The following is a 230,686-nucleotide window of genomic DNA, read 5'->3' as shown; positions in this document are numbered from 1 at the left end:
TGAAGGGGCTGGGGCGGATACCGGGTCACCCCGTCGAGGGGGCGGCGGCGGTGGCCGCCTGCCTCGGGCTGGTGGCGCTGCGGCTGCGGCCGGGCCCGCGGCCGACCCGGTCGGCCTGGCTGGTCGCCGAGTTGGCGCTCGCCGGGGTCGCGGTCGGACTGCTCGGGGTGTCGATCGGGCTGCTCTGCCTGCCCGCCGCCTCGCTGCTGCTCGGCCGTCGCTGGTGGCTGCTGGCCGCGCTGTTCACCGCCGCCCCGGCCATCGAGGCGGTCCGCTCGGGCAGCGTGCGCGACACCGTGGACATGACCCTCACCGTCGCGCTCGGCGGCGTGATGCTGTTCGCCGTCACCACCCTCGCGCTGCTGGCCAACCGGGTGCACGGCGCCCGGCTCACACTGGCCGCCAACGCGGTGACCGACGAGCGGCTGCGGATCGCGGCCGGCCTGCAGGGCGAGCTGGCCGCCGGGCTGACCGAGGTCGAGCGGCTGGCCCGCGGCGCGGACCCGTCCGTGCTGGGCGCGTTGACCGAGGTGGCCCGCCGCACGCTGACCCGCACCCGGGCCACCGCCGCCGAGCTGCGCAGCCTCTCGCTCGCGCCCGAGGCGGCCAGCGCCGAGGCACTGCTGGCCTCGGCCGGGATCGCCGCCGAGCTGCGGATCGGGCACCGCGAACCGCTCGGCCCGGCCGGCACGGTGCTGGCGACGGTGCTGCGCGAGGCGGTCACCTCGGTGGTCCGGGTCGGGGACGCCCGGCGGTGCGAGATCACCACCGCCGAGCGGGCCGACCAGGTGGAACTGCGGGTGGTCAGCGACGGCGTGCCGACCGCCGCGCTCGGCGCCGACCTGCTGGACGGGCTCGCTGCCCGGGTCCGCGCGGTCGGCGGGCGGCTGACGGCGGGGCTGGAGCCGGACGGGCGGTTCGCCGTCGAGGCGGCGGTCGCGGCCACCCCGGCCGTCGAGACCGTGGCCGACCCGCCCGAACTGCGCACCGCGCTCGGCCTCTACGTGTTCCTGCTGGGCGCCTTCTGCGCGAAGGCGCTGCTCTACCTGCCGCCCGGGCTGCTCGGCCTCGGCCTGCCGGCCGTGCTGGTGCTGTGCGCCCTCCAGGTCCGGTTCTCGATCCAGGACGCCACCCGCTACGGCCGGCTCGCGTTGCTGGTCTCGGCGGTCCTGGCGCTGACGCCGCTGCCCTGGTTCGGGCGCAACTGGATCGGCGCGGTCGGCATCCTGGCCGGCTCGGCGCTGATCGCGCTGCCGCTGCGGGCCGGTTGGACCGTCGCGGTCGGCGTATCGCTGGCGGCCGGGGTGGTCACCGGCGGCGGCCCGGGCGCGGTGCTGCTCACCGCCGTCAACGCGTTGATCACCTGCGTGGTGGTCTACGGGGTGCTGCGGCTGATCCGGCTGGTCCGCGAACTCCAGCGGGCGGCGGCCGGGATGGCCCGGGCCGCGGTGCTGGCCGAGCGCCTGCGGGCCGCCCGCGACCTGCACGACCTGCTCGGCCACGGGCTGGCCGCGATCCTGCTGAAGGCCGAGCTCGCCACCCGGCTGGCCGGCGCCGACCCCGGGCGCTGCGGCGCCGAACTGCGCGACATCGCGGCCCTGGCCGAGCGCGGGGCGGCCGAGCTGGGGGCGCTGGCCGGGGACGGCCCCAAGCTCAGCTTCGACACCGAACTCGCCTGGGCCACCGTGGTGTTGGAGGCCGGCGAGATCACCGTGGAGGTCGAGGACGAGCCGCTGCCGGCGGCGGCCCAGGCGGTGCTGGGCGTGGTGCTGCGGGAGGCGGTCACCAACATCCTGCGGCACAGCGCGGCCCGTCACACCCGGATCGCCACCTCGGTGCGCGGGGCGAGCGCGCGGCTGGAGGTGGAGAACGACGGGGTGCCGCAGGGTGTGCGCCCGCCCGGCTCCGGGATCGGCGGGCTCTCGCTGCGGCTCGCCCAGCTCGGCGGCACCCTGACCGCCGGGCCGGAGGACGGCTGGTACCTGCTGCGCGCCGACCTGCCGCTGGACCGTTGCCGGACCCCGGAGCCTGCCTCCGAGTTGTTCTGACGGCTCGTCAGATCCAGCCGGCGTCCCGGGCGATCCGCACCGCGTCGGTGCGGTTGCGCGCGGCCAGCTTGCCGACCACCGCCGTCAGCACGTTGCGCACCGTCCCGGTGGAGAGGTGCAACCGGGTCGCGATCTCCGGCGGCTCGGCGCCCTCCGCCAGCACCCGCAGCACGTCGTTCTCCCGGGGGGTCAGCGGATTCTCCGCCAAGTCCCAGGCGGCGACCGCCAGTTCCCGGTCGAGGACGCGCCCGCCGGCGGCCACCCGGCGGATCGCCGCGAGCAACTCCTCGGCCGGCGCGGTCTTCAGCAGGAACCCGTCCACCTTGGCGTCCAGTGCTCGCCGGAGCAGTCCGGGCCGGCCGTTCGAGGTGAGCATCAGGGTCCGGCAACCGGGCAGCCGCACCTTCAGCTCGGCCGCGGCCTGCAACCCGTCCATCTCCCCCGGCATCTCGATGTCGAGCACCGCCACGTCCGGCCGGTAGACGAGCGCGCGCGGCACCACCTCGTCGGCGGTGCCGGTCTCGGCCACCACCTCAAGGTCGGGCTCCAGGGCCAGCAGCGCGGCGAGCGCGCTGCGCATCACGTGCTGGTCCTCCGCCAGCAGGAGTCTGATCACGTCACGACCCTACCCATGACGAGCTCACGGGTCGCGGGTGAGGCCGTCTCTGCCGGTCAACCGCGCTGCTCGGCAAGCTGGTTGCCATGAGCGAAGCGAAGAGCAGCGGGGCCGAAGCGAAGAGCAGCGGGGTCGGAGCGAGCAACAACAGGGTCGAAGCGAAGCGGACCAGCAGCAGGGCCGATGCGATCAGTCTGGAAGCCGTCAGCAAGGTCTACGGCAAGGGCCGGGGTGCGGTGGCCGCGCTGCGCGAGGTGACGGTGCGGCTGCCCAAGGGCGGCTTCACCGCCGTGATGGGGCCGTCCGGCTCGGGCAAGAGCACCTTCCTGCACTGCGCGGCCGGCCTGGACACGCCGACCGCCGGCACCGTCCGGCTCGGCGGGACGGAGCTGTCCGGGCTGAGCGAGCGCAAGCTGACCGAACTGCGCCGCGAGCGCGCCGGGTTCGTCTTCCAGGCGTTCAACCTGGTCCCGGCGCTGACGGTGGAGCAGAACATCACCCTGCCGCTGCGCCTGGCCGGCCGACGCGCCGACCTGGGGCGCCTCGCCGAGCTGATCCACCGGGTGGGCCTGGGCGAGCGGATCGAGCACCGGCCGGGCCAGCTCTCCGGCGGCCAGCAGCAGCGGGTGGCGATCGCCCGGGCGCTGATCTCCGATCCCGAGGTGCTCTTCGCCGACGAACCCACCGGCGCGCTGGACACCCTGACGGCCCGCGAGGTGCTCACCCTGCTCCGGCAGACGGTGGACGAGCTGGGCCAGACCATCGTGATGGTCACCCACGACCCGGTCGCCGCCGCCTACGCCGACGAGGTGCTCTTCCTCGCCGACGGCCGGATCGCCGACACCATGTACGCCCCGACCGCCGCCGCCGTGGCCGACCGGATGATCCACCTGGGAGCGTGGAACCGATGATGCTGGGACTCGCACTCGCCACCGTGCGGCACCGCAAGGGCGGCTTCGCCGGCGCCTTCGTCGCACTGTTCTGCGCCGCCGCGCTGATCTGCGGCTGCGGCACCCTGCTGACCACCGGGATCCTCGGCCAGGTCCGGCCGGAGCGGTACGCCGCCGCGCCGGCGCTGGTCACCGGAGACCAGAGCGTCCACGAGGTGGAGAAGCAGGGCAAGGGCAAGACCAAGGTGAAGGACAAGCCGATCGCCGACCGCGCCTGGGTGCCGGCCGCGCTCGCCGACCGGATCGCCGCGCTGCCCTCGGTGCGGTCGGTGACCACCGAGGTGACCTTCCCGGTGCTGCTGCCCGGCGGCCGCACCAGCGAATCCTGGGGCCACGGCTGGGAGTCCGCGCCGCTCGCCGGACTGACCCCGGCCGCCGGGCGGGCGCCGGCCGCGCCGGACGAGGTGGTGCTGGACGCGGGCACCGCCGCCCGGTCCCACCTGGCGGTGGGAGCGACGGTGCCGGCCAGGACCGCCGGCGGCACGCTGGCGCTGCACGTCGTCGGCGTCACCGCCCAGGGCTTCACTGCGCAGAGCGCGGTGTACTTCGGCACCGTGCAGGCCCGCCAACTGGCCGGCCACGACGGGCTGGTCAGCGCCATCGGGGTCTTCCCGGCGCAGTCCTCGGCACAGTCCGCAGCGCAGTCCGCAGCCCAGCTCCCGGCACAGGTCCGCGACCTGCTGCGGAGCACGCCCACCGTGCCGGGCGCCGTGGTGCGCACCGGTGCCGACCGGGGTCCGGCCGAGTTCCCCGACGCCGCCGACGCCGCGGTGCGGCTGATCAGCACGGGCGCCGTGCTGGCGGGCACCTCCGTGCTGGTCGCCCTGCTGGTGGTGGTCGGCACCTTCGCGCTCTCGATCCAGCAGCGCCAGCGGGAGATCGCGGTGCTGCGGGCGGTGGCCGCGACCGGCCGCCAGATCCGCAAGATGATCGGCGGCGAGGCGCTGCTGGTGGGGGCCCTCGCAGGCTCGCTCGGCGCCTGCGCCGGGCTGCCGCTGGGGAGTTGGCTGCACGACCGGTTCGTCGCGCTGGACGTGATCCCGGCGAACCTGCCGGTGGTGCTCTCCCCCTTCCCGGTGCTGATCGCCGCCGCGGCCACCCTGCTGGCCGGCTGGGGCGCGGCCCGGATCTCGGCCCGGCGGGCCGCCGCGATCCGGCCGGTGCAGGCGCTCGGCGAGGCCGAGGTGCGGCCGCCGCGGCTCTCCTGGGGCCGGGTGCTGTTCGGCGTGCTGGTGCTCGCCGGGGCCGTGACGTTGACCCTGGTGCTCAACGTGCTGCACTCGGACGCGGCGTCCTCCCCGGTCTGCTTCACCGCGATCCTGCTCTGGTGCAGCGCGCTCTCGCTGCTCGGGCCGCCGGCCGTCCGCGGCGCCGTCGCGGTGCTCGGCCTGCCGCTGCGGCTCTCCCCGGTGGGCGGGTTCCTGGCCACCCAGAACCTGCGGGCCGGGGCGCACCGGCTGGCCTCGGTGATCACCCCGCTGACCCTGCTGACCGCGATGGCCTGCGGGATCCTGTTCAGCGGCAGCACGGTGAGCCACGCCGCGCAGTTGCAGCTGGACCGGGGCGACCTCGCCGACTACGTGGTCGGCCCGCGGGTGCCCGCGGACGCCGCCGCCCGGCTGGCGGCCGTGCCCGGGGTGCGGACGGTGACCCGGGTGCTGCACACCCAGGTGCGGGACGGGCTGACCGAGCGCAGCGTGCAGGCGGTGACGCCGCAGCGGCTGTCCGACACGCTCGACCTCGCGGTGACCGCCGGGGACCTGGGGGCGCTGACGGGGAGTGCCGGGACTGACGTGGCGCCCACTGATGGGGCGCCCGCTGGTGGGGCATCCGCTGGTGGGGCATCCGCTGACGGGGTGTCCGCTGATGGGGTGTCCGCTGACGGGACCTCCGCTGACGCGTCGAGGGTCGACGGCACACTGGCGGCCGCCACCGGGCTGGGCTACCACCTCGGCCAGCGGGTCCGGCTGACCCTGCCGGACGGCACCCCCGCTGAGCTGACCGTGGTCGCGCTGTACGCCCGGGGCCTCGGCTTCGGCGACCTGACGCTCCCCCACGACCTGGTCGCCGCCCACGTGGACGTGCCGCTGGACGACGAGGTGCTGGTCCGCGGCGACGGGCTCACCCGCCGGGCGCTGGCCTCCGCGCTGGCGGCCGACCCCGGGCTCGGCGTGCTGGACGGGGCCACCGCGCGCGCCACCCAGAGCAGCACCAGCACGGAGATCGGGTACGTGATGCTCGGGCTGATCGTCGCCTTCGTCGCGATCGCCGTGCTCAACACGCTGGCGATGAGCATCACCGACCGGCGGCCCGAGTTCGCCGCGCTCCGGCTGGTCGGGGCCACCCGGCGGCAGGTGCGGCGGATGCTCGGCTGGGAGACCGCGGCCGCCGTGCTGATCGCCACCCTGCTCGGGCTCGGCATCGCCCTCGCGGTGCTGACCGGCTACGCGGACGGGATCACCCGGGGCACCGCCGGGATCGCGGTGCCGCCGGTCCAGTTGGGCCTGGTGCTGGCCGGTGCGGCCGCGCTCGCCACCGTGGGCACCTGGCTCCCGGCGCGGGCGGCGGTGCGGGGGCCGCGCGGGCGGGGGTGAGGCCCGGCAAGTTGGTGACGGTACGGGGCGGGGCGGGACAGGACGGGGCGGGGCGGCCAGTGGGCCGCGCCGTCCCGTCAGCCCGCGTACGGCGTGGCCACTCGCGCCGACCGCAGCACCCGGCCCCACCAGTCCAGTTGGCCCAGCATGCCCTTGACCGCCCCCTCGGAGACGGCGGTGTCCGCCGGAACGCCCTCCGCCGTCAGGCCGGACCAGTGCGCGTGCAGACTGACCGAGTCGCGCATCGTGACGGCGTGCAGCTCGGCGAAGACCAGGCGGAGCTGCTCCACCGCCCGCAGGCCGCCGCCCAGACCGCCGTAGGAGACGAAGCCGACCGGCTTGGCCTGCCACTCCGCGCGGAACCAGTCGACCAGGTTCTTCAGCGCGGCCGGGAAGCTGTGGTTGTACTCGGGCGTGACCACCACGAACGCGTCGGCGTCGGCGAGCCGCGGCGTGAGCTCGGCCAGCACGGCGGCGGTGGCGGCGCTCGGCTCTGCACCCCAGCCCGGCATCACCAGCGGCAGCTCGACCTCGGCGAGGTCGATGACGTCGTACTCCATGCCCGCCTGGCTCGCGGCGGTCTCCAGGAACCACTCGGTCACCCGGGGGCCGAGCCGGCCCTCGCGGACGCTGGCGACGATGACGGCGACGCGCAGCGGCCGGTCCTGCTCGGCGGATCCGGTGGTGGCGGCGGCATTGGTGGTGGCGTTGGCGGGCATGGCGTGGTTTCCCCTCCGAGTGGCGATTCGGCCGTTTCGGCGGCCGCTCCTCCGGTAAAGTACAACGAGCGTTGTAAAAATTGCAACGGTCGTTGTACTTCGCCTGAGTGCTCCGCCGGCCACCCCGCCGCCGCACTCATCGGATCGGGAGGCGCACGTGGGCAGCACCAACGAGGCCTGGCTGGAGCGATCGCGGCGCGAAGTGCCGTCCAGGACGCTGGAGAAGCGGATCGCGATGGCGAGCGCCGCCTGCACGGTCTTCGGCCGCGAGGGCTACGCGCGCGCCTCGGTGGACGCGCTCGCGGCAGCCGCCGGCGTCTCCACCCGGACGCTCTACAACCACTTCCCCGGCGGCAAGGCCGAGCTCTTCCGCACCGTCGTCAGCTGGACCTCCAGCGACGTGCGGGACGCCCAACTGGCCCGGATGAGCACCCTGCTGGACCCTGAGCGGCCGCCCCGCCCCGAACACCTGGAGCGCGACCTGGTCGCCCTGGCCCGCGCCTTCACCGGCCTGATGACCGACTTCCCGGACCACTTCGCGCTCGTCCGCCACATCCACGCCGAGGCCGACCACGTGCCCGGCGAGGTGCTCCAGGCCTGGAAGGACGCCGGCCCCGGCCCGGTCGGCCAGGCGCTCGCCGCGGCGATGACCGGGCTCGCCGAGGCCGGCCTGCTCGACCTGCACGGCGACCCCGCCCTGACCGCCACCCACTTCATGTCGCTGACCACTCATCAGGTCACCCTGCTCTCGCACTACGGCGTGCTGCCGCTGCCCGCCGGCGAGACCGACCGGCTGCTCACCGGCGGAGTCGCCGCCTTCCTGCGCGCCTACCGGCGCTGACCCGCCGTCAAGCCTGTCCTGACCAGGTGATATCCAGATCCGGACGGACCCGGACGAGAGAGCACCTGGAGCACCTCGTGGCAGCAACCGAACTACGGATCTTCGCGGACTACTTCCAGTTCGCCGTGATGGACGAGGAGACCGACGACGACCTGGAGGGCGCCTGGACCAGCGAGACGGTGGCCGACGCGATCGCCGTCTCGGAGCAGGTCATCGGCATCGGCACCCAGGTCAATATGCACGTGGCCGTGACGGTCGAGGTGCTCGACGAGCGACCGGCCGACGACCACCCGGACCTGGCCCTCGACGCCTACGACCACGTGGTGGAGGCGAGCCTGGAGGTGCCGACCGGCCGGCTGGCCGTGCTGGGCACCACCGACTACCTGCCGGACGCCGTGAAGTTCGACGTCCCCGAGGGCTTCGTGCGGGTCCGCGCCGCGCGCGCCAACCTGGCGAACGTCGTCCAGCCCGGCGAGGACGGGTTCGGCGCGCCCGGCACTGAGGAGCGGATCCGGCTGCTGGTCTGGCCCACCGGGGAACGTGCGGAGCCGGCCGTGCTCAAGCGCTGGCCGCACGGCCGCCGCTGACCGTCCGCCGCAGGAGCCGACGCACCGCGCTCGGGGTGTGGCCGAGGTGGCGGTGCAGCGTCCGGGTGAAGTGGGCCTGGTCGGCGTAGCCGAGCTCGGCCGCGAGCGCGGCCAGGCTCGGCTCGCCGCCCTCCAACCGGTCCAACGCCGTCGCGATCCGCACCCGGTGCCGGTACCCCGTCACGGAGACCCCGAGTTCGCGCGGGAAGGCGCGGCTCAGCCGGTACGGCGAGACCCCCAGCAGTTCGGCCAGCGAGAGCAGCGTGCCGGCCGCCGGGTGATCGGCCACGATCGCCTCGCGGGCCGCCGCGACCAGCCGCCGGTCCCGCAGCGCCGAGCCGCCGCCCGCCGGCACCGGGCCGGCCACGGTGCGGGTGACGGCCGTGGTGAGCAGGCCCACCAACTCCTCGGCCAGCGCGAAGTCGACGTCGCCCGAACGGCCCGCCAGCAGCAGCCGACGGTGCGCCAGGTCCAGGCGCGGGTCCACCGGGAGCGTCCGTGCGGCGGGCACCGGCGTGTCGCCGGCCAGCGACCGCCACAGCTCCGGCGTCACGGTGACCGCCGTGCACAGGTCGCCGCCGGCCGGGTGCGCGAAGCTCTCCTCCTCGCCCGGACCCGCCAGGTAGCCGAGGGTCCGGTCCAGGTCGGCGGCCACCCCCGCCGCACTGCGCCGGAACCCGCCCCGGCGCACCAGGACCACCCGGTGGTCGTCCCGCGCCTCCGGCGCGGACCAGCGGGCGTGGTGCGCGCGGCAGGTCACCGCGCTGATCTCGAAGGCGGGTCGGCTGGCGACGGGCACGCTGCTGAGCACGGGTGGAGGGTAGGCGGCGGGTCCGACAGGCGGGGCCGGGCGGGTGGGCGGGGGCGTGGGTGGGGGCGTGGGTGGGGGCGTGGGTGGGGGCGTGGGTGGATCCGGCGGCGCAAGGATGTTCAAGACCGGGGGTGGTGGGCCGGTGGAGGCTTGGGGCTGTTCCCGAGCCGCACGTGCCTTAGCTCGTGCCGTAGTTCGTGCTGCGGCTCGTTCCACAGTCCCCTCTGATGTCCAGGAGTCACCGCAGATGACCGCCATCGGTTCCGTCTCTTCCATCGTCCTCGACTGCGCCGACCCGGTCGCGCTCGCCGCCTTCTACCAGCGCGTCACGGGCTGGGAACTCACCGCCAGCGAGCCGGAGTTCGCCGCCCTCGGCGGCGGCTCCGGAGCCGGGCTCGGCTTCGTCCGGGTGGCCGGCTACCGGGCCCCCGCGTGGCCGGCGGACGGCCCGCACGTCCACCTCGACTTCACCGTGGCCGACCAGGCCGCCGCCGTGGAGGAGCTGCTCGCCCTCGGCGCCTCCCGGGCCGAACTCCAGCCGGGCGAGGGCCAGTGGACCGTGCTCACCGACCCCGCGGGCCACCCGTTCTGCGTCAGCGCGGGCTGACGCACCGTCACCCCATGCTGCGGGCACCGTCCAGGGCCTCGCGGATGATGTCGGCGTGGCCCGCGTGCTGGGCCGTCTCGGCGACGATGTGCAGCAGCACCCGCCGGGCCGACCAGGACGCGCCGACCTCGAACCAGGGCGCCTTCGGCAGCGGGTGGGCGGCGTCCAGGTCGGGCAGGGTGGCGACCAGCTCGTCGGTCCGGCGGGCCACCTCCGCGTAGTCGGCCAGCACCTCGTCCAGCGTCTCCCCGGGCAGCAGCTTGAACTCGTCGCCCCGGCGGGCGAAGTCCGCCTCGGTGAAGGTGCTGAAGTCGGGCATCGCCGCCGGCCCGGTGACGATGAACTCCGCCCAGAGCCGCTCCACCGAGCTGACGTGCTTGATCAGCCCGCCGAGGCAGAGCGCGCTGACCGTGGTGCGGCGGCCGGCCTGCTCGTCGTCGAGGTCACGGGTGGTGAAGCGCAGGAAGTGGCGCTGCTTGCCGAGCGCCGTCAGCAGGTCCGCGCGCTCGCCGGTCAGGGGGGTGTTCTGGGCCGGGGTGGTGGTCTCGGTCATGGTCTCCGCCTTCTTTCGCGTTCTTTCGCGTTCCCGCTCGTGCGAGCCGCTTCGAGCTGCATCGAGTTCCTTCGAGCCGCTTCGAGCTCTTTCGGACGAGTCCAACGCTACGGGCCATTGCGGTCAGTTCCTGACCGCAATGCCGAGGAGAATGGTGGACATGGCGAACACCAGCACCCGGACCCTGCGCCTGCTCTCCCTGCTGCAGACCCACCGCTTCTGGCCCGGCGAAGAACTGGCCGGGCGACTCGACGTGTCGGCCCGCACCCTGCGCCGGGACATCGACCGGCTGCGCGAGCTCGGCTACCCCGTGGAGGCGCAGCGCGGCGTGGACGGCGGCTACCAGCTGGCCGCCGGCGCCGCGCTGCCGCCGCTGGTGATCGACGACGAGGAGGCGGTCGCGCTCGCCGTCGGCCTGCAGGCTGCCGCCGCCGGCGGCGTGGAGGGCATCGCCGAGGCCTCGGTGCGGGTGCTGGCCAAGGTGGTCCAGGTGATGCCCGCCCGGCTGCGCCGACGGGTGGACGCACTGCGGGCGATGACCGTGCCCGCGGCCTGGGACGCGCCCGGCGCCGAACCGGGGATCGACCCCGACGGGCTCACCGCCGTCGCACTCGCCTGCCGGGACAGCGAGCACCTGCGGTTCCGCTACCGCGCCGCCGACGGCCGGCAGAGCGCGCGGCTGGTCGAGCCGCACCGACTGGTCTGCCTCGGACGGCGCTGGTACCTGGTCGCCTACGACCTCGACCGGCAGGCCTGGCGCACCTTCCGGCTCGACCGGCTGAGCGCGCCGCTGCCCGGCGGCACCCGGTTCCGACCGCGCGAACTGCCCGCCGCCGACTACGCCGAGTTCGTCCGGGACGGCGCGAACACCGCGCCCCGCCCCTACCAGGTCGAGGCCCTGGTCGAGGCCCCCGCCGCCACCGTGCGGTCCGCGGTCGGACGCTGGGGCACGGTCGAGGAGGTGACCGCCGAACGCTGCCGGCTGCGGATGACCGCCGACTCGCTGGACTGGCCCGCCATGGCCCTCGGCGCGCTCGGCGCCGAGTTCCGGGTGATCGAGCCGCCCGCACTGCGCGACCACCTCGCCGAGTGGGCCGAGCGGTTCGCCCGCTCGGCGGCCGGTTGACGTCGGGTGGGGTGGGGTGGGGTGGGCTGGAATGGCGGGATGGGGTGGGCCGTTGGGGGCGGTGTGACTGGTGATCTGCATCCGCTGCTGGCCGGGCGGTTCAGCCCGTACAAGTTCGATCCCGCCCGAGCGGTCGACGAGCACGAGGTGGAACTGCTGCTGGAGGCTGCCCGGTGGGCCCCCTCCGCCGGGAACTCCCAGCCGTGGGGGTTCCTGACCGCGCGGCCCGGGGAACCCGGACACGCGCGAGTGGCTCCGTACCTGGCGCCCAGTTCGGCCCGCTGGGCACTGGACGCCGGCCTGCTGGTGGTCACGCTGACCCGGCGTGAGGTGGACGGTTCCGACCTGCAGTACTCGGAGTTCGCCGACTTCGACCTGGGCCAGGCGGTCGCCCACCTGACCCTGCAGGCGCAGGCCCTGGGGCTGGCCTCGCACCAGTTCCGCGCGTTCGACCTGGACGGGCTGACGGCCGAGCTGCGCCCCGACCCCGGCTGGGCGGTGGTCTCGATGATCGCGGTCGGCCGGGCAGCCGACGAGCCGTCACCCGGCCGGGCCCGGCGCAGCACGGCCGAGCTGCGGTCGGATCCTTGGGGCGGGTCGCGCTGAGGCGCCCGGCGTGGGTCAGCGCCGCTCGTCGGTCCCGGCGACCTTGCCGGTGGCCAGCGCGACCCGGTTCCAGGTGTTGATGGCGCAGATCAGGGCGATCAGCCGGGCCAGCGTGGGCTCGTCGAACTCGGCGGCGGCCCGGGCGTAGACCTCGTCCGGAACGCTGCCGGAGATCCGGGTGATCGCCTCGGTCAGCGCGAGGGCGGCCTGCTCGGCGGGGGTGAAGAAGTGGGCGGCCTCGTGCCAGACCGCGACCATGTGCATGCGCTCGTCGGACTCGCCGGCCTTGCGGGCGTCCGAGGTGTGCATGTGCAGGCAGTAGGCGCAGCCGTTGAGCTGGGAGGCGCGGATCAGGACCAGCTCGACGAGCACCGGGTCCAGGCCCTCGCGGGCGGCGGCGTCGAAGGCGAGCAGGGCCTTGAACGCCTTCGGGGCCTGCTGGGCGAAGAGGACCCGGGGTTCGGGGGCGGTGGCGGAAGTGGTGGGGGCGGGGGCGGTGGTGGCGGTGGTGTTCGTCATGACCACCACGCTAGGGGGCAGATCGACCTCGCATAGGGTGCAATTCCATGGGCGAATCTTGGGTCAATTCTGGTGAGGTTGTCGAGCCCCGTGGAGAGGTCGAGCCCGGTGGGGAGGTCGGCGCCGACCTGTACCTGGAGCTGGCGCCAACTGGCAGCCGGCGGGACGCGCTAACCGGCGCGCTGCGCGAGGCCGTGCGCGACGGGCGGCTGGCCGCGGGCAGCCGGCTGCCGCCGTACCGGTCGCTCGCGGCGGACTTGGGGCTGGCCCGCAACACGGTCGCCCAGGCCTACGCCGAGCTGGTGGCCGAGGGGTGGCTGACCGCGCGTCAGGGCTCGGGCACCCGGGTCGCGCCACGGGTGCAGCCACCGGCCGACGTCCGGGCGCCCGCTCCTGCCACCGTTCACGCCCCCGCTCGTCCGCCCCGTCCGCAGGTTCCGCGTCGCGCACCTGTGCACACCCTGCTGCAGGGCCAGCCGGACGCCTCGTCCTTCCCCCGCACCGCCTGGGCGGCGGCGACCCGGCGGGCGCTGCAGGCCGCGCCGGCCGAGGCGTTCGGCCCGGGCGACCCGCGCGGGCGCTACGAGCTGCGGCGGGCGCTGGCCGAGTACCTGGCGCGGGCCCGCGGCGTGCGCACCGATCCGGACCGGATCGTCGTCTGCGCCGGTTTCGCGACCGGCCTGCGGATGCTCTACGCCGGCCCCGGCGGCGGGGTGCTGCGCGGCCCCCTCGCCGTGGAGGAGTACGGGCTGCCGTTCCACCGCAAGCTGCTGGCCGACGCCGGGGTGCCGACCCGCCCACTGACGGTCGACCAGCACGGCGCACTCAGCTCGGAGTTGGCCCGGCTCACCGATGTCCGCGCGGTGCTGCTGACGCCGGCCCACCAGTTCCCGACCGGCGGACCGCTGCACCCCGAGCGCCGGCTCGCCGCCGTGGACTGGGCCCGCTCCCGGGGCACCGTGGTACTGGAGGACGACTACGACGGCGATTTCCGCTACGACCGCCAACCCGTCGGCGCGCTCCAGGGCTTGGAGCCCGAGCGGGTGGTGCACCTCGGCTCGGTGAGCAAGAGCCTCTCACCCGGTCTGCGGATCGGGTGGCTGGTGCTGCCCGCACACCTGGTGGAGCCGGTGCTGGCGGTCAAGGGCGAGCGCGAGGGGCACACCAGCGTGATCGACCAGCTGACCCTGGCCGAGTTCCTCGACTCCGGCTCCTACGACCGCCACCTGCGCCGGATGCGGCAGCGCTACCGGGAGCGGCGCGACCAGCTGGTGGCCGCGCTGGCCGAACAGGCGCCCCACATCACGGTGTCCGGGATCGCCGCCGGCCTGCACGCCGTGTTGCGACTGCCGCCCGGCACCGAGCGGGCCACCCTGCGGGCCGCCGCCTGGCACGGGGTGGCGCTCGACGGGCTCGCCCCCTTCCGCCACCCGGACGCCGTCGGGCCGACCCCCGACGGCCTGGTGGTCGGCTACGCCGCGCCGGCGGACCACGCCTGGCGCGGTGCGCTGGCGGCGCTGTGCGCGGTGCTGCCGGGGCCCTGAGGCTCGGGGGCTCGGGGGCTCGGGGGTACAGGGGACAGGGGCACAGGCCTGACTCTTGGTCAGCCGAAGAGCGTGGTGTCCCCGCGGGCGGCGAGCAGCTTGCGCAGCAGGCCGTCGAGTTGCTCCCGCTCCTCGGCGGACAGCGCGCCGATCAGGTCCTCCTCGTTCGCGATGTGGTCCTGCAGGATGCCGTCCACCAGGGACCGTCCCGCCGGGGTCAGCCGGATCAGTACGGCGCGCCGATCGGTCGGGCTGGGACGGCGCTCGACGAGTCCCTTGGCGGAGAGCCGGTCCACCCGGTTGGTGATCGCCCCCGAGGTGACCATCGCGCTCTTCAGCAGCGCACCGGCACTCAGCTCGCACGGCCCGCCGGACCGACGCAGCGTGGCGAGCACGTCGAACTCGGAGAAGTCGAGGTTGTGCAGCGCGAAGAACTCGCGCAGCGAGACGGCGATGTGGTTCTGGAACCGGTTGATCCGGCCGACCAGGGCCATCGGGGTCGGGTCCAGCTCGGGCCGCTCACGCCGCCACTGATCGACGATGTCGTCCACTGCGTCGCGGTGGTGGGGAGACTGGCCCCCGGGCCCGGGATGGGTCGGATGGGCCTGATGGGTCGACTGGTTCTGCTGGTGCTTCGACTCTTGCTCCGGCTGGTGCTCCGGCTGGCCTTGGTGGACCGACTTCGCCATGTCGCGGCTCCTCACGCTCGGCGATCTATCGAGGCGATCGAACAGCCTTCATTATCTCACCATTGAGATACTTGACGTTAAGGGGTCTGCGGCGTAGAAAGTATCTCAACGTTCAGATAGTCAACGCTGAGAGGTGGCAGGACCATGGGTGGGGGACGCGCGGACACCGGTCGGACCGGACGGATCGGGGTGGCCGCCGCCGCGGCGCTGGCCCCGGCTTCCTGGGGCACCACCTACCTGGTGACCACCCAGTTGCTGCCCGAGGGCCGGCCGATGCTGGCCGCCGTGATGCGGGCACTTCCGGCGGGACTGCTGCTCCTGCTGCTCGGCCGCCGGCTGCCCAAGGGCCGCTGGTGGGGCCGGGCGATCGTGCTGGGGATGCTCAACATCGGACTGTTCTTCCCGCTGATCTTCATCGGCGCCTACCGGCTCCCCGGCGGCGTCGCGGCGACCATCGGCGCGCTGCAGCCGCTGCTGGTGACCGGGTTCTCGGTCGGCGTGCTCAAGGTACGGCCCAGCCTGCGCGCGGTACTGGCCGGACTGGTCGGCGCCGGCGGCGTGGCGCTGCTGGTGCTCAAGTCGGGCGCCCGACTCGACCCGACCGGGCTCGTGGCGATGGTGATCGCGATCGTGCTGATGGCCATGGGCACCGTGCTGACCCGTCGCTGGGGCCGCCCGGAGGGCGCCACCATGCTCGACCTGACGGCCTGGCAGCTGGTGGTCGGCGGGATCTTCCTGGTGCCGGTGGCGACGATCTCCGAGGGCATGCCGCCCGCACCCACCACGGACAACGTGATCGGGTTCGCCTACCTCGGCCTGGTCGGCACCGCGCTCGCCTACGCACTCTGGTTCCGCGGCATCGAACGGCTCGGCGCCGGCCCTGCCTCCTTCCTGGGCCTGGTCAACCCGCTGGTGGCGACCGCGGGCGGGATCATCGTGCTGCACCAGACGCTGACCACCTGGCAGGTGCTCGGGCTCGTGCTGGCGCTCGGCGCGATGCTGGCCGGCCAGGGAACGGGCCGGAAGTCGGCTGCGGCGAAGGCGGCGACGGCCCAGGCGGCGGCAGTGTCATCGGCAGCGCAGACCGCGCCCGAGGCGCCGGGAGTACCGACGGCGCCGGAGGGGGCCGTCGAGAGCCAAGCCGCAGAGCGGGCACCCCTGGTGCGCGCAGCCCACGGCGCCCGGCGGGAGGGCATTAACGCCTAGCCATTGGCACCGCCGAACCCCGGCACCACCAGACCGGACTCGTACGCGATGACCACCGCGTGAGTCCGGTTCTGCGCGCCCAGCTTGATCAGCACGTTGCCCACGTGGGTCTTCACCGTCTGCTGGCCCACCACCAGCCGCTCCGCGATCTCCGCGTTGGACAGACCGGTGGCCATCAGCCGCAGCACCTCCTCCTCACGAGCGGTGAGCGCGGCCGTCGGCAACGCCTCGACCGAGCGCAGCGGCCGTGCGGCCACCATCCGCCGCAGCGCCTGCGGGAAGAGGATCGCCTCGCCCTCCGCCACCACCCGCACCGCCTCCGCGATCTGACGGACCGGCAGCCGCTTGAGCACGAAGCCACTGGCCCCGGCGCTCAGCGCGGCCGTGACGTAGTCGTCGTTCTCGAAGGTGGTGATCACCACGACCTTCGGCGGCTGCCCCGACTCGGCCAGCAACAGCCTGGTCGCCTCGATCCCGTTGCGCCGGGGCATCCGCACGTCCATCAGCACCACGTCCGGCCGCAGTTCGCGGACCCGGTCGATCACCTCCACCCCGTCGGCAGCCTCGCCGACCACGGTGAGGCCGGGTTGGGCGGCGAGCAGGGTCCGCAGACCGCTTCGGGTCACCTCGTCGTCGTCGGCGATCAGCAGGCTGACGGGGGCGGACGGACCGGGCGCCGACGGCGGATCCGGCGTGTGCGACGCGTGTGGCATGCCCGGCACGTGCGACGCGGTTAGCGTGCCCGACGCGTCCGGCGTGCCCGGCCTCTCCGTCGTGCCCGGCCTCTCCGGCGTTGTGCTCATGCCGACACCCGGTTCGGCAGTCGCACTGCCAGTCGCCAGCCCCGCGCCCCGTCCGGGCCGGCTTCGAACTCGCCGTGCAGCAGCCGGACCCGCTCGGCCAGCCCGGCCAAGCCACGGCCGGAGGAGGTGAAGCCGCCGGAGGACGGGGCGCGACCGGCGACCGGCGGGGCCGCCGCAGCGTTCTCATTGGCCACGCTCAGCTCCAGCCCGTCAGGCGCCGCCAGCACGCGGACCCGGATCAGCCCGCCATTGCCGTGCCGCAGCGCGTTGGTCAGGCCCTCCTGGAGGATCCGGTAGGCGGCGCGGGAGAGGGTGCCCGGCACCTGGGCCAACTCCCGCTCCCCGGACAGCTCCGGCTCGACCACCGCACCCGCGTGCCGCAAGCGGTCCAGCAGTTCGGGCAGGTCCGCCAGGCTCCTGGTGGGCGCCGTCGCCGCGTTCTCCTCGCGCAGCACCCCGAGCACGTAGTCCAAGTCCTCCAGCGCGGCGCGGGTGGTCTCCTCGATGCTGCGCATCGCGGCCCGGGCGGAGACCGGGTCCTCGGCCAGCACCTCGCCGGCCACCGCCGCCTGGATGGTCGCGGCGGTCAGCGTGTGACCGATCGAGTCGTGCAACTCCTGGGCCAGCCGGTTGCGGCCGGCCAGCACCATCTCCCGCTCGGCCGCCAGCGCCAACCGCTCGGCCGCGGACGGGCCCAGCAACCGAGGCGCCAGGGCCCGAAGCGCCGCGGTCACCGCCGCACAGAGCCCAGCGGTCAGCAGGAGCAGCAGCATCGCCGGCAGCACCGTCCACAGCCCCTGCCAGCCGCCGCTCACCTGGATCGTCCGGTCGAACCAGTCGAGCTTCACGCCACCGACGAGGAAGCAGGCGGGCAGGACGATCGCCGCCAGCACCAGCAGGCTCCCGAGGGAGACCAACACCCAGCCGAGTGCGACGTGCAGGAGCACCCAGAGCGGCGTTCGCCAGCGGTCGGCGCCCCGCAAGCGGACCGACGGCAACGGCGCACCGTCCACCTGGAACGCCGACTCGGACGTCTGCCCCGGGTTCGCGCCCACCGGATCGGGCAGGTCGAGACGGAGCAGTCGGCGCGACACCCCCACCAGCACCCGCCGACTGGTGCGAGCCAGGCCGCCCACCCCGAGCAGCGCCGCCCAGATCAGCAGCGCCACCGCTGCCTGCACCGGCTCCGCGGCGGATCGAACGACCGCCAGTGCCGCAACCATCGCGACAATCGCGGCCGGGATACTCGCCATCGCGCCCAGAACGGCGAACAGCGCACCCGCATACGTAGTGCCGCTCACCAGCGGCCGGATTCCCCTCACCATGTCCGCCAGTATTGCCGAGCAGGTCAGCGACCACCTCCCCCAAAGGATGGAGAAGAACATCCATCCTTTTTGCGATGCTGGCGTAGTACCGCGAATTACACCATCGGACCCCGACAGTTGAGTGAGAGATATCCAACCAGGAGTCAGCTGATGGTAAATTCGATGACGGCAATTCCGAGGTCCGCCGCGCTTCGACGCCAAGGCGTCGCGGCCTTTCTGGCGCTCACCTTCACCAGTGCCTGGGGTTGGATGCTGGTGGCCCGGCTCGGACTACGGCTCTCCCTGGTGAACCCACTCGTGCAGTTGCCGTTCGCGCTGGTGCCGGCGCTGGCCGCCGTGGTCGTCCGGCTCTGGGTCACCGGGGAGGGGTTCCGCGACGCGGGCCTGAGCCTGCGGCTACGCACCGCCTGGCCGTACTACCTGGCTGCATGGGTCGGCCCGTTGCTGCTCACGGCCGGCGGCGTGGGGTTAGCGGCGCTCCTCGGGCACCGGCCCGACATCGGCCAACTCGCCTCGATCACACCCTGGATGCCACCCTGGGCAGTGCCGCTGCTGCTTGCTGCGGCGGCACTGGTGCTGGCGCCGCTGTACTGGGGCGAGGAGTTCGGTTGGACCGGCTACCTGCGCCAACGGCTACTGCCGGGAAGGCCACTGCTATCGACGCTGGCAACCGGGCTGATCTGGGCCACCTGGCACTACCCGCTGGCCCTGCTCGGCTACCTGCACTTCGCCAACCTGTTCGCCGGGTTGGGTACTTGGACGCTCTCCTTCCTCTGCCAGGAGTACCTGCTCTCCTGGCTGCGGATCCGCAGCGGCAGCATCTGGCCGGCGTCACTCGCGCACGCCGGGAACAACCTGGTGCTCTCCGTGCTGCTCGGCGTCCTACTGGGCAGCGACTATGACGAGGTCGCGCTGACCCTGCTCCCGGTCCCGGCACTGGCCCTGGCAGCGTGCTGTGCGGCGCTCGGACTACGCGGGCGGCGAACAGCACGATCCGCGCGGACGCGGGACGCCGAGCCGGTCACCCCAGAGCTGGCGGCCCGCAGCGGCAGCAACTCGGCAGCGCGCGGCTGAGCTGCTGAGTACAGGTCAGGATTCAACGCCGCATCACTGATTCAGGTAGGCGAGCACGGCCAGCACCCTCCGGTTGTCGTCGTCGGAGGGCTGGAGGCCGAGCCGGAGGAAGATGGACGCCGTGTGCTTGGCGACCGCGCGCTCGGTGATCACCAAACGCTGGGCGATGGCAGCGTTGGTCCGCCCCTCCGCCATCAGCCCGAGCACCTCGCGTTCCCTCGGACTGAGCGCGGTCACCGCGCTGTTGCCCTCGTTGTGGGTGAGCAGCCGGGAGATCACCTCGGGATCCATCGCGGTGCCGCCGGCGGCCACTCGCCGCAGCGCCTCGACGAATTGCACGCTGTCCATCACCCGGTCCTTGAGCAGGTAGCCGATGCTGCCGGTGGAGCCGGCGAGCAACTCCCGGGCGTAGAGCTGCTCGACGTACTGGGAGAGCACGAGGACCGGCAACCCGGGAACCAGGCGGCGGGCCTCCAGCGCGGCGCGCAGACCCTCGTCGGTGAAGGTGGGCGGAAGGCGGACGTCCACCAGGACGACGTCAGGTGGGTCCGCCGTGACGGCGGCGAGCAACTCGGCTCCGCTCTCCACCGCGGCGGTGACCTCAAGCCCGTGTGCCTGGAGCAGTCGGGTGAGCCCGTCCCGGAGCAGGAACAGGTCCTCGGCGATGACTACCCGCATGGGATCTCCAGGGTGGCGATGGTGGGGCCTCCGGTCGGACTGCTGATGGCGAGAACGCCGTCGAAGGCCGCGAGCCGCCGTTCGACGCCGCGCAGACCGGTGCCCCGATCCGGATCCGCCCCGCCACGGCCGTTGTCGGTGACCACGATCCGCAGCATGCCGTCAGTATGGCCGAGCTCGATCCACACGTCCGTTGCGGCCGCGTGCTTGGTGCTGTTGGCCAGCAACTCGCTGACGGCGAAGAAGGCGGCCGACTCCACCGGCGCCGGCGGACGCTCCGTCAGTTCGCCGCTGAAGGAGATCCGCAGCGGCAGGTCCAGAGCGAGCGCGTACACCGCATCGGCCAGGCCTCGGTCGGCGAGGACCGGGGGATGGATGCCGCGGACCAGACTGCGCAGCTCGGACAGGGCCCTGACCGAGGAGTCCTTGGCCTCGGTCAGCAGCGCCCTGGCGGCTTCCGGACTGCTTTCGAAGAGCTGCTCGGCGGCGGTGAGCGTCATACCCAGCGCGACCAGCCGGGCCTGGGCCCCGTCATGCAGGTCCCGCTCGATCCTGCGCATCTCGGCGGCACCGCTGTCGATCGTGTCGGCGCGGCTCCGTGCCAGATGGGTGACCCGGACGGAGAGTTCGGCTCCCTTGGTCGGCCCGAGGACCTTCCCCGCGAAGCGGGCGTAGCGCCGCAGGAGCGGCCAGCCGAACCGGGACCAGAGCGCCGCCGCTCCGAGCACCACGAGCAGGATCGGCCAGACCCGCAGACCGAACACCCGGCTTCGCAGGTGGTTCACCGCGAACGCCAGGGCCAGCAGCGCGCCCCAGCCGACGCAGGCGTTCAGCGCCGCCCAGAGCACGTCCCGCCAGGTCGCCGGATCGTTCAGCAACCACTCGGCCCACCGGAGGATCCGCCGCCAACGACCGGCCGCCGAGCCATCGACCGCCACCGACCGATCACCCGATGCAGACCCACCGTGCGCCGGCGTCCGGTACGGCGTCGCTATCGGCACGCCCAGCACGTCGCCCGCGACCCGTCTGGTGCACTCGGCCACCCAGCGGGCGACGATCAGCGAGTTGAGCAGCATCGGCAGGGCGAGCCAGATGATGCCGTGGTTGGTACCCGGCGGGCGGCTGTCGTAACTCAGCACCGCGGCCACCCCGGTGGCTGCCGGTGCCACTGCCAGGAAGCCGGAGGCCCAGGTGTGCCGCCCAGCCAACCAACGCACCCCCACCGCAATGGCCGGCAACAGCGTGAGCAGTGTCAGCAGCCAGAGCCGGTACGAGTCCTGGCCGGGATCGCCGGTCCGGAGGGCGTTGTCCAGCACCAACGCGGCCGGCGCCCCCAAGCCCACCGCGCCGACCAAGGCGAGACCGCCGAGGGCGAGACCGCTGACCGCGGCACGTCCGCTCTCACGCGACCAAGCGCCGGGCGTTGCCGGCGACTTCGCCGTCACCGACTTCGCCGTCGTCCTGATGACCACCGTTCACTCCTCTGCTCCACTCGGGGCCGGTCTCAGCCGTGCCGGGTCCGTTTCCTCGCGATCCCACGGCCACGCTCCGCTTCCGCATCGCTTCCACGGCGCTTCCGCCGCACCTCGGCCCCGCCTCCGACTCGGCGCGGTGCTCATCCACGCCCGAAGCCCTTCGACGCCATGACCGTTCGGGATCGCCAACAGTGTGGCCTGCGCTGGATCGGCTCCGCACGGGGTTCACGCCCCCAAAGCGAGGTGTACTCAGATACACCCCCAAGACACCGTCCAGGGCCATATCAGCGCACCCGGCCGACTACCTAGCGTTGCCTTCGAACCCAATCGAATCCAATCGGACCCGCCGGATCCTGCCGAGTCCCGCCGCCAGGCGTCGGCACCACCGGAACCACCTTGGAGGCCACGATGTCCAGCGCGATCATCCAACTCGATCAAGTGAGCAAGAGCTACGGCCAAGGTCGGCCGGCGCTCTCCGCGTTGACCCTCCACGTCGCCGAGGGCGAGGCACTGGCCGTGCTCGGCCGCTCGGGCAGCGGGAAGTCCACCCTGCTCAACCTGATCGCCGGGCTGGACCGGCCGAGCCAGGGCACCGTCTCGATCGCCGGCCAGCGGATCGACCAGTTGGGCGAGGCCGCCCTCGCCCAGTACCGGCGCGAGCGGGTCGGCATGGTCTTCCAGTTCTTCAACCTGCTGGACGACTTGACGGTCCGTGACAACGTCGTGCTTCCCGCCCAGCTCGCCGGACTGCCCCGGGCTCGAGCCGCCTCCCGCTGCACCGAGTTGCTGGAGCAACTGGGCATCGCCGAGTTCGCCGGCTCCCTCCCCAACCGCCTCTCCGGCGGCCAGCGCCAGCGTGTGGCGGTGGCACGGGCGCTGATGAACCGTCCGCCGCTGCTGTTGGCGGACGAGCCCACCGGCGCGCTGGACAGTTCCTCCGCAGCCGATGTGCGAGACCTGCTGGCCGAACTCAACGCCGCTGGCCAGACCCTCGTACTCGTCACCCACGACCAGGGGTTGGCCGCCTCCTGCGCCACCCGGACGATCGAGCTGGTGGACGGCCGCATCGCGCGCGACGTCGAGGCGGTGGCCCGGTGAGCGCGCTGGGCAAGGTCGTCCGCGCAGGTGTCGGCAGACGCCGGTTGCAGAGCCTGCTGATCCTGCTGACCACCATGATGGCGGTCACCGCCGCGCTCCTGGCAGCCGGCCTGCTGGCCGCCAGCCACGGGCCCTTCGACCAGGCCTTCAACACCCAGCGCGGCGCCCACCTCACCGCGCAGTACGACGGCCTCAAGGTGACAAGTACTCAACTCGCCTCCACCACAAGCCTCCCCGGAGTCTCGGGCGCCGCCGGGCCCTATCCCGCGGTGCAGGTCCGGCCGAGATTCGGGCCCAACAGCTCCGGCATGCCGGTCGGCTACCTCGCACAGCCCGTCCTGCTGGTCGGCCGCGCCGATCCCGACGGGCCGGTGGACGACTTGGTCGTCACCGCCGGCCACTGGTCCACCGGCCCGGGCCAGGTGGTCCTGGACGACCAGAACTCGCTCGCCAACGTGGGAGACCGGCTGAACTTCCCCGACCTTCCCGGTTCCCCGGTACTGACCGTGGTCGGGCTGGCCAGGTCCGTCGGCTTGAGCGCCGATGGCTGGGTCTCCCCCGCCGAGCTCCACACGCTCCTCGCACCGGGTGCGGTCCCGGACCAGCAGATGCTGTACCGCTTCACCCAGGCGGCCACCGATCAGCAGCTCAACACCGACCGGAGCCTGCTGGTCTCGGCGGTGCCGGCCGGCTCGCTCACCAGCGCGGCCTCCTACCTCAAGGTCAAGCTCGCGGCAGAACGGACCGCCGCCACCTACGTGCCCTTCCTCCTCAGCTTCGGAGTCCTCGGCCTCGGCATGTCGGTCCTGGTCATCGGCGTTGTGGTGAGCGGCGCAGTCGGTTCGGCCACCAGACGGATCGGGATCCTCAAGGCCGTCGGCTTCACCCCCGAACAGGTGGTCCGGGCCTACATCGGTCTGGCGCTGATCCCGGCAGCGGCCGGCACGGTGCTCGGCCTGCTCCTCGGGAACCTCGCGGCGATCCCAGTGCTCGGATCGGCCGACGCGGCCCGCGTGGCCGGCAGCACCACCATCGACCCGTGGGTCGACCTGGCGGTGGCCGCGCTGGCCCTGACCGCCGTCGCCCTCGCCGCGCTCGTCCCGGCCCTGCGGGCCGGCTGGCTCCGAACCGTGACAGCCCTCGGCAACGGCCGGACGCCGACCACTGGACGCGGCCTTCCGGCCCGCCGTCTGATCGCGCGTCTGCCCCTCCCCAGAGCCGTGGCGCTGGGCCTGGCAAGGCCCTTCAGCCACCCGGGGCGCTCGGCCACGATGGCCGCCGCCGTGATCCTCGGCACCATCGGAGCCACCTTCGGCTCCGGGCTGGCCATCTCGCTCAACGCCGTCCAGAACGGCCAGCACCGCCGGTCGCCCGGAGCGGTGACGGTGAACCCGGTACCGCCGCCGGGCCTCCAGGCCCCCGGCACGACGCACGACCCGAGCATCGCCAACCTACCGGCGGTCGAGGCGCTGATCGCGAAGCAGCCCGGCACCGGACGGTACTTCAGCTACGGGCAGACCACCGCCTCGGTGGCGGGGTTGGCCGGCCCCACCACCGTGCTGGCCTACCGCGGCGACTACTCCTGGGGCGCCTACCAGATGGTCTCCGGCCGGTGGTTCCGCGGTCCGGGCGAGGCGGTGGTCCCCTCCGGCTTCCTGACCGCCACCGGCACTCGTGTCGGTGACAGCGTCACCCTGGCCAACGCCGGCCACACAGCGCGGGTGAGGATCGTCGGGGAGGCCTTCAGCGTCAGCCAGTCCGGCATGCTCATCCTGACCGATCAAGGCTCCCTCACCACCCTCGGCACCGAGTTGGTCCCCGAGAGCATCGAGTACGACATCGACCTGGCCCCCGGTACCGACCAACAGGCTTACCTCCAAGGACTGACCACGTCCCTCGCCCCCTACGGCCTCGCTCCGCTCCCCGGGAACAGCGGCCCCGGCAGCATGGTCATCTCCATGGACGCGCTCGCCTTGATGCTCACGCTGATGCTGATCACGGTGGCCGGGCTCGGCGTCCTCAACACCGTGCTGCTGGACCTGCGCGAGCGGATCCACGACCTCGGGGTGTTCAAGGCGCTGGGCATGTCCCCGCGACAACTGCTCGCCCTGGTGCTCAGCTCGGTCACCGGGATCGGGCTGCTAGCGGGCCTGGTCGGAGTGCCCATCGGCATCGCCCTCCACGACTACGTGCTGCCAGCCATGGGCCGGGCCGCCGGCACCCGTCTCCCCGCCGCCGACATCGACGTCTACCACCCGCTCGTGCTCGTCCCCCTGTTGCTCGGTGGCCTGGTGATCGCCCTGGTCGGCGCCTGCTTCCCGGCCGGCTGGGTCGCCCGCAGCCGCACCGCGACCGCCCTGCGCACCGAGTGACCAGGTAGGAGGCACCAAGCAGCAGGCGCAGCAGGACATCCACCGTCCACCCCGGAACACCGAAGGAGCCGCCCACCAACCGAGAACGGATCGGCTCAGCTCGCGAAGTAGCTGATGCAGCACGCACCCATCGCTATCGCCGCGCAGGCACCCAGTCGTGCGGCGGTCAGCTTCTCGCCCAGGAACCGCCAGCCGATCAGCGTGGCGAACACCACGCTGGTCTCCCGAAGCGCCGAGACCGGCCCGAGCGGACTGAGCCGGAAGGCCCACATCATCATCGCGTAGGTGGCCAGTTGCCCCACCCCCGCGAGCCCGGCCACCCGGATCTCCGCCCGCCTCCCCCGCAACACCAGGCGCCCCCGCGCCACCAGGTAGACCACTGGCACCAGCATCCCGTACACAGTGAAGATCCAGGCGGTGTAAGTGAAGGAACCGCCCGCCAGCCGAACGCCCACACCATCGATCACGGTGTACGTCGCGATGATCGCGCCCGTGACAGCGGCGAGGCCGAACGCCTTCGGCCCCCCGTTCTGCCGGCCGAACACCATCGCCATGATCCCGAACGAGACCAGTCCGATCCCCAACACCGTCGGCCAGCCAGGGCGTTCTCCCGCGAACACCGCGGCGCCGACACTGACCAACAGCGGTACGCAGCCGCGGATCACCGGGTACACCGACCCGAGATCCGCCACCCGGTAGCAGAGCAGCAGGAAGAGCGTGTAGAGCACCTGGACCGCCGCCGAGACCGTCAAGTACGGCCAGGCCGCCGCATGCGGCAGCGGCAAGGCCAACAGGAAAGGCAGGCTGACCGCCGTGGAGACGAAGCTCATCACCGTCACCAGCCAGAGCCGGTCGGCCTGCGTCCGCAACATCGCGTTCCAGGTCGCGTGCAGCATCGCGGCGCAGAGCACCAGTCCGGCCACCCCTAGAGACATCCTCAGCCCACCAAGTCCGGTAACCACGGCGCCGAGCGCCACTGTTCAGGCCCGTCGCCGAGCCCCCGTCCCGCCGGACACTACGCGACCCCATGAGCAAAAAGCCAGAAGTTGGCTATACAACTTGCCTCTGTTCATCGAGCGTAACCACCAGCTCGCCCGCCATTGGCACCTGGTTCTCCCGCCACAGACCCCCTCCCCCTTGGACCACCCATGGACCACTCCCGCCCCGTCACCCCCGCGCCGCCGGCGTCAACGACGGCCGGGCGTTCAGCCGCTCCACCTCCGCCCCGGTCGCCCGGCGGTAGTCCGCGGTCACCGCCCCCACCGCCGCATCGGAGTTGAGCATCACCCGAGCGGCCCGCACCACCGCCGCCGTGGCCGGGATCCGCTCCTGCTCGTAGGCGGCCAGCGCCGCACCGACCGACCCACCGCTCGCCAGGTGGTACGCCAGCACCCGGGCATCGACGATCGCCTGCGAGGCACCGTTGGCGCCCACCGGGTACATCGGATGCGCCGCGTCCCCGAGCAAGGTGACCCGCTCCCCGCCCCAGGAGGCGAGCGGTTCCCGGTCCACCATGGGGAAGCGCAGGATCGGCGAGCTCGCCCGCACCAGCGCGGGCACGTCGAGCCAGTGCCCCTCCCAGCCCACCAGGTGGTCGAGCAGCTCCGCCGGATCGACCGGCCGGTTCCAGTCCGCCTCGCCGAGCAACGGCCCGGGCTCCGCCACCGGGACCTGGCAAACCCAGTTGACCAGCGACCTCCCCCTGTCCGCAGCCCGCCCCGAGATCGGGTACGCGAGGAAGGCGACCCGCCCCGGCCCCTGGGAGATCACCATCGACCGACCCGTCAGATACGGATCCGCCTCCACCGCCCCGCGGTACATCAGCGTCCCCGACCAGAGCATCGGTCCCTGCGCAGGATGCAACTGCGCCCGCACCGCGGAGTGCAGCCCGTCGGCCCCCACCAGCACGTCCGCCCGGCAGGCCACCTCAGCGGACCCACCATCCACCCCATCACCAACCACCCCACCACCAGCCACCGCTCCGCCGACCACCGCTCCGCCGACCACCGACCCACGCGAAGCCAGACGCACCGTCACCCCGTCGGCACCGCTGTCGAACCCGACCACCCGAGTGCCCGTCACCACCGCTCCCGCGCCCAGCCGCTCGCGCACCGCGTCGAGCAGCAGCTGTTGCAACTCGCCCCGGTGCACCGAGTACTGCGGCCACCGGTACCCGGCCGCCACCCCGCGCGGCTCGCTGAACAGCTCCGCACCGCGCTCGTCGGTGTACACGTGCTCGGCGGTCGCGATGCCGCCGGCGGCGAGCGCGTCGCCCAGTCCGAGCTCGACCAACTCCCGTACTGCGTGGGGCTGCAGGTTGACCCCGAGGCCCAGCGGCCGGATCTCGCGCACGCTCTCCACCACGGTCACCTCGATCCCGGCCTCGGCCAGGCTCAGTGCCGCACACAGTCCGCCGATGCCCGCACCCGCGATCAGTACTTTCATCTCCGGTTCCCGCCTCCCGACTTGCCCGACCCGGTAGCTCGCACCGGGCACCTCGTACCTGGCAGCTCGCACCCGGTAACCCGTACCTGGCAGCTCGTACCTCGCACCTCCACCCTGCGACCGGCCCCGGCCATACGTCCAAGAGCAGTCCGGTCTCACTGTCAGAAGCTCTCCGTATGGCTGAGCTCAGCACCGCACCGCGCCCCGCCCGAATATCCGCTGCGTACACCATCCACACCTGGCACAATCCGGACGCATGACTGACTCCACGAGCAGCGCCGCTCGCAGCTTCGAAGACCTGATCAGCGAAGCCGAGAGCGTGCCGGTGGACGGCTGGGACTTCTCCTGGCTCGACGGGCGCGCCACCGAGCAGCGCCCGTCCTGGGGTTACCAGCGCCTGCTCGGCGAGCGGATGGCCGGCGCGCGTGCCGCGCTCGACCTGCAGACCGGTGGCGGCGAGGTGCTGGCCGGTCTGCCGAAGCTGGCTCCGCTGACCGTGGCCACCGAGAGCTGGCCGCCGAACGTCGCGAAGGCCACCGCCCTGCTGCACCCGCTCGGCGCCGCCCTCGTGGTGGACCAGGACGAGCCCCCGCTCCCGTTCGGCGACGACGCCTTCGACCTGGTGAGCAGCCGACACCCGGTGACCACCTGGTGGGCGGAGATCGCCCGGGTGCTCCGGCCGGGCGGTGCCTACTTCTCCCAACAGGTCGGCCCGTCCAGCGTGTTCGAGCTGGTCGAGTACTTCCTCGGCCCGCTCCCCGAGGAGGTCCGGCAGGCCCGCGACCCGGAGCGGGCGCGCGCGGAGGCCGAGGCGGTCGGCCTGGAGGTGGTGGATCTGCGGTTCGAGCGGCTGCGCACCGAGTTCTTCGACGTCGGCGCGGTGGTCTACTTCCTGCGCAAGGTCATCTGGATGGTCCCCAGCTTCACGGTGGACCAGTACCGCGACCGCCTGCGCGAGTTGGACGCCCGGATCCGGCGCGACGGACCGTTCGTCGCCACCACCACCCGGTTCCTGATCGAGGCCCGCAAGTGATCAAGACCAGCAAGTGACCAGGGCCCTCAAGTTACCTGAGGGCCCTCGGGCAACTAGGGCCCTCAGGTTATCTGCGCCCGCAAGCGATCGGGCGACACGGACGTTCGATTCGCCTGACGCTGAATCACGCGACAACCGCGCCCCGCGCCTGCTGAACTGGCGTCATGACCGACATCAACGAGTCCGCGCCCGCCTCCCCGCCCGCCACCCAGCACGAGAAGGCGCTCGCCTTCCACGCCCTGCACCGTGCCGACCGCCCGCTCGCCCTGGCCAACGTCTGGGACGTGGCCGGCGCCCGGATCGTCGCCGAGGCCGGCGCTCCGGCGATCGCCACCACCAGCGCGGGCGTCGCGTGGGCGCTCGGCACCCCGGACGGCGGCAAGCTCGGCCGCGCCCTGGCCGTCGAGTTGATCGCCCGGGTCACGGCCGCCGTGGCGCTGCCGGTGACCGCCGACATCGAGGACGGGTTCGCCGACAGCCCGGCGGGCGTCGGCGAGACGGTCGCGGCGGTGCTGGCGGCCGGCGCCGTCGGGATCAACCTGGAGGACTCCGACCGCTCCGGTCGCGCTCCGCTGCTGCCGGTGGACGAGCAGGCCGCGCGGCTGGCCGCGGCCCGGGCGGCGGCCGACGCGGCGGGCATCCCGCTCTACATCAACGCCCGGATCGACTCGTACCTGCGCGGGGTCGGCGCCGACGCCGAGGCCCGGCGCCAGGAGACCCTGGACCGCGCGGCGGCGTACGTCGCGGCCGGCGCCAGCGGCGTCTTCGTCCCGGGTCTGACCGACCCGGCCGAGCTGAGCGCGATCGCGGCCGGCCTGACCGTCCCGCTGAACGTGCTGGTCGGCGCGGGTGCACCGACCGTCGAGGAGCTCGGCAAGGCCGGCGTGGCCCGGGTCAGCCTGGGCTCGGCGGTGGCCGAGAGCGCGTACGCGGTGGTCCGCCGCGCCGCCCGCGAGCTCTACCGTCAGGGCAGCTACGACGAGGTCGCCGAGGCGATCCCGTACCCGGAACTGAACGCCCTGCTGAACGGCTGAACGGCTGACCGGCCACCCGGCCCGCCACCCACCGCCCTTCCTCCTCCCCGCCGACCCGGCCGCACTCCCGCGGCCGGGCCGGCACCCCGGGGCTCACGCCTGCTCGGGAGCCTCCGCCCCGGCCTCAGCCCCGGCTCCCGTCCCAGCGACAGCCCCTGCCCCAGCCCCGGCGTCCGCCCCAACCACCGAGCGCCGCCGGGCCTGCACCACCTGCGCCGCGACCAGCACCACCACGGCCGCCGCCAGCGAGAGGACCATCTGCACCCGGCCGTCGTGGGTGGTGAACATGTAGCCGATCACGAACACGATCAGGCCGATGGCCACCCAGCTCAGGTACGGGTAGAGCCACATCCGCACGGTGAGCCGCTCCGGCGCCTCGCGCTCGATGATCTTGCGCATCCGCAGCTGCGAGCAGCAGATCACCAGCCAGACGAAGAGCGCCACCGCGCCCGAGGAGTTCAGCAGGAACTGGAAGACGGTGCCGGGCGAGGTGTAGTTGAAGAACACCGCGACGAAGCCGAAGACCACCGAGGCGAGGATCGCCGTGCGCGGCACGCCCCGGCCGGTCACCCGGGCGAAGGAGGCCGGCGCGTCGCCCCGCCGGCCGAGCGAGAAGGCCATCCGGGAGGCGGTGTACAGGCCGGAGTTGAGGCAGGAGAGCACGGCGGTCAGCACGATCACGTTCATCACCTGGCCGGCACCGGGGATGCCCACGTGCTCCAGCACGGCGACGTACGGGCTGCCCTTCACCGAGGCGGAGTCCCAGGGCAGCAGGGTCACCACGATCAGGATCGAGCCCAGGTAGAAGATGCCGATCCGCCAGATCACGCTGTTCGTGGCCTTGCTGACGGCCCGTTCGGGGTCGGCCGACTCGCCGGCCGCCAGGGTGACGATCTCACTGCCCATGAAGGCGAACACCACGGTCAGCATGCCGGTGAAGACCGCGCCGACGCCGTGCGGGAGGAAACCGTGGTGGCCGACCAGGTTGCTGGTGCCGACCGCGTGGGTCCCGGGCAGCACGCCGAACACGGCGAGCGCGCCGATCACGATGAACGCGGCGATCGCGACCACCTTGATCCCGGCGAACCAGAACTCGAACTCGCCGTAGGAGGCGACCGAGAACAGGTTGGTCGCGGTCAGCACCGCCATCACCAGCAGCGCGAACGCCCACTGCGGCACGCCGGGCAGCCAGCCGTTGAGGATCTTGGCCCCGGCGGTCGCCTCGACGGCCAGCACCACCACCCAGAAGAACCAGTACAGCCACCCGATGGTGAATCCGGCCCAGCGGCCGAGCGCCCGGTCCGCGTAGGCGGAGAACGAACCGCTCTGCGGATCGGCGGCCGCCATTTCGCCGAGCATCCGCATCACCAGCACCACCAGCACGCCGGCCAGCGCGTAGGAGAGCAGGATGCCGGGACCGGTGGCCGCGATTCCGGCACCGGAGCCGACGAACAGGCCGGCGCCGATCACGCCGCCGATCGCGATCATGGACAGATGACGGTTCTTCAGGCCGGCCTGTAGGTGGTCGCCGGTTCCGTGACCAGCCACGTTCGCGCTCGTTGGGCGCTTGGGGGCGTCCGTGCTCATGGGTGACTGCCTTTCCTGCGCGGTGGGGGGTGTTCCCGCGCACGGCAGGAAAGTAACTCGGAACGTAAATCCCAGTAACCCCCATCAGACAATCCGCCGGATTTATTGAGGATGATCTGAGGGTACGCGCCGGTAGATATCGAGATCGTGACAATTTCCGATCGGCCGACCGCATTTCAGGGGCTGGCCGCCAGCCGTCGGCTGTGCTCCTCCCAGGCGGCCCGGAGCCGGTCCACGGCGGCCTCCAGCGTGCCGGGCGACTGGGCGCAGCCGAGCCGGAGCGCGTCCAGGTGGCGGCCGTCCGCGCAGGCGAGCGCGCCGGGGGTGGTGCGCACGCCGAACCGGGTCTCGGCCAGGTGCGCGAAGGTCCCGGTCTCCGCCACCGGCAACCGCACCCAGAGCGCCGGCCCCTCCGGCGCGCAGCCACTCGGCGCCCCCACCGCCCCCACCGGCCCGTCCGGGAGCGGCTCGGGCCGCCAGGCCGGCAGCTGCTCGGCGAGCAGGCGGCGCACCAGCTCCCGACGCTCGGTCAGCGCCCGTTCCAGGGACCGGTACCAGGCCGGGTCGGCCGCCCTGAGCAACGCGCAGGCCAGCAGCTGAGCGGGCACCGACGGCGCCAGGTCGGCCGCCCGGCGCAGCCGCAGCAGCTGGTCGTGCAGCGGTCGAGGGGCCCGCAACCAGCCGATCCGCAGGCCCGCCCAGAAGGTCGCGGAGAGCGAGCCGACGGCGACCACGGCCGGGTCCAGCGCGGCCAACGGCGGCTCGACGGCACGCACCACCTGGGAGAGGTCCTCGACCAGCACCGCCGAGCAGCGCCGGGCGGCGGCCACCAGCTCGCCCCGGGCCGGGCCGGCCAAGCGGTGCAGGGCGGCGTCGAACTGCACCACGGCCCCGGGCGAGCGCCGCGCGGCGCGCTCCACGGCCGCCGGGTCCAGTCGCTGCCCGGGGCCGAGCGGCACGCCGACCAGCCGGGCCTGCCGGTCCGCCGCCAGCTCGGCCAGCCCGGGCCGGGTCGGACAGCCGGTGACCACGGCCCGCCCCGGTCCGAGCAACGCACCGGCCAGCAGCGCCAGCGCCTGCTGGCTGCCCGAGGTGACGATCAGCTGGTCGGGCGTGGTGGGCAGCAGCTGGCGCTCCGTCAGGTAGTGCGCCAGCGCGGCCCGCAGCTCTGGCAGACCGGCGGGGTGGACGCCGTGACCGTAGTCCTCCAGCGACGGCAGCGGGCCGATCTGCGGCAGGTGTCCGGTCGCGGCGGGCACCGGAAGCGAAAGGTCGATCAACTCGACTTCCGACGCCGAACCATCAACGCCCGCCTCCCCGCCGTCCCCACCATCCCCACCGTCCCCAGCGCCCCCAGCGCCCCCACCACCCGCGCCACCCGCGCCACCCGCGCCCACATCCGGCCCGAACGGATACCCGAACGTCGGCCCGTCCGACGTCCAGGCCGGCCTCGGCCTGACGTACGTCCCCGCACCCTGACGCCGCTCCACCACACCCGCCGCCGCCAGCTCCTCGTACGCGCGCACCACCGTGCCCCGGCTGAGCGCCAGCGCGTCGGCCAGCACCCGCTCCGGCGGCAGCCGGTCGCCCGGTGCCAGCTCCCGCTGCCGGAGCGCCACCCCCAGCGCCCCGGCCAGCGCCTCGGCCAACCGCCGGTAACGCGGTCCGGACCGGCGCTGCCAGCCGTCCAACGCGATCCGCACCCACCAGCCGAGATCCTGGTCCATTCGGTCAGATTGGCACTGTCCCGCCGTGCCGGACAACCGCCACCCTGGAACTCATCGCGCCGACCGGACCCCTCAAGTCCCCCTCATCCCCAGCGCCCCTCACGAAAGGTGCCGCCGATGCCACCCAGCCCCACCCTCGCCCGCCGCTTCTGGCAGTCCTTCGAACCCGTCCACTGCGTCACCTACTTCACCCCGGAGCCCGCCGAGGTCACCCGCGCCCTCGGCCTGGCGAAGTGGTGGACGGGCTACTTCGCCGGCCGGGTCGCACCGCTCGGCCCGGTCGGCGGACCGGCGGCGGCCGCCCTCTTCTTCGCCTTCTCCCCGGCGAAGACCGGCCATGCCCTGCCCGAGGCCTGGCGGCAGGTCAGCCCGGAACAGGTGCTCCGGGCCCGCCTCCCCGCGACCCGCGAGGCCCTCGACCGCACCCTGCCCGCCGACCGCGCCGGCCTGCCCCGCCTCGTCGAACTGCTCGAACTCGCCGTCACCGGCTGCGGCTTCGAGGGCCGCCCGCTGGCCGCCGCCTGGTCCGCCGTGCCGCCCCCGGACGACCTGCTCACCCGCCTCTGGCTCGCCACCACCGTGCTGCGCGAGCACCGCGGCGACGGACACGTGATCGCGGTGGCGCACGCCGACCTCACCGGCCTGGAGGCCGGCCTCACCCACGTGGCCACCGGCGACGTCACCGCCGAGGTGATCCAGGGCACCCGCGGCTGGACGGACGAGGAGTGGGAGCAGGCCCGCCGCCGACTGGTCGCCCGCGGCCTGCTCGACCGCGGCGGCCGGCTCACCAAGGCCGGCGGCACGCTGCGCCGCGACCTGGAGACCACCACCGACCGGCTCGCCGCCGACCCGGTGATGCTGCTCGGCGAGTCCGGCGTGGCCGAGGTGATCGAGCTCGCCACCCCGCTCAGCCGCCACCTGGTCGACACCGGGGTCTTCCCACTGCCCAACCCGGTCGGCGTCCCCCGCCCCTGAACCCTGAAGTGCCACCGTGCCCGCCCTCGTCCTGACCAGCACCGACGGCCCGGTCACCACCCTCACGCTGAACCGGCCGGAGAAGCTCAACGCCCTCAGCTACGCCCTGATCGACGCCCTCGACGCCGCCCTGGACCGGGCCGAGGCCGACGACACCGTCCGCGCCGTCATCGGCGACCTCGCCACCAGCATCGCCGGCGGGCCGGCCCGCGCCCTGCGCGAGGTGGTGCGGCGCGGTCACGGGATCACCAGGCGGATCGAGAACTTCCCGAAGCCGCTGATCGCCGCCGTCAACGGCCTCGCCTACGACGGCGGCTGCGAGCTCGCCGAGGCCGCCCCGCTCGCCCTGGCCGCGAACACGGCCCGGTTCGCCAAGCCGGAGATCGGCCTCGGCTTCCCACTCCCGTTCGGCGGCTCCCAGCGCCTCCCCCGCCACCTGGGCCGCAAGCGGGCCCTGGAGCCGATCCTCACCGGAGACCCGATCGACGCCCACCGCGCCGCCGCCCTCGGCCTCAACCTCCCCATCGACGAAGCCCTCGCCACCGAGGCCACCCTCTTCGCCGCCACCATCCCCGCGACCGGCGTCCACCAGGGCGTCGCCAACTTCCTGAGTCGCCATCAGTGATCCCGGCGCGAGGCCCCTGCCCGAAGCACCGTCAGTCGGCAGTGCTCCACGAGCCCCCGCCCTCGGGCCCGTCCTCGGGCGCCTGCGGGGCCGCCAACGGCCACTCCACCTCAACCTCCTCCGCCGGACCCGACGGCCCCGCCTGCCACACCCGGCCCGTCGGTGCCGAGGGCCCGGTCGCCACCGGGGCAGGCGGCGGCTCCTCCTCCGGCCCGCCGTCCCAGCCCCGGATCCTGGCCGCCGCGTCCGTCTTGCCGACGTGCTCGGCCAGGTCGGCGAGCCGGTGGGCCGCCACCCGCCGGGCGTCCGAGTCGGGCTGGAGACCGAGTTCTTCGAGGAATTCGTCCAACGAGTCCCGCAGCGGGTCACCGGTCGGATCCGCCGCCGCCGGTTCGCCGGCCGGGGCCGGACGATTGACGGCGGCCTCGTAGAACCCCTCGATCAGGCCCTGCCGGACGGCCTCCCGGAGCTCATCGACCAGGTCAGGATCGTCCGCCCCCTCCGAGACGTCCCGAACGAGGTGGCGGAACGCCTCGGGCACCGGCGAGTTGTTCGCGGCGGCCGCCAACTCGGCGAGCGGCCCGATCAGTTCGACGACCTTCTCGACATCCAGGTGGTCACCCCGCTCCGCCTGCCGGGAGAGCCACCACACCACGGCACTGCCGGGGGACTTGAGCACGTCGTCGCCCAGGTAGGAGCGGCGGTTCTTTTCATGACGCCGTTCGGCGTCCCAGCTCTCGACCGCTCGGCGGATCTTGGCCAGGTGCTCCAAGTGCTCCTGGTCGACGCTGGCCAGCGTCAGGGAGATGTTCCCGGCGCCGGCCTCGACCCGTGCCGAACCGTCCAACGCCTGTGATCCCAGGGCTCCTTCGAGCCGGCGCTGGACCAGGTCGCACCGCCGGGGCTGCTCCCCCTCGGTGATCGACTTCGCCCGCGCGATCATCCAGTCCACCGCCAGGGCCCGGGGATTGACGTGCGGCGCGGCCCCGACGTTCCGCACCGGGCGCCACCAGACCGTCATCGAGACCAGGAAGTCGTACTCGGGGTTCAGGCTGGGCAGCGGCACCCGCTCCAACTTCACCTCGCGGAAGGGCTGCTCCGGCGGCGGCGAGTAGCTCTCCTGGGACGGCGGCGCGGCGGCGAACTCCTCACCCGGCGAGCCGCCACCGTAGAGCCCACCGTCGAACGGGTCAGCCAGCGGAGCGGCACCGGCCATGCGCGCCAGCAGCACCGGCACCGCGGCCGCCAACGCCGCACCGAACCCGGTCCAGAGCCAGATGTTGCCGCCGACCAGACGCCCGACCAGCACCGGCAACAAACCGATCAGCACCATCAGCAGCGCCAACAGCGCCTTGTGGTTGCGGAAGTTCACGTCTCCTCCTGAGGATTGTGGTGACCCGGGCCGAGCGGCCGCAGGCCCTGTGCGACGTCGATCAACTGCCGCAACCGAACGGCCCCCCGCGAGTCCCCGTCCGGCGGACGCCAGTCGACGGCCACCAGGTAGAGCCGGTCGAGCAGGCTGCGGTCCCCCTCGGCGGCGGCGACCAGCGTGGGCAGCAGTGAGTCCGAGCGGTCGGCGGCTGCCAGCCAGCTGTGCGCCCGGGGCGCCCACGACGCGACTGCCGGCGACTCCGACATGACGACCCGCCAGCCCTGGCGCAGGCTCTCCCAGGGGATCGATCCAGCCGTCAACAACACCTCGGGATCGACGAGTTCGAGGAAGAGCCCGAGGTCTGCCGACCGCCGCACCTCACCGCTCGTCAACCGCCCGAGCAGCAGCCAGTAGAGCCGGCGGTCGCCGTGCACCAACTTGAACAGTTCGGTTCGCGCGACGTCCCCGTCGGCGCGGCGCGCCAGGTGGTGCAGGCGCACGACGGCTTGGTCGGGATGGGAGTCGGCCAGCACGTCGACACAGAGAGTGGTGAGCACTCGGGCGAGCGCGGGGGTGGACTTCGGATCAGCCGCTGCCTCCCGCATCCTCAGCCGGAACAGGCCCCCGTGCTTCTCGTGGGCCAGCCCCTGTTGGATGACCCGCGCGGCCTCCGGCAGCAGCGCGACTCCCGACCAGCCGATCGCGTTGTCCCACACGGCCCCCGGGTTGCCGGCGGTCAGGGCCGCCGTCGCGTACCGGTCCACCACCTGCAGGCGATCCGCGTCGGACAGCAGGCCGCCGGTCACGCACCTCGCGGCCCACGTGCCGAAATGCTCGCGCAGATCGCGATAGTTGGCCCAGAAGTAGGCCCGGACCGCGTGGTCGAACGAGGGGATCTCGAACCGGACCCGCTCGTCCTCCACCTTGGCGCCGACGCTGTGCAGCACCTGCACGAGACCGAGCCTGGCCAGACCGATGCCTTCCCCCACCGGATGCCCTAATTCCGTGCAGAGCCAGTCGATCGCCTCCGACACCGCATCCGCCGGCGCCCCGTGCAGCAGGGCCACAGTGAGCAGCACCGCCCGCTGGTCGCCGTCGTACTCCGCGACCTTGCGCGCCACCGCCTCACGGTGGTCGTGCATGGTTTCGGTGGCTCTGCGCCACCACTCCTGGAACTCGTCCAGCGGCCGGTTCTTCCACTGCCGGACGAACTCGGCGGCCAGCAGCGCCAGTCGGTTCATGCTGTCCTGGTCGAACGGGTGGTCGAGCTCGCGAAGCTCCGGTGCGTACTCGAATTCACGACCCCTCAGATGCCTGATGAACACCCGGCGCCCGGGCGGCCGGCCGAGCTCGACTCGGATCCGATCCAGCTCGGCGGGCACCAGGTGGTTCACGCCGTCCGGAAGCACAACCACCAACCAGGCGAGTTTCTCGGCCACCTGGTGCTGGTAGTCCCGCACTCCGGGCAGCGCCGCCAGGAACTCCTGCTCCCCGCAAGTGGAGAGGTCGAGCAGGAAGCGGTCCTCCTCGCTGACTTCGAGCCCGTCGGTCCGCCGGTTGGCGCGGTCCGCGTCACTGGCGGTCAGCTCCTCCAGCCGACCGTGCCTGGTGGGCAGCCGCCGGAGCAGCATGAGTCCGGCGGTGTGGCGGCCGCTGCCCGGTGCGCCGCTGACCAGCACGGTGGAACCGGGCTGCTCCAGCAGCTCGAAGGCGTCGTTGAAGTGTGGCGGAGGTACGAAGTTCCAAGCGAGTCGCCTGAGTTGATCACCGTTCAGCTTGAGCGGATTGACGTGCTCCTTGCGCAGTGCCTCGCTGATGTCCAGGGAGAGGATGTTCTGGTCCCCCGACCCCGCATTCACCGGCCCCGCGGCCTGCTCGATCCAGGTCACCGCCGCGGGTCCCGGCCGTTGTACTGATCGCCGCTCCCGGTGTTCACCGGGCCGGAGGCGTTCTCCACGTACGTGCCCGTGCCGCCGTGCACGTTGAAGTTGCGGTCCCGGCTCTGGTTGATGTCGCGCCCCGCGTTGCCCGCCCGATTGACCGGCTGCTCCACCCCGTTCGCCGTCGCCGGCCCGGAGTCCTTCCGGTCGGCGTCGACTGCCGCCAGCTCCGGTACCGCTTCGGCGAGTTCGTCGCCGATCCGGGCCAGATCTGCCTCGGCGTTCCGGTTGGCGTAGCGCAGGTACTGGCAGTCGGCCAGGTCCAGCAAGTCCTCGGGCAGACCGGCCCGGCTGAGCCGGGTCTGCGGGCCGACCAGGATCGGGATCACCAGGGCGGCCGTGTCGAAGGCCTCCAGGAGCTCCCGCCGGATCCAGTCGTTGGGGTCGGCGAGCGCGGGGCGGCCGTCGGCTGTCTGTGCGGCGGACCAGCCGGGGCCGATGACCGCCAGCAGCACCTTGCTGCGCCGAACGGCGGTGATCAGTTCCTGCGGGAACGGCTGGCCGGGGCGGATCGACTTGCTGGCCCGGAAGATCCGCTCGCTGCCGAAGCGGCGGGAGAGCTCCCGCTCGATCGTGGTGGCGACCTCGTCGCCGTCGCCGGTGCGGTAGTTGACGAAGATTTCGGGCATGGCTGATCACCTCTCGGTACGGATGGATTGGCGAAGGCGGTGGTTCAGTGGGCGAGCGCCGCCACCAGGGCGGGCTGCAACTCCCGGACGGCGCGGCTGGACGGGAACCGGGAGAGCTCCCGGGCCAGCCGCCGGATGTCGAGGGCGACGGTGGCCGAGGGCACGGCGCTCTGCGGTGCGAGCAGTTCCGCCGCCAGCGCGCAGGCGTGCTCGACCTCGCCGGCGGCGGCGTGGGCGAGGGCCCGGCGGATGCCGAACCGGGTGCGGGTGCGCAGCGCCTCGGGGGCGATCCGGGCGCACTCCCGGTCGAGCACCTCGGCCGCCTCGTGCGGGCGTCCCAGGTCGTGCAGGCACCAGCCGGCCACCACGGCGGCCGGGTCGGGCAGGTTGGTCGTGCCGAGCGTCGGGCTGCCGTCACGTTCGTCGGCCCGGGCGAGCAGTGTGCGGGCCAGGTCCAACGAGCGCAGGCAGGCGTCCCGGTCGCCGGCCAGCGCGTGTCCCTGTGCCTCGCGCTGGGCCGCCAGCCCCCGGATCCGGGTGGGCAGCGCCCGGTGCTGTGCCAGCTGTGCCAGGCCGACGGTCTGGCCGGAGTCACCGGCGTAGCAGCTGATCAGGCCGCGGCGGACCAGGGCGTACCCGGCCAGGTCCCGGTCGCCGCCGGCCTCGGCCAGGTCCACTGCCCGGCCGGTCAGGCGCAGCGCTGTCGCGTCGTCGCCCGCCTCCTGGGCCATCCAGCCCGCGAATTCGGCGTACCGGGAGGCGAGCACCAGCAGCGGCCTCCGCTCCCGGTCGCCGACCGCGGCGGCCCGCACGGCCAGCGTGTCGGTGTGCGCCGTGAGCATCGGCAGCAGCTCACCCGGGGCGAGCACCTGGCCGAGCCGGCGCATCTGGTCGAACTGGATCCGGAAGGCGCCGAGCACGGTGGACGCCCCGGTGGTCTCGACGGCGGTCCCGACGGTGGGTACGGCGGCAGGCACGCCGGCCGGGGTCCCCAGGCCGAGCGCCAGCAGCGAGCCGGCACCGACCGCGAGTGCCTGGCGCCGGTCGAGGTCCGCCGCACCCCCGCGACGGCGGACCGGTTCCGCCGGCGCGAGCGCGATCAGCCGCCCGTCCGCCCGCAGCAGGGCGTCGCAGCGGCGGACCAGTTCCACGGGTGGCGTCTTCTGGCCACGTTCGATCTTGCTGAGGTGGCCCTTGCTGTAGCTCAGCCGCTCGCCCAGCTGGGTCAGCGACAGGCCCGCTGCCAGTCGCAGGCGTCGCAGTTCCGCTCCGAGGTTTTCAGACATGCCCATGACACCCCCTTCTCCATGAGTCTCGGACGCTCCCCCTCGTCCCTGGCTTGAAGTCTGGCACGCGACCCGGAACCGGAAACCGGATCGGACGGGTTTCCCGTTTCCTCTTTCCGCCCCTCCCCACGGCCGGTCGAGTTGCCCGGAGCTGACGGGTGGTCATCATGGGGGCATGGCCGTCTCCCTTCACCTCGCGCAGCAGGCTGATGCCGATGAGCTGCTGAGTCGTAGTCCGTTGGCGCTGCTCACGGGGATGCTGCTGGATCAGCAGGTGCCGATGGAGCAGGCGTTCAGCGGGCCGTGGACGATCGCGCGGCGGATGGGGGCGACGGATCTGGATGTGCGGCGGATCGCGGAGTTCGATCCGGAGGAGTTCGCGGCGCTGGTGGCCGAGAAGCCGGCGGTGCACCGGTATCCGGGGTCGATGGCCAAGCGGGTGCAGCAGTTGTGCCAGTTCCTGGTGGCGGAGTACGACGGGGATGCCGAGGCGGTGTGGCGGGGCGCGGCGAGCGGGGCGGAGCTGTTGCGCCGGCTGAACGCGCTGCCGGGGTACGGGGCGCAGAAGTCGCAGATCTTCCTGGCGCTGCTCGGCAAGCAGTTGGGGGTGCGGCCGACCGGGTGGCGGGAGGCGGCGGGCGCCTACGGGGAGGAGGGCTGCCACCGGTCGGTCGCCGACATCACGGACCCCGCCACGCTGGGCGAGGTCCGTGCGTACAAGCAGCAGGCCAAGGCGGCCGCGAAGGCCGCCAAGACTGCCAAGACCGCCAAGGCCGCGGAAGCGGAGTAGCTCAGGTCCAGGCCGCCGCGTCCGGGAGCTGCCAGCGCTGGTCCGACGAACCGTCACAGGCGGCCAGCCGCAGGCCGTCGGCGCCCGCTGCGAGGCACCGTCCGGTCGGCGGGCTGACCAGCGCGCCGTCCCGGCGGGGCCACCACTGCTGCTCGCCGGTGCCGTCGCAGCCGCGCATCCGCAGCTCACCGGCCGTCCCGGTGCCGGTCAGGCAGCCGCCGACCGAGCGCACGGTCCCGTCGCCGGCCAGCTGCCAGTGTTGGTCCGCGCCGCTGCCGCAGTCCGCGAGCCGCACGGCGGGGGCCGCGGTCAGGCAGTGGCCGCCCGGTTCGGTGACGGTGCCGGCGACCGGGTGGTCGGGGCCGACGTCGTAGGACGGCGGGGCGTCGGCGGCGTCGCGGCCCCAGGACGGGTCGGCAGTGTCGGCCAGCCGGAAGCGGAGTCGACCGCCGTGGTTCACCAGCGAGCGGTCCACCCACGGGCGGTTGCTCGGCACGCCGTTGACGGTCAGGCCGTGCACGTAGCGCGCGTCGGCCGAGGCCTGCGGGGCGACCAGGTCGATCCGCACGCCGTTGCCCCGGGTGATGGTGGTGTGCGGGAAGAGCGGGCTGGCCAGGACCAGGTCGGCCCGGCCGGGGACCAGCGGGTAGAGGCCGAGCGAGCCCCAGACCGCCCAGGAGCTCATCTCGCCGAGGTCGTCGTTGCCCACCTCGCCCTGCGGCGTGTCGGAGAAGACCGTGGTGACGGCGCGTCGGACCACGTCGGCGGTGCGGTCGGGGCGGCCCGCGTAGTCGTAGGCCCAGGGGGTGTTGAGGCTGGGCTCGTTACCGAGGTAGGCGTGCGGGGCGGTGGGGCCGGCGTTGAGCTTCTGGAAGAAGAAGTCGAGCCGGTCGACGACCTGTGCGTTGCCGCCCATCGCGTCGAAGAGGCCGCGCTGGTTGTACGGGACCATCCAGGTGTACTGGGCGCCGTCGCCCTCGGCGTACTGGTCGCCGGAGGACGGGTCGAACTTGGGCCAGCTGCCGTCGGCGCGCCGCGGCTGCACGTAGCCGTTGGCCGGGTTGAAGAGGTTGCGCCAGTTCGCCGAGGCCCGCAGCAGCGCGTCGTGGTCGGTCCGGTCGCCGAGCCGGTCGGCCAGCTGCGAGAGCGCGAAGTCGGCGCTGCCGTACTCCAGCGTGCCGGAGGCCGGCCCCCATTCGCCGTTGGTGCCGACCGGCAGGTAGCCCTTGCTGTCGTAGGCGGGGTGGCCGGGCCGCTCCAGGTCGTTGTGGCGGCCGGTGAGCGACTGGCGCAGCAGCGCCTCGGCGTCGAAGCGGGTGCCGCCGAAGGCGTGGATCTCCGAGGCGATGGTCGGCAGCGGGTCGCCGATCATCACACCGGTGCCGCCGTTGGCCAGCGTCCAGCGGTCGAAGTAGCCGCCCTGGGCACCCTGGTTGACCACCGACTGGGCGATGTCCGACGCCTCGTCGGGTGCCACCAGGGCGAGCAGCTGGATCTGCGAGCGGTAGACGTCCCAGCCGGAGAAGTCGGCGTACTGGACTCTGCCGTCCTCGGTACGGTGCACCTTCCCGTCCATCCCCGGGTACCGGCCGTCCACGTCGCTGAGCACGCTGGGGTGCAGCAGCGAGTGGTAGAGCGCGCTGTAGAAGGTCCGACGCTGCTGCTCGGTGCCGCCGCCCACCGCGATCCGGCCGAGCATCCCGTTCCAGGCCGCCCGGCCCGCCTCGCGGATCCGGTCGAAGGCCGCGCCGCCCTGCTCGGCGTCCAGGTTGGCGGCCGCACCGGCCGCGCTGGTGAAGGAGAGGCCGACCCGCACGGTGACCGTCGAGCCGGGCGCGAAGGAGACCATCGCCCGGGCCCCGGAGCCCTCGTCGGGCGCGTCGGGGTGCACCGGCCGGTCCGGCCGGGCCGGGCCGTGCTGCAGTCGGGACTGCGCCTCCGCGGTCCGGGCGGGCTGCGGGGCGATCCCGTCGCTCCCGCCGGTCGCGGAGCGCCGGGTGGTGTCGAGGCCGCCGTCCCGGACCACGCCGGAGCGCGTGAACGGGTGGTCGAACCGGGCGGTGAAGTAGACCCGGTAGCGGTTGCCGGAGCCGCAGAACCCGCCGCCGTCGCTGTACCCGGAGATCGTGTCGGTGCCGATCTCGACGTGCCCGCCGGCCTTGTTGAAGGCCCGCCCGGCGTCCACCGTGAGCGAGGCGGCCTGGCCGGCCGGGTAGCTGATCCGGGCCGCGCCGGAGCGCTGGGTGGTGGTCAGCTCGGTGCGCAGCCCGTTGTCGAAGGTGACGCCGTAGGCGTCCGGCTCGGCGCTCTCGTGCGCGTGCGAGAAGGCCTCGTGGCCGACCGGGGTGTCGCCGAGGAACGGCAGGAACGGGATGTTGCCGTAGTCCCCGCAGCCCGCCCCGGAGAGGTGGGTCAGGCTGAAGCCGCGGATCCGCTGGTCGTCGTAGTAGTAGCCGCCGTGCTGGTAGGTGACGGTGTCCGGGCTCCACTGCACCATGCCGAGCGGCGAGGTCGCGCCGGGGAAGGTGTTGCCCCCGCCGCCGCCGTTGCCGAAGTCGGTGTCGCCGGGTTTGGTCCCGACGAACGGGTTGACGTACTGCGCCGGGTCGCTGACGACCGTTCGGTCCGGGTCATGGGGGTCCCTCCAGCCGGAGGCTGGGGGAGGATCGGCCGCGGCGGTGGCCGGGAGGCCGGCTCCGGCGGCCAGCAGGACCGCGGCCACCGCGAGCGGGGCCCTGGCCGTGGTGATGATCTGACGGACTCTCATATGTTCATCGTCAGGTCGCCGCGCCCGGCTCCCCGGGCACGACAGGCCCTGGTCGCCCGGTCGGCCCAGCCCTTCCAGGTCTAGACCATCCCCGGGGTGCCGACTAGCGTGGGCCGATCAGCCCCAAGCCCCCGGAGCGCACCGTGCAGTCGTCCGTCCTCGCCTTCGCCACCGACCTCATCGACGAGGGTGCGGACACCTTCTTCGGCCGGCTCACCGACCGGGCCGGGGTCGGCGGCGTCACCCTGGCCTCGGTCTACCACGCGGCGCGCGACGTCTTCCCGCACCACCCCACCCGGGTCGTGCGCTACCTGGAGCCGGGCGCGGCCTACTTCCGCCCCGACCCGGCGCGCTGGGCCGGCCGCCGGCTCGCCCCGGTCGCCGCCGCGGCGATCGGCGACCGCGACCCGTTCGCCGAGGCCGCCGCCGAGACCACCCGGCGCGGGCTGAAGCTGCACGCCTGGACCGTGTTCTGCCACAACGACCGGCTCGGCTTCCAGCACCCCGACTGCGCCCCGGCCAACGCCTTCGGCGACCGCCTGCTGACCGAGCTCTGCCCGGCCAACCCCGAGGTCCGCGAGTACGCCCGCGGCCTGGTCGACGAGCTGGCCCGGTACGGCGTGGACGCGATCCGCGCCGAATCGCTGCACTTCCACGGCCTGCGGCACGGCTACCACCACGAGCGCTACTTCGAGCGGCTCGGCGCCGCCGCCGAGGCCCTGCTGGGGATCTGCTTCTGCCCGCACTGCCTGGCCGCCGCCGGGTCCGCCGGGGTGGACGCCGAGCGGGCCCGCCGCGCCGCCGCCGCGGATGTCCGCCGCCGACTCGCCGACGAGGCCGCCGCCGCGGCGCCGGCCGAGCTCGACGCCCTCGGCGACGGTGCGCTGGCCGCCTATGTGGACGCCTCCGCCCGGCCCGTCACCTCGCTGGCCGCCGAACTGTCCGACCGGGCCCGCGAGCACGGCATGCGGCTGAGCTTCCTGGACGGCGACGGCCCGGGCCGCGGTTGGCTGGCCGGCATCGACCTGCCCGCGCTGGCCCGGGCCGGGGTCGCGGTCGAGACCCTCGGCTACGCCCGCGAGCCCGCGGCGGTCCGCGAGAAGGTGGCGGCCTTCGCGCTGCACGGTGTCGCGGCCGCCGACCTCGCGGTGATCCTGCGCCCGATGGCCGAGGACTGCGACGGGCCGGCCAACCTGGCCGCCAAGATCGCCGTGCTGCGCGAGCTGGGCGTCCCCGAGGTCGAGTTCTACAACTACGGACTGATGCGGCTGTCCTCGCTGGACCGGATCGGCGCGGCACTGCGGGGCTGACCCGGTGTCGGATCGGCGCGCCGAGAGGTCCGGACCACGTCCGGGACCGCGCGTTTGCTGCGCCACCCGTGCCGGTACGGGTAGGCTTTCCGTGTGATCTTCAAGCGCATCGGCAACGGGCGGCCGTACCCGGATCACGGCCGGACGAGCACTCGACAGTGGGCGGACGTCGCCCCGCGCCCGGTGCGGCTCGACCAGTTGGTGACCACCAAGGGCCAGTTGGACCTTGAGACCCTGCTGGCCGAGGACTCGACCTTCTACGGGGACCTCTTCGCCCACGTGGTCAAGTGGCACGGCGACCTCTACCTGGAGGACGGGCTGCACCGCGCCGTCCGGGCCGCACTGCAGCAGCGTCAGGTGCTGCACGCGCGCGTCCTGGAACTGGACTGACGGGAGCTCAGCACTCCCTCCCCGACCCGCCGCACCCCGGCGGGCCCCTGGCACGGCCGTCACCCACCCGCTCCGGTGAGGCGGCCGAATGATCGTCAGTACACCCTTTCGAGTGCTCGGGTGCCCCAAATGATGATCATTTATTACCTTCATCCCTGGATCCGGACTAGGCTGCTGACCACGGTCGCCCCGCGCTGCGGACCCATCGCCGTCCCCCCGCGATCGACCGCACCCGACGCGCCCGTCACCCACCGGCCAGGCTGCCCTTCGACCAGGGGAGACAGACTGTGAGCATGTTGACTCCCCAGGGACTGAAGGGGAAGCAGATGCGGATCACCGGCACCAGCTACCCGCGGCTCGGCCCCCCGCCACGCCGCGGGCGCCGGGTGTTCGCGGTGATCGGCTCGGTCCTCGCCCTCGCCCTGATCGCGCTCGGCGGGGTGCAGCTGGTGAACATCTTCACCGGCAAGGCCAAGCACGGCAGCGCCCAGGCCTGCGCCAGCGCGCACCCGGCCGCCGGCACGAGCGGCAAGCCACTGGCCGCCCCGGCACCCGGCGCCTCCGGCTCGCCCTCGGCCGGTGCCTCCGCCTCGGCCGGCGCCTCTTCTTCGGCCGGCTCGGCCGCCGCCTCGCCGTCCGCGCTGGGCAGCCCGCTCCCCGCGGTCACCGCCGTGCCCTCGCCGCAGGCCGTCACCGTCAACGTGCTGAACTCCACCGACAAGTCCGGCCTGGCCGCCCGCACCGCCGACGAACTGAAGCAGCGCGGCTTCACCGTGGGCAAGGTCGGCAACGCCCCGTCGGCGCTGCAGAAGAAGGTGCCCGGCTCGGCCGAGGTGGTCGGCGGCCAGTCCGGCGCCGCGGCCGCCGCGCTGCTCGGCGCCCAGGTGGCCGGCTCCGCCACGATGGACGACGGCCGCACCGACGGCAGCGTGGACTTCGTGATCGGCGACGGCTTCAACGCGCTGCTCGACACGAACGCGGCCGCCGCCGCCCTGGCCCAGGCCACCAAGCCGGCCCCGAGCCCCAGCGCCGCCCCCGGCAGCTGCTGATCCGCCCTGATCGAACGTCAGGCCGCCGCCCACCTGATCGGTGGGCGGCGGCCTGTGCACTGCTCGGGCGGGGATCAGCCCGCGGTGCCGTACAGCCGGTCGCCCGCGTCGCCCAGGCCCGGCACGATGTAGCCGTGCTCGTTCAGCCGCTGGTCCAGCGCGGCGGTCACCACGGTGACCGGCAGCCCGGCCAGCTCCTTCTCCATCACCGCCACGCCCTCCGGCGCGGCAAGCAGCACGACGGCGGTCACGTCGGTTGCGCCGCGCTCGATCAGCAGCTTGATCGCGGCGACCAGGGTGCCGCCGGTGGCCAGCATCGGGTCCAGCACGTAGACCTGGCGGCCGGACAGGTCGTCAGGCATCCGGGTCGCGTAGGTGGAGGCCTCCAGGGTCTCCTCGTTGCGCACCATGCCGAGGAAGCCGACCTCGGCGGTGGGCAGCAGCCGGGTCATGCCGTCCAGCATGCCCAGGCCGGCCCGCAGGATCGGCACCACCAGCGGGCGCGGGTAGCTGAGCCGGGTGCCGGTGGTCACCGCGACCGGGGTGGTGATCTCGACCTCGTCGGTCCGCACGTCCCGGGTGGCCTCGTACGCCAGCAGCGTGACCAGCTCGTCGGTGAGGCGACGGAAGGTCGGGGAGTCGGTGCGCTCATCGCGCAGCGTGGAGAGCTTGTGGGCCACCAGGGGGTGGTCGACGACGTGGATCCGCATACAGGGACCTTAACCGCGGTCCACGTGCTGGGACGACCACCGCGTGGTCGGCCGTCCGGTGGAGATGCTGTGGTATCGAATCAGGACTTCTGGGAAAGTCGGAGAGTATGAAGAGGATGCCGGAGGGGAAGCCCGAGCAACCCGCCGAGCCGACCGCGACCGCCAGGCCGGCCGACCCGCCGGAGACCGAGGCCCAGCGCCGCCGACGCCGCGCCGTCTTCCTGCGCGAGCTCGCCGAGGCCCGCGAACTGCGCGCCCGGGTACAGCCGCGACGCACCAAGGAACGCCGGATGCGCGAAGCACTCCGCATGCGGACCTTCCGGATCTGACGCGTTCCGCGGACCGGAACCGGCGAATCCGAGCCACCGGTGGCGCACCCGCGGGCCGAATCCGACACGACCTGCGAAGACGCGCTGCCGAACACTCCCCGCAAGGCCTGGCTATCTGTCACGATTCCGATGGGACGGTCCGAACAGCGGACCGCCTCTGGTGCGGGGGCGGCCAGACCGCGTTCGCCCGCGACCGCCAACGGCCGAGACCATTTGGGAGTGTCCCTGGTGGCGTACTTCGCTGCAGTGCTTGCTCGCACCGAGGACGGGTGGGATGTGAGCGAGACCGAACTGGACAACGTCGAGACCCTTGCCGACCTTGCCGACCTGGCGCGCGAGGCGGCACAGGACGACGACACGGTACTTGTCTTCATCGAGCAGGAGGACTCTTGGTTCGCCGTCGTCCGGGTGGACGGCGAGGAGGACCCGCGGATCTTCGTCTCGGACGCCGCCGCGGCGGCCCGCAGCTCCTACGGCGACGTGGTGCTCACCGAGGAGCTCGTCGGACGCGCCGGCGACAGCGAGTTCGACGACCTGGACAGCCTGGTGACCGAGCTGGAGGACAGCGAGGAGGCCGAACTCTCCGCCGACGAGGACGACGAGGACGAGGCACCGCCCAGTGGCCCCGGCGGAGTCCCGGTCGGCCCGCTCGGCGACAGCGAACTGCTCGCCGAGTTCGGCGTGGCCGCCAGCGCGCTCCTGGAACTCAGCGGCGAGGACGCCGAACCGGGCGACGCGCTCTCCGAACTCGCCGAGGCCCTGGGCTGCGGCGAGGTGCTGGAGGCGGTGCGCTGAGCCCGGCCGGCGGGGTGGGACTGCGGGTGCCCGACACTGGAGGGATGCAGCCCCACCTCGACCTCGCTCCGCTGCCGGCCCCGGTCCGGTCCGACCCGGTCCGCGACCGCTGGGAGCCCGCCATGCGCCTGGCACTGGCGCAGGCCGAGCTGGCCACCGCCACCGGCGACATCCCGGTCGGCGCCGTGGTGCTCGCCCCCGACGGCACCGTCATCGGCCGCGGCCACAACCAGCGCGAGGCCGTCGGCGACCCCACCGCCCACGCCGAGGTGGTCGCCATCCGCCAAGCCGCCACCGCCGTCGGCGAGTGGCGCCTCACCGGCTGCACCCTGGTGGTCACCCTGGAACCCTGCACCATGTGCGCCGGCGCCATCGTCCTCGCCCGCCTCGACCGGGTCGTCTACGGCGCCCTCGAACCCAAGACCGGCGCCGACGGCTCCCTCCTCGACGCCCTCCGCGACCCCCGCCTCAACCACGTCCCCGAAGTCATCCCCGGCGTCCTCGCCGACACCTGCGCCACCCGCCTCCGCTCCTTCTTCACCCCCCACCGCTGACCCGCCCCGGAACGGATTTCGTCCCGGCCCCACCCGTCCGGTAGAGTCTCCTCTCGGTAGCGTGTCCGAGCGGCCAAAGGAGCACGCCTCGAAAGCGTGTGTGGGGGCAACTCCACCGTGGGTTCGAATCCCACCGCTACCGCCAGCGAGTACGACGAAGGGCCCCGACCGGAAACGGTCGGGGCCCTTCGTTATGAGGGCGCCCGCCGAAGCCGGTGGGTGCCCTCGGTCGTTGTACCCGCGGACGGGGTGGGTGGCGGCGAGAGGGGTGGCGGAGTGTGGGTCTGGTACGTGGCGTACGGGTCGAACATGGCGGTGGGGCGGTTCGGGTGTTACGTGCGGGGTGGGCGGCCGGTGGGTGGGGGGCGAGCGCAGCGGGGGTGTCGGGACCGGCGGATGCCGACGGAGGTGGCGGGGGTGGTGTTGCGGGGGCGGGTGTTCTTCGCGGGGGAGTCGAAGGTGTGGGGCGGCGGGATGGCGTTCTACGAGGTGGGGGACGGGGAGGTGCCCGCGCGGGCCTACCGGGTGACGGCGGGTCAGTTCGGGGACGTGGTGGCGCAGGAGATGGGGCGGGCGGTGGGCGGGGAGGTGGACCTGCGGCGGGTGCTGGCGGACGGGCGGGACGAGCTCGGGCCCGGGCGGTACGAGACCTTGCTGCTGGTCGGGGAGGCGGGCGGGGAGCCGATGCTCACGTTCACCGCGCCGTGGGGCGCGGCCGGTGCGGAGCTGCACCCGCCGAGCGCGGCGTACCTGCGCCAGTTGGCGGCGGGGCTGCGGGAGGCGCACGGGTGGGGCACCGGGCGGATCGCCGAGTACCTGGCGAGCCGGCCCGGTGCGGCGGGTCACTGGTCGGCGCAGGCGGTGGCCGGCGTGGTGGCGCGGGAGTAGGCGGCCAGCACCCGGTCCGTCGCGAGCTCGGCCGAGTGGGCGGCGGACTCCGAGTTGGGGCGCATCGGCAGCCAGTCCCCCGCGTACTCGATCGTCCGCAGCGGGCGGGCCAGGAAGGCCGGGCGCAGCCGGAGCGCCTGCGGGGTGGCCTCGGGCAGGCCGTGCGGGTGGCGGAAGACGTACGCGGAGCGGAGCGAGCCGAGCAGGCCGGGCAGGAACCGGGCGGCCTCGGTGGTGGCGGCGGTGACCACCTCGGCGTCGGGCGCGGTGAGCAGGTCCGGCAGCGCGGCGGGGGCGACCAGCAGGGAGACCAGGCCGCGGCCGGTGGGGGCCCGTCCCGGCGCCTTGAGGTGGTCGATGATCACTCCGGAGACCAGCCGGCTCTCGGTGGCCGGCACGATCACCCCGTAGCCGGCGACGGGCGAGGGCAGCGGCCGGTCCAACAGGCAGGCGACCTTGAGCATCGGCGTGTAGGTCGCCGCCGCCAGGTAGGGCCGTTCCTCCTCCGGCAGGTCCGGCCGCAGCCGGCGGATCTGCGGCGCGGGCAGCGCCAGCACGGCCTGGCGGGCCGTCAGCACCCGTCCGTCGGTGAACCGCAGCACCGCCCGGTCGGGTCCTTCGACGGCCTCGGCGAGCGGGCAGTCCAGGGTGACCTGGACCCGGTTGGCCAGCGCCCGGGCCAGTGCGTCCATCCCGTCCCGGTAGGTGAGCCAGCGCGATCCGATCCCGGTGGCGGCCAGCACTTCGGCCATCGGTGCGATCGCCGAGCGTCCCGTGTCCCAGCCGAAGAAGCAGCCGGCCAGCGGTTGGAGCAGCGCGTCGTGCAGGTCGGGGTGGTAGCGGGCGGCGAACTGGCGGACGGTCAGGTCGCCGTAGTCGGTGCGGCCCGCCGCCGCGCCGAAGCGCAGCCAGTCCAGCCGCCCGCGCGGCGACATCCCGGCGCCGGTGAGCAGGCCGCGCGGGTGCCCGAGGTTCGGGTGGGCCCGGCCGTCCCGCCACAGGGCGAGCGAGTGCGGGATCGCCAGCACGTCGGCCGGGGTGAGCCCGGCGGCCCGGATCAGCCGCCAGGTGGCGGGGTAGCCGCGGGCGGCGATGGTCTCGGCGCCCTCGTCGATCCGGCAGCCGTCGTACAGGCCCGCGGCCATCCGGCCGCCGACCCGGCCGGCGGCTTCGAAGACCCGCACCGAGCGGCCGGCCCGGCCGAGCCGGTGGGCGGTGGCCAGGCCGGCCAGCCCGGCGCCGATCACGGCGACGTCGAGGTCAGGGGTGTTCATCCGAAGTCCCGTCAGGTGAGGAGGGGGCCGTCAGGTGAGAGGGGGTCAGGTCCACCGGCCGCTGCCGTACGCCCCCGCACCGGCCAGGTAGCGGTCGCGGAGCAGGTGGCGACGGACCTTGCCGGTGCCGGTGCGGGGCAGTGCCTCCCAGCCGAGCAGCACCGGCTCGGCCAGCGGCGGCAGGTCGCGCACGGCGTGCCGCCAGCGCCCGGGGTCGAGCCGCTCGTCCCGGGTGACCAGCACGGGCAGTGGCGGCCGGCCGGCCCCGGCCCAGAGCACCACCGCCTCCTCCACCTCGGGCAGCCGCTCGTGCAGCACGTCCTCCAGTTCGACGCAGCTGGCGTCCGGCATCATGTCGACCTCGCGGTCGAGCAGCCGGACCCGGCCGGTGCGGCTGCGGCTGCCGAGGTCGCCGGTGTTGAACCAGGGGCCGTCCAGCTTGGTGGTCCACCGGTCGGGCTCGCCCGGGTAGCCCTGGCAGAGCCCGGGCACCCTGGCCTGCAGCACGCCGGTGACGCCGCGGGCGACCGGCCGGCCGGTGGCCGGGTCGACCACCCGCAGCGCGATCCAGCCGGGCACCGGGCGGCCGAGGTCCCGGGTGGTGGGGTGGCGCTGCTCGCGCCGGGCCAGCGAGCGGCGGGTGAAGAACCGGAAGGTCAGCGGGCCGGTCTCGCTCTGCCCCCAGCCCTGCATCCAGACCGGGTGCCGCCGTCCGCTGGCCGCCAGGAACTCCCGCACGGTGGGCGGGTGCACCGCGTCGAAGGTGCTGATGAACAGGCGCATCCGCAGGAAGGCGCCGCCGCCGGCCTGCGGCTGCCACTGCTGGTAGGTCGCGGGCAGCGCCTCCAGCACGGTGGGCGGGTGTTCGCGCAGCAGCGGGAGGGCGAGCTCGGGCTCGGGGTCGGCGAGCAGCAGTGCGGTGCGCGGGCGGCCCCAGAGCGCCGAGAGGGTCCAGGAGACGCCGCGGCCGTGCGCGAAGGAGACCGCGCTGGCCGCGGTGTCCTCCGGCCGCACCGAGGTGACCGGCCAGCGGTGCGCCTCGAAGCCGGTGATCCGGCGGACCAGGCTGGTGGTGGAGTGCAGCACCAGCTTGGGCACGCCGGTGGTGCCGGAGGTGTGGATCACCACCAGCGGGTCGTCGTCCCGGCGCGGGTGCACCGGCGGGATCCGGCCGCCGCGCAGCGTGGCCAGGTCGGTGGCGCCGGGCGCGGGGCCGTCCAGGCAGACGGTGCGCTGCTTGGGGCGGCCGACGCCGAGCGCCAGCGTGTAGCGGTCGGAGAGCAGCAGCTTGGGCTTCAGCCGGGCGAGCAGCACCGCCAGTGCCTCCGGCGGCAGTTGGCTGGAGAGCAGGGCGGGCACCGCGCCGAGCCGGGCGACGGAGGCGGCCAGCAGCGCGTAGTCCCAGTGGTTGCGCTTGTGGATCGCCACGTGGTCGCCGGGCCGGACCTTGGCGGCGGCCAGCGCGGCGGCGGTCTCCCGCACCAGCTCGGCCAGTTGGGGCACGGTCCACTCCCGGCCGGACTCCGGCGCCAGGTCGAGCGGGCGGCTGAGCCGGACCACGGTGGGCGAGTCCCGTTCCGCCAGGGTCTCGAAGAACGGGCCGAGGTCCAACGGGCGGGGTCGCAACAGCCTCACGCCGCACCGCCGTTGAGCAGGCAGGCGGTGACCAGCAGCAGGGTGCAGACCCGGTGGGTGTGGATGCCGAGCCGGCGGGCCCGCAGGATCTCCCGGGAGCCGGCCACCAGGCCGAGGGTGAACTGCCCGGCGCGCAGCGCGATCACCGGCACCGCGAGGGCGGCGAACCACCAGGGCGCGGCGCCGAATTCGGCCGGCAGCACCAGCAGCGCGGCCTCCACCAGGCAGAGCGCGCCGACGAACCCGGCGTTGCCGGCCGGCGAGGCGAGCACGGCGACGGTGCGCCGGCCCACTGCCCGGTCGCCGGCGATGTCGTTGACGTTGGAGTAGACGCCGAAGAGCAGCGGGCCGAGGCCGAAGACCAGCCCGAGCACCATGGCGAAGCCCTGCGCCTGCCCGGTGACCAGGCCGTACGGCGCGAGCACGAAGACCCAGCCGTAGGCGGCGAGCAGGAACTCCTGCCAGCCCCGGTAGCTGAGCCGCAGCCACCAGGAGTACTGGAAGCCGGCGAACAGGCAGAGCAGGGTGGCCGCCACCGCCCACCACGGCCGGTGCGGCGCGACCAGCAGCGCCAGCCCCCAGCAGGCGAACTGGGCGGCGATCGCGCACCAGGCGAACCGCACCGCCTGCGGCTCGCTGAGCGCCCCGGCGATCAGCGGCTTGCGGGCGAGCCGGCGGGCGGGCGCGTCGGGGCCGTAGTTGGCCGCGTCGCTGCCGTCCCGGTAGCCGGTGACGTCGTCGAAGGAGCAGAGCCCGGCGAACATGGCGATCCCGCCGACCAGGAAGAGCCCGATCACCGCCCAGCCGTCGGTGGTCAGTCGACCGCCGGGCAGCAGCATGGCGAGCAGCAGCGGGGTCGCCAGGTAGTAGTCGTAGATGTCCAGCTTGGCCAGCCGGGCGTAGACCCGCCAGCTCGGGGCGTACCGGCCGGTGCGGCCGAGAACGGCTGTGTGATCCACAGGAGTTGGGCTTTCTCTCAGAGGGTCAGGCCGGCCGGCGGCCGTGCACCGAGTACATGACGCAGGAGGCGGCGGAGAACTCCGGGTGCCGCATCACCCGGCACACCTCGTCGAGCTGACGGTCCGTCATGCCCTCGGCCACCAGCCGCTCGCGCAGCGTGCGGGTGTGGCTGACCAGCAGTTCGAGGCCGGGGTGGCCGGCCCGCCAGAGCGCCACCCGGGGCTGCGGGTCCACCTCGGTGAAGCCGGCCGCGAGCAGGTCGGCGGCCACCCGGCGGCCCCACCGGGGATCGCCGCCGTTGGCGGCGACCGCGCGGTTCTTGGCGGCCAGGAAGGTCTCGTACAGTTCGGCGGCGGCCGGGGAGGGGGCGGTCAGCACCGGGCCGTAGGAGACGTCGAACTCGTCGATCTGGATCCAGCCGCCGGGGCGCAGCGCGGTCCGCAGCCGGGCCAGCAGGGTGGTCCGGTCGGCCAGCAACTGGAGCACCAGGCGGGCGTGCACCAGGTCGAACCCGGCCTCGGGCAGCGGGTCCCGGGTGAGGTCGTGGCGCTCGGTCCGCAGGCCGGGCGCGGGCGGGATCCGCTCCGGGCAGAGGTCGGTGGCGAGCACCGAGCCGCCGGGGGCGCAGCGCTGCGCCAGCCAGTGGGCGATCTCGCCCTCGCCGGCGCCGACTTCGAGGCAGTGCCAGCCGTCGGTCAGGCCGGTGGCGGTCAACCGCTCGGTGGTGAAGGGGTCGTAGGCGGCGGAGCGGCTGGCGGCCTGCTCGCGCACCCGGTCGCCGAGAGCGCCGAAGACGTACCGGCTCTCGGTGGTGGTGGTCGGCATCGGTTTCCTTGCGAACGGCTGCGGACAAGCGGCGGGAGCCGCCGAAGGACTCGGCGGCTCCCGGAACTGCAATGTGCTCAGGCGAAGTTGAGGTCGTAGACGGCCTGCGCCCGCGGCTGGAACTGCGCCTCGCCGGTGATGCCCTCGTAGGCGCGGGTGCCACCGTTGACCACACCGGTGAAGCCGTGCTCGTCCGGCGCGGACGCGTTGTCGCTGATCGGCAGCACGGCACTGAAGGAGATCTCACCCTGGCCGGTGATCCGGATGGTGCCGGTGCAGAACACGGTGTCGGCGTTGGCGTTGATCGCGCCCTTGGCGCAGATGTCGTAGACCTCGCCGATCTTCGCGCCCGTGGTGTCCTTGACGATGCCGCGGCCACCGAAGGTGGTGCCGACCGCCTGCGGGGTCGAGGCCTCGTCGTTGGTGCCCGAGAAGTCCAGGGTCAGGGCCTGCACCGGGGCGACCCGGTGCGCCGCGGGGGCGTTGTCAGCGAGAGCCGGCACGCTCAGCGCGCCGACCGTGCCCACGACCAGACCGGCGACCGCGAAGCCGACGGAGCGCTTGATCGTGACTCGTTGCATGGGTCCTCCTAGGACATTTCGGGCCGATTGCCCGAGCTCGGCGCTAGTTGATCACAGTGCACCGCCAGCTCGTCACTCTCCGTGTCGCGGGCGGGTCGATCGGGCGCGAACGCCCCGGGCCCTTGCGCGCCAAGGGATCTTGGTCACGGGATGCCTCGGGAAACCCCCGATCGGCCGGTCACCGGCTTCACCCGGACGGGGCGGTTTCTTCACCCGTGCGGAGGCCCCGGAGCGAACCGCCGTGACGGCTCGTTCCGGGGCCTCGGAAAAGTGACTATCCATCAACTCTGTTCAAACGGCGGCAAACTCGCACACAAGGTCGGCGATCCGCTCGACCTGGACGTCCGTCAGGTGCGGGTACACCGGGATCGACAACGCACGTTCGGCCGCACGGTCGGCGGCCGGCCAGGCGTCACCCGCCCGGACGAACGGCGCGAAGGCGGGCTGCCGGGGAAGCGCCTGCGGGTAGTAGGCGTGCGAGTCGACCCCGTGCGCCGCCAGGTGCGCGGCCAGCTCGGCCCGCCGCTCGACCAGCAGCGTGTAGACGTAGTAGCAGCGCCCGTCGGTGCCGGCCGGCGGCGGCACGACCCCCCGCCCGGACAGCGGCTCGAACCGCCCGGTGTAGTAGGAGGCGATCTCGGCCCGCCTGGCCAGCCGGGCCGGCAGCCCGGGCAGCCGGTGGCGCTGGAAGGCGGCCTGCAGCTCGTCGAACCGGCTGTTCCAGCCGATCCGGTGGTGCCGGAACCGGGTCCGGCCGTCCTGCCCGTGGTTGCGCAGCATCCGCACGGTGCGGCCGATCTCCGCGTCCCGGGTGACCACCACCCCGCCCTCCCCCGGCATGCCGAAACTCTTCACCTGCACGAAGGAGTAGACCCCGGCCTCGCCCCAGAGCCCGGCCGGCCGGCCAGCCAGCACACCGCCCTGGGCCACCGCCGAGTCCTCCACCAGCCGCAACCCGTACAGCTCGGCCAGCGCGGCGAAGGCCGGCAGGTCGGCCAGCACCGAGAACATGTGGGCCGGCATCAGCGCCTTGGTCCGCCCGGTGATCCGCCGCTCGGCGTCGGCGGGGTCGGCCACCATGGTCCACGGGTCGATGTCGGCGAAGACCGGCCGGGCGCCGAGCGCGAGCACGCTGGAGGCCAGCGGCGCGCAGCCGAAGGCCGGCACCACCACCTCGTCCCCCGGCCCGACCTCCAGGGCGGCCAGCACCAGGGTGAGCGCACCGGTGCCGCTGGCGCAGGCCACCACGTCGGCCGCGCCCAGCTGCTCGGCCAACTCCCGCTCCAGCAGCGCGGTCTGCTCGCCGAGGATGAAGCGCTGGCTCGGCCCGGTGCCGATCTCCCGGAGCAGCCGCAGCAGTTCGGCCCGGTCGCCCTCGAAGAGGTCCGGGGGGAAGAACGGGATGCTCGTGCTCTGGGCGGTGGTCACGGGCCCTCCCGGTGGAACGCGCGGATCAGGTCGCAGACGACGTCGAGCTGACGTTCCGTCAGCTCGGGGTAGAGCGGCAGCGCCAGGGTGCGCCGACAGGCCGCCTCGGCCTGCGGGAACTCGCCCGGGCGGTGGCCGAGCTCAGCGAAACAGGGCTGCTGCGGCAGGGTCGTGGGGTAGTACACCTCGGTCTCCACGCCGTGCCCGGCCAGGTGCGCGGCCAGTTCGTCGCGCCGCTCGGTCTCGATCAGGTAGACGTAGAAGACCTGGCCCTCGATCCCGCCGACCGGCGGCCGGCGCAGCACCCCGGGGACGTCGGCCAACCGCTCGTCGTAGGCCGCAGCGAGCTCGGCCCGACGGGCGATGTCGGCGTCCAGCCGGGTCAGTTTGGCCAGCAGCACGGCCGCCTGCAGGTCGTCCATCTTGCTGTTGTAACCGGGCAGCGAGGTGGTCGTGTTGATGGTGCGGAAGTCGCCGATGGTGCGGCCGAGCCGGCCGTGGTGGCGCAGCGCGTCCACCTGCTCGGCGATCGCGTCGTCGTCCGTGAGCACCGCGCCGGCGTCGCCGATCGCGCCGAGCGTCTTGGTCGGGAAGAACGAGAGCACCCCGCCGGCGCCGAACAGCCCGGCGTGCCGGCCGCCGACCCGCATGCCGATCGCCTCCGCGCTGTCCTCCACCACGGTCAGCCCGTGCCGCTCGGCCAGCGCGCCGATCCCGGCCAAGTCGGCGGTGCGGTGGAAGAGGTGGACCGGCATGACGAACCTGGTCCGCTCGGTGAGCACCCGCTGCGCGGCGGCGGGGTCCAACCCGTAGTCCTCGGGGTCGATGTCGGCGAAGACCGGTCGCCCGCCGGCCAGCACCACCGAGGTGGCGGAGGCGGCGAAGCTGAACGCCGGCACCACCACCTCGTCGCCGGGGCGCAGTCCGGCCGCGCGCAGCAGCAGCACCAGCGCGTCGGTGCCGCTGTTCACGCCGATCACGTGCCGGGCCCCGGTGTACTCGGCCAGCGCGCGCTCCAGTTCGGCCACTTGCCGGCCGTGCGAGAACTTGCCGTCGTCCAGCACCTCGACGGCCCGGCGCTCGATCTGCGGCCACAACTCCTCGAAGAGGCGGGCCTGGGTGAAGAACGGCACCGGCGGGTGGGCGCCCGCCTGCCGGGGAACGGCGCCGACGGCGGGCGCGGTGGGTGGCTGCGGCAACGGTCCGCCTCTCTGCGGGATCCGGTCCCCCGCCGGGGTCCGGTGGGCACCGAGGCTACGTCAACTGACCATCGCCATACCGTCAAAAGAGTGCTCATTACCGGTAAACCACTCTTTAGTGAACCTAACAGCCCAAAGCGAATTGACTTCGCGTCAGCATGATCGGCACGCTGGCGCCGACAGCTCCCCGGCCGTTCGTCCTCGGCCCCGCTCCCGTTCCGGAGGTGGCACCGCGCGATGTTCCGCACCCTGATCGTCGGCCTCGGACGGGCGGGTGCCGGTCTGCACCTGCCGGTGCTGCTGCGGCTGCGGCGCGAACCCGGGCGGCTGTTCGCGGATGCCCCGCTGCTGGCCGTGGACCCGGACCCGACCGCCTTACCGGATGCGCCCGAGCTGCGGCGACTGCCCTCACTGGCCGCCGCCCGCCGACTGCTCGACCCGGAGCGGACCGTGCTGCACATCTGCACCCCGCCCCGGGACCGCGCCCAACTGATCGGCGAAGCAGCCGGGTTGGGGTTTCGCAAACTGATCGTCGAGAAGCCGTTGGCGACCGATCCGGCGGACCTGGCCGCACTCGCCGAACTGGTGCACCGCCGAAGGCTCGACATCCTCGTGGTGGCGCCCTGGCTGGCCAGTTCACTCACCGAACGGCTCGGCCGCCTGGTGCGCGACGGCGAGTTCGGCGAACTGCGCCGGATCACGGTGCGCCAGCACAAGCCGCGGTTCCGCCGCTCGCTGGCCAACCACGGCCACCCCACCGCCTTCGACATCGAGATGCCGCACGCCCTCGGCGTGGCCCTGCTGCTGGCCGGCGACGGCGAGGTGGCCCAGGCCGACTGGCGCGACCTGCGGGTGGCCGGCCAGGTCCGCCCCGCCCTCGGCAGCGCCCGGCTGGTGCTGGCCCACCACCGGGGCGTGCGCACCGAGATCGTCTCCGACCTGACCTCGCCGGTGCGCGAGCGGCGGATCACGCTGCGCTTCGACCGGGCCACCGCGGTCGGCCACTACCCCGGCAGCGCCGACGACGAGTACGCCCAACTCCGGCTCACCGGACGGCGGGTGAACTCCCACGAGGTCTTCCCGGACGACGCGCTGAGCAGCTACCTGCGGCGCGCCTACACCCGGTTCCTGGCCGGCCCGGTGCCGCCGCGGGTCGAGTTCGACGCACACGTGAGGGCGGTCCGGCTGCTGAGCGACGCCAAGCGGCTCAGCGGCGCGGACCTGATCGCCGGACCCGCCGAGAGCGAACGGGAGTTGACCCATGTCCACTGAGCTGTCCCCCGACCTGTCCCCCGACCTGACCACCGGCAGCTCGCCACCGGCGGGCCGCCCCGCGGTCCAGGCGATCGGCTACTGCGGGATCACCGACGAGGCCGCCCCGGAGCTCGCCGGTCAGCTCGCCGCGGCCCGCGAACTCGGTTGGCAAGCCGTTGAGTTGCGCACCATCGACGGCCAGCCGCTGGACCTGCTGAGCGGCCCCGCGTTCGCCCGGGCGGCCGCCCGGATCGCCGAGGCCGGCCTGCGGGTACCGGTGATCGCCTCCCGGATCGGCGGCTGGTCCCGCCCGGTCAGCTGCGACCTGGACCAGGAACTCGCCGAACTGGCCGTCCTCGCCGACCGCTGCGGCGCCCTCGGCACCCGCTACCTGCGGATCATGTCCTACCCCAACGACGGTCTGGCCGAGGTCGACTGGGAGCGCGAAGTGCTGCGCCGGGTGAGGGTGCTGGCCCGCGCCGCCGAACAGCACGGCGTGGTGCTGCTGCACGAGAACTGCTCCGGCTGGGCCGGCCGCGACCCGTCCCGGGCGCTGCGGCTGCTGGACGCGGCCGGCACCGAGGCCTTCGGCCTGCTCTTCGACACCGGCAACGGGATCGCCCACGACTACCGGGCGCTGGAGGTGCTGCGCACCCTGGCCCCGTACGTGCGGCACGTGCAGGTGAAGGACGCCGCCGGCACCCCCGAGGCGGTCGAGTACCGCGCCCCGGGCGAGGGCGCCGCCGAGGTGGCCGACTGCCTGCGGCTGCTGCTGGAGGTCGGCTACCAGGGCCACTGGTCGATCGAGCCGCACCTCGCGGTCCGCCCGCACGAGGGCTTCCGGGACCAACCGGCCCGCTGCCGGGCCGCCTTCGAGCGCTGCGGCCGGGCGCTGCGCGAACTCGCCGAGTCGGTCGCCACCGAGGCCGGCGGGCGGTGGCGCGGCGGCCCGGCCGGCCTGGAGTGGACGGCGCCGTGCTGAGCGCCACCGACCCGACCGGCACCGAGCCCCTCACCACCGCGGACGGCCACCTGCTGCTGGAACTGCTCGCGCTGCCCACCGCCGGCCCGCTGGAGGGCGGCACCCCGCGCCTCTGGGAGGCCCAGCGGGTGTACGCGGCGGCCGCCGCCCCGCTCGGCTTCACGGTCGCCCGGCACGCCGCCCCGGACCGCGCCTGGGCCGAACTGCCGGACGTGCCGCTGCCGGTGCGCGGCGCCGCCGCCGACCCCGGCTTCCTCACCGAGCAGCCCTCGCTGCTGCTGCGGCTCGGCCGCCCGGGCACCCCGCGCGAGCGCACCGTGATGTTCAACGTGCACCTGGACACCGTGGCCGGCCTGGAGCCGGTCCGGCACGACCCGGCCACCGGCACCTTCCACGGCCGCGGCGCGGTGGACGCCAAGGGCCCGGCGGTCGCCCTGCTGGCCGGGATCCGGGCGGCGCTGGCCGAGCGCCCCGGACTGGCCGACCGGCTGGCCGTGCTGGTCCAGGCGGTGGCCGGCGAGGAGGGCGGCGCGCTCGGCACCATCGGCACCCGCCCGCTGGTCGCGGCCGGCCACTACGGCCGGCTCAACGTCTTCTGCGAACCCACCGGCAACCTCGCGCTGACCCACTGCACGGCCGCGATGACCGCCCGGATCACCACCGACGGCCAGGACGCGGTGGACGACCAGCCCGCCGCCGGCCACAACGCCACCGTGCTGCTCGGCTTCCTGGCCCAGCACCTGGCCGGCGCGATCACCCCGGGCGACGGCCGGCTCTGCATCGCCGGCCTGCACACCGGCCACCTGCACAACCGGGTGTACGGCCGCGGCGAGCTGCTGCTCAACCTGGCCTACCCGGACCGGGCCACCGCCGCCCGGCTCGAACACGCCGTCACCGAGGCGCTGGCGGACGGGCTGCGGGCCTTCGCCGACCGGTTCGCCGCCAACCCGCTGCTGGCCCGCACCGCCGTGGACGCGGCCCGGATCACCCGCCTTGACTGGCTCAAGCGCGGCCTGCCCGCGCTGGAGCGGCCGACCGGCGAGCGCTGGCTGCCCGCGCTGCTGGCCCGGGCCGGGATCGCCGAGTGGCCGGCCGGCGAACCCGGCTTCACCTGCGACGCGATCTGGCTGGCCGGCCACCCGGGCACCGGCACCGTGGTGCTCGGCCCGGGCACCCTGGCCGGCAACCACGCCCACGCGGAGGGCGAGTTCGTCCGGACCACCGAACTGGCCGGCTTCGCCCGCTCGGTCCGCGACCTGCTGGCGGCCTTCGACGCCGGACCGCACACCGGCCCGCCCACCGACCGCCCCACCGCCGTCCCGCACCCCCAATCCGCTCAGGAGGCCCGCGCCGCATGTCGCTGACGACCCCCACGCTCGACGCCCACCCCGCCGAGGGCGACGGCGCCCGGCTCGGCACCGCCCCGCCCGGCCCGCGCCCCGGCGTGGCCGTCCGCTACCCGGAGCTGCTGCGCTTCACCGCCGAGGTGTTCGGCAGCCGCGGGCTGCCCGCCGCCCGGGCCCGGACCGCCGCCGAGGCGCTCTGCTACGGCGACCTGACCGGGCTGACCTCGCACGGCCTGGTCAACCTCACCCGGCTCTACCTGCCGCTGCTCGACGAGGGCCGGGCCGACCCGGCCGCCGAGCCCGAGGTGCTGGCCGACCGGGGCGCCGCCGTGCTGCTGGACGACCACCGGGCGCTCGGCCTCTGGTCGGCGCCGGCCGCGATGGACCTGGCCGTCGAACGGGCCGAGCAGTACGGCGTGGGCCTGGTCTCGGTGCGCGGCGCGACCCACCTGGGCTGCGCCGGGTTCCACACCCTGCGGGCGGCCCGGCGCGGCGCCATCGGGCTGCTGGCGGCCAACTGCGGGCGGCAGCGGATCGCCCGGCCGCCGGGCGGGCGGGTCACCATGCTCGGCACCAACCCGCTGAGCGTGGCCGCCCCGGCCGGCGGGCGGTTGCACCCGTTCGTGCTGGACATGAGCACCACGGCGGTGCCGACCGGCCGGGTGCGGGCCGCCGCCCGGGCCGGGCAGCCGGTCCCGGCGGGCTGGCTGGCCGACCAGCAGGGCGCGCCGGTGACCGACCCGGCCGCCTTCGACCGGGGCGAGGCGCACCTGCTCTGGCTCGGCGGCGACCCGGCGACCGGCGCGTTCAAGGGCTACGGGCTGGGCCTGGTGGTGGAGGTGCTGGGCGCGCTGCTGGCCGGCGCGGGCCTGGGCCCGGAGCCGGCCGCGCTCGACGGCGACGGCCGTCCGAGCGGCCGGGACGACGACATCGGCTACCTGGCGCTGGCGATCGCCCCGGGCACGCTGCGCGACGGCGCGGACTTCGCCGAGCAGGCGGCCGGGCTGTTCACCACCCTGCTCGGCTGCCCGCCGATCGACCCGGCGCACCCGGTCGGCTACCCGGGCCACCCGGAGGGCCAATTGGCGCAGCGTCAGCTGATCGGCGGGGTGCACCTGTCGCCGGCCCGGTTCCAGGAGCTGACCGAGCTGGCCGCGGACTGCGGCCTGACCCCGCCGCGCCCGATCGGCGCCACCGCGGCTGCGCAGGTGCGGGCATGACGCCGCGTCGGATCGCCGTGATCGGACTGGGCGTCATCTCCCGGTTCTACCTGGCCGCGATCGAGGCCGACCCGCGCTTCGAACTGGCCGCCGTCTGCGACCTGGACGACTTCGCGCTGACCGAGCACCGGGCGGCCGGCCGGGCGGTCTTCCGCGACCACCGGACCTTGCTGGCCGACGGACCGGCGCTGGACGGCGCGGTGGTGACGGTCCCCAACGACGCGCACGCCCCGGTCTGCCGCGACCTGCTGGCGGCGGGCGTGCCGGTCTGCGTGGAGAAGCCGCTGGCCACCGACCCGGTCGACGCCCGGGAGCTGGAACGGCTGGCGGCCGAGCGCGGCACGCTGCTCTTCACCGCCTTCCACCGCCGCTACAACGCCCCGCTGCTGGAGCTGCTGGCCGGCCTGGACCAGCCCGTCAAGCACGTGCGGGTGCGCTACTTCGAGCAGATCGAGGAGCACGTCGGCCGGGACCGCTGGTACCTGGACCCGGCCCGCTGCGGCGGCGGCTGCGTGGCCGACAACGGGCCGAACGCCTTCGACCTGGTCCGCCGCTGCCTGGGCGAGGCACCGTTGACGGTGACCCGGGCCGAGGTGGACCGGGACGCCACCGGGCTGGACCGGGAGGCGGTGATCGACCTGGTCGCCGACGGCGCCCGGCCGGTGCGGGCCCGGGTGGAGCTCGACTGGTCGTACCCGGGCGAGCGCAAGGACGTCCGGCTGACGCTGGCCGACGGCACCGTCCGGCAGGCCGACCTGCTGGCCGGTCACCCGGCCTTCAAGGAGTCGCTCTGGCACGAGTACCGGGGGATCCTGGCAGCCTTCGGCGCCGCGCTGGACGACCCGGCCCGCCACCGCGACGGCGGCGCGCACGCCCTGCAACTGGTGCACGCCGCCTACCGGCTGGCCGCCACCACCGCGACCCACACCGCGATCCGCGTCCCCCAGGAGGCCCGATGATCCCCCGCCCGCTGGCTGGCACCGCACCGACGGGCCGTCAGCTCGCCGGCAGTCAGGAGGACGGCGCCAAGCGCGCGGTGGCCGGCGAGCTGGTCAAGGTGCTGGTGCACCGCCGGGAGGACCGGGGGATGACGGTGGAGCCGTACGCCAGCCGGTGCGTGCGGGCGGGCGAGCTGCACGAGCTGGTCACCACCGACGTGGCGGACGGCGCCCCGGGCACCCGGGTGGACCGGGTCGGCTTCCTGGGCTTCACCGAGATCTCCCGGGCCGGCGTGATCGACCGGGGCGACACGGTCTGGATCGGCGGGCGGCCGGTCGGCACCGTGCTCGGCTTCGACGCCTGCCACTTCCCGAACCACTACAACATCCTGATCAGCACCGGGGAGCCGGTGACCGGTGAGGAGCTGGGGCTGGCCCCGGAGGCCGAGGTGCGCTTCACCCAGCGTTAGAACGGGGAAGGGGGGAGGCCTTCCGGGGGGACGAAGGCCTCCCCCGGCGGAGGTCCCACAACCGGCGCCGCGTCGGGGGAAGCCGCAGCGCCCGGTCCCACAGCGGGGACCTCCGGACCCACGTACCGGAGGATTCCTGCCAGACCCTCGGTACAACAACCATCCTGCCGAAGCGCCCGGGCCGGGGCATCCGTACAAGGGCCCCGCCCGCCGGGACCTTCGTCCCGCGGAGTGAACGCGTTGCTCATCGCATTGAGCCGAACGGTGGATAAGCTGCGCCCAGCGGTCGCCGAGCGAACGAAGGGCGTTCGCCGGGCGCGGGGCCGGGCAGACGGCGGAGGTGGGCGGTTCAGATGGCGCAGGCAAAGAAGGTCGGCATGTACGTGCTGGTGATCTTCGTGGGCTACACGATCATCCACTCGCCCGCACGCGCGGCCGAACTGGTCCAGTCGGGTTTCGAGGGGATCTCCGAGGCCGCCAAGTCGATCGGCGCGTTCATGACCGGCCTGATCAAGTAGTGGTACGCCGCAGGGCGCTGCGGCCCGGGTCGAGTACCGTGACCCGGTCCTGACCCGGTCCCGCACCCTCTCCTAGGAGCACCCCGTGATCCGCCACCTGGTCCTGTTCAAGCTGCACGAGGGCATCGCCAAGGACGACCCGCGCGCGCTGGCCGCCGCCGAGGGCTTCGTCGGCCTCGACAAGGAGATCCCGGTCCTGCTGGAGTGGCAGACCGGCTGGAACTTCAGCCCGCGCGACGTCGCCTACGACTACGCGATCAACAGCCTGGTCGCCGACGAGGACGCGCTGAAGGCCTACGCCACCCATCCGGCGCACGTGGCCGCCGCCCAGCGGATGCTGGAGATCGCCACCCTGGTGGTCGCGGACTTCGAGGTCTGATCCGGCCCCGACCCACCGGTCGTGCCCGCACGACCCGGCGGCCCGCCGCTCCCACCAGGCCCCCGTGCGGCCGGCCTGCGGAGCGGCGGGCCGCACTGCCGTGCTCCCCGGACGGCCGACGGTCCGTCAACACGCCTGAGTCCGGTACTTGAACGGACCACGCCCGGCTTGTGATGCTATGACCGATTTTGCCGGGCAGGACGAGGCGGTGAACGAGGAGGGGGTGACGGACCGTGCCGATCCAGGAGAGCCAGCCGGACACCGGCACGGACAGCGGCACGGACAGCGGGACGGCCAGCGGGACCACCGCGGAGCCGGCCGGGACCGGCGGGCCGATCGACGTCCGCACCCTGACCAGGGTGCTGTTCGAACGGCTGGCCGAGCTGCCCGCCGAGGCGCCCGAGCGCGAGCAGGTCCGGGCCGCGCTGATCGAGGTCAACATCCCGCTGGTGCGGTACGCCGCGACCCGGTTCCGCAGCCGCAACGAGCCGATGGAGGACGTGGTCCAGGTCGGCACCATCGGCCTGATCAACGCGATCGACCGGTTCGACCCGAGCCGCGGCGTGCAGTTCCCCACCTACGCGCTGCCGACCATCCTGGGGGAGATCAAACGTTACTTCCGGGACAACGTGCGCACCATGCACGTGCCGCGCCGGCTCCAGGAGCTCTGGGTCCAGGTCAGCGGCGCGATGGAGGAACTGACGGTCACCCAGGGCCGCACCCCCAAGGTGCCGGAGATCGCCGCCTGCCTGCGGATCCCGGAGGAGGACGTGCGGGCCTGCCTGGACGCCGGCCGGGCCTACAACGCCGCCTCGCTGGAGGCAGCCCAGGAGCACGAGGGCGGCCTGGCCCTGCTCGACCGGCTCGGCTACGAGGACTCCGCGCTCACCGACGTGGAGCACCGGGACATGGTGCGCCACCTGCTGGTGCAGCTGCCGGAGCGGGAGCGCCGGATCGTGATGCTGCGGTTCTTCGCCAACCTGACGCAGTCGCAGATCTCCAACGAGCTCGGTATGTCGCAGATGCACGTCTCCCGCCTGCTCTCCAGGATCCTGACCAGGCTCAGGACCGGTAACTCCTGGGAGGAGTGAGCCCAGGTCAGGGTTGCTGCGCGTTACCGGCGAGTGACATCTGGCGACGTTCGGGTTTGCCGTCGGCGTTGTTCCGGTATGCAAGCGGTTGGGGGGCGTCGATCAACTCGGCGCGGACCGGGGAGCCACCGCGGCCGGTGAGCTCCCGTTCGACCTGTCACGAGGGGGTGGGTGCATGTCCGCAGAGCCGGACGGCACAGAGATCCACGGCGCGAGCCAAGGCACGGCCCAGGCCGGCACGGCGGTCGCCGAGCACGCTCCGGAGCCGGGCCCCGCGGCGGCGGCACCGCCGGCCCTGGACACCCGCACGCTCTCCCGCTCGCTCTTCCGCCGACTGGCCGGCACGGCCCCCGGCAGCACCGAGCACGGCTACGTCCGGGACACCCTGATCGAGCTGAACCTGCCGCTGGTGCGCTACGCGGCCGCCCGGTTCCGCAGCCGCAACGAGCCGATGGAGGACATCGTCCAGGTCGGCACGATCGGCCTGATCAAGGCGATCGACCGGTTCGACCCGGACCGCGGGGTGGAGTTCCCGACCTTCGCGATGCCCACCGTGGTCGGCGAGATCAAGCGGTTCTTCCGGGACACCAGCTGGTCGGTCCGGGTGCCGCGGCGGCTGCAGGAGCTGCGGCTGGCCCTGACCAAGGCCGGCGACGAGCTCTCCCAGCGGCTGGACCGCTCCCCCACCGTCGCCGAACTGGCCGTCAGCCTCGGGGTCAGCGAGGAGGACGTGGTCGAGGGCCTGGCCGTCGGCAACGCCTACACCGCCAGCTCCCTGGACTCCGGCCCGGGCGAGGAGGACGGCGACGGCCCGCTGGCCGACCGGCTCGGCTACGAGGACCTGGCGCTGGAGGGCGTCGAGTACCGCGAGTCGCTCAAGCCGCTGCTGGCCAAGCTGCCGGCCCGGGAGCGGCGGATCATCATGCTCCGGTTCTTCGGCAACCTGACCCAGTCGCAGATCGGCGAGGAGATCGGCATCTCCCAGATGCACGTCTCCCGGCTGCTCACCAAGACCCTCACCCAGCTGCGCGAGGGGCTGACCGCCGAGGCCTGACGCGGCCTCAGAGCGGCTCCTCCAGCAGGTTCTCGCGCAGTCCGGCCAGCATGGCCCCGTCCAGGCCCAGGCCGGACCGCCAGAACTGCGGGAAGTCGGCCCAGCCGGCGTCCAGCTCCTCGAAGGCGGCCTCCAGGTAGCGGCGGTCGGCGGTGAACAGCGGCCGCAGCAGCTCCGGCTCGGCCATCCCCCGCGCCCGGAAGGCCGCCAGCACCCGCTCCACCGCCGCCGCGGAGCGCAGGTTGGTCACCAGGTAGTCCTCGACCACCGTCTCCCGGTCCACCCCGAGCGCGGTCAGCAGCAGCGCGGCCGTCCAGCCGGTGCGGTCCTTGCCGGCCGTGCAGTGGAAGAGCACCGGCGGGGCCTGCGGCTCGGCCAGCAGCCGCAGCACCGCGGCGAACCGCTCCCGGGCCGCCGGGCCGGTGACGAACCACCGGTAGAGCCGGAGCATCATCCGGTCCGCCCGGCCGTCGCCCAGCAGGGCCCGCTGGGTCGTGGGATCGGGGTCGGCCAGCGCGCCGCGCAGCGCCGCGTGCACGTCGAAGTCGGCCGCGTAGACCGGCAGGTGGTGCATGGTCGGCCCGTCCGGGCCGGCGCCGCGCACGGTCAGCGTCAGGTCCGGCGCGCCGGTCGGCAGCTCGGCCACCGGCAGGCCCGGCAGCAGGTCCGGCCCGGCGTCGCGGACCTCGTCCAGCGAGCGCAGGTCCACCACGTGGCGCACCCCGAACCCGCCGAGCACCTCGTGGTCGGCGGCCCGCAGCCGGTGCAGCCCGTCGCTGCGCAGCGCGACGCCGGAGCGCAGCACCCGGCCGTCCACCGTCCGGTAGCCGCCCAGGTCGCGGGCGTTCACCGCCCCGGCCAGCCCGAGACTGCGGGCGGTCGGCGCGGACTGGTCGGGCTGCTCGGTCACGGGACCTCCTGGCTCGGCACGGCGCGCCGCTCGGGCCGCGTGCGACCAGGGTACGGAGCCCGGCCGGGCCCGGACAGGAGTCCGGCACCGGTGGTCCGGGCCCCGCGGTCCCGGAGGGGATTACTTGACGGCGAGCCAGATCACGCCGACCACCACGACCAGCGCGACCACCACGCCGATCGCGATCACGCCGGTGCGGCTGCCGCCGGAACCGCTGCGGTGCACGGAGACGTTGGACGGTGCCTGGGCCTGCGGAGTCTCGACGAAGGCCCGGAACATCTGGGTGCTGCCGGCGGGGTCGTCATAGTTGTTCTCAGCCATGGCACCGGACTCTAGCCAATCCGGTACGTCCCCGGACAGCCCGGACCCCTCCGGGGAGTGACCGCCGACCCCGGAATGGCCGCCGCACCGGGCCTGTTGACCACCTTCATGACCGATACCGCGCACCTCATTCCGGAACGGGTCCGGCTGGGCCGCTCCGAGCTGGCCGTCCACCCCTTCTCCCTGGGCGGCAACGTCTTCGGCTGGACCGCCGACCGGGACGCCTCCTTCGCCGTGCTGGACGCCTACACCGCCGCCGGCGGCAACTTCATCGACACCGCCGACGTGTACTCGGTCTGGGCCCCGGGCCACCAGGGCGGGGAATCCGAGACGATCATCGGCGAGTGGGTGCGCGAGCGCGGCAACCGCGACTCGGTGCTCATCGCCTCCAAGGTCGGGGCGCACCCGGCGGCCCTCGGGCTCGGCGCCGCCAACATCCGCTCGGCCACCGAGGACTCGCTGCGCCGCCTCGGCGTGGAGACCATCGACCTGCTCTACACCCACAAGGACGACCCGGAGGTGCCGGTCGAGGAGATCGTCTCGACCCTGGACCAGCTGGTGCGGGAGGGCAAGGTCCGGGCCGTCGCCGCCTCCAACATCTCGGCCGAGCGGCTCACCGCCGCGCTGGAGTTCTCCGCGAAGGAGGGCCTGGCCCGGTACGAGGCGCTGCAGCCGCACTACAACCTGCTCTCCCGGGACACCTACGAGGGCCCGCTGGCCGAGGTGGCCGCCGCCCACGGGATCGGCGTGGTGCCCTACGCCGCGCTCGCGGGCGGGTTCCTCACCGGCAAGTACCGGCCGGGCGGCCCGTCCGTGCCGAGCCCGCGGGCCGAGGGCGCGACCAAGCGCCTGGCCGACCCGCGGGCGCTGCGGGTGCTGGAGGCCGTGGAACAGGTGGCCGCCGCGCACGGCGTGCAGCCCTCCTCGGTGGCGACCGCCTGGCTGGCCGCCCAGCCGACCGTGGTCGCGCCGATCGCCAGCGCCCGCACCCCGGAGCAGCTCGTCCCGCTGCTGACGGGGGCTCGGCTGGTGCTGACGGCCGAGCAGCTGGAACTGCTGGACGCCGCCTCCGCCTGACGGCGCGTGCCCGGCGCCCACGGGGTGGGTGCCGGGCACGTCGCGGCGGGCTTTACGGGCGGCCCAGCTGGGTCGGGTAGTAGCCGCTGTTCAGGGTGGAGATGCGGACGTTCTTGCCCGGGCGCGGGGCCTCCAGGTACTGGTTGTCGCCCAGGTAGATGGCCACGTGGTGGATGCCGGAGGCGCGGCCGTTGTCGGACCAGAAGATCAGGTCGCCGCGGCGCAGCTGGGCCGGGCTGATCGGGGTGGTGGCCGCGTACTGGTCGTCGGCCACCCGGGGCAGGTCGATCCCGGCCCGGCGGTACGCCTGCTGGACCAGGCCCGAGCAGTCGAAGCCGTCCGGCCCGTCGCCGCCCCAGACGTACGGCTTGCCCAGCTGGGCGAGGGCGTAGGCGATGGCGGGTTCGGTGCTGTTGGTACTGCTGCTGGTACCGGTGGGCGACGGGGTGGTCGGTTGCTGGGACTGGGTGCGGCTCAGGTAGATGTCGTAGTGGCTGGTGTAGCGCCACTCGCCCGCCGCGTTCTTGAACCAGTAGACCGAACCGTCCCAGCCCTGCTTCATCCCGCTGCCGTCATCGGCCTGCGACTGCTGGGACTGTTGGGACTGCTGCGACTGCTGATCCGTCTGACCGGTCCGGCTCAGGTAGACGTCGTAATGGCTGGTGTAGCGCCACTCGCCCGCCGCGTTCTTGAACCAGTAGACCGAACCGTCCCAGCCCTGCTTCATCCCGCTGCCGTCATCGGCCTGCGACTGCTGGGACTGCTGGGACTGCTGCGACTGCTGATCCGTCTGACCCGTGCGGCTCAGGTAGACGTCGTAATGGCTGGTGTAGCGCCACTCACCGGCCGCGTTCTTGAACCAGTAGCGCGAGCCGTCCCACCCCGCGTGGCTGGGGGCCGGCTCGGCGTGCGCGACGCCCGCGCCGAGGCCGAGCACGCCGGCCCCGGAGAGCACCGTGGTGGCCAGGCAGGCCCCACGGACCGTCAGGGCCAGCGGCGGTATTCGGCCGGCCCGGGCCGACGCCCGCTGCTGACGGAGCGCCAGCAGCGCCGCCCGCGAGCGGCACGGGCCGCAGCCGCAGCGCTGGGGCGCCGGCAGGTCGCCGATCCGCTCCTCGAAGCCGATCAACGCGGGGCCGGTGGCTATCTTCATGCGAGGTTCCCTTCCTTGCGGGCCGTCCCGTTGCGGGCGACCGCGCGGGCCACCGGCGCCGGGACGGTACCGGTCAGCGCGCTCGCCACCCCGGCGGGCGCGACGAACGCGACCAGCAGCTGCTCCATCAGGGCGCTGCGGGCCGCCTCGTCCAACTCGTGGGCGGTGGCGCGCTCCAGTCGGCGCACCGCCAGGGCGGCCGCCTCCACCGCGTCGTCCACCAGCACCGTGCGCAGGCCCGCGTCCAGGTCGGCGAGCCGGCGCCGGCGCATCGACTCGGCCACCTCGGGCGCGTAGTCCAGGGCCAGCGGCTGCACCGAGAAGACCTCCAGGCCGGCCGGCGCCGCCTCGGCGGCCAGTGCGCGGCTCAGCTCGTCGCCGAACCACTGCCCGTCCCGCAGCGCGGGACCGGGGGCGGCGTTGCTGTCGCAGGGCAGGGTGCTGGCGGTGCGGGTGAGCACGGCGTGGATCTGCTCGCGCAGGTAGTCCTCGTAGTCGGCGACCACGAACACCGCCCGGGCCGTGTCCTTGATCCGCCAGACCACCAGCAGCCGGACCACGATCGGCATCCCCGCCCGGTCGGTCACCTGCACCGGCTCGCTGCGCCAGTGCCGCAGCCGGACGTCCACCCGGCGCCGGCGCAGCATCGGGTTGACCCAGAGCAGACCGGCCCGCCGCACCGTGCCCCGGTACCGGCCCCAGCGGCTGAGCACCCGGGTCTCGCCGGAACGGTTGGCCAGCAGGCCGGTCAGCGCGACCAGCGCGGCCAGCCCCGCCACCGTGACGGCGGCCAGCATCCAGCCGGTCACCACGGCACCGCCGGCCTCCCGCGCCGCCGCCGTCCGCAGGTCCGGCACCCCGCTGAGGATCGGCAGCACCCCGGCCCGGGACAGCACCACCAGCACCGACCCCGCCGCCAGCAGGATCGCGAGCAGCGCGACCCAGCCGGGCAGGGTGAGGGCCGGGCGCTCCTTCAGGTCCGGATCCGTCTTCGGCGGTCGCCGGGAGGTCGCCGTCGACTCGGTGCGACTGTCCACAGGCTGTGGATGCTTCAGTCCGGGCTGGGTCGGCGCGGGCAGCACCAGCAGCTCGGTCGACTCCCCCGACGTCTGCGCTGTCTGCTGCTTCTCCGGCCTCTCCGGCAACGGGGTCTTCTTCGGCAGGGGGGTCGCCCCGGCGGGAGTGCGGCGGTCGGGGTCGCGGGGGACGTCCATGCGTGGGTCCTCAGGGTCGGGGTGGCACGCGCTGCCGATCCGGATCTGACGAGCAGTGCGAAAGTCAGGCTAAGTACATAAGCCTTTAAATGCGACATTTAGCCGACGGTGTGTCGGATCCGACCACCGGTCCGTGCGCAGCTCACTGACGGTGCGCCAGCTCCGCGGAACGGGACGCCCGCCACCCGATTGGCGGGGGTGGCGGGCGTCCTGGGTCGGCATCGGCGTCAGCGTCGGCGGGAACCCGGACCGCGCGCCAGCACGCGGCGGGTGATCAAGGTCATGCCGGCCAGCACCAGGAACACCCCGCAGGCCGCCGCCCGCCAGCCGCCCAACGAGGCGTGACGCCCCGTCGGGAGATCGGCCGGCGGCGGGGCCGGGCGCCCGGCCCCGGCGAGCGGGGCGACGGAGTCGGCATCGACCGGGGGCTGGGGCGGCACGGCGGTACCGAGGAACGCGAGCGGCATCGCCCGCACCTCGGGCACCTGGATGGGCACCGGCGGATCACCCGCCACGGGGGGCGCGGCCGGGGCGGTGGGCGAGGCGCTGGCGCTGGGAGCGGCGCTGGTGCTGGCGCTCGGGCTGGTGCTGGTGCTGGTACTGGAGCTGGAGCTCGGACTTGGGCTCGCGCTGGCGCTCGCAGACACGGACCAGGACGAGGACGGCGCAACCGATGGGGAAGCGCTCGGGCTGCCAGAGGGCGACGCACTCGGGCTCCCGGAGCCGGAGGCACTCGCCGAGGCACTCGTGGTCGCACCAACCGACGCGCTGGCGCCGGCACTCCCGCTCGCCGACGGCGACGGGGAGGCCGACAGGGAGGGCGAGGCCGACGGCGACGGCGACGGGGAAGCCGACGGCGACGGCGAGACCGAGGCCGAAGGTGAGGCCGACGCCGACGGCGAAGCCACCACGACGTGCACCCGCACCGGGTCGCCCGCCGTGCCGTTCCCCGCCCGGTCCGTCGCCGTCGGGGTGAGCAACTGGTCCCCCGGCGCGAGGTCCCGCTGCGCGGTGCAGACCCAACTGCCGTCCACCGCCGCGACCGCCGAGCAGAGCGCGCCGTTCTCCGCGGTGACCACCGTCACGGTGGCCCCCGGCTCGCCGGTGCCGGCCAGCTTCGGCCGCAGCACGTGCAGTTCCTCGCCCGGCCCGGGCCGGGTGAGCACCGGTTTCGCCGGCGGCACGGTGTCCACGATCAGGGTGACCGGCTTGGCGGCCGCCGGGTTGCCGGCGGCGTCCACCGCGGTGGCGGTGAGCACGTGCGGCCCGTCCACCAGGTCCTCGACCGGCAGGCAGGACCAGGAGCGGTCGGCCTTCACCGCGGTGCGGCAGATCTCGCTCTCCGGCCCGCCCTCGGTGACCACCACGACGGTCCCGGGCGAGCCGGTCCCGGTGAGCAGCAGCCCGGGGTCGTTGGTGTACTCCGGCAGGGTCAGTTGGGGTGCGGCGGGCGGCACCGTGCTCACGGTGAACTTCACCGGGTCGCCGTGCTGCGTCACCCCGCCGCTGGTGGTCTCGACCGGCGCCAGCTGGTGGCTCCCGGCGGCGAGCGGCTCGTCGGCCCGGCAGCTCCAGGTGCCGTCGCCGCCCACCTGGGTCTGGCAGACCGTCACCGACCCTTCCTGGACGGCCATGGTGGCCCCGGCGACCCCGCTGTCGCCCTGGATCACCGGCCGGTCCTGGCCGACCGCCGCGCCGGCCACCGGGCTGGTGATCTCCGGTTTGGCGGCGCCGACGGCGAGGTGGATCAGCTGGTCCTCGACCTCGCCGGCGTCGGCGAACCCGTCCGGCGAGACCACCTGCGCGGGGTCGCGGGCGATCCGCAGCCGGGCCCAGGTCTCCCCGGCCGCCACGTTCGGCGGCACGATCCACTCCAGCGTGGCGCTGCCGGCCCCGGGCGCGACGTCCACCTGGGCGCGCTCGGAGGCGTCGAACTTGCCGTCCCGGGCGAAGTCGATCCAGCCGGCCAGGGTCGCGCCGCCCTGCCCGGGGCTGACCGGCACGGTCACGTCGTAGTAGCCGCCGATCGCGGCGGAGTCGGGGAAGGCGACCGCCGGGTCGTTGGCGGTGTGCTCGACCCGGCCGGGCTGGATGCCCGGCTGCAGCCGGGCGGTCGGGGCCGATGAACTGCCCCGGCCGGCCAGGCCGAGCCGCGGGGTGGGGCTGATCGCGTCGCTGCCCAGGAAGAGGTCGGAGATCACGTGCGAGGCGTTGCCGTACCCGTCCGGCGCGCTGCCCAGCGTCTCGTCCATCGTGACGGTGAAGGCGGGCCGCAGCGCCGGCGGTTTGCCGCCCTCGTCGCGACGCTCGATCCGCAGGGTGGCGGTGTCGAAGGTGCCGTCCAGTTCGACGGTGCCGGCCGGGTCGAGGTGCGCGCCGGCGTCCGCGCCCGCGGGGCCGAGGGTGCCGTCGGCCGCCGTCCAACCCTGCCAGGGCGAGCGGGTGGTGAGCGCGGGCCCGGCCGGGGTGCCGCCGGTGACGCTGAGCCGCAGCGCCGAGGCGGAGCCGCCGGCGGCCGCGGCCAGTCCGCTCACGTGCAGCCGGGGGTTGCGCACCGGCCGGGAGAAGCCGAGCCGCAGCGTGCCCAGGGTGCGCCAGGCTCCGCTGGGCGCGGGCCGGTCCTCGGCCACCGCGTAGGTCTCGGCGGCGGTGCCCGCGCCGACCCCGTCCGCGTACCCGGCGTCGGTGCCCAGCGTGCCGGGGCCGGACTCGACACTCACCCCGGGGTCGGCGGCGAAGGAGAGGTCCACCGTCAGGCCGGAGCGCAGCACGGCGTGCTGGTCGCCGTTCCAGCTCTCCGGTGTCTGCTGGGCCTGCGAGACGGTGGGCAGCCAGCCAAGGGTCAGTCCGGCGGTCAGTGCGATCGCGACCACGAGGCTGCGCCGCGGAGTTCGCCGGGGGGCGTGGCGGGGGCGGCTCGGGCGACCGGCCCGGGGCGATCTCGCGGTCATCAGATCCTCCTGTGCACACGATGTGACAAAAAGGAATCACGATCTAACGAGTCATCAGAGGAGCCACCCGCCCCGCCGCGCCGCGGTCCACCCGTCCGGCGGAGCAGTCCAGGGGCCACGACCCGACCCCGAACACGCCGAAGGCCCCTCGCCTGGGGCGAGGGGCCTTCGTGGTGGTGCGCTCAGCAGGATTCGAACCTGCAACCTCTTGATCCGTAGTCAAGTGCTCTATCCGTTGAGCTATGAGCGCTCGGACGGCCACGGGGGCCGCGAGCGGATGTTGGTGCGCTCAGCAGGATTCGAACCTGCAACCTCTTGATCCGTAGTCAAGTGCTCTATCCGTTGAGCTATGAGCGCTCGCCCCAAGGCCTGAGCCTGCGGGGCGTTGCGGGGACAACATTACATGACCGCCGACCTGGGGTGAAATCGATTCCTTCCGGGCACCCCTCGTGGCGCCTCCGCCCCCGGGCGGCCCGGGTCTTGGACCTCCGGCCCCGGACCCCTGACTCTCGGACCCCCAACACCGAAGGACCCCAACGCCGAAGGGCCCCACCGACCGGAGTCGGTGGGGCCCTTCATGGCGGAGGCTGAGGGATTTGAACCCTCGATGGGCTTTAAGACCCAAACCGCATTAGCAGTGCGGCGCCATAGACCGGACTAGGCGAAGCCTCCATCCACCCGATCGAACCGTCTCCGGTTGCGACCGCGTGCATGCGATGATGCCACAGCTCGGGGCTCCGACACCAACCGCTGATTACGTTACTAGGCGGGTCGTCCTCTCGGCAAAAACAATGGGATACTCCAACCCCCGCCAGGCAGCCGGTCCGCATCCGCACGACCGGACCGTAAGTCGTGAGGAGACCTGTCGACGTGAGCAGCAGGCCGACCCGAGGCGCTGCTCGCCTCGCCGCGATACTCGACGCGCTGCCCGACGCGCTGCTGCTGGTCAACAGCAACGGCACCGTCGTGGACGCCAACCAGGCGGCCGTGCGGGCGATGCAGACCCCCGGCACCTCGTTGGTCGGGCGCGGGGTGCTCGACCTGCTGCCGGACTTCGACCCGAGCCGGATCCCCGGCTCGATGCGGCCCGCGCTGCGGGACTCCGACGAGGCCGCCAAGGCGGTGCGGATGACCGCCCGGCGCACCGACGGCAGCACCTTCCCGGTGGAGGTGCTCGGCAACGACTTCACCGAAGAGGGCTCCGAGGGCCGCGGCTACTCGCTCTCCCCCCAGTCCTACGACCCCTACCGCAGCGGCTCCAGCGCCAACGACCTGCTGCTCCTGCTGGTCCGCGACCTCACCGGCCGGCTCGGCGTCGAGGCCGAACTGCGCCGCCAGCACAAGCAGACCGAGATGATCCTGCGGGCCGCCGCCGAGGGCGTGCTGGGGGTGGACCTGGAGGGCCGGGTCGTCCTGGTCAACCCGGCCGCCGCGCACATCCTGGACTTCCGGGCCAGCGAGCTGGGCGGCCGCGAGCTGCACCCGCTGGTGCAGCACTCCCGGGCCGACGGCACCCCGCTGGCCGCCGACGAGTCTGCGCTGCTGGACACCCTCTCCTCCGGCCGCAAGCACCGGGTGCGCGGCGCCACCCTCTGGCGCAAGGACGGCCGCCCGGTCACCGTCGACCTGACGACCGCTCCGGTGCGGGACGGCGAACAACTGGTCGGCGCCGTCATGACCTTCACCGACCGGACCCGCGAACTCGCCCTGACCGACCGCGCCGAACACCTCAGCGCGGTGCTGGAGACCGAGGTGAGCGGGGCGCTGCAGGCGCTGCGGGCGCGGATCGACACGCTGGCCGCCGACCCGGCCGGGCAGCTCTGGCCCGAGGCCAACTGGATGCTGCGCGCGCTGGCCGACGACTGCCGCCGGTTCGGCGTGCTGATCGACGGCGTGCTCGCGCACGAGCGGGCCGACCGCCCCGAGCAGGCGCTGCAGCGCACCACCACCTCCCTGGACAAGGTGGTCGCCGAGGCGGTGGACCAGTCGAACCGGCTGGTCGGCCCCGGCCGGCTGCGGTTCGCGGTGCACGCGGCGCCCGTCGAACTCACCGCCGACCGGGAGCGGCTGGCGCAGGCGCTGGCCTACCTGGTGGCCGACGTCAGCGGCGCCGAGCTGACCGGCTCGGTGACCGACGGCGGCGAGCCGCCGGCCGTGGTGCTGGCCGCCGCGCAGCGCGCCGACATGGCCCGGATCGAGGTGCGCGGCCCGGGCAAGGGCGGCAGCCGGGTCTACCTGCCGATCGCGCGCGCCCTGGTCGAGCGGCACGGCGGGGTGCTGCAGCCGCACGAACTGCCCAACCACGCGGGCACCACCTATGTGGTGGAGCTGCCGCTGGACGACGACGCGGCGGCCGCCGCGGCCGCCCGGGCCGCCGCCGGCAACCACCAGGTGCCCCGGGAGACCGACACCGCGGTGCTGCCCGACCTGCCCGGACTGGCCGGCGGCCCGCTCGGCCCGGAGCCGGAAGGGTCCGGCGAGAGCACCGAGGCGGGCGAGGAGACCGGGCCCGCCGGATCCGCCCGCTCCGCGCCCGGCCCGATCGCGCTGGGTCCGGCCGCGCCGGCACGCCCCACCGCCGAGGAGCCGGTCGCGCCGGTCGCACTGGAGGAGCCGGCCGAACCCGTCGAGCCGCCACGGGCCGTGGCCGTTCCCGAGCCGCCCAAGGCCGCGCCGTCGCGCCGCCGCCGGGCGCTGCCCGCTCCGGTCGAGGCCGCCGACCACCCCGAGCCCGGCCTGCCGGTCTACCCCGGGCTGGAGCACGCGCTGCCCGTCGCGCAGCCGCTGCCCCCGGCCGAGTCGCCGGTGCCGACCGGCCGGCGCCGCCGGCTCGGGATGCCGGGCGGCGACACCCCGGCGGAGTCCGGCGAGGCCAACCTGCCCGCCGCGCGGGACCCGCAGCCGGCCGCCCCCGAGCGCCGCTCGCTGGAGCCGGCCCGGCCCGCCGGCGAGCCCGGCCAGTCGAGCGGCGGCGCGCTCGCACTGCCCGGCGTGCCCAGCCAGCTGCCGCCGGTGCCCGACGCGGCCGGCGGTGCGCCCACCGGTTCGGACGCCGTGCCGGTCGGCACCGGCCTGGGCGAGCTGGCCCCGCCCCGCCCGGGCGGCTTCGCCAGTGCCTTCCCCGCCGCCTTCCCGGCCCCGGCCGCCCCGTTGGAGCAGCGCACCCCGCCGCGCCCGATGGCCGAGCTGCCCCCGGCGGCGCCCGCCGGCGGGGCCGACCGACTGCCCCGGCTGACCGGTGAGGACGAGGGCACGGCCGGCCCGGCGCCGGTGCGCACCCCCGAGTACCCGGACTACCCGACGGTGGTCGGCCCGGCTGCGGACGGTCGCCCGCGCCGCCTGCTGGTCTGGCCTGAGCCCGACCCGTCCACCAAGCAGGCCCTGCAGGAGCGGGGCTACCGCCCGGTGATAGTGCGCTCCCGCGAGGAGGTGGACGCCCAGGTCGCCGGCTTCCCGGCCGCGCTCTTCGTCGATCCGCTGACCGGGCCGATCACCCGCACCGCGCTGCAGTCGCTGCGCACCGCCGCGCTCAACTCCCGGGTCCCGGTGCTGGTCACCGCGGGCCTCGGCCAGGCCACCAGGGACGCCGCCTACGGCGCGGACCCGGCGGTGCTGCTGCGCGCGCTGGCCCCCCGGGACAGCGAGAACCACGCGGCCCGGGTGCTGCTGGTGGAGGGCGACCCGGACATCGCCGCGGCACTGACCGCGAGCCTGGAGCGGCGCGGCATGCACGTGGAGCACGCGGTCTCGGAGACCGACGCGGTCTCCAAGGCCAGCAGCGTGCAGCCGAACCTGGTGGTGATGGACCTGATGCGGATCGGCCGTCGCCAGCTGGGCCTGCTGGACTGGCTTCGCACCAACGACCGGCTGCACCGCACGCCGCTGGTCGTCTACACCTCGGCGAACCTGGACCCGGCCGAGCTGCCCCGGCTGCGCACCGGCGAGACGGTGCTGTTCCTGGCCGAGCGCTCGACCAGCCCGGACGTGCAGGAGCGGATCGTCGACCTGCTGGGCCGGATCGGCTCGCTCGGCGAGCAGCGGCAGCACGCGCACTGACCAGTTCTGACGGGTCCTGACGTGTTCTGACGGGGCGCCAGCTGCTGGCGCCCCGTCAGAACCGTTCGGCCACTACTCCTTGCCGAGCACCGTGACGTCGAGCGCGCCCTCGGCGTACTGGGCCCGGATCACCTTCTTGTCGAACTTGCCGACGCTGGTCTTCGGCACCGCCTCGACCAACGTCCAGCGCTCGGGCAGCTGCCAGGAGGCGATCCGGCCGGCCAGGAAGGCGCGCAGGCCGGGCAGGTCGACGGTGGCGTCCGGGCGGAGCACCACGGTGGCCAGCGGGCGCTCGCCCCACTTCTCGTCCGGCACGGCGACCACGGCCGCCTCGGCGACCTCCGGGTGGGCCATCAGCTCGTTCTCCAGCTCGACCGAGGAGATCCACTCGCCGCCGGACTTGATCACGTCCTTGGCCCGGTCGGTGAGGGTGAGGAAGCCGTCCGGGGTGATGGTGCCGACGTCGCCGGTGCGCAGCCAGCCGTCCTCGGTGAACTTGTCCTCCGGACGCTCGGGTTCGTTGCCCACGCCGCCGAAGTAGGCGCCCGCGATCCACGGGCCGCGCACCTCCAGCTCGCCGGCGCTGTGGCCGTCGTGCGGCACCCGCTCGCCGTTCGGGCCGGTGAGCCGGGCCTGCACCGAGGACGGGAAGACGCCCTGCATCGCCCGGTAGTGCCACTCGTCGTCCGCGCCGAGCCCGGCCGGGGGCAGGCCGAAGGTGCCGAGCGGGGAGGTCTCGGTCATCCCCCAGGCGTGGATGACCCGGATGCCGTGCCGCTCCTGGAAGGCGCGCATCAGGGCGGGCGGGCAGGCCGAGCCGCCGATCACCACCTGGCGCAGCGAGGAGACGTCGTACGGGGTCTGACGGCCGGTCGGGTGGTCCAGCTCGTCCAGCAGGCCGTTCCAGATGGTCGGCACGGCCGCGCTGACGGTCGGCCTGACCTGGTCGATCATCGCGGCGAGCGGCTGCGGCTGGAGGAACCGGTCCGGCATCAGCAGGCTCGCGCCGGACATGAAGGCGGCGTGCGGGATGCCCCAGGCGCCGACGTGGAACATCGGCACGACGGGCAGTGCGATGTCGGCCGGGGTGAGGGCGAAGGTGGCGGCGGAGTTGACCTGCATGCAGTGCAGGTAGATCGAGCGGTGGCTGTAGACCACGCCCTTGGGGTCGCCGGTGGTGCCGGAGGTGTAGCAGATCATCGCCGGGTCGCGCTCGTCGATCTCGCCGCGCCACGGGAACTCGGTGGGCCGCCCCGCGATCAGCTCCTCGTACTCGTGCACGGTGCCGCCGAAGCCGGCCAGCAGCGAGAGGTCCGCCGGGCCGCTGACCACGATGTGCTTGAGCGTCGGCGCGAGGTGCGGCAGCACGCCCGCCAGCAGCGGCAGCACGCTGCCGCTGACGATGATCGCGTGGTCGGCGGCGTGGTTGATGATGAACGCCAGCTGGGCCGGGGGGAGCCGCAGGTTGAGCGTGTGCAGCACCGATCCCATGGACGGGACGGTGAGGTAGGCCTCCAGGTGGTCGGCGTTGTTCCACATCAGCGTGGCGACCACGGTCTCGGCGGACACGTCCAGCTCGTCCCGCAGCGCGTGCGCGAGCTGCGCCGCCCGGGCCCCGACCTCGGCGAAGGTGCGGACCTGCGGCCCGGTGCCGTCCCAGGTCGTCACGGTGGACCGGGCGTGGATCGTCGCCCCGTGCTCCAGGATGCGGGCAACGGTGAGCGGTACGTCCTGCATGGTGCTGAACACGCGGAGGTCCTCCTTGACCGGGCTGGCTGGCGGCACCGCGGGCTGATCGGCTACCGACCGGTAGCACGCGGGCCGTGCGGGAATTCTGTCGCGGGCGGGTGTCCGGTGTCAGCAGGTACGGGCGAATTGAGACGAGCGGCTCAACGGGAGCTCCCCCCACGCCGCCGTGACCGGCGGACCCGAGTGGCGGTCCTGAGCTGCGCGGGCGGAGGAGTCATGACTGATACTCCAAGTGACGGATCATCACTTCGTGTCATGAGGGACGGCGATGCGCGGACCGAGGCAGTGGGGATCGAAGAAGGTCAGCTGGCCGCTGGGGCTGGTGCTGGCCGGGACGGCGCTCGTCCCGGTGCTCCCAGGTGCGACGCCGGCGGGGGCCGCCGCGCCGCCGGCCGCGAGCCTGTCGGTGTCCGCGGGGCCGCCGACGACGCGGGTCACCGTGTCCGGGTCCGGGTTCGGGCTGCGGAACGAGCCGGTGGACGTGTACTTCGACGACCACGACCACGCGCTCGCGGTGACCGACGGCCAGGGCCGGTTCAGCGTCGGGATCACCGTGCCCGCCGAGGCCGGGCCGGGGCAGCACTGGGTCACCGCGGTGGACCGCGGCAGCTCGCAGGCGGCGCAGGCGGCGTTCACGGTCCGCACCGACTGGACCGAGCAGGGCTTCACGCCCGAGGGCCGCCGGACGAACCCGTACGAGAACCTGCTGTCGCCGAGCACCGTGGGCCGGCTGCAGGAGTCCTGGCGGGTCGGCACGTTCGGCGGCGACTCCTCCTCCCCCGCCGTCGTGGCCGGCACGGCCTACTTCGGCTCGGAGGACGGCCAGGTGCACGCGGTGGACGCGGCCACCGGCGCGTCGCACTGGACCTTCACCACCGGCAACTCGGTGATCTCCGGTCCGGCCGTCGCGAACGGCTTGGTCTACGTCGGCTCGGTGGACCGCAAGGTGTACGCGCTGGACGCGGCCACCGGCGCGGTCCGCTGGAGCTTCGCCACCGGCGGCACCGTGGTCTCCTCGCCCGTCGTGGTGGGCGGCCTGGTCTACATCGGCTCGTTCGACGGCAAGGTGTACGCCCTGGACGCGGCCACCGGCGCGCAGCGCTGGGCCTTCACCACCGGCAACGCCGTGGGCGGCTCCCCCGTCGTGGCCGACGGGGTCGTCTACGTCGGCTCGTACGACGACAAGCTGTACGCGCTCGACGCCGCCACCGGCGCGCAGCGCTGGGCCTTCAGCACCGGGGGCCCGGTGGCCGGCAGCGCGGCCGTGGCCAACGGCGTGGTGTACGTCGGCTCGCTCGACGGCAAGGTCTACGCCGTCGACGCCGTCACCGGCAAGCAGGCGTGGACCTTCACCACCGGCAACCAGGTGCTGACCGAACCGGCCGTCGCGAACGGCACCGTCTACGTCGGCTCCGACGACGGCAACGTCTACGCCCTCGACGCCGTCACCGGCGGCCAGGTGTGGGCGTTCGCCGCCGCCCCCCAGGTGGGCACCGCTCCGGCCGTGGCCGACGGCGTGGTCTACGTCGGGTCGTTCGACGGCCGGCTCTACGCCCTGGACGCCGCCAGCGGCAACCGCCTGTGGGCGTTCACCACCGGCGGCTCCGTCGAGGGCTCGCCGACGGTGGCGGACGGCCGGGTGTACTTCGGCTCGGAGGACCAGAACCTCTACGCCGTGGCCCTCGACCCGGCCACCCACCGGGACGCGGTCGGCGCGCGGCCGGAGCCGCGTTCGCTCCGCCCGGACCTCAGTCTGCGGCCGCGGGCCTGACGGTCGGTCCACCGCCGAGCGGGCCGACTTCGGCCCGCTCGGCCTCCGGGAGCCAGTCGCGGTCCGGGCGGTATTCCAGCCAGCGGTTGCGGCGGCCGGTCTCGGCGAAGGCCTTCAGCAGGGCGGGGACGGCGGGGTGCGCGTTGTTCCGCGGCCAGACCAGGGACCAGGCGTAGAGGTGGGTGGGGTCGACCGTTGGCTGCCAGAGCTGCCGACCTACGCATCGGAGCCCTGGGCCAGCACGCCACCCACCCGGGCCCCAAGCGCCAGAGCCACGCCTGCGAGTACCAGCAGCTGGGCAGCAGGGCTCGTCTCAGGCAGCCTTGACCGCCAGCTCGCACCAGATCTCCTTGCCACTCTCACCGAGCGGGCGCACGCCCCACTCCACTGCGAGCAGGTCCACCAGGAAGAGCCCGCGACCGCCGTCACGTTCGCCGCCGTCCGGCACCAGCGCCAGCTCGGCCGGCGAGCCGTCGGCCACGCCGATGTAGAGCCGATCGCCACGCACCTCCCAGACGACTGCGGCGCTGTCCCCGCCGTGCAGCAGCGCATTGCCCACCAGCTCGGAGAGCAGGAGACACGCGTCGTCCGGGTCGAGCCCATGAGCGGCGAGGTGGTCGCGGAGCCGGTGGCGCGCGGCCCGCAGGGTGGATCGCACCACGAGCGCGAGGAGTTGAAACGGGGGATCGACCGGGCCAACCGACAGGCGCCGTACAGGAAGGGAAGAGACAAGACGCATGAGGCTCTCCAGTTCAGCCATATCAACGTCTCAGACTGACCATCACCCGTGACTCGCCCCATGGCTGACGACATGGCACGAGCCAAGCATCCGGGGTGCACTTCGGACTTCCTGACGACCAGTCAGTGAGGGGAACATCACAGACGGTAGAGCAGATGGGTTCATTCGTGCAACCTTGTTCGCGAGACCCGTGGGCCCGCTCCCCTGGACTGGTTGGCGTCAGGACATGCCCGCGCGCCAGACTGCCCCTGCTACGAGAGGGGCGGACAGCAATGGCACTGCGAACGCAGATCAGCGAACGGCAGCGACGGTTCGGAACCGAGCTTCGTCGACTGCGCCTCAGCGCCGACATCGCGGTGCAGGACGCAGCCACGCATATCGGCATTCGCGGTCCCCAGTTGAACCACATCGAGGCGGCGCGAACCGGCCTGGACGAGGCGCGCATGCGTACGTTGGCGCGCTTCTACGGATGCACGGATGATCCCTACATGGATGCACTCGCCACGATGGGGGCGAGCAGCGGCAAGGGGTGGTGGAGCTCATACAAGGGGCGGATTCCGGGATTTGCGCTCGACCTGGCCGAGTTGGAGAGCAGCGGGATCGCGCGCTACCTGAACTACGAGACCTTCTTCGTACCCGGGCTGCTCCAGACCGAGGAGTACGTTCGCCGCCTCTTCGAGAACGGCGACACTTCCCTTTCCCCAGCCCAGATCGAGGACACGGTCAGGTTCCGACTCGATCGCCAGCGGATCCTCACCTCTTCAGCCCGCACTCGGTTCACTTTCGTCCTGCACGAAGCTGCCTTGCTGATGAACTTCGCCGGCGCGGCTGCGATGCGCCGCCAGCTCACCCACCTTCTGAAGGTGTCGGAGCTGCCGAACGTGGACGTGCAGATCTACCCGTTCAACGTCCGGGCCACGCCGCCGTTCAGCGGCCCCTTCCTGATCGCCGAACCGGGCCCGGTCGAGTTGTCGACCGTGGTCATCGACCATCCGGGCGCCTCGGGATTCACGGATTCCCCGGAAGCCGTGCAGCGCTACCGGTCCAGGTTCGCCGACCTCAGCAGGCTTGCGCTCCCCTCGGGCGACGCGAAATCCTACGCCGAGCCGAACTCGCCCAGGGACTCGTGGGCCGTCATTCAGCACGCCAAACACAGCCTTGAAATGGGAGGGCAGTCATGACCGGCCAGAACTGGCAGAAGTCCTCGTCCAGCAGCCAGGACGGCGGCAACTCGGTCGAGGTGTCGGTCAACGGCGACGGACTGATCGAGATTCGTGAGTCAGCGTCACCTGCGGCCATTGTCGTCACGACCCGCACGAAGTTCGCCCTGTGGTTGGAGGGCGTCAAGCGCGGCGAGTTCGACCACTTCGTCGGGTAGGCCATGAGGCAGTCCGCATTCGACCTGCCGAGTCGCGCGCTCTACGCCATCGCGCGGAGCATGTCGGCCGCCCGCTGGTCGACCTCTCCAGCGCCGGGGATGCCGCGTTTCCGGTAGCCGACCATCATCGACCGCATGGTGGTGATCTCCTTCCTGTTGCGGTCCGAGGCGACACCGGCCATGAAGTCCAAAGACCTGTTCCACAGGCTCAGGGCCTCCTCGTGGCGCCGTTGGGCAGCCACCGACTTCGCAAGGTTCGCCATGGTCAGGGCGTGCACCCGCTGGTACGTCTCCGGGACGCGGTCCCGGAGCGCCAGGCGGTAGTACCGCTCGGCTGCCCGGTGGTCGCGGAGTTCGGTCAGGGTCTTGGCCGTGTGGGATGCGACCGTGGCGGCCACCGGTCCGGAAGCGGCCGCGTACGAGGGAACGGCGTCATCGGTGCCGAGCATGGCGTCCTCGGCCGAAAGCAGCGCGGATGCGGCCTTCGCACCCTCACCGCCGGCACCGTAGGCCCGGGCGGCCGTCACCAGCAGCAGTGCCTCGGTGCTCCCGTCCACCTTTCCCCGTGCGCGGGACAGCGCCGCTTCTGCCAAGTCCACACAGTGCCGGGACTGCCGCAGGTCGAGGGCCTGGTGCGTCAGCGCTCGCATCATCCAGGCCGGGTGCCCGGCCGGGTCGGACTCGCACGCCAGTTGGTAGCCCAAGAGGTAGAACCGCTGGGCCGCGCCCTCACGGCCGAGGTCATGGTGCTTCCACCCGGCGAGGCACGCCAAAGTGGCCGCCGCACCATAGGCATCAAGGCGGACTTGCTCGGTGGGGAAGCGCCGTGACAGCAATGGGATGACGGTGTCCGTGAAGTACGCGGTGACTGCGGTCAGACCGTGACCACCACCGAGCCGGTCATCCGCGCTCCTGAAGGTCTCGGTGAGTTGCCGGATGGAGGAGACCTCTCCGGTGCCGACGACCCCGTCTCCGGTCGCGGCCCTGAGCGTGACAGCGACGGCACCATGGTCGTAGCTGACCGGAAGGCCCACAGCCGCAGCTGCGAAGGTGGTGGTGAGGAAGTCCCTGCGGTGCAGCATGGCGAATCTCCCGAGGTCAGCGGCGGCGGCCAGCGGATCAGCACTCATCGGCTCCGGCATCTCGTCGGAACCCAGGGCGATCTCACCGACTGTCACCTTTCGCTTCGCCAACCTGCTCAGAGCTTCGGCGACGTAGGACCTGGTCCTGCCTGTCGGGATGCCACCGTTCACCCAGGAGAAGACGGCCGACCGTGACGTGTGGAGGGCCTCACCCGCTTCGGCTGCGACGACCCGGACCTGCTTGGCCAGGACCTCGTACGTGCATCCGGCTTCCGCGATCACAGCGGCCAGTTGCTCGTTCGGTTCCCTTCGAATCACCAACTCACCCCCGGTACCGCTCTCGAACTCGACCTACGGACCGTCAGATCACCGGCGGCCGACCCAGCCGCGCCATCCGCCAGACCGTGCGCCACCGCATCGGTCGGCGCGGCGGAGACGGGGTCCGCACTCCCTCGAAGAATCCCGCCCACCATGCCCTGAGTCCGGCCAGCGGAGGCCTGCGGGCCACGGTGTAGGCGGTCCACGACGCGAGGTACACCGGTACCAGAACGGCCGGCAAGTGCCGCTTGGCCAGCCACACCCGGTTGCGTGCCGTGAGCCGGTAGTACGTGGCGTGCCGGGCAGGATTGGTTCGGGGATGCCTGAGGACCAGGTCGGACCGGTAGTGGATCTCCCAGCCGGCATCCAACGCACGCCATGCGAAATCCGTCTCCTCGTGCGCATAGAAGAAGGCCGCCGGGAACTCGCCGACTTGGTCGATCACGCTCATCCGGATGGCGTGCGCGCCACCGAGGAACGTGGTGACCTCGGATGAGCGCAGCGGGTCGGAGGCGCCGAGGCGTGGCACATGCCGGCGCGCCGTCTGCCCGTCCTCGTCCACGATCCGGAAACTCACCACTCCCAGATGGGAGTTGGCGGCGAACGCCTCCCGGACGAGACGAAAGGTGTCCGTCCTCGGGAGCAGCCCGTCGTCGTCCAGGATCACGACCAGATCCACACCGCCACAGTCGCGCAACCACTCCACGCCCTTGTTCCGGCCCCCCGGGATGCCGAGGTTCTCCGGCAACTCCACCCCGGCGACCTCCGGGGGAAGTTCGGGAAGCCGTACGCCCTGGCCAAGCACGACGACCACCGCGGAATCGCCCTCCTGGGCCGCCACGGACTCCAGCAGAGCGCGCAGTTCATCGGACCGGTCCCCCATCGTCAGCACGACCACGCCCACCGTGAGACCTCGGCCATCGACTGTCGGACTCTCGGTCAAGATGTGCCCCTGGGTTGGATCTTGAACACTTTGAACGGGCTTCCCACTGTCCAACGGTACTCCAGTTGCGTGATCAAAGGTTCACTAACTGTAGCCGCAAGACCGCGGCTGATACCCGCAGGAGGAGCACATGAGCACCCCCACCGGAACCAGCATCGAACTCGTCGAGCTCGGCAAGTTCTTCGGCATCGCCGCGCGCCGCTTCGACGCCGGGCAGAGCGCGCCCGAGATGTTCAGCACGGCGATCGACGCCGCCTGGCACCGACTCGCCGAGGACGCCGAGGCGCACCGTGCGTTCACCGCGGAGCACGCCGGGCGCGTGATCACCCATTCGGAGACGAGCGGCCGGGGGTTCATCGAGTGGGTGGCCGCCTACGAGGAGGCGTACGGCGCGCTTCCGGAAATCTGGTTCACCAACGCCGACGGAGTCGTCGACACCGCGGCGCTCATCGCCTACCGGGAGACCGGCCACGTGGTCGCTGAGTGGAACTGCGCGCCGGCCCCCGGCGACGGTGACGACGGCAACGCTCCGGCCGGGAACACCCGGTGACCCGTTGAACGCCGTGCACAACGACGGAGCGTCCCGGTCCACCACCGGGGCGCTCCGCCTCATCGAGTCCCGCTCGCCGAGTCCGACCACTGTGGACACCACCGGCTACACCATGGCGATGGTCGGGCACTGCCCGTTCCTGGAACCATCCATCCGGCGTGGACTGACCGGTTGGACGGTGTACGAGATCGCGCCCGGAGCCCACCGGGACGCGGTCGAAGCCGAGCTGTTCCATGCCGCTGTTCGGGGAGCGGAGTGGATCCGACCACAACTCGCCCACTCACAGGGCGCGCTCGTCTGCGAGAACATCGTCATCACGGGCAGCGTCCCAGACGCCGACCACCGCGAGTTGATGACCTGGCCGCACTGGGCGTTGAAGCATCTCTACGGGCCCGTGGGCGTGATGTTCGGCAAGTTCACCCAGGGAGCCGGCGAGCGTGACAAGTTCGGCCGGAGCATCCCGCCACCTCCGTTCTCGTTCCTTCCGGTGCGGGCCGCAGTTCGGCACAGTGATCCGCGGTTCCTGAGGGACACACCCGATCTCGCACATGCGCTGGCGGTGGCCGACGACGACGGAAGAGACGTGTTCGAGCACATCCCCTGTGAGTGGAAGGCGGTACGGGCATGGGCCGGTTCGCTCCCTGTCCCCCCGAAGCGGTAGCTGCCGCACAGGCGCTGTGTGGACCTGTGCAATTGAGAGAGGTCACCGACCGGCGCGGTTCTGCGGTGTGGCAGGCCACCGGCCCGCTCGGCTCGGTGGCGGTCAAACTCGGGTACGGCGTCGGCGCGGAGACCACGGCGCGGGAGGCGGCGGTGCTCGATGCCCTGCCGGGCTGCACCGTACTCGCAGGACGCTCCGGCGCCGATGTCTGGTACGCCACGCCCTGGCTGAACGGGCCGTCCACCTGGGAGTTGTTCCAGGCAGTGCGGGACGGGCAGAACGGCCGCATCACCGCTCTCGCTGGGGCTGTTGCCCTGTGCCGGGCCGTCGCCGACTTCCACGCCACCGGCTGGGTACACGGGGACCTTCAACCGTCCCACGGCATCCACACGGCTGGTGGGGTCCGGCTGATCGACTTCGCCTGGTCCTGGCGCGAAGGCACCGACCCATGGTGGGAGTTCAACGGCGGAATCACGCACCTGATCGCGCCGGAGCTCGCCGCCAGGATCGCTCGTGGCCCCCAGCCGGTGAGACCAACAGCCGCATCGGACGTGTACGCGCTTGCCGGGACCTTGTGGACCTGCGTCACCGGCCGGTGGCCCCTGGACTACGAAGCCGCCGGAGTCGATGTGAAGGGCAGCAGCCCGGACGGCCTGCGGGTGGCGATCGCCTCCGGCATCCCGCTGTGCAGCGCACGACCGTGGCCGGAGCTCCAGGCGCAGCTCGCCAGGGTTCTCACCGCTCCCGGCACGGAGCGGTCCACGGCGGGCGGACTCGCCGACCTGCTGTCGGCGGTGCCGCTCTGAACGTACGCCGGGCCTCGCCGACCGATGCCGACGAACTCGCGATCCTGCACGCCGAGATGGTGGGGGTCGATACCTCTGGGCCGTGGCGCGACCGACTCGCCGAGTACTTGCGTTCGCAGTTGGGCGGGGACCGGGTCGCCGCGTTCGTGATCGAGGGCCCGGGCGGTGACATCACTGCGTGTGCGATCGGCCTCGTCCACCAGGGCCTCCCCGGGCCCGACCATGCCGGAATCTTCGGGCAGGTGCAGACGGTCGTCACCGGATGGCCGTTCCGCCGACGCGGCTACGGACGAGCCGTCACCTACGCGCTTGTGGAGTGGCTGACCGACCAGGGCTGCACACTGCTCACCCTCACGGCCAGTGACGTTGGTGCGCCGCTGTACGCATCGCTCGGCTTCACACCGAGCCCCCGGACGATGCGGCTCGTCCTCCGGCCCTTCCACCGGGCATGAGCGATCAGCCGCCGAGCGGGCCGAGTTCGGCCCGCTCCGCCTCCGGGAGCCAGTCGCGGTCCGGGCGGTACTCCAGCCAGCGGTTGCGGCGGCCGGTCTCGGCGAAGGCGCGCAGCAGGGCGGGGACGGCGGGGTGGGCGTTGCTGCGCGGCCAGACCAGGGACCAGGCGTAGAGGGGGGTGGGATCGACCAGGGGGACGGTGCGCAGGCCGGGGGTGAGGGGCAGCGGTGCGTCGGCGGGCAGCAGGGTGACGGCGTTCGGGGTGGCGGCGAGGTGGGCGAGGAAGTGCTCGGCGCCCATGTTGGTGGTGCTCTCGCAGGCCAGGTCGAAGCGTTCGGCGAAGCGCTGCAGGAACTCCAGGCGGGCCAGGGCGGCGGGGAGCAGCAGCGTGCTGTCCCGGAGGTCGGCGGGGCGCAGGGCGGCGGCGCCGGCGAGCGGGTGGTCAGCGCCGAGGACGGCGTCCACCGGTTCGAGGCGGACCAGGCGGTGGGAGAGCTCGTGCTCGCGGCCGTCCGGGAGGGCGTGGTGGCGGCCGAAGCCGGCGTCGATCTCGCCGCGGAGCAGGGCGCCGAGGACCGAGGGGAGGTCGCGGCCGTGGCCGACTTCGAGGGCGTCGAACTCCACTGCGCCGACGGTGCGCAGGGGCGCGAACAGGTGGCCCCAGACGTCGAGGCGGAGCGGGCGGGCCGCACCGCGCACGGCCGTCACCGCCGCCGCGCAGGCGGCGAGCACCGCGCGGGCCGGTTCGAGCAGGCGCTCGCCGGCCGGGGTCGGGTGGGCGCCGCGGCCGTCCCGGTCGAGCAGGCGCTCGCCCAGGAGCTCCTCCAGCCGGGCGACGCGCTTGGACAGCGCTTGCTGAGTGATGGTCAGTTCGGTCGCGGCGCGGCCGAAGTGCCCGTGCTCGGCGACGGCGAGGAAGGCCCGCAACTGGGCCGGATCGAGGTCCACGGACGCCATGATGTGCGCCGACAACCGTTGGTTGTCAAGGGTGCTGACCGGTTGTTGGATCACCGGGCGGCGCCGGGAGGAGGGTGGGGGCAACAGGGAGGAGCACACGATGAAGGCGTTCACCGCAACCCGCGACGAGGCCGCGACGGTCCGGCTCAGCGAGGTCCCCGAGCCGCAGCCGGCCGCCGATCAGGCGCTGGTCAAGGTCGAGGCCTACTCGGTCAACCGGGGCGAGACCTTCCAGCTGGAGCGCCCGCCCGGGGACGGCTGGCGGCCCGGGAAGGACGTGGCCGGCCTGGTGGTGCAGGCCGCGCCGGACGGGTCGGGGCCGGCGGTCGGCAGCCGGGTGGTGGGACACCCGCCGGCGCTCGGCTGGGCCGAGTACGCGGCGGTGCCGACCGGCCAGCTCGCCGTGCTGCCGGACCGGTTGACGGTCGAGCAGGCCGCCGCGCTGCCGCTGGCCGGGCTCACCGCGCTGCGCCTGCTGCGCACCGCCACCCGGCACACCGGGCACCTGGCCGGGCGGCGGGTGCTGCTCACCGGGGCCTCCGGAGGGGTGGGCCACTACCTGACCGAGCTGGCCGCCGCGGCCGGCGCCCGGATCACCGCGGTGAGCTCCTCGGCCGAGCGCGGGCAGCGGCTGGCCGAGCTCGGGGCGGTGGAGGTGGTGCACCGGGTGGCGGACGCCGAGGGGCCGTTCGACCTGGTGCTGGAGTCCACCGGCGGGGCCGACCTGCCGGTGGCGCTGGACCGGCTGGCCAAGCGCGGGCTGCTGCTCTGGTTCGGCCAGGCCAGCCGGCAGCCGGTCACCCTGGACTTCTTCCGGCTGCTCACCGGCCCGACCAGCGCCACCATCCGGCAGTTCAGCTACGCCGACGTGGACGAGCCGGACGGCGCCGACCTGGCGACCCTGGTCCGCCTCGCCGCCGAGGGGCGGCTGCACCCGGAGCTCGGCACCGTGCGGGACTGGCACGGGACGCCCGAGGTGCTGGCCGAGCTGCGCGGGCGTCGGATCCGCGGCAATGCCGTACTGACCATCTGCTGATAATCGATCAAGAACCTGTTCCAGAAGACTGAATCACGTTCCAGAAGGAGAAGACCGATGAACGAGCTCGACCCGAAGACCGTGGTGGTCCGGTACGTCAACGCCGTCATCGAGGGCGACCTCGCGGTGATCCGGGACAGCTTCGCCGAGGACGCCACCTGGGAGTACCCCGGCGACCTGCCGCTGAGCCGGGTGTGGACCGGGCGGGACGCGATCGTGGACGACTTCCTGGTCGGGGCCGGCCGGTTCTTCGCCCCCGGCGGCGCGCCGAAGGTGACGCTGACCAACGTGCTGGCCGACGGCGACCAGGTGCTCGCCGAGTGGCTCGCCGACGGCACGGCGGCGGGCGGCGGGCACTACGACAACCGGTGCGCGGGCATCTTCACGGTGGCGGACGGGCGGATCACCAGCGTCAGGGAGTACCTGGACACCCGGATGGTCGGCCGGGTGCTCTTCCCGGAAGCGTGACGGCGCCCGCACCCTGAGCACCTGTCAGGCACCGACCAGAGAGTCCAGCTGGTCCCGGTCCACCTCAAGCTCCACGCCGCCGTAGCTCTCCTTGCCCTCGCCGCGCAGCTGGTGGACCCGGCGGTGCGGGGCCCACTGGTCCGCGCCCAGCACGCCCGCGCCGTCGGTGGAGTTCCGGTTGTCCCAGCGGGCGTACCAGATCGAGTCGGGCATCGGGGTGGCCCCGGCCCGGGCGGCGGCGGCCAGGTCGCTGATCCCGGAGTCCAGGCTGGAGTAGAAGCCGGCGAAGTAGCCCGCCTTGTGCAGCGCCTGGGTCCAGCCCAGGGTGTAGTCGACCGCCGCCTTGGCGCACGGCGCGTTGCCCGGCTGGTAGGCCTCGATGTCCAGGTAGACCGGGGTGCCGGTGCCGAGCCCGAGCGCCCGGGCCGCGCGCACCGCCCCGGCGGCCTCGTCCCGCCCCTGCTGGACGGCCTGCGCCGGGTCGATCCGGACCGGCTTGGCCGGCAGCGCGGCGCACGGCGCCTGCCGCCCGACGTGGGTGGGCAGCAGCCGCCAGCCGAGCGAGCGGACCTGGCGGACCCACTCCTTCGTCAACCGGGTCTGCGCGCAGGCCCGTTGGCTGCCGCTGATGTAGATGCCGACCGCGCTGTACGGGGAGGCGCCGCGCCAGGCCCGCATGGCGTCCAGCGAGGGCGCGCTGCAGGCGTCGAAGCCGCTGCCGGTGAAGACGGTGCGGTGCACGGTGGCCAGCCGGGCCTGGCCGGGGTCGGCGAGCACGGTGGGCGGCAGCGGGGCGGGCGGCAGCTTGGCCGGGGCCCGGACGGTGGCGGGCAGCGCCGCGCCGACCGGGGCGGCGAGCAGGCGGGTGACCGGGGTGTGGCCGGCCGTCGCGTCGGTGGCCAGCAGCAGGACGAGGGCGGCGGCGCCGAAGGCCGTCGTGCGCAGGTAGCGGACCATCCTTCGAGCCTGCGGGCGGCCGGCGGCGCGGCGGCGCAGGCGGGCCCGGACGCGCGGGCCGGTCCACCCGTTCGGAGGCGCGGCGGGCGCTCCGACGGACCGTCAGCACACCGACCGTGCCGACGGACCGTCAGCACACCGACCGTGCCGACGGACCGTCAGCACGCCGACCGCGGCGACGGAGCGTCAGCGACGCGGCAGGGGCGGTGCCTGGTGGCACCGCCCCTGCTCGCTCCGGCTCGCGGGACCCTTTCCGCACCGCCGGCCTGTCGGTCGTCTCCGTCTCGCCCGGGCTACTCGCTGATCACCGGGGCGAAGGTGATGTCCACGTTCTTGTTGGACTGGTCGGACCAGATGTTCCCGGAGTTGTCCTTCACCCCGAGGGTGTTGTTCTGGTTGGAGGCACCGCTGCCGGTGGCCACCTGCTGGGTCGAGTTGGCGTTGCCGTCGACGCCGCCGAAGATGTTGCCGCTGCCCACGTTGGACACCACAGCGGCGTTGGAGCCGTCCTGCGCGCCACCGGCGTTGTCGGCGAAGGCGGAGCCGGCGCCCGCCAGCAGCAGACCTGCGGCGAGCGGGGCGGCGGCCAGAGCGGCGATCATCCGGGCGGAGCGGGTGCGAGCCATGGGAATCCTCCACAAAGCTTGGAACTGTCGAACCGGCCGACCGTGGTCGGCCGAATTCGGATAACTGGTGCGGGAGTTCGCGGCCAGACGAACCCCTGCGGGCTGCGACGCCGGGATCCAGACTGGTACGCCCGGGCACCGAACCGCCAGGGTCGACGGGGGCTATTCGCTCGAACGCGTGACTACCGCGTGCTAAACCCTGGACCGGGAAATGCCGATAACCACCGGTCGGAGCCCGGCCGATAACCACCCTGACCAGCTGGGTCGGCGGCGCGGTGGAGCCGCGCCACCCCCCTCGCGCCACCCCCGGAATGGCTAGAAAAGCTTGCCCGGGTTGAGGATTCCCAGCGGGTCGAAAAGTGATTTCATCTGCCTTTGCACCTCGACCCCGACCGGACCCAACTCGCGCGCCAGCCACTCCTTCTTCAACAGTCCGACCCCGTGCTCACCGGTCACCGTGCCGCCCAGTTCCAGGCCCAGCGCCATGATCTCGTCGAAGGACCGCTGAGCCCGCTGCGCCTGCTCCGGATCCTTGGCGTCGAAGGCCACCACCGGGTGGGTGTTGCCGTCCCCGGCGTGGCTCACCACCCCGATCAGCACCCCGCAGCGCTCGGCGATCCGGGCCACCCCGTCGAGCATCTCGGCCAGCCGGGAGCGCGGCACCGCCACGTCGTCGATCATCGTGGTGCCCAGCGTCTCCAGCGCCGGCAGCGCCAGCCGGCGGGCCGCCAGCAGCAGGTCCGACTCCGCCTGGTCGTCGGCCGGCACCGCCTCGGTGGCGCCCGCCGCCCGGCACAGCTCGGCCACCCGCTGGACCTCGCGCTGCCGCTCCGGCCCGTCGAAGGCGACCAGCAGCAGCGCCCGGGTGGACTCCGGCAGGCCCATCTGCCCGAGCCGGTTCACCGCCCGGACCACCACGGCGTCCATCAGCTCCATCAGCGAGGGCGTGAAGCCGGCCTCCACCACCGCGTTCACCGCCGCGCAGGCCGCCTCGGTGGAGGGGAACTCGGCGGCCAGCGCCAGCTGCGGGGCGGGCTTGGGCCGCAGCGCCAGCGTCGCGCCGACCACCACGCCCAGGGTGCCCTCGGAGCCGACGAAGAGCCGGGTCAGGTCGTAGCCGGCCACGCCCTTCGCGGTGCGCCGGCCGGTGCGCAGCAGTCGGCCGTCGGCCAGCACCACGTCCAGGCCGAGCACGTACTCGCTGGTCACCCCGTACTTCACGCAGCACAGGCCGCCCGCGCCGGTGCCGATGTTGCCGCCGATGGTGCAGGACTCCCAGCTGGACGGGTCCGGCGGGTAGGCCAGCCCGACCTCCTCGGCGGCCCGGGAGAGCACCGCGTTCACCACCCCCGGCTCGACCTCGGCCAGCCGGTTCACCCGGTCCAGCTCCAGGATCCGGTCCATCTTCACCAGCGAGAGCAGGATGCAGCCGGGCACCGCGTTCGCCCCGCCGGACAGCCCCGTCCTGGCGCCCTGCGGGACCACCGGCACCCGCAGCTCCGTCGCGGTGCGCAGCACGTGCCGCACCTGCTCGACGGTGGTCGGGAAGACCAGCACCGCCGGGTCGCCGGACTCGCAGAAGCCGGCCATGTCGTTGCGGTAGGCGGCCAGCACCGCCGGATCCTCCACCACCGCCGAGCCGGGCAGGCCGGCCAGCAGACGGGTGGTCAGTTCGCCGTGCGCGTTACTCGCGATTTCGGTCATCGCGGGCTCCGTTCCGTTCGGTCGTAGCGGACCTGGGGACGGAACGGAGCCTACGCCTCGTCAGACCTTCTTGACACGACCATGCTCAACGCGCCACAACACGGCCACCACCAGCACGATCACCACCGCCAGCACCGCGCTGACCGGCCCGTAGCCGAGGCCCATGCCGTGGTGCGCCTTGGGCGCGCCCAGCCAGTCGGCGAACGAGGCGCCCAGCGGGCGGGTCAGCACGTAGGCCAGCCAGAAGGCCAGCACCGGGTTCATCCGCAGCTTCCAGTGCGCCAGCGCCGGCACCGCGATCGCGGCGGTGAAGACCAGGCCCGCCTCGAAGTAGCCCAGCTTGCCGGCCGAGGCCGCCAGGTCGCCGACCGCCGTGCCCATCGCGAAGGTGGACAGCACCGCGGCCCAGTAGAAGAGCTCCCGGCGCACCGTCCGCACGCTGTGGATGTCCAGGGTGCCCTCGCTGATCCGCCACCAGGCGAAGACCACCACCAGCGAGAACAGGAAGAGCGGCGCCGAGATCACGTACGGCACGCCGATCACCACGTGCAGCCCGTCCGCGGCCATCGTGCCGAACACGCTCACCATGACGATGGCGAACCAGTACACCGCGGTCACGTACCGCGTCGCCCGGAACTGCAGGGCCAGCGCCACCAGCAGGCCCAGCCCGCCGATCCCGACCGCGACCACCGGCCCCAGCGAGTTCGCCAGGAAGTCCGACGTGGTCTCACCCATCCCGGTGGTCAGCACCTTGGCCACCCAGAAGAGCACCGTCACCTCGGGCACCTTGCTCAGCAGCTGCCGCCGCCCGGTCGTCCCCGGCCCGCTGGGCCGCACTTGAGCAGTCGTCATGGCCGCCAATATCCCAGCCGCACCTGAAGACGAGCTGAAGACGCGGGCGGCGCGGGGGGAGCCGGGAACCACAGTGGCCCCCGACCGTCACGAACGGTCGGGGGCCACTGCGCTCCGGCGGAGAGCGTGGGATTCGAACCCACGGTACGGGGTCACCGCACGACAGTTTTCAAGACTGTTCCCTTAGGCCGCTCGGGCAGCTCTCCCAGGCGGAGGTCAGCCTAACGGGTTCCGAGGGGGTCGGTGCACCGGGTTCCGGGAGGGGTGGGGTCAGTTGGTGTCCCCGCTGCGGCTGCCGAGGGTGACCGTGGTGGTGCCGGGCTGGCCGTTGCGCAGGTACTGGACCTGCACCTGGTCGCCCGGGGAGTGCGACCAGATGGTCGCGACCAGGGCGGGGCTGCCGTCGATCTGGGTGTTGCCGAGCTTGGTGATGACGTCGCCCGGCTTCAGGCCGGCCTTGTCGGCCGGGCCGCCCGCGGTGACCGGCGCGGTGCCCTGGACCGGGGAGGTCATGATCTGGGCGCCGTCGCCGTTCTGGTAGTCGTCGTTGCGCAGGATGCCGAGGGTCGCGTAGACCGGGGTGCCGGTCTGGATCAGCATCTCGGCGACCTTCTTGGCCTGGTTGATCGGGATCGCGAAGCCGAGGCCGATGCTGCCGGCCTGGCCGCCGCTGCCGCTGCTCTGGGTGCTGGACTGGATCGCCGAGTCGATGCCGATCACCGCGCCCTGGCCGTTCAGCAGCGGGCCGCCGGAGTTGCCGGGGTTGATCGAGGCGTCGGTCTGCAGCGCGCTCATGTAGGAGACCTGGGTGCCGGCCTCGTCGCCGGAGGCCACCGGGCGGTTCTTGGCGCTGACGATGCCGGAGGTGACGGTGTCCTCCAGGTCGAAGGGGGCGCCGATGGCGATGGTCGGGTCGCCGACCTGCACCTGGTCGGAGTCGGCCAGCGGGAGCGGGACCAGCTTGCCGGCCGGCGGGTTGTCGATCTTGATGACGGCCACGTCGTAGCCCTTGGCCTGGCCGACCACGGAGGCGGGGTAGGTGCTGCCGTCGGAGAACTTGACGGTCAGCTTGCCGCCGTTGGCGGCGGGTGCCACCACGTGGTTGTTGGTCAGGATCCGGCCCTGGGTGTCGAAGACGAAGCCGGTGCCGATGCCGGACTCGCTGCTGCCCACGGCCTTGATGGTGACCACGCTGGGCGTGGCCTTGGCCGCGATCCCGGCGATCGAGTCGGGGGCCCGGCTGGTGCCGCCGGAGCCGGCCACCGAGACGGTGGTGCTGGAGTGGCCGCCCGCGCTGTTGGACGAGTTGCCCTTGAACGCGGCGCCGGCCACCCCGCCGGCCAGGCCGGCCACCAGGGCGACGGCGGCGACCAGGGCGATCAGGCCGCCCTTGCCCTTCTTCCGCGGCGGCTGCGGGTACCCGCCGGGGTACTCGCCACCCGGGTAGCCGGGGAAGCCCGGGCCGCCGGGCGCGCCGGGCCCGCCGCCCCAGGTGTCGCCGACCGGGTGGCCGGCGCCGAAGGGGTGGTGGCCCTCGGCGCCGAGCGCCGAGGCCGCGGGCACGCCGGCGGAGATCGTCGGCGCGCCGACCGGGGCGGTCGGGACCGCGTACGGGTTGCCGGGCGACTCGGCCGCGGGCGCCGGCTGCACCGGGGACGGCGGCAGCACCGGCGGCGGCGCGTCCAGGTAGCCGGGGGCGGTCGGGGCCGGGTCGGCGGCCGGCGGCGCGAACGGCGAGCGCGAGTCGGCGGCGGCCGGCAGCTCGGGCGGCGGCGCGTCCAGGTACTCGGCGGCGGCCGACGGAGCGTCAGCCGACGGTGCGTCGGACGCCTGCGGCGCCGGCTCCGGCTGCGGCTCGGGCGGGGTCACCTTGCCGAACACCACGGTCGGGGTGACCTCCCCGGCCGGCTCCGCCGCCTCGTCAGCCTGCGCGGCCTCGGCGGGCTGCTCGGGCGGGGTCACCCTGCCGAAGGCGACGGTCGGCGTGGGCTCCCCCGCCGCCGCCCCACCGACCGCCGGAGTGCCCCCCGGCTCGCCGTGGCCGCTGGAGAGCTGCTCCCCCTGCGGTCCGGTGGAACCACTCTCGTGCTCGGTGCTCACGGACGACCTCCATCGCTGACAGGACCTTGGCCCATAGTTTTTCCCATGCCTGATCTGGTTGTCGTAAGGGGCCTCCTGAAGAACTGGTAAGAATCCTTAGGCGGACCAGACGACACCTGATCAGCAACTCCCCCCGCGCCCCCCGGTCGCCACTCGATCGGCCTCGACCGAACGTGCTGTCCCGCGATCCGGACGGCGCTTTGCCCCACCTTGGCGTAATCCTTGTGCCGGGCTACCCTTGCGCTGCCAAATCTGACACACGCGGGAGCTTGGACCCACCAGGCTGAGAGTGCGCTGGTCGACCGTACGCCATGGCTGTGACGCCGGTGCGGCGAGGGAGCGCTGACCGCCGGAACCTGTCCGGGTAATGCCGGCGTAGGGAGTACCGCCATGACGGCTGCTTCGCCCTCTCCTGCCACCGCGTCGGCGGTGCTGGAACCCCCCGGCCGCGCCGAGGCGCCGCTGGTGCTGGACACCGCACCGCCCCGCACGCTGGGCCTGCGCGACCAGTTCGCGCTCTGGGCCAACCTCGGGATCAGCCTGATCGGCTTCACCAGCGCGACCACCGTGCTGAACGCCTCCGACCAGCCGCTGTCGATCGCCGCGTCGGCCACCGCGATCGTGCTGGGCACCGTGATCGGCACCGCGATGCTCGCGGTGGCCGCACTGATCGGCGCCCGCACCGGCGCGCCCGCGATGGCCGTGCTGCGCGGGCTGTTCGGCACCCGGCTCTCCTACCTGCCGACCGTGCTGAACGTGCTGCAGTGCGTCGGCTGGGGCATCTACGAGCTGCTGGTGATCTCCACCGGTGCGCAGACCGTGGTCGGCACCCAGGGCTGGCACTGGGCCTTCGCGCTGGGGGCCGGCGTGCTGACCACGGTGCTGACGATCTGGCCGCTCGGCTCGATCGCGGCGCTGCGCAAGTACGTGGCGATCGCGGTGGCCGTCACGATGGTCTACCTCACCGTGCAGCTCGGCCGGCACCACATCCCGAACCCGGGCCGGGGCAACTGGCACGGCTTCCTCTCCGCCACCGACGCGATCATCGCGGTCTCGGTCTCCTTCGTGCCGCTGGCCGCCGACTACACCCGGCACTCGCGCACCGTCCGGTCCTCGTTCTGGGGCACCTTCGGCGGCTACACGATCGCCCAGGTCTGGTGCTACGGGCTCGGCCTGATCGCGCTGCTGCAGTCCCGGGGCGACGTGCAGAACCTGCTGACCTCGTTCACCGGGGTCGCGGCCGGCTGGGCCTTCCTGCTGGTGCTGGTGCTGCGCGAGGCGGACCAGTCGTTCGCCAACGTCTACTCGACCGCGATGTCGCTGCACAACCTCTTCCCCCGGGTGGACCGGCGGTGGCTGACCGGCGGGATCGGCGTGCTGGTCACCGTGGTGGCCACCCAGATCAACGCGCTGGCCGACTGGTACTCGAACTTCCTCTACCTGATCGGCTCGGTCTTCGTGCCGCTGCTCGCGGTGCTGGCGGTGGACTTCTTCCTCGGCGGCGGGCGGCGGCGCGACTGGGCGCTGGACGGCCACGCGCCGGGCCGGCCGCTGATGCTGCTGCCGTGGGCGCTGGGCTTCGCCACCTACCAGTTCCTCTCCCCGACGGACATCAAGGGCTGGAGCTCGATCTGGACCGGGCTGCAGTCGCTGGTGCACTTCACGCCGCAGGAGTGGACCTCGGCCTCGCTCTTCTCCTTCCTGGTCGCGGGGTTGGCCACGCTGGCGCTCACGAAGGCCCTGCCGAAGGCTTAGGAAGAACACTGCCGAAGGCCTAGGAAGCACACCGCCGAAGGCCTAGGAAGAACACCGCCGAAGGCCTGACCAGGCACGCAGGGTTGGGGAGCAGGTCGTCCACCGGTCACCTGTTCCCCCTAGGGTGGGGGCGTGACCAGTGCCTCCCGCTCCGCCGCCGACCGCTCCCGCACCGCCGACCAGGTGCAGGTGGTGGCGCACCGCGGTTCCTCCGCCGCGCTGCCCGAGCACACCCTGGCGGCCTATCAGCGGGCCCTGGCGGAGGGCGCGGACGCGCTGGAGTGCGATGTCCGGGTGACCTCCGACGGGCAGCTGGTCTGCGTGCACGACCGGACCATCGCCCGGGTCTCGGACGGCGGCCGCCGGGTGGTCTCCACGCTCACCCTGGAGCAGCTGGAGGCCTACGACTTCGGCTCCTGGAAGCACCCGGAGCAGCCGGAGCCGCAGCCGGTGCTCACCCTGGAGCAGTTGCTGGGGCTGGTGGCGGACGCCGGGCGCCGGGTGGACCTGGCGATCGAGACCAAGCACCCGGTGCGCTTCCGCGGCCGGGTGGAGGCCGAGCTGCTGGCGATGCTCAAGCGGTTCGGCGTCGAGGGCGCGACCGGGCCGGGCCAGGGCGACCCGGAGCGGCCGCACGCCAGGATCATGAGCTTCTCCGGGGTGGCGCTGGGCCGGGTGCGCAAGGCGGCGCCGGCCTTCCCCCGGGTGTTCCTGTTCGAGCACCCGGCGGTGCTGCGGATGTGGCCGGGTGCGGGGCTGCCGGCCGGCGCGGTGGTGGCCGGCCCGGGCATCGACCTGGTGCGCCGCCGGCCGGGACTGGTGCGGGCGCTGCGCGCGGCCGGGCACCAGGTGCACGTGTGGACCGTGGACGAGCCGGCCGATGTGGAGCTGTGCCTGGAGCTCGGCGTCTCGGCGATCATCACCAACCGCCCGCGCGCCGTGCTGGACCAGCTCGGGCGCTGAGCGCACGCCCGGCGCATCCGGATTGCACCGCGCGGAATCCACCGCGCGGCGCCCGCTAAACCTGACGCAGCGTAAGCGGATAATCACCTCTTGCGTACACTGGGTCGCGGTCCAGATGTCCTGCGCCGATGACTTCACAATTGACGCACCTTAAGCATCCGCCCCCGTTTCCGGCGGATTCCGCCGGGGCATCCATCCCTCGGCAAACGCTGAAGGAGGTCCGGGGGTGGCGTTGATGGTGGCGCGCGAAGTGCCGACTTCATCGACCATGGCGGTGCCGCACGGTCCGGCCAGCGTCGGTGCGGCGCGGCGAAGGCTGCGGCGTGATCTGGGCGACCGCGCGGTACCCGCCGCGGTCATCGACGACGCGGTTCTGATCCTTTCCGAACTGCTCAGCAATTCATGTCGCTATGCCCGTCCGCTCGCGCCATTGCTGGATCTGGCGGACGCGCGAAACGCGGCGGTCGAAGAATTTCCGGTGAATGGCCGGGATTTGACGGTGGGTGCGGAACCGGGGGATTCGGCCACGGAGGATCTCGGCGGGATCCTGGTGCGCTGGCAGATGCACACCGACGGCGTGCTGACCCTGGAGGTCACCGACGGCGGCGCGGCCACCCGGCCGTTGCCGGCCCGGCCCTCGCTCACCGCCCGCGGCGGACGCGGCCTGAGCATCGTCGGCGAGCTGGCCACCGACTGGGGCGTGCGCGACGCCCCCGGCGAGGTGACGGTCTGGGCGGCGCTGCCCGCGCACGACCGGGCGGTGCGCGACCGGGAGGGCGCGACCCGGCAGGCCCGCTCGGCCTGAACCGCTCGGCCCGCCCCGGGCGCCGCCACATCGCCGTCGGGTCTCAGTAGGCTGCCCCGGAGACACAACCGCCACCACCGGGAGAACAGCGCCATGGCCAAGAAGGCCGCCAAGAAGTCCGCCCCGTCCACCGCGAGCGCCACCGGCACCGTGCCCGTGGTCGGTGCCCGCGAGGCCTGCCCGTGCGGCTCCGGCCGCCGCTACAAGGCCTGCCACGGCCGCGAGGCCGCGCACGCCGTGCAGGAACTGGTGCACCGTCCGTTCGAGGGGCTGCCCGGCGAGGCCGACTGGGTGGCGCTGCGCGAGCTGGTGCCGGCCGCCACCGTGCCGCTGGTGCTGAACGCCGCGACGGCCGCGGGCGCCGAAGGTGACGTCCCGTCGGTCACCCTGGCCACCGTGCTGCCGCTGGCCTGGCCGGCGCTGCGCCGCCCGGACGGCTCGGTGCTGCTCGGCCTGCAGACCCAGTCCTCCTCCGGCGACCTGAGCCGGGACCTGGCCGACGCGCTGGTGGCGGCCCTGACCACCGAGCCGGGAAACCCGGTGCCGACCCGCCGGGCCCCCGCCGAGGGCCCCCGGCTGCAGGACCTGCTGGACCTCTCGGCGCCGTTCGCGCCGGCCGTGCACACCGGCTTCGAGTTCTGGCTGGAGGACGCCGACTCGGCCACCGGCGAGGTGGCCGCCTCGCTGGAGCGGGCCAACGCCTCAGCGATCCCGACCGAGAAGCTGGCCGGCGTGGACAGCGCCTACTGGTGCGGCACGCCGGACAAGAACCACCTGCGCTGGGTGATGACGGTGCCGGAGGAGCAGCTGCTGGACGCGCTGGCCCGGCTCTCGGTGGCCGGCGAGACCTCGCTCGGTGAGGGCACCAAGCTGGTCGGCTCGTTCCGGGCGCACGGTCTGACCGTGCCGGTCTGGGACCTGCCGGTGGCGATGACCGCCGCCGAGTGCGAGAAGCCGGCCGCCGCCTTCGCCGAGAAGCTGACGGGCGCACTCGCCGCCGACGCGCCCCTGAGTGCGGAGGAGCGCCGGGCCCGGGCGAACCTGGTGAGCCGTCAGGTCACGCTCAACTGACCGGACCTGGCGGAGTGTGATCGTTTTTGATCGCCTCAACGTGAAACCGGTCACATCGAAGCGGCCCGACCCGGAAATATCGGAATCGGTTCCGCCAGGGACTTTGGCGTAGCGGCCAATCCTTGTTACTGTCTAAACAGTCCGGTCGCTGGTGCATCCCCCGTCGCCAGCGGCCGGATTTTCCATTGGCGCCGCGCAGTTGGGCCGACCCGGTGCGGGCGCCCCGGTCAGAAGGCCAGCCGGCTGCCGTCCGGCACCGCCGAACCCGCCGCGACCAGCGCCTCCAGCAACTGCGCCACCACCGGCAGCCGTACGCCCCCGCCCGCCGCCGGAACCGGCCGGCGCAGCCAGCGCACCGGCGCCCCGCCCAGCCCCACCCGGGACGGCGGCAGCACCAGGAACCCGCCGGGCCCGTGGTAGCGCACGCTGCTCGGCACCCGCCCCGGCGCCCCGCCCGGGCACAGCGTCGCCTCCTGGGCCGCCAGCAGCTCGCCCAACTCCGGGTAGCCGTAAGGCGCGACCAGCAGCACGCAGCGGCTCGGTGTGGCCAGCACCGGGCCCGGCACGATCCGCAGCGCGTCCAGGTAGTCGAGCAGCCGGGCGCCCGCCGCGACCGGCAGGCTGACCGCCGCCACCGCCGTGCCGGTGGCCACCAGCAGCGGCGCCTGCGGGCAGTGCCGCTCCCACCACCAACGCACCATCCGGGGATCAGTGGTGGCCGCCAGCAGCGACTGGTCGTGCGGGTGCGCGGCCGGCACCGGGCAGTTCGGGTCGGCGCAGGAGCAGTGCGCCGCGGGCGGGCCGCCCTCCCCGCTCCGCCGGACCAGCGAAGCACCCGGCACCACCGGCCAGTTCCACTCCTGACTGCACGTCAGTGCTGCTTGCAGCAGGGCGTGTCGGCTCCACCGACGCCTGCCGGACGATTCCCGCGACTCACGCATGGGCACTCGTTCCTCTCCATGAGATCCATGACCGGTGTGGACCAAGGGCGAGCGGGTGGATCACGACCTGAGGAGCGGCCGGGGAGCCGCGAGGTGGCCGGCCGCCGTCCGCGACGGCCCCGCCGGGCCACGCCGGGGGTTCGAACGCGTTCGGCCGGGGCCGTGGATCGAGAATCCCTCATGCGACCGGATGGACGCCGTTCGGCGCCCCCGGGTTCCACCGTACGAGTGAGTGACTTCTGGTCAGCGGGGTTGCCGGCAGGGGGGATCCCTACGCTCCGGGCAGGGTCCGGCAGCCTTCTGCCCAGCTTGTGCCCGCTCCCGGGGCGGTCCACTCCCGGCGCAGAACCAGCCATCCGGCGCGCTCCCGATCCTGGACACGCGCCGACCGACCTGTGTAGAAACGGGGCACTAAGGAGTGGTTTGGCCGGGCTTGGGCCATCGGGGCCCCGGCGGTCCGGACCACCGCGCTGGGAGTCGCGCCATGAGTGACAAGCGTCCGTCCGGTGCACGCGGTACCACCCCCGAGCTGGGTGACGGCGGCGGCGAGCGCGGCAACGGCCCGACCGGTGGCCAGGTTGACGGTCCGTCAACCGCGGTCGGGCGGCTGACCAGGCTGCTCGACCTGCCGCACCGCGCGGCCGGACCCGGCACCCCGGCGCCCGCCACCCCCGCCCGGCCGACCGCCCCCGCCCCGGCCGCCGAAGCGCTCCAGCCCCTGGAGCCGCTCGCCGCACTCGACCTGTTGCAGCGTCACACCGAACGGCTGGCCCGGGCCCGCGGGCTGTCCGCCACCCTGCGGGTGCTGCTCGACTCCGGCGCCGAACTGCTCGGCGCCCGGCACGCGCTGCTGGTCACGCTGGCCCGGCCGGCCTCCGAGGAGTGCGGCCAGGGCGCGCTCGGCGGCCCGGTGGGCGCCGACTGGCCGGATCGCACCGGTCACGGACCGATGATCGGCCTGGCGCTGGACCACTGCGCGATCGGCGCGCTGGAGACCGTACCGGTCGAGCAGGGCCCGTTCGCCGGCCTGCTCGACCCGGTCGGCCGGCTCGAGCAGCTGCTGCTGCCCGACCTGGTCGACGGGCCCGACCTGGCCCCCCGGTTCCGCGCCGTCGCCGCCGACCTGGGCCTGGGCGCCAGCTACGCGCTGCCGCTGGCCACCGAGGAGGACGGGCCGCTGGCCGCCGCCGCCTGGTTCTTCGCCGAACCGGGCCGGCCGAGCCTTGAGCGCCGGCAACTGGCCCGCCGCTACGCCGCCTTCGCCGCCCCACTGCTGGCCGGGCGGCTGGCCGCCGAGCGCGCGCTGCGGGCCGCCGAGGCGCTGCGCCGCGGCCTGCTCCCCGACCACCTGCCGCACCTGCCCGGGCTGCGGCTGGCCGCCCGCTGGGTGCCGGCCGGCCTGGACCAGTCCAGCGGCGCCGACTGGTACGACGCGATCACCCTGCCGGACGGCTCGGTCGGCCTCACCGTCGGCTCGGTGGCCGGCGACGGACCTGGCGCCGGCCCCGGCTCGGCCCCCGGCGCGGCCACCGCGATGGGCCGGCTGCGGGCCGCGCTGCGGGCCTACGCGGTGCTGGAGGGCGAGGACCCGGTGGCCGTGCTCGGCGACCTGGAGCTGCTGCTGAAGACCACCGAGCCGGCCCGCACCGCCACCGCCGTCTACGCCTGCGTGGACCCGGCCGAGCGGCGGATCACCCTGGCCGGGGCCGGCCACTGCCCGCCGGTGCTGGTCACCCGGTACGGCGCCAACTTCGTCGAGACCTCGCTCTCCGCCCCGCTCGGCATGCTCAGCTGCTGGGAGGCGCCCGGGGTGGAGCTGAGCGCCGAGCGCGGCGACCTGCTGCTGCTCTACACCGAGGGCCTGGCCCGGCGCTGCGGCCCGACCCTGCACGCCGGCCAGGCCCGGCTGCGCAAGGCCGCCGCCGACGCGCCGCGCGACCTGCGGCACGACCCCGACCGGCTCTGCGCCCACCTGCTGGAATGCTGCCTGCCCGCCTCCGGGCCGGTCACCGACGACCTGGTGCTGCTCGCCGCCCGGTTCGACTGACCGGGCCGCGGGCTGGCCGAGGGTGTTCCGGGGCGGCTCCGTACCATGGGAGCCACAGCCGCCCCGACCAGTCGCGATCCGACACGGCCGAAGGCGGAGTGCTACTCCCCCAGCCTCCGGCCGGGGGACCCCCATGGAGGCGACGAACGTGACCGAGGACCGCAACCCGGCTACCGAGGCGGATGAGCAGCCGATCAAGGCGCGCAAGAACGGGCTGTACGACGACGTGTCCGAGGAGCTCGCCGCGTCGATGAAGACCGGCTGGGCCGACACCGAGCTGCGCGACCTGCGCCCGGTCGCCCAGGCGCCGTACGCCGCCGCCCGCCGCGCCGCGCTCTCGGCCGCGTTCCCCGGCGAGCGCCTGGTGGTGCCGGCCGGCAACCTGCGCACCCGGTCCAACGACACCGAGTACGCCTTCCGCGCCGCCAGCGAGTACGTGCACCTGACCGGCGACCAGACCCAGGACGCGGTGCTGGTGCTCAACCCGGCCGCCGAGGGCCACGACGCGGTGCTCTACCTGTTGCCCCGCTCCAACCGGGAGAACGGCGAGTTCTGGCTGGACGGCCAGGGCGAGCTCTGGGTCGGCCGCCGCCACTCGCTCACCGAGTCCGAGCTGCTGCTCGGCCTGCCCGCCCGGGACGTCCGCGAGGCCGTCGCCGAGCTGACCGCCGGCACTGCCGTGCCGACCCGCCTGGTCCGCGGCTACGACGCCGGCCTGGACGAGGCGCTCGACACCGACGAGGAGCGCGACGACGAGCTGAAGGTCTTCCTCAGCGGCCTGCGCCTGGTCAAGGACGAGTGGGAGGTCGGGCAGCTGCGCGCCGCCTGCGAGGCCACCGTGCGCGGCTTCACCGACGTGGTGCGCGAGCTCGGCCAGGCCGTCGCCACCTCGGAGCGCTGGATCGAGGGCACCTTCTGGCGCCGCGCCCGGGTCGAGGGCAACGACGTGGGCTACGGCACGATCGCCGCCGCCGGCCCGCACGCCACCACCCTGCACTGGGTGCGCAACGACGGCGACGTGCGCCCCGGCGAGCTGCTGCTGCTCGACGCCGGCGTGGAGACCAGCACCCTCTACACCGCCGACGTGACCCGCACGCTGCCGATCAACGGCACCTTCAACCCGCTGCAGCGCAAGATCTACGACGCCGTGCTGGCCGCCCAGGAGGCCGGCATCGCGGCGGTCCGGCCGGGCGCCCAGTACCGCGACTACCACGACGCCGCCCAGCGCGTGCTGGCCGAGCACCTGCTCGCCTGGGGCCTGCTCGACGCCTCGGTGTACGACGTCGAGAAGGTCATCGAGCTCGGCCTGCAGCGCCGCTGGACCCTGCACGGCACCGGCCACATGCTCGGCCTGGACGTGCACGACTGCGCGCACGCCCGCCGCGAGGAGTACGTGGACGCCGAGCTGGTCCCCGGCATGTGCCTGACCGTCGAGCCCGGCCTCTACTTCCAGGCCGACGACCTGACCGTGCCCGAGGAGTACCGCGGCATCGGCGTGCGGATCGAGGACGACATCCTGGTCACCGCCGACGGCAACGAGAACCTCTCGGCCGGCCTGCCGCGCACCGCGGACGAGGTCGAGGGCTGGATGGCCGCGCTGAACGGCTGACGCACCGTCGGATCCGGGGAGGGGCGGCGCCGCTGCCCCTCCCCGGCGCGTCAGTTGGCCGCCACCGGCAGGTTGACGGTGCCGGTGCCGAGCATGCTCAGGCTGCCCTCGGGCGTGAACTTGAGCCAGGCCATCTCGGTGAGCGTGAGCTGGGTGACCGGGGTGGCGCTGGGCGCCAGCGAGATCCGGTAGTTGACCGTCTTGCTCTTCCCCGGGTCGAGCGGGAACCCCGGCACGTTCTGCACCGGCCCCACGGTGGCGGAGCTCATGCCCACCGAGATCCACGAGCCGTCGTCCAACTGCTCCTCCAGCGTGCCGTTCTGCTGCCCGACGTTCACCTGCGGGATCACGTCCACCAGCGGCTGGCTGCCGTTGTTGCCGACGGTCACCGAGAAGGGCGTCTTGGCGCCGTTGGCGTGCAGCGACTGGTTGGGGCCGAAGCCGTAGAGCGTGAAGCCGACGGGGTTCGTCTGCTGGGGCTGCAGCACGCCGCTGGCGTCGAGGCTGCCCAGCACCGCCTGCAGGCCGGCCTCGTACTGCGGGCTCAACCCGGTGACGCGGAGGAAGACCTGCTGACCGGTCAGGCCCCACATCCGGGTGGTGAAGGCCTCCCCCGAGGAGCACTTCAGGCCCCAGGTGCTCCTGGTCGCCGGCTGGCCCGCGACGGTCACCTGGCTGTGGTCGAAGGAGGTGAGGGTCTGCGTGTCCGAGTTGCCGTTGGGATCGACGAGGTGCGGGTTGTTCGGGGCGTCGCACTCCGGCTGGTGGGCCCACCCGTCGCTGCTGGTGAGTTCGCCCGCCGTCGGGTAGGTGGCCTGGGAGACCTCGCCCGCGGTCGAGTAGACCGTGAGCGCGAGCGGGCAGCCCGTGGGCGGACCGGTCGGGCCGTTGGGCACGACCAGGCACTCCTGCGGGCTCAGCGGGCCCATGTTCGACGTCGTCCAGCCGGTCGGCAGGCGGAAGGTGACGCCCCGGAAGGACTGCGTGGCGCCGAGCGTCACCGGCGCCGAGGAGGGGCTGCCGCCGGCGCCGGGCGAGGTGCTGGCGGCCCCGGAGGAAAGGCTGCCCGCCGGCGGTTCGCCGGCCGGCTGGCTGGCCGGGGCACTGGCGCTCGGCGAGGGGTCGGTCGAGGGGCTCGCCTTGGGTTCGGGGCTGTGGCTGGTGCCCACCGAGGCGGCCGGGCCGGGGTTCACGTGGTCCGCCACGTTGTGGCCGTTGAAGCCCAGGTAGCCGATCGCGAGCGCGGCGGCCAGGCCCAGCGGCAGCACGGTGGCGTAGACCGCGCGCAGTCGGCGCACCTTGCGGCTCGGCGGCTCGGCCGGGCGCAGGTCGTGCACGCCGACCTGTTCGGCCCGGGCCGTCAGCGCCTCGCGCAGCAGGCGCTCGATCGGGGTGCCGTCGTCGGAACCGCCGTCGTCGAATCGGTCGTTCCCTGCGTTCATCGGACGTTCTCCAGCTGCTTCTCCAGGGCGTCGAGCGCCCGGCTCGCGGTGGACTTGACGGCGCCTCGGGAGAGTCCGAGCGCCTCGGCGATCTGTGCCTCCGACAGATCCGAGTAGTAGCGCAGCACCAGCACCTCGCGCTGGCGGTCGGTCAACTCCCGCAGCGCGAGCACCACTCGGCGGTGCTCGTCGTTGAGCAGGGCGTGGTCCTCGGCCGAGGCGGCGTCGGCCTCGTGCGGCGGCACGTAGTCCCGCGCCGTCTTGCGGCGGCGCAGCACCGAGCGGGAGCCGTTCACCACCGAGGTGCGCAGGTAGCCGAGGGCGTTGTCGACGTCCTCCAGCTGTTCGCCGTGCTTCTGGAAGAGTGCGGCGAATGCCTCCTGCACCACGTCCTCGGCGATGTCCTGACGGTCCACCAGCAGGATCGCCAGCCGCACCAGGCCGAGCCGGTGGGCGTGGTAGAGCTCGGTGAGGGTCGGGCGCGGCTCGGACTCCGACCGGCCGCCGCGCAACAGTCGGAAGCCGGAGCGGCGGGCGGCGACCGGCTGCTCGGTCGGCTCCTCACCGAGCGCGGCGGCCGGCTCGGGCGCGCCGAAGAGCGCCCTCACCACGCCGGTCGGCCGCCAGACCCGACGACCACGGTGCGGCAGGCCTGCGGTGGGCAGGCCCAGTGCCAGCGACATGCGCGTTCCACTCCCCCTGGAGCGGCGGCCGGAGCAGTCGGCCGCCGCAGATGTGATGATCATTTGAACGATGGGTGATTTTCGCAGGCTGCGGTACCGGCGACCGTCAGCGGGTCACGGAGACCTCGGTGGAGACCGGCGCGGCGTAGTGGCCGTCGCCGATCGCCCCGGCCGCGACGGTGAGCTTGCCGATCCCCTGGGCGGTGGTCGGCGCCAGGGCGAACCGGAACTCGTACTCGAAGACCCGCCCGCTCGGCGCCGACAGCACCTGCACCGCCGAGGCGTCCGCCGTGATGCCGTCGCAGTCCTCGCTCACCGGGAGCTTCGTCCAGTTGCCGTTGGCCATCACCTCGACCGTGACGTCCTGGGCCCGGAGCAGGCCCGCCGGGTCGGCCAGCAGCAGCCGCGGCTTCAGCCAACCCATCGGCGCACCGGTGAAGTTGCCCGCCTCTACCTGGACCTCGGCGGCCGGCCCGCCGACCGCGACCGAGGTCGGGCGCGGGGTCATGGTGGGCATCGCGGCGGTCGGCCGGTGGGCGTCGGCCACGGTGACCGGCTGGACGGCCCGGGTGAGGAACGGGTGGGAGTCGGCGGACACCGGGCGGACGGCGTCGGCCTCGATGTCGAGGGTGCCGGGGGCGTTGTCCGCGCCCAGGCCGAGCCGGTAGCTGATGGTGCGGCTGGCCCCCGGGGCCAGCGCGAAGGCGACCGGGTCGCCGGTGTACGCGTAGTCCATGCCGGTGCCCTGGCTGAGCGGCAGGTCGGTCCAGTGCGAGCCGTCCAGGCGCTGCAGGTTGCCCTGGACCTCGCTGGTCTGCCGGCAGCGGGCGCCCTGGTAGTGCTGGGCGGCGACCACCGGGGCGACGGCGTCGATCCGGTGACCGCTGGTGTTGGTCCAGGTCACGGTGAAGCCGTTGGTGGTCGGCGCGGTGCCGGCCACCGGCAGCTCGGTGCCGGCCAGGCCGTGGAAGCTGATCGCCACCTCCTGCGCGGGGTTGGTGTCGCCCGCGGCAGCCGCGGAGGCCTTGTACGGCGCGGCACTCCGGCTCGGGGCAGCGGACGGGGAGCTCGGGGCGGCGGACGGGGAGCTCGGCGCGGCCGAAGGCGCGCCCGGGTCGGTCTGAACGCCGGGGGTGCTGGACGTGCTCGGGGCGGCCGACGGGGTGGCCACCGGCGAGACGCCCGCGCCCGGCACCGCGACCGACGGGCTGCCCGCCCCACCGGTGGCCGGGGCGTGGGCGGCGCCGGTCGGACCGCAGGCCACCGCGCCCGTCATCAGCACGGCCGCCAGCGGGACGGTCGCCGCCAGGCGACGCACCCAGGAGGTGTCGGCAACCGCGGCGGCCGGCGTGACGATCTTCGCAAAACGGCTGATAACGGACGCGCGCATGGCGTAACCCCCCAAGGGTGTGGAAGTCGCAGATTCGGAGAGCTCCGACCGAGGCGCTGGCCTCCTGGCCGGTCCCGTTCCCCTCGCTCTCAACCTGATAGACGTCCATCCCCCCGGGGGGTTGCAGGTGGTTCCGAAGTTTTTTCCGGCGGCCTCGGAACACCCTCGTGAGCCGCCGTCAGGCGCCCGCGCGCTCGATCCGGTCGGCGTTGGCCGTGATCGCCTCGCGGAGCCAGACGGCCAGGCCCTCGGCCAGCTTCTCGAAGTTCGCGGTGAACCTCGGGTCGTCGGTGTAGAGGCAGCCCAGGCCGCGGTGGATGGCGGGGGTGCAGTCGTAGAAGTTGTCGCAGATGTGCCTGCGGTGCTCCTCCGCCAGGTCCATCGCCTCCTCGCCGGAGGCCGGCAGGCCGGCCTTCAGGGCCGCGGCCAGCCGCTCGTTGAGCGCGTCGGCCTCGACCTGGATCCGCGCCCAGTCCTCCTTGCTGTAGGACCCGGTGCGGCGCTGCGACTCGGCCCAGGCCTCGGTGTTGCCCCAGCGCTGCTCCGCCTCCTGCTCCCAGGACTCGTCGTAGTCGGGGCCGAAGAGCTCGAACTTCTCCTCGGGCGTCAGTTGGATGCCCATCTTCTCTGCCTCCATGGCGTGTTCCACGGCCGTGGCCAACTCCTCCAGCTGCCGGATCCGGTCCCTCAGCAGCGCGTGCTGGCGCCGCAGGTGGTCGCGGGGGCGGCTGTCGGGGTCGTCCAGGATGGCCGCGATCTCCTCCAAGGGGAATCCGAGGGCGCGGTAGAACAGGATCTGCTGCAGCCGGTCCAGGTCGCCGTCCCGGTACCTGCGGTACCCGGCGGCGGTGCGCCCGGAGGGCGACAGCAGGCCGATCCCGTCGTAGTGGTGCAGGGTGCGCACGGTCACCTTGGCGATCTTCGCCACCTGGCCGACCGAGTACCCCTCGTTGCCACCGCTCATCGGTCTCCTCCTCGCTTGGGTTCCACCCTCGATCCTGACGTCACGTGAGGGTCAAGCCCGATCGGCGGCGCCGTCCGGCATCCGCTATCCGGACGGTCTGGCGGCGCGGACCGGCTGAACCCGAAAATGGACGAATGATCCTACCTATCCCGCTCGGCCGGCGGCTGGCCGCCGAAGCGGTCGGCACCGGCGTGCTGGCCCTGGCGCTGATCGGCTCCGGCATCCAGGCCGCCGCGCTCAGCCAGGACGTCGGCGTGCAGCTGCTGGCCAACACCCTCGCCTCGGTCTGCACCCTCGGCGTGCTGATCGCGCTGCTCGCGCCGGTCTCCGGGGCGCACCTGAACCCGCTGGTCACCGCCGGGGTCTGGTGGACCGGGCGGGGCGCGCCCGGCGCGCTGCCCGGGCGCCAGGCCGCCGGCTACGCGGCTGCGCAGCTGCTCGGCGGGATCGCCGGGTCGGTGCTGGCCGGGCTGATGTTCGACACCGGCACGATCGGCGCGGCCCGGACCGGCCGCAGCGGCCCCGGGGTGTGGACCGGCGAGCTGGTGGCCACCGCGGTGCTACTGCTGGTCGTCTTCGGGCTGGGCCGGGCCGGGCGGGCCCGGTACGCGCCGGTGGCCGTGGCGGCCTGGATCGCCGCCGGGATCTGGGGCACCCCGTCCGGGAGCTTCGCCAACCCGGCGCTCACCCTGGCCCGGGCGGTGAACGACAGCTTCACCGGGATCGCCCCCGCCTCGGTGCCGGGCTACCTGCTGGGCCAGCTGGCCGGCGCGGCGCTCGGGCTGCTGCTGGTCCGGGCGCTCTTCGGGCCGGCCGGCACCGAAGTGACGCAGGCTTAGCGGGTCGCCGCGGGCGCCCGGTTCTCGCCCTCGCGCGGCACCGGGCCGCCGCGGCCGCGGGCCCGGCGGCCGCCGCCCTGGGCGGGCACCGGGGCGCCGACCGGTGCGGCGACCGGGGTGAGCGCCAGGGTGGGCCGCTCCACCGGGGTGCCGCCGCGCCGGCCGGAGCCCCTGCCGCGGCCGGCCCGGCCGCGCTTGCGCGGCTGTTTGGTCGGCCAGAGCAGCACGTAGGCGGTGGAGACCACCACGAAGGCCAGCCGGACCATGCCCTTGGTCGAGTCGGAGACCGGCGCGAGCGCGCCGCCGTAGAGCGCGGCCAGCGCGATCCAGCTCCACCACGGGACCAGGCGGCGCTGGCCGACCGCGTCCCAGAGCAGGGTGCCGAGCAGGATCGAGGCCGTGTAGTAGGTGTAGACGCTCGGGTCGAGCAGGATCCGGGCGTTCGCCCCGACCAGCACCACGGCCGGCCAGCGCCCGCGCCGCACCGCCAGGACGCCCAGGCCCATGCCGATCGCGAACTGGGCCGGCCGGTCCCACACCGGGGTGGACGGGTCGGAGACGCCCAGCCAGCGCAGCGAGGAGGCGGGCTGGTTGGGGATGGTGAACTTGGCCGCCGCCATCGAGCCCAGGTTGCCCAGGTAGAACGGCAGCCAGGCGATCGCGACCAGGCCGCAGAACCAGAGGAAGGTGCGCCACCAGTACTGCCGGGGCAGCGCCAGGATCAGCGGCAGGAAGGAGATCGCCCACGGTTTGGAGTCCACCGCGAGGGCCAGGAAGATGCCGACCGCGACGGGTTGCTGCCGCACCAGCGCGTGCACCGCGAGCATGGTGAAGAAGAGCGCCAGCACGTCGTCGAGGTGCGCGAACCGGACCGAGACCTCGACCCACATCGGGATGAAGGCCAGGCCCGCGATCAGGATCCGCTGCTGGAGCCGGCGGTGGTTGGTGCCGGTGCCGCGGTAGTACCAGGCGGCGGTGCGCCCGACCAGGACCAGCATCACCAGCCCGAGCACCGACATGGTGCCCTCGGCCAGCACTTGGCCCAGGTGGTCGGAGAACGGCGAGAAGAGCCGGGCGGCCAGCAGGCTGACCGGGCCGATCTGCAGTTCGGGGTGGTGCGCGTAGAGCGACAGGCCACCGCCGCCCTGCTTGGTGAAGAGCAGTTGCTCGCCCTCGCGCAGGTAGTGCCAGGAGACGCCGCCGCTGGGTTCGACGATCAGGAACCAGAGCACCGTCCAGCCCAACAGCAAGGCGTGGTGTCTGCGGACAGGGAGCAGCCAGATCCGGCCGGTCCTCGACCCGTAGTCCTTCGTGCCCTCGTCTGCGCTCGCTCCGCGCACCTGGTTCCTCTTCCCCGCACCGGCCCCCTCGGCCGGACATCCTATGCGATCAGTGGGAACAGCCGACCGGCGCTGCTCACCGGTCGGCCGTCCCCCTGGTCAGGCGGGCCGGGCGGGCCGGGCGGGTCAGCCCACGGACTGGTTGTAGGAGTCGATGGCCGGCTGGATCGCCTTGGCCGCGTCGCTGAGCGCCTGTTGGGCGGTCTTGGAGCCGCTGATGGTCTGCTGGATCGCGTCCTCCACGCCCTTGCGGGCCTGCGGCATCACGCCGAGCAGGCAGCCCGCGTTGGCGGGCGAGGGCTTGGTCGCGTTCAACTCGTCGATCGCGGTCTGGAACTGGGGGTTCTTCGCCAGCCAGGCCTTGTCGGTCGGGTCGTCGAGCGCCTTGGTGTTCACCGGGAAGTAGCCGGTGCCGGTGTGCCAGGCGGCCTGCTGGGCGGGCTCGTCCAGCCACTTGGCGAACTCCCAGGAGGCCCGCTGCTCGGCGGCCGAGTGGCCCGGGCCGTCGATCCAGAGCGAGGCGCCGCCGATCGCCGGGCCGCCAGGGTCGCCGGCGTTGATCTTCGGGTAGGGCGCGGTGGCCACCTGGAACTTGGCCGCCTGCACGTAGCCGCCGAGCACGCCGGTGGACTCCAGGTTCATCGCCATCCGGCCGGCCTTGAAGGCGGCCTGGGCGTCCGCGGTGACCGGGCCGGTGTTGACCGCGTAGCCGCCCTTGACCAGGTCGGCCCACCACTGGAGCACCTGGACGCCCTGGCTGCTGTCGTAGACCACCTTGGTGGCCTTGGCGTCCCGGCCGTTGCCCTGGTCGCAGTAGAGGGTGCCGGACTCGGCCAGCAGCTCCTCGACGAACCAGCCGTAGATCGCCGCGCCGAAGCCGTACTGGGTGGTCTGCCCGCTGGCGTCCTTGACCGTCAGCTTCTTGGCGTCGTCGCCCAGCTCGGCCAGGGTCTGCGGCGGCTTGCTCGGGTCCAGGCCGGCCGCCTTGAAGGCGTCGGCGTTCAGGTAGAGCAGCGGCATCGAGGAGTTGAAGGGCATCGAGGCCAACTTGCCGCCGGCCGTGTAGTAGTTGCGGATGCCGGGCTGCAGGTCGCTCAGCGAGTAGCCGTCCTTGTCGGCGAAGGCCTGGGCCGGGACGGTCTGCTTGGAGTCGATCATGAACCGGGTGCCGATGTCGTAGACCTGCACCAGCGACGGGGTGCCCTTCTGCTGCACCGAGGCCTTGTACTTGGCGATCACGTCGTCGTAGGTGCCCTGGAAGACCGGCTTGACCTCGATCTTGCCCTGGTGCTCCTGGTTGAACTGGTCCACCAGCTTGTTCAGCACGGTGGCGTTGGTCCCGGTCATGGCGTGCCAGAAGGTGACCGTGGTCACCCCCTTGGCGTCGGCGAGCGCCTGGGCGCCGGGCGCCGAGCCCGCCGCGTCACCGCCGCTCCCGGTCGAGGAACTGCAGGCGGTCAGGGCCAGGCCCGCCACCACCGTCGCTGCCAGCAGCTTGCGCACGTGTCTGTCTCCTTCTCCTACGGGGATGTGGTTCACCGGACCGCGCCGGCGGTCAGCCCGCGCACGATGAAGCGCTGGCCGAAGACCACCAGGAGCAGCGTCGGCAGCAGCGAGAGCAGCACCCCGGCGAGGATCAGCCCGGGGTCGGCGTTGTCCGCGCTGCGCAGGCTCGCCAGGCCGATCTGCAGGGTCTGCATCTGCGCGGTGCGGGTGATGATCAGCGGCCAGAAGTACTGGTTCCAGGCCGAGAGGAAGACGTAGACGGCGATCGCGGCCAGCGCCGGCTTGTTCAGCGGCACCAGGATCCGCCAGAGGAACCGCCAGTGGCCGGCGCCGTCGATCCGGGCCGCGTCCCGCAGTTCGGCCGGGAACTGCCGGAAGGCCTGACGGAGCATGAAGGTGCCGAAGGCGGAGGCCAGGAAGGGCAGCACCAGCGCGGAGTAGCTGTTGCTCAGTCCCCAGTCGGACAGCGTCAGGTAGTTGGGGATGATCACGGCCTCCCACGGCACCATCAGGGTGGCCAGGAAGATCCCGAAGACCGCGCCGCGCCCGCGCAGCGGCAGGAAGACCAGCGCGTAGGCGGCCAGGATCGAGGTGAGCAGCTGGGCGAGGGTGATCACGGTGGCCACCAGCACCGAGTTGAGGTACTGCCGGCCGAGCGGCACCGAGCGGGCGGCGCCGCCGAAGTTGCCCAGGGTCACGTGGTGCGGCAGCAGCGCGGGCGGGTAGGTGGCCAGGTCGGCGGGCGTCATGAAGGCGCCGGCCAGCACGTAGTAGATGGGGAAGCAGACGGCCAGTGCGGCCACCCCGAGCAGCAGGTAGACCGCGGCGCGGCCCAGGACGGTCCTCACGAGTAGTGCACCTTCCGCTCGACCACGCCGAACTGCACCGCGGTGCAGGCGAGCACCACCAGCAGCAGCACCACGGCCTGCGCGCTGGCCGAGCCGAAGTCGCTGGAGCCGTTGGCGAAGGCCTTCTCGTAGATCCCGTAGTTCAGCGTGGTGGTGGAGTGGTCCGGGCCGCCCAGCGTGAGGATGTTGATCTGCCCCAGCGCCTGCAGCGAGTTGATGGTGGAGACCACGACCAGGAAGAAGAGGTGCGGGCCGAGCAGCGGCACGGTGACCGAGCGGGCCAGCCGCCAGCCGCCGGCGCCGTCCAGCCTGGCCGCCTCGGTGATCTCCGGGGTGATCGAGCCGAGCCCGGCGGAGAGCACCAGGACGTTGTAGCCGAGGTTGAGCCAGACCGTGACCAGGGCGACCGAGACCAGCGCCCAGTTCGAGTCGGTCAGCCAGGCGACCGGTCCGATGCCGAGCCGCGACAGGATCCCGTCGAGCACGCCGGTGGCCGGGTTGTAGAAGACGCCGAAGACCACCGAGGCGCTGGCCACCGAGAAGGCGAAGGGCAGCGCGAAGGCCGAGCGGAAGGCCCGCACGCCGCGGATCCGGCTCTCCAGCAGCAGCACCAGGGCGAGCGCGCCGAGCACTCCGGGCAGCACGGTGAGCAGGACGAAGAGCCCGGTGGTGGCGAGGGTGCGGGCGAACTCGGCGGAGCCGAGCAGGTCGGCGTAGTGCTGGAGGCCGATGTACCGGGTGGGCGCGCCGAACAGGTCGTTGGCGTGCGTGCTCAGGTAGAGCGTGCGGTAGAGCGGGTAGCCGAGGAAGACCGCGAAGACGGCCAGTGAGGGCAGCAGGAAGGCCCAGGCCAGGGCTCGTTCGCCGAGCCTGGCGGGTGACGGTGGTCGTGGCATGCGGTCCTTCCCCATTTGTTGTCCGCCCAAACGATTTCGTGGCCGCATGACCACCGGGTGTTGCCTGGGCAACGCCTGAGTGGCATGCCCACAACCACCCGGAACCGAACCCGCCGCCCCGGGCACGGGCCCGGGGCGGCGGCTTCGAGGAGCGACTGGTGCGGGGTCAGCCGGCCAGCTGCTGGGCCTGCTTGATCAGCGCGTCGGCCTGCTCGGTGAGCCGGTCGGCCTGCGGCTGGTCCATCCGCTGGTGGCCGAACGCGTCCGCGTCCAGCACCTTGGCGATCTGGCCGGCCAGCGCGTCGCGCTGGTCGCCGAGCGCGGCCAGCTTGGCGGTGGCCACCTGGTACTGCAGGTCGCCCGGGCTGGTGGACTCGACGTTGGCGGTCGAGGCCTTCAGGGTGGCGGCCGCGAAGGCGCCCACGCCGGCGTCCAGCTGCTTGTAGGCCGCGGCCAGCTGCTGGTAGTCCTCGCCGTGGTGGCCGCGCAGGTTGCCCGGACGGGCGCTGTTGTCGATGAACTCGGTGAGCACCCGGCCGTCGTGGGTGTACGGGTCGGTCAGGCCGAGCAGCGACAGCATGGTCGGGCGGATGTCGGTGTGGTCCGACCAGACCTTGTTGGTCACGCCCTCGTGCTTCACGCCCGGGCCGACCAGGCCCAGCCAGGTGGTGTTGATGTCGGGCGAGAAGTCGCCGTGGTTCCAGGCGTAGGCCGGGCCGAGCGCCACGCAGGCCGAGGCCGAGGTGCAGTTGGCCCCGCCCGCGTAGACGAAGTAGTTCGGGTCGGAGAAGGAGGTGAAGGTCGGCGTCCGCAGCGGGTCACCGGTCTGCATGTGCAGGATCTTCTGCTCCGCCCGGTCGGCCAGGAAGCTGGAGATGGTGTCGGTCTTCCCGGTGATCGGGTTGACCGCCGTCACCTTGGACCAGGCCTGCTCGAAGGCCCGGGTCTTCGGGTCGTCCGCGCCGGGGTTGCCGTTCAGGTAGAAGTTCGGCGCCGAGTCGGCGTGCACCTGGAACGGGGTGGTGACGCCCTGCTGGGTGGCCAGCAGGCCGCGGGCGTTGGCGTTCACCTCGCCGATCTGCGAGTAGTTGCACGCCACCGTGACGCCGTCGCAGTTCGCCGGGGTCGGCTGCCCGCCGACGAAGTGGTCGTTCTCGTCGGCGGTGACGACGAAGAGCGTGTTGCTCTTGTTGATGCCGTCCTTGTTCAGCCGGGAGAAGAACGAGGCGAAGGCGTTGTCGTAGGACTTCAGCTGGGCCGTGTAGGGGGCCGCGCCGGGGCCCATCGCGCCGGTGTTCGCGCCGTGCTGGTCGTGCGCGTCCGAGATGTAGGCGTAGGTGACCGGCACGCCGGACTCCTGCATCTGGGCCACGTAGCCGAGCGAGTTGTCGGCGGTCATCGAGTCGAAGCCGGGGAAGCCCGGGTTGCCCTTGTAGTCGGCGATCGGGGTACCGGCGGTGGAGCGCACCACGCCGTCGGCGCTGATCGCCGGGTCGACCGCCTTGGCGCCGAACAGCGCCTGGTAGCCGTTGTAGCCGCCGGGCTCGTCGGGCAGCAGGTCGGGGCTGGTGGTGCCCTTGGCGCAGACCTTGGAGTCCTTGGCGCAGTGCACGCCGATGCCGACGTAGTCGGCCTGGGCCTTGGTCGGGTCGGCCTTGGCCTCGGCGGCCTGCGGGGAGCTCGCGCCGAACACCTTGTTGATGTCGACGGTGGTGTTCTCCAGCACCGTGTTGGCCGTGGAGACGGTGCCGAAGTCGCAGCCCGCCTTGGTGTAGGCGGCCCACGGCGCCGGGGCCATCTTGCCGTCCTGGCCGACCATGGTCGGGGCGGAGTCGCTCGGGGTCGGCACCGAGGAGTCGGCCACGCCGTCGGTCCAGTAGGCGAAGGTGCTGGCCGAGTTGGAGGTGCCGTCCGGGTTGTAGTACCGGTACGAGTTGGAGACCGCCTGGCCCTGCCGGTCGCCGTACAGGCCGGTGATCGAGGTCAGGATGTCGTTGCCGGTGTGCGCGATCAGCGGCGTGTGGTGGTTGGTGTCCACCGTGCCGTTGTCCTCCAGGAAGTTGAGCAGGTGCGGCATCTGCTCAAGGTCGGAGGGCACGTTCGGGTTGTCCCGGGTGAAGTGCACGTTGTCGAACTGCAGGTAGATCACGTGCTGCACGTCACGGCCGTCGGCCGAGATCTGACAGCTGCTCTGCTGCGGGTGGTGGTGGTCGGGGTTGGCACTCGCCGCACCGGCGGTGACCATCCCGAGCCCCAACCCCGCGGTCAGCGAGAGCGCCAGCAACTTGCTCCTGCGCATCCTGCTCCCTCTCTGGGCGCCTGCGGGCACGAAGCGCGCGCCCGCGACCGGAACGCGCGTAGAACGCCTGCGGGGAGCTGCCGTTGCGACCCCCCTGCACGCGTGCCACAGGCTGCCACAGCGAGCCTTAACGCAACAGGAGGCGTTGACGGTTCAGTGGTGAAGTCGCGGTGAATTGGCGACAGCTGACTGAACCTCAGGTGTCCGGCAGACGATTCGTTCAGCCCGTCAGCCACTCGGGGCGATCGGTGCCCCAGCGGCCCGGCCCGGCGGGCCAGTCCCGCGGCGCGCCCAGGTTGCCGAGCGGGGAGCGGGCGTGGTGCAGCCGGCCGTACGGGGAGGCGGTGTGCGTCAGGTGGGGCGCGGGGTCGAAGGCGGGCACGGGGCCCGCGGTCGGCTCCGGGCGCGGGGCGGTGAGCAGCCAGTGCGCCGTGGCGGCCAGCGCGTAGCGCAACCGGTGGGTGCGGCCGGTTCGTTGACGCTCGGTCAGCGCGCGCAGCACGCCCGCCGCGATCAGGTAGCCGGTGCCGTGGTCCAGCGCCTGGGCGGGCAGCACGCCGGGCCGCTCGCCGTCGGGGGACTCCAGCATCGCGATCCCGGTGCCGGCCTGCACCAGGCTGTCGAAGCCGCGCCGGCCGGCCCACGGGCCCTGCCGGCCCCAGGCGTCCAGCTGCACCAGCACCGCGCCGGGGAGCTGTTCGGCGGTCAGCCCGAACCGGTCCAGCGCACCGGGTCGGTAGCCGGTGATCACCACGTCGGCGCCCTCGGCCAGCTCGCGCAGCACCGCCAGGTCGCCCGGCTCGGCCAGGTCGAGCAGGGTGGAGCGCTTGCCGAAGCCGGTGTCGGCGTGCGCGTCGGCGCTCTCCGGCAGCCGGGGCGAGTCCACCCGCAGCACGTCGGCGCCGAGCAGGCCCAGGGTGCGGGTGGCGACCGGGCCGGCGATCACCCGGGTCAGGTCGAGCACCCGGACCCCGGCGGCCGGGAGGGCGGCCGGCGCGAGGCGGCGTTCGCTCGACCCGGGCACGCCGCAGGCGACCAGCGGGTGGTCGGTGGGCACCGCGTCGCCGACCGCCACCGCGAGGGCGCCGGCCGGGTAGGCCGTCTCCTGCACCTCCAGCGCCGTGCGGCGGGCCAGTTCGGCGCCGAGCTGCTCGGGGGTGGCGTCCGCCGCCAGGCCGAGCGCGGCGAGCAGCCGGGCCCGGTGGTGCGGGTAGTTGGCGTGGGTGCGCACCCAGCCCCCGTCGGCGGTGCGCCAGAAGCCCGAGTACGGCGCGAAGGTGGCCCCCGGCTCGCCGTCGATCAGCAGCAGTTTCTCGCTGCGGAAGGCGGCGTCCACCGCGCCCTCGTCCACCAGCACCGGCGCGGGCTCGGTGCCGCTGCGCTCGGCCAGCAGCTCGGCGGCGGCCAGCGAGCAGGCGGCGACGGTCGCCCGGGCCATCGCCAGCACCGGGAGCCGGGAAGGCAGCGCCCCCGGCTGCTCACGGAACGCGACCGCGCCGGCGGCCTCCGGGGCGCCGCCGAGCGCCTCCCAGGCCTGCGAGGTGAACTGATCGATCATCACGTGCTCCATTCTGCTCCGCACGGCCCGGCGGTCACACTTCGCCGCCGGCATCCGTCAGTGGTAGGAACTGTCCCGACGGGGAGGCGAAGATCATGACTGAGCACGACTGGCTGGCGGAGCGCTTCGAGGCCGACCGGGGCCACCTGCGCGCGGTGGCCTACCGGATGCTGGGCTCGCTGGGCGAGGCCGAGGACGCGGTCCAGGAGGCCTGGCTGCGGCTGAGCCGCTCGGACAGCGAGCGGATCGACAACCTGGGCGGCTGGCTGACCACCGTGGTCGGCCGGGTCTGCCTGGACATGCTGCGCTCGCGCAAGTCCCGCCGGGAGGACCCGCTCGACGACACCTACGTGCCCGACGTGGTGATCGCGCCCGCCGAGGGCACCGACCCCGAGCAGCAGGCGCTGCTCGCCGACTCGGTCGGGCTGGCCCTGCTGGTGGTGCTGGAGACGCTCTCCCCGGCGGAGCGGCTGGCCTTCGTGCTGCACGACATGTTCGCCGTGCCGTTCGAGGAGATCGCCGACATCATCGACAAGTCCCCTGCTGCCACTCGCCAGTTGGCCAGCCGGGCGCGCAGGCGGGTGCAGGGCGCCGCACCGGCCGAGGAGCCGGACACGGCGCGCCAGCGGGTGGTGGTGGAGGCCTTCCTGGCCGCGGCCCGGGGCGGCGACTTCGAGGCCCTGGTGTCCGTACTCCACCCGGACGTGCTGCTGCGCGCGGACGAGGGTGCGGTCGGCCGACTGGTGCGCGGTGCCCAGGCGGTGGCCTCGCAGGCGATCACGTTCCAGCGGTTCTCGCAGTACTCCGAGCTGGCCCTGGTCAACGGCGCCTACGGCCTGGTCACCGCGCCGCAGGGCAAGGTGTTCTCGGTGATGTCGTTCACGGTGGCCGACGGCAAGGTGGTGGAGATCAACATCCTGGCCGACCCGGAGCGGGTGGCGGAGCTGGAGCTGGAGCGCCCGTAGAAACCGGGAACGCGTCGGGCCCGCACCCATGGGGTGCGGGCCCGACGCTGGTTCACCTCAGTCGAGGCTGCGTCACATCTGGTCCGGGTGCGGGGCGTAGCCCGGCTGGCCCGGCTGGCCGGTGTACGGGTTGGTGCCCGGCGGCGGGACCGGGGCGCCGGGCTGCGGGGCCGGGTAGGGCTGGCCCTGCTGCTGCGGGAAGGGCGGCGGGGTCTGGCCCGGGTAGGGCTGCTGCTGCGGGGGCATCGGGGCGCCGGCCTGCGGCGGCACCGGGGCGCCCGGCTGGCCCGGGTAGGGCTGGCCCGGCATGCCGTCCTGCGGGCCCGGGTAGGGCTGGCCCTGCTGCGGGAACGGCATCGGCGCGCCGGGCTGCGGGGCGAACTCGAAGGCCTGCGAGCCCGGGTCGACCGATCCGGGCGGGAAGGCCGCGCTCAGCTGGTCCAGCTCGTTGCGCCAGTAGCGGTGGATGTTGAGGCGCTTCGGCTTGCTGTCGGTGGGCAGCTGGAGGTACATCGAGCTCCAGATGGTGGCCCGCTTCACCCGGCTGACCGGGAAGCCGTGCCGCGGGAAGACCGCGACGACCTCGCCGGGGCGGTTGGTCCAGCGGCTGGCGTTGTTCACCACGACCGAGCTGCTGGTGAGGGTGAGGAAGTAGAACTTCCGGGTCAGCGCGACGATCAGGCCGAGACCCGGGACCTCGTCGAAGATCGCGTTCAGCCACGGGCTCGGCCCGGTCTCGACGTGCACGCAGGCGATGAACTGCTCCCCGGGCGGCGCCACCTGGGAGAGCTTCTCGATGACCTGCGCCTTCTGCTTGGCCCGGCGAATTGCCATGATTCCGTCCTTGTTACCCCGTTTGTCCGCCGGCTTGGCCGCGGCGGAAATCGGCTGAGACTAACAGGTGCTGACGACAGCTAGGACGTTGCGGCCCCCGGTGCCGGTGGGCACCGGGGGCCGCAACGCCGGGCTGCTTACTTCATGCTGCCGGTCATCGCGTTGACCAGGCTGCCGGACGGGTCGTCACCTTCCAGCGAGTAGGCGAAGATTCCGCCCAGGCCCTTGCTGGTGGCGTACGCGCCGCGGGCCGTGATGGCCTGCGGGGTGTCGCCGGTGAAGAAGTTGGTGCCGTCGTAGATCCAGGAGCTCTGGGTGGTCGGGTCCCAGTGCACGTTGGCCGCCGCGGTCTTGCCGGTGGCCACCAGCTCCTTCCAGAACGCCACGCCGGCCGACTGGCTGGTGGCCTGGGCCGCGGACGGGCCGGTGGCGGCCTGGTAGAGGCCGTTGTTCGAGCCGGCCTGGACGCCGGTCCAGCCGCGGAAGTAGAACGGCACGCCCAGCACCAGCTTGCCCGCCGGGAAGCCGCCCTTGATGCCGTAGGCCGGGTCGCCGTTGATGAAGGCGTTCACCGCGTTGTCCACGGTGTACTTCTCGGTGCCCGGGGCGATCGGGGTGCTCGGGTCGTTCGGGCTGGTGTACAGCGGGTCCTGGAAGTTGGTGGCACCGGTGGTCTCCCAACCGCCGTGCATGTCGTAGGACATGATGTTGCCGTAGTCCAGGTACTTGCCGATCTGGTCGGTCTGCACGTTGGTGATCTTGTCCTGGCCGCTCGGCAGCGCCGCGGTCAGCAGGAAGTGCTTGCCGATGCTGGACCCGTAGGCGTCCAGCTCGTTGCGGAACTCGGCGAGCAGCGCCGTGTAGTTCGCGGTGTCGGCAGCGGAGTAGTGGTTGCCGGCGTGGCCGCCGGCCGAGGCCGGGTACTCCCAGTCGATGTCGATGCCGTCGAAGAGGCCCGCGCCGGCGCCCTGGCCGCCGGAGGCGTCACCCGAGATCCCGGTGGGCAGGTTGCCCTTGATGAACATGTCGATGCACGAGGAGACGAACTTCTTGCGCGAGGCGTCGGTGGCGGCGACGTCCGAGAAGTACTTCGAGTAGGTCCAACCGCCCAGCGAGAGGGTGAACCTGAGGTTCGGGTTCTTGGCCTTCAGCTCGCGGATCTGGTTGAAGTTGCCCTTGATCGGCTGGCTCCACGCGTCGGTGCTGCCGTCCACGCTGACGTCGCCGGTGTAGCTCTTCTGGTAGTCGGCGAAGGCATCGCCCGCGCCGTCACCGGCGTTCGGGTCGGCGTCGTTGGTGTCGGCCGCCTTGACCGTCTCGAAGCAGGTCTGGTTGGTCGGGTCGATGTTCTCGAACGCGTAGGTGACCGTGTTCAGGCCCGCGGCGGCGCCGGTCTTCACCAGGCTGCTCGGGTAGTAGGCGTTGCCGTAGATGCCCCACTGCGCGAAGTAGGCCGACTTCACGGCACCGGTCGGCGCGGCGCCGGTGGTGGCCGCGACGCCCGCGGACTGGGCGCTCGCGTGCCCGTCCTTGTCGTAGCCCTGCACGGTGAAGGTGTAGGCGGTGTTCGGCAGCAGCGAGCTGACGGTGACCGTGGTGCCCATCGAGGTGGCCACCAGGTTGGCGCCGCTGTAGACCTTGTACGCCGCGACGTTGCCGTTCTGCGCGCCGTCGGTGGAGGCGGACCAGCTCAGCGTCACGGTGTTGTTCTGCACCTTGGCGCTCACCCCGGTCGGGACCGAGACCAGGCCGTCGCCGCCGGGCGCGGTGCCGCCGCCGGTCGGGGAGGCGGACGGGCTCGCGCTCTGCGAGGGCGAGGCGCTCTGCGAGGGGCTGGAACTGGCGCTCTGCGACGGGCTGGAGCTCGCGCTCTGGCTCGGCGAGGCACTCTGGCTCGGCGAGGCACTCTGCGACGCGCTCTGCGTGGGCGAGGCGCTGGTGCTGCCGCCGCCGGGGCCGGTCAGCGAGAGGTCGTCCGCGTAGTAGGTGCCCTGGCCGTACCAGCCGTGGGTGTACACGGTCACCGAGGTGGTGCTCGCGCCGGTGGTGAAGCTGGTGCTGAGGTTCGCCCAGTTCGCGTTCGAGCCCCAGGTGTTGGTGTCGGTGGTGCCGGTGCCGGTCACCCCGAGGTAGGTGTAGCTGCCCTTCAGCCAGCCGGACAGGCTGTAGGTGGTGTTGGGCGCCACGGTGACGGTCTGCGAGCACTGCGCGGTGTCGGCGGCCGAGGCGGCCGCCTGCAGCGCGTAGCTGCCGCCGTGCGGGGCGGTGCCGGTGATGCTGCCGAGTCCGCCGGAGCAGGTCCAGCCCGCCAGCGTGCCGGTCTCGAAGTCGCCGTTGGTCAGCAGGTTGACGCCGGCGGCACCCGCGGCGGAGCCGCCGAACAGGGTGGCGAGGCCTGCCGCACCGGCCACCAGGGCGGTGGCGGTGGCGAGGGCCGTGGCATTGCGAAGGGGACGTCGAGCGCGCTGGGGTCGCTCGACCTGCCGCGCGGCAAAGGCGCGTTCGGGCATGGTCGCTCCAGGGTTCGCGCCCGGCCGTGTGGGCTGCCGGGCGCTCGTGGGGGGAGGTCTACCTGGGCCCGGCCGGGTGCGCACCCGGCCCGACCTGCTTCCGCGGATTGCGCCGAACGTAGGGCCTGCGCCCGCATCAGGTCAACAGGTCTGTACCAATCTGCAATCTGGCCACAGCCACCACCTGCCGGAACGTCCGGTTTTCGCCGGAAGGTGGCCGGTAGCTGCTGAAATGGTCTCAACCACTGTGCGAGGGTGGACCACTGACACGGCCATCGCCCGCGGCGTCACCGCCCTTACCAGCACTGGCCATCGATGTGTCGACACTGCGATCATCTCTGGTCACACCTTGGCAAAACTTCCCCACCGAATCGTCCGTACCTCCCCAACTGCCCGATTCGTCGCGCCGTGCGCAGGCGATCGGCCCTCTACCGTGAGCGGATTCGGCTCGACCTCTCATCTCCGTCCCGGGGGAACCCCATGCGCAGACCGCGCACCAGTCTCGTCGTCCTCTCCGCCGCCGCCACCACCCTGGCGATCGGCGCACTGGCCGCACCGGCCCAGGCGGCCGCGCCGACCCTGTCGCTGACCGCGCAGACCTTCCTGCCCCTGGACCCGACGGCCGGCCCCAACGGACCGGACAACGCCGTCGTGCTGGAGGTCGGCGCCACCGGCGTCACCGGCGGCAACTTCGCCACGGCCGTGGTCCAGGTCGACCTCAGCCCCCTCAACGGGATCGCCACCGTGCAGACCCCATGGGGCTGCACCGTCGCCGGGTCGGTGCTGACCTGCCCCCAGGTCTCCGCGTCGGCCGATCACACGAGCCAGGAGCGGCTCCAGTTGGCCGTCACCGCCGGCGCCAAGCCCGGCACCACCGTCACCCTGCACGCCACCGCCCACCTGGCGCAGGCCGGCGCCCCGACCGTGAGCAGCGACACCAAGCTCATGGTGGGCGGCAGCAAGCTGACGGGCATGACGCCCAGCGCGCCGACGGACCTCAAGCCCGGCGACGTCTGGAAGCCCGAGCTGACGGTGACCAACAAGGGCCAGCTGGCCGCCCCGAAGCTGGTCTACGTCTTCCAGGACTACTCCGGACTGACCTTCAGCGGCCGCTACTCCAACTGCGACTACGGCACCAACTCCTACGGCTACCACGCGGCCGTCTGCACCATCGACACGCCCCTCGCCCCCGGCGACACGGCCCACCTGGACCAGTTCCCGCTGACCGTGCTGCCCGCCGCCTACTACGCGGACGAGGACATCAGCGTCTACCCCCAGGACGCCGGTCCGGACGCGGGCGCGGACTCCCAGATCAACTACATCCGCCAGGACTACAAGTTCACCCCCGGCCCGGCCGGCGCGCCCCGGCTGACCGTCGGCAAGCCGGAGGGCACCTTCGTCCAGACCGGCGTGGCCGACCTGGACGGGGACGGCGGCTACTACGACACCCAGGTCACGATCAAGAGCACCGCCGACTTCGAGGCCCTCGGCGCCTGGGTGCCCGGTGCCGCCGGCAACCCGGGCAAGCTGACCGTCGGCCTGGTCAACCACGGCCCCGCCTCGATCGACTGGCGCTCCGGTGACGATCCGGCCGACGTGGCCGTGACCCTGCCCAGGCAGGTCAAGGTGGTCACCGCCCCCCAGAAGTGCCAGCTGGACAGCGAGTTCAAGAGCGACTCGCAGGTCCGCTACGACTGCCAGACCAGTGCCTTCATCGGGGTCGGCTACCAGGCCACCTTCGACTTCGCGGTCCAGGCCGACCCGGCGCTCGGCGCCTCGGCCCTGGTGACCCTGCCCTCGCTCGACGAGGGCCGCCAGGACAGCGGCATGCCGTGGGACCCGAACAAGGCGAACAACACCGCCACCGTCGCCCTGGGCAGCCAGGCCAGCGGCTCGATCCCCAGCCCGTCGGCCAGCGTCCCGCCGGCGCCGTCCACGGTGCCGACCGCCGCGCCGACCGGCCACACCACCCCGGCCGGCGGCGCTCCCTCCGCCGCCGCCCCCGCCCCGTCTGCGAGCAGCACCGCCCACGGCACCACCGACCTCGCGTTCACCGGCTCCCAGGGCACCGGCCTGATCGCCTCGGTCGGCGCCGGGGTGCTGGTGCTCGGCGCGGCGCTGGTGTTCACCGTCCGCCGCCGCAAGGCCGGCGCGCACAGCTGAGGAGGAGCACCGTGGCCGTCCTGATCCCGCAGACCATCCGCACCGAGCGGCTGACCCTGCTGCCGCTGCTGGTCGAGCACGCGCGGGAGATGGCCACGGTGCTCGCCGACCCGGCACTGCACCGGTTCATCGGCGGCGAGCCGGACAACGCGCCGGCGCTGCTGGCGCGCTACCGCCGGCTGGTCGCCGGGTCGCCCGACCCGGCGGTCTCCTGGTGCAACTGGGTTGTCCAGATGGATGGTTCACTCACCGGGACGGTGCAGGCCACCGTCACCGACGGTGGGACGACCGCCGAGGTCGCCTGGGTGGTCGGCACGCCGTGGCAGGGCCGCGGGATCGCCCGGGAGGCGGCCCGCGGCCTGGTCGGCTGGCTCGCCGGGCACGGGGTCCGGACGGTGCTCGCCCACGTCCACCCCGAGCACCACACCTCGGCCGCGGTCGCCGCCGCGGCCGGGCTCGCCCCGACCGAGCGGTGGCAGGACGGCGAGCGGCGCTGGGAACTGACCGTCAGCTGACGGCCGGTCAGCTTGCCGCAGTCTGCGCCAGCGTGTGGGCGACCAGCGCGTTGGCGTGGCCGTGGCCGAGGCCGTGCTCGGCCTTCAGCCAGGCCACCAGCTCCATGTGCTTGACCAGCGGCGAGCTGCGGATCAGCTGCTGCCACTCGGCCACCGGTCGGCCGTACTTCTGCTCGATCGACGGGAAGTAGCTGGCGGGGCCCTTCACGGCAGTGGTCATCGTCGTGCTCCTCTTCTCGCTTCGGGTCTCTTCGGGCGTCACCCTAGGACCGGCCACTGACGACGGGCCCGGGCCCGCTCAGTGGGCGCGGACGGCCGGGAGCCGGCGGGGCAGGGAGCGGTCCGCCGCCGTGGCGGACGCGGTGGAGTAGGGGTCGAGCGGGTCCGCCGGGCCGGCCTCCAGGCGGACCCGCTCGCCGACGCCGTGCAGCTCGGCCAGCGCGATCAGCACGTCGAGGGCCACGTGGTCCTCCAGGGCGAAGCCCGTGGAGTCGAAGACGGTGCGGGAGTCGCGCAGCCCGCGGGCCAGTTGCGGCGCGCGGAGCAGCTCCGGCAGGGTGGCGCCGATCTCCCGCTCGTCGAGCCGCTGGCACTCCCCCTCCCGGCGCGCCTGCCCCAGGTGGTCCGGGCTGACGTACGCCGCCCTGAGCACCGGCAGCGGGACCTCCACCTTGCCCGGCAGGTCGGCCCCCACCGCGTTGATGTGCAGGTGGTCCTTCAGCCGGTCGCCGCGCAGCACCGGGCCGGCCCCGACCTCCACCGAGGTCGCCGTGCAGATGACGTCCGCCGCGGCCTCCAGCTCAGCCGGCTCCGCCTCGCGCACCGGCAGGCCGAGGAAGGAGGCGCGCTGCGGGAACGAGCGGCGGTGCACCGGGTCGGTGTCGTGGACCAGCACCTCGCGGATGTCCAGCACCCGTGACAGGGCGTGCAGTTGGGTCACGGCCTGGGCGCCCGCCCCGACCAGGCCCACGGTGGCGCTGTCCGGCCGGGCGAGCAGCCGGGTGGCCACGGCCGAGGCGGCGCCCGTGCGGATCGCGGTGGGCAGGGCCGCGTCGGCGACGGCCACCAGGTGCCCGGTCTCGTCGTCGATCCGCAGCAGGGTGCCGAGGATGGTCGGCAGGCCGTGGCGGACCGGGTTGGCCGGGGCGTAGGAGACCAGCTTGACCGTGGCGGCCAGGCCGGGCTCGTGGTGCGGCATCCACTCCAGCACGCCGGTCCGCTCGGTGCCGGTGGTGAAGCCGGCCCGCGGCGGGGTGCCCGAGCCGTCCGGGGCGGCCGTGCGGAACGCGGACTCCAGCCGCTCGATCATCCGGTCCATGAAGCGGTCGCGTCCGACCTCCAGCACCAGCCGGTGGATGTCGGCGCTGGAGAGCAGCAGGGTTTCCGTCGGTATCGGCATGGCACGTCCTGTGTCGTGGGCGGTGGGTGTCGGTCGGTGGCGGTCGGTGCCGGGTCACCGGGTGGTCGCGGGCCGGCCCAGCAGGGCCGTCAGGGCGGTGCCGATCTCGGCCGGGGCGGTGGCGATCATGTCGTGGTGCCCGCAGTCGAGCGGCACGGTCACCACCCGGCCGGTGACGTGCGCGGTCCAGTCGCCCCAGGTCCCGTCGCCCTGACCGGCTTGGTGCCGTGCCGTGAACAGCAGCAGGTCGCCGTCGAAGACGCCGGGCGAGAACGTCCGCATGAGCGTCAGGTTGTTCACCCCGACCCGCAGCGCGTCCCGGACCTGACGGTCCGTCGCCCCGGCGAGCGGTGGGCAGCCCGCCCGGACGGCACGCACGGCGGGACCGTCGGCGTCCACCGACCGGTCGGGGCGGCCGGTCAGGTTCTCGACGGCGAGCGCGGTGAGGTTCCCCGGATCGGGGCGGGCGTCGGGGTAGCTGTCGAAGAGCACCAGCGAGCCGACCTCGGCCCCGTCCCGCTGCAAGCCGGTGGCGACGGCGTGCGCCACCAGGCCACCGAAGGACCAGCCCGCCAGGTGGTACGGGCCGTCGGGTTGCACCTCCCGGATCCGGGCGAGGTAGTCCCGCGCCATCTCCTCGACGCTCGCCGGGAGCGGGCCCCGGCCGTCGAGGCCGCGCGCCTGGATCGCGTGGACCGGGTGCTCCGCCGGCAGGTGCGCCAGCAGGCGGGCGTAGGCCCACCCGAAGCCGCCGGCCGGGTGCACGAGGAAGAGCGGCGGCCGCGCGCCCGCCGACCGCAGGGTGAGCAGCCCGCAGGCGCCGTCACCTGATGCACTGTCGGATGCCCCCGCGCGCCGGGCCAGCGCCGCCACCGTGGGCGCGCCGAACAGCGCAGGCACCGGCAGGTCGACCCCCAGCTCGGAGCGGATCAGGGTGAGCAGCCGCACCGCGAGCAGCGAGTGGCCGCCCAGCCCGAAGAAGTCGTCGTCGACGCCGACCTCCGGCACGCCGAGGACCTCGCCGAAGAGCCGGCACAGCGCCGCCTCCAGCGGTGAGCCGGGGGCCCGGCCCGCCGCGGCCGCCGCGCGGGCGGGGGCCGGGAGGGCGGCCCGGTCGAGCTTGCCGCTCGGCGTCAGCGGCAGCTCGTCCAGCACGACGAAGGCGGACGGCACCAGCCCGGCCGGCAGGACGGCGGCGAGCGCGTCGCGCAGCCGCTCCGCCGTCGGCGGCTCGCCGCCGTCCGGCACGAGGTAGCCGACCAGGCGCGGGTCCGCGCCGCCGTCCGCGCGCACCGTCACCACGGCCCGGGCCACCCCGGGCTGCCCGAGCAGCGCGGCCTCGATCTCGCCCGGTTCGATCCGGACCCCGCGCAGCTTGACCTGCTGGTCGGTGCGCCCGAGGTACTCCAGCTCGCCGTCCCCGGTCCAGCGCGCGAGGTCGCCGGTGCGGTAGAGCCGGGTGCCCGCCGGGCCGTAGGGATCGGCGACGAAGCGCTCGGCGGTGAGCGCCGGCCGGTCGAGGTAGCCGGTGGCGAGCTGGTCGCCGGCCAGGTACAGCTCACCGGGCACGCCGGGGGCGCAGAGCCGCAGCGAGCCGTCGAGGACGTACCCGCGGGTGTTCCACACCGGCCGGCCGATCGGCACCGGGCCGTCGGCCGCCGTGCAGGTGTGGTGGGTGACGTCGACGGCCGCCTCGGTGGGGCCGTAGAGGTTGTGCAGCGGCACCCCCGGCAGCAGCCGCTGGAACTCCCGGACGGCCTCGCGCGGCAGCGCCTCACCGCTGCAGAACACCCGGCGCAGAGCGGAGCAGTGCTCGGCGCCGGGCTCGGCGAGGAAGAGCCGGAGCAGTGCCGGGACGAAGTGGCAGACCGTCACCCGCTGTTCGCGGACGGCGCGGACCAGGTAGCCGGCGTCCCGGTGGCCGCCCGGCTCGGCGACGACCAGGGCGGCGCCGTGGCGCAGCGGCCAGAAGAACTCCCACAGCGACACGTCGAACCCGGACGGGGTCTTCTGCAGCACCCGGTCCTGCGGGCCGAGCGGGTACGCGTGCTGCATCCAGGCGAGCCGGTTGTGGATGGCCGCGTGGCTGACGACCACGCCCTTGGGGCGGCCGGTCGAGCCCGAGGTGTAGATGACGTAAGCGGGCTGCCCCGGGGCGGGGGCTCGGCGCGGCGCGGTGCTCGGCCGGCCGTCGAGGTCCAGCGCGCCGAGGTCCAGCACGGGCAGCTCCGTGGCCGGCAGCTGACGGAGCGTCCGCTCCTCGGAGAGCAGGCAGGACGGGGCGGCGTCGCCGAGCATCAAGGCGAGGCGCTCGGCCGGGTACTCGGGGTCGAGCGGCAGGTAGGCGGCCCCGGCCTTGAGCACGGCGAGCAGCGCGACCGGCAGTTCGGCCGAGCGCGGCAGGGCGACCGCGACCAGCCCGCCCGGCCGCACCCCGAGGTCGACCAGGTGGTGGGCCAACCGGTTGGCCCGGGCGTCGAGTTCGGCGTAGGACAGCACCTGGTCGCGGAAGACGACGGCGGGCGCGTCCGGGGTGAGCGCCGCCTGGGCCTCGATCGGGCCGATCAGGGTGCCGGGGGCGAGCTGGTGCGCGGTGCCGTTCCAGTCGGTCAGGATGCGCCCGCGCTCCTGCGGGGCGAGGAGCGGGAGGTCGGCGAGCCGGACGTCCGGGTCTGCGGTCACCGCCGCCAGCACCAGGCCCAGCCGGGTGGCGAGCCGCTGGGCGGTCGCACGGTCGAAGAGGTCCTCGGCGTAGGAGAGGTACCCGTCCAGCGGGCCGGCCTGGCCGGCCTCGTCGCGCGGCTGGTCGAAGTAGAAGCTGAGGTCGAAGCGCTCGGTGCCGGTGCTGACGGTGCGTGGGGTGGTGGTGAGGTGATCAAGCCGCCAGCGCGGCGGGGTGGTGTTCTGGAAGGCGAGGAGGACTTGGAAGAGCGGGTGGTGGGCGGCGCTGCGGGGCGGGTTGAGGGCGGAGACGAGCTGGTCGAAGGGCAGGTCCTGGTGGCTGTAGGCGTCGAGGTTGGCCTCGCGGGTGCGCAGCAGGAGGGTGCGGAAGGCGGGGTTGCCCGTCGTGTCGTTGCGCAGGACCAGGGTGTTGACGAAGAACCCGACGTGCTCGTCCAGCCGAGGGTCGGTACGGCCGGCCGTCGGCACGCCGATCGGGATGTCGGTGCCCGCGCCGTGCCGGGTCAACAGGGCGGCCAGGGCGGCTTGCAGGACCATGAAGACCGTCGTGTTGGTGGCCCGGGCCAAGGCGACCAGCCGGGTGGAGAGCTCCGGGTCCAGGTTCAGCGGGACGGTGGCACCACGGTGGATGGGCACCGCCGGACGCGGACGGTCCGCGATCAGGTCCAGCACCGGTGGCAGGCCTGCTAGTTGCTCCGTCCAGTAGGTCAGCTGAGCCTTCCGCACGAGCGTCGGGTCCTGGTCGGTGCCGAGCAGTTCGTGCTGCCAGGCCGCGTAGTCGCGGTAGTGCACGGCCAACGGCTGGAACTGCGGCGCCTGCCGGCGGACGCGGGCGTTGTAAGCGGTCGACAGGTCGCGCGACAACGGCGAGGTCGACCAACCGTCGGTCGCCACATGGTGGATGAGCAGCAGCAACGTGTGGCGCTGCGGACCATGGCAGTAGAGCACCGCGCGCAGCGGCAGGTCCTGCGTGAGGTCGAACGGCTGTCGAACGGCCTGCGCCAAATGCCGCTCCGCGTCGACCTCCACCACGGGCAGCGCCACCGAGGCCGCCACCACCCGCGGCACCGGCCGGCCGTCCACCTCGGGCAACAGCGTACGCAACGGCTCATGCCGCTCCACCACGTCGTCGAGCGCAGCACGCAGCGCCTCCACGTCCAACGGACCGTCAAGTGACAGGACTTCCGGCTGGTTGTACGTCGCGTTCGAACCCTCGAACCGGTTCAAGAACCACAACCGCCGCTGCGCCGCCGACAGTTGAGCAACCCCCGAACCTGCCCGCAACACCGGCCGCTGCTCCCCCTCACCATCCAACTCACCCGCCAGCGCCGCCGGACTCGCACTGCGGAACACCGCCGCCACCGGCACCGAGACCCCCAACGCCTCACGCACCCGCACCACCAACCGCGTCACCAGCAGCGAATGACCGCCCAGCTCGAAGAAGTCCTCCTCCGGCCCGACTTCGGGCACCCCCAGCACCTGCGCGAACAACCCGCACAGCACCTCTTCGCGAACGGATCGCGGGGCCCGGCCGACCCCCGTCGCAGCCGGCACCGGCAAAGCCGCCCGGTCCAACTTCCCGTTCGGCGTCAACGGGAACTCCGCCAGCACCACGAACGCCGACGGCACCATGAACCCCGGCAAGCGGTCCGCGAGTGTCCGCCGCAGCTGGTCGGCGCTGACGGTCCGTCCGGGAACGGCCACGGCGTAGGCCGTGATCCGGTCCTCCCGGAGCACGACGACGGCCCGCGCCACTTCGGGGCAGTCGGTCAACGCCGCCTCGATCTCGCCCAGTTCGACCCGGAACCCGCGCACCTTCACCTGGTGGTCTATCCGTCCGAGGTACTCCAGCTCGCCCCCGGCGTTCCACCGCACCAGGTCGCCGGTCCGGTACATCCGGGTGCCACCCGCCCCGAAGGGGTCCGCGACGAACCGCTCCGCCGTCAGCCCGGGCCGGCCCAGGTAGCCGCGCGCCAACCCCGCCCCGGCGATGTACAGCTCCCCGGCCACCCCCACCGCGACCGGCCGCAGACCGCCGTCCAGCACGTAGCCGCGGACGTTCCCGAACGGCCTGCCCAGCGGGGCCGTCGGCGGCCAGTGCGCGGGCTCCCCCGTCATGGTGTGGAAGGTCATGGCGTGGGTCTCCGCCGGGCCGTACACGTTGTGGATCCGGCGCCCGGGGCGCTGCGCGAGGAACCGGCGCAGCCGGTCGCCCAGCACCAGGGCCTCGCCGCCCTGCAACAGGTCGGTCAGGTCCGGCAGCCGGCGGCCGGTCTCCTGGGCGTACTCGACCAGGGCGTCGATGGCCAGGTTCGGCGCGAAGAGCTCGTTGACCCGCTGCTCCGCCAGCCAGTCGGCGAGGCCCGCCGAGGTCCGCCGCACCTCGTCGTCGGGGATGACCAGGGCCTTGCCCATGACGAGCGGCGAGAGGATCTCCTGAACGGAGAAGTCGAAGCCGATGGCGGTGAACTGCGCGGTCCGGACGCCCGGCCCGCCCGGGTAGGCCGCCGCGTGCTGCACCAGCAGGTTGATCAGCCCCGCCGTCGGCATGACGACGGCCTTGGGGCGGCCGGTGGAGCCCGAGGTGTAGATGACGTAGACGGCGGTCTGCTGCGCGAGAGGAGCGGTCCGGTCGGCGTCGGTCGGGTTCGCCGTCGGGCGGGCCGCCAGCTCCGCCGCGAACGCGGCGTCGTCCAGCCGCAGCAGGCCGGAGGCCGCCCCGATCCCACGGGCGGCGAACTCCGCCGTCGCCAGGACGGCGCCGGGGGCCGCGTCGTCGAGCAGGTAGCCGATCCGCGCGTCGGGGTAGCCGAGGTCGATCGGCAGGTAGGCAGCGCCCGCCTTGAGGACGGCCAGCAGGGCGACCACCAGCTCGACCGAGCGCGGCAGGGCCACCGCCACGATCCGCTCCGGCCCGATGCCCCGGGCGATCAGGCTGTGCGCCAGCCGGTTCGCCCGGTCGTTCAACTCGGCGTAGCAGAGCGACTCGTGGTCGTCGGCCACGGCCGGCGCGGCGGGCGTGCGGGCCACCTGCGCCTCGACCAGGTCGGGCAGCGAGACCGCCGGCACCGCGCGCCGGGTGTCGTTCCACTCGACCAGGATGCGCTGCCGCTCCTGCGGGGTGAGGACGGGGAGGTCGGCGAGCCGGACGTCCGGGTCGGCGGTCACCGCTTCCAGGACGTTGCGGTACCGGACCACCAGCGCCTCGACGGTCGCGGCCTCGAAGAGGTCCACCGCGTACTCGACGGTCCCCTCGAACCCGTCGAGCCGGCCGCCCGCCGTGCGCCGCTCCTCGATGGAGAAGCCGAGGTCGAACTTGGCGGTGGCCGAGCCGGTGGTGCGCGGGGTGGTGGTGAGGTGGTCGAGCTGCCAGCGCGGCGGGGTGGTGTTCTGGAAGGCGAGCAGGACTTGGAAGAGCGGGTGGTGGGCGGCGCTGCGGGGCGGGTTGAGGGCGGAGACGAGCTGGTCGAAGGGCAGGTCCTGGTGGCTGTAGGCCTGGAGATTGGCCTCGCGGGTGCGCAGCAGCAGGGTGCGGAAGGCAGGGTTGCCGGCGGTGTCGTTGCGCAGCACCAAGGTGTTGACGAAGAACCCGACGTGCTCGTCCAGCCGAGGGTCGGTGCGCCCGGCCGTCGGCACGCCGATCGGGATGTCGGTGCCCGCGCCGTGCCGGGTCAACAGGGCCGCCAGGGCGGCTTGCAGGACCATGAAGACCGTCGTGTTGGTGGCCCGCGCCAACGCGACCAACCGGGCGGAGAGCTCCGGGCCCAGGCTCAGCGGGACGGTGGCACCACGGTGGCTCGGCACCGCCGGACGCGGGCGGTCGGTCGGAAGCTCGATGACCGGCGGCAGGGCGGCCAGCTGCTGCGTCCAGTAGGCAAGTTGGGACCGCAGGGTGGGTGTCGGGTGCTCCTCGGTGCCGAGCAGCTCGTGCTGCCAGGCCGCGTAGTCGCGGTAGTGCACCGCCAACGGGGCGAACTGCGGCACCTGCCGGCGGACGCGGGCGTTGTAAGCGGTCGACAGGTCGCACGACAACGGCGAGGTCGACCAACCGTCGGTCGCCACATGATGGATGAGCATCAGCAACGTGTGGCGCTGCGGACCATGGCGGTAGAGCACCGCCCGCAGCGGCAGATCCACCGTCAGGTCGAACGGCTGCCGAACGGCTGCCGCCAAATGCCGCTCCGCGTCGACCTCCACCACGGGCAGCGCCACCGAGGCCGCCACCACCCGCTGCACCGGCCGGCCGTCCACCTCGGGCAACAACGTGCGCAGCGGCTCATGCCGCTCCACCACGTCGTCGAGCGCAGCACGCAGCGCCTCCACGTCCAACGGACCGTCAAGTGACAGGACTTCCGGCTGGTTGTACGTCGCGTTCGAACCCTCGAACCGGTTCAAGAACCACAACCGCCGCTGCGCCGCCGACAGTTGAGCAACCCCCGAACCTGCCCGCAACACCGGCCGCTGCTCCCCCTCACCATCCAACTCACCCGCCAGCGCCGCCGGACTCGCACTGCGGAACACCGCCGCCACCGGCACCGAGACCCCCAACGCCTCACGCACCCGCACCACCAACCGCGTCACCAGCAGCGAATGACCGCCCAGCTCGAAGAAGTCCTCCTCCGGCCCGACTTCGGGCACCCCCAGCACCTGCGCGAACAACCCGCACAGCACCTCTTCGCGAACGGATCGCGGGGCCCGGCCGACCCCCGTCGCAGCCGGCACCGGCAAAGCCGCCCGGTCCAACTTCCCGTTCGGCGTCAACGGGAACTCCGCCAGCACCACGAACGCCGACGGCACCATGAACCCCGGCAGCCGCTCGACCACCACCCGCCGCAGCTCCTCGACCGCGACCTCCGCACCGGGCGCCGCCACCACGTAGGCGGTGATCCGCTGGTCCCCCGGCCGGTCCTCCCGCACGATCACGGCGGCCCGCGCCACCGCCGGGCAGTCGGTCAACGCGGCCTCTATCTCGCCCAGTTCGACCCGGAACCCGCGGACCTTCACCTGGTGGTCCGTGCGCCCCAGGTACTCCAGCTCGCCGTCCCCGGTCCACCGCACCAGGTCACCGGTCCGGTACATCCGCGTGCCACCCGCCCCGAACGGGTCCGCGACGAACCGCTCCGCCGTCAACCCGGCCCGCCCCAGGTAGCCGCGCGCCAACCCCGCACCGGCGATGTACAGCTCCCCGGCCACCCCCACCGCCACCGGCCGCAGACCGCCGTCCAGCACGTGGACGGCGGTGCCCTCGATCGGGCGCCCGATCAGCGGCGCGCTCCCGGCGGGCCCGTCGAGCCGCTTGACGGTGGACCAGATGGTGGTCTCCGTCGGCCCGTACAGGTTGCGGACCTCCGGGGACGCCTCGGTCATGGTCCGGGCCAGCCGGGCCGGCAGGGCCTCGCCGCCGACCAGCATCCGGATGCCCCGCAACGCCTCCCGCCGCTCGTCCAGCAGGGTCGCCCAGAGCGACGGGGTGCCCTGCAGCACCGTGACCTCGAAGCGGGCGCAGAGCGCGGCGATCGCGTCGGCGTCCCGGGCCGCCTCCTTGCCCGCCACCACGACGGCGGCCCCGCTGACCAGCGGGAGGAAGAGCTCCAGCGCGGCGATGTCGAAGGAGGCGGTGGTGACCGCCAGCAGCCGGTCGCGCGGGCCGAGCGGCACCTCCTGCCGCATGGCCGCCAGGAAGGCGGCCAGCGCGCCGTGCGGCACCACGATGCCCTTGGGGCGGCCGGTGGAGCCGGAGGTGTAGAGGGTGTAGGCGGGATCCCGGGGATCGGGCCGGCGCTCCGGGGCGGTGCCGGGGCGGTCGGGCTCGTCGAGCCCGACCACGGGGATTTCCAGGAAGGCGAGCTGACGACCCGTCGGCCCGTCGGTGAGCAGGCAGGCCGGTGCCGCGTCCGCGACCATGTACGCGAGCCGCTCGGCCGGGTAGTCCGGGTCGAGCGGCAGGTAGGCGCCGCCGGCCTTCAGCACGGCCAGCAGGGCGACGACCAGCTCGACGGAGCGCGGCAGGGCCACCGCCACCAGCTGCTCGGCGCCCACGCCCCGGGCCGCCAGCAGGCGGGCGAGCCGGTTCGCCCGCTCCTCCACCTCCGCGTAGCTGAGCACCTGTTGCCCGTCGAAGACGGCCGGCGCGGCGGGCGTGCGGGCCGCCTGCGCCGCGAAGAGCTCGGGCAACAGCGGTCGGTGGTCCTCGGCGGTCCTCGGCATGGGGTTCCTCACGTTCGGTGCGGGTGCGGCGGCGCGCTGGGCGGCCCGGGTCAGCCGCCGATGGCCGCCGTGCAGCGGTGCAGCGCGGCCGTGACGCCGGTCGCGCCGTCCGTGGCGAGCCGGCCCAGCTCCTCGTCGAACCAGCCGAGCAGCGCGTTCAGCCGGGGCTGGTCGATCAGCCGGGGGTCGGCGCGGACGACCACCGGCATGTCCGGTCCGCCCCACACCTTCACGTCGAAGCGCGGCCCGATCTGCCGGTTGGGGCGGGTGGTCTCCACCCGGGGAGCGGCCGGGGCGGCGCCCGGGTCCGGCGGCGGCGCGGCCGTGACGTCGGTGGCCATGAAGTTGAAGAAGTGGTCGAAGCCGAGGGTGATCCCGCGCTCCTCGCGGACCAGCGCGTTCACCACGTCGATGTCGTAGGAGGCGAGCTGGTAGGCCCGCAGCGAGCTGCCCTGCACGTACCTGGCGTACTCGGCGAAGGAGTCGGGCGTGCGGTCGAGGTCCAGCGGCAGCACCGCGAACTGGTTCATGGAGGTGACGGCGGTCCGCCAGGGCGCGCTGAACCGGTTGCTCGACTGGAGCGTGTGGACCACCCGGGTGCTGCCCGTCACCGCCGCGGTGGCCACGGAGTTGACGGCCAGCATGACCCCCTGCGGCAGGATCCCGAGGCGCTCGCCGGCCCGGGCCAGCGACGACCGGGCGCCGGGCGAGCGCAGCACCGCCTCGATCCGGCCCGGCCGGTGCCCGGCGTCGTCCGGCACCGGGAACAGCTCGGCGGGCAGCGTGTCGAGCAGCCGGCGCCAGTGCCGGACGACCGCCTCGCGCCGCCGCCGGTTCTCCTCCGAGCGCTGGGCGGCGGCGAGTTGGCGGGGCTGCGCCGGAGTCTCGGCGAGCCACCGGTGCCCGTCCGGCACGTCGGCGCCCAACAGCGCGGCCAGCTCGCTGCGCAGCCGGTCCAGGGCGAAGCCGTCGGCCAGCAGGTGGTCCAGCACCAGGACGGCGTGCGCCGGCCGCCCGGCCTCGGTCACCACCGCGAAGCGGTGCGAGAACTCCCGCTCCCGGTCGAACGGTTCGCCCGCCAGCAGGCGCCCCCGCGCCTCGGCCAGCTCGGCGTCGGCGCCCGGGCACTCGACCACCGCCACCCCGGGCGGGCGGGCGCCGGCCGGGAGCACCCGCTGGCGCGGCCCCTGCGGCCCGTCGGTGAAGAGCGTGCGCAGCGACTCGTGCCGGTCGCACAGCGTGCCGAAGGCCCGCACCACGCGGTCCAGCGGGCAGTCGGCCGGGACCGGCACGACCGCGCTGAGGTAGGTCTCCGGCCAGCGCTCGACCGGCCAGTTCGCCAGCACCCGCCAGACCGAGAGCTGCCCGTAGGCCAACAGGCCGGTGGTGTCGTCGGTGCTGGTGTCGTCGTCCGTCATCGTCCGGTGGTCCCCTCACGCATCGTCAAGTGCCGCGTGGGCGCGGCCGGCCCGTTCCAGCGCGCGCAGCACCAGCAGGGCCGCCAGCAGCAGCACGCCGGCCTTCAGCAGCTCCCAGCCGAGCGGGCCGGCCATCCCGCCGCCGCCGGCCAGGGCGCGGCGGGCCGCCTCGATGCCCTGGGAGGTCGGCAGCAGCGCGCCGATCGCGGCGAGCCAGCCGGGCAGCGCGGCGAGCGGGATGTTCACCCCGCTGAGCAGCAACAGCAGGTAGAGCACCAGGTTCGCGAGGAAGGTCGCCTCCCGGGTGCGCAGCCCGATCGCCCCGATGAGCATGCCGCAGGCGCTGCACGACAGCGCCGTGACCAGCACGGCGACGGCCAGCCGGGGCAGCGCGCCGAGCGGGACGTGCAGCCAGCCGAGGGCGGTGCCGAGCAGCAGCATCACCGCGGAGGTGAGGGCGCCCATCACCGCGGCCGGCACGATCCGGCCGCCGAACATCACCGCCCGGTTGGCGGGCGTGGCCAGCACGGCGCTGAGCGTGCCGCTGAACCGCTCGCCCTGGATCGACATGGCCGGCGCGAACAGGCCGGCCAGCGCGCAGGCGTTCAGCGCGTTGCCCAGCACGTAGTACTCGGTGGGGTGGGTGCCCAGGTAGCGGCCGAGGTGGACGAACCAGACCAGCTGCACGACCGGGATGCCCAGCACGGTGGGGATGAAGGCGGAGGGGCGCAGCCAGTGGAACAGCGCCCGGTGCGACCGCCAGCCCGCGACGAAGAACAGTCTCGCCGTCACTGCAGCGCCAGCGTGCCGCTGGATCGGGCCAGCCATTCGAACCTCTTCTGTAGGAGCAGGGTGACGGCGACGTAGCCCGCCGAGAGCAGCGCGCAGGTGCCCACGGCCGCCCAGGCGCCCGGGCCGCCGTCCGCCGCCCCCTCCAGCGCCTTGACCCCCCAGGTCGGGGCGAGCAGGTAGGAGACCCAGCGGACCGGCCCGGGCAGGGCGGAGACCGGCACCAACATGCCGCTGAGCATCCAGACCGGGTACTCGAAGAAGTTCGCCAGCGACTGCGCGGTCGGGTAGAGGATGAACGCGGAGGCCATCAGCAGCCCGAGCAGCCCGACGGCCGCCACGGTGACGGCCACCGCCACGGCGAACGCGGGCGGGTCGGCCACGTGCAGCGGCATGTCGAACAGCAGCGCGCTCCACAGCAGGGTCGACGCCAGCCCGTAGACGCCGAGCGAGGCCGTGGCGAGGGCGAACGGCAGGGTGAACAGGAAGGTCGACCGGGGGCTGGCGACCAGCGGCTCCAGCAGCTGGGTCCAGCGCAGGCGGTTGATCGCGTTGCCGGAGCCGAGCAGCGTCGAGGACCACATGCCCATCAGGGCGGCGCTCAGCGCCACGTCGACCGGCGCGGTGTGCCGCGGCGAGCCGCGGAACATGTAGAAGGCCAGCGAGGCGAAGATCAGCGGCAGCAGCACGCACTGGAACAGGTAGAGCGGGGAGCGCGAGAGCTGCCACAACTCCAGGCGCCAGGACCGGAAGAGGAAGCCGGCCGCGGTGCGCGGGCCGCCTCGCGGGACCGCCGGCGCCGTCATGCCCGGTCCCCGGAGATCAGCGCGACGTAGGCGTCCTCCAGGGTGGGCTCCCGCTTGAGCACCTGACGCACCGTCAACTCGCGCAGCTCGGCCAGCACGTCGGCGGTGACGTCGCGCTCCTGCCCGCTGTGCACGTCGAGCGACTGCCGGGAGTCGTGCTCGGTCAGGTTCACCGAGCGGATGCCGGGCAGCGCCCGCAGCCGCGCCACGTGCTCCTCGGTCACGCCGTCGACCTGCACGTTCAGCACCACCTGGCCGTCGGTCTCCTTCTTCAGCGCCGCCGGGGTGCCCTCGGCGATCTTGCGCCCGGCCCGCAGCACCGCGACCCGGTCGCACAGCTCGTCGGCCTCGAACATGTAGTGCGTGGTGAGCAGCACCGTGCGGTCCTGCCGGCGCACCTGCTCGCGGACCAGGGCCCGCAACTCCCGGGCGCCGACCGGGTCGATGCCGTTGCTCGGCTCGTCCAGGATCACCACCTTCGGGTCGTGCAGCAGGCCGCGGGCGATGTGCAGGCGTTGCTTCATGCCGCGCGAGTAGGTCTCCACCCGCTTGTGCTCCTCGCCCAGCAGGCCCACCCGGTCCAGCAGTTCGGGCACCCGGCGCTTCTGCTCGCGGTACGGGATGCCGTAGAGGTCGGCGAAGAGCAGCAGGTTGTCCCGGGCCGACAGCCGGGCGTACAGCCCGGCGTCGCCGCCCAGGATGACGCCGGTCAGCCGCCGCACCGTCTGCGCGTCCCGGACCACGTCGTGGCCCAGCACCGCGGCCCGGCCGGCGGTCGGCAGCAGCACCGTCATCAGGATCTTGACGGTGCTGGTCTTCCCGGCCCCGTTGGGCCCGAGCAGCCCGACCATCTCGCCGCGCTCCACGGTCAGCGACAGCCCGTCCACCGCGTGCTTGACCCGCCCCTGCGGGCCGCGGAAGGTGCGGGCCAGCGCCTCGATGGCGATGGCGGGGCCGGCCATGGCCGGGTCGTGCATGCGTTCCACCTCTCGTCGTGCCGTTCGTTGCGTCCCGGCGCCGTCAGGCCCGCAGGCGGCGGACCTCGGCCGCCAACTTCCCCGCGGCCGACCGCGGCAGCTCCGGGACCAGCCGGATCACCGCCGGCAGCTTGTGCGGGGCCACCCGGGCGGCCAGGTGCTCGCGCAGCCGGCCGGCGTCCAGCTCCGCGCCCGCCGCCGGCACCGCGAGGGCCCGCAGGTAGACGCCGAAGGTGTCGTCGCGGACGCCGAAGACCGCGGCGTCGGCCACCTCGGGGTGGTCGAGCAGCGCCGCCGTCACCTCGTGCGGGTCGACGTTCTCGCCGCCGATGATCACCAGGTCGTCGGTGCGGCCGGCCAGGAACAGGTAGCCGTCCTCGTCGAGGTGGCCGCGGTCGCCCACCGTCCGGAAAGCCGGGCCGCCGCCGACGGTCCGCATGAACACCGTCCCCGGCCGGCCCGGCGGCAGCTGCGCGCCGGCCTCGTCGAGGATCCGCACCTGGGTCAGGAACCCGCGCCCGACCGTCCCCGGGCGGGCCAGCCACTCGGTGCCGGTGCACAGCGTGACGCCGGTGCCCTCGGTGCTCCCGTAGGTCTCGTGCACCCGGTCGCCGCCCAGCGCCTCGATCCACCGGCGCTTGGTGGCCGGCGGGCAGGGCGCGGCCGTGTGCAGCACGCCGCGCAGCGAGCGCAGCGCCCCGGCCCGGGTGTCCAGCAGCGGCTCCAGGATCCGCAGGTGAGTGGGCGTCAGCTGGGTCCAGCCGACGCCGTGCTGCTCGATCAGGTCGAACACCTGGTCCGGCCGGAACGCGGCCGGCAGCACCACGGTGGTGCCGGTCAGCAGGGCCTCCAGCAGGTGGGCCAGCGGCGCGGTGTGGTGCGGCGGCCCGGCGAGCAGCTGGGTCTGCCCCGGGTGCCAGCCGGTCGCCCGGAACAGCGCCGAGGGGTTGCGGCGCGGGTCGTACTCCGGGAGCCGGGGGCGCAGCACCAGCTTGGGCAGGCCGGTGGAGCCGCCGGTCGGCATCAGGTAGCCGGCGGGCGCGGCCCCGGCGGTCAGCCGGTGGGCCTCGGCGGTCAGCCGCTCGCGCTCCGCCTCCGGCGCGGCCGCGTCCAGCAGCAGCACCGGGGCACCCGCGTCGAAGGCGCCGACCAGCCGGGCCACCCCGTCCAGGTCGCCCCGCACCGGGACGGCCGTGACCGCCCCGCCGCGCCGGGCGGCGGCGCGTGCCTCCCGCTCCATCAGCCGGGCCAGCCCGCGCCAGCCGAGCACCTCCTGGCGTCCCGACCGGTCCACGGCGATCAGCGCCGGGCGGTCGCCGAGCTCACCGGCCAGCTGCCGCAGGCGGTCGCCGAGGGAGAGCACCGTCATCGCGGCTCACCCCGCTGCTCCCGGTCCAGCGCCGCGTAGTCGGTCTTGCCGTTCGGGGTCCGCGGCAGGGCCGCGATCCGGCGCAGCCGCACGCAGGCGTCGGGCACGCCGAGCAGCTCGACCACGCCGCGCCGCTGGGCCTGCGCCCACGCCTCGTCGGCCGGCTCGGTGACCAGCACGGTGACCCGCTCGTCGGTCGCGGTGACGGCCAGCTCGCCGCCCGACTGGTCGAGCCGGGCCTCCAGCTCGTCGAGGTTGGCGCGGTAGCCGAAGACCTTGGCGATCCGCTTGATCCGGCCGGTCACGTAGAGGAAGCCGCCGTCCAGCCGGCCGAGGTCCCCGGTGCGCAGCACCGCCTGCGGCGGGCCGCAGCGGGCCAGGTCGGAGCGGCCGAGGGCGTAGCCCGACATCACGCCGGGGCCGCTGAAGCAGATCTCGCCCTCGCCGTCCTCCGCTGAGCCGGCGGTGTCGGTGTCGGTGGCGGTGTCGGTGGCGGTGTCGGTGGCGATCCAGACCCGCCCGCCGGGGACGGCCGTGCCGACCGAGCCGAACCGCTCCGGCAGCGCCTCGGGCCGCATGCAGGTGATCCGCGCGGTCGACTCCGTCTGGCCGTACATCGGGTGGAAGCGGCCCCGCCGCTCGCGCAGCAGCCGCCACCAGCGCTCCTGCACCGCCGGGTCCAGGCGGCCGCCCGAGGTGGTCATGGTGGTCAGCGCCGACTCGGCGAACAGCCGCTGGTGGGCGGGGCCGAGCGTGCGGTAGGTGGTGGGCACGGCCGAGAAGGTGGTCACCCGGGCGCGGACCAGCTCCTGCCAGTGGCGCAGCGAGGACGGGTTCTCCGCGGTCAGCAGCACCGGGGCGCCGGCCCGCAGGTGGGTGTTGAGCACGGACAGGCCGTAGGAGAAGCGGATCGGCAGGCTGGTGGCCGCCCGGTCGCCCGGGCCGATGGCCAGCGACTCGGTGATCGCGGCGGTGCTGTCGGCGACCGCCCGCGCCGAGAGCTTCGCGGCCTTGGCGCTGCCGGTCGAGCCGGAGGTGCTGAGCAGCACCAGCAGGTCCTCGGCGACCTCCCCGCCCGGGTCGCCGGCGCCCGGGCCGCGGGCGAACAGCTCGCAGCCGGTGCCGGTCTCGCGCGGCGCGTAGCCGTGCCCGGCGAGCAGGCCGGCCAGCCACGGGGTCGGCACCACGAACTCGGGCCGGTAGGTGTCCAGGATGGCCAGCGCGCTCACCGGGTCCTGCCCGCAGGGCAGGAAGGCCACCGCGTGCCCGGCCCGGACGGCGCCCAGGTAGCCGAGCACGGTCGACAGGTCGCGGTCGCCGGCGCACCAGACCACGGCCTTGCGGTCGCTCGCCATGGCCGCCGCGACCGAGTCGGCCAGGCCGGCCAGCACCTGACGGCCGATCGGCTCCCCGTCGACGACCAGCGCCGTCGAGTCCGGGCCGTGCTCGCCGACCCGCAGCAGGTCGATCACGGTCCGCCCACCGACTTGGCCCGCACCACGGCGGCCAGCTCGCGCACGGTCGGCGCCATCATCAGCTCGAACACGTCGACCGGCACCCCGTGCGCGAGCTCCAGCTCCGCGAGGACGGCGAGCGCGCCCAGCGAGTCGCCGCCCAGGTCGAGGAAGTCGTCGTCCGGGCCGACCCGGTCGACCGCCAGGCAGCGGCGCCAGATCGCCGTCAGGGACGCCTCCAGTTCGTCGCCGGGGTCAGACATCCGCGCTCCTTGACGTGCTCGACGTGACGGGGTGGGCTCGGCGGGGGAAGAGCAGGCCGCGGCTCTCGTCCAGGACGGCGGGCTCGCCGAACGGCACCGTCCAGCACGGCGCCAGGTGGCAGATGTCCGCGTTCACCAGCACCGGGAACGAGGTGCCGGGGACGAACCGGTCCAGCAGGGCGGACACCTGACGGGCCCACACCGCCGGATCGCTCTGCGGGTCGGCCCCGATCACCAGAGCGGCGGCCCCGGTCAGGTCGACCTCGCGGAACAGCCGGCCGAGCAGCCACAGCGGCGGCGTGGTGTGCTCCTCGGTGATATCCACGAAGACCACGGCCCCGTCGTAGCTGAGGCCGAACTCCTTGACGATGTCCGCGAGTTGCGACACCTCACCGCCGAACAGCGGTCCGCTCGCGACCCCGCCCCTGGCCCAGTGCCAGCCGCCCGGCACGTCGCGCACCCGCCGCGAGCCCTCGACGTCCGGATCGAACCAGGTGGTCAGCGGGCGGGACCGGGAGGCGACCGGCCGCAACTCCAGCGGCAGGCCGGCCAGGGTGCGCACCAGGTGGTCGGTGGTCTCCGGCATCGGCCCGCCGACGTCGCCCAGGTGCACCATCAGCGAGCAGCCGTAGGCCGAGCCGAGCCCGGCCTCCAGCGCCAGGTAGTGCTGGAGGAAGGCGGTGTCGCAGAAGCCGACGAAGGGCTTGGGGTTGCGGGCGATGACCCGCGCGTCGAGCAGCGGCAGCAGCTCCCGGCTGCCCTCCCCGGCGTCGGACACCAGGATCGCGTCCACCCCGGGGTCCTCGAAGGCCGCCATGATGTCGGCGGCGCGCTGCCGCGCCGGGCCGGCCGTCAGGCCGTCCGGCGACATGGCGAAGGCGTGCTCGCCGAAGCCGACGGCGAAGCCGAGCGCCTCCAGCGCGGCCACCGCCCGGCCGGCGCGGTCGGGGAGGTGGGCCAGCGTCGGGAAGCCGGGGCTGACGATCCGGATCGTGTCGCCCGGGCCGACCGCGGCCGGCGTCCTCGGCCCGGTCGGGCCGTCCGGACCGGCCGCCGGCCCGGTGCGGGCCGCCAGGGCGTCCGCCAGGGCCCGGATCGTCGGGTGCCGGTAGAGGTCCTGGGCGGTGACCTGACCGCCGGCCGGCAGCTCGCGCAACTCGGCCACCACCCGCAGCAGTTGCTGCGAGGTGCCGCCGAGGTCGAAGAAGTTCGCCGAATCCGGGTGCCGCACCCCGTCGAAGGCCGCGGTCCAGGCGGCGGCCACCTGCTCCAGGTGGCTCGCCCCGGGACTGGCGCTCATCGCTCCCGCGCGCTTTCGAACCGCTTCCAGGTGGCGGTGATCGCCGTGCGCAGCACCTGCTCGATGAAGCCGAACTCCTCGGGGCCGCAGATCAGCGGCGGGGCGAGCTGGATCACCGGCTCGCCGTGGTCGTCGGCCCGGCAGTACAGGCCCGACTCCCAGAGCTGCTCAGAGAGACCGCCGGGCCCGGCCAGCAGCAGCTCGCGCTCCTCGGCGGTGAACGGCTCCCGGGTCTCCCGGTCGCGGACCAGCTCGATGCCGTAGAAGTACCCGTCGCCGCGGACGTCGCCGACGATCGGGATGTCCAGCAGGCCCTCCAGGCTGCCGCGCAGCACCGGCTCGTTGCGGCGCACGTTGCCCAGCAGGTCCTCGCGCTCGAAGAGGTCGAGGTTGGCCAGCGCGACCGCGGAGGAGACCGGGTGGCCGCCGAAGGTGTAGCCGTGCGGGAAGTACCCGCCGCGCCGGTAGAACGGGGCGGCCACCCGGTCGGAGACGATCGCCGCGCCGATCGGCGAGTAGCCGGAGGTCATGCCCTTGGCGCAGGTGATGATGTCGGGCACGTAGTCGAACTTCTCGCAGCCGAACATGGTGCCGAGCCGGCCGAAGGCGCAGATCACCTCGTCCGAGACGAGCAGCACGTCGTGCGCGTCGCAGATCTCGCGCAGCCGCCGGAAGTAGCCGGGCGGCGGCGGCAGGCAGCCGCCGGAGTTCTGCACCGGCTCGACGATCACCGCGGCGACGGTGTCCGCGCCCTCGGCCAGGATGACCCGCTCCACCTGGTCGGCCGCCCAGCGCCCGAACCGCTCGGGGTCGTCGGCGAGTTCGGCCACCCCGGTGACCTCGGCGGCCCGGTAGAGGTCGGTGTTGGGGATCCGGCGGGCGCCCGGCACCAGCGGCTCGAAGAGCTTCTTGGCGTCCGGGATCCCGGTGATCGACAGCGCGCCCTGGGTGGTGCCGTGGTAGGCCATGGTGCGGCTGAGGATCTTGTGCTTGAGCGGCTTGCCGACCAGCTTGAAGTACTGCTTGGCCAGCTTCCAGGCGGTCTCCACGGCCTCGCTGCCGCCGGTGGTGAAGAAGACCTTGTTCAGGTCGCCCGGAGCGTGGGCGGCGAGCCGCTCGGCCAGTTCGATCGCCTGCGGGTGGGCGTGGCCCCAGAGCGGGAAGTAGGCGAGCTGGCGCGCCTGCCGGGCGGCGGCCTCGGCGAGCTCCTCGCGGCCGTGCCCGGCCTGGACCACCAGCAGGCCGGAGAGCGCGTCCAGGTACTCGCGGCCCTCCAGGTCCTGGATCCGGGCCCCTTCGCCGCGCACCACGACCGGCACGCCGGGCCGGCGGTACGACTCCATGTCGGTGAAATGCAACCACAGGTGGTCGTAAGCCAGGGACTTCAAATCCTTGGTCATTCTGCTCTCCCGGGGTTGCATCAGTGCATTTGCCGACGCGCCGGGCAGGGGTTTTGCCGGCGCGAGTTCGCCGGGCACGAGTTTGGCGGAAACACTCGATCACTGCAAGGTCATTTCGGCCGATGGTTCGGACACATAAGTTGCGCATTATGAAAGGCTCTCCCGACTCCTCTCCAGCCCTCTTCCAACGGAATATCAGCCAGGACTTATGAACGATCAGTCAGGGCTTATACATAACCCCTGACTGATAATTCCCAGCCCGTGGAACACGCCTTCCCAGTGCTCGGAGCTTGGGGCATGATTGGCCTGCTCGAAACGCGAACCCGTGAAATCAGCGCCGCTCCAACAGGCGTGGCACGTCGTTCCGTTCCGACCGGCACGGGCGCGACGCACCGTCGACGACGACGGCGTCCGCACCGAAATGCCGATTTTCCGGGCCCGCCGCGAGGAGGATTCCAGTGACCGATTCCCGAGACCTACGGCTCTACGACATCGCCCGGCCCAGCAACCGCGAGGGCCTGCCGATCGTGTCGCTCGACGAGGCGCACGCGCCGAACAAGGTACTGGCCCACCCGGACCTGGTCCGGGCCTTCGCCGCCGGCGAGGAGTTCCGCCCGATCCACATGCGCATCGGGATCATGGGCGCCTGCAACATGCGCTGCAACTTCTGCAACTTCCACTCGCCGAACGAGGAGCAGTTCTACGACCGCTTCTCCTTCAAGGACTCCATCAAGACCGACGCGGCGATCCGGCTGATGCGGGAGTTCGCCGCCACCGGCGGGCGGGCCGTCACCTTCTGCGGCAGCGGCGAGTGCACCATCCACCCCGGGTACGTCGAGATCTGCGAGGCCGCGCACGAGGCCGGCCTGCGCATCGGGCTGATCACCAACGGCTCGCGGCTCTCCGACCCGAAGATCGCCGACTGCATCGCCCGGACCCACACCTGGGTGCGGATCGGGCTCAACGCGGGCTCCGAGGACAACTTCAAGCGGATCACCCGCGACCGCGACGACACCTTCCCGACCTTCGAGAACACCCCGCGCACGCTGCGCGAGGCGGCGGTCGACCCGGACTTCCGGGTGGGCTTCAACTACGTGATCACCGCGGAGAACCACACCGAGGTCCGCGCGGCCGCCGAGCTGGCCGGCCGCTCCGGCGCCCACTACGTGCGCTTCGAGCCGGAGTTCTACTCCGCGCTGGGCCACCAGACCGTCGACGAGCAGATGGCCGAGATCTCCGCGGCGCTGGACGACGTGGCGGCCCTGAGCACCGACTCCTTCGAGGTCTCCATCCCCAAGCTGGACCGCGGCGCGATGGACCAGGTCGAGGAGGTCGAGGGCGACTTCGAGCACTGCCACTACAGCCGGTTCGTCACGGCGGTCGGCGCCGACGGCAACCTGTACCCCTGCCCGCAGGTCCACCTGAACAGCCGTTACCTGATCGGCAACGTGCTGGAGGACGGCTACCTGCAGGTCCTGGAGGGCGGCAAGCGCGCCGAGTGGGAGGCCTCCAACCCGAGCCGCACCGACCTGTGCAAGTCCTGCTTCTACCGGCCGCAGAACGAGCTGCTGGAGTGGCTGCGGCGCGGCCACATCAACCTGGACGAGGCGCTCAGCTCCTACCAGATCGAGATCCCGAGGACGCTGCATGCGGACTTCGTCTGAGCCGGTGGCCACCGGGCGGGCGACGGGACGCTGGGCCCGGCTCACGGCGGCCGGGCCCCGGCCGCTGCCCGAGCGGGCCGCGGAGTTCGAGGCCTGGCGCCGGGAGGTCCGCGGCGCCGTCCGCCGGCTCGGCGGGGCCGGCCTCGACCCGGTGGCGGGCACCGGGGCCCGGCTGGTGGCCGCGCGGGAGGCCGGCGGCCTGGTCCGCGAGGAGTACCTGCTGGGCGGGCCCGAGGACACCGTCCGGGTGATCGCGACCCGCCCGGCCGGCACCGCCGAGCGGCTGCCGGCGGTCGTCGTCTGCCCCGGCCGGGGCGCCGTCCCGGACCAGGTCACCGGCGCCGTGCCGCCCGACCACCCGGACCGCAACGTCGCCGAGCACTTCGCCCGGGCCGGCTTCCTCACCCTCACCCTCGACTACGGCTTCGCGGGCTGCGTCGACCCGGCCCGGCTGCACGGCCGGGACGAGGCCGAGCTGCTGGCCCAACTCCTCGGCCAGCAGGGCCGTCCACTGCTCGGCGTGCTCGCGGGGGACGCGCTGCGGGTGCTGGACTGGCTGCCGCGGCACCCGCACGCGCTGCCCGGCCGCACCGCGCTGTTCGGCCACAGCCTCGGCGGCGCGGTCGCGCTGCACGCCGCGCTGGCCGCCGAGCGCCCGGTGCCGCTCTGCGTGGCCAGCCACCTGGGCAGTTACCGGGTGCTGGGCCTGGGCCACGGCGCCTCCGTGCTGCCGGGCCTGGCCGCGCACGCCGACCTGCCCGAGCTGTTCGCCGCGCTGGCCCCCGCGCCGCTGCACCTGCAGTACGGGCTGGCCGACCAGGCGCTGGAGCCGGCCGACTCGGCGGCGGCCGGCGAGACCGTCCGCGCGCTGTACCAGGTCGCGGGCGCGGCCGGCCTGGCCGAGGTGCTGGCCCTGCCGATGGGCCACGGCACCGGGGTCGAGGAGGCGATCGGCTTCCTGAAGCGGGTGCTGGACGGGCCCGCCGACGAGCAGGGCCCGCCCCCGGTCGCGCCGATCCGGGTCGGCTTCACCCGGGCGGCCCGGGCGGAGGTCACCGCCGCGATCGAGCAGACCCTGGACTCGGGCGTGCTCACCATCGGCCCGCTGGTCGCCCGGTTCGAGGCGGAGCTGGCCCCGTGGGCCGGCGGCCCGACGGTCGCCGTGGACTCCGGCTCCAGCGCGCTGGAGATCGCGCTGCGGGACATCGGGGTGACCGGCCGCACCGTGCTGGTGCCGGTCAACACCTTCATCGCGACCGCGGCGGGCGCGCTGCGCGCCGGGGCGTCGGTCGACTTCGTCGACCTGGAGCCGGACGGCCTCGGGCTCTGCCCCGACTCGCTGCGCGAACGGCTGGACCAGCACGGCGGATCGGTGGCCGCGGTCATCGCGATGCACACCGGCGGGTACGTCTCGCCGCTGCTGCCGCGGGTGGTCGAGGAGTGCCACCGGCGCGGCATCCCGGTGATCGAGGACGCCGCGCACGCCTTCGGCAGCTCGCTCGGCGGCAAGCGGGCCGGCAGCATCGCCGACTACGGCACCTACTCGTTCTACCCGACCAAGGTGCTCACCAGCGCGGAGGGCGGCGCGGTCACCGCGGCCGACCCGGCGCGCACCGAGGCGTTCCTGCGGCTGCGCGACCACGGCCGGGTGCGTCCCGGCGCGACCCTGCACGACAGCCTGGGCAGCAACTGGCGGCTCAGCGAGGTGCACGCGGCCGTCGGCCTGGCCCAGCTGCGCCGCTTCGCCGAGCGCACCGCGGCCCGGGCCCGGCTGGCCGCCCGGTACGACGAGCAGCTGGCCGGGCTGGCCGGGCTGCGGGTGCAGCCGGTGCCGGAGGGCAGCACGACCAGCTGGTACAAGTACCTCGTCCACCTGGACGAGGGTGTGGACCGCGCCGAGCTGAAGGCCCGGCTGCGGGCCGAGCACGGGATCGCGCTCGCGGGCGAGGTCTACGACCTGCTGCTCTGCGACCAGCCGTACTTCGCCGCCGGGTTCGGCGGCCGGGCGTTCCCGCAGGCCCGGGAGTTCGCCGACCGGCACGCCTGCCTGCCGCTCTACCCCGAGCTGACCGAGGGCGAGCAGGACCGCGTCGTCAGGGCGCTGCACGAGGTCCTCGGATGAACCCCACCGCACCGGCCCCGGGCGCCGCGCCCCTCCCGCTGCTGCGGCGCGGGGAGTGGACCGTCTCGCAGGACTCGGCGCCCACCGCGGCCGGCCTGCCGGCCGTGTCGCTGGCGCCCGAGGTGCTGGTCCGCAGCGACGCCCGCCGGCTGCGCGGCCGCACCGCCGCCCTGCCCGACCGTGAGGGCCGGGCCGCCATCGTCCGGGCCGCGTGGCGGCGGTTCACCGGCGGCACGGTGCGGTGCGGCGGCCTCGGCCCGCAGGGGCCCGAGGAGTTCGCCGCGACGCTCTGGGCGGGCGCGGGGCTGCCGGCCGCCCTGGTCGAGCGCTGGCAGGGGATGCTGACGGACCGTCTGGACGCCATCGTCACCGAGCCGGAGGCGCCCCGCACTGCGGCCGGCCGGCCGCCGCTCACCCTGGTCTCGCTGCCCGGCAACACCTTCACCTGCCTGGAGTCGGTGCTGCGGGCCGCCGCGGCGGGCAGCGCGCTGTGGGTCAGGCCGAGCACCCGGGAGCCGTTCTCGGCGCTGCGGCTGGTCGCGGCGCTGGTCGAGGAGGGCTGGCCGGCCGAGCTGATCGGCTGCTACCCGACCGCCCGGCCGGTGCTGCGGGCCCTGGTCGAGGTGACGGACCGTCAGGTGCTGTACGGCGGCGCGGAGGTGGCCGCCGAGTTCGGCGACCGGGCCACCGCCACCGTGCACGGACCGCTGCGGGTCCGCGCCGTGGTCGCCGCCGGGGCCGAACCGGCGTCCGCCGCCCGGCAGTTGCTGGAGCTGGTGGCCGGCGACGCGGGCCGGTTCTGCACCACCGTCCGCAGCATCCTGTGCCTGGACGACCCCGAGCCGGTCGCCGTCCGGCTCGGCGAACTGCTGGACGGGATCCGGCTGGCACCCGCCGACCCGGCCTGGCCGCTGGCGGCCAGCCGGGACGCCGAGGGCGCGGCCCGCACCGCCGAGCACGTCGAGCGGCGGATCGGCCCGGCGGACCGCCGGTTCACCCGCCGGCCGCTGCTCAGCACGGCGGCGGACGGCTCGCGCTACCTGGCCCCGACCCTGGTCGGCGTCGAGCCGCGCTCGGGGACGCACCCGCTGCTCGGCTTCGAGCCGCCCTTCCCGTTCGCCACCGTGCTGCGGGCCACCCCGGAGCAGGCCGCCGCCCTCGCGGCGGACGGCGGCGTCACCCACCACATCGTCAACCACCCCATCGGGAGCCAGCGATGACCGCAGCCGTCCCGGCCGAGGCGGGCCGGATGTACCAGGAGATGGCCGAGTCCCTGCCGCTGCTCGACGTCGGCCTGGACGAGTGGACCCGCCGGATGGTGCGCTGGCACTTCTCGCCAGCGACCGGCTCGCCGTTCTGGCTGGACCAGCGCGACAGCCTCGGTTTCGACCCGCTGGAGGCGGTCGGCGGCTTCGCCGACCTGCGCCGGTTCGGGGTCTTCGACAAGGAGCGGCTGCGCCGGGCACGGGTGCGCGACCTGCTGCCGCGCGGCTTCGCGGACCGCCCGTTCCGGGTCTTCGAGACCGGCGGGACCAGCGGCGCGCCCTGCCGGATCGTCAACGTGACCCGGCTGGACAACGACGTGGCGATGTACGCGGCGATGCTGCGGGCGCGCGGCGTGGCCGGCGGCGACGTGCTCGCGATGACGCCCAGCGGGCCGCACGCGTACGGCCACTTCGTCGAGGGCCTCGCGGACAGCTGGTGCGGGGCCGTCGCCGCGATCGACTTCGACCCGCGCTGGGTGAAGGCACAGATCGGCGGCGGCGCCGGGCCCGAAGGCTACCTGGCGCACCTGGTGGCCCAGACGCTCAGCCTGCTGGCCCGGCGCGAGGCGAGCCTGCTGTTCACCACCACCAAGCTGCTGCTGGTGCTGGCCGCGGCCCTCGACGAGCCGCTGGCCGACTACGGGATCCGCGCGGTCTGCACCGGCGGGACCTCCGGGACGGCCGAGGAGGAGCGCTTCCTGAAGGAGGAGTTCCTCGGCGGCGTGCAGTGGATCGACACCTACGGCAACACCCTGGTCGGGCACGCCCTGCAGGCCGACCCGCTGACCCCGGACGCGGTGCGCGCCCACCACCTGGCACCCCCGTTCGGGGTGCTGCGGGTGGCCCGGGCCGACGACTGGACCACCGACGTCGAGTACGGCGAGCGGGGCACGGTCGTCACCACCACGCTGCTGGAGGACCTCTTCATCCCCAACCTCATCGAACGCGACAGCGCACTGCGCACGGCACCGCACCCATGGTTCCCCTGGGACGGCGTCGCGGCCGTGCGGCCGGCCCCGACCGTGGAGACGGGCCGGCTGATCGAGGGAGTCTACTGAGCCGTGCCGACGGAAAGAACCATGAAGACAGTCGCCCGATGCAGTTCCAACGGCGTCGTCCTGGAGCTGGACGAATCCAACAGCGCCCCCATGGCCGACAGCACCGACCTCCTGGCGGACCCGGACCGGCTGCGCGAGCGGTACCGGCAGGACGGCTACCTGCTGCTGCGCGGGGTGCTCGACCCCGCCGAGGTGTGGGCGGTCCGCGAGGCCTACTTCTCGCTCTTCCCGCCCGGGTACCTCAAGCCCGGGACCGGGCCGGCCGCCGGCGTCTACTCCGGCCGGCCCCCGGTCGGCCTCGCCCCCTACGGGACGGCCGGGCACCCCGCCCACGACTTCGTGCGCAGTGACGCGTACGCCGCCTTCACCCGGAGCCCGGAGCTGGCCGGGCTGGCCCGCTCGGTGCTGGGCGGGCCGGTCCAGCTGGTGCCGCGCCGGATCCTGCGGCACTACGACTCGGCGTCCCGCAGCGCCGCCCGCGCCCACGTGGACCGCGCCTACCCGAGCGGGGCCGGCGGCGAGCTGGTGACCGCCTGGATCCCGCTCGGCGACTGCCCGTTGGAGACCGGCGGCGTGGTCTACCTGGAGGGCTCGCACCGGCTCGACCCCGGCCGGCTCGACGGCGACCGGCCGGTGACCGACCGGCCCGACGACGCCCGGCCGTTCAGCCACGACCTCGCCTGGACCGCGCGGACCCTCGGCGGCCGCTGGCTGTGGACCGACTTCCGCGCGGGCGACGTCGTGCTGCACTCGCCGGACACGGTGCACGCGACGCTGGACACCACCACCGAGACCATGCGCCTGTCGACCGACCTCCGGTTCGTGTCGGCGCTGGCCAGCGTGCGCAGCGCGTGGCAGCAGCCGTGGTCCGCGGATGACGGGGAGTGAGATCACGATGAGTGAGATGACGAACGATCAGCCGACGGCGGGCCGGATGCGGGCCGCCGAGCTCGCCGGCCGGTTCGAGCTCAAGCTGCACCGGGACCGGGAGGTGCCGGTGCCCGGCCCCGGCGAGGTGCTGGTCCGGGTCGGCGCCTGCACCGTCTGCAACCGCAGCGACCTGGCCTACTACCACTACCTCGGCCTGCGCGACCACTGCGCGGTGGGCTGCTTCGGGCACGAGGTGGCCGGCACCGTCGAGGCGGTCGGCCCGGGCGCCACCTCGCGGCCCGGCGAGCGGGTCTTCCTGCGGACCCCGATCACCACCGGGTTCGCCGAGTTCGCGCTGGCCCGGCAGATCTCGGTCGGCCGGCTGCCCGAGCGGATCCCGTTCGAGCAGGGCGCGATCCTGCAGCTGCTGCCGCTGGCGATCCACGCGACCCGCGGCGTGCGCCTCGGCGACCGGGTGGCCGTGATCGGCCAGGGGCCGGTGGGCCTGATGACCCTCCAGGTGGTCCGGCGGCGCGGCGCCGCCGAGCTGGTGGCCGTGGACCTCGACCCGTGGCGGCTGGAGCGCTCGACCGCGCTCGGCGCGGACCGGACGGTGCGGGCACCGGGCGGGCCGGTGTCCGCGCGGGAGCTGGTCGGCGCTGACTTCGACGTGGCCATCGACGCGGTGGGCACCCCGGAAACGGCCAACCAGTGCGTCGAACTGGTCCGCCAGAACGGTCTGGTGATCTTCCTCGGCACCCACCACGTGGACACCCGCGTCTCCTTCGACATGATCGCCTGGGAGAAGAAGGGCCTGCGGGTGCACATGGCGGCCGAGCCCACCGACCTGGCCCGGGCCGCCACCATGGCCGTCGCGGAACGCCTGGCCGACCAGGTGGAGTTGGCCCCGCTGCTGAGCGCGAGCTACCCGCTGGACGAGCTGCCCGCCGCGATCGAGCGGCTCTCGGCGAGCAGCCTGCTCACCCCGAGCGGCACCCCGAGCCCGTACCCGGGACCGCCGCCGGAGACGCTCAAGATCGCGGTCGTGCCGTGAGCGGTCGTGCCGTGAGCGGTCGTGCCGTGACCTGTTCGGCAGTACCGCGGCTGCGCTGGGGCGTGGCCGGCTACGGCGACGTGGTGCGCCGGCGCGCCCTCCCGGCGCTGCTCGGCCTCGGCCAGCGGGTCGGCTGCGTCTGGGGGCGCGACCGCGCCCGCGCGGCCGCCACCGCCGCCGAGTTCGGGGCCGAGCGGGGCAGCGACGACTTCGACGAACTGCTCGCCCGGGTCGACGCGGTCTACGTCGCCACGCCCGTGGTGGCCCACGTGCCGCTGCTGCTGCGGGCGGTGGCGGCCGGCCGGCACGTGCTGGTCGAGAAGCCGCTGGGCGGCGCGCTCGGCTACGACCGGGCCCAGGTGCTCGCCGCGGCCGCCGCCGCCCCGGTGGTGACCGCCGCCGCCTACTACCGGCGCTCCGCCCCCGCGCTGCGGGCGCTGCGCGGCGCGCTGCGGTCCGGCCCCTACCGGGTGAGCGCCGGGTTCCGCGCCCCCTTCGCCCCGCAGCCCGCGGACCCGATGCACTGGCGCACGGTGGCACGGGTCTCCGGCGGCGGCGTGCTCGCCGACGCCGGCAGCCACCGGATCGACCTGCTCTGCTGGCTCTTCGGCCCGCCGACCGCAGTGCGCGGCACGGTCGGCGACCGCTTCCCGGGCGGCGCCGAGCGCCGGGCCTCGGTGGAGCTGGCCTGGGCCGGCGGCACGACGGCGCGGCTGAGCTGCGACTGGGCCGACGGCCCCGCCCGCGACCGGCTGGCCTGCGTCGCGGCGGACCACGCGCTCCGGCTGCCCCGGCTGGACGGCGGCCTGCTCGCGGAGCACCGCCCGCGGGGCCGCCGGGTGCGCCGCTTCGCGCCCCAACCCAACGTGCTGGCACCGGTGTTCGGCGAGTTCCTGGCCGCCGTCGCCGGCACCGGCCGGCCCGGCTGCCCGCTGGCCGAGGCCGTCCTGGTGGACGAGGTGATCGAACGGGTCGTCGCCACCGCGCGGCGGGCCGAGGACGAGGACGGTGGCCGGCCCGATGGTGGCTGAGGACGGACCGGGCGCGCCGGTGACCGATCGCGTCGCGGAGCTGGTCGAGCGGGTGCTGCGGGTGCCGGACGGGCACCGCGTCTACACCGAGTCGTACGAGCGCGCGCTCGGCGTCTACCGGATCCCGCGCGAGCTGCTCGACAGCTGCCTCGACCTCGGCCTGCCGCACGCCGAGGTGGACTCGCAACTGTGCTTCGACCGCACCGACATCGACAACGTGGTGATCGGCCTCTCGGTCGCCTCGCCCCGGGTCAACGGGCTGCGGCGGATCGGCAACGCCTTCGCCGGCCTCGCTGCGGCCGGCGAGGAGGAGCTCGTCCTGGAGGTCTCGGCGCGCTGCCCCGAGCCGGGGCACCCGGGCCCCTGCGCGTTCGCGCTCGCCGTGGCCGCCGGCCCGCCGGCCGGCGCGGTCGAGCGGCTGACGGAGCAGCAGTTCCGGATCGCGCTCACCCGCCCGCCCGTCGCACCGCGGCGGGTGGACTTCCCGGCGCCCTGGCGCGCGGCCGTCGACGAGCTGGCCGACGTGCGCTTCCACGTGCTCCCCGACGCGCTCTCCCACGACCTGGGCTTCCTGCGCGAGACCCGGCTGGCCGACTGCCGGCTGGCCTCCCGCCGGCTGGTCGCCTCGGTGCGGGCCGAGGGCGGATCGGCCCGGGCGGCCACCGGGCTGATCCTGGTCAAGCCGTTCCCGATCTACCACTGGTGGGTGGAGGCGGTGATCGACGGGGAGCGCACCGCCGTGGACCCGTTCTTCCTGCGGGTGCTCGGCGAGCTGGGCATCACCGACCCGGCGCGGTGGCCGGACGACCTGGCGATGTCAGGGGTCTACTGGTTCACCAGCTCCCCCGGCGAGCGCGACGAGGTCGCCTCGCTGACCACCCACCACGGGGTCCGCGCGCGCGAGATGGCGATCCTGCGGTGACCGCGCCGAACGGGACGGCCGCCCCGGGCTGGGACACCGGGTACGAGGAACTGCTGCGCCGGGTGCTGCCGGAGCTCGACGGCATCACCCCGGACACCGACCTGCTGGCGAGCGGGCTCGACTCGCTGCGGATCGTGGAACTGCTGGTCGGTCTGGAGGACCAGTACGAGGTGGAGATCGACGACCAGGTGCTCACCTTCGAGACCTTCGCCACGCCCGGACGGCTGTGGAGCGTCGTGTCGGACGCCCGGCGCGCCTGCGCCCGGCACGAGGAGAACTAGGAACCAGGCGTGACCGGTACCGTGCTGTCCTCCGGGCAGGAGCGGCTGTGGTGGCTCCAGCAGCTCGACCCGCAGGACGTCAGCTACAACGTCCCGTTGGTGCTGGTCTTCCCCGGCGGGCTGGACCAGCCGGCGGTGGCCCGGGTGCTGGCCGAACTGTCGGCCCGCCACGAGGTGCTGCGCACCCGCTACGCCGTGGCCGACGGGCGGCCGTACGGCGTGGTGACCGAGGGGCACACCGTGCCGCTGGACCGGGTCGAGGCGGCGGACGACTGGCGCCCGCTCGCCAACGAGTTCGCCGCGCGCGCCTTCGACCTGGCCGCCGCGCCGCCGATCCGCGCCCGGGTGGTCGCGGCCGGCCGGGCCGCCGTGCTGGTGCTGGCCATGCACCACGTGATGGTCGACGGCGAGTCGGTCCGGGTCCTGCAGCGCGAGATCGCCGAGCTGTACCGCGCGGCGACCGGCGGGCGGGCCGCCGAGCTGCCCGAACCGCGGGCCGCCTACCGGGACTTCGCGGCCGCCCAGCGGGCGGTCCCGCAGGCCGAGCTGGACCGGCAGCTGGACTTCTGGCGGGCCGAACTGGCCGGCCACGAGCGGCTCGAACTGGTCACCGACCGGCCGCACCGCCCCGGCCCGCGCAGCGCCGGCTACGTCACCACCGAGCTCTCCGAGGCCCGCACCCGCGAGCTGAAGACCCGGGCGCTGCGCTACCGCAGCACGCTGTCCGGGGTGCTGACCGCCGCGCTCGGCGTGGTGCTCGGCGCCTACTCCGGGCAGACCGACCTGACGCTCGGCACCGTGCTGCGCGGCCACCGGGGCGCGGAGTTCGCGGACGTCGTCGGGTACTACTCGACCACGGTCGCGGTGCGCCTCGACCTCGCCGCCGCGACCACCGTGCGCGAGCTGTGCCGGCAGGCCCACCAGCGGCTGCGGGACGCCCAGGCGCACCAGGACGCACCGTTCGAGCAGGTGGTCACGGCGCTGCGCCCGCTGCGCGAGCCGCACCGCGACCCGCTCTTCGAGGTCGTCACCGTGCACCACGGCGAGTGGACCTCGGCCACCGGCCCCGACGCGCTGTGCGTGCGGGACGGGGTGGACGAGCGGGCCACCAGGTTCGCCCTGGAGCTCGACAGCATCGTGGACAACGGCGTGCTCCGCGCGACCTTCGGCTACGACGCGGAACTCTTCGACGCCGCCACCGTGCGGGCGATGGCCGACACCTTCGTCCGGGTGCTGGAGCACCTGCTCGACGAGCCCGGGGCGGCGCTCGCCGGGTTGCCGCTCGCCGCGCCCGAAGAGCCGGTCCGGATCCCCGCGACGGCCCAGGATGACGCCTCGTCAGCTGCCACTGTGCTGGTCGCCGACGCGTTGGCCGCGCACGCCGCCGCCCGCCCCGGCGACACCGCGCTGGTGGCCGAGGACGCGGTGCTCACCTTCGGCGGGCTCGACGCCCGGGTCAACCGGCTGGCCCGGGTGCTGACGGCGGCCGGCGTCGCGCCCGAGCGGGCCGTGGCCCTCGCCCTGCCGCGCACCGCCGACTCGGTGGTCGCGCTGTTCGCGGTGCTGCGGGCCGGCGGGGTGCTGGTGCCGGTCGACCTCGACGCCCCGGCCGAGCGCACCGGGCAGGTCCTGGCGGACACCGCTCCGGTGCTGCTGCTCACCACCGGCGCGGCCGCCGCCCGGCTGCCCGAGCACGGCGCCGCCGTGCTGGCGCTCGACGCGCCCGAGGTGGCGGCGGCGCTCGCCGCGGCCTCCCCGGAACCGGTCACCGACGCCGACCGGGCCGGCCCGCTGCTGCCCGACCACGCCGCCTACGTGATCCACACCTCCGGCTCCACCGGCCGCCCCAAGGGCGTGCTGGTGAGCCACCGCAGTCTGGCCAACCTCCGGGCGCAGCACGCCGACCGGCTCTTCGGCCCGCACGCGCGCCGGCTCGGCCGACCACTGCGGGTCGCGCTGACCGCCGCCACCACCTTCGACACCGCCTGGGAGGGCCCGCTCGCGCTGACCGCCGGCCACCAGCTGCACCTGATCGACGATCAGGTGCGGCGCGACCCCGAGGCGCTGGTCGCCCGGGTGCGGACGGCCGGCATCGACTTCATGGACCTCACGCCGACCTTCGCGACGGCGCTGCTGGCGGCCGGCCTGCTCGACGGCGACCGGGCGCCCGGCCTGCTGATGATCGGCGGCGAGGCGCTGGACCAGGCGCTGTGGACCGAACTGCGCGCGCACCCGGGCACGGTGGCCACCAACTACTACGGGCCGACCGAGTGCACGGTGGACGCGCTGGCGGCCCGGCTCGCGGACAGTGCGCGGCCGCTGCTCGGCGGGCCGCTGGACGGCGTGCACGGCTACGTGCTGGACCGGCTGCTGCGGCCCGTGCCGCCCGGCGCGGTCGGCGAACTCTACCTGTCCGGCGTTCAGTTGGCCCGAGGTTACGTCGGCCGGCCGGAGCTGACCGCGGAGCGCTTCGTCGCTGACCCGTTCGCCGACCCGGGCGCCGACCCGTTCGCCGCCCCGGGCGCCCGCATGTACCGCACCGGCGACCTGGTCCGCCGGGGTCACGACGGCTCGCTCGGCTACCTGGGCCGCACCGACGACCAGGTGAAGATCCGCGGCCACCGGATCGAGCCGGGCGAGGTCGCCGAGGCGCTGCGGCGCCACCCGGCGGTCGCACAGGCCGCCGTGCTGGCCCGGGCGGACGAGCACGGGGTCCGCCGCCTGGTCGCCTACGTCGTGCCGCACGGCGAGCCCGTGCCGGCGGCGGAGCTGCGCGCGCACGCCGGGCGGCAGCTGCCACGCGCCATGGTGCCGGACGCCTTCGTGCCGCTCGCCGCGCTGCCGCTGACGGTCAACGGGAAGATCGACCACCGCGCCCTGCCCGCACCGGAGTTCGGCACCGCCGCGGGTGGCGGCCGGGCCGCCCGGTCGCCGCGCGAGGAGGTGCTGCGCACCCTGTTCGCCGAGGTGCTCGGCCGGCCGGGCGCGGGCCCGGGGCGGGCCGTCGGCGTGGACGACGACTTCTTCGCCCTCGGCGGCCACTCGCTGCTCGCCACCCGGCTGTTGAGCCGGATCCGGGCGGCGCTGCGAGTCGACCTGACGCTGCGTGACCTGTTCGACCACCCGACGGTCCGTGGCCTCGCCGCGGCGGCCGAGGCCGCCGAAGCCGGCGGGTCGGCCACCCGCGCGCACCCGCCGCTGCTGCCGGGGCCGCTGCCGGCCGTGCTGCCGCTCTCACCCGCCCAGCGCCGGCTCTGGTTCGTCGAGCAGGCCGACGGCCCGTCCGACCGCTACCACGTCCCGGCGGTGCACCGGCTGACCGGCGCCCTCGACGCGACCGCGCTGCGGGCCGCCCTCGGCGACCTGGTCGAGCGGCACGAACCGCTGCGCACCGTCTTCCCGGCCGTCGACGGCGAGCCCCGCCAACGGATCCTGCCCGCCTCGCCGGTCGACCTGCCGACCGTCGACACGGACGGGACGCGGCTGCCCGGCGAACTCGCGGCCCTGGTCCGGCGCCCGTTCGCGCTCGACCGCGAACCGCCGCTGCGCTGCGCGCTGTTCCGGCTCGCGCCCGAGCAGCACGTGCTGGCCGTCGTGCTGCACCACCTCGCCACCGACGGCTGGTCGACCGGGCCGCTGTGGACCGACCTGGCGGCGGCCTACGCGGCACGGCGCGCCGGTGCGGCGCCCGACCGGCGCCCGCTGCCGGTGCGGTACGCCGACTACACCCGGTGGCAGGCCGACCTGCTCGGCCGGGAGGACGATCCGGACAGCCTGGCGCACCGTCAGCTCGGGCGCTGGCACGAGCGGTTGGCCGGCCTCCCGGAGGAGAGCGCGCCGCCGGCCGACCGGCCCCGCCCGGCCACCCCGACCCTCGGCGCCGACGCGGTGCACTTCGAGACCGACGCCGAACTGCACTGCGGGGTCGCCGCGTTGGCCGCACTGACCGCCACCAGCGGCACCATGGTGCTGCAGGCCGCCCTCGCCCTGCTGCTCTCCCGGCTCGGCTGCGGCACCGACCTGGCGATCGGCGGCGTCACCGCCGGGCGGCGCGACGCCGCGCTGGACGAGCTGGTCGGCTTCTTCGTCAACACCCAGGTGCTCCGGTACGACCTCTCCGGGGACCCGACGCCGGTCGAACTGCTGGCCCGGATCCGGGAGACCGACCTCGCCGCCCACGACGACCAGGACGTGCCGTTCGAGCGGATCGTCGAGGCCGTCAACCCGCCCCGCTCGCTCGCCCGGCACCCGCTGTTCCAGGTCATGCTGCTGCTGGCCGACGAGGAGGCGCCCGAACTGCCCGGCCTCGCCGTCGAGCCGTACCCGCTCGGCGGGGCCGCCGCCAAGTTCGACCTCACCTTCACCTTCCGCGAGCGCCGGGCGCCCGACGGCTCCCCGCTCGGCCTGAGCTGCCTGCTGGAGTACAGCACCGACCTGTACGACCGCGACACCGCCGCCGAGCTGGGCGAACGGTACGTCAGACTGCTGTCCGCGCTGGTCGGCCGGCCGCACCAGCCGGTCGGCACGGCCGAGCTCCTCTCCGCCGCGGAACGCCGCGAGCTGCTCGCGGAGCCGGTGCCGGCCCCGCCGGCCGCCGCGCCCACGGCCACCACCGTCCCCGAGCTGTTCCGCCACTGGGCGCGGCACACCCCGGCGGCGGAGGCGGTGCGGGAGCCCGGACGCAGCATCAGCTACCGCCAACTCGACGCCTGGTCGGACCGGTTGGCCGAGGAGCTGGTCCGCCGGGGCGTGCGGCCCGAGGACCGGGTCGCGCTGCTCTGCGACCGCTCGGCCGCGCTGGTCGCCGGCCTGCTGGCGGTGCTCAAGGCCGGCGCCGCCTACCTGCCGCTGCACCTCAGCGACCCGACCGCCCGGCACCGGCGGGTGCTCGACGAGGCCGGGGCGGTGCTGGTGCTGACCGACCCCGCCTGGGCCGGGCGCGCCGAGGCGCTCGGCCGGCCCTGCCTGGCGCTGCCGCCGGCGCCGGACCCGGCGGAACCCGCCCGCCCCGGCGGGCAGCACGCCCCGGGCCACCCCGCCGCGCTGGCGTACACCATCTTCACCTCCGGCTCCACCGGGGCGCCCAAGGGCGTGGCCGTCAGCCACGGCGACATCCTGGCCTTCGTCCGCGACCACCGCTGGGCCGGCGGCGCCCACCGGCGCGTCCTGGTGCACTCCCCCACCGCGTTCGACCTGTCCACCTACGAGGTCTGGGTGCCGCTGCTGCGCGGCGGCACGGCCGTCGTCGCCCCGCCCGGCGACCTGGACGTGCGCCGGCTCGGGCAGCTGCTCGACGAGGGCGGCGTGACCGCGCTCTGGCTGACCTCCGGGCTGTTCCAGCTGGTCGCCGAGCTCGACCCGGGCTGCCTGGCCGGTGTCACCGAGGTCTGGGCAGGCGGCGACGTGGTCCCCGCGGCGGCCGTGCGCCGGGTGCTGGACGCCTGCCCCGGCCTGGTCGTCGCCAACGGGTACGGGCCGACCGAGGCCACCACCTTCGCCACCAGCGCCCGCGCCGACGCGGCGGACCCGCCGGGCAGCAGCTTCCCGATCGGCCGCCCGCTCGACGGCATGCGGGCCCACGTGCTGGACGACCGGCTCCGGCCGGTGCCGCGCGGCGTGGTCGGTGAGCTCTACCTGTCCGGCGCCGGGGTGGCCCGCGGCTACCTGGGCCGCCCCGACCTGACCGCGGAGCGGTTCGTCGCCTGCCCGTTCGTCCCGGCGGGAGGCTTGGGGGTCCCCCCGGCCGGAGGCTGGGGGATGTACCGCACGGGTGACTTGGTGCGCCGGCGCCGCGACGGGCAGCTCGACTTCGTCGGCCGGGCCGACGGGCAGGTCAAGCTGCGCGGCTTCCGGATCGAACTCGACGAGGTGTCGGACGCGCTCGCCGCGCTCGACGGGGTGGCCCAGGTGGTCACCGTGGTCCGCGAGGCCGGTGCCGCCGGCCCGCTGCTGGTCGGCTACCTCGTGCCGGCCGCCGGCCGCACCCTCGACCCCGGCGCGCTGCGCGGGCGGCTGTCCGCCGTGCTGCCCGCCTACATGGTGCCCGCGGTGCTGATGCCGCTGGACCGGCTGCCGCTGACCGCCAACGGCAAGGTCGACCGCAAGGCACTGCCCGCACCCGAACTCCCCGCGGCCGCCGGCCCGGCCCTCACCGACCCCGCCCAGCTGCTGCTGCGCGCGCTGTTCGCCGAGGTCACCGGCGCCGCGGCGGAGCGGATCGGCCCCGACACCGACTTCTTCCAGCTCGGCGGCCACTCGCTGGCGGCGATCCGGCTGGCCGCGCGGATCGGCTCGGCGTTCGGCGCGGAGCTCTCGGTCCGGGACGTCTTCGAGGCCAGGACGGTGGCCGAGCTCGCCGGCCGGGTGGCGGGGGCCGCCCGGGCCCGGCCCGCCCTCACCGCCCGCGAGCGCCCCGCCGTGCTGCCGCTCTCCCCCGCGCAGCGCCGGCTCTGGCTGCTGCACCGGTTCGCCGGCCTGGACACGGCCTACAACGTGCCGCTCGCCCGCCGGCTGCGCGGCCGCCCCGACCGGGCCGCGCTGGACGCCGCGCTGGACGAGGTGGTGCGCCGCCACGAGGTGCTGCGCACCGTCTACCCGGCGCCCGCCGGCGAACCCGTCCAGCTGGTCCTGGAGCCGCCGCCGGCCGGCTCGCTGCTGCGCTGCGTCGAGGCCGACCTCTCGGAGCAGGACGCCCTGCTCACCGCCGAGGCCTCCCGGCCCTTCGACCTGTCCACCGAACTGCCGCTGCGGGCCGTACTGGTGACGCTGGGTCAGGACGAGCACCTGCTGCTCGTCGTCGTCCACCACATCGCGATCGACGGCTTCGCGATCGGCACCTTCTGGCGCGACCTGACCGAGGCCTACCAGCGGCACCTGCTCGGCACACCGCCGCCGCGCCCGCCGCTGCCGGTGCAGTACCCGGACTACGCGCTCTGGCAGGCCGAGTTGGCCGCCACCGAGCACCAGCCGGACGGGCTGCTGGCCCGGCAGGCCCGCTACTGGCGGCACACCCTCGCCGAACTGCCCCAGCTGCGGCTCCCGTTGCGCCGCGACGCCGCCGACCCGGCCGAGCCCGCCGACACCAGCGGCGACAGCTTCGCGCTGCCCGTGCCCGAGAAGGTCGCCGACCGGCTGCGGCGGCTGGCCGAGGACACCGGCAGCAGCCTGTTCACCGTCCTGCAGGCCGGGGTCGCGCTGCTGATGGCGCGGATCGGGGCCGGCACGGACGTGCCGCTGGGCACCGTGGTGTCCGGGCGGACCGACGAGGCGCTGGAAGAGCTGCTCGGCTTCTTCGTCAACACCCTGGTGCTGCGGATCGACGCCGGCGGCGACCCGGGCTTCGGCGAACTCCTGGCCCGCACCCGGGCCGTGGTGCTGGGCGCGCTCGCCCACCAGGACCTGCCCTTCGAGCGGGTCGTCGAACTGCTGCGGCCGGCCCGGGCCGCCGGGCGCAACCCGCTGTTCAGCGTGATGTCCGCCTACCAGACCGGGGAGCCGGACACCCCCGTGCCGTTCGGCGACCTGACCGCCGTGCCCGTCGAAGTCGGCTACGACGCCACCAAGTTCGACCTCCTGGTGGAGTTCACCGACACCCCGTCGGCCGACGGGGCGAGCACGCTCGCCCTGCGCCTCGGCTACCGCCGGGCGCTGTTCGAGCGCGCCACCGTCGAGGGGCTCGCCCGGCTGCTGATCGGCCTGCTCGACCAGGCCTCGGCCGACCCGGGCCGCCGGATCGGCGACCTGGAGGCACTCGCCCCGGAGCAGCGGGAGCAGGCCCTCGCCGGTGGCGGGCCCCCGGCCGAACCCGCCACCCTGGCCCAGCTGTTCGCCGCCCGCGCCGCGCGCACCCCGCACGCCCCGGCGGTGGTCTGCGGTGACGCGGTGCTGTCCTTCGCCGAGGTCGAGCGCCGGGCCGCCGGGCTAGCCGCCCGGCTGCTGGCCCGCGGCACCCGCCCGCAGGACGTGGTCGCGGTGGCGCTGCCGCGCTCCGTCGAGCTGGTGGTGGCGGTGCTCGCGATCTCCCGGATCGGGGCGGTCCACCTGCCCGTCGACCCCGGGTACCCGGCCGAGCGGATCGCGTACCTGCTGGCCGACGCGGCCCCGGTGCTGCTGCTCGCCGCCGACGGCACGCCGCTGCCCGAGCACGGGATCGCGCGGCTGCCGCTGCCGGCGGAGCCGGTGCGCGGGCACCCGGCGCCGGCGGTGCGCGCGATGCCGCCGGACTCCACCGCCTACCTGATCTACACCTCCGGCTCCACCGGTCGGCCCAAGGGCGTCCGGGTGCCCCAGCGCGGCCTGAGCAGCCTGGCCGCCGCCATGGCGGACCGGTTCGGGATCACCGCCGGCTCCCGGGTGCTGCAACTCGCCTCCCCCGGCTTCGACGCCTCGATCATGGAGCTGCTGATGGCCTGGAGCCGCGGCGCGGCCCTGGTCGTCCCCGAGCCGGCGGCCGGTCCCGAGCGCTGGCGGGCCGCCGTGCTGGCCGGGCCGGAGCTGGCCGGGCTGATCACCCGGGCCCGGGTGACCCACGCGGTGATCCCGCCCGCCGTGCTGGCCACCGTGCCGGTGCTGCCCGCCGGGGTGCTGGACTGCCTGGTGGTCGGGGCCGAGGCCTGCCCGCCCGAACTGGTCACCGCCTGGGCGCCGGGGCGGCGGATGATCAACGCCTACGGCCCGACCGAGAGCACCGTCGCCGCGACCATCAGCGACCCGCTCGCCCCCGGCGGCGGCCCGCCGCCGATCGGCCGCCCGGTGGCCGGCACCCGGGTGCTGCTGCTGGACGACCGGCTGCGGCCGGTGCCGCCCGGCGTCCCCGGCGACGTGTACCTGGCCGGCGCCGGCCTGGCGCTGGGCTACGCCGGGCGGCCCGGCCTGACCGCCGGGCGGTTCGTCGCCGACCCGTACGGCACGCCGGGCACCCGGCTCTACCACACCGGAGACCGGGCCCACCGGGACCCGGACGGCCAACTGGTGTTCGCCGGCCGGTCCGACGACCAGGTCAAGATCCGCGGGGTCCGGATCGAACCCGGCGAGGTGGCGGCGGCGCTGCGGGCGCTGCCGGGCGTCGCCGACGCGGCCGTCATCGTGCGCACCGGACCGGACGGCCCCCGGCTGCTCGGCTACCTGACGCCCCGTCACGATGCCGCCCTCGAACCGGGCGAGCTGCGCCGCCGCCTCGCCGCCGTGCTGCCGGCCGCGATGCTGCCCGCCACCCTCACCGTGCTGGACCGGATCCCGCTGACCGCGCACGGCAAGGTCGACCGCGCGGCGCTGGCGGAGCTGCTGCCCGACCCGGCCGCCGACGGCACGGCCGCGCAGCCCCGCACCCCGCGCGAGGAGATCGTCCGCGACGTCTTCGCCGAGGTGCTGGGCCGCTCCGCGGTCGGCGTCGAGGACGGCTTCTTCGAGCTCGGCGGCCACTCGCTGCTCGCCGTGCGCCTGGTGGACCGGCTGCGCGAGGTGCTCGGCGTCGACCTCGGCCTGGAGCAGGTGTTCCGCACACCCGACGTCGCGGGCCTGGCCGCCGCGCTGGACGGCGGCGCCCAGCGCGGCCCGTACACCGGCCTGCTGCCGATCCGGGTCGGCGGGGACCGGCCGGCGCTGTTCTGCGTCCACCCGGTCAACGGGCTGGCCTGGTGCTACGCCGGGCTGGCCGGGCTGCTGCCGCCGGGCACACCGGTCTTCGGGCTGCAGGCGGTCGACGGGCCCGCCGACGCGCCGCTGCCGGGCAGCGTGCGGGAGATGGCCGAGGCCTACGTCGAGCGGATCCGCGCCGTGCAGCCGCACGGGCCGTACCAGCTGCTCGGCTGGTCGTTCGGCGGCAACGTCGCGCACGCCATGGCGACCCTGCTGCAGCGCGCCGGCGAGCGGGTGTCCCTGCTGGCGCTGCTGGACAGCCGGCTGCACGGCGGCGGCCCGGCCGAGCCCGCCGAGGACGACCTGCTCACCGCCCGGCTGCACTTCGAGCACGGCGCGCTGCGCCACGTCGAGCCGGCCCAGCTGGCCCGGCTCGACGAGGTGACCCGCAACAACCTGCGGCTGGCCGCCGGCTACCGGCCCGAGCGGTTCCGCGGCGACGTGCTGCACGTGCTCGCCGAGCACCCCGAGCACGGGGCCGCGCCCGGCGCCGAGGCCTGGCACGCGGCGGTGGACGGCCGGATCCACCCGCACCGGATCCCGGCCGGGCACTACGACCTGATGCGGCCCGAGCCGCTGCGCGCGATCGCGGCGCTGCTCGGCGACCGGATCGAACCGCCGGTGGCCGACCCACCGGTGACCGAGGAGCAGGGAAGGCGGACATGACCGGTACGCGTGCGATGGTCGAGGTGGAGGACCTGCGCCGGACCTTCCCCCGGCCCGGGGAGGAACCGCGGGTGGCCCTGGCCGGCCTCGACCTGGCCGTCCCCGAGGGCGAGGTGCACGGGCTGCTCGGGCCGAACGGGGCGGGCAAGACCACCCTGTGCCGGATCCTGTCCACGGTGCTGCTGCCGACCGCGGGCACGGCCCGGGTGGCGGGGCTGGACGTGGTGGCCGACACGGCGGCGGTGCGGCGCACCGTCGGCATCGTGTTCGGCGGCGAGCGCGGCCTCTACAACCGGCTGACGGCCCGTCAGAACCTGCTCTACTGGTCCTCGTTGTTCCACCTGCCGAGCAGCGTGGCGAAGCCCCGGGTGGCCCGGCTGCTGGAGCGCACCGGGCTGGCCGACCGCGCCGACGAGCGGGTCGAGACCTACTCGCGCGGCATGAAGCAGCGGCTGCACCTGGCCCGCGGGCTGATCAACGACCCCAAGGTGGTAATCCTGGACGAGCCCACGGTCGGCATGGACCCGGTGGCCGCCCACGACTTCCGGGCGCTGGTCGGCGAGTTGCGCGCCGACGGCCGCACCCTGCTGCTGACCACCCACGACATGGCGGAGGCCGAGGCGGTCTGCGACCGGGTCTCGCTGGTCGACGGCGGCCGGCTGATCGGCACCGAGCAGCCCTCGACCATCGGCCGCTGGATGGCCGCCCACGAGCGGATCACCGCCGCCGAGGTGCCGGCCCCGGTCGCGGCGGCGGTGCGCGCACTGCCCGGGGTCGGCGCGGTCACCCACCACCCGGACGGCGCGCTGGTGGTGGAGACGGTGGCCGAGGGCGCGACCGCGGCGGTGCTGCGCCACCTGCTGGACCACGGCGTCACCGCGCTGTCCACCGGCCGCCCGAGCCTGGAGGACGTCTACCTCTCGGTGATCGGGAACCGGGGGTTGACGGTCCGGTGATCCGCGTCCTGCTGGCCGGTGCCCGGCTCCAGTTCCTGCACATGCGGACCTCGCTGGACGACCTGATGGTCCTGCTGACCCTGCCGCTGTTCACCGTCGCCTTCCTGGCGATCTTCGTCGAGGGCGGCCGCCGCGACCTCGCCGCCTACGCGGTGGTCGGCACCTCGGTGATGGCGGTGTGGAGCTCGGCGCTGTTCGTGTCGGGCGAGATCATCGACGTGGAGCGGCAGCGGGCCACCCTGGAGGCGACCGCCACCACCCCGGCCCCGCTGGCCCTGCTGGTGGCCGGCCGGGTCGCGGTGGTCGCCTCGATCAGCCTGGTCGGCGTGCCCGAGAGCATGCTGGTCGCCCGGGTGGCCTTCGGCATCCCGATCGGCGTGCCGCACCCGCTGCTCTTCCTCGCCGCGCTGGCCGCCACCGCCTTCGCCGTGATCGGCACCTCGACGGTGATCACCGCGCTGTTCGTGCTCGGCAGGTCGGTGCTGACCTTCCAGAACTCGATGACCTACCCCTTCTACATCCTCAGCGGCGCCGTGGTGCCGGTCTCGCTGCTGCCCGCCTGGATCCGCCCGCTGAGCCGGGTCTACTTCCTCTCCTGGTCCAGCGACCTGCTGCGCTCCGCGATGCTGCCGGCGCCGGCCCGGGGGGCCGCGGGCGGCCTCGCGGCGGTGCTGCTGCTGGGCCTGGCCGCGTTCGGCGGCGGGCTGTGGCTGGTCGGCCGGGTGACCCACCGACTGCGAGTGCTGGGGACGATGAGCTACTCATGATCCGACGGAACCTGCGCATCCTGCGCTACGCGGCGCTCGTCGCCATGGCCGACCTGCGGTCCATGCACACCTGGCGGACCTGGGCCTTCGCCTGGCTGCTCCGACTGCTCTGCCAGGTCTCGATGTTCGCCCTGATCGGGCGGGTGGTCGGGACCGGGCACACCGCCTTCCTGCTGGTCGGCAACTCGGTCTTCGTCGCCGTCACCAGCGTCATGCTGGCCTGCGCCACCACCGCCGCCGAGCGGATGGCCGGCACGGTGCCGCTGCTGGTCGCCGCCCCCGGGCAGGTCTTCACGGTCTTCCTGGGCCGCAGCGTCCAGTGGCTGCTCGACGGCATGGTGTGCAGCACCATCTCGCTCTTCGCGCTCGCGCCCGCGTTCGGCGTGCGGCTGCCGATGCCGGCCGCGCTGCTGGCCGTGCCGGCGATCGCGGCCACCGCCGTCACCGTGTACTGCTTCGCGCTGGCGCTCGGCGGGCTGGCGCTGCGGGTGGTGCACCTGCGCAGCCTGGTGGGCAACCTCGGGGCGCTGAGCCTGATGGTGCTGACCGGGGCCCAGGTGCCGGTGGGCTTCTGGCCGGCCCCGCTGCGCGGCCTCGCCGAGGTGCTGCCGGTCACCCACGGGCTGCGGGCGGTGCGCGGCCTGCTGGCGGGCGGACCGGTGGCCGCGGCGGCCGGCGAGGTGCTGGTCGAGGCGGCGGTGGGCGGCCTGTGGCTGGTGGTCGGCTTCGCGGTGTTCCGCTGGTTCGCCGAGGGCGGCCGGCGGGACGGCTCGATCGGCTTCGACGGCTGACCGGGGCGCCGCCCGCGGGCCGGTCCCGGCGGCACGTGGAGAACCCCCTGGCCCGGGATCGGCTCCCGGACCAGGGGGTTCGTCGTTGCCTGCGGGGCCGGGGCTCAGCCCGCGCGGCCGATCAGCGCCTCCGCGGCGGCGACGCCGGAGGCGGTGGTGGCGCCGTGGGTGGCGATGTGCACCGCGCCGGGGGTCTGCTCGCCGGGCAGGCCCATCTCGACCACGACCGCGTCGGGGCGGGCCGCCAGCAGGGTGGCCAGCGCGGCGCTCATCCACTCGTAGCGGGAGGCGTCCCGGACCACCACGACCAGCGGGCGGTCGGCGGCCGGCTTCAGCGCCAGCTCGTCCAGCAGGGCGTCGCCGTCGGCGAGCTGCTCGGGGTGCACCCGGACGAAGGTGGTGCCGGGCACCCGCTCGCGCAGCGGCGCGGCGACGCCCCAGGGGGTCTCGTTGCCGATCGCCAGGTTGGTGGCCGGGACCAGCTCCACCACGTGCGGGGCGGCGGCCAGCGGCAGCGACTCGGCGACCGAGCCGTGCATCCGGATCGCCCGGCGGGCCGCCGCGAAGCCGATGTCGCCGCGGATCTCGTGGCGCGGCACCGAGCGGCCGAGCGTGCTGGACCAGGTGGCGAAGGCGCGCACCCGCTCGCTCGCCTGGCGCAGCCGCTCCTCGGTCAGCTCGCCGGCGGCGAGGGCGTCCAGCAGCGCGCCGGAGAGCAGCTCGACGGTGCCCTGGTCGGCCCGCTCGCCGCCGACGCAGACCGCGTCGACGCCCGCGGCGATCGCGCGGACGGTGGCGCCGTCGATGCCGTAGCGGTCGGTGACGGCGCCCATCTCGATGCCGTCGGTGACCACCAGGCCGTCGAAGCCGAGCTCGCCGCGCAGCAGGTCCTCGATGATCGGGCGGCTCATGGTGGCGGGGTGCTGCTCGTCGTAGACGGGGACCAGCAGGTGCCCGGTCATCACCACCCGCACGCCCTCGGCGAGCGCCGAGCGGAACGGCGGGAGGCTGGTGGCGGCGATCTCCTCGCGGCCGGCCTCGTAGACCGGCAGGCCGTGGTGCGAGTCGACGGCGGTGTCGCCGTGGCCGGGGAAGTGCTTGGCGCAGGCGGCGACGCCCGCGGACTGCAGGCCGCGGATCCAGGCGGCGGTGTGCCGGGCCACCAGGTCGGTGGTGGTGCCGAAGGAGCGCAGGCCGATGACGGGGTTGCGCGGGTTGGAGTTGACGTCGGCGCTGGGCGCGTAGTCGAGGCTCACGCCGGCGGCGTGCAGTTCGCGGCCGATGTCCCGGGCGACCGCCTCGGTGAGGTCCACGTCGTCGACGGTGCCCAGGGCGAAGTTGCCCGGGCGGGTGGAGCCGGTCCAGGCCTCCAGCCGGGTGACGTCACCGGCCTCCTCGTCGATGGCGATGATCAACTCCGGGTTCTCCGCGCGCAGTTGGGCCGAGAGCCGGGCGACCTGCTCGGGTGCGGCGATGTTGCGGGAGAACAGGACGACCGAGGACAGACCGTCGCCGATGGCCCGCAGGAGCCAGTCCGGCGCCTCCGTGCCGACGAAGCCCGGCTGGAGGACGGAGAGCGCGAGACGCCGGAGCTCGGGGTCGGTCTGGGCGTGCCTGCTGGAGTTCATCGACAGGGCCTTCCGAAATAGTGCCGTCTGCGTCGATAGCACCGTGCACATTGGTACGGACCAATGGATATTGGCGTAGACCACTGGATAGTGTCAAGAGAGCCGACAACCCCGAAAACCGCCTCCGGCTAGGACAGTTCGGGTGGGTTGACGGCCACCGGAGGCCGTGCCAGTCTGCGCAACCGGCCCGAATCGACGTGAGAGTGGGTGCACCATCGCCAGCGCAGGATCGGCCGCGCCGACGCAGGACGAGGCGCTCGACACCGCACCACGGGGGACCGGCACGCTGTTCGACCCCCGGTGGCGCTCGGTCACCCTGGCCGTCGCCCTCAGCTTCGCCGTCGTCGCCTTCGCCGAACTCGCGCTCAGCACCGCCATGCCGGTGGCGGTCCAGGCGCTGCACGGACTGCGCGGCTACGCCGCCGTGTTCGGCGGCTTCATGGCCGCGAGCCTGGTCGGCACCATCACGGCGGGCCGGCTGTGCGACGCCGGCCGCACCCGGCCCACCGCGCTCGGCGCCCTGGGCTGCTTCGCGCTCGGCGCACTGACCTGCGGCGGCGCCGACGGGATGGCCCAACTGGTGCTCGGCCGGGCGTTGCAGGGCCTCGGCGGCGGCGGGCTGACGGTGGCGCTCTACGTGGTGGTGGCCCGCCGCTACCCCGACGCGGTGCGCCCCCGGGTGTTCTCCATGATCACCTCCTGCTGGGTGCTGCCCTCGCTGGTCGGCCCGCTGGCCGCCGGCGCGGTGACCGACCGGCTCTCCTGGCGCTGGGTCTTCCTCGGCATCGCGGCCGCCGCCGCGCTCGGCGCCCTGCCGCTGTACCGGGCCACCGCCGGGACCGGCCCGGCGACCGCCCCCGAAGCGGCGGAAGGCGCCGACGAGTCAGAGACCGGGGCCCGCCGCGGCGGCCTGCCGCTCGCGCTCACCGCCGCCGCGGGCGCCGGGCTGGTCCAGTACGCGGAGGCCGGGCGCGGCTCGGCGCTCGGCTGGGCCGCGGCCGGCACCGGCCTGCTGCTGCTGGCGCTGAGCGTGCCCCGCCTGCTGCCGCGCGGCACGCTGCGCGCCGCCGCGGGCGTGCCCGCGCTGGTGCTGCTGCGCGGGGTCGCGGCGGCCGCCTTCTTCACCGTCGAGTCCTTCGTGCCGCTCATGCTGGTGGACCGGCACCACCTCTCGCCGACCCTCGCCGGGTTCTCGCTGACCGGCGCGGCGCTGAGCTGGACGGCCGCCTCCTGGTACCAGGGCCGCCGCACCGACGGCGACCGGACGGCACTGATCCGCTCGGGGGCCGTGGTGCACGCGCTCGGCACCGCGCTGGCGCTGGCCGCCGCCTTCGGCCCCGTCCCGGCCTGGGCGGCGCCGCTCGCCCTGGTGGTGTCCGGGTTCGGCATGGGCCTGCTGCTGCCCAGCGTCGGGGTGCTGATCATGGAGCTCTCCCCGGCCACCGAGCAGGGCGCCAACTCGGCCTCCCTGGAGCTCTCGGACAACCTGTGCAGCGTGCTGCTGGTCGGCCTGGCCGGGGTGCTGCTGCACGCCCCGGCGGGCGGCGGCGCGGGCTCCGGCGGCTCGGCCTTCGTGCTGGTCTTCGTGCCGCCGCTGGCCACCGCGCTCGCCGCGGTGGCGCTGTCCGCCCGCCCGCTGCGCGCCGCCGTCTGACGGTCAGCCGGCGAACCTGGCCAGGTCGCCGTAGCCGTGCTCGGGCGTCCAACTCAGCGGTTCCAGATGGGCGTTGAACGGCACTCCGGTGTCCCGGGTCATGGCCGGGCGGGGGTGGTCGAGGTGCAGCAGCTCGTCGTCGAACCGGGCCACGCCGGCCGCCCGGTCCAGCCGGGCGACCACGTCGTCGTCCTCGCCGCCCCAGCCCTCGTAGCGCTCGTCGAAGCCGCCGACGGCGTGGAACACCGCCGAGCGCACCCAGACGCAGCCGCCCGGCGGCTCCCGCAGCAGCAGGCCGCGCAGCACCGAGCCGGGCACCTCGGCCGCGCCGGCCCGGGTGCGCCGGGCGATGGCCCGCCGGGTCGAGGCCTCGTCCAGCGAGAGCGACCAGCGGAACGGCAGGTGGGCGCCGTGCGCCCCCTCGCGCAGCCGCCGCAGGTTGCGCTCGACGAAGTCGCGCTCCACCAGGATGTCGGCGTCCAGCACGCAGACCACCGGCGCCGGGCGCGCGGTCGCGACCACCCCGACGTTGACCGTCCAGGACTTGTTGAACAGGCCGTCCTTGCGGGCGAAGAGGTACTCGTCGGCCATCGAGTCCAGCAGCTCGCGCGAGCGCGGGACGGCGTCGGCCTCGACCACCGTCACGTGCACCACCGCGTCGCCCCGCTGGTCGGCCAGCGCGCGCAGGCAGGCCAGCAGGTTGCGGGTGCGCAGGCCGTGCTCGCGGTCCCGGAACGGGATCACCACCTGCACGTCGGGCGCGGGGGCGGCCGCGGGCGGCTGCTCGACCGCCTCGCCGAGGTGGTAGTCGATCCAGATCCGCTCGTCCGCCCCGGCCACCGCCGCGCGCAGCCCCGCGGCCCGCTCCGGCTCGCGCGCCAGCAGCTCGCGCAGCCGGTGGCGCAGCGCGAACTGCCGGCCCGGCTCGGTCGGCGCGGCGACCAGCTCCCGGTAGGCGGCCTGCGCCGCCGGGTCGGCCCGGGCCACCAGCTCGGCCACCAGCCGGTCCGTCGCGTGGTACGACTCCTCGCTCAACTCCCAGTAGTCGGCCGCGATCTGCGGGACGGCGGGGTCGTGGGCGAGCACCACGTAGGCGGCCAGGCGCGCGGCGAGCGTGGCGTCGGCCGCGGCGGCCTCGGTCCGGGAATCGGTCACTGTTTCCAACCACCCATCAGTTCGGTCCACCGGGCACCACGTGGTCGCAGGCCCTGATCATCGCGTCCCAGTCCGCCAGCAGCAGGGCGAAGTCGGCCATGTCGGCGCGCGCCCCGTCGAGGAGCTCCGCGGACCGGTCGGCCACCAGGTCGGCCACCTCGGCGTAGCGCCCGCCGAGTTCGCGGTAGCCGCGGTCGAGCACCGCCAGCCGGCCCCGGTTCGGCGCGGGGTCCAGCTCCAGGCTCTCCCGGACGATCCCGGCGACCAGGTCGGCCCGCAGCCGGTGCCGCTCGTCCAGCAGCTCCGCGCCGGCCCGCGCCGTCCGCTCCCGGACGTGGTTCAGCTGCAGCATCGACAGCAGGAACTTCACGAACCGCACCTGGTAGGCGAGGAAGCCCTGCTCGGTGCGCCGCTCCGGGGTGTAGTAGTTCAGGATGTGGCGGTTGTGCACCGCGCCGGGCAGCTTCGCGTCGTGCACCAGGTGGATCAGGAAGTAGTCGCTGCCGATGGTGTCGGTCGCCGGCGGCAGCGGCACCCGCTGGTAGACCTCGCCGGCCAGCGCGATGTTGCACATCTCCACGGCGTAGGGGTCGAAGGCGCCCAGCGTGCTGCGGTCCGCGGTGAAGGCGCCGCCGCCCGCGCCGGTGAAGGAGCGGCTCGCCAGCCACCGCTTGCGCACGCCGTCCAGCTCGCCGGGCGCGTAGAGGGCGACCACGTCCTGGTAGACCTGCGGGGAGAGCTCGCGGATCTCGCCGACGTCGACGGACATCTCGCCGAGGAAGGAGCCGCCGACCAGCGACACCGGCCGGGCGGCCATCGCCGGGTCGAGCACGGCCCGGGTGGCGCGCGGCGCCACCTCGCCCGCAGGGCGGCCGAGCAGGTCCAGCTCGTGCCGCAGCGGGTGGATCGTCTCGCCGTCGAGCTCCTGGTAGCGGCTGTCCGAGTCCCGCCGGTGCACCGACTCGCAGCCCAGCGCGGCAGCGATCAGGAAGGCCCGGTTGGTGCAGGCGCCGTAGGAGACGCCGGCCGGGAGCATCAGCTCCAGCAGGCGCTCGGCCCGCCCGGTCCCGGGCACCGCGCGCTCGATCACGGCGCGCAGGAAGCGGCGCTGCGCCGGCTCGTCCAGGTGGTGCGCCACGACTCCCGGCCGGTGCGGCAGGGCGGCCAGCACGGCGGCGTGCTCGGCGAGCTCGGCTCCGGTGCAGGAGTCGAGCACCAGCAGGTGCACCTCGACCCCGAACTGCTCGGCGGCCCAGGCGGCTTCGCCGTGCGCGGCGGTGATGGTGGCCGCGCAGGGCCGGTTGGTGGGCAGCGCCAGGCAGATCCGCTTCACGCCGGCTCCCCCGGCGCCGGCTCGGCCGCCGGTGCGTCCCACGGGTCCAGGCCGAGCAGCCGGCGCCCGAGCGGGTTCAGTTCGGCGGTCCGGTAGCGGGTGGCCTCGGGCCGTTCCAGGTCGCCGACCAGGGTCTTGTTCCAGCGCGGCGTGCTGAGGGTGCGCCAGGAGTCGATCCGGGAGCGGCGCAGCTCCTCGTCGTCCTCCAGGGCCGGCATCATCGACAGGTACTGCACCGAGCGGACGGACCGCTCGGACAGGTTCGGCGCCACCCCGTGGGCCAGGAACCCGTTCCAGATCAGCAGGTCGCCGGGGTTCAACTCGGGCCGGACGACGGGGTACCGGGTGCGGTCGGCGTTCGGCCGGATCGGGTCGCGGTCGGCCGGCTGCTCGGCCTTCCACCGGTCGAACCGGTGGAACAGCTCGGGCGAGCACTGGAACCCGCCGTCGTCGGGCCCGGTGGCGGTGAGCGCGATGATGCCCTGGACCCGCTGCGGGGGTTCGGCGGCCGTGGTGTCCACGTCCCAGTGCAGGTCGATGTCGAAGCCGGTCTCGGTGGGGGCGATCAGCGAGCGGCTGCGGCTGCCGGTGTTGGGCGGGTTGAGGTTGAGCCGGTCCAGGGTGACCCAGAGCTCCTCGCAGTCCCAGACGTCGACGAAGGCGTCGTAGACCCGCCTGCTCTGCCGGCTGTCCCAGAGGAGTTGGTGGTGGTACGCCTCGACGAAGCCGTAGACGTGCAGGTCGCGGAAGAGCTTGGAGAGGAACCGGCGTTCGGGGTACCAGGTGTCGGGGCGCTCGGGGTCCATGCCCTGGAACTCCCAGGCGAAGTCGAGCAGGGCCCGGGCGGCGGCCGCCGGGATCGCCTCCCGGACGATGACGTAGCCGTGGTCCTGCCAGTGCCGGAAGTCCTCGGCGGAGAGCACCCGCAGGGGCAGCCGCTTCGTCAGGTCGCGCAGGGGCACGGGCGCGCGGTAGTTCTCGCCGTCGGTGCTGGTGTAGCCGCCACGGGGAGCCGCTCGGTGGGGACGCTCATCGGACAGCGGCATGCGTGACTCCACGGTTGGTCCGGCGGTGGTTTCCTGGGGCCGCGGACGACTCGACGCGGGTTCCCAAAGTGGACTAGACCAACGAGCGGTGTCAACCCTCGAATCCGGCCCGCCACTTCGCTATGCTCGCGCTCCGGATCAATTGGTCCAGACCAAAGCGGCGGCCCGCTCGGGGCGCGCCGGCACCGGCCCCGCCGGAAGGGTGACGCGCGATGACCGAACCCGCGGCGACGGCCGACGGACTCCCCTTCACCGAACTCGCCGCACGGTTCGGCACCCCGCTCTACGTCTACGACGGCGCCGTGCTCGCCCGGCAGTTCACCCGGCTGCGGGCCGCGCTCGACCACCGGATCGAGCTGTTCTTCTCGCTCAAGTCCAACCCGAACCTGAGCGTCTTCGCCTTCCTGCACGGCCTCGGCGCCCGGGCCGAGGTGTCGTCACGGGCCGAGCTGCACACGGCGTTCCGGGCCGGCGCCGCGCCCGCGGACACCATCCTGCTCGGGCCGGGCAAGAGCGAGGCGGAGATCGAGGACGCCGTCACGGCCGGCATCGCCGCGTTGGTCTGCGAGTCCTTCGAGGAGCTCGCGCTGATCGACCGGGTCGCGCTCCGGCACGGGGTGGTCGCGCGGGTCGCGCTGCGGGTCAACCCGGCCTTCACGGTGAAGGGCGCCGGCCTGGCGATGGGCGGCGTGCCACGGCAGTTCGGGATCGACGAGGCGGCCCTGCTCGGCTGCCCGGCCGACCTGGCGACCCGCTACCGCGGCGTGCGGCTGATCGGCGTGCACGTGTACCTGGGCAGCCGGATCATGTCCGAGCAGGTGATCGTCGAGAACACGGCCCGCATCCTCGACCTGGCCGAGCGACTGGCCGAGCGGCTCGACTTCCCGCTCGAACTCGTCGACGTGGGCGGCGGCCTGGGCGTCGCCTACTTCGACGGCGAGCAGGACCTGGACCCCGCCCTGCTGGCCGAGGGCCTCAACCCGCTGGTCGCCGGGTTCGCCGGGCGGCACCCGGGGACCAGGCTGGTCATGGAGCTGGGCCGCTACCTGGCCGCCGACGCCGGCACCTACCTGACCACCGTGCGCTACACCAAGGAGTCGATGGGCCGGCGGTTCGCCGTCGCCGACGGCGGCACCAACCACCACATGGCGGCGGTCGGCATCGGCTCGCTGGTGCACCGCAACTTCCCGATCAGGCTGCTGAACCGGTCGGCGGCGGACGGCGAGCGGACCGGCCCCTGGCAGCTGACCGGGCCGCTGTGCACGCCCAACGACCTGTTCGGCCGCAACGTGGAGCTGCCCGAGCTGCGCCCCGGCGACCTGATCGGCGTCGAGCGCTCGGGCGCCTACGGGCCGACCGCCTCGCCCACCGGCTTCCTCTCTCACGGGTACCCGGCCGAGGTGCTGGTGGTGGACGGCACGGCCCACCTGGTCCGCCGCCGGGAGACCCTGGCGGAGCTGATGGGCCACCAGCTCCTCTACACGGAGGCCGCCGAGTCCAGTCAGCTCGCCGACGGTAGCTGAGCCAGCAGTTCGCGCAGCCGCCGCTCCGACTCCGCGACCTGCTCGGTCGTGTCGGCCTGGACCACGTAGTAGCAGCGCCCGACCGGGGCCCGCAGGGTCGCCGCGGTGAGCACCCGCACCCCGTGCCCCCGGTCGCCGGTGACGGCGAGCCCGGCCTCCGCCAGCATCCGACGGATCGTCAGGTAGCTGTCCCGGGGCTCGCCCGAGCAGCGCACGGCCGCGAAGGAGAGCCGGGTCAGCCGGGTCGGCGCCGCGGCGTCCAGGGCGAGCGCGATCCGCCCCATGGAGAGCCGCGCGTTGACGTCGAGCACCGGCACCAGGGTGCCGTCGGTGGCGATCAGCCCGTCGACGCAGACCGGCCCCCAGTAGCCGGCCGCGCCGAGCTCCGCACCCAGCGCCGCGAGCACCCGCAGGTACCCGTCGTCGGCGCGCAGCCGGGCCTCGACCCGTTCGTCCAGGGTGTCCGAACCGGCGAAGCTGAGCCCGGTGTTGGTCATGCCGCGGAACGCGACCTCGCCCATCGACCCGTCGGGCGCGAGGTCGAAGTGCGCCGAGAAGTCCGCGGCCCGCTGGTAGAGCCGCTGGACCAGCAGCGGCTCACCCCGGTCCGCGGCTCGGGCGCGCTGGTAGCGCAGCACGGCGCCGAGCCGCAGCGCGTCGGTGACGACCATCGAGCCGCGCCCGGCCACCCCGTGCGCGCTCTTCAGCACCACCGGGTAGCCGAGCCGGCCGACTTCGCGCTCCAGTTCCTCGGCGCTGCCGGCGGTGCGGGCGGCGCCCTCGACGCCGTGCGCCGCGCAGAACGCGTTCGCCCAGGTCTTCGCGTTCACCGCCAGCACGGCGGCCGGCTCCGGCACGGCCGCCGTGCCGCCGAGCCCCGCCACGGCGGCCGGCGTCACGGGCAGCACGGCGTAGGGCAGCGGCGTGTGGGCGCTCGCGCCGAGCCCGGCGCCGGCCCCGGCGGCGAGCCGTTCCTCGACCGGCACGGCCGGATCGCCGGGCACGGTCGCCACGGCGCCGAGCGCCGCGTGCGACCGCAGGTCGGCCAGCAGCTCGGGCACCATCGGCCGACCGGTCAGCAACAGGTCGCGCGGGCCGCAGAGTTGCAGCAGCAGTTCGTCGGCGCCGGCCAGCGCGGCCGCCGCCGGCCCCGGGGCCAGCGAGGGCAGGGCGGAGCGGCCGCCGCGGGCCTCCCAGGAGCGCTCGGCGTCGAAGCTGCCGAACAGCACGCGCGGCGGGGCGGGCCGGTCCGTGGGTGCGGTGGTCACGGTGGCGGCCCTCAGGCCCGCTGCAGGGCCTGTTCGAGGCTGGTCAGCGACACCAGGTCCTCGTACTCCAGGGACTCGAAGTCGACGGCCACGCCGAGCCGCGCCTCAAGCTCCACCAGGAACTCCAGCAGCGCGATCGAGTCGAGCCCGAAGTCGACGAACAGGTTGCTCTCGGCCGTCAGGCCGTCGGCGGGCAGGCCTCTGGCGGCGAGCACCTCCCGCAGGAGGTCCTGGATCCGGTCGAGCATGGTGTTCTCCATCGTCAGTTCCCTTTCAAGAATGGGTCGGTGCCGGTCACGGGCGGACCGGTGCGGGCGGGAGGAGCAGGTTCAGCAGCGCCGGGCGGTCCACCTTGCCGTTGCCGCCGTAGGGGAGTTCGTCGAGCACGACGAGGCGGTCCGGCACCAGGTGCGCGGGGAGGGCGGCCCGGAGTCCGTCCAGCACGGCGGCGGGCAGCACGCCGTGGCCGGTGCAGGCGGCCAGCAGCCGGTCCTCGCCGCCCGGCCGGGTGGGTGCGGCGAGCACGACGGCGTCCCGGACCCCGGGCGCGGCGCGCAACGCGCTCTCCACCTCGCCGAGTTCCACCCGGTAGCCGGCCACCTTCACCTGGTGGTCGAGCCGGCCGCGGTGCACCAGGTCGCCGTCCGGCAGCCGTTCGACCAGGTCGCCGGTGCGGTACCAGGCGTCGGCGGGCAGCGGGCCGGGGCCGTCGAGCGCGCGGCCGGGGTCGTCGCCGGCCAGGAACCGGCCCGCGTTGTCCGCGGGGTCCAGGTAGCCGTCGAACCGCTGGGGGCCGCGCACGCACAGTTCGCCGCGGTCCGCCGGCCGCCCGTCCGGGTCGACCACCAGGTGCTCGATCCCGCCGTAGCGCCGCCCGATCGGCACCGTGCCGTTCGCGGTCGGCGGCCAGTGCTCCGGGTTCTCGGGGAGCCGGTAGTCGAAACAGCTGATCGTCAATTCGGTGGGCCCGTAGAGGTTTTCGATCGTGCTGTTCGGGGCGGCGAGCCGCCAGGCGTCGGCCTGCCGGTAAGTCAGCTGTTCACCGCAGAACAGGCTCCATTGCAAGGACGGCATGCTGTCGGGGCGCAGCCGTCGCATCCCCGCCGCCCGGGAGATCACCGAGGGGACCGAGAACCAGTGGGTCAGCCCCTTGGCGCCGACGAATGCGGCCGGGGTCAGCAGCTCGTTGCGGCCGGCGACGACGAGGGCCGCTCCGCTGGACCAGGCGGCGAACATGTCGAAGACGGAGAGGTCGAAGGTGAGCTCGAAGGTGTTGGAGAGCCGGCTGTCCGGCTGGATCCGGTAGCGCCGCCGGACGTGTTCGAGGTGGGCCGCCAGGTTCGCCTGCCCGATCGGCACGCCCTTCGGCCGGCCCGTGGAACCCGAGGTCAGCAGGATGTAGGCGGGTGCGCCGCTGTCCCCGGCCACCGGGACGGACCCGCCGCCGGGCGGGTCCTGCGGGGCCAGCACCAGGTCGGGACCGGCCGCGGCCATCAGCTGCCGAATCCGCTGGGCCGGGTACTCGGAATTGATCGGCACGACGGTGCAGCCGAGCATTTGGCCGGCCAGGTATCCGGCGAACGAGTTCGCACTCCGGTCGACGATCAGGCCGAGCCGCCCCGGAACCCCCCGGTGCCTTTCCAGCACGCCGGCTGCGACGCCTTTTGCCAGGAATTCCAGCTCGGCATAGCAGAACTGCCGGCCACCGATATCCAGGGCAATCCGGTCGGCATATCGGCCGGCCGATGCCGCGAACCGCTCGTACAAGGTTGTCATGCCGCCAAGCGCCCCTTCCGCCGCCTCTTTGGTCTAGACCTTTGAGGCCAGGAATGTCTAGACCAAAATGGCCTAGACCTATTCTTCGACCGGCATTGCCACTACCGCATTCACCTGCGCAAATGCCGAAGCGCGAACCAGTCGAACCCATCCGGACCCTCCAGCCGTGTCGCACAGTGTGGGCAGCAACTCGCCGTCAAGCAACTCGGACCAACACCCCGGACCACCCCATAACGGCACACTCGGCAGAAACCTCCGATCCGGCCCCATAGGGCACGATCCAGGTTTATCGCCACCGTAGAACGCAGGACTTATAAATGAACGTCGACGCAGGTCGCACGGTGCACCGCGGCATAGCCGCAGGTCCGCTGGTCTGGACCTCTTGAAAATCCGTGAGCTCCTGGTCCAGACTCATTGCCCGAGGCCGTGTGCAAACACCTTCGGTGTTGCCGACACCGGTGGCTTCCGGATTGGACGCCATTGTGGAGAGTCGCCGGGGGGGAACGGATGTATGGGCGCTGGGCAAGAGGCTGGGAGTTCTCATGAATGCCGTACGCACCGGACACGCCACCAGAGGAGCCGGCGACCGCCAGCCCTCGGACATCGCGCTCAAGGATCTGCGGAAGGCCCAGGGCCGCACCCAGGCGGAGGTGGCCAGGGTGCTCGGGGTCTCGCAGGCGCGGGTGTCCCAGATCGAGAACCGCGACCCGGCGAGCATGGAGCTGGACACGCTGCGCGCCTACGCCGCCGCACTCGGCGGACTGGTCGCCGTCACCATCAGCATCGGCACCGAATCCGTCAAGGTTGCCTGATCCACAGTCAACTCGACTTCCCCACAACTCATTTCCCTCACCACGTGCCCAACTCCGCCGCACCGTGCGCCGACTGACCGGCGACCGACCGCGACGAGATCCAGCAAGAACGCCAGAGGACCAATGAACACGCGCTACGCGGGCATCGCCTGGACCGACTCGGGCTACCGGATCGAGGTGGTGGACGACGCGGGCCGCCAGGTGACCGAGCCGCGCCGCTGGCACCCCGCCCGGGTCGCCGAACTCATCGACTGGCTGAGGCTGTTGGCCGACGGCCCGGTGCCGCTGGTGATCCTGGACAGCACCAACGGCCTGCTCGACGGCCCGATGACGGCGGCCGACCTCCCGGTGTACCGCGCGGACCCCTGGCAGCTGCCGCCCCGCCCGGACTTCGGCTCCGTCCCGGCCGCCCGGCTCGCCGAACGGGGCCGCACCGCCCTCGGCACGCTGACCCGGATCACCCCGGACCGCGGCACCCTGACCGGCCGCGAACCCGAGTACTACGACAACTCCCTGCGCAGCGCGCCGATCCGCGCGGCCATGGCCGCCGCCGGCCGCTGCTTCGAGCACGGCCCGCGCGACACCCCCCGGGTCGCGCTCACCTTCGACGACGGGCCCGACCCGGCGCACACCCGCCGGATCCTCGACGTCCTGGAGCGCTACGGCGCCCGGGCCACCTTCTTCTGCGTCGGCCTGCACGTCGCGGCCATGCCCGACGAGGTCCGCCGGATCGCCGACGGCGGCCACGAGCTGGGCAACCACTCCTGGTCGCACCCCTTCCTGCCCGACCTGACCCGGGACCAGCTGCACGAGCAGCTCGACCGCACCACCGAGGCGATCGCCCGGGTCGCCGGCCGGGCCCCGACCCGCTTCCGCCCGCCCTACGGCTCGCTCAGCCCCGAGGTGCTGGCCGCGCTGGCCGACCACCCGAGCGCCCTGACCATGTGGGACGTGGACTCCCGCGACTGGACCAAGCCGGGCCCGGAGCAGCTCACCGCCAACGTGCTGGACGCCGCCGCGCCCGGCTCGGTCGTCCTGATGCACGACGGCGCCGGCGACCGCCACCAGACCGTCGAGGCCCTGCCCGCCGTGATCGAGGGCCTGCTCGCCCGCGGCCTCGCGCTGGTCCCGGTCGACGAGCTGGGCGGCCCTTGACCCCCGGGGTACTAAGCGCGCATACTAATTCCATGACGACGACGCTCGGCACCGCCCGGATCTCCTCCACCGCCGCCCCCACCGCCTTCTTCGCCCGCTGGGCCGACACCGCCACCTGGCCCGAGTGGAACGCCGACACCGCGTGGGTCCGCCTCGACGGCCCGTTCGCGCAGGGCACCACCGGGATGCTCAAGCCGAAGGGCGGCCCGAAGACCAAGTTCGTCATCACCGCCCTGACCGAGCGCGAGTTCACCGACGTGTCGCTGCTGCCCGGCGCCAAGCTGACCTTCCACCACGAGGTCGACGTCGACGAGGCCGGCGCCACCCACGTCCAGGTGACCGTCGACCTGGCCGGCCCGATGGCCTGGCTCTGGCGCCGCATCCTCGGCAAGGACATCGCCGCCGGCCTCCCGCGCGACCTCGCCGGCCTCAAGGCCGCCGCGGAGGCGAACGTCGAGGTCGCGGCGTGAAGCACTGGCTCGGCGTCGTCTGCCGCGAGCACGTCGAGCGCGGCCGGCGCCTGGGCATCGCCCAGCTCGGCCACGGCCGGCGGCCCCCGCTCGCCCGGCTCTCCGCGGGCGACTGGCTGGTCTACTACTCACCGCGCACCCGCCTGCGCGACGGCGAACCCCTCCAGGCCTTCACCGCCCTCGCCGAGGTCGCCGACGAAACGATCTGGCAGGCCGACGAGGGCGACTTCAAGCCCCACCGCCGCCGCGTGCACTACCGCCCCACCACCGACGCGCCGATCGCCGGCCTGCGCCACGCCCTCCACCTCACCGCCGAGCCGAACTGGGGGTACCAGCTGCGCCGTGGTCTGATCGAGCTGACCGAGGGCGACTTCGCCCTGATCCGCGCCGCCATGACCGGGCCGACCCGGGAGGAACCCTTCGCCCATGACCGGACGTGAACTGGCCTCCTCCTTCGACGACGCCGAGGAGAGCCCGGGATTGCTGCTCTGGCAGATCACCAACCGCTGGCAGGCCGCCCAGCGCGCGGCCCTCAAACCGCACGGCCTGACCCACGTCCAGTTCGTCCTGCTGGCCGCCCTCACCTGGCTCGGCACCGACGGCCCGATCACCCAGAAGCAACTGGCCGACCACACCGCCACCGACCCGATGATGACCTCCCAGGTGTTGCGCACCCTGGAGTCCGCCGGCCTGGTCGAGCGCCTCCCCCACCCCACCGACAAGCGCGCCCGCGCCCTCCAGACCACCCCCGCCGGCCGTGACCTGGCCAACCGCGCGGTCGCCGTGGTCGAGGAGTGCGACCGCCGGTTCTTCGCCCCCCTCGGCGACCTCGCCACCCCGTTCACCCGCTCGCTCCAGCGCCTCAAGACAGGCGGCTGACGCCCCCTCAGGGACCCCCTCCCCGGCGGTTCGTTGGTACCCGTCGGCTGTTACACGGCGGTGACGGAATCACCATCACAGGCATACCAACAATCTGACACTATCTTCACATCGCAGCCGCTGAGTCGCAGGACAGAGCAGCAGGCTGGATTCTGATCGCTCGTCACTTTCCGCACTGACTGATCCCTGGGGGGGACCATCATGTCTGCTCGCTCGTTCGCCCGCCGCTCCCGCCTGCTCTCCGCCACCGCCCTCGTCGCCGCCGGCGTCGCCGCCCTCGCGCCCACCGCCGCCTTCGCCGACACCCCGGCCGCCGCCGCCCCGAGCGACGCCAAGCCGCTCACCGCCACCCTGTCGGCCCCCAGCACGATCACCCCGCTGGTCCGCGGCGGCAGCGGCGAGAGCATGACCCTGTCGGTCACCAACAACTCCGACCAGGCCCAGCCGTTCCACCCCGCGATCGTCGCCACCGCGACCGGCTCGCCGCTCACCATGGGCACCTACACCTTCAACGCCGCGGCCATCGACGCGCCGCCGAGCTGGGGCGGCGCCTTCAACGGCAAGGTCAACGGCGGCTACGTCCTCCCCCAGAACGCCATGGCCGACGTCCCCTTCAACGTGCCGGCCCACCAGACCTACACCTGGTCCGTCTCGTTCGGCGCCGAGGAGAACTTCCCCGCCGACGACACCGCCGTCGCCTTCACCCTGACCAACGACGCCAACGACAGCACCAACCTCGGCACCGTCACCTTCCCGATCGCCGAGGGCGCCACCAAGCCGCTCACCGCCAAGCTGTCGGCCTCCGCCCCGATCACCCCGCTGGTCCGCGGCGGCGACGCGGAGAGCATGACCCTGTCGGTCACCAACGACTCCGACCTGAGCCTGCCGTTCCACCCGCTGGTCGTCGCCACCCCGACCGGCTCGCCGCTGACCATGGGCTCCTACACCTTCAGCGCCGCGGCCGTCGACGCGCCGCCGAGCTGGGGCAGCGGCTACCAGGGCAACGTCACCGGCGGCTACGTGCTCCCCCAGAACGCCATGGCCTCCACCCCCTTCGACGTGCCGGCCCACCAGACCTACACCTGGACCGTCTCCTTCGGCGCCGAGAACACCCTCCCCGCCGACGACACCGCCGTCACCTTCACCCTGACCGACGACGCCAACCACAGCGCCGACCTCGGCACCGTCTCCTTCCCCGTCGCCGCGGCCCAGACCGGCTCCGCCCCCGCCAAGTCCACCTCGGCCAAGGGCCAGTCCGGCACCGCCGCCAAGCCCGCCGCCGCTGCCGTCGCCCTCAGCGCCCCGGTCGCCGCCCCGGTCGCCGACACCAACACCACCACCCAGGCCAACAACACCACCGCCACCACCCCCACCACCACCACCGACACCGCCACCACCCCCCAGAAGCTCGCCTACACCGGCGGTGGCACCGACAGCACCCCCCTGATCGCCGCCGGCGCCACCCTGGTCGCCCTCGGCGCCGGCGCGGTCGTCTACTCCCAGCGCCGCCGCGCCGCCAAGATCTGACCCGCAGTCACCCCCGAAGGCCCAGCCCGGAGACCACCTCTCCGGGCTGGGCCTTCGTTCTGCCGGGCTGTCGGCCGGCTTCGACAGCAACGCCGGCTGGGCGGGCCGGTCGGCCTGGGAACCGACCCCGTGTTCGCTCGGCCACCCGATAGCCTCTCGGCAACGTTCAGTGTCGAGGAAGGGACGGATCGTGCCGGAGCAAGCATTCGGGATCGACAAGGTCCAGCTGATCAAACTGCTGCGGCGGGTGGCCGAGGGCGAGGCACAGCTGCCGGAGTTCCAGCGCGGCTGGGTGTGGCCGGACCACAACATCATCGGCCTGCTCGCCTCGATCTCCCGCGGCTACCCGGTCGGCACCCTGATGCTGCTGCAGACCGGCGGTGACGTCCGCTTCAAGTACCGCCCGGTCGAAGGCGCCACCCCGCCGCCGCGCACCCAACCAGACACCCTGATCCTCGACGGCCAGCAGCGGATGACCTCGCTCTTCCAGTCGCTCGTGCTCGGCAAGCCGGTCGAGACCCAGAACCAGCGGAAGCAGCCGATCTCCGGCTGGTTCTACGTCGACATGGTCAAGGCCCTCGACCCCCAGGTGGACCGGGAGGACGCCATCCGCCTGCTGCCGGCCGACCGGGTGGTCCGCAGCTTCCGGGGCGAGCCCATCGAGGACTGCTCGACCCCGGAGAAGGAGTACGAGGCCCGGCTCTTCCCGCTCGCGAAGCTCTTCGACAACCGTGACTGGAGCTACGGCTACGAGGACTACTGGAAGGCGCGCGGCGAGGACGGCCGCAAGTGGTGGCGGGACTTCGAGGAGGCGTTCATCCGCCCCTTCGAGCTCTACCAGGTGCCGGTGATCGAACTCGGGAAGCAGACCGAGCGGCAAGCCGTCTGCCAGGTGTTCGAGAAGGTCAACACCGGTGGCGTCACCCTGACCGTCTTCGAGCTGCTCACCGCCACCTACGCCGCGGACGAGTTCGACCTGCGCGACCACTGGGACAACAAGGTCCGGGCTGCTTGGAAGGCGCCCGAGTACCGCGTGCTCAAGGAGGTCTCCAACACCGACTTCCTGCAGGCCGTCACACTGATGGCGACGGCGGCCCGACGGGACCGCGCAGCCGCGACCGGGGTCGACGAGGAACGGCTGCCCCGGATCGGCTGCAAGCGCAAGGACATGCTGGAACTCGGCCTGGAGGAGTACGAGCACTTCGAGCCGCTGGTCGTCCAGGGCTTCAAGGACGCCGCCAAGTTCCTGCGCCAGCAGTACCTCTTCGACACCAAGTTCCTGCCCTACGGCACCCAGCTGATCCCGCTCGCCGCGATCCTCAGCGTGCTCGGCGAGCACGCCCAACCGGCCGGCGCCCAGCAGAAGCTGGCCCGCTGGTACTGGTGCGGCGTGTTCGGCGAGTTGTACGGCGGCTCGACGGAGACCAGGTTCAGCCACGACCTGCCCGAGACGGTGGACTGGGTCCGCGGCGCCGGCCCCGAACCCCGCACCGTGCGCGACGCCCGGTTCAGCGCGAGCCGGCTGCTGACCCTGCGCACCCGCAACAGCGCCGCCTACAAGGGGATCTACGCGCTGCTGATGAAGGAGGGCGCCGCGGACTGGCGGACCGGTGAGAAGGCCGAGATCACCGAGTACTTCGCGGAAGCCGTGGACATCCACCACATCTTCCCGCAGGTGTGGTGCGAGCGGGAGAACATCCCCCGAGGCAGCTACAACTCGATCGTCAACAAGACCCCACTGACCGGACGCACCAACCGGATCATCGGCGGAGTGGCGCCCTCCGCCTACCTCCCCCGGCTCGCCAAGAACGCCGAGGTCGAGGCGGACACCGTGGCCGACCACATCCGCACCCACCTGGCCGACCCCGAGCTGCTCGCCAAGGATGACTTCGCAGGCTTCTTCGAAGCCCGCCAGCGGGCCCTGGTCGAGGCCATCGAGAAGGCCACGGGCAAGGCGGTCGTCACGGAAGACGGATACCCCAGCACCGATCCGGTGGACGACGGCGACGAAGACTGACCGCCCGGCAGCCTCCGGGGTTGGCCATCGGATCTGACGGAACATCAGCTGCCCTCTGGCACACATCCGGCACGCCAGCCCCCCCAGCCGGTCCAGCCAACGCGAAAGCCCCAGGCCACTTGACCTGGGGCTCTCCATCTGAGCGGGCGACGAGAATCGAACTCGCGCTCTAAGCTTGGGAAGCTCATGTTCTACCATTAAACTACGCCCGCCTGATGAACCGTCAGCAACGGCTCGATCATGCTCCACTGTACCCCATGCTGCCGGGTGGTCAGTACTGGGTTCGGGAGGGGCGGCGAGTTGGAGGTTGGATGTCCGGTTGATCCCCTAATGTACGGCTGTCGTGGTCCGACGGTGCGGTCGGGCCGGGTCGGGGAAGTGGGAAGGGGATCGATGGAGCGGCGGACTGTCGTGCGGTGTGCCGAGGGGCACGTGTTCAGTACGGGGTCGTTCCCGTTGCGGAACCTGGGGGCGCGGCTCGGGCCCCAGCGGTTGTTGCGGTGTCCGCGGTGCGGGCGGCTGCGGAGCGCGGTGCCGGTCGAGGAGTAGCGGGCGGCGGTGCCGGGGGCCTCCGACCGGGGGCTCTCGGCGTGTCCGGTACGTGGAGGGAATTGGGCGTCGGGGCGAGAGCACGTAACCTCGTGGCGTGCTGCTCTCCGACAAAGACATCCGCGCCGAGCTCGACAAGGGCCGGGTCGTGCTCACTCCCTACGACCCCGCCATGATCCAGCCGTCGAGCATCGACGTCCGGCTGGACCGTTTCTTCCGGGTGTTCGAGAACCACCGGTACCCGCACATCGACCCCTCGCAGGAGCAGCCGGACCTGACCCGGCTGGTGGAGCCGGAGGGTGACGAGGCGTTCATCCTGCACCCGGGCGAGTTCGTGCTGGCGTCCACCTACGAGGTGATCACGCTGCCGGACGACGTGGCCTCGCGGCTGGAGGGCAAGTCGAGCCTGGGCCGGCTCGGGCTGCTGACCCACTCGACGGCCGGGTTCATCGACCCGGGCTTCAGCGGGCACGTGACCTTGGAGCTGTCGAACGTGGCGACCCTGCCGATCAAGCTCTACCCGGGCATGAAGATCGGTCAGCTCTGCCTGTTCCGGCTCTCCTCGCCCTCCGAGCACCCGTACGGCTCGGAGCGGTACGGCTCGCGCTACCAGGGGCAGCGCGGTCCGACGCCGTCCCGCTCCTACCTCAACTTCCACCGCACGGCGGTCTGAGCCACCGAGCCTCTGAGCCGCTGAGCCGCCTCAGACCCGGGCCGGCCGGGTCACCGCGACCAGCTCGCTCCCGTCCTCGGACAGGGTCAGCTCGGTGACCAGCGCGGAGAGCTGGCCGAGCCGGTGCAGGTGGGTGCCGCCGCAGGCGAGCTGCGCGGGGCCGGCCGGCAGCTCGCAGTGCCAGGTCCGACGGGCGGTCAGCTCCGGTCCGGGCACCTCGATCCGCACCGGGGCGTCGGCCGCGACCCAGCCGGCCAGCCGCTCGTTGACCGCGGCGGTGACGGCCGGCAGGGCTTCGGCGAGCGCGGGCAGGCCGTCGGCGGCGTCGGTGGTGAAGCCCTTCTTCCGCAGCGACTTGCCCAGCCGGTAGGTGTCCGTGCTGGCCTCGGTGTCCATCACCGAGGAGGCCATCGCCAGGCTGTCGAAGTCGGGGTGGCCGAGCGCGTCGGAGCGGCCCGGGTCCTTGCGCCAGCGTTCGGCCAGCGCCTCGTTCAGGGCGAGCGCGAGCAGGTGGCAGCCGGTGTGCGCGGCGCTCAGCGCGGCCCGCCGCTCGGCGTCCACGGCCAGCGCCACCTCGGCGCCCGCGGCCAGGGCCTGCGGCGCCGACTCGACCACGTGCAGCACCAGCCAGGCCCACTCCTCGTCACCGCGCCGCACCGGGATGTCGGTGCCGACCAGCAGCTCGCCACCGTCGGGGCCGACCGCGGCGGTCAGGCAGTCCACCACGGCCAGCTCGGTGCCGGCCACGGTGAGCGTGCCGGTGTCGGCCGGCTGGTCGGGCCAGGTGTGGTCGAGCGGGTGGAAGGGGGTGTCCGCGGTGACCACCCCGTACCGGCCGTCGCCGAGCGGGTGGACGGCGAGCACGGTGGACTCGCCGGTCACCGCCCCGGCGGGGAAGCCGACGCGGGTGGTGGGGAGGGAGGTCATTCGGGGTCTCCGAGGGTTCGTAGCAATGGCCGCGTCCGTACGGGTGGTGTGCCGAACGTCTGCGTCCACCAGCCTAGACAGCCCCCGGACCGCCGAGCGCTCACCCCAGGGTCGGCAGCTTCACCATCACCAGCAGCGCGAGCAGCTGCACCAGCACCGCGCCGGCCGCCTTGCCCCACGGCAGGTCGTGCACCCGCCGGACCAGCACGGTCAGCAGCACCGCGCAGAGCAGCCAGCTGGCCCAGGCGAGCAGTTGCACCACCGGGCCCGAGGAGGGCAGCACCAGGGCGGCCAGCAGCCGGGGCGCGTCGGAGGTCCAGCCGACCAGCACGGCCAGCCCGACGGTGGGCGCCAACGGCCCGTCACCGCCGAACTGCCGGGCCAGCGCGTAGGTCACCGTGCCGAGGATCAGCCCGGCGACGGTGAACGCCACGGCGGCCCCGGCCAGCGACCAGAGCGCCACGGTGAAGGTGGACTTGACCACCTCGCTGCGGGTGTCGCCGAACCCGAACACCGCCAGCACGCCGTAGACCAGCGAGACGCAGACGGCGGGCAGCCACACCTGGTGGTCCCGCATCTGGTCGAAGGTCCGGGCGGGTGCCCGGTAGATGCCGACCAGCAGTTCCCGCCAGTCCAGCCGTCGCCCGGCGGCCCGGGGCGTGGTGCGACCGCCGGCCCGGTAGGTGGTGACGTTGTCCCCGCCCTCCGGCCCGCCCTGCTGGTCCAGGTACTCGGGGTACTCCGACGAGGGGTACTCGGACGATTGGTACTCAGGCGACTGGTACTCCGACGAGCGGTCACCCGCCCCGTAGCCCCCCGGCCCGTACCCGTCCGTCCCGTAGCCGCCCGCCCCGTACCCGTCCGGCCGGTGGCCGTACCCGCCCTGGGCCGCCCCGTAGGCGCCGTCGGGGACGGTGAACCCCTCCGGGAGGGTCCGCCCCGCCTGGTCCCCGCCCCACCCGCTCTGATGTCCGTTCCCTGCCACGCTCCGAAGGTACCCGCAAAGCCCTACCGGGACCCGAACGCCGGAGGGGTTGCAGCAGTGCTGTGACGCACCACCACAACCCCTCCGCGAAGCAGCGCCGGGAGAACCGGCCGGGCCGACCCGCAGCCCTACTTCTGCAGCACCGACCCGTGCACGGCCGCGGCCGAGTTCTGGCCGGCCGGGCAGCCGCCGGGGCCGGCGGTGGTGCGCACCGCGCCGACCGCGAGCCGGCTGCCGCAGGCGATCCGGATGCCGTTCGGCAGCTCGTTGTCGGCCTCGACGACGGCACCGTCGCCGATCACCGCGCCGTCCAGCACGGTGCGCTCGCCGATCACCGCGTAGGCGCCCACGATCGAGTCCTTGACCACGGCGTCCGCGCCGATCACCGCGCCGGGCAGGACCACGCTGCCCTCGACGATGGCGCCGGCCGCGACCGAGGCGCCCTCGGAGACCACGCTGCCGGAGCTGAGCAGCGCGCCGGGGTCGACGGTGCAGCCGGCCAGCAGCAGCGCCTCACCGGTCGCACCGGGCACGGCGGGCGAGTCCACCCGGCCGAGCACCAGGTCGGCCGAGCCGCGCACGAAGGCGGCGGGGGTGCCCAGGTCGAGCCAGTACGAGGTGTCGACCACGCCGCGCACCAGGGCGCCGCTCTCCAGCAGCTCGGGGAAGGTCTCGCGCTCGACGGAGACCACCCGGCCGGCCGGGATCCGGTCGATCACCGATCGGGTGAAGACGTAGCACCCGGCGTTGATCTGGTCGGTGACGATCTGCTCGGGGGTCTCCGGCTTCTCCAGGAACTCCAGCACCCGGCCGTGCTCGTCGGTCGGCACCAGGCCGAAGGCCCGCGGGTCCTCGACCCGGGTGAGGTGCAGGGTGACGTCGGCGCCGGCGGCCACGTGGCCGTCGCGCAGGGCCGCGATGTCCAGGCCGGAGAGGATGTCGCCGTTGAAGATGAGCACCGGCTCGTCGGGGCCGCAGGTCAGGCCCTCGGCGGCGTTGCGGATCGCGCCACCGGTGCCCAGCGGCTCCTTCTCGGTCAGGTAGACCAGTTCGATCCCGTACGGCGTGCCGTCGGCGAAGTGCTCCTCGAAGACCTCGGCCAGGTAGGAGGTGGCGAGCACCACGCGGGTGACGCCGGCCGCGGCCGCCCGGGCGAGCTGGTGCGCGATGAACGGCACACCCGCCACCGGGAGCATGGGCTTCGGGGTGTGGGTGGTGAGCGGGCGCAGCCGGGTGCCCTGACCGCCGACCAGCATGATCGCCTGGGTCATCTGTGCGTTTCTCCCCTTGGTTCCGGTCAGCGATCCAGCCCGCGGGTTCGTGTCAGGGCCGTCGCTCGGGTGCTTGGTGCTCGGTTCGCCCGCCGATCCGGCGGCCAGGAGGAACCGACTGCGGATCAGCTGACGGGCGCTCGGGTGGTGGCCTGGGCGCCGGTGGCGGACAAATGCCGCAAGCCGCCTGCCCCGGGCGTATACCGCCCGGGGCAGGCATCATATGTGAGGCGCTGAGCCGCAAGCACATTCACACCCGGCTCAAACATTCGTTCTGCGTTCCAGCGGACCTACGCAGCGCTACCGGTCACCCGGTCACGCCGCGCGGCCCGCCCCGTCACGCCGGGCGGGGTGCTACGCCTCGACCGGCTCCGCCTCGGGCTCGACCGGTGCGGCCTTGACCGAGTCGAGCAGCAGCTGGGCGACGTCGACCACCTTCAGGTGCTCCTTCGCCGCGCCCTCGTTCTTCTTGCCGTTGACGGAGTCGGAGAGCATCACCAGGCAGAACGGGCAGGCGGTGGAGACGATGTCGGGGTTGAGCGACAGCGCCTCGTCCACCCGCTCGGTGTTGATCCGCTTGCCGATCCGCTCCTCCATCCACATCCGCGCGCCACCGGCCCCGCAGCAGAAGCCGCGCTCCTTGTGACGGTGCATCTCCTGCTGGCGCAGGCCCGGGACCTTGTCCATGATCTCGCGCGGCGGGCTGTAGACCTTGTTGTGGCGGCCCAGGTAGCACGGGTCGTGATAGGTGATCAGGCCCTCGACCGGGTTGACCGGCACGAGCTTGCCCTCGTCGATCAGGTGCTGCAGCAGCTGGGTGTGGTGGATCACCTCGAAGTGCCCGCCGAGCTGCGGGTACTCGTTGGCGATGGTGTTGAAGCAGTGCGGGCAGGTGGCCACGATCCGCTTCTTCGGAGCGTCCTCCAGCGCGGCGTTGAGCGTCTCGACGTTCTGCGCGCCCAGCATCTGGAAGAGGAACTCGTTGCCCAGGCGGCGGGCGGAGTCACCGGTGCAGGACTCCTCCTTGCCCAGGATCGCGAACTTCACCCCGGCGGTGTGCAGCAGCTCGGCGAAGGCCTTGGTGGTCTTCTTCGCCCGGTCCTCCAGCGCACCCGCGCAGCCGACCCAGTACAGGTACTCGACCTCGGCGGGCTCGATGTCCTCGCCGATGACGGGGACCTCGATGCCGGTCTCCTTCTTCAGCTCCTTGACCCAGTCCAGGCGGGCCTTGGTGGCCATGCCCCACGGGTTGCCCTTGTTCTCCAGGTTCTTGAGCATGGTGCCGGCCTCGGTGGGGAACGAGGACTCGATCATCACCTGGTAGCGGCGCATGTCGACGATGTGGTCGATGTGCTCGATGTCCACCGGGCACTGCTCGACGCAGGCGCCGCAGGTGGTGCAGGACCACAGCACGTCCGGGTCGATCACGCCGCCCTCCTCGGCGGTCCCGATCAGCGGACGCTCGGCCTCGGCCAGCGCGGCGGCGGGGACCCCGGCCAGCTGCTCGGCGGTGGCCTTCTCCTCGCCCTCGGCATCGCGACCGCCGCCCGCCAGCAGGTACGGCGCCTTGTTGTAGGCGTGGTCGCGCAGCGACATGATCAGCAGCTTGGGCGAGAGCGGCTTGCCGGTGTTCCAGGCGGGGCACTGCGACTGGCAGCGGCCGCACTCGGTGCAGGTGGAGAAGTCGAGGATGCCCTTCCAGGAGAAGTGCTCGACCTGCGAGACGCCGAAGACGGCGTCCTCCGCCGGGTCCTCGAAGTCGATCGGCTGGCCGCCGGAGCTCATCGGCTGCAGCGCGCCCAGCGCCACCTCGCCGTCCGCGTTCCGCTTGAACCAGATGTTCGGGAAGCCCAGGAACCGGTGCCAGGCCACGCCCATGTCGGTGTTGAGCGAGACCGTGATCATCCAGATGAAGGAGACCGAGATCTTGATCGTCGCGGTCAGCCAGAGCAGGTTGTGCAGGGTGCCCAGGCTCAGCCCCTTGAAGGCGAGCACCAGCGGGTACGAGACCACGTAGGCGGCCTCGTAGTGGTCCACCCCGGCCTGCGCGCCCTCCAGGCCGCGCAGCGTCAGGATCGCCGCGCCGATGACCAGGATGACGATCTCGATGAAGTACGCGAAGCCCATGTTGGAGCCGGCGAACCGGGACTTGCGGCCGGCCTTGTTCGGCAGGCTCAGCTGGCGGATCACGGTCAGCACCGCGATGCCGACGAAGGTCACCAGGCCGAGCAGCTCCTGGAACACCAGGTACGGCGTCCAGTCGCCGATGACCGGGACCTCGAACTTCGGGTCGAAGAGCTGCCCGAACGCGCCGACCAGGGTGAGGATCAGCGCGTAGAAGCCGACGGCCACGCACCAGTGCGCGATGCCGACGATGCCCCACTTGTTCATCCGGGAGTGTCCGAGGAACTCCCGGGCCAGGGTCACCGTGCGGGCGACCGGGTCGTTGATCCGCGACCCGGCGGGCACCGGCTGGCCGAGCCGGACGAACCGGAAGATCTGCGCGATGGCACGAGCGAACAGCGCGACGCCGACCACGGTCGTGCCCAGTGAGATGAGGATCGCTGCTAGCTGCATCCGGCTTCTCCGTACTCCAGCGGTGGTGGGTGAGGGTAGAGGTCGGTCGAGTGTACTCGTGGGTAACTTAACCACCCACCGGGCGGACCTTATCGCTCCGTAGCACTCACCCAGAAGACGTTCAAGGTATGGCGGCAGTCACGTAGGGCCATACTCACCCATTGGGGGCAAAAAGGAGGGGGTCAATAAGGGCCGCATAAAAGTTGAGCGCCACCGACTCATGGCTGTTGACTCCCTCCCGGGCCTGGGGCATGCTTGAGCGCGTAAAGCTCAACTCTCGTGGAGGTATCCAGATGGCACGCGCGGTCGGTATCGACCTCGGCACGACGAACTCGGTCGTCAGTGTTCTCGAAGGCGGTGAGCCCACCGTCATCACCAACGCCGAGGGCGCCCGGACCACGCCGTCCGTCGTCGCCTTCGCGAAGAACGGCGAGGTGCTGGTCGGCGAGGTCGCCAAGCGCCAGGCCGTGACCAACGTCGACCGGACCATCCGTTCGGTCAAGCGGCACATGGGCACCGGGTGGAAGACCGCCATCGACGGCAAGGACTTCAACCCGCAGCAGATCAGCGCCTTCATCCTGCAGAAGCTGAAGCGCGACGCCGAGGCCTACCTGGGCGAGACCGTCACCGACGCGGTCATCACCGTCCCGGCCTACTTCAACGACTCGGAGCGCCAGGCCACCAAGGAGGCCGGTGAGATCGCGGGTCTGAACGTCCTGCGCATCGTCAACGAGCCGACCGCGGCCGCCCTGGCCTACGGCCTGGACAAGGACGACCAGACCATCCTGGTCTTCGACCTCGGTGGCGGTACCTTCGACGTCTCGCTGCTGGAGATCGGCGACGGCGTGGTCGAGGTCAAGGCCACCAACGGCGACAACCACCTCGGTGGTGACGACTGGGACCAGCGCATCGTCGACCACCTGGTGAAGGTCTTCCAGTCCGGCCACGGCGTGGACCTCTCCAAGGACAAGATGGCGCTGCAGCGCCTGCGCGAGGCGGCCGAGAAGGCCAAGATCGAGCTCTCCTCGTCCTCCGAGTCCTCGATCAACCTGCCCTACATCACGGCCTCCGCCGAGGGCCCGCTGCACCTGGACGAGAAGCTCACCCGGGCCCAGTTCCAGCAGCTGACGGCCGATCTGCTGGACCGCTGCAAGGTCCCGTTCCACAACGTCATCAAGGACGCCGGCATCCAGCTGTCCGAGATCGACCACGTGGTCCTGGTCGGCGGCTCGACCCGCATGCCCGCCGTCTCCGAGCTGGTCAAGGAGCTGACCGGCGGCAAGGAGGCCAACAAGGGCGTCAACCCGGACGAGGTCGTCGCGATCGGCGCCGCCCTGCAGGCCGGTGTCCTGAAGGGCGAGGTCAAGGACGTCCTGCTGCTCGACGTCACCCCGCTGTCCCTGGGCATCGAGACCAAGGGCGGCATCATGACCAAGCTGATCGAGCGCAACACGACGATCCCGACCAAGCGTTCGGAGATCTTCACCACCGCCGAGGACAACCAGCCCTCCGTGCAGATCCAGGTCTACCAGGGCGAGCGCGAGATCGCGGCGTACAACAAGAAGCTCGGCATGTTCGAGCTGACCGGCCTGCCGCCGGCGCCGCGCGGCCTGCCGCAGATCGAGGTCACCTTCGACATCGACGCCAACGGCATCATGCACGTCGGTGCCAAGGACCTCGGCACCGGCAAGGAGCAGCGGATGACCGTCACCGGCGGCTCCTCGCTGCCCAAGGAGGACATCGAGCGGATGACCCGCGAGGCCGAGCAGTACGCGGAGGAGGACCACAAGCGCCGCGAGTCGGTCGAGACCCGCAACCAGGCCGAGCAGCTCGTCTACTCGACCGAGAAGTTCATCGCGGACAACACCGACAAGCTCCCGGCCGACGTCAAGACCGAGGTCGAGGCCTCGATCGGCGAGCTCAAGGAGGCCCTGAAGGGCGAGGACATCGCGGCCATCCGCGAGGCCTCGGAGAAGGTCTCCACCACCGCCCAGAAGCTCGGCCAGGCCCTCTACGCCGACGCCCAGGCCTCGGGTGCCGCCGCCGGTGCCGCGGGTGCCGAGGCGCCCAAGGAGGACGACGTCGTGGACGCCGAGATCGTCGACGACGAGAAGCCCAAGGGTGGTGCGGCATGACGGAGAAGCCGCAGGGCGTGGAGCCCGGCGACGACTCCAACGCCGACGAGGCCGTGCTGAAGGCCGCCGAGGAGGCCGTCAAGGGCGCCGCCGCGGAGGCCGGCTCGGACGAGCTGGCCACCGCCAAGCGCGAGGCGACCGAGCGCACCGCCGACCTGCAGCGGCTGCAGGCCGAGTACCAGAACTACCGCAAGCGGGTCGAGCGCGACCGGCTGACGGTCCGTGAGATCGCCGTCTCCAACATCCTGGAGCAGCTGATCCCGGTGCTGGACGACATCGGCCGGGCCCGCGAGCACGGCGAGGTGACCGGGGGCTTCAAGTCGGTCTCCGACAACCTGGAGACCGTGGTCGCCAAGCTGGGCCTGCAGCAGTTCGGCAAGGAGGGCGAGCCCTTCGACCCGAACCTGCACGAGGCCCTGATGCACAGTTACTCCTCGGAGGTCACCGAGGACACCTGTGTGCAGGTGCTGCAGCCCGGCTACCGGATCGGCGAGCGGATCATCCGCCCGGCGATGGTGGCCGTGGCCGAGCCGCAGCCGGGTACCCAGTCCACGGGCACCGTGGACTCCGAGGGTGGCCCCGAGGCTGACGGTGCGGCCGAGAACTGACACGCTGTGCGCTGCGGGGCCGCACGTCACCACCGGTGACGCGCGGCTCCGCAGCGCCGTATCGCCCCTGGGAGGTGGTTGGGAGTCATGAGCACGAAGGACTACGTGGAGAAGGACTACTACAAGGTCCTCGGCGTGCCGAAGGACGCCACCACCGCCGAGATCAAGAAGACCTACCGGAAGCTCGCCCGCGAGTTCCACCCGGACGCCAACAAGGGTGACGCGAAGGCCGAGGAGCGGTTCAAGGACATCTCCGAGGCCTACGACGTGCTCTCGGACGAGAAGCGCCGCAAGGAGTACGACGAGGCCCGCAGCCTCTTCGGGGCCGGCCGGATGCGCGGCGGCACCGCCGGCAACGGCTACAGCTTCGACTTCGGCGACCTGTTCAACGGCTCCCAGGGCGGCGGCGCCGGCGGCGGCATCGGCGACGTGTTCGGCGGGCTGTTCAACCGCGGCCGGCAGGCCCAGCCGCGGCGCGGCGCCGACGTCGAGACCGAGGTCACGCTCAGCTTCGAGGAGGCCGTGGACGGCGCCACCGTGCCGCTGCGGATGACCAGTCAGGCCCCGTGCCGCACCTGCTCCGGCACCGGTGCCAAGGCCGGCACCACCCCGCGGGTCTGCCCGACCTGCGTGGGCGCCGGCACGGTGAGCCGGGGTCAGGGCGCCTTCGCGCTCTCCGAGCCCTGCCGGGACTGCAAGGGCCGCGGCATGATCGTCGACGACCCCTGCCCCGACTGCCACGGCAGCGGCCGGGCCAGCTCGGCCCACACCATGCAGGTGCGGATCCCGGCCGGCGTGCAGGACGCCCAGCGGATCCGGCTCAAGGGCAAGGGCGCCCAGGGCGAGCGCGGCGGCCAGCCCGGCGACCTCTACGTCACCGTGCACGTCAGCTCGCACCCGGTCTTCGGCCGCAAGGGCGACAACCTGACGGTCACCGTGCCGGTCACCTTCCCCGAGGCCGCGCTCGGTGGCACCATCGACGTCCCCACCCTGAACGGCCCCGCCGTGAAACTGCGCCTGCCGGCCGGCAGCGCCAACGGGCTCACCCTGCGGGCCCGCGGCAAGGGCGCGACCCGCAAGGACGGCACCCGCGGCGACCTGCTGGTCACCGTCGAGGTGACGGTCCCGCAGGAGACCGCCGGCGAGGCCCTGACCGCACTGGAGCAGTACCGCGACGCCACCGCAACCGAGGACCCGCGAGCCGCTCTGTTCAAGGCGGCGGAGGGAGCGTGACCCGATGAACGCTGAGCCTGGTATCGGCGCCGGCCTGGGCGAAGGCCTGCCCGGCGGACCCCCACCGCGCCGCCGGCGCACCGGCCCGCCCGGCCCCGGCTACGCACTGACCGAGGAGACCCCGGTCTACGTGATCTCGGTCGCCGCCGAGCTCTCCGGCCTGCACCCGCAGACCCTGCGCCAGTACGACCGGCTCGGCCTGGTCTGCCCGGACCGCACCGGCGGCGGTGGCCGCCGCTACTCAGCCCGGGACATCCAGCAGCTGCGCGAGGTCCAGCGGCTCTCCCAGGACGAGGGCATCAACCTGGCCGGCATCAAGCGGATCATCGAACTGGAGAACCAGGTCGCGGCGTTGCAGTCGCGGGTCGCGGAGCTGTCCGCGGCCGTCGAGGGCGCGGGCGCGGCGCTGCAGGCCAGGGAGGCCGCGGTGCACGCCTCGTACCGGCGCGACCTGGTGCCGTACCAGCCGGCGCAGCAGTCGAGCGCACTGGTGGTGTGGCGGCCGCGGCGGTAGCGACCGCGCGCGACGACCGACGGGGTCGGTTGGCATCCCACCGGACGGTGGGGTGCCAACCGATCCCGCGCTTGCGTAGAGTGCACCCAATCGTGTGAGTGGCCGAATTTTTCCCGGGAGGGGGACCAGGGGATGGGTTCGACAGGCGGGGCCGAGGAGAAGGAGCACGTCGGCTTCGTGTCCGCGCAGGCGAAGGCCCTCTACCTGGAGGTCATCGCCACCGGGGGAAGCGTCGAGCTCTCCGAGGCCGACATCAGCGGCACCTACCGGGAGCTCATCGAACTCGGTCTCCTGGTCGTCGTCCACGAGAAGCCGCTGACCCTGACCGCGACGGATCCGACCCGGCTGGCCGGGCGCCTCGGTTCGGTCTGGCAGAAGCAGGCCCTGGCACTGCTCTCGCAGGCGGTGTCGATCCCCTTAGCGCTGCAGGACCTGAGCCACGCCTACCAGGGGCTGGAGCAGACCAACCACCCCGACGGGCCGATCGTGCACGCCCACGGGGTGCCGGAGATCAACCAGCGCCTGGGCACGCTCTTCGACGGTGCCGAGTGGGAGGTGCTCACGGCGCAGCCCGGTGGGAGCCGCCGCGAGCACTTCGTCCAGGAGGTCATGGAGCGCGACCTCGGGCTGGCCCGGCGCGGGGTCGCCCGGCGGGTGATCTACCACCCCAGCGCCCGCTACTCCGCCCCGACGCGGCAGTACGTCGAGGCCATGACCGAAGCCGGCTCCGAGGTCCGCACCCTGGAGGAGCCGTTCACCCGGATCTTCATCATCGACCGAAGAGTCGCCGTCATACCGACGCCGGGGGACGGCGCCAGAGCGGCGTTCATCAGCGACACCGCGGTCGTGGCGTACCTCTTCGACCTGTTCGAACGGATGTGGGCCCGCTCCAGTCCGTTCCTGGGCGCCGCGGAGGTGCCGCCGGAAGTGATCTCCCGGATGCGCGCCAACATCCTGCGCCTGATGGTGCAGGGCGTCGGCCACCGCGTCATCGCCCGCAACCTCGGCATCAGCGAACGGACGCTGGCCCGGCACATCGCCGAGTTCCGCGAGGAGTACGGCTCGGAGACGCTGTTCCAACTCGGCTGGCGGATGGCCCTGCACGCCCCCAACAGCCTCTACAACGAGGACGGCGAGGTCTCCCCCGCGGTCTCCCCCGCGCAGGAGGCCGGCCAGCCCGGTCAGTAGGCCCGGTCACCGGTGCCGACGCGCCACGGCGCCGTGGCCGCGGGACCGCGGTGGGAACGTGCCGGAACAGCCGCCCCACCACGCACCGCCCCGAACGGGCCGTTCGCCGGGCGCTCCGGGCCGGGCCCGGGCGCTACCGGACTAGTCCCACTTAATGTCGGCCGGAAGCACCGTGTTGGCCCCGTGAACGGCATTCTGCTGCACACCGAGTGCGGCATTGTTCCAATTGATGTCGCTCGGGCTCGCCGAGGCGGAATGAATCGCCACGGTGACGGGAAGCGCCAGCGCTGCGCCAACGGCAACGGCCGCTACCAGCACACGGATCCGGGATCGGGGTGCACGACGCATGAGACGGCTCCTTGTCATGGACCTGATATTGCGAGAACGTTTAGTACCCACCGACCACTCGGCTGAGTGCGCTCGAACGGGCATTTGACGAAGCCATACTTCCGCCCGAAGGCAACCCCGGTCATCCCAGGACCGGTGTCATCGTTCTGCCTGGCAGAAATATGACACCTGTTTGTCGGGGGTCAGCCATGGATCTCCGGCGTCGAAGGTGTCATCCAAGTGCCAGACAGGGAGATGCCACGCCAGCTCGGTGGACGACGCACTTGCGGACGAGTGACGATCAATTCCGTCGAGAGCCCCTTCCCACGGCCCGGCGCGGATCCAGCGACCGCTCGCACCAACCCCGTTTGACCTGCGTCGACACCACACTTCGCAGGACCACCCCATGCCCCCGGAGTCACTCACCATGTCTGAGCCCTACATGCGCCAGCACGCAGCCCAGGCCCCCGAAGGCCGCCGGGCCCGTGTCTTCCTCGCCGCGCCGCTGATGCGGCTGACGGGGCCCGCCGACAGCGTGGTGACGCTGGCGAGCCGCACCCGGCTGACCGCCCTGCGCAGCTCGCTGCTGCACAGCGGCGCCGCCGTGTTCAGCGCGCACCACAGCGACGCGTGGACGGTGGAGGGGCGGGTGCCCGAGTCCCGGGTGCCGTCCGACTTCCGAGCGCTGCAGACCGCCGACCTGCTCTTCGCCTACGTGGGATCGCCGCTCTCGGCCGGCGTCTCGCTGGAGCTCGGCTGGGCCTCCGCGCTGCGCAAGCCCATCGTGCTGCTGGTCGACGAGGCGATCACCCACAACCCGCTGATCGCCACCATCGAGCAGGTCGCGCCGGTGCTGCCGCTGGTCTTCGACGACACCTGGTCCCCGGAGAGCATGCGCCACATCGTGGAGACCGCCCTCGACTGGGCCGGCATGGCGCTCTCGCTGCGCGAGGGCTTCTGGACCGCCCCCGGCGAGCAGTTCAACCCGGTCCCCAGCGTCGGCAACCCGTACGGCGGCTGGGCGGGCAGCGACGCGGTCACCGGCTGACACCCCTTCAGTCCCCGCCGACGTCCTGACGGCCACCGCGCCGTCAGGACGTCGCGGCGTCAGGACGTCGCGCGCATCAGCCAGCCGAGCTGGAACAGCGTGTCCGCGTCGTACTCCTCCCGCAGGCGGGCGATCTGCGCGGCCACCGTGCGCTCGCTCAGGCCCAGCCGGTTGGCGATGGCGCGCTGGGTCAGGCCCCGGGCCAGCAGGTCGGCCAGGGTCGAGGGCGGCGGCGGGTCCCAGCGGACCCGCTCCGCCCGGGTCCAGTCGCGTTCGAACTGGTCCAGCACCAGGCCGACCACCACCGGGTCCTCGACGAAGGTGGCGACCTGGTAGCTGGCGTGGCCGGCCAGCACGACGACGGAGCGGTCCAGGACCATCAGCCGGCGGAACGGCTCGTCGAGGATCCGGATCCGGGCGCCCAGCGCGGTGGCGTGCGCCGCGTAGGCGACGGTGGCCGGGTCGGTGTCGGCGCCCGGCTGGTAGAGGGTGCGCAGCTCGATGCCCCGGCCCCGGATCGCCTCGACGTCGGTGTACATCCGGGGCAGGTGGACGGCCGGGCGGGCGCCGCCGGGCTGCATGCTGAGGATCTCGTACCGGCTCTCCAGGATCAGGTCGCCCAGCCGCTGCTGGATCTGCTGCAGCCCCTCGACGTGGGTGATCGAGCGCTCGGCCGGCGGCGGGAGCGCGGCCGAGTCGTAGGCCTGCGCCAACTCGTCCATGGCACGCACCGGTTCGTCCGCCCGCAGCAGCAACTCGACGGCGGCCTCGCGGTACTGGGCGCGGAGCAGGCCGGCCGCCCGGCGCGGGTCGGCGGTGCCCCACTGGCCTTCGTGCAGTTCCACCACCAGACCGGTCGCGCGCAGCTGGGCCAGCGCGGCCGGCTCCCGGGCCGACACCTGCGCGAGGTCGAAGAGGCCGCCGTCCGCGAGGAGTTCGCGGTAGAGCGCACGCGCGGCGGCGCCCGGCAGCGCGGGCACCGTCATGCTCCCTCCCCCGTCGCCGCTCCCGACCCGGACCCGCTCACCAGCCCGGCTCCGGGCGGCCGTCACCGGCGGCGGCCCGCATCAGCCAGCCGAGTTGGAACAGCGTCTCGGCGTCGTACTGGTCGCGCAGGCGGGAGATGTGGGCGGCGACGGTGCGGTCGCTCAGGCCGAGACGGGCGGCGACCATGCGCTGGGTGAGGCCCTGGGCGAGCAGCCGGCCGACCTGGACGTGCACCGGCTGCGCGGCGGGCTCGGCGGCGGTGGGGCTCCACTGCGAGGGCTCGGCCCGGGCCCAGTCCCGCTCGAACATGCCGATCAGGAAGGCGACCACCGCCGGGTCCTCGACGAAGGCCGCGCTGGTGTAGTCGGGGCCGGAGGGGATCACCACGGTGGTCCGGTCGAAGATCAGCATCCGCTTGAACGACTCGCCCAACACCCGGCTGCGGACCCCGAGTTCGGTGGCGGCCAGGACATGGGCCACGGTCGGCCCGTCGGCCCGGGCGGTGGGTTCGTAGAGCGCGCGCATGGCGACCCCGCGGGCCAGCAGCCGATCGGCCAGGTCGAGCGCGTGCTCCAGCAGCGGCCGGCCCAGCGGTCCGCCGGGCTGGGCGGAGAGCACCTCCTCGACGCTGGCCCGGTGGAGCAGCCCGATCCGCTCCCAGACCTGCTCGGCCCCGTGCAGGTGCCGCACCTCGCCGGAGCGGTCCACCTTGCGCGGCGTCCGGTCGTAGGCCCGGGTCAGGTCGTCCAGCAGCGCGGGCATCTCCTGGGCCTGCACCAGCAGCCGGGTGCCGGCCGAGCGCAGTTCCTCGCTGAGCCGGCCGCCGACCGAGCGCGGGTTGACCACGGTGTAGCCGGCGCCGGCCGGGTCGGTGCGGAGCAGGCCGAGTTCGAGCAGTTCGGCGACGGCGGGGCGGTCGGCGGGCGGCACGGCCGAGGCCGGCAGTCGGCCGCCGTCGGCGAGGATCGCGAGGTAGCGGGTGCGGGCGGCCTCGCCCGGCAGCGGGAGTTCGCCCACCGCCGGTTCGGCGGCGGCCCCGGCCGGCTCCGACGGGTGGTCGGCGAGCGGGGGCGGGCCGTCCTGCGGCATCTCGGACGTTCCAGGCTTCTCGTCCACCCGTTCCCCCTGCGCACGCGGACCGGCAGCGGTCGAACGACCGCTTGGGGCGCATCATCTCATCAGGGAGGGGCCGGGTGGCGGCCGGGAGGGAGGTCGGGTCCGGTCGCTCGCCCCCCGAGCGGGCGACCAAGGACCCCTCTCCGTGGGCGGATCCGGCCCGGAGCCTTGGCTCGGCGCCATCGAGCTCCGGGCGGATCCACTTCACGTACGCCAAATCCGAGGTGCTTCCAGCGAGGCGGAGCAGCAACGCCTCGCTGGGACCGGGTTCGATCGCCATCACCACAAATGACCGACCGTCCGGCGTCCCCCGACACCCCGCACAGATACTTCTGCCCCTGTGCGAGGGCGGCGAACGAGTCACCACCAGCGGGTTGCGGTTACCCGGGCGGCTTGGCGTACCCACAGCCTCACAAAGCCCGGACCTGGGAACAAGGGCGTTCCGGATGCAGGTTCCCGCAACTGCACAAACGTGCAGAATGACCCGCCGGACGGGTCGTCCACACACCGCTGAGCTGCGGTGATGACAGAACGTTCGGTCTCCCGGGAGGCCGGAAACCCCTGGAGTCCCGCCGGACTCCAGGGGTCGTCAGGGATCGTCAGGGGTCGTCAGGGATCGTCAGGGGTCGTCGGCAGCCCCGGCCGCACCGGCCGCACCACGGCTCACGGGCCGTCAGTGCATCGCCACCCGGCCGTCCGCCTCCCGCACCGCGCTGTCCAGCGCCCACGGCGCCTTGACCCGGACGAACGGCCGCAGCCGGGTCGCCACCAGCGCCCGGTGCCCGAGCGAGTGCTCGTCGGCCCAGACCTCGGATCCGAGCTCGACCAGCCGGGCGAGCTCCGGCACCCCGTCCGAGACGGCCGCGAAGACCCCCTCCTCGACCAGGTAGAGGATCACCCGGTCCCCGGCCTCGGCCAGCGAGACCGCCTCGCGCAGGAAGCTGTCGGCCTCCGGCCTGCCCCAGAACGCCTGGCTCTCCACCAGCACGTGCGAGCGTCCGGCCATCGTGTACTCCTCCCCGTGGCACCCACCCGGCCGCCGACGGGCCGTGCTGCTGCCCGGCGCCCCCGATTCCCCGTGCCGGATGGTTCCCTGACAGACGATCAGCTGCCCGGTCAGGGTCCCCCGGACACCCGGACGGGACAATGCGCCGTCCGTTGCGGGTTCCCGCAACTGCGTGTTCCCGCAATCCGGCCGATCGACCGCCCCGGGGGCTTGCTCAGTGCTGCCCGACCGTGCTGCGGTCGCTCCGGCCGCGCATCAGCCAGCCGAGCTGGAACAGCGTCTCCGCCTCGTACTCCTGCCGCAGCCGGGCGATGTGCGCGGCCACCGTGCGCTCGCTCAGGCCGATCCGGCCGGCGATGGTGCGCCGGCTGAGCCCGCAGGCGAGCAGCCGGGAGACCCGGTCGCCGACCGCGTCCGCGTCCGGGGCCGCGTGGGCCGAGCCCCAGGCCACCCGCTCGGCCCGCTGCCAGTCCCGCTCGAAGAGCTCGACCAGCAGTTCCACCGCGGTCGGGTCGCTGACGAAGGCCGCGCTGCCCATGTCGGCCGAGGCGGGGATCACCGCGACCTGGCGGTCGAAGATCAGCATCCGCTGGAAGTCCTCGTCCAGCACCCGGATCCGGGCGCCGTACGGGGTGACGGCGGCGGCGTAGGCCACGGTGGCCGCGTCCGCGCGGGCGACCGGCTGGTAGACGGTGCGCAGCGCCCCGCCGGCCCGCAGGAACGGCACGTCCTGCGCCATCGCCCAGGCCAGGTGGTCGGCCGGCCGGTCGCCGCCGGGCTGGGCGGTGAGGATCTCGGTGGTGGTGTCGGCGACCAGCTGGGCGATCCGGTGCCGGATGCTGTCCCGGTCGACCACGGTGTCCACGGTGCCGGTGCGCGGGGACGGGCGGTGCGGGGCGGTGTCGTAGGCCTGGGACAGCTCGTCGAGCAGGGCGGGCACCTCGTCGGCCCGGCGGAGCAGTTCGGCGGCCCGGCCGCGCAGCGCGCCGGCCGTGCGGCCGAGGAAGGCGCGCGGGCTGACGGCGGAGTAGAAGGTGCCGCCAGGCAGGCCGCGGACCAGGCCGAGGTCGAGCAGCCGGGCCAGCGCGGGGCGGTCGGCGGCCCGCACCTCCTCGGCCTTCACCCAGCCGCCCTCGGCCACCACGGCGAGGTAGAAGGCCCGGGTCGACTCGTCCAGTCCGAGGTCGGCGCAGCGCGGTCCGTGGCCGTACCCGTCCGGCTCGGCCGCACCCGCCATGCTCCACCCCCGACTTGACTGTCCGCCGCCATATTGCCAGTCGGCTTCCCCGGGCGCGAGGGCGGGTGACCACAGGATCCGTGCAGATCATCACACAGCCTGTCAGGTGACCCACCGGCAGCTCGGACCGCCCCCGCGGCCCGGGCGGGTCAGGCCGCCGCCCGCAACAACCGCCCGCCGACCAGCGCACTCACGGTGCGCACCCCGGCCACCGACCAGGCGCACAGCAGCAGCAGGTAGAGCCCCACCGCCAGCCACCCGAACCCGGCGAACCCGGTGTGCCGGGCCAGCGAGGCGGTGCCGGTCACGCAGGTGCCGACCGGGAAGGTGAAGGCCCACCAGGTCAGCCCGAACGGCATCCGGTGCCGCACCAGCGCCCGCAGGTTGGCCGCCCCGGCGACCAGCAGCCAGAGCAGCGCGAACCCGGTCATCGCCACCCCGTAGAGCACCGCGAAGCCGAAGGCGGCCGGGGCCAGCAGGGGCGCGGTGCTCCGGGCGGCGTCCGCCAGGTTGCCGACCGCGGTGCTGGACTGGCCGAGCGGGCCGAGCACCAGGAAGAGCGAGGGGGTCAGCAGCACCGCGGGCAGCTTGCTGTGCACCAGGCCGGCGAAGACCACCGGCAGCACCACCAGGGTGGCCAGCAGGCTGGCGCCGAACATCGCGTAGCAGGCGTAGAACAGGGCCGGCCGCAGTCCGGCGTCCAGGTGCGGCAGCAGCGCGGGGCCGAGCGCCGCGGAGACCATCGGCGCCACCACCGGCAGCAGCCAGGTGGGGTTGGCGCGCAGCGCGGAGAGCTCGTGCCGGGTGATCATCAGGTACGGGATGCCGGCCGCCACGGCGACCGCGTAGAGCGTGCCCGCCGTCCAGAGCACCAGGTCGGCGACGGCGGCCGGGCCGGTGCCGATCAGCGTGCCGCCGACGGTGAGGGTGCCGAAGCCGACCGCCAGCAGCGCCATCGGCGGGCAGCCGTAGAAGACCGCGGTGGCCGGGTTCTCCAGCAGCTGCTCGCGGGCGGCCGCCCGGTGCCGGGTCAGGTGCACCAGCCGGGCGGCCACCAGCACCGCCAGCATCAGCGCCGAGAGCGCCCAGACCGCCTGCGCGAAGCCGAGCTGCCCGGGGAGGCGGTGCGGCAGCGCGACGGCCGCGTTGGCCGTGATCGCGGTGCCCATCACGGCCGCGTACCAGTTCGGCCCGAGCTGGCCGAAGTCGAGGGCCGCGAGGGCGCGGCGTTCGGGGCGGGCGGGACGGAGCAGCAGCGTGGTCATGCCTCCACCCTCCGGCCGGGCGGCCCGGGCCGGTAGCGACCGCCGCACTATGGGGACATAACCTGGGCCTATGGCTCTCTCCCCGCAGGTGCCCGAACTCGGCGCGCTGGAACTGCTCCTCGAAGTGGCCCGCCAGGGCAGCGTCGGCCGGGCCGCCGCCGTGCTCGGGATCAGCCAGCCGGCCGCCAGCGCCCGGATCAAGGGCATGGAGCGGCAGATCGGGGTGGCCCTGCTGGAACGCTCGCCGCGCGGCTCCCGGCCCACCCCGGCCGGCCGGCTGGTGGTCGAGTGGGCCCGGCAGGTGGTGGAGGCGGCGCAGGCGCTGGACGCCGGGATCGCCGCACTGCGCGAGGACCGGGACGCCCGGCTGCGGGTGGTCGCCTCGCTCACCGTGGCCGAGTACCTGATGCCGGGCTGGCTGCTGGCCCTGCACTCCGCCATGCCCGGCACCGCGGTGACCCTGCGCACCGCCAACTCCCAGGCGGTGGCCGAGCAGGTGCTGGCCGGCGCGGCCGACCTGGGCTTCGTCGAGGGCACCCGGACGCCGCCGGGGCTGAGCGGGGTGGCGGTGGCGGCGGACCGGCTGGTCGTGGTGGTGGCGCCGGACCACCCGTGGGCCCGGCGGCGCTCGCCGGTGCCGCGGGAGGAGCTGGCGGCCACCCCGCTGGTGCTGCGCGAGCCGGGCTCGGGCACCCGGGAGGTGCTGGACCGGGCGCTCGGCGGGCCGGCCGTGCCGCTGCTGGAGCTGGCCTCCACCACCGCGCTCAAGGCGGCCGCGCTGGCCGGGGCCGGGCCGGTCTGCCTGAGCGAGCTGGCGGTGGCGGACGAGCTGGCCACCCGCCGGCTGGTCGAGGTGGCGCTGGCCGACCTGGACCTGCGCCGGCCGCTGCGCGCCGTCTGGCCGGCCGGCCAGCGCCCGGCCGGCCCGGCCCGCGAGCTGCTGGCGCTGACCGCCAGCACCGCGCCGGAGAGCCCGAAGCGCTTGAACGGGAAAACCTGAGCGAGCTAGACTCAACTTAACAAAGCTGAGCCACCTAGACTCAACACTGGAGGAGCACCCCACGTGGCCATGGACGCGAGCAAGTTCACCACCAAGACGCAGGAGGCCCTGTCCGCCGCGATCCGGCAGGCCGGCGGCGCGGGAAACCCGGATGTCAGGCCGGTGCACATCCTGCTCGCCCTGCTGGAACAGCCCGAAGGGCTGGCCCGCCCGCTGCTGGAGGCGGTCGGCGCCGACCTCCAGCAGCTGATCGGCGCCGCCCGCCAGCAGCTCAAGGCGCTGCCCAGCGCCCAGGGCTCCACCGTCGCCGCGCCGCAGCTCGGCCGGGACACCCTGGCCGTGCTGGAGGACGCCGGCCGCCGGGCCGAGCAGCTGGACGACGCCTACGTCTCCACCGAGCACCTGCTGGTCGGCCTGGCCGCCGAGGGCGGCGCGGTCGCCGAGCTGCTGACCCGCCACGGCGCCACCCCGAAGGCCCTGCTGGCGAAGTTCACCGAGGTGCGCGGCTCCGGCCGGGTCACCTCACCGGACCCCGAGGGCACCTACAAGGCGCTGGAGAAGTACGGCACCGACCTGACCCAGGCCGCCCGGGACGGCAAGCTCGACCCGGTGATCGGCCGCGACCAGGAGATCCGCCGGGTGGTCCAGGTGCTCTCCCGGCGCACCAAGAACAACCCGGTGCTGATCGGCGAGCCCGGCGTCGGCAAGACCGCCGTGGTGGAGGGCCTGGCCCAGCGGATCGTGGCCGGCGACGTGCCGGAGTCGCTGCGCGGCAAGCGGCTGGTCGCGCTCGACCTGGGCGCCATGGTGGCCGGCGCCAAGTTCCGCGGTGAGTTCGAGGAGCGGCTGAAGGCCGTGCTGAACGACATCAAGCAGAGCGACGGCCAGGTGGTCACCTTCATCGACGAGCTGCACACCATGGTCGGCGCGGGCGCCGGCGGCGACTCCGCGATGGACGCCGGCAACATGCTCAAGCCGATGCTGGCCCGCGGCGAGCTGCGGATGGTCGGCGCCACCACGCTGGACGAGTACCGCGAGCGGATCGAGAAGGACCCGGCCCTGGAGCGCCGGTTCCAGCAGGTGCTGGTCGGCGAGCCCACGGTGGAGGACACCATCGCCATCCTGCGCGGCCTGAAGGGCCGTTACGAGGCGCACCACAAGGTGCAGATCGCCGACGCCGCGCTGGTCGCCGCCGCCTCCCTCTCGGACCGCTACATCACCTCCCGGTTCCTGCCCGACAAGGCGATCGACCTGGTGGACGAGGCGGCCTCCCGGCTGCGGATGGAGATCGACTCCTCCCCGGTGGAGATCGACGAGCTGCAGCGCTCGGTCGACCGGCTGCGGATGGAGGAGCTGGCCCTGGAGAAGGAGTCCGACCCGGCCTCGGTGGACCGGCTGGCCCGGCTGCGCCGCGACCTGGCGGACCGTCAGGAGCAGTTGAGCGCGCTGACCGCCCGCTGGGAGCAGGAGAAGAAGAGCCTCAACCGGGTCGGCGAGCTCAAGGGCCGCCTGGACGGCCTGCACTCCGCCCTGGAGCGGGCCCAGCGGGACGGCGACTTCGAGGCCGCCTCCCGGCTGATGTACGCCGACGTCCCGGCCGCCGAACAGGAGTTGGCCGAGGCCCAGGAGAAGGCCAAGGACCAGGCGGCGACCGCCTCGATGGTCAAGGAGGAGGTCGGCCCGGACGACGTGGCCGACGTGGTGGGCTCCTGGACCGGCATCCCGGCCGGCCGGCTGCTGGAGGGCGAGAGCGCCAAGCTGCTGCGGATGGAGGAGGAGCTCGGCCGCCGGCTGATCGGCCAGCCCGCCGCGGTGCAGGCGGTCTCCGACGCGGTCCGGCGCACCCGCTCCGGCATCGCCGACCCGGACCGCCCGACCGGCTCCTTCCTCTTCCTCGGCCCGACCGGCGTCGGCAAGACCGAACTCGCCAAGGCACTCGCCGACTTCCTCTTCGACGACGAGCGGGCCATGGTCCGGATCGACATGAGCGAGTACGGCGAGAAGCACTCGGTCTCCCGGCTGGTCGGCGCCCCGCCCGGGTACGTCGGCTACGAGGAGGGCGGCCAGCTCACCGAGGCGGTCCGCCGCCGGCCGTACAGCGTGGTGCTGCTGGACGAGGTCGAGAAGGCCCACCCCGAGGTCTTCGACGTGCTGCTCCAGGTGCTGGACGACGGGCGCCTGACGGACGGTCAGGGGCGCACGGTGGACTTCCGCAACACCATCCTGATCCTCACCTCCAACCTCGGCAGCCAGTACCTGGTCGACCCGACGGTGCCGGACACCGCCAAGACCGAACTGGTGCTGGACACGGTGCGCTCCAGCTTCAAGCCGGAGTTCCTCAACCGGCTGGACGACATCGTGGTCTTCGACCCGCTGGGCACCGCCGAGCTGAGCCGGATCGTCGACCTGCAGGTGGCCAAGCTGGCCGAGCGGCTGCGCGAGCGCCGGCTCACCCTGGACGTCACCTCGGCGGCCCGCGACTGGCTCTCCCTGACCGGCTACGACCCGGCCTACGGCGCCCGGCCGCTGCGCCGCCTGGTGCAGTCCGCGATCGGCGACCAGCTGGCCCGGGCGATCCTGGGCGGCGAGGTGCGCGACGGGGACACCGTGGTGGTCGAGCGGGACGAGGCCGGCGACCGCCTGACGGTGCGCTCCGGACAGTGACCCACGGACCGCCGTCCGACCGCCCATCCGGGGCCCTGAGCGCCTGTGCCCGGGGCCCCGGATGAGGCAGGATGGAGGCAGTTGGAAGGGCGGCCCCGAGACCACCAGCCACCCTCGTGCACTGTTGAAGGGACCCCCCTGTGAGCATTGACCCGTCGTCGATCCCGTCGTTCGGCGTTCCGCAGCCCCAGCCCGGTCCGGGCCAGGGCGGTCGCCCGGCCGGCCCGCCGCCGATCGTGGTCCCGGACGCCAAGCTGGTCACCCAGCTGCTCGACCAGATGCAGCTCAAGCACGCCACCGACGAGGAGGGTGACCTGGTCGCCCCCTGGGAGGGCTTCCGCGTCTACTACATGTTCCGGGGCGAGCAGAAGGAGCTCTTCGCGGTCCGTGCCTTCTACGACCGGGTCTACACCCTGGAGCAGAAGCCGGAGATCCTCGACCTGATCGACGAGTGGAACCGCGAGACCCTCTGGCCGAAGGTCTACACGCACACCCACGAGGACGGCATCGTCCGGCTGATCGGCGAGTGCCAGATGATCGTCGGCACCGGCGTCAACCTGGACTACTTCATCACCACCACCGCCAACTGGACCCAGGCCTCGGTGGGCTTCGAGCAGTGGATCGTCGAGCGGCTCGGCCTGCAGCAGGACATCGAGGACGCCGAGGGCACCGACGGCGAGGGCGACGCCCCGAGCGAGGACTGACCTCCGCCGCCCACCCCGACCCCTGGCCCGGCCCGCCCTCCCAGCAGGCCGGGCCAGGCCTTGCCCAGGAAGCCCCTCGTGCAGCTGTTCACCTTCGACCGCGCGGAGCGGCTGATCTCCCGCTTCTCCAGCACCGGAGCGCACGCGACCCGGGTGGCCACCGGCGGCGAACCCGGGCCGGTGCACCTGACCTGCCTGACCATCGAGGCCGGCGGCGCGATCGGCACCCACCCCGCCCCGACCGACCAGCTCTTCCTGGTCATCTTCGGCCGCGGCTGGGTCAGCGGCCCCGACCACGTCCGCCACCCGGTCACCGCCGGCACCGGCGTGCACTGGTCGGCCGGCGAGGCCCACACCTCCGGCAGCGACAGCGGCCTGACCGCCCTCGCCCTGGAGGGCCCGGACCTGAGCGTCTACGAGCCGAGCTGAGCGGTACTTGTCCGCTCCCCCCGGGCACCGGAAGATGGGCCCCGACCGACCACGGGCAAGGGAGCCGCAATGGGTACGAGGCCGCTGTTGAACCGCCGGCTGGCGGGCATGGGCACGACGATCTTCGCCGAGATGTCCGCCCTGGCCACCGCCACCGGCTCGATCAACCTCGGCCAGGGCTTCCCGGACACCGACGGGCCGGCCCCGATCGCCCGGGCCGCCGCCGACGCCGTGCTGAACGGCCGCGGCAACCAGTACCCGCCCGGGCCCGGCATCCCCGAGCTGCGGACCGCGATCACCGAGCACCAGCAGCGCCGCTACGGGCTCAGCTACGACCCCGACCGCGAGGTGCTGGTCACCGCCGGCGCCACCGAGGCGATCGCCGCCTCGCTGCTCGCCCTGCTGGAGCCCGGCGACGAGGTGATCGCCTTCGAGCCGTTCTACGACTCCTACGCCGCCTGCATCGCGATGGCCGGCGCGACCCGGGTGCCGCTGACGCTGCGTCAACCCGACTTCCGGCCCGACCTGGACGAGCTGCGCTCGCTGATCACCCCGCGCACCCGGCTGCTGCTGATCAACACCCCGCACAACCCGACCGGCACCGTGCTGCACCCCGACGAGCTGCGCGTGATCGCCGAACTCGCGGTCGAGCACGACCTGTTGGTGATCACCGACGAGGTGTACGAGCACCTGGTGTTCAGCTGCGCCCACCACCCGCTGGCCGCCCTGCCCGGCATGCGCGAGCGGACCGTGTCGATCTCCTCGGCCGGCAAGACCTTCTCCTTCACCGGCTGGAAGGTCGGCTGGGTCACCTCCACCCCGGAGCTGGTCGCCGCCGTCCGCACCGCGAAGCAGTACCTCACCTACGTCTCGGCCGGCCCGTTCCAGTACGCGGTCGCGGAGGCGCTGCGGCTGCCCGACGCCTACTTCGACGGGTTCCGCGCCGACCTGGCCCGCAAGCGCGACCTGCTCGCCGACGGCCTCACGGCCGCCGGCTTCCGGGTCTTCAACCCCGAGGGCACGTACTTCATCACCACCGACATCACCCCGCTCGGCGAGAAGGACGGCGTCGAGTTCTGCCGCGCCCTCCCCGAGCGCTGCGGCGTGGTCGCCATCCCCAACGTCGTCTTCTACGACAACACCGACGCCGGGCGCGCCCTGGTCCGCTTCACCTTCTGCAAGAAGGTCGAGGTACTGGAGGAGGCCGTCGCCCGGCTGCGCCGGCTGTGAGCTGACCCGGCGTCACCCTGCGGCGTTGTTCGGCGGGTTGAGGAGGTCGGGGGTCGCACCGGCGTGCGCGGCGAAGTCCGGCGGCCGGGTCTCGCTGTAGTAGGTGTTCCGCTGCATCGCGTCGAACCACAGCACGAGTGAGCGGAGTTCCTCGATCGCCTCGATCATGACCTGGTAGAGGTCGGCGTAGGCCGCCTTGGTATTGGTGAGCCAGGTGTTGAACTCCGCCGTCCGGTTTCCGACCCGCTCCGCGAGGACCCGGCTGCGCGCGTCGTCGTCGAAGATCTTCGACGCCAGGAAGGGCGACCAGGTGCCGAGGCCCGCCTTGAAGGCCTCGGGAACCGCCCAGGTTCCCGGCGTCTCGTCGTACAGCGGGTTGACGGCCGTCGCGGTCCGGGCGAGTCCGACGAGGTTGCCGGCGAACGTCCCGAAGGTCGTCGAGTTCGGGTCGTCCCCCTGGAGGCCCTGCGTGGCGAGGGTCGCAATGAACGAGTAGTGGGCCGCCGCCTCGGAACTCGGGTGTCCCAGGGCTTCGGCCTCGGTCGACGCGGCCCGCAGCCGCCGCAGCCGTGCGGCCAGGTTCGCCGTCCGGTTCGACCGGTTGCGGTAGAGCGGCCCCGCGGCCCGGTCCCCCTTCGGCGGCTTCGAGACCTCCGCGATTCCGGAGTCCACCGCCTTGAGGTACTCCTTCACGCATTCCGCGATGGTGTCCGCGACGTTCTCGCCCGTCGAGCCGAGGGCGTTGAAGATGTGATCGCCCTGCAGGTGGCCTCCACCGGGGGCCCGCTGGATCGACGCGGCAGGGCTCGCGCTGCCCGCCCTACCCGCCGTCCGTCCGGCCGGTGCCCGCTGGACCTCGGCGGCCGGGCCGCTCATCACCCGGGTCGCGTTGGCCTCGGCCTCCCGTTCGAACCGGTCCGAGGGGTCCGAGACCCTGAGGCCGTTCCCGTTGTCGGTGCCCGCGACCGGTCCGGTGCGCTGCTGGACGACGTGGGTGAGTTCGTGGGCCAGGGTGTGCTTGTCACCGCCGCCGTCGCCGATGACGACGTGGCTGCCGGAGGTGTAGGCGCGGGCGCCGAGCTCGGCCGCCGAGGCCTTCGCGGCGCTGTCGGTGTGAATGCGGACGTCGGAGAAGTCCGCGCCGAGCCGGGATTCCATCTCGGTGCGGGTCCCCTGGTCCAACGGGCGGCCGCCGCCGCGCAGCACGTCGTGGACGGCGGAGCGCTGCACCTGGGGCTGCTGGGGCTGCTCGGCCTGGTGACCGCACCCGGCGCCGTGCTGGTGCGAGTCCTCGGGCGCGAGCTGTCCGCCCCGGCGCAGCAGCTGCACCACCGCGGCGTTCCCCGCGGTGGCCTGCAGGTCGAGGAGCCTTCGGAACGGCACCGCACCCGCGGCCGGCCGGGCCGGTGCCCGCCCGTTCCCGGTGGCGGGCGTTCTGGCGTTGTCGCGGTCGTACACGAGGCCTCTTCCTGCGCTGGGACGGGTCCCTCCCTGCATACCCGGCAGGCCGGCGCCGGTCCAGGTCCGGCGAGGCAGCACCGGCTGTCCTCCGGGGCAGCGGCCGGGCCCGCGGAAGACAGCCGACGAGGGCCCGCGGTCCTCCGCGAGGCCCTCGAACGCCTGCGCCGGTTCCGCACGCGATCGCCCCTACGGTCGCCAACCCGCGCCCGAAAGGATGCTTCTGACGCTCCGCCGGCGATCTCCGTCGGCCGCCGTTCCGAACGCTCTGCGCGTGTTCGGGCTGCCGGCGTCCGTCTCGGCCCCGGCCCACCGGCGGGCCGAAGTGGTCACCGTCGTCTACGTGTTGTCCTACCTTTCGCCGAGCCTGCCGGCCGTGCCGCCGCGATCGCCGATCCCCGGCCCGAGTCCGCACCACCCCGACCCGAGCCGTCGGCCGCGCGCCTGCGCACGACAGGCGCGCGCGCTGACCGCAGGGCGCGCGTTCCCGCTCGAAGGGCGCGCATCGAGCAATCTCGATCACCCTCCCGGTCACACCTGACCAGGCACTACGCCCAGAACGGTGAATGTGCAACAAGAATGGGTAAATCCCTGACGGACCCGGAGAATTCGTGCTTCTCTGCTGCTGAATCTCCAGCCGGAATCCTTCCTTCCACGGTCGGCCGCGTCCTGGACCGCACAGCCACGAACCTCCTCGCCTTCGGCCGAGTCGGACTGCACGGCGGACGCGTACGGAGCTGAAATGCGGAGCCCAGCATGCTCACCACACTGCAGACCTCCTATACCGACACCCGCGCCGGTGACCTGGCCTGGTGTCTCGGCGGCGGACCGCTGCCCGCGCTGGCGGTGCGCGACCTGCCGCTGCCGGGTCCGGACGACTCGACGGACGGCAACCACGGCGGTCAGGCCCGGTGGCCCGGCAACCGGACCCCGGGAGCGAGCAGAACGACCGCCACCGGCACCCTGCAGCTGCGGCTGCTGGGCGCCTCGCACCAGGTGGTGATCGCGGCCGGCCCGGGCGAGTGCCTGGAGACGGTGGCCTGCATGCCCGGTCGGCGCACCCCGCTGCCGGCCCGGGTCGCCGAGCAAGTCGCCGGGTGGGAGTACGAGTTCGCGGCCCGGATCGAGTCACTGCCGCCGCACGTCTTCGCCGCCCGGGCGCAGGAGATCCTGGCCCTGGTGGACGAGCACCCGCGCGGCCTGGCCGGGGTCTTCCCGGGCGATCCGAGCGCCTTCACCGCGCTGGTCGCCCAGGGCAGCGCGGAGCGGGTGCTCTGGCGCACCTGGCACGCCTACCCGCAGGAGGGGCGGCTGGTCTGCACCCGCTCCTCGCTGGTGGTGCGCGGTCCGGTGGGCGCCAGCCGCCCGGGCCCGCGGTGCGCGATGGCCCGACCGACCCTGCCGTGACGGTCCGCCGGTCCGGGCGCCGGGGACGGCCGGACGCCGGACCTGACGCCCGCTCGGCTCCGAACACCCTGCCGGTCTGTCAACCCAAACCCCGCCACTCCCCCTCGAACGGGTGCGACTATCGGCGGCCCCGGTCGCCTAGCGTTTCTTCGTGATCAACCAGCCGACGGGCGGCGGCATGCCGCCCGGCCTCGACCGCGCCGGACCGCACCCCGACGGGTGGCTGCCGGCGGTCCGGCTGCGGGCGCGCACCCGCGGTCGCGGCCGCGACCGCCTGCCCCCGTCCAACCGGGCGGAGGCCCCCGCGGGCCCGTCCGCCGGCCAGGCCCCCGCCGGGGCGCCGGGCAACGGCCCGGGCCGCCCCCGCCGGACCCGGGTCCGGATGCGGGTCCGGCCGCCCCTGCGGCACCGGCTCCGGGCCGCCACGGACGGACGCGCCCGAACGGAGGACGGCGCCCGGGAAGTCGGCGCCGGCAGGCCGCGCCGGGCCCGGCTGCTGGTGCTGCTGGCCGCGTTCGTCTGCGCGGCCTGCGGTCTGGTGTACGAGCTCGAACTGGTCGCGGTCGGCGGCTACTTGCTGGGCGACTCGGTCACCCAGACCTCCGTGGTGCTCTCCCTGATGGTCTTCGCCATGGGCATCGGCTCCCTCGCGGCCAAGCGCCTCACCCACCGCCCGGCCACCTCCTTCGCCCTGGTCGAGTGCGCGCTCGCGGTGGTCGGCGGGCTCTCGGTGCTCGCGCTCTACGCCTGCTGGGCCTGGCTCGGCCGCTACCAGCTCGCGCTCGCCGGACTCACCTGCGTGATCGGCCTGCTGATCGGCGCCGAGATCCCGCTGCTGATGACCCTGGTGCAGCGGATCCGCCGGGAGGAGGCCGGCCGGGCCGCCGCCGACCTGTTCGCCGCCGACTACGTGGGCGCGCTGGTCGGCGGCCTGGCCTTCCCGTTCCTGCTGCTGCCCCAGTTCGGCCAGGCCGGCGGCGCGCTGCTCACCGGCGCGGTCAACGCGCTGGCCGGGGCCGCCGTGGTGCTCTGGCTGTTCCGCGACGAGCCGGCGCCGCGCACCAGGCTGCTGCTCTGGACCGGCTGCGGCGCGGTGCTCGCCACCCTGGCCCTGGCCGCCGCCTGCACCGGGGCGATCGAACGCGCCGCCCGGCACGCGCTCTACGGCGCCGAGCCGCGCCGCACCGTGCAGGGCCGGTACGGCGAGATCGTGCTGACCGGCCCCCGGGTGCCGGCCCAGGGCGGCGAGCCGCTGCGGCTCTACCTGGACGGCCGGCTCGCCGCCTGCGGCAGCGACGAGTACCGCTACCACGAGGCGCTGGTCCACCCCGCGGTGGCCGGCGGCGCCGACACCCGGGTGCTGCTGCTCGGCGGCGGTGACGGGCTGGCGCTGCGCGAGGTGCTCCGGCACGCCGGCGTCGCCTCGGTGCTGGTGGTCTCCCTGGACCCGGCACTGCCCGAACTGGCCCGCACCGACCCGGCGCTGGCCGCGCTCTCCGACCGCTCGCTCGACGACCCGCGGGTGCGCCTGGTCACCGCCGACCCGCTGGCGTGGCTGCGCGCCGCCGGGCCCGACGCCCGGCCGGACGAGCGGTTCGACGCGGTGCTGGCCGACCTGCCCGCCCCGCAGCGCGCCGCCCGCGCCGAGTACCACTCCGCCGAGTTCTACGGCCTGGCCGCCGCCCGGCTGGCCGCGGGCGGCCGGCTGGCGGTGCCCGCGCCGACCGGGCCGGGCCTGTGGACGGTCGAGGCGGGGCTGCGTTCGGCGGGCCTGTTCACCGTGCCGTTCCCGGTGCCCGGCTCCGGCCCGGCCTGCGACCCGGCCGGCAGCGGCGCGGTGGCCGCGGTGCTGCTGGCGGCCCGGGACGGCCGGCCGGAGCTCGCCCTGGCCGCCGACGCACCCGCACCGCGCTCGCTCACCGGGCCCGGCCTGCGGGCCGCCGCCGCCGGGCTCGCCGCCACCCGGCCGACCCCGCTGCCGCCGCCGAGCACCCTGCTGGACCCGCGGTGAACCGGCCTTGGGCCGACCGGGCGGCATCCGAGCGGTGCCGTGCCCTTCCGCCCGACGGACGGGTCGGTAGGCTCACAACCATGGAGCACGAGGTTGTCATTCCGCTGCCGGCCGAGCTCGTCCTGCACGCCCTGGACGATGCCGCCCTGCTCGCCCGCTGCCTGCCCGGTCTGAGCACCGAAGCCTCCGACGCCCCCGGCCCGGCCGGCCGGCGCCCCGCCGGCGGCCCGCCGGAGATCACCGGTCGGCTGAAGCTGCGGATCGGCAGCTCCACCATCACCTACCGCGGCGTCATCTCACTGATCCGCAGCGGTGCCGCGGGCGTGGTGACCGCCTTCGTCGAGGGCCAGGAGGCCCGCGGCGACGGCGAGGTGACCGCCACCCTGCGGATCGCGGTCACCCCCGAACCGGACGCGGCGAGCGAGGGCGAGGCGGCCCGGCTGCGGTTCACCGGCGACCTCACCCCGGCCGGCCGGCTCGACGAGTTCGACGCCGACACGCTGACCGCCGCCGGCCGCCGCCTGCTGGATCGTTTCGCCGCGGCACTGCGCGAGGAGCTGACCCCGGATCAGGCCGAGGACCAGGCCGAGGATCAGGCCGGGGACCAGGCCGGGGACCAGGCCGACGAGCCCGCCGCGGACGGCGAGGCCGAGCCGCCCGCCCTCTCGGTGGTGCCGGACCCGCTGCCGGACGACCTGTTCGCCGAGGACCTCTCCGACCTGATCGCCTTCTCCCCCGAGGAGGAGCCCGCCGCACCGGAGCCGGTCGAGCTGCCCTACCCGCACGCGGTCCCCGACCCGGTCGGCGAGGGCCCGGTGCGCCGCAGCATCGTCGGCCGCTCCGCCGAGGAGGTGGACCACGCCCCGCCGCGCGGCCGGTACGCCCCGGCGCTGCCGGCCCGCAGCGCCCGGGCCCGGGCGGCCAGCCGCTGGTACGGCGAGGAGCACGCCTCGGCCGCCGCCGGCACCCGGCTGACCGACCGGCTCACCTCGCCCTGGGTGATCGGCAGCGGGGTGGCGCTGCTCGGCGGCGCGGTGATCGTGGCCCGCGCGCTGCGCCGACGCTGACCGGCCGGGGCACGCCCGGCCCCCGGTCCGGTCCACCGGGCGGGCCCTGACCAGGCTCTAGACTGACTGTCCATGAGCAACCCGAGCAACGACCGCGCCGCCCTGCTGGACCAGATCAAGACCAAGGCCGTGGTGCACGGCAAGGTGATCCTCTCCTCCGGCCGGGAGGCCGACTACTACGTCGACCTGCGCCGGATCACCCTGGACGCGCAGGCCGCCCCGCTGGTCGGCCGGGTGCTGCTGGACGCCACCGCGGACCTGGAGTACGACGCGGTCGGCGGCCTGACCCTGGGCGCCGACCCGGTCGCCGCCTCGATGCTGCACGCCGCCGCCGCGCGCGGCCGCGAGCTGGACGCCTTCGTGGTCCGCAAGGCCGGCAAGGCGCACGGCCTGCAGCGCCGGATCGAGGGCCCGGACGTCAAGGGCCGCCGGGTGCTGGCGGTCGAGGACACCTCCACCACCGGCGGCTCGGTGCTGACCGCCGTCGAGGCGCTGCGCGAGGCGGGCGCCGAGGTGGTCGGCGTCGCGGTGATCGTGGAGCGCGGCGCCGCGCCGGCGATCGAGGAGGCCGGCCTGCCCTACTACACCGTCTTCACCGCGGCCGACCTCGACCTGGCCTGAGCCCCGGTCAGACTCCGTGGTACGCCGAGAGGGCGGGTTGTTTCACGTGAAACAACCCGCCCTCTCGGCATGTCGGGATGAGCTCGCAGGTCAGCCCCGGCGGTGCCGCCCGCCGGACTGCGCCGGCTCGCCCGCCTCGTCCTCGGCGAGCGCCACCGGCCCGGCGAGCTTGCGCTTCTTCCGCTCCCGGACCACCTCGACCAGGATCGGGGAGATCGACAGCAGGATGATCAGCGCCATCGCCGGGACCAGGTACTTGTCGATCACCGGGGCCATCGAGTCGCCGAAGAAGTAGCCGATGCAGAGCATCACCTCGGTCCAGACGATGCCGCCGAGGGTGTTCCAGACGAAGAACTTCTTGGCCGGCATCTCCAGCATGCCCGCGACCGGGTTGAGGAAGGTCCGCACGATCGGGATGAAGCGGGCCAGCACCACGGCCTTCTCCGGCCCGAACTTGGCGAAGTACTCCTCGGCCTTCTCCACGTACTCGCGCTTGAAGATCCGCGAGTCGGGCTTGTCGAAGAGCTTGCCCCCGGCCTTGGAGCCGAGCAGGTGCCCGAGCTGCGCGCCGGCGATGGCGCAGAGCGGCGCGCCCACCAGCAGCACCCCGATCGGCATCTGCACGCCCGGGCCGAAGGCCTTGGCCGCCGCCGAGGAGGCCGCCACCCCGCCCAGGATCAGCAGCGAGTCACCGGGCAGGAAGAACCCGATCAGCAGCCCGGTCTCGGCGAAGATGATCGCCAGCAGGCCGAAGGTCCCGACCGAGCTGATCAAAGACTTGGCATCCAGGAGATTGACCGCTAGGTCGGTAGTGGTAGTCACGGGCGCAGGATAGCGCGCAGCGGTGCCGGGACCCGGCAGCGCTCGGCCGGGCGACGCCCGCATGGTGAACCCATGGGTGTGGCGCGGGCCCGAGTCTGGGAAGATGACCGAGGTGTCCGGCCCGCGGTCGCAACCACCCTCGTTCTCGTACCGCGGTGACGCCGTGACCAGTGGCGTATCGAGCATCGGACAGCGTCGTCCGACCAGCCCCACACCGACAGGAGCGGATTCGCATGCCCATCGCAACCCCCGATGTCTACAACGAGATGCTGGACCGGGCCAAGGCAGGCAAGTTCGCCTACCCGGCCATCAACGTCACCTCGTCGCAGACCCTGCACGCGGCTCTGCGCGGGTTCGCCGAGGCCGAGAGCGACGGCATCATCCAGATCTCCACCGGTGGCGCCGAGTTCCTGGGCGGCCAGCACAACAAGGACATGGTCACCGGCGCGGTGGCGCTGGCCGAGTTCGCGCACATCGTGGCGGCCAAGTACGACGTCACCGTCGCGCTGCACACCGACCACTGCCCGAAGGACAAGCTGGACGGCTACGTCCGCCCGCTGCTCGCGGTCTCCGCCGAGCGCGTGGCCCGCGGCGAGAACCCGCTCTTCCAGTCGCACATGTGGGACGGCTCGGCCGAGACCCTGGCCGACAACCTGGCGATCGGTCAGGAGCTGCTGGCCCTGGCGCACGCCGCCAAGATCATCCTTGAGGTCGAGATCACCCCGACCGGTGGCGAGGAGGACGGCGTCTCGCACGAGATCAACGACTCCCTCTACACCACGGTGAACGACGCCGTCCGCACCGCCGAGGCGCTCGGCCTGGGCGAGAAGGGCCGCTACCTGCTGGCCGCCTCGTTCGGCAACGTGCACGGCGTCTACAAGCCGGGCAACGTGGTGCTCCGCCCCGAGCTGCTGCGCGAGCTGCAGGACGCGATCGGCACCCAGTACGGCAAGCAGGACCCGTTCGACTTCGTCTTCCACGGCGGCTCCGGCTCGTCCGCGCAGGAGATCGAGACCGCGCTGGAGAACGGCGTCGTCAAGATGAACCTGGACACCGACACCCAGTACGCCTTCACCCGCCCCGTCGTGGACCACGTGTTCCGCAACTACGACGGCGTGCTGAAGGTGGACGGCGAGGTCGGCAAGAAGAACACCTACGACCCGCGCACCTGGGGCAAGCTGGCTGAGGCCGGCATGGCCGCCCGGGTGGCCGAGGCTGCGCGGACCCTGCGCTCGGCGGGCAACCGCATCAAGTAGGACACGCCCGCCCCAGCGGCCCCGGTCGGCTCTGCCGACCGGGGCCGCTGTCCGTGGTCGGCGTCCGTGGTCGGCGTCCGTGAGCGACGTCCGTGCTCGGCGTCCGTGCTCGGCGTCCATGGTCGGCGTCCGTGCTCGGCGTCCGGCGACCGCTGTCCGGCGTCGTGCGAAGCGGAAGCCCCGCCTGCCGTTTGGGAAGGCTCCCGACGGCAAAATCTTCTCCCCGGATCGGTATGGTTTTCGCCGTTCGGCCGTGATCACCAGCGTTTTCTCATGGACGCGACGAAGGCTGTGACGCATGGCCACCACCGTGCTACCGATCGCTTCCGAGCTTCCGACACGTCCCTGGTCGGTCCGCCGAGCACCCTGGCGCTCCCCCGAGGACCAACCCCGCTACGCCCGCCCCGCCCTGCTCGCCATCGCGGCGCTGGCCGGGCTCCTGTACTTCTGGGGTATCGGTCAGAGTGCATACCACACGTTCTACGCGGATGCCGTCCGCAGCATGACCGAGAGCTGGAAGGCCTTCGTCTTCGGCTCCTACGACCCCGCCAACACCATCACCCTGGACAAGCTGCCCGGCTTCCTGTGGCCGCAGGCGCTCTCGGCCCGGGTCTTCGGGTTCCACCCGTGGGCGCTCACCCTGCCGCAGGCGGTCGAGGGCGTGCTGGCCGTGCTGGTGCTGTTCCGCGCGGTGCGCCGCTGGGCCGGGGCCAACGCCGGCCTGCTGGCCGCGCTCGCCTTCACGCTGACCCCGGTGGTCGCGGGGCTCTTCCGCACCGCCGTCGAGGACCCGCTGTTCACCCTGCTGCTCCTGCTGGCCGCCGACGCCGCGCAGCGCGCCGCCCGGCACGGCCGGCTGCGCAGCCTGGTCCTGGCCGGGGTCTGGGTCGGGGTGGCGTTCCAGGCCAAGATGCTGGAGGCCTGGGCGGTGCTGCCGGCGCTGGCCCTGGTCTACCTGGTGGCCGCACCGGTGCGGCTGCGCCGCCGGCTGGCCCACCTCGCGGTGGCCGGGCTGGTGGCCGTGGCGGTCTCCGCCTCCTGGGTGCTGCTGGCCACGGTGACGCCGGCCAAGGACCGGCCGTACATCGACGGGACGACGGACAACTCGGCCTACAGCATGGTGGTCGGCTACAACTTCCTGAACCGGTTCACGTCGGTCGGACTGAACGCCGGAGAGACCGGCAGCGTCACCTCCGGCCGGGGCGGCATGTGGGGCGGCGGCGGTGCCAAGGCGGGTGCTGCCCAGGGCGCGGGTGCCGCCCAGGGCGCCGGTGCGGCCAAGGCCGGCGGCCGGCCGGGTCACCGCGGCACCGGAAGCAACGCCGGCGCCGGTGCCGGCAAGCCGCCGGCGACCGCACGCCAGGGCGGCAACAGCAGTGACGGCGGCTGGACCAAGATGTTCGGCTCGCAGTTCGCCCCGCAGACCGGCTGGCTCTACCCGCTGGCCGCGGTCGCCCTGCTCTGCGCGCTGGCCTGGCGCCGCCGCGAGCCGCGCACCGACCCGCTGCGGGCTGGCTACCTGCTCTGGGGCGGCTGGCTGGCGGTCTACTTCATGGTCTTCAGCGCCGGCAGCGTCGGCGGCCACAGCTACTACATGGGCGTGATCGCCACCCCGCTGGCCGCGCTCAGCGGCGCCGGTCTGGTGCTGCTCTGGCGCGCCTACCAGGACGGCGGCCGGAAGGCCTGGGCACTGCCGGTCGCGGTGGCCGGCACCGCCGCGTGGGGCGCCTACCTGGCCCGGCTCTACCCGACCTTCCTGCCCTGGCTGGCCCCGGTCACCCTGACCCTGGGCGCGCTCGCCCTGCTGCTGCTGGCCGCGGGCCGCACCGCACGGTTCGGCGCCCGCAGGCTGGGCCCGCTCCGCGTGGCCAGCGTGGGCCTGGCGGCCGCGCTCGGCGCGGTGCTGCTGGCGCCGGGTGCCTGGGCGGCCAGCGTGCTGGACAGCAAGTACGGCAACTCCGGCATGGGCACGGTCGGCCCGCAGGCGGCGCACGGCTTCGGCGGCGGCGCCGGCGCAGGCGCAGGCCGGGGCGGAGCAGCGGCCGGCCGGGGCGGCGCCCGCACCTCGCCGGGCGGCGCGGCGAACGGCGCGACGGCGGCCGAGCTCGCGGCGCTGCGGGCGCAGTTCGGCGGCGGCGGTGCCACGCTCAACCGCGCGCAGCAGCAGATCCTCTCCTACACCGAGGCGCACGCCGACGGTGCCCGCTACCTGTTCGCCACCACCTCCTGGTCGGCCTCCTCGCCGTACATCCTGGCCACCGGCAAGGAGGTGCTGCCGATGGGCGGCTTCACCGGCCAGGTGCCCTCGCCGACCCTGCCGCAGTTCCAGCAGCTGGTCGGTTCGGGCCAGTTGCACTACGTGCTGCTCGGCTCCGCGCAGGGCCCCGGCGGCTTCGGCGGCTTCGGCCGGGGCGGCTCCAGCGGCCCGACCACGGCGGTGACCAACTGGGTCCGCAGCACCTGCGCCCCGGTGGCCCCCGGTGACTACGGCCAGTCGGTGACCAGCGCGAGCGTGCAGCTCCTCTACCGCTGCACCGCATGAGCACGGCAGCGCCTCCCGACCGCCACCGGGCTGCTGGCAGACTGGGGAGCATGACTGAACGGAAGAACTTGCTCTCGGGCCCGGAGCCGACGCTGCTCGGCGAGGAGGCGGAACCGTACCGCAGGCTCGCCGAGGAGTCCGCGTCGCCCACCCAGCTCGCGGCCGACTACCCGGGGTTCTCGCTGGCCTGGGCGATGCTCGCCGACGACGCCTTCTCCGAGGGCCGCGTGGTCGAGTCCTACGCCTACGCCCGCACCGGCTACCACCGGGGCCTGGACGCGCTGCGCCGGGCCGGCTGGCGCGGCCACGGGCCGGTCCCGTGGGACCACCGGGCCAACCGCGGTTTCCTGCGCTGCCTGGCCGCGCTGGCCCGGGCGGCCGACGCGATCAAGGAGACCGAGGAAGCCGAGCGCTGCTGGCAGTTCCTCAAGGACAGCAGCCCCGAGGCCTACACCGAGCTGAAGCAGTAACGGACCGCGCCCCTGACGGCCGCCCCTGACCCACCGTCAGGGGCGGCCTTCGCGTTCCCCGGGCCGGCGGGTGCTCAGGCTCCGGTCAGCCGCCCCACCAGCACGGCGAGCCGCTGCTCGGTCATCCCGGGGCGCAGCCGGCCGCCCCGGTCGAGCAGCACGAGCCCGTGCAGCGCGCTCCAGACGGTCTCCACGAAGGTCTCCGGATCGGCCGCGCCGGCGTACGGGGCGAGCGTGTCCATCAGCACCGTGAAGGCCCGGACCAGGACGGGCGGCGACTGCCCGGTGCCGAAGGAGAGGGTGGTGGCGAGGCTGAACATCGCCTCGTAGAGCGCCGGGTTGGCGGCGGCGAAGTCGGTGTAGGCGGTGGCGAGCGCGGCCACGCCGCCCCCGGGGGCGGCGCCGGCCACCGCCCGCTCCAGGTGCCCGGCCAGTTCGCCGATGCCCTCCAGCGCGACGGCGTCCACGATGGCGCCCTTGCCGGCGAAGTGGCTGTAGAGCACCGGCTGGCTGTACTCGATCCGCTCGGCCAGCCGACGGGTGGTGACGGCGTCCCACCCCTCGGCCTCGGCCAGCTCCCGGGCCGCGCTGATGATCAGTCGGTGGCGCTCGGCGCGCTCGCGTTCCTTGCGTGTCTGGGTGGTGGACATGACCGTGATTCTAGCAGCGCTAGCCTTCAGAGCGACGCTCGTGCTAGCGTCTGCCTCGTTCCTAGCGCCGCTAGAAAACTGAGCGCCAGTCAACTCTTCACGTCCTCCAGGGGGAGACCACCATGACCACCAAGCGCGTCGCCACCGCCTGCACACTGCTCGGCATCGCCTTCATCCTCTTCATCGGCGTCCGCTTCCTGGTGGACCCGCACGGCGCCGTCGCCGGGTTCGGGATCCCCGGCCCGCGCGGCACCGGCGAGGGCTTCTACGACGTCAAGGGCGTCCGCGACATCACCTCGGGCCTGGTTCCGCTGGCCCTGCTGCTCAGCGGGCAGCGCCGGGCGCTCGGCTGGGCGATGCTCGCCACGGCCTTCACCCCGCTCGGCGACGCGGTGATCGTGCTGAGCCACCACGGCCCGCTCGCCACCGCGCTGGGCGTCCACGCCGCCACCGCGCTCTTCGTGCTCCTCACCGCCGCCCTGCTGCTCCGCGAGACCCGGCCCTCGGCCGGCGCCGCCCGGGCCACCGCACCGGCCCTGGCCTGACCAGCCGTCAGCGCAGCAGCGGCAGGTACGGGCTGAGGTCGCTGCGCTCCCCACTGGCCGTCAGCCGGGCACCGTCCACCGCCTCGGCCCACTCCAGCCGCCCGGTGGCCAGCCGGATCCAGTCCAGCGGCGCGGTCTCCACCACGTTCGGCGGGGTGCCCCGGGTGTGCTTCGGCCCGGGCACCGCCTGCACCACCGCGAACGGCGGCACCCGCAGCTCCACCGAGCCGCCCGGCACCCCGTTCGCGAAGGCGTCGGCGAGCACCCGGCTGACCGTCGCCAGCGCGAAGCGCTCGTGCGGAAAGTCCGTCAGTTCCAGGGCGGCCGCCAGGTCCTCGGCGTGCACCACGGCCTGCACCAGCCGGACCAGCAGCTCCTCCGGCTCCAACCGGTCCAGCCGGCCTAGCAGTTGCTCGGCGGCCGGGTCGAAGTCGGCAGGGTCGAAGTCGGCAGGGTCGAGGTCCGCCGGGGCCTGCGGCACCGCCAGCGGACCGTCACCGGCCAACCAGTCCGCGAGGGCCACCGGCCGCTCCCCGGTCCACCGCAGCGCCAGCTGCGCCAGCACCCGCCCGGCCCGCGGGTCGTCCCCCGCCGTGCGCGCGACGCCCCGCAGCGCCTCGGTCTCGCCCGCCAGGGCCGCCCGCACCTTCACCGGGTCGTAGCTGCGGGCCTTGCGCGCCGCCGTCCTCGCCATGGCGCCAACCTACCCCCGGGCAACGACGAGGCCCGCCCCCGCCGGAGCGGGAGCGGGCCGTCGGGAACCGGACTCAGCCGATCAGCGCCTCGATCACGCCGTTGTGCGCACCGGCCAGCTCGGCCAGGGTCACGGTGAACTGGCCCTGCACCTCCAGCGCCTCGCCGTCGACCACACCGATCCGGGTGGCCGGCAGGCCGCGGGCCCCGCACATGTCGGTGAACCGCAGCTCCTCGCTGCGCGGCACGGCCACCACCGCGCGGCCCGCCGACTCCGAGAACAGGAAGACGAACGGGTCCAGCTCGGCCGGCACGATCACCCGGGCGCCGAGGCCGCCCTTGAGGCAGCTCTCCACCAGGGCCTGGGCCAGACCGCCGTCGGAGAGGTCGTGCGCCGCGTCGATCATGCCGTCGCGCGAGGCGGCGATCAGGATCTCGGCGAGCAGCCGCTCGCGCTCCAGGTCCACCTTGGGCGGCAGGCCGCCGAGGTGCTGGTGCGCCACCTGCGACCAGGCGGAGCCGCCCAGCTCGTCGGCGGTGTCGCCGAGCAGGTAGAGGTGGTGGCCCTCGTCGGCGAAGCCGATCGGGGTGCGGCGGGTCACGTCGTCGATCACGCCGAGCACGGCGACCACCGGGGTCGGGTGGATGGCCACCTCACCGGTCTGGTTGTAGAGCGAGACGTTGCCGCCGGTCACCGGGGTGCCCAGGACCTGGCAGGCGTCGGCCAGACCGCGGGTGGCCTCGGCGAACTGCCACATCACGTCCGGGTCCTCGGGGGAGCCGAAGTTGAGGCAGTCGGAGACGGCGAGCGGCTTGGCACCACCGGCCGCGACGTTCCGGTAGGCCTCGGCCAGCGCCAACTGGGCACCGGTGTACGGGTCCAGCTTGGCGTAGCGGCCGTTGCCGTCGGTCGCCACCGAGACGCCGAGGTTGGTCTCCTCGTCGATCCGGATCATGCCGGAGTCCTCGGGGGTGGCCAGCACGGTGTTGCCGATCACGAACCGGTCGTACTGGTCGGTGATCCACGCCTTGGAGGCCTGGTTCGGCGAGCCGGCGACGTCGAGCAGCGCCTGCTTGAGCTGCTCGCCGGTGGCCGGGCGGGCCAGCCGCTCGGCGGTCGGCGCGTCCGCCTGCAGCGCGTCCTGCCAGGACGGGCGGGCGAACGGCCGGTTGTAGACCGGGCCGTCGTGGGCGACGGTGCGCGGCGGCACGTCGACGACCTGCTCGCCGTGCCAGAAGATCTCCAGCCGCTCGCCGTCGGTCACCTCACCGATCACGGTGGCGATGACGTCCCACTTCTCGCAGATCTCCAGGAAGCGCTCGACCTTGCCGGGCTCGACGATCGCGCACATCCGCTCCTGCGACTCGCTCATGAGGATCTCCTCCGGCGAGAGCGTCGCGTCGCGCAGCGGCACGGTGTCCAGTTCGATCCGCATGCCGCCGGAGCCGGCCGAGGCCAACTCCGAGGTGGCGCAGGAGAGTCCGGCGCCGCCCAGGTCCTGGATGCCGAGCACCAGCTTCTCCCGGAAGACCTCCAGGGTGCACTCGATGAGCAGCTTCTCCTGGAACGGGTCACCGACCTGAACGGCCGGACGCTTGGTCGGCTTGGAGTCGTCGAAGGTCTCGGAGGCCAGCACCGAGACGCCGCCGATGCCGTCGCCGCCGGTCCGGGCCCCGTACAGGATGACCTTGTTGCCGGCGCCGCTGGCCTGCGCGAGGTGGATGTCCTCGTGCTTCATCACGCCCACGCAGAGCGCGTTGACCAGCGGGTTGCCCTGGTAGCAGGGGTCGAAGACGACCTCGCCGCCGATGTTCGGCAGGCCCAGGCAGTTGCCGTAGCCGCCGATGCCGGCCACGATCCCAGGCAGCACCCGGCGGGTGTCCGGGTGGTCGGCCGCACCGAACCGCAGCGGGTCCATCACGGCGACCGGGCGGGCGCCCATCGCCAGGATGTCGCGGACGATGCCGCCGATGCCGGTGGCCGCGCCCTGGTAGGGCTCGATGTAGGACGGGTGGTTGTGCGACTCCACCTTGAAGGTGACCGCGTAGCCCTGGCCGACGTCGACGACGCCCGCGTTCTCGCCGATGCCGACCAGCATCGCGTCGGACTGCGGGGCCTTCTCGCCGAACTGCTTCAGGTGGACCTTGGAGCTCTTGTACGAGCAGTGCTCCGACCACATGACCGAGTACATGGCCAGCTCGGCGCCGGTCGGGCGGCGGTCGAGGATCTCCCGGATCCGCGCGTACTCGTCCTCCTTGAGGCCGAGTTCGGCCCAGGGCTGCGCGGCGTCGGGGGTCTGCTCGGCGTTCTTGACGGTGTCGAGAGTCATCTCAGGAACTCACCAGCTGCTTCAGGACGGACGTGAAGAACGGCAGGCCGTCGGTCTTGCCGGTGCCGACCAGCGGCTCCACGGCGTGCTCGGGGTGCGGCATCAGACCCACCACGTTGCCGGCGGCGTTGGTGATCCCGGCAATATCGTTGATCGAGCCGTTCGGGTTGACGTCGACGTAACGGAATACCACCCGCCCCTCGGACTCCAGCTCGTCGATGGTGCGGCGGTCGGCGGTGTAGCGGCCGTCCATGTTCTTCAGCGGGATCGAAATCTCCTGCCCCGCCTGGTAATCGGACGTCCATGCGGTGGCCGCATTCTCGACCCGCAGCTTCTGGTCGCGGCAGATGAAGTGCAGGTGGTTGTTCCGCAGCATCGCGCCGGGCAGCAGGTGCGACTCGGTGAGCACCTGGAAGCCGTTGCAGATACCGAGCACCGGCATTCCGAGCTTCGCCTGCTCGATCAGGGTCTCCATCACCGGCGAGAACCGGGAGATCGCGCCGGCCCGCAGATAGTCGCCGTAGCTGAATCCGCCGGGCAGCACGACGGCGTCGACCTGGTGGAGATCCTTGTCACGGTGCCAGAGCGCGACCGGCTCGGCGCCGGCCAGCCGGATCGCGCGCTGCGCGTCCCGGTCGTCCAGCGAGCCGGGGAAGGTGACGACTCCGACCCGGGTGGTCACTGGCCGTCCTCCACCCGGACGGTGAAGTCCTCGATCACCGTGTTGGCGAGGAAGGTCTCGGCGG

General features: G+C 73.7%; 187 protein-coding genes, 6 tRNA genes and 2 pseudogenes (2 of these 195 running past the window's edge). 99 read left to right on the top strand and 96 right to left on the bottom strand.

The genetic code is table 11. From position 1 onward, the window contains the following. On the top strand, window positions 1-2,048 hold the 3' portion of the coding sequence (locus FHX73_RS14445) for a histidine kinase (RefSeq protein WP_145905396.1). 85 nt of this gene lie to the left of the window's left edge; only the last 2,048 of its 2,133 coding nucleotides appear in the window; the start codon falls outside the window, past its left edge; it ends in the stop codon at window positions 2,046-2,048. A 7-nt stretch (window positions 2,049-2,055) separates the two neighbouring features. Here the strand turns inward: FHX73_RS14445 and FHX73_RS14440 are convergent, their stop codons facing one another. Beyond that, a complete protein-coding gene (locus FHX73_RS14440; protein WP_145905395.1) occupies window positions 2,056-2,664 on the bottom strand; it encodes a response regulator transcription factor in 609 nt (202 codons plus the stop codon). Between the two features lie 194 nt (window positions 2,665-2,858). Here FHX73_RS14440 and FHX73_RS14435 point away from each other — a divergent pair, with 194 nt between their 5' ends. Both FHX73_RS14435 and FHX73_RS14430 read left to right on the top strand, forming a co-directional pair. Next, window positions 2,859-3,575 carry an ATP-binding cassette domain-containing protein gene (locus tag FHX73_RS14435; RefSeq protein ID WP_145908276.1) on the top strand — a complete coding sequence of 239 codons (717 nt, stop codon included), beginning with the start codon at window positions 2,859-2,861 and terminating at the stop codon, window positions 3,573-3,575. Continuing rightward, window positions 3,572-6,208 (top strand): ABC transporter permease, encoded by a 2,637-nt coding sequence (locus FHX73_RS14430; RefSeq protein ID WP_145905394.1) that lies wholly within the window; start codon window positions 3,572-3,574, stop codon window positions 6,206-6,208. Before FHX73_RS14435 ends, FHX73_RS14430 begins: the two co-directional genes overlap by 4 nt. A 77-nt stretch (window positions 6,209-6,285) precedes the next feature. Here the strand turns inward: FHX73_RS14430 and FHX73_RS14425 are convergent, their stop codons facing one another. Continuing rightward, on the bottom strand, window positions 6,286-6,927 hold the full coding sequence (locus FHX73_RS14425; RefSeq protein ID WP_145905393.1) for an NADPH-dependent FMN reductase: 642 nt from the start codon (window positions 6,925-6,927) through the stop codon (window positions 6,286-6,288). Between the two features lie 157 nt (window positions 6,928-7,084). Between FHX73_RS14425 and FHX73_RS14420 the strand changes: the two genes are divergently transcribed. Together FHX73_RS14420 and FHX73_RS14415 are read left to right on the top strand one after the other, a co-directional pair. Beyond that, entirely contained in the window at window positions 7,085-7,768 is a 684-nt protein-coding gene (locus FHX73_RS14420; RefSeq protein WP_145905392.1) for a TetR/AcrR family transcriptional regulator, read from the top strand. Between the two features lie 77 nt (window positions 7,769-7,845). Further along, the gene (locus FHX73_RS14415) at window positions 7,846-8,355 is read left to right on the top strand and encodes a hypothetical protein (RefSeq protein ID WP_145905391.1); all 510 of its coding nucleotides are present in this window, start codon (window positions 7,846-7,848) and stop codon (window positions 8,353-8,355) included. Here FHX73_RS14415 and FHX73_RS14410 read toward each other — a convergent pair. Continuing rightward, the gene (locus FHX73_RS14410; protein ID WP_145905390.1) at window positions 8,327-9,166 is read right to left on the bottom strand and encodes a helix-turn-helix domain-containing protein; all 840 of its coding nucleotides are present in this window, start codon (window positions 9,164-9,166) and stop codon (window positions 8,327-8,329) included. The genes FHX73_RS14415 and FHX73_RS14410 overlap by 29 nt on opposite strands. 247 nt (window positions 9,167-9,413) lie before the next feature. Here FHX73_RS14410 and FHX73_RS14405 point away from each other — a divergent pair, with 247 nt between their 5' ends. After that, complete coding sequence (locus tag FHX73_RS14405; RefSeq protein ID WP_145905389.1) at window positions 9,414-9,773, top strand: VOC family protein; 360 nt, start codon at window positions 9,414-9,416, stop codon at window positions 9,771-9,773. A 7-nt stretch (window positions 9,774-9,780) separates the two neighbouring features. On the opposite strand, the gene FHX73_RS14400 is transcribed toward FHX73_RS14405, so the two are convergent. Next, window positions 9,781-10,326 (bottom strand): DinB family protein, encoded by a 546-nt coding sequence (locus FHX73_RS14400; RefSeq protein WP_145905388.1) that lies wholly within the window; start codon window positions 10,324-10,326, stop codon window positions 9,781-9,783. 160 nt (window positions 10,327-10,486) lie between these two features. On the opposite strand from FHX73_RS14400, the gene FHX73_RS14395 reads away from it, so the two are divergent. Beyond that, on the top strand, window positions 10,487-11,452 hold the full coding sequence (locus tag FHX73_RS14395) for a helix-turn-helix transcriptional regulator (RefSeq protein WP_145905387.1): 966 nt from the start codon (window positions 10,487-10,489) through the stop codon (window positions 11,450-11,452). 63 nt (window positions 11,453-11,515) lie between these two features. Next, on the top strand, window positions 11,516-12,058 hold the full coding sequence (locus FHX73_RS14390; RefSeq protein WP_246213527.1) for a nitroreductase family protein: 543 nt from the start codon (window positions 11,516-11,518) through the stop codon (window positions 12,056-12,058). Window positions 12,059-12,073: 15 nt separating this feature from the next. Here the strand turns inward: FHX73_RS14390 and FHX73_RS14385 are convergent, their stop codons facing one another. After that, the gene (locus FHX73_RS14385; protein WP_145905385.1) at window positions 12,074-12,577 is read right to left on the bottom strand and encodes a carboxymuconolactone decarboxylase family protein; all 504 of its coding nucleotides are present in this window, start codon (window positions 12,575-12,577) and stop codon (window positions 12,074-12,076) included. A gap of 47 nt (window positions 12,578-12,624) precedes the next feature. Between FHX73_RS14385 and pdxR the strand changes: the two genes are divergently transcribed. Next, a complete protein-coding gene (gene pdxR / locus FHX73_RS14380) occupies window positions 12,625-14,121 on the top strand; it encodes a MocR-like pyridoxine biosynthesis transcription factor PdxR (RefSeq protein ID WP_145905384.1) in 1,497 nt (498 codons plus the stop codon). 59 nt (window positions 14,122-14,180) lie between these two features. Here pdxR and FHX73_RS14375 read toward each other — a convergent pair whose 3' ends face one another. Next, window positions 14,181-14,810: a MarR family winged helix-turn-helix transcriptional regulator gene (locus FHX73_RS14375; RefSeq protein ID WP_145905383.1), complete on the bottom strand. Its 630-nt coding sequence runs from the start codon at window positions 14,808-14,810 to the stop codon at window positions 14,181-14,183. A 144-nt stretch (window positions 14,811-14,954) separates the two neighbouring features. Here FHX73_RS14375 and FHX73_RS14370 point away from each other — a divergent pair, with 144 nt between their 5' ends. Then, complete coding sequence (locus tag FHX73_RS14370) at window positions 14,955-16,016, top strand: EamA family transporter (RefSeq protein ID WP_145905382.1); 1,062 nt, start codon at window positions 14,955-14,957, stop codon at window positions 16,014-16,016. Here the strand turns inward: FHX73_RS14370 and FHX73_RS14365 are convergent. After that, a complete protein-coding gene (locus FHX73_RS14365) occupies window positions 16,013-16,729 on the bottom strand; it encodes a response regulator transcription factor (RefSeq protein ID WP_145905381.1) in 717 nt (238 codons plus the stop codon). The two genes, FHX73_RS14370 and FHX73_RS14365, sit on opposite strands and share 4 nt — an antisense overlap. 86 nt (window positions 16,730-16,815) lie before the next feature. Beyond that, entirely contained in the window at window positions 16,816-18,144 is a 1,329-nt protein-coding gene (locus tag FHX73_RS14360; protein WP_145905380.1) for a sensor histidine kinase, read from the bottom strand. 162 nt (window positions 18,145-18,306) lie between these two features. On the opposite strand from FHX73_RS14360, the gene FHX73_RS14355 reads away from it, so the two are divergent. Beyond that, the gene (locus FHX73_RS14355; RefSeq protein WP_211786197.1) at window positions 18,307-19,218 is read left to right on the top strand and encodes a CPBP family intramembrane glutamic endopeptidase; all 912 of its coding nucleotides are present in this window, start codon (window positions 18,307-18,309) and stop codon (window positions 19,216-19,218) included. Window positions 19,219-19,251: 33 nt separating this feature from the next. Here the strand turns inward: FHX73_RS14355 and FHX73_RS14350 are convergent, their stop codons facing one another. Both FHX73_RS14350 and FHX73_RS14345 read right to left on the bottom strand, forming a co-directional pair. After that, window positions 19,252-19,896 carry a response regulator transcription factor gene (locus FHX73_RS14350; RefSeq protein WP_145905379.1) on the bottom strand — a complete coding sequence of 215 codons (645 nt, stop codon included), beginning with the start codon at window positions 19,894-19,896 and terminating at the stop codon, window positions 19,252-19,254. After that, window positions 19,887-21,368, bottom strand: coding sequence for a sensor histidine kinase (locus FHX73_RS14345; protein WP_246213526.1), 1,482 nt, complete (start codon window positions 21,366-21,368; stop codon window positions 19,887-19,889). Before FHX73_RS14345 ends, FHX73_RS14350 begins: the two co-directional genes overlap by 10 nt. Before the next feature lie 411 nt (window positions 21,369-21,779). Between FHX73_RS14345 and FHX73_RS14340 the strand changes: the two genes are divergently transcribed. Together FHX73_RS14340 and FHX73_RS14335 are read left to right on the top strand one after the other, a co-directional pair. Next, on the top strand, window positions 21,780-22,469 hold the full coding sequence (locus FHX73_RS14340) for an ABC transporter ATP-binding protein (RefSeq protein WP_145905378.1): 690 nt from the start codon (window positions 21,780-21,782) through the stop codon (window positions 22,467-22,469). Further along, complete coding sequence (locus tag FHX73_RS14335; RefSeq protein ID WP_145905377.1) at window positions 22,466-24,841, top strand: ABC transporter permease; 2,376 nt, start codon at window positions 22,466-22,468, stop codon at window positions 24,839-24,841. The genes FHX73_RS14340 and FHX73_RS14335 overlap by 4 nt, the downstream gene beginning before the upstream one ends. A gap of 95 nt (window positions 24,842-24,936) precedes the next feature. Here FHX73_RS14335 and FHX73_RS14330 read toward each other — a convergent pair whose 3' ends face one another. Then, complete coding sequence (locus FHX73_RS14330) at window positions 24,937-25,764, bottom strand: DMT family transporter (protein ID WP_211786196.1); 828 nt, start codon at window positions 25,762-25,764, stop codon at window positions 24,937-24,939. 244 nt (window positions 25,765-26,008) lie between these two features. Continuing rightward, window positions 26,009-27,286 carry an FAD-dependent monooxygenase gene (locus FHX73_RS14325; RefSeq protein ID WP_145905375.1) on the bottom strand — a complete coding sequence of 426 codons (1,278 nt, stop codon included), beginning with the start codon at window positions 27,284-27,286 and terminating at the stop codon, window positions 26,009-26,011. A gap of 256 nt (window positions 27,287-27,542) precedes the next feature. On the opposite strand from FHX73_RS14325, the gene FHX73_RS14320 reads away from it, so the two are divergent. Both FHX73_RS14320 and FHX73_RS14315 read left to right on the top strand, forming a co-directional pair. Then, on the top strand, window positions 27,543-28,319 hold the full coding sequence (locus FHX73_RS14320; RefSeq protein WP_145905374.1) for a class I SAM-dependent methyltransferase: 777 nt from the start codon (window positions 27,543-27,545) through the stop codon (window positions 28,317-28,319). A 164-nt stretch (window positions 28,320-28,483) separates the two neighbouring features. Next, complete coding sequence (locus tag FHX73_RS14315) at window positions 28,484-29,353, top strand: isocitrate lyase/PEP mutase family protein (protein ID WP_145905373.1); 870 nt, start codon at window positions 28,484-28,486, stop codon at window positions 29,351-29,353. 93 nt (window positions 29,354-29,446) lie between these two features. Here FHX73_RS14315 and FHX73_RS14310 read toward each other — a convergent pair whose 3' ends face one another. Next, the gene (locus tag FHX73_RS14310; RefSeq protein ID WP_145905372.1) at window positions 29,447-30,940 is read right to left on the bottom strand and encodes an amino acid permease; all 1,494 of its coding nucleotides are present in this window, start codon (window positions 30,938-30,940) and stop codon (window positions 29,447-29,449) included. A gap of 176 nt (window positions 30,941-31,116) precedes the next feature. Further along, window positions 31,117-32,667: an aminotransferase-like domain-containing protein gene (locus FHX73_RS14305; RefSeq protein WP_145905371.1), complete on the bottom strand. Its 1,551-nt coding sequence runs from the start codon at window positions 32,665-32,667 to the stop codon at window positions 31,117-31,119. A gap of 117 nt (window positions 32,668-32,784) precedes the next feature. Between FHX73_RS14305 and FHX73_RS14300 the strand changes: the two genes are divergently transcribed. Together FHX73_RS14300 and FHX73_RS14295 are read left to right on the top strand one after the other, a co-directional pair. Continuing rightward, window positions 32,785-33,642 carry an SCO6745 family protein gene (locus FHX73_RS14300; RefSeq protein ID WP_145905370.1) on the top strand — a complete coding sequence of 286 codons (858 nt, stop codon included), beginning with the start codon at window positions 32,785-32,787 and terminating at the stop codon, window positions 33,640-33,642. A 16-nt stretch (window positions 33,643-33,658) separates the two neighbouring features. Then, a complete protein-coding gene (locus tag FHX73_RS14295; protein ID WP_145905369.1) occupies window positions 33,659-34,267 on the top strand; it encodes an enoyl-CoA hydratase-related protein in 609 nt (202 codons plus the stop codon). Window positions 34,268-34,298: 31 nt separating this feature from the next. Here FHX73_RS14295 and FHX73_RS14290 read toward each other — a convergent pair whose 3' ends face one another. Genes FHX73_RS14290 through FHX73_RS14275 form a run of 4 tightly spaced genes read right to left on the bottom strand, consistent with a single transcriptional unit; the run spans window position 34,299 to window position 39,494 of the window. Further along, a complete protein-coding gene (locus tag FHX73_RS14290; protein ID WP_145905368.1) occupies window positions 34,299-35,639 on the bottom strand; it encodes a hypothetical protein in 1,341 nt (446 codons plus the stop codon). Then, complete coding sequence (locus tag FHX73_RS14285; RefSeq protein WP_145905367.1) at window positions 35,636-37,528, bottom strand: hypothetical protein; 1,893 nt, start codon at window positions 37,526-37,528, stop codon at window positions 35,636-35,638. Before FHX73_RS14285 ends, FHX73_RS14290 begins: the two co-directional genes overlap by 4 nt. Further along, a complete protein-coding gene (locus tag FHX73_RS14280) occupies window positions 37,525-38,208 on the bottom strand; it encodes a toll/interleukin-1 receptor domain-containing protein (protein WP_145905366.1) in 684 nt (227 codons plus the stop codon). The genes FHX73_RS14285 and FHX73_RS14280 overlap by 4 nt, the downstream gene beginning before the upstream one ends. A gap of 44 nt (window positions 38,209-38,252) precedes the next feature. Next, on the bottom strand, window positions 38,253-39,494 hold the full coding sequence (locus FHX73_RS14275) for a helix-turn-helix domain-containing protein (protein ID WP_145905365.1): 1,242 nt from the start codon (window positions 39,492-39,494) through the stop codon (window positions 38,253-38,255). 175 nt (window positions 39,495-39,669) lie between these two features. Between FHX73_RS14275 and FHX73_RS14270 the strand changes: the two genes are divergently transcribed. Next, window positions 39,670-40,284, top strand: coding sequence for an HhH-GPD-type base excision DNA repair protein (locus tag FHX73_RS14270; RefSeq protein ID WP_145905364.1), 615 nt, complete (start codon window positions 39,670-39,672; stop codon window positions 40,282-40,284). Between the two features lies 1 nt (window position 40,285). On the opposite strand, the gene FHX73_RS46190 is transcribed toward FHX73_RS14270, so the two are convergent. Continuing rightward, entirely contained in the window at window positions 40,286-43,051 is a 2,766-nt protein-coding gene (locus FHX73_RS46190; RefSeq protein ID WP_170304916.1) for a GH92 family glycosyl hydrolase, read from the bottom strand. Between the two features lie 143 nt (window positions 43,052-43,194). On the opposite strand from FHX73_RS46190, the gene FHX73_RS14260 reads away from it, so the two are divergent. The 3 genes from FHX73_RS14260 to FHX73_RS14250 all read left to right on the top strand — a co-directional run bounded on the left by FHX73_RS14260 (window position 43,195) and on the right by FHX73_RS14250 (window position 45,800). Then, window positions 43,195-44,361, top strand: a complete 1,167-nt coding sequence (locus tag FHX73_RS14260) for a hypothetical protein (RefSeq protein ID WP_145905363.1) — start codon at window positions 43,195-43,197, stop codon at window positions 44,359-44,361. Window positions 44,362-44,454: 93 nt separating this feature from the next. After that, window positions 44,455-44,751 carry a type II toxin-antitoxin system VapB family antitoxin gene (locus FHX73_RS14255; RefSeq protein WP_101380881.1) on the top strand — a complete coding sequence of 99 codons (297 nt, stop codon included), beginning with the start codon at window positions 44,455-44,457 and terminating at the stop codon, window positions 44,749-44,751. Window positions 44,752-45,044: 293 nt separating this feature from the next. Continuing rightward, entirely contained in the window at window positions 45,045-45,800 is a 756-nt protein-coding gene (locus FHX73_RS14250; RefSeq protein ID WP_145905362.1) for a LytR C-terminal domain-containing protein, read from the top strand. A gap of 74 nt (window positions 45,801-45,874) precedes the next feature. On the opposite strand, the gene upp is transcribed toward FHX73_RS14250, so the two are convergent. After that, window positions 45,875-46,510, bottom strand: coding sequence for a uracil phosphoribosyltransferase (gene upp, locus FHX73_RS14245; protein ID WP_145905361.1), 636 nt, complete (start codon window positions 46,508-46,510; stop codon window positions 45,875-45,877). Window positions 46,511-46,626: 116 nt separating this feature from the next. Between upp and FHX73_RS14240 the strand changes: the two genes are divergently transcribed. The 5 genes from FHX73_RS14240 (at window position 46,627) to FHX73_RS14220 (ending at window position 49,076) form a co-directional block, all read left to right on the top strand. Beyond that, window positions 46,627-46,839, top strand: a complete 213-nt coding sequence (locus FHX73_RS14240; protein WP_145905360.1) for a hypothetical protein — start codon at window positions 46,627-46,629, stop codon at window positions 46,837-46,839. A 228-nt stretch (window positions 46,840-47,067) separates the two neighbouring features. Beyond that, window positions 47,068-47,634, top strand: a complete 567-nt coding sequence (locus FHX73_RS14235; RefSeq protein WP_281292679.1) for a tRNA adenosine deaminase-associated protein — start codon at window positions 47,068-47,070, stop codon at window positions 47,632-47,634. A gap of 44 nt (window positions 47,635-47,678) precedes the next feature. Then, entirely contained in the window at window positions 47,679-48,188 is a 510-nt protein-coding gene (gene tadA / locus FHX73_RS14230; protein ID WP_145905358.1) for a tRNA adenosine(34) deaminase TadA, read from the top strand. 55 nt (window positions 48,189-48,243) lie between these two features. Beyond that, window positions 48,244-48,333: transfer RNA gene (locus FHX73_RS14225), tRNA-Ser, on the top strand. 251 nt (window positions 48,334-48,584) lie between these two features. After that, entirely contained in the window at window positions 48,585-49,076 is a 492-nt protein-coding gene (locus tag FHX73_RS14220; protein ID WP_246213524.1) for a histone deacetylase, read from the top strand. Here the strand turns inward: FHX73_RS14220 and FHX73_RS14215 are convergent. The 7 genes from FHX73_RS14215 to FHX73_RS14185 all read right to left on the bottom strand — a co-directional run bounded on the left by FHX73_RS14215 (window position 49,031) and on the right by FHX73_RS14185 (window position 56,978). Continuing rightward, window positions 49,031-50,350 (bottom strand): protoporphyrinogen/coproporphyrinogen oxidase, encoded by a 1,320-nt coding sequence (locus FHX73_RS14215; protein ID WP_145905357.1) that lies wholly within the window; start codon window positions 50,348-50,350, stop codon window positions 49,031-49,033. The genes FHX73_RS14220 and FHX73_RS14215 overlap by 46 nt on opposite strands. A 45-nt stretch (window positions 50,351-50,395) precedes the next feature. Further along, window positions 50,396-51,985, bottom strand: a complete 1,590-nt coding sequence (locus tag FHX73_RS14210; protein WP_211786194.1) for a class I adenylate-forming enzyme family protein — start codon at window positions 51,983-51,985, stop codon at window positions 50,396-50,398. Continuing rightward, a complete protein-coding gene (locus FHX73_RS14205; protein ID WP_246213523.1) occupies window positions 51,982-52,944 on the bottom strand; it encodes a UbiA family prenyltransferase in 963 nt (320 codons plus the stop codon). Before FHX73_RS14205 ends, FHX73_RS14210 begins: the two co-directional genes overlap by 4 nt. A 25-nt stretch (window positions 52,945-52,969) precedes the next feature. Continuing rightward, the gene (locus FHX73_RS14200) at window positions 52,970-53,770 is read right to left on the bottom strand and encodes a class I SAM-dependent methyltransferase (RefSeq protein ID WP_145905356.1); all 801 of its coding nucleotides are present in this window, start codon (window positions 53,768-53,770) and stop codon (window positions 52,970-52,972) included. A gap of 77 nt (window positions 53,771-53,847) precedes the next feature. Continuing rightward, window positions 53,848-54,351 carry a hypothetical protein gene (locus FHX73_RS14195; RefSeq protein WP_145905355.1) on the bottom strand — a complete coding sequence of 168 codons (504 nt, stop codon included), beginning with the start codon at window positions 54,349-54,351 and terminating at the stop codon, window positions 53,848-53,850. 291 nt (window positions 54,352-54,642) lie between these two features. Then, the gene (locus FHX73_RS14190; RefSeq protein ID WP_145905354.1) at window positions 54,643-55,779 is read right to left on the bottom strand and encodes a DegT/DnrJ/EryC1/StrS family aminotransferase; all 1,137 of its coding nucleotides are present in this window, start codon (window positions 55,777-55,779) and stop codon (window positions 54,643-54,645) included. Further along, window positions 55,776-56,978, bottom strand: coding sequence for a DegT/DnrJ/EryC1/StrS family aminotransferase (locus FHX73_RS14185; RefSeq protein WP_246213522.1), 1,203 nt, complete (start codon window positions 56,976-56,978; stop codon window positions 55,776-55,778). The genes FHX73_RS14190 and FHX73_RS14185 overlap by 4 nt, the downstream gene beginning before the upstream one ends. A gap of 237 nt (window positions 56,979-57,215) precedes the next feature. Between FHX73_RS14185 and FHX73_RS14180 the strand changes: the two genes are divergently transcribed. The 10 genes from FHX73_RS14180 to FHX73_RS14140 all read left to right on the top strand — a co-directional run bounded on the left by FHX73_RS14180 (window position 57,216) and on the right by FHX73_RS14140 (window position 66,230). Then, window positions 57,216-58,250, top strand: a complete 1,035-nt coding sequence (locus FHX73_RS14180; protein WP_145905353.1) for a Gfo/Idh/MocA family protein — start codon at window positions 57,216-57,218, stop codon at window positions 58,248-58,250. Continuing rightward, window positions 58,240-59,214: a sugar phosphate isomerase/epimerase family protein gene (locus FHX73_RS14175; RefSeq protein WP_145905352.1), complete on the top strand. Its 975-nt coding sequence runs from the start codon at window positions 58,240-58,242 to the stop codon at window positions 59,212-59,214. Before FHX73_RS14180 ends, FHX73_RS14175 begins: the two co-directional genes overlap by 11 nt. Beyond that, window positions 59,208-60,578, top strand: a complete 1,371-nt coding sequence (locus tag FHX73_RS14170; RefSeq protein ID WP_246213521.1) for a M20/M25/M40 family metallo-hydrolase — start codon at window positions 59,208-59,210, stop codon at window positions 60,576-60,578. The genes FHX73_RS14175 and FHX73_RS14170 overlap by 7 nt, the downstream gene beginning before the upstream one ends. Then, window positions 60,569-61,780, top strand: coding sequence for an Ldh family oxidoreductase (locus FHX73_RS14165; RefSeq protein ID WP_145905351.1), 1,212 nt, complete (start codon window positions 60,569-60,571; stop codon window positions 61,778-61,780). The genes FHX73_RS14170 and FHX73_RS14165 overlap by 10 nt, the downstream gene beginning before the upstream one ends. Continuing rightward, on the top strand, window positions 61,777-62,739 hold the full coding sequence (locus FHX73_RS14160) for a Gfo/Idh/MocA family protein (RefSeq protein ID WP_145905350.1): 963 nt from the start codon (window positions 61,777-61,779) through the stop codon (window positions 62,737-62,739). The genes FHX73_RS14165 and FHX73_RS14160 overlap by 4 nt, the downstream gene beginning before the upstream one ends. Next, window positions 62,736-63,188: a DUF6917 domain-containing protein gene (locus FHX73_RS14155; RefSeq protein ID WP_145905349.1), complete on the top strand. Its 453-nt coding sequence runs from the start codon at window positions 62,736-62,738 to the stop codon at window positions 63,186-63,188. The genes FHX73_RS14160 and FHX73_RS14155 overlap by 4 nt, the downstream gene beginning before the upstream one ends. 353 nt (window positions 63,189-63,541) lie before the next feature. Further along, on the top strand, window positions 63,542-63,706 hold the full coding sequence (locus tag FHX73_RS44655) for a hypothetical protein (protein WP_170304915.1): 165 nt from the start codon (window positions 63,542-63,544) through the stop codon (window positions 63,704-63,706). Window positions 63,707-63,791: 85 nt separating this feature from the next. Continuing rightward, window positions 63,792-64,085, top strand: a complete 294-nt coding sequence (locus FHX73_RS14150) for a Dabb family protein (RefSeq protein ID WP_145905348.1) — start codon at window positions 63,792-63,794, stop codon at window positions 64,083-64,085. 233 nt (window positions 64,086-64,318) lie between these two features. Continuing rightward, complete coding sequence (locus tag FHX73_RS14145; RefSeq protein ID WP_246213520.1) at window positions 64,319-65,176, top strand: RNA polymerase sigma factor SigF; 858 nt, start codon at window positions 64,319-64,321, stop codon at window positions 65,174-65,176. Between the two features lie 175 nt (window positions 65,177-65,351). Then, window positions 65,352-66,230 (top strand): RNA polymerase sigma factor SigF, encoded by an 879-nt coding sequence (locus tag FHX73_RS14140; protein ID WP_246213519.1) that lies wholly within the window; start codon window positions 65,352-65,354, stop codon window positions 66,228-66,230. A 7-nt stretch (window positions 66,231-66,237) separates the two neighbouring features. Here FHX73_RS14140 and FHX73_RS14135 read toward each other — a convergent pair whose 3' ends face one another. Continuing rightward, window positions 66,238-67,140: a tyrosine-protein phosphatase gene (locus tag FHX73_RS14135; RefSeq protein WP_145905347.1), complete on the bottom strand. Its 903-nt coding sequence runs from the start codon at window positions 67,138-67,140 to the stop codon at window positions 66,238-66,240. Between the two features lie 120 nt (window positions 67,141-67,260). Then, the gene (locus tag FHX73_RS14130) at window positions 67,261-67,461 is read right to left on the bottom strand and encodes a hypothetical protein (protein ID WP_145905346.1); all 201 of its coding nucleotides are present in this window, start codon (window positions 67,459-67,461) and stop codon (window positions 67,261-67,263) included. A gap of 108 nt (window positions 67,462-67,569) precedes the next feature. On the opposite strand from FHX73_RS14130, the gene FHX73_RS14125 reads away from it, so the two are divergent. Further along, window positions 67,570-68,538, top strand: a complete 969-nt coding sequence (locus tag FHX73_RS14125) for an aldo/keto reductase (protein ID WP_145908268.1) — start codon at window positions 67,570-67,572, stop codon at window positions 68,536-68,538. Window positions 68,539-68,590: 52 nt separating this feature from the next. Here FHX73_RS14125 and FHX73_RS14120 read toward each other — a convergent pair whose 3' ends face one another. The 6 genes from FHX73_RS14120 to FHX73_RS14095 form a co-directional block, all read right to left on the bottom strand. Then, window positions 68,591-69,691 carry a C40 family peptidase gene (locus FHX73_RS14120; protein ID WP_145905345.1) on the bottom strand — a complete coding sequence of 367 codons (1,101 nt, stop codon included), beginning with the start codon at window positions 69,689-69,691 and terminating at the stop codon, window positions 68,591-68,593. After that, on the bottom strand, window positions 69,688-70,905 hold the full coding sequence (locus FHX73_RS14115) for an SPFH domain-containing protein (protein WP_145905344.1): 1,218 nt from the start codon (window positions 70,903-70,905) through the stop codon (window positions 69,688-69,690). The genes FHX73_RS14120 and FHX73_RS14115 overlap by 4 nt, the downstream gene beginning before the upstream one ends. A gap of 227 nt (window positions 70,906-71,132) precedes the next feature. Further along, window positions 71,133-73,856 carry an Ig-like domain-containing protein gene (locus FHX73_RS14110; RefSeq protein WP_145905343.1) on the bottom strand — a complete coding sequence of 908 codons (2,724 nt, stop codon included), beginning with the start codon at window positions 73,854-73,856 and terminating at the stop codon, window positions 71,133-71,135. A gap of 174 nt (window positions 73,857-74,030) precedes the next feature. Beyond that, a tRNA-Arg gene (locus FHX73_RS14105) sits at window positions 74,031-74,106 on the bottom strand. 31 nt (window positions 74,107-74,137) lie between these two features. Further along, window positions 74,138-74,213, bottom strand: a tRNA-Arg gene (locus FHX73_RS14100). A 221-nt stretch (window positions 74,214-74,434) separates the two neighbouring features. Then, window positions 74,435-74,528, bottom strand: a tRNA-Ser gene (locus FHX73_RS14095). A gap of 198 nt (window positions 74,529-74,726) precedes the next feature. Here FHX73_RS14095 and FHX73_RS14090 point away from each other — a divergent pair. Beyond that, window positions 74,727-77,912 (top strand): response regulator, encoded by a 3,186-nt coding sequence (locus tag FHX73_RS14090; RefSeq protein WP_145905342.1) that lies wholly within the window; start codon window positions 74,727-74,729, stop codon window positions 77,910-77,912. Between the two features lie 72 nt (window positions 77,913-77,984). Here the strand turns inward: FHX73_RS14090 and FHX73_RS14085 are convergent, their stop codons facing one another. Beyond that, on the bottom strand, window positions 77,985-79,661 hold the full coding sequence (locus FHX73_RS14085) for a long-chain fatty acid--CoA ligase (RefSeq protein ID WP_145905341.1): 1,677 nt from the start codon (window positions 79,659-79,661) through the stop codon (window positions 77,985-77,987). A 268-nt stretch (window positions 79,662-79,929) separates the two neighbouring features. Between FHX73_RS14085 and FHX73_RS14080 the strand changes: the two genes are divergently transcribed. Further along, the gene (locus FHX73_RS14080) at window positions 79,930-81,432 is read left to right on the top strand and encodes an outer membrane protein assembly factor BamB family protein (RefSeq protein ID WP_145905340.1); all 1,503 of its coding nucleotides are present in this window, start codon (window positions 79,930-79,932) and stop codon (window positions 81,430-81,432) included. A 313-nt stretch (window positions 81,433-81,745) separates the two neighbouring features. Here the strand turns inward: FHX73_RS14080 and FHX73_RS14070 are convergent, their stop codons facing one another. Continuing rightward, window positions 81,746-82,093: an ATP-binding protein gene (locus tag FHX73_RS14070; RefSeq protein ID WP_246213518.1), complete on the bottom strand. Its 348-nt coding sequence runs from the start codon at window positions 82,091-82,093 to the stop codon at window positions 81,746-81,748. A 350-nt stretch (window positions 82,094-82,443) separates the two neighbouring features. On the opposite strand from FHX73_RS14070, the gene FHX73_RS14065 reads away from it, so the two are divergent. Both FHX73_RS14065 and FHX73_RS14060 read left to right on the top strand, forming a co-directional pair. Beyond that, window positions 82,444-83,352 carry a helix-turn-helix domain-containing protein gene (locus FHX73_RS14065; protein WP_170304914.1) on the top strand — a complete coding sequence of 303 codons (909 nt, stop codon included), beginning with the start codon at window positions 82,444-82,446 and terminating at the stop codon, window positions 83,350-83,352. Further along, on the top strand, window positions 83,349-83,549 hold the full coding sequence (locus tag FHX73_RS14060) for a DUF397 domain-containing protein (RefSeq protein WP_145905338.1): 201 nt from the start codon (window positions 83,349-83,351) through the stop codon (window positions 83,547-83,549). The genes FHX73_RS14065 and FHX73_RS14060 overlap by 4 nt, the downstream gene beginning before the upstream one ends. Window positions 83,550-83,590: 41 nt before the next feature. On the opposite strand, the gene FHX73_RS14055 is transcribed toward FHX73_RS14060, so the two are convergent. Then, entirely contained in the window at window positions 83,591-84,952 is a 1,362-nt protein-coding gene (locus FHX73_RS14055; RefSeq protein WP_145905337.1) for an NsdA family TPR-like regulatory protein, read from the bottom strand. 40 nt (window positions 84,953-84,992) lie between these two features. Then, window positions 84,993-85,832, bottom strand: a complete 840-nt coding sequence (locus FHX73_RS14050; protein WP_145908266.1) for a glycosyltransferase family 2 protein — start codon at window positions 85,830-85,832, stop codon at window positions 84,993-84,995. A 190-nt stretch (window positions 85,833-86,022) separates the two neighbouring features. Between FHX73_RS14050 and FHX73_RS14045 the strand changes: the two genes are divergently transcribed. From FHX73_RS14045 to FHX73_RS14030, 4 genes are all read left to right on the top strand, one after another. Next, a complete protein-coding gene (locus FHX73_RS14045; protein ID WP_145905336.1) occupies window positions 86,023-86,442 on the top strand; it encodes a hypothetical protein in 420 nt (139 codons plus the stop codon). A 91-nt stretch (window positions 86,443-86,533) separates the two neighbouring features. Continuing rightward, a complete protein-coding gene (locus FHX73_RS14040; RefSeq protein ID WP_246213517.1) occupies window positions 86,534-87,103 on the top strand; it encodes a hypothetical protein in 570 nt (189 codons plus the stop codon). Further along, window positions 87,067-87,909 carry a protein kinase family protein gene (locus FHX73_RS14035; protein WP_145905334.1) on the top strand — a complete coding sequence of 281 codons (843 nt, stop codon included), beginning with the start codon at window positions 87,067-87,069 and terminating at the stop codon, window positions 87,907-87,909. Before FHX73_RS14040 ends, FHX73_RS14035 begins: the two co-directional genes overlap by 37 nt. A gap of 56 nt (window positions 87,910-87,965) precedes the next feature. Beyond that, on the top strand, window positions 87,966-88,361 hold the full coding sequence (locus FHX73_RS14030) for a GNAT family N-acetyltransferase (protein WP_145905333.1): 396 nt from the start codon (window positions 87,966-87,968) through the stop codon (window positions 88,359-88,361). A gap of 4 nt (window positions 88,362-88,365) precedes the next feature. On the opposite strand, the gene FHX73_RS14025 is transcribed toward FHX73_RS14030, so the two are convergent. Beyond that, window positions 88,366-89,310, bottom strand: coding sequence for a LysR family transcriptional regulator (locus FHX73_RS14025; RefSeq protein WP_145905332.1), 945 nt, complete (start codon window positions 89,308-89,310; stop codon window positions 88,366-88,368). A 109-nt stretch (window positions 89,311-89,419) separates the two neighbouring features. On the opposite strand from FHX73_RS14025, the gene FHX73_RS14020 reads away from it, so the two are divergent. Together FHX73_RS14020 and FHX73_RS14015 are read left to right on the top strand one after the other, a co-directional pair. Next, window positions 89,420-90,355, top strand: a complete 936-nt coding sequence (locus FHX73_RS14020) for a zinc-binding dehydrogenase (RefSeq protein WP_145905331.1) — start codon at window positions 89,420-89,422, stop codon at window positions 90,353-90,355. A 57-nt stretch (window positions 90,356-90,412) separates the two neighbouring features. Next, window positions 90,413-90,823, top strand: coding sequence for a nuclear transport factor 2 family protein (locus FHX73_RS14015; protein ID WP_145905330.1), 411 nt, complete (start codon window positions 90,413-90,415; stop codon window positions 90,821-90,823). A 24-nt stretch (window positions 90,824-90,847) separates the two neighbouring features. Here FHX73_RS14015 and FHX73_RS14010 read toward each other — a convergent pair whose 3' ends face one another. From FHX73_RS14010 to FHX73_RS13985, 6 genes are all read right to left on the bottom strand, one after another. Continuing rightward, window positions 90,848-91,780 carry a DUF1906 domain-containing protein gene (locus FHX73_RS14010; protein ID WP_145905329.1) on the bottom strand — a complete coding sequence of 311 codons (933 nt, stop codon included), beginning with the start codon at window positions 91,778-91,780 and terminating at the stop codon, window positions 90,848-90,850. A gap of 293 nt (window positions 91,781-92,073) precedes the next feature. Then, a complete protein-coding gene (locus FHX73_RS14005) occupies window positions 92,074-92,406 on the bottom strand; it encodes a hypothetical protein (RefSeq protein WP_145905328.1) in 333 nt (110 codons plus the stop codon). 315 nt (window positions 92,407-92,721) lie between these two features. Then, on the bottom strand, window positions 92,722-94,110 hold the full coding sequence (locus FHX73_RS14000) for an FAD-binding oxidoreductase (protein ID WP_145905327.1): 1,389 nt from the start codon (window positions 94,108-94,110) through the stop codon (window positions 92,722-92,724). 60 nt (window positions 94,111-94,170) lie between these two features. Beyond that, on the bottom strand, window positions 94,171-94,962 hold the full coding sequence (locus FHX73_RS13995) for a COG4705 family protein (RefSeq protein ID WP_145905326.1): 792 nt from the start codon (window positions 94,960-94,962) through the stop codon (window positions 94,171-94,173). 118 nt (window positions 94,963-95,080) lie between these two features. Beyond that, window positions 95,081-95,168 (bottom strand) — tRNA-Ser (locus tag FHX73_RS13990). 64 nt (window positions 95,169-95,232) lie between these two features. Next, the gene (locus FHX73_RS13985; protein WP_246213516.1) at window positions 95,233-97,062 is read right to left on the bottom strand and encodes a S1C family serine protease; all 1,830 of its coding nucleotides are present in this window, start codon (window positions 97,060-97,062) and stop codon (window positions 95,233-95,235) included. A 390-nt stretch (window positions 97,063-97,452) separates the two neighbouring features. Between FHX73_RS13985 and FHX73_RS13980 the strand changes: the two genes are divergently transcribed. The 4 genes from FHX73_RS13980 (at window position 97,453) to FHX73_RS13965 (ending at window position 101,656) form a co-directional block, all read left to right on the top strand. Beyond that, window positions 97,453-98,817 carry a purine-cytosine permease family protein gene (locus FHX73_RS13980; RefSeq protein ID WP_145905325.1) on the top strand — a complete coding sequence of 455 codons (1,365 nt, stop codon included), beginning with the start codon at window positions 97,453-97,455 and terminating at the stop codon, window positions 98,815-98,817. Between the two features lie 132 nt (window positions 98,818-98,949). Then, window positions 98,950-99,780, top strand: coding sequence for a glycerophosphodiester phosphodiesterase (locus tag FHX73_RS13975; RefSeq protein ID WP_246213515.1), 831 nt, complete (start codon window positions 98,950-98,952; stop codon window positions 99,778-99,780). A 226-nt stretch (window positions 99,781-100,006) separates the two neighbouring features. Then, window positions 100,007-100,585, top strand: coding sequence for an ATP-binding protein (locus FHX73_RS13970; protein WP_145905324.1), 579 nt, complete (start codon window positions 100,007-100,009; stop codon window positions 100,583-100,585). Between the two features lie 93 nt (window positions 100,586-100,678). Next, a complete protein-coding gene (locus FHX73_RS13965; protein WP_145905323.1) occupies window positions 100,679-101,656 on the top strand; it encodes a DUF5926 family protein in 978 nt (325 codons plus the stop codon). Window positions 101,657-101,883: 227 nt separating this feature from the next. Here FHX73_RS13965 and FHX73_RS13960 read toward each other — a convergent pair whose 3' ends face one another. Continuing rightward, window positions 101,884-102,498, bottom strand: a complete 615-nt coding sequence (locus tag FHX73_RS13960) for a bifunctional DNA primase/polymerase (RefSeq protein WP_425461382.1) — start codon at window positions 102,496-102,498, stop codon at window positions 101,884-101,886. A 583-nt stretch (window positions 102,499-103,081) separates the two neighbouring features. On the opposite strand from FHX73_RS13960, the gene FHX73_RS13955 reads away from it, so the two are divergent. Next, the gene (locus FHX73_RS13955) at window positions 103,082-104,644 is read left to right on the top strand and encodes a PP2C family protein-serine/threonine phosphatase (protein ID WP_145905321.1); all 1,563 of its coding nucleotides are present in this window, start codon (window positions 103,082-103,084) and stop codon (window positions 104,642-104,644) included. A 133-nt stretch (window positions 104,645-104,777) separates the two neighbouring features. After that, complete coding sequence (locus FHX73_RS13950; RefSeq protein WP_145905320.1) at window positions 104,778-106,253, top strand: aminopeptidase P family protein; 1,476 nt, start codon at window positions 104,778-104,780, stop codon at window positions 106,251-106,253. A 50-nt stretch (window positions 106,254-106,303) separates the two neighbouring features. Here the strand turns inward: FHX73_RS13950 and FHX73_RS13945 are convergent, their stop codons facing one another. From FHX73_RS13945 to FHX73_RS13930, 4 genes are all read right to left on the bottom strand, one after another. Beyond that, a complete protein-coding gene (locus FHX73_RS13945) occupies window positions 106,304-107,695 on the bottom strand; it encodes a hypothetical protein (protein ID WP_145905319.1) in 1,392 nt (463 codons plus the stop codon). Further along, complete coding sequence (locus FHX73_RS13940; RefSeq protein ID WP_145905318.1) at window positions 107,692-108,378, bottom strand: SigE family RNA polymerase sigma factor; 687 nt, start codon at window positions 108,376-108,378, stop codon at window positions 107,692-107,694. Before FHX73_RS13940 ends, FHX73_RS13945 begins: the two co-directional genes overlap by 4 nt. A gap of 106 nt (window positions 108,379-108,484) precedes the next feature. Beyond that, entirely contained in the window at window positions 108,485-109,768 is a 1,284-nt protein-coding gene (locus tag FHX73_RS13935) for a hypothetical protein (protein ID WP_145905317.1), read from the bottom strand. A 178-nt stretch (window positions 109,769-109,946) separates the two neighbouring features. Next, entirely contained in the window at window positions 109,947-110,732 is a 786-nt protein-coding gene (locus tag FHX73_RS13930; protein ID WP_145905316.1) for a MerR family transcriptional regulator, read from the bottom strand. A 134-nt stretch (window positions 110,733-110,866) separates the two neighbouring features. On the opposite strand from FHX73_RS13930, the gene FHX73_RS13925 reads away from it, so the two are divergent. Continuing rightward, window positions 110,867-111,571 carry an aquaporin gene (locus FHX73_RS13925; RefSeq protein WP_145905315.1) on the top strand — a complete coding sequence of 235 codons (705 nt, stop codon included), beginning with the start codon at window positions 110,867-110,869 and terminating at the stop codon, window positions 111,569-111,571. On the opposite strand, the gene FHX73_RS13920 is transcribed toward FHX73_RS13925, so the two are convergent. The 6 genes from FHX73_RS13920 to FHX73_RS13895 form a co-directional block, all read right to left on the bottom strand. Beyond that, on the bottom strand, window positions 111,568-112,821 hold the full coding sequence (locus FHX73_RS13920; RefSeq protein WP_246213514.1) for a hypothetical protein: 1,254 nt from the start codon (window positions 112,819-112,821) through the stop codon (window positions 111,568-111,570). The two genes, FHX73_RS13925 and FHX73_RS13920, sit on opposite strands and share 4 nt — an antisense overlap. Window positions 112,822-113,037: 216 nt before the next feature. Next, entirely contained in the window at window positions 113,038-114,414 is a 1,377-nt protein-coding gene (locus FHX73_RS13915) for an ABC transporter substrate-binding protein (protein WP_145905314.1), read from the bottom strand. A gap of 32 nt (window positions 114,415-114,446) precedes the next feature. Then, window positions 114,447-115,265, bottom strand: coding sequence for a carbohydrate ABC transporter permease (locus FHX73_RS13910; protein ID WP_246213513.1), 819 nt, complete (start codon window positions 115,263-115,265; stop codon window positions 114,447-114,449). Then, a complete protein-coding gene (locus tag FHX73_RS13905) occupies window positions 115,262-116,161 on the bottom strand; it encodes a carbohydrate ABC transporter permease (RefSeq protein ID WP_246213512.1) in 900 nt (299 codons plus the stop codon). Before FHX73_RS13905 ends, FHX73_RS13910 begins: the two co-directional genes overlap by 4 nt. Before the next feature lie 166 nt (window positions 116,162-116,327). Then, window positions 116,328-118,460, bottom strand: coding sequence for an alkaline phosphatase family protein (locus FHX73_RS13900; RefSeq protein WP_145905312.1), 2,133 nt, complete (start codon window positions 118,458-118,460; stop codon window positions 116,328-116,330). A gap of 220 nt (window positions 118,461-118,680) precedes the next feature. Continuing rightward, window positions 118,681-120,018 (bottom strand): CoA transferase, encoded by a 1,338-nt coding sequence (locus FHX73_RS13895; RefSeq protein WP_211786192.1) that lies wholly within the window; start codon window positions 120,016-120,018, stop codon window positions 118,681-118,683. Window positions 120,019-120,113: 95 nt separating this feature from the next. Here FHX73_RS13895 and sigJ point away from each other — a divergent pair, with 95 nt between their 5' ends. Beyond that, window positions 120,114-120,983, top strand: a complete 870-nt coding sequence (gene sigJ, locus FHX73_RS13890) for an RNA polymerase sigma factor SigJ (RefSeq protein WP_145905310.1) — start codon at window positions 120,114-120,116, stop codon at window positions 120,981-120,983. A 72-nt stretch (window positions 120,984-121,055) separates the two neighbouring features. Here sigJ and FHX73_RS13885 read toward each other — a convergent pair whose 3' ends face one another. After that, the gene (locus FHX73_RS13885; protein WP_145905309.1) at window positions 121,056-121,817 is read right to left on the bottom strand and encodes a hypothetical protein; all 762 of its coding nucleotides are present in this window, start codon (window positions 121,815-121,817) and stop codon (window positions 121,056-121,058) included. Between the two features lie 137 nt (window positions 121,818-121,954). Continuing rightward, on the bottom strand, window positions 121,955-124,327 hold the full coding sequence (locus FHX73_RS13880; RefSeq protein ID WP_145905308.1) for a glycosyl hydrolase family 18 protein: 2,373 nt from the start codon (window positions 124,325-124,327) through the stop codon (window positions 121,955-121,957). 480 nt (window positions 124,328-124,807) lie between these two features. On the opposite strand from FHX73_RS13880, the gene FHX73_RS13875 reads away from it, so the two are divergent. Further along, window positions 124,808-126,490 carry an LPXTG cell wall anchor domain-containing protein gene (locus FHX73_RS13875; protein WP_145905307.1) on the top strand — a complete coding sequence of 561 codons (1,683 nt, stop codon included), beginning with the start codon at window positions 124,808-124,810 and terminating at the stop codon, window positions 126,488-126,490. An 11-nt stretch (window positions 126,491-126,501) separates the two neighbouring features. After that, window positions 126,502-127,005 (top strand): GNAT family N-acetyltransferase, encoded by a 504-nt coding sequence (locus FHX73_RS13870; RefSeq protein ID WP_145905306.1) that lies wholly within the window; start codon window positions 126,502-126,504, stop codon window positions 127,003-127,005. Window positions 127,006-127,012: 7 nt separating this feature from the next. Here FHX73_RS13870 and FHX73_RS13865 read toward each other — a convergent pair whose 3' ends face one another. From FHX73_RS13865 to FHX73_RS13810, 12 genes and pseudogenes are all read right to left on the bottom strand, one after another. Next, window positions 127,013-127,225 carry a DUF4287 domain-containing protein gene (locus tag FHX73_RS13865; RefSeq protein ID WP_145905305.1) on the bottom strand — a complete coding sequence of 71 codons (213 nt, stop codon included), beginning with the start codon at window positions 127,223-127,225 and terminating at the stop codon, window positions 127,013-127,015. Between the two features lie 78 nt (window positions 127,226-127,303). Further along, window positions 127,304-128,404: an ornithine cyclodeaminase family protein gene (locus FHX73_RS13860; RefSeq protein WP_145905304.1), complete on the bottom strand. Its 1,101-nt coding sequence runs from the start codon at window positions 128,402-128,404 to the stop codon at window positions 127,304-127,306. A gap of 54 nt (window positions 128,405-128,458) precedes the next feature. Then, window positions 128,459-137,236 (bottom strand): annotated as a pseudogene (locus FHX73_RS13855) (non-ribosomal peptide synthetase); the annotation flags it as partial. Between the two features lie 107 nt (window positions 137,237-137,343). After that, on the bottom strand, window positions 137,344-138,711 hold the full coding sequence (locus FHX73_RS13850; protein ID WP_145905302.1) for a condensation domain-containing protein: 1,368 nt from the start codon (window positions 138,709-138,711) through the stop codon (window positions 137,344-137,346). Window positions 138,712-138,726: 15 nt separating this feature from the next. Then, window positions 138,727-139,503: an ABC transporter permease gene (locus FHX73_RS13845; RefSeq protein WP_170304913.1), complete on the bottom strand. Its 777-nt coding sequence runs from the start codon at window positions 139,501-139,503 to the stop codon at window positions 138,727-138,729. Continuing rightward, window positions 139,500-140,306, bottom strand: a complete 807-nt coding sequence (locus FHX73_RS13840) for an ABC transporter permease (RefSeq protein ID WP_145905300.1) — start codon at window positions 140,304-140,306, stop codon at window positions 139,500-139,502. Before FHX73_RS13840 ends, FHX73_RS13845 begins: the two co-directional genes overlap by 4 nt. Then, window positions 140,303-141,283 (bottom strand): ABC transporter ATP-binding protein, encoded by a 981-nt coding sequence (locus tag FHX73_RS13835; protein ID WP_246213511.1) that lies wholly within the window; start codon window positions 141,281-141,283, stop codon window positions 140,303-140,305. Before FHX73_RS13835 ends, FHX73_RS13840 begins: the two co-directional genes overlap by 4 nt. 43 nt (window positions 141,284-141,326) lie before the next feature. Beyond that, window positions 141,327-142,652 (bottom strand): AMP-binding protein, encoded by a 1,326-nt coding sequence (locus tag FHX73_RS13830; RefSeq protein ID WP_145905299.1) that lies wholly within the window; start codon window positions 142,650-142,652, stop codon window positions 141,327-141,329. Further along, on the bottom strand, window positions 142,649-144,124 hold the full coding sequence (locus FHX73_RS13825; protein ID WP_145905298.1) for an AMP-binding protein: 1,476 nt from the start codon (window positions 144,122-144,124) through the stop codon (window positions 142,649-142,651). Before FHX73_RS13825 ends, FHX73_RS13830 begins: the two co-directional genes overlap by 4 nt. Then, entirely contained in the window at window positions 144,121-144,369 is a 249-nt protein-coding gene (locus FHX73_RS13820) for a phosphopantetheine-binding protein (protein ID WP_145905297.1), read from the bottom strand. The genes FHX73_RS13825 and FHX73_RS13820 overlap by 4 nt, the downstream gene beginning before the upstream one ends. After that, window positions 144,362-145,669, bottom strand: a complete 1,308-nt coding sequence (locus tag FHX73_RS13815; RefSeq protein ID WP_145905296.1) for an LD-carboxypeptidase — start codon at window positions 145,667-145,669, stop codon at window positions 144,362-144,364. Before FHX73_RS13815 ends, FHX73_RS13820 begins: the two co-directional genes overlap by 8 nt. Next, the gene (locus FHX73_RS13810; RefSeq protein WP_145905295.1) at window positions 145,666-147,069 is read right to left on the bottom strand and encodes an aspartate aminotransferase family protein; all 1,404 of its coding nucleotides are present in this window, start codon (window positions 147,067-147,069) and stop codon (window positions 145,666-145,668) included. The genes FHX73_RS13815 and FHX73_RS13810 overlap by 4 nt, the downstream gene beginning before the upstream one ends. Before the next feature lie 458 nt (window positions 147,070-147,527). Here FHX73_RS13810 and FHX73_RS13805 point away from each other — a divergent pair, with 458 nt between their 5' ends. From FHX73_RS13805 to FHX73_RS13745, 13 genes are read left to right on the top strand one after another with little or no spacing between them, the layout of a single operon-like run. Then, entirely contained in the window at window positions 147,528-148,733 is a 1,206-nt protein-coding gene (locus FHX73_RS13805; RefSeq protein ID WP_211786191.1) for a radical SAM protein, read from the top strand. Further along, window positions 148,717-150,855 carry a DegT/DnrJ/EryC1/StrS family aminotransferase gene (locus tag FHX73_RS13800; RefSeq protein ID WP_145905294.1) on the top strand — a complete coding sequence of 713 codons (2,139 nt, stop codon included), beginning with the start codon at window positions 148,717-148,719 and terminating at the stop codon, window positions 150,853-150,855. Before FHX73_RS13805 ends, FHX73_RS13800 begins: the two co-directional genes overlap by 17 nt. Then, window positions 150,852-152,075, top strand: coding sequence for an aldehyde dehydrogenase family protein (locus FHX73_RS13795; protein ID WP_145905293.1), 1,224 nt, complete (start codon window positions 150,852-150,854; stop codon window positions 152,073-152,075). Before FHX73_RS13800 ends, FHX73_RS13795 begins: the two co-directional genes overlap by 4 nt. Beyond that, entirely contained in the window at window positions 152,072-153,178 is a 1,107-nt protein-coding gene (locus tag FHX73_RS13790; RefSeq protein ID WP_145905292.1) for a phenylacetate--CoA ligase family protein, read from the top strand. Before FHX73_RS13795 ends, FHX73_RS13790 begins: the two co-directional genes overlap by 4 nt. Before the next feature lie 21 nt (window positions 153,179-153,199). Further along, the gene (locus FHX73_RS13785) at window positions 153,200-154,066 is read left to right on the top strand and encodes a phytanoyl-CoA dioxygenase family protein (RefSeq protein ID WP_145905291.1); all 867 of its coding nucleotides are present in this window, start codon (window positions 153,200-153,202) and stop codon (window positions 154,064-154,066) included. A gap of 16 nt (window positions 154,067-154,082) precedes the next feature. Continuing rightward, the gene (locus FHX73_RS13780) at window positions 154,083-155,102 is read left to right on the top strand and encodes a zinc-dependent alcohol dehydrogenase (RefSeq protein WP_246213510.1); all 1,020 of its coding nucleotides are present in this window, start codon (window positions 154,083-154,085) and stop codon (window positions 155,100-155,102) included. A 26-nt stretch (window positions 155,103-155,128) separates the two neighbouring features. Further along, on the top strand, window positions 155,129-156,133 hold the full coding sequence (locus tag FHX73_RS13775) for a Gfo/Idh/MocA family protein (RefSeq protein WP_170304912.1): 1,005 nt from the start codon (window positions 155,129-155,131) through the stop codon (window positions 156,131-156,133). A gap of 19 nt (window positions 156,134-156,152) precedes the next feature. Next, entirely contained in the window at window positions 156,153-157,055 is a 903-nt protein-coding gene (locus tag FHX73_RS13770; RefSeq protein WP_145905289.1) for a hypothetical protein, read from the top strand. Then, a complete protein-coding gene (locus FHX73_RS13765; protein ID WP_145905288.1) occupies window positions 157,052-157,336 on the top strand; it encodes a phosphopantetheine-binding protein in 285 nt (94 codons plus the stop codon). Before FHX73_RS13770 ends, FHX73_RS13765 begins: the two co-directional genes overlap by 4 nt. Window positions 157,337-157,345: 9 nt before the next feature. Continuing rightward, window positions 157,346-167,638: a non-ribosomal peptide synthetase gene (locus tag FHX73_RS13760; RefSeq protein ID WP_145905287.1), complete on the top strand. Its 10,293-nt coding sequence runs from the start codon at window positions 157,346-157,348 to the stop codon at window positions 167,636-167,638. Then, the gene (locus FHX73_RS13755; RefSeq protein WP_145905286.1) at window positions 167,635-168,594 is read left to right on the top strand and encodes an ABC transporter ATP-binding protein; all 960 of its coding nucleotides are present in this window, start codon (window positions 167,635-167,637) and stop codon (window positions 168,592-168,594) included. Before FHX73_RS13760 ends, FHX73_RS13755 begins: the two co-directional genes overlap by 4 nt. After that, window positions 168,591-169,361, top strand: a complete 771-nt coding sequence (locus FHX73_RS13750) for an ABC transporter permease (RefSeq protein ID WP_145905285.1) — start codon at window positions 168,591-168,593, stop codon at window positions 169,359-169,361. Before FHX73_RS13755 ends, FHX73_RS13750 begins: the two co-directional genes overlap by 4 nt. Further along, on the top strand, window positions 169,358-170,152 hold the full coding sequence (locus FHX73_RS13745) for an ABC transporter permease (RefSeq protein WP_145905284.1): 795 nt from the start codon (window positions 169,358-169,360) through the stop codon (window positions 170,150-170,152). The genes FHX73_RS13750 and FHX73_RS13745 overlap by 4 nt, the downstream gene beginning before the upstream one ends. A 104-nt stretch (window positions 170,153-170,256) precedes the next feature. Here FHX73_RS13745 and FHX73_RS13740 read toward each other — a convergent pair whose 3' ends face one another. After that, a complete protein-coding gene (locus FHX73_RS13740; RefSeq protein WP_145905283.1) occupies window positions 170,257-171,780 on the bottom strand; it encodes a glycoside hydrolase family 3 protein in 1,524 nt (507 codons plus the stop codon). Between the two features lie 166 nt (window positions 171,781-171,946). Between FHX73_RS13740 and FHX73_RS13735 the strand changes: the two genes are divergently transcribed. Then, complete coding sequence (locus FHX73_RS13735) at window positions 171,947-173,434, top strand: MFS transporter (RefSeq protein WP_145905282.1); 1,488 nt, start codon at window positions 171,947-171,949, stop codon at window positions 173,432-173,434. A gap of 3 nt (window positions 173,435-173,437) precedes the next feature. Here the strand turns inward: FHX73_RS13735 and FHX73_RS13730 are convergent, their stop codons facing one another. The 3 genes from FHX73_RS13730 to FHX73_RS13720 are packed head-to-tail and all read right to left on the bottom strand — an operon-like array spanning window position 173,438 to window position 176,968. Next, window positions 173,438-174,589, bottom strand: coding sequence for a glycosyltransferase family 2 protein (locus FHX73_RS13730; RefSeq protein ID WP_145905281.1), 1,152 nt, complete (start codon window positions 174,587-174,589; stop codon window positions 173,438-173,440). Between the two features lie 16 nt (window positions 174,590-174,605). Continuing rightward, window positions 174,606-175,922 carry a DUF6271 family protein gene (locus FHX73_RS13725; protein ID WP_145905280.1) on the bottom strand — a complete coding sequence of 439 codons (1,317 nt, stop codon included), beginning with the start codon at window positions 175,920-175,922 and terminating at the stop codon, window positions 174,606-174,608. After that, window positions 175,919-176,968 carry a phytanoyl-CoA dioxygenase family protein gene (locus tag FHX73_RS13720; protein ID WP_145905279.1) on the bottom strand — a complete coding sequence of 350 codons (1,050 nt, stop codon included), beginning with the start codon at window positions 176,966-176,968 and terminating at the stop codon, window positions 175,919-175,921. The genes FHX73_RS13725 and FHX73_RS13720 overlap by 4 nt, the downstream gene beginning before the upstream one ends. Window positions 176,969-177,180: 212 nt before the next feature. On the opposite strand from FHX73_RS13720, the gene FHX73_RS13715 reads away from it, so the two are divergent. Further along, window positions 177,181-178,491: a type III PLP-dependent enzyme gene (locus tag FHX73_RS13715; RefSeq protein WP_145905278.1), complete on the top strand. Its 1,311-nt coding sequence runs from the start codon at window positions 177,181-177,183 to the stop codon at window positions 178,489-178,491. On the opposite strand, the gene FHX73_RS13710 is transcribed toward FHX73_RS13715, so the two are convergent. The 3 genes from FHX73_RS13710 to FHX73_RS13700 are packed head-to-tail and all read right to left on the bottom strand — an operon-like array spanning window position 178,470 to window position 181,535. After that, window positions 178,470-179,759, bottom strand: a complete 1,290-nt coding sequence (locus tag FHX73_RS13710; RefSeq protein WP_145905277.1) for an ATP-binding protein — start codon at window positions 179,757-179,759, stop codon at window positions 178,470-178,472. The two genes, FHX73_RS13715 and FHX73_RS13710, sit on opposite strands and share 22 nt — an antisense overlap. An 11-nt stretch (window positions 179,760-179,770) precedes the next feature. Continuing rightward, window positions 179,771-180,019: an acyl carrier protein gene (locus FHX73_RS13705; RefSeq protein WP_145905276.1), complete on the bottom strand. Its 249-nt coding sequence runs from the start codon at window positions 180,017-180,019 to the stop codon at window positions 179,771-179,773. 34 nt (window positions 180,020-180,053) lie between these two features. Next, window positions 180,054-181,535: an AMP-binding protein gene (locus FHX73_RS13700; RefSeq protein ID WP_145905275.1), complete on the bottom strand. Its 1,482-nt coding sequence runs from the start codon at window positions 181,533-181,535 to the stop codon at window positions 180,054-180,056. Window positions 181,536-182,077: 542 nt separating this feature from the next. On the opposite strand from FHX73_RS13700, the gene FHX73_RS13695 reads away from it, so the two are divergent. The 7 genes from FHX73_RS13695 (at window position 182,078) to FHX73_RS13665 (ending at window position 188,395) form a co-directional block, all read left to right on the top strand. Further along, window positions 182,078-182,347, top strand: coding sequence for a helix-turn-helix domain-containing protein (locus tag FHX73_RS13695; protein ID WP_145905274.1), 270 nt, complete (start codon window positions 182,078-182,080; stop codon window positions 182,345-182,347). 123 nt (window positions 182,348-182,470) lie between these two features. Continuing rightward, on the top strand, window positions 182,471-183,502 hold the full coding sequence (locus FHX73_RS13690; protein ID WP_145905273.1) for a polysaccharide deacetylase family protein: 1,032 nt from the start codon (window positions 182,471-182,473) through the stop codon (window positions 183,500-183,502). Between the two features lie 32 nt (window positions 183,503-183,534). After that, on the top strand, window positions 183,535-183,972 hold the full coding sequence (locus FHX73_RS44650; protein WP_170304911.1) for an SRPBCC family protein: 438 nt from the start codon (window positions 183,535-183,537) through the stop codon (window positions 183,970-183,972). Further along, complete coding sequence (locus FHX73_RS13680) at window positions 183,969-184,412, top strand: EVE domain-containing protein (protein WP_145905272.1); 444 nt, start codon at window positions 183,969-183,971, stop codon at window positions 184,410-184,412. Before FHX73_RS44650 ends, FHX73_RS13680 begins: the two co-directional genes overlap by 4 nt. Next, the gene (locus FHX73_RS13675; RefSeq protein WP_145905271.1) at window positions 184,399-184,851 is read left to right on the top strand and encodes a MarR family winged helix-turn-helix transcriptional regulator; all 453 of its coding nucleotides are present in this window, start codon (window positions 184,399-184,401) and stop codon (window positions 184,849-184,851) included. The genes FHX73_RS13680 and FHX73_RS13675 overlap by 14 nt, the downstream gene beginning before the upstream one ends. 201 nt (window positions 184,852-185,052) lie before the next feature. After that, the gene (locus tag FHX73_RS13670; protein ID WP_145905270.1) at window positions 185,053-186,378 is read left to right on the top strand and encodes a hypothetical protein; all 1,326 of its coding nucleotides are present in this window, start codon (window positions 185,053-185,055) and stop codon (window positions 186,376-186,378) included. A 190-nt stretch (window positions 186,379-186,568) separates the two neighbouring features. After that, complete coding sequence (locus FHX73_RS13665; RefSeq protein WP_145905269.1) at window positions 186,569-188,395, top strand: DUF262 domain-containing protein; 1,827 nt, start codon at window positions 186,569-186,571, stop codon at window positions 188,393-188,395. Between the two features lie 141 nt (window positions 188,396-188,536). Here the strand turns inward: FHX73_RS13665 and FHX73_RS13660 are convergent. Continuing rightward, window positions 188,537-188,607: transfer RNA gene (locus FHX73_RS13660), tRNA-Gly, on the bottom strand. 434 nt (window positions 188,608-189,041) lie between these two features. On the opposite strand from FHX73_RS13660, the gene dcd reads away from it, so the two are divergent. After that, window positions 189,042-189,617, top strand: a complete 576-nt coding sequence (dcd, locus tag FHX73_RS13655; protein WP_145905268.1) for a dCTP deaminase — start codon at window positions 189,042-189,044, stop codon at window positions 189,615-189,617. A 30-nt stretch (window positions 189,618-189,647) separates the two neighbouring features. Here the strand turns inward: dcd and FHX73_RS13650 are convergent, their stop codons facing one another. The 4 genes and pseudogenes from FHX73_RS13650 to FHX73_RS13635 all read right to left on the bottom strand — a co-directional run bounded on the left by FHX73_RS13650 (window position 189,648) and on the right by FHX73_RS13635 (window position 195,377). Then, window positions 189,648-190,544, bottom strand: a complete 897-nt coding sequence (locus FHX73_RS13650; RefSeq protein ID WP_145905267.1) for an alanyl-tRNA editing protein — start codon at window positions 190,542-190,544, stop codon at window positions 189,648-189,650. 100 nt (window positions 190,545-190,644) lie between these two features. After that, complete coding sequence (locus tag FHX73_RS13645) at window positions 190,645-191,529, bottom strand: Yip1 family protein (RefSeq protein WP_145905266.1); 885 nt, start codon at window positions 191,527-191,529, stop codon at window positions 190,645-190,647. A gap of 206 nt (window positions 191,530-191,735) precedes the next feature. After that, window positions 191,736-192,800, bottom strand: a pseudogene (gene manB, locus FHX73_RS13640) (mannose-1-phosphate guanylyltransferase); the annotation flags it as partial. A gap of 354 nt (window positions 192,801-193,154) precedes the next feature. Beyond that, the gene (locus FHX73_RS13635; protein WP_145905264.1) at window positions 193,155-195,377 is read right to left on the bottom strand and encodes a (Fe-S)-binding protein; all 2,223 of its coding nucleotides are present in this window, start codon (window positions 195,375-195,377) and stop codon (window positions 193,155-193,157) included. A gap of 293 nt (window positions 195,378-195,670) precedes the next feature. On the opposite strand from FHX73_RS13635, the gene dnaK reads away from it, so the two are divergent. From dnaK to FHX73_RS13610, 5 genes are all read left to right on the top strand, one after another. Continuing rightward, window positions 195,671-197,512 (top strand): molecular chaperone DnaK, encoded by a 1,842-nt coding sequence (dnaK, locus tag FHX73_RS13630; protein WP_145905263.1) that lies wholly within the window; start codon window positions 195,671-195,673, stop codon window positions 197,510-197,512. Next, complete coding sequence (grpE, locus tag FHX73_RS13625) at window positions 197,509-198,120, top strand: nucleotide exchange factor GrpE (RefSeq protein ID WP_145905262.1); 612 nt, start codon at window positions 197,509-197,511, stop codon at window positions 198,118-198,120. Before dnaK ends, grpE begins: the two co-directional genes overlap by 4 nt. Window positions 198,121-198,207: 87 nt before the next feature. After that, the gene (gene dnaJ / locus FHX73_RS13620) at window positions 198,208-199,353 is read left to right on the top strand and encodes a molecular chaperone DnaJ (protein ID WP_145905261.1); all 1,146 of its coding nucleotides are present in this window, start codon (window positions 198,208-198,210) and stop codon (window positions 199,351-199,353) included. Between the two features lie 4 nt (window positions 199,354-199,357). Beyond that, the gene (locus FHX73_RS13615; RefSeq protein WP_145905260.1) at window positions 199,358-199,867 is read left to right on the top strand and encodes a heat shock protein transcriptional repressor HspR; all 510 of its coding nucleotides are present in this window, start codon (window positions 199,358-199,360) and stop codon (window positions 199,865-199,867) included. Window positions 199,868-199,999: 132 nt separating this feature from the next. Beyond that, window positions 200,000-201,055 (top strand): helix-turn-helix domain-containing protein, encoded by a 1,056-nt coding sequence (locus FHX73_RS13610; protein ID WP_145905259.1) that lies wholly within the window; start codon window positions 200,000-200,002, stop codon window positions 201,053-201,055. Window positions 201,056-201,196: 141 nt separating this feature from the next. On the opposite strand, the gene FHX73_RS13605 is transcribed toward FHX73_RS13610, so the two are convergent. Next, window positions 201,197-201,403, bottom strand: coding sequence for a hypothetical protein (locus FHX73_RS13605; protein WP_145905258.1), 207 nt, complete (start codon window positions 201,401-201,403; stop codon window positions 201,197-201,199). 406 nt (window positions 201,404-201,809) lie between these two features. On the opposite strand from FHX73_RS13605, the gene FHX73_RS13600 reads away from it, so the two are divergent. Further along, complete coding sequence (locus tag FHX73_RS13600; RefSeq protein WP_145905257.1) at window positions 201,810-202,430, top strand: TIR domain-containing protein; 621 nt, start codon at window positions 201,810-201,812, stop codon at window positions 202,428-202,430. 59 nt (window positions 202,431-202,489) lie between these two features. On the opposite strand, the gene FHX73_RS44645 is transcribed toward FHX73_RS13600, so the two are convergent. The 5 genes from FHX73_RS44645 to FHX73_RS13575 all read right to left on the bottom strand — a co-directional run bounded on the left by FHX73_RS44645 (window position 202,490) and on the right by FHX73_RS13575 (window position 208,041). Further along, the gene (locus tag FHX73_RS44645; protein WP_170304910.1) at window positions 202,490-203,416 is read right to left on the bottom strand and encodes a winged helix-turn-helix transcriptional regulator; all 927 of its coding nucleotides are present in this window, start codon (window positions 203,414-203,416) and stop codon (window positions 202,490-202,492) included. A gap of 37 nt (window positions 203,417-203,453) precedes the next feature. Beyond that, the gene (locus FHX73_RS13590; RefSeq protein ID WP_246213509.1) at window positions 203,454-204,533 is read right to left on the bottom strand and encodes a LuxR C-terminal-related transcriptional regulator; all 1,080 of its coding nucleotides are present in this window, start codon (window positions 204,531-204,533) and stop codon (window positions 203,454-203,456) included. Between the two features lie 673 nt (window positions 204,534-205,206). After that, window positions 205,207-205,539: a hypothetical protein gene (locus tag FHX73_RS13585; protein WP_145905256.1), complete on the bottom strand. Its 333-nt coding sequence runs from the start codon at window positions 205,537-205,539 to the stop codon at window positions 205,207-205,209. A 214-nt stretch (window positions 205,540-205,753) separates the two neighbouring features. Continuing rightward, window positions 205,754-206,776, bottom strand: coding sequence for a LuxR family transcriptional regulator (locus tag FHX73_RS13580; RefSeq protein WP_145905255.1), 1,023 nt, complete (start codon window positions 206,774-206,776; stop codon window positions 205,754-205,756). A 149-nt stretch (window positions 206,777-206,925) separates the two neighbouring features. After that, a complete protein-coding gene (locus tag FHX73_RS13575; protein ID WP_145905254.1) occupies window positions 206,926-208,041 on the bottom strand; it encodes a TDT family transporter in 1,116 nt (371 codons plus the stop codon). 70 nt (window positions 208,042-208,111) lie between these two features. Between FHX73_RS13575 and FHX73_RS13570 the strand changes: the two genes are divergently transcribed. The 5 genes from FHX73_RS13570 to FHX73_RS13550 all read left to right on the top strand — a co-directional run bounded on the left by FHX73_RS13570 (window position 208,112) and on the right by FHX73_RS13550 (window position 214,068). Then, on the top strand, window positions 208,112-209,041 hold the full coding sequence (locus FHX73_RS13570) for a LysR family transcriptional regulator (protein WP_145905253.1): 930 nt from the start codon (window positions 208,112-208,114) through the stop codon (window positions 209,039-209,041). A 69-nt stretch (window positions 209,042-209,110) separates the two neighbouring features. Then, a complete protein-coding gene (gene clpB, locus FHX73_RS13565) occupies window positions 209,111-211,705 on the top strand; it encodes an ATP-dependent chaperone ClpB (protein WP_145905252.1) in 2,595 nt (864 codons plus the stop codon). A 140-nt stretch (window positions 211,706-211,845) separates the two neighbouring features. Further along, the gene (locus tag FHX73_RS13560; protein ID WP_145905251.1) at window positions 211,846-212,409 is read left to right on the top strand and encodes a type III secretion system chaperone family protein; all 564 of its coding nucleotides are present in this window, start codon (window positions 211,846-211,848) and stop codon (window positions 212,407-212,409) included. 78 nt (window positions 212,410-212,487) lie between these two features. Continuing rightward, window positions 212,488-212,838 (top strand): cupin, encoded by a 351-nt coding sequence (locus FHX73_RS13555; protein ID WP_145905250.1) that lies wholly within the window; start codon window positions 212,488-212,490, stop codon window positions 212,836-212,838. Window positions 212,839-212,907: 69 nt separating this feature from the next. Next, window positions 212,908-214,068: a pyridoxal phosphate-dependent aminotransferase gene (locus FHX73_RS13550; RefSeq protein ID WP_145905249.1), complete on the top strand. Its 1,161-nt coding sequence runs from the start codon at window positions 212,908-212,910 to the stop codon at window positions 214,066-214,068. Window positions 214,069-214,080: 12 nt separating this feature from the next. On the opposite strand, the gene FHX73_RS46185 is transcribed toward FHX73_RS13550, so the two are convergent. Then, complete coding sequence (locus tag FHX73_RS46185; protein WP_425461440.1) at window positions 214,081-215,565, bottom strand: eCIS core domain-containing protein; 1,485 nt, start codon at window positions 215,563-215,565, stop codon at window positions 214,081-214,083. 717 nt (window positions 215,566-216,282) lie between these two features. Here FHX73_RS46185 and FHX73_RS13540 point away from each other — a divergent pair. The 4 genes from FHX73_RS13540 to pyrE all read left to right on the top strand — a co-directional run bounded on the left by FHX73_RS13540 (window position 216,283) and on the right by pyrE (window position 220,632). Beyond that, the gene (locus FHX73_RS13540) at window positions 216,283-216,933 is read left to right on the top strand and encodes a DUF2617 family protein (RefSeq protein WP_145905248.1); all 651 of its coding nucleotides are present in this window, start codon (window positions 216,283-216,285) and stop codon (window positions 216,931-216,933) included. Between the two features lie 382 nt (window positions 216,934-217,315). Beyond that, window positions 217,316-218,944 carry a polyamine aminopropyltransferase gene (locus tag FHX73_RS13535; RefSeq protein WP_145908257.1) on the top strand — a complete coding sequence of 543 codons (1,629 nt, stop codon included), beginning with the start codon at window positions 217,316-217,318 and terminating at the stop codon, window positions 218,942-218,944. A gap of 80 nt (window positions 218,945-219,024) precedes the next feature. Then, window positions 219,025-220,011: an SRPBCC family protein gene (locus FHX73_RS13530; RefSeq protein ID WP_145905247.1), complete on the top strand. Its 987-nt coding sequence runs from the start codon at window positions 219,025-219,027 to the stop codon at window positions 220,009-220,011. Window positions 220,012-220,083: 72 nt separating this feature from the next. Further along, entirely contained in the window at window positions 220,084-220,632 is a 549-nt protein-coding gene (gene pyrE, locus FHX73_RS13525) for an orotate phosphoribosyltransferase (protein WP_145905246.1), read from the top strand. Window positions 220,633-220,722: 90 nt separating this feature from the next. On the opposite strand, the gene FHX73_RS13520 is transcribed toward pyrE, so the two are convergent. Further along, entirely contained in the window at window positions 220,723-221,454 is a 732-nt protein-coding gene (locus FHX73_RS13520) for a DedA family protein (protein ID WP_246213506.1), read from the bottom strand. Window positions 221,455-221,687: 233 nt separating this feature from the next. On the opposite strand from FHX73_RS13520, the gene fbaA reads away from it, so the two are divergent. The 3 genes from fbaA (at window position 221,688) to FHX73_RS13505 (ending at window position 225,722) form a co-directional block, all read left to right on the top strand. Continuing rightward, entirely contained in the window at window positions 221,688-222,710 is a 1,023-nt protein-coding gene (fbaA, locus tag FHX73_RS13515; protein WP_145905244.1) for a class II fructose-bisphosphate aldolase, read from the top strand. A gap of 298 nt (window positions 222,711-223,008) precedes the next feature. After that, complete coding sequence (locus FHX73_RS13510) at window positions 223,009-225,252, top strand: ArnT family glycosyltransferase (protein WP_145905243.1); 2,244 nt, start codon at window positions 223,009-223,011, stop codon at window positions 225,250-225,252. Between the two features lie 50 nt (window positions 225,253-225,302). Further along, window positions 225,303-225,722, top strand: a complete 420-nt coding sequence (locus FHX73_RS13505; RefSeq protein WP_145905242.1) for a DUF3151 domain-containing protein — start codon at window positions 225,303-225,305, stop codon at window positions 225,720-225,722. A gap of 74 nt (window positions 225,723-225,796) precedes the next feature. Here the strand turns inward: FHX73_RS13505 and FHX73_RS13500 are convergent, their stop codons facing one another. After that, window positions 225,797-226,372, bottom strand: coding sequence for a TetR/AcrR family transcriptional regulator (locus FHX73_RS13500; RefSeq protein ID WP_145905241.1), 576 nt, complete (start codon window positions 226,370-226,372; stop codon window positions 225,797-225,799). Between the two features lie 122 nt (window positions 226,373-226,494). On the opposite strand from FHX73_RS13500, the gene FHX73_RS13495 reads away from it, so the two are divergent. Further along, window positions 226,495-226,917, top strand: coding sequence for a DUF4267 domain-containing protein (locus FHX73_RS13495; protein ID WP_145905240.1), 423 nt, complete (start codon window positions 226,495-226,497; stop codon window positions 226,915-226,917). 7 nt (window positions 226,918-226,924) lie between these two features. On the opposite strand, the gene FHX73_RS13490 is transcribed toward FHX73_RS13495, so the two are convergent. The 4 genes from FHX73_RS13490 to purS form a co-directional block, all read right to left on the bottom strand. Beyond that, window positions 226,925-227,611, bottom strand: coding sequence for a sterol carrier family protein (locus FHX73_RS13490; RefSeq protein ID WP_145905239.1), 687 nt, complete (start codon window positions 227,609-227,611; stop codon window positions 226,925-226,927). A gap of 73 nt (window positions 227,612-227,684) precedes the next feature. Beyond that, the gene (gene purL, locus FHX73_RS13485; protein WP_145905238.1) at window positions 227,685-229,940 is read right to left on the bottom strand and encodes a phosphoribosylformylglycinamidine synthase subunit PurL; all 2,256 of its coding nucleotides are present in this window, start codon (window positions 229,938-229,940) and stop codon (window positions 227,685-227,687) included. 1 nt (window position 229,941) lies between these two features. Further along, a complete protein-coding gene (gene purQ / locus FHX73_RS13480; protein ID WP_145905237.1) occupies window positions 229,942-230,622 on the bottom strand; it encodes a phosphoribosylformylglycinamidine synthase subunit PurQ in 681 nt (226 codons plus the stop codon). Beyond that, a protein-coding gene (gene purS, locus FHX73_RS13475; RefSeq protein ID WP_110672848.1) for a phosphoribosylformylglycinamidine synthase subunit PurS crosses the window boundary here: on the bottom strand, window positions 230,619-230,686 show its 3' portion. The gene runs 184 nt beyond the window's last position; only the last 68 of its 252 coding nucleotides appear in the window; its start codon lies beyond the right edge, outside the window; it ends in the stop codon at window positions 230,619-230,621. The genes purQ and purS overlap by 4 nt, the downstream gene beginning before the upstream one ends.

This window comes from Kitasatospora viridis (genome assembly GCF_007829815.1).
GTDB classification, from domain to species: Bacteria; Actinomycetota; Actinomycetes; order Streptomycetales; family Streptomycetaceae; genus Kitasatospora; species Kitasatospora viridis.
The sequence above is the reverse complement of the archived record's forward strand: the minus strand, read 5'-3'. Positions and strand labels throughout refer to the sequence as shown.

Coding starts and splice junctions, on each gene's coding strand:
- FHX73_RS13675 (WP_145905271.1), top strand. CDS start 184,399: ATGACCGGACGTGAACTGGCCTCCTCCTTCGACGACGCCGAGGAGAGC.
- FHX73_RS13925 (WP_145905315.1), top strand. CDS start 110,867: ATGATCCTACCTATCCCGCTCGGCCGGCGGCTGGCCGCCGAAGCGGTC.
- FHX73_RS14160 (WP_145905350.1), top strand. CDS start 61,777: ATGACGCCGCGTCGGATCGCCGTGATCGGACTGGGCGTCATCTCCCGG.
- FHX73_RS44655 (WP_170304915.1), top strand. CDS start 63,542: ATGGCGCAGGCAAAGAAGGTCGGCATGTACGTGCTGGTGATCTTCGTG.
- FHX73_RS13945 (WP_145905319.1), bottom strand. CDS start 107,695: ATGAACGCAGGGAACGACCGATTCGACGACGGCGGTTCCGACGACGGC.
- FHX73_RS13830 (WP_145905299.1), bottom strand. CDS start 142,652: ATGACGGTGCTCTCCCTCGGCGACCGCCTGCGGCAGCTGGCCGGTGAG.
- FHX73_RS14080 (WP_145905340.1), top strand. CDS start 79,930: ATGCGCGGACCGAGGCAGTGGGGATCGAAGAAGGTCAGCTGGCCGCTG.
- FHX73_RS14240 (WP_145905360.1), top strand. CDS start 46,627: ATGCCGGAGGGGAAGCCCGAGCAACCCGCCGAGCCGACCGCGACCGCC.
- FHX73_RS14280 (WP_145905366.1), bottom strand. CDS start 38,208: ATGCCCGAAATCTTCGTCAACTACCGCACCGGCGACGGCGACGAGGTC.
- FHX73_RS14275 (WP_145905365.1), bottom strand. CDS start 39,494: ATGTCTGAAAACCTCGGAGCGGAACTGCGACGCCTGCGACTGGCAGCG.
- FHX73_RS44645 (WP_170304910.1), bottom strand. CDS start 203,416: ATGACGGTGCCCGCGCTGCCGGGCGCCGCCGCGCGTGCGCTCTACCGC.
- FHX73_RS13575 (WP_145905254.1), bottom strand. CDS start 208,041: ATGACCACGCTGCTGCTCCGTCCCGCCCGCCCCGAACGCCGCGCCCTC.
- pyrE (WP_145905246.1), top strand. CDS start 220,084: ATGAGCAACCCGAGCAACGACCGCGCCGCCCTGCTGGACCAGATCAAG.
- FHX73_RS13715 (WP_145905278.1), top strand. CDS start 177,181: ATGACCGAACCCGCGGCGACGGCCGACGGACTCCCCTTCACCGAACTC.
- FHX73_RS13800 (WP_145905294.1), top strand. CDS start 148,717: ATGCGGACTTCGTCTGAGCCGGTGGCCACCGGGCGGGCGACGGGACGC.
- FHX73_RS13540 (WP_145905248.1), top strand. CDS start 216,283: ATGCTCACCACACTGCAGACCTCCTATACCGACACCCGCGCCGGTGAC.
- FHX73_RS13840 (WP_145905300.1), bottom strand. CDS start 140,306: ATGACGGCGCCGGCGGTCCCGCGAGGCGGCCCGCGCACCGCGGCCGGC.
- FHX73_RS13755 (WP_145905286.1), top strand. CDS start 167,635: ATGACCGGTACGCGTGCGATGGTCGAGGTGGAGGACCTGCGCCGGACC.
- FHX73_RS14325 (WP_145905375.1), bottom strand. CDS start 27,286: ATGAAAGTACTGATCGCGGGTGCGGGCATCGGCGGACTGTGTGCGGCA.
- FHX73_RS13505 (WP_145905242.1), top strand. CDS start 225,303: ATGACTGAACGGAAGAACTTGCTCTCGGGCCCGGAGCCGACGCTGCTC.
- upp (WP_145905361.1), bottom strand. CDS start 46,510: ATGCGGATCCACGTCGTCGACCACCCCCTGGTGGCCCACAAGCTCTCC.
- FHX73_RS13995 (WP_145905326.1), bottom strand. CDS start 94,962: ATGACGACTGCTCAAGTGCGGCCCAGCGGGCCGGGGACGACCGGGCGG.
- FHX73_RS14315 (WP_145905373.1), top strand. CDS start 28,484: ATGACCGACATCAACGAGTCCGCGCCCGCCTCCCCGCCCGCCACCCAG.
- FHX73_RS13865 (WP_145905305.1), bottom strand. CDS start 127,225: ATGACCACTGCCGTGAAGGGCCCCGCCAGCTACTTCCCGTCGATCGAG.
- FHX73_RS13615 (WP_145905260.1), top strand. CDS start 199,358: ATGAACGCTGAGCCTGGTATCGGCGCCGGCCTGGGCGAAGGCCTGCCC.
- FHX73_RS13745 (WP_145905284.1), top strand. CDS start 169,358: ATGATCCGACGGAACCTGCGCATCCTGCGCTACGCGGCGCTCGTCGCC.
- FHX73_RS14050 (WP_145908266.1), bottom strand. CDS start 85,832: ATGGGGGACCGGTCCGATGAACTGCGCGCTCTGCTGGAGTCCGTGGCG.
- FHX73_RS46190 (WP_170304916.1), bottom strand. CDS start 43,051: ATGAGAGTCCGTCAGATCATCACCACGGCCAGGGCCCCGCTCGCGGTG.
- FHX73_RS13670 (WP_145905270.1), top strand. CDS start 185,053: ATGTCTGCTCGCTCGTTCGCCCGCCGCTCCCGCCTGCTCTCCGCCACC.
- FHX73_RS13580 (WP_145905255.1), bottom strand. CDS start 206,776: ATGGCGGGTGCGGCCGAGCCGGACGGGTACGGCCACGGACCGCGCTGC.
- FHX73_RS14305 (WP_145905371.1), bottom strand. CDS start 32,667: ATGGACCAGGATCTCGGCTGGTGGGTGCGGATCGCGTTGGACGGCTGG.
- purL (WP_145905238.1), bottom strand. CDS start 229,940: ATGACTCTCGACACCGTCAAGAACGCCGAGCAGACCCCCGACGCCGCG.
- FHX73_RS14350 (WP_145905379.1), bottom strand. CDS start 19,896: ATGCGGGTAGTCATCGCCGAGGACCTGTTCCTGCTCCGGGACGGGCTC.
- FHX73_RS14180 (WP_145905353.1), top strand. CDS start 57,216: ATGTTCCGCACCCTGATCGTCGGCCTCGGACGGGCGGGTGCCGGTCTG.
- FHX73_RS14030 (WP_145905333.1), top strand. CDS start 87,966: ATGGTGGGGGTCGATACCTCTGGGCCGTGGCGCGACCGACTCGCCGAG.
- FHX73_RS13720 (WP_145905279.1), bottom strand. CDS start 176,968: ATGCCGCTGTCCGATGAGCGTCCCCACCGAGCGGCTCCCCGTGGCGGC.
- FHX73_RS14020 (WP_145905331.1), top strand. CDS start 89,420: ATGAAGGCGTTCACCGCAACCCGCGACGAGGCCGCGACGGTCCGGCTC.
- FHX73_RS13500 (WP_145905241.1), bottom strand. CDS start 226,372: ATGTCCACCACCCAGACACGCAAGGAACGCGAGCGCGCCGAGCGCCAC.
- FHX73_RS13895 (WP_211786192.1), bottom strand. CDS start 120,018: ATGATCGATCAGTTCACCTCGCAGGCCTGGGAGGCGCTCGGCGGCGCC.
- FHX73_RS13530 (WP_145905247.1), top strand. CDS start 219,025: ATGGAGCACGAGGTTGTCATTCCGCTGCCGGCCGAGCTCGTCCTGCAC.
- FHX73_RS14200 (WP_145905356.1), bottom strand. CDS start 53,770: ATGCCGACCACCACCACCGAGAGCCGGTACGTCTTCGGCGCTCTCGGC.
- FHX73_RS13850 (WP_145905302.1), bottom strand. CDS start 138,711: ATGACGGACGACGACACCAGCACCGACGACACCACCGGCCTGTTGGCC.
- FHX73_RS14010 (WP_145905329.1), bottom strand. CDS start 91,780: ATGGTCCGCTACCTGCGCACGACGGCCTTCGGCGCCGCCGCCCTCGTC.
- FHX73_RS14385 (WP_145905385.1), bottom strand. CDS start 12,577: ATGACGAACACCACCGCCACCACCGCCCCCGCCCCCACCACTTCCGCC.
- FHX73_RS13585 (WP_145905256.1), bottom strand. CDS start 205,539: ATGGCCGGACGCTCGCACGTGCTGGTGGAGAGCCAGGCGTTCTGGGGC.
- FHX73_RS14370 (WP_145905382.1), top strand. CDS start 14,955: ATGGGTGGGGGACGCGCGGACACCGGTCGGACCGGACGGATCGGGGTG.
- FHX73_RS13790 (WP_145905292.1), top strand. CDS start 152,072: ATGACCGCAGCCGTCCCGGCCGAGGCGGGCCGGATGTACCAGGAGATG.
- FHX73_RS13785 (WP_145905291.1), top strand. CDS start 153,200: ATGAAGACAGTCGCCCGATGCAGTTCCAACGGCGTCGTCCTGGAGCTG.
- FHX73_RS13695 (WP_145905274.1), top strand. CDS start 182,078: ATGAATGCCGTACGCACCGGACACGCCACCAGAGGAGCCGGCGACCGC.
- dnaK (WP_145905263.1), top strand. CDS start 195,671: ATGGCACGCGCGGTCGGTATCGACCTCGGCACGACGAACTCGGTCGTC.
- grpE (WP_145905262.1), top strand. CDS start 197,509: ATGACGGAGAAGCCGCAGGGCGTGGAGCCCGGCGACGACTCCAACGCC.
- FHX73_RS13810 (WP_145905295.1), bottom strand. CDS start 147,069: ATGACCAAGGATTTGAAGTCCCTGGCTTACGACCACCTGTGGTTGCAT.
- FHX73_RS14065 (WP_170304914.1), top strand. CDS start 82,444: ATGGCACTGCGAACGCAGATCAGCGAACGGCAGCGACGGTTCGGAACC.
- FHX73_RS14140 (WP_246213519.1), top strand. CDS start 65,352: ATGTCCGCAGAGCCGGACGGCACAGAGATCCACGGCGCGAGCCAAGGC.
- FHX73_RS14015 (WP_145905330.1), top strand. CDS start 90,413: ATGAACGAGCTCGACCCGAAGACCGTGGTGGTCCGGTACGTCAACGCC.
- FHX73_RS14130 (WP_145905346.1), bottom strand. CDS start 67,461: ATGGCTGAGAACAACTATGACGACCCCGCCGGCAGCACCCAGATGTTC.
- FHX73_RS13930 (WP_145905316.1), bottom strand. CDS start 110,732: ATGAGCGGTGGCAACGAGGGGTACTCGGTCGGCCAGGTGGCGAAGATC.
- FHX73_RS14165 (WP_145905351.1), top strand. CDS start 60,569: ATGTCGCTGACGACCCCCACGCTCGACGCCCACCCCGCCGAGGGCGAC.
- FHX73_RS14195 (WP_145905355.1), bottom strand. CDS start 54,351: ATGCAACGAGTCACGATCAAGCGCTCCGTCGGCTTCGCGGTCGCCGGT.
- FHX73_RS14430 (WP_145905394.1), top strand. CDS start 3,572: ATGATGCTGGGACTCGCACTCGCCACCGTGCGGCACCGCAAGGGCGGC.
- FHX73_RS13700 (WP_145905275.1), bottom strand. CDS start 181,535: ATGACAACCTTGTACGAGCGGTTCGCGGCATCGGCCGGCCGATATGCC.
- FHX73_RS13570 (WP_145905253.1), top strand. CDS start 208,112: ATGGCTCTCTCCCCGCAGGTGCCCGAACTCGGCGCGCTGGAACTGCTC.
- pdxR (WP_145905384.1), top strand. CDS start 12,625: ATGGGCGAATCTTGGGTCAATTCTGGTGAGGTTGTCGAGCCCCGTGGA.
- FHX73_RS13880 (WP_145905308.1), bottom strand. CDS start 124,327: ATGCCCGAACGCGCCTTTGCCGCGCGGCAGGTCGAGCGACCCCAGCGC.
- FHX73_RS14220 (WP_246213524.1), top strand. CDS start 48,585: ATGCCGACGGAGGTGGCGGGGGTGGTGTTGCGGGGGCGGGTGTTCTTC.
- FHX73_RS13905 (WP_246213512.1), bottom strand. CDS start 116,161: ATGCCACGACCACCGTCACCCGCCAGGCTCGGCGAACGAGCCCTGGCC.
- FHX73_RS14000 (WP_145905327.1), bottom strand. CDS start 94,110: ATGACCGAAATCGCGAGTAACGCGCACGGCGAACTGACCACCCGTCTG.
- FHX73_RS13875 (WP_145905307.1), top strand. CDS start 124,808: ATGCGCAGACCGCGCACCAGTCTCGTCGTCCTCTCCGCCGCCGCCACC.
- FHX73_RS13605 (WP_145905258.1), bottom strand. CDS start 201,403: ATGCGTCGTGCACCCCGATCCCGGATCCGTGTGCTGGTAGCGGCCGTT.
- FHX73_RS13535 (WP_145908257.1), top strand. CDS start 217,316: ATGCGGGTCCGGCCGCCCCTGCGGCACCGGCTCCGGGCCGCCACGGAC.
- FHX73_RS13490 (WP_145905239.1), bottom strand. CDS start 227,611: ATGGCGAGGACGGCGGCGCGCAAGGCCCGCAGCTACGACCCGGTGAAG.
- clpB (WP_145905252.1), top strand. CDS start 209,111: ATGGACGCGAGCAAGTTCACCACCAAGACGCAGGAGGCCCTGTCCGCC.
- FHX73_RS46185 (WP_425461440.1), bottom strand. CDS start 215,565: ATGCAGGGAGGGACCCGTCCCAGCGCAGGAAGAGGCCTCGTGTACGAC.
- FHX73_RS13900 (WP_145905312.1), bottom strand. CDS start 118,460: ATGCGCAGGAGCAAGTTGCTGGCGCTCTCGCTGACCGCGGGGTTGGGG.
- FHX73_RS14250 (WP_145905362.1), top strand. CDS start 45,045: ATGTTGACTCCCCAGGGACTGAAGGGGAAGCAGATGCGGATCACCGGC.
- FHX73_RS13610 (WP_145905259.1), top strand. CDS start 200,000: ATGGGTTCGACAGGCGGGGCCGAGGAGAAGGAGCACGTCGGCTTCGTG.
- FHX73_RS13690 (WP_145905273.1), top strand. CDS start 182,471: ATGAACACGCGCTACGCGGGCATCGCCTGGACCGACTCGGGCTACCGG.
- FHX73_RS14320 (WP_145905374.1), top strand. CDS start 27,543: ATGACTGACTCCACGAGCAGCGCCGCTCGCAGCTTCGAAGACCTGATC.
- FHX73_RS14365 (WP_145905381.1), bottom strand. CDS start 16,729: ATGCCACACGCGTCGCACACGCCGGATCCGCCGTCGGCGCCCGGTCCG.
- FHX73_RS14375 (WP_145905383.1), bottom strand. CDS start 14,810: ATGGCGAAGTCGGTCCACCAAGGCCAGCCGGAGCACCAGCCGGAGCAA.
- FHX73_RS14300 (WP_145905370.1), top strand. CDS start 32,785: ATGCCACCCAGCCCCACCCTCGCCCGCCGCTTCTGGCAGTCCTTCGAA.
- FHX73_RS13885 (WP_145905309.1), bottom strand. CDS start 121,817: ATGGCAATTCGCCGGGCCAAGCAGAAGGCGCAGGTCATCGAGAAGCTC.
- FHX73_RS14175 (WP_145905352.1), top strand. CDS start 58,240: ATGTCCACTGAGCTGTCCCCCGACCTGTCCCCCGACCTGACCACCGGC.
- FHX73_RS13815 (WP_145905296.1), bottom strand. CDS start 145,669: ATGAGCGCCAGTCCCGGGGCGAGCCACCTGGAGCAGGTGGCCGCCGCC.
- FHX73_RS44650 (WP_170304911.1), top strand. CDS start 183,535: ATGACGACGACGCTCGGCACCGCCCGGATCTCCTCCACCGCCGCCCCC.
- FHX73_RS13550 (WP_145905249.1), top strand. CDS start 212,908: ATGGGTACGAGGCCGCTGTTGAACCGCCGGCTGGCGGGCATGGGCACG.
- FHX73_RS14310 (WP_145905372.1), bottom strand. CDS start 30,940: ATGAGCACGGACGCCCCCAAGCGCCCAACGAGCGCGAACGTGGCTGGT.
- FHX73_RS13950 (WP_145905320.1), top strand. CDS start 104,778: ATGGAGGCGACGAACGTGACCGAGGACCGCAACCCGGCTACCGAGGCG.
- FHX73_RS14155 (WP_145905349.1), top strand. CDS start 62,736: ATGATCCCCCGCCCGCTGGCTGGCACCGCACCGACGGGCCGTCAGCTC.
- FHX73_RS14425 (WP_145905393.1), bottom strand. CDS start 6,927: ATGCCCGCCAACGCCACCACCAATGCCGCCGCCACCACCGGATCCGCC.
- FHX73_RS14360 (WP_145905380.1), bottom strand. CDS start 18,144: ATGGTGAGGGGAATCCGGCCGCTGGTGAGCGGCACTACGTATGCGGGT.
- FHX73_RS14395 (WP_145905387.1), top strand. CDS start 10,487: ATGGCGAACACCAGCACCCGGACCCTGCGCCTGCTCTCCCTGCTGCAG.
- FHX73_RS13965 (WP_145905323.1), top strand. CDS start 100,679: ATGGCCAAGAAGGCCGCCAAGAAGTCCGCCCCGTCCACCGCGAGCGCC.
- FHX73_RS14115 (WP_145905344.1), bottom strand. CDS start 70,905: ATGGACGTCCCCCGCGACCCCGACCGCCGCACTCCCGCCGGGGCGACC.
- FHX73_RS13705 (WP_145905276.1), bottom strand. CDS start 180,019: ATGGAGAACACCATGCTCGACCGGATCCAGGACCTCCTGCGGGAGGTG.
- FHX73_RS14405 (WP_145905389.1), top strand. CDS start 9,414: ATGACCGCCATCGGTTCCGTCTCTTCCATCGTCCTCGACTGCGCCGAC.
- FHX73_RS13740 (WP_145905283.1), bottom strand. CDS start 171,780: ATGAACTCCAGCAGGCACGCCCAGACCGACCCCGAGCTCCGGCGTCTC.
- FHX73_RS13980 (WP_145905325.1), top strand. CDS start 97,453: ATGACGGCTGCTTCGCCCTCTCCTGCCACCGCGTCGGCGGTGCTGGAA.
- sigJ (WP_145905310.1), top strand. CDS start 120,114: ATGACTGAGCACGACTGGCTGGCGGAGCGCTTCGAGGCCGACCGGGGC.
- FHX73_RS13795 (WP_145905293.1), top strand. CDS start 150,852: ATGAACCCCACCGCACCGGCCCCGGGCGCCGCGCCCCTCCCGCTGCTG.
- FHX73_RS14355 (WP_211786197.1), top strand. CDS start 18,307: ATGACGGCAATTCCGAGGTCCGCCGCGCTTCGACGCCAAGGCGTCGCG.
- FHX73_RS13600 (WP_145905257.1), top strand. CDS start 201,810: ATGTCTGAGCCCTACATGCGCCAGCACGCAGCCCAGGCCCCCGAAGGC.
- FHX73_RS14045 (WP_145905336.1), top strand. CDS start 86,023: ATGAGCACCCCCACCGGAACCAGCATCGAACTCGTCGAGCTCGGCAAG.
- tadA (WP_145905358.1), top strand. CDS start 47,679: ATGCAGCCCCACCTCGACCTCGCTCCGCTGCCGGCCCCGGTCCGGTCC.
- FHX73_RS14035 (WP_145905334.1), top strand. CDS start 87,067: ATGGGCCGGTTCGCTCCCTGTCCCCCCGAAGCGGTAGCTGCCGCACAG.
- FHX73_RS13835 (WP_246213511.1), bottom strand. CDS start 141,283: ATGCACGACCCGGCCATGGCCGGCCCCGCCATCGCCATCGAGGCGCTG.
- FHX73_RS14110 (WP_145905343.1), bottom strand. CDS start 73,856: ATGACCGCGAGATCGCCCCGGGCCGGTCGCCCGAGCCGCCCCCGCCAC.
- FHX73_RS13635 (WP_145905264.1), bottom strand. CDS start 195,377: ATGCAGCTAGCAGCGATCCTCATCTCACTGGGCACGACCGTGGTCGGC.
- FHX73_RS14125 (WP_145908268.1), top strand. CDS start 67,570: ATGACCGATACCGCGCACCTCATTCCGGAACGGGTCCGGCTGGGCCGC.
- FHX73_RS13935 (WP_145905317.1), bottom strand. CDS start 109,768: ATGCGCGCGTCCGTTATCAGCCGTTTTGCGAAGATCGTCACGCCGGCC.
- FHX73_RS14005 (WP_145905328.1), bottom strand. CDS start 92,406: ATGGCTCGCACCCGCTCCGCCCGGATGATCGCCGCTCTGGCCGCCGCC.
- FHX73_RS13650 (WP_145905267.1), bottom strand. CDS start 190,544: ATGACCTCCCTCCCCACCACCCGCGTCGGCTTCCCCGCCGGGGCGGTG.
- FHX73_RS14060 (WP_145905338.1), top strand. CDS start 83,349: ATGACCGGCCAGAACTGGCAGAAGTCCTCGTCCAGCAGCCAGGACGGC.
- FHX73_RS13955 (WP_145905321.1), top strand. CDS start 103,082: ATGAGTGACAAGCGTCCGTCCGGTGCACGCGGTACCACCCCCGAGCTG.
- FHX73_RS13780 (WP_246213510.1), top strand. CDS start 154,083: ATGACGAACGATCAGCCGACGGCGGGCCGGATGCGGGCCGCCGAGCTC.
- FHX73_RS13860 (WP_145905304.1), bottom strand. CDS start 128,404: ATGCCGATACCGACGGAAACCCTGCTGCTCTCCAGCGCCGACATCCAC.
- FHX73_RS14340 (WP_145905378.1), top strand. CDS start 21,780: ATGTCCAGCGCGATCATCCAACTCGATCAAGTGAGCAAGAGCTACGGC.
- FHX73_RS13820 (WP_145905297.1), bottom strand. CDS start 144,369: ATGTCTGACCCCGGCGACGAACTGGAGGCGTCCCTGACGGCGATCTGG.
- fbaA (WP_145905244.1), top strand. CDS start 221,688: ATGCCCATCGCAACCCCCGATGTCTACAACGAGATGCTGGACCGGGCC.
- FHX73_RS14400 (WP_145905388.1), bottom strand. CDS start 10,326: ATGACCGAGACCACCACCCCGGCCCAGAACACCCCCCTGACCGGCGAG.
- FHX73_RS14215 (WP_145905357.1), bottom strand. CDS start 50,350: ATGAACACCCCTGACCTCGACGTCGCCGTGATCGGCGCCGGGCTGGCC.
- FHX73_RS13495 (WP_145905240.1), top strand. CDS start 226,495: ATGACCACCAAGCGCGTCGCCACCGCCTGCACACTGCTCGGCATCGCC.
- dnaJ (WP_145905261.1), top strand. CDS start 198,208: ATGAGCACGAAGGACTACGTGGAGAAGGACTACTACAAGGTCCTCGGC.
- FHX73_RS14120 (WP_145905345.1), bottom strand. CDS start 69,691: ATGAAGATAGCCACCGGCCCCGCGTTGATCGGCTTCGAGGAGCGGATC.
- FHX73_RS14270 (WP_145905364.1), top strand. CDS start 39,670: ATGGCCGTCTCCCTTCACCTCGCGCAGCAGGCTGATGCCGATGAGCTG.
- FHX73_RS13510 (WP_145905243.1), top strand. CDS start 223,009: ATGGCCACCACCGTGCTACCGATCGCTTCCGAGCTTCCGACACGTCCC.
- FHX73_RS13940 (WP_145905318.1), bottom strand. CDS start 108,378: ATGTCGCTGGCACTGGGCCTGCCCACCGCAGGCCTGCCGCACCGTGGT.